Origin of the sequence: Streptomyces rapamycinicus NRRL 5491 (genome assembly GCF_024298965.1) — a bacterium.
Classification (GTDB): domain Bacteria; phylum Actinomycetota; class Actinomycetes; order Streptomycetales; family Streptomycetaceae; genus Streptomyces; species Streptomyces rapamycinicus.
Map to the genome: position 1 here is coordinate 57,672 of NZ_CP085193.1, position 229,672 is coordinate 287,343.

The following is a 229,672-nucleotide window of genomic DNA, read 5'->3' on the forward strand; positions in this document are numbered from 1 at the left end:
CCTGGTACCCGTGCTGGAGCGGATGGGATTCGCCACGGGCATTGATCTGTACGGTCTCCTGGACGCGGCGGACATCGCCGGACGCGAGCTGATGCCCGCCCCGCCGACCATCGACTCCGTCGGTGTCGTCAGTGGCCTGTCCGGAGTGTTCTCCGGCTTCAAGAACCGGGTCCTCGACATCTCCCGGCGCGAGGGGATCGACCCGCGCGACGTCTTCTTCGAGCTGGGCGAGCGCCAAGCGGTGGCCGGCCAGGAAGACCTCATCGTGGACGTTGCACTCGCCTTGCGGGAGGAGGCCCACAGCGGTCGGCCCGGGAATCGCGCCCTTCCGATCAGGTGTGACAGCGAAAGAGGAACAGCCATGTACGAGGTGCTCAAAGGCATCCTGGTGGACGACCTCCAGATGAGGGAGGAAGACGTCGTGCCGACGGCCGGCCGCGAGGAGGTGGGTCTCGACTCCCTCACGGCGGTGGAACTGGCGGCCCTGCTGCACAACCGGCTCGGCATCGAGATCCACGACTACGAGTTGATGGACGCCGCCACGGTCGCGGACGTCGCGCGTCTGGTGGAGGAGCGGTTGCCGCGCGCCGAAGTCGAGGCCGCCAAGGGGCACCCCTGAGTCTGTCCCGCTACTACCGGATCACCTGCCAGATCGCGACGCACTGGCCTTGCGTGCTTGGGAGCCCCTTTGTCCTTGCCTCGACTCCGCGCGGTCCTCGGCCGTCTCGCCGCGTACCAGCCGACCGAAGGCGTGCATGCGGCAGCGGCGCGCGCGCGGCCGCTGTCGGCGAACGAATCTCCCCACGGCCCGCTGCCAGGCCTCCTAGAGGCGATCGCGGGGGCGGCTTCGACAGTGAACCGCTACCCCGACCCGGGGTGCGGCGAGCTGACGCGTGCGATCGCGCGATCGCACGGGATCACGGAAGACAGGGTCGTGGTGGGCGCGGGGTCCATCGCACTCCTCCAGACCCTGCTGCAATCCGTCGGCGACCCCGGCTCCGAGGTCGTGTATGCCTGGCGGTCGTTCGAGCTCTACCCCATTCTCGCCGACCTCGCCGGCATGCGCTCCGTGCGGGTGCCCCTGGTCGAGGGCGCGCACGACCTCCCGGCAATGGCCGACCGGATCACCGACGCCACCAGGCTGGTCCTCATCTGCAATCCCAACAATCCGACGGGCACGGTGGCCGCCAGGGAGGAGCTGCGGAAGTTCCTGGCGCGCACCCCGCCGACCTGCCTGGTCGCCCTCGACGAGGCGTACTACGAGTACGCGCGCGAGCCGACCGCCTCAAGTGGCCTGGAACTCGGCGAGGCGCACCCGAATCTCGTGGTGCTGCGCACGTTCTCGAAGGCGTATGGACTCGCCGGCCTCCGGGTCGGCTACCTCGTGGGTGATCCCCGCGTGGTCGAGCAGCTGCGCAAAGCCTGCCTCGTCTATGCGGTGAGCGGGGTCGCGCAGCAAGCGGCCGTGGCGGCCCTCGGGCTCGAGGACCAGTTGCTGCACCGCGTCGACGTCACGGTCACCGAACGCCGCCGAGTCCGGGACGCCTTGGTGGCCCATGGCTGGGACGTTCCGGTCAGCCACGCCAACTTCCTCTGGCTCCGGCTGGGCGACGCCTCGGCCGAGTTCGGCAGATGGTGCACGGGCAAGGGCATCGCGGTGCGGACGTTTCCGGGCGAGGGCGTACGCGTGTCGATCGGTCGCGCCGAGGACAACGACGCCTTCCTCGCCGCATCGGCCGAATGGTGCCGCCGCGAGCAACGAGTGGCCTTGATCAACTCCGCCAAGAAGGTAGGGCCCTACGAATGGCTCGCTCAGCCCGATCAGACAGGTAGGGAAGATTGAATCAGAGCACTACGACGTGGCCCGTCCGGATGGTTGACGACAGTTCGCTGTCCCGCCACGTGGTCGTCGCCCCGGGCATGTGCAGTGGCGGATCACTCATCTTCGGTCAGATCGGGGACTGGACCTGGGAGTCGGTGGCGACCGCCTGCCACACCAATGTGCACGCGGCCCGCACTTCCGAGGGGCAGCCTGCGTACCTGTCCTTCTACTACTTCCATGTACGCGGCGGGCAAGTCGTCCATCCCCACGGCCTCACCTTCGGCGACGAGCTCCAGGTGACCTCCCGGGTATTCCAGTTCGGCGGCCAGTCGGTGATCACGCTCCACCGGCTCGCGCCGGCAGGGCTGGGCCTGGCCGACGCGCCGTTGGATCCCGCGGAGCTGTACGAGCGCCCCCACCCGGACTGTCTCTACGCCGAGAACTTCAACCGCTGGATCACTCGTAGCCGCCCGACCAGCAACCGGCAGTTGTCCCAGGTCGCGCCTCCGGACTTCTCCTACAGCGACCTCCCCCGGCTGCCCAACTCCTACTCGCCGCGCACCCTCGTCGGACGCGCCCGCGAGACGGGCAGCTTCTACTCGGCGGCGCCGCCCGGCCTCGTCGCGGCCGGACCGGCCCACACGTCCGAGTACGAGCTGGACGTCGCACGGGACCTCAACGGTGCCGGGCTCGTGTACTTCGCCTCATACTTCTCGATCTTCGACACGGCGCTGCTGCGTGTGTGGCGGTCGCTCGGCCGCGGCGACGAGCATTTCCTGCGGCGCAAGGTGGTCGACCAGAAGGTCGGGTACTTCGGCAACGCCGACCCGGGCGCGGTGTTCACCATCACGGTGCACAGGTGGCACAGCATGGCGCAGCCGCGGATCGAGATCGCCGACATGACCATGCGTGACTCCGGCACGGGTCGTCTGCTCGCCGTCGCCGGCATCGAGATCGACGGCGACGCGCCCTACGCGGACGCGTCGCCGTGACATCGGTCCCCTTGCCGCTCGTACTCGAATTCTCCGAGCTGTCGCGCGTTCCCACCGGCGCGCCGCTCCAGGAGGCGAAGCATCGGCCCGGTCACGGCGGTGGTCACCAGAGCCATGAGGATCATCAAGGAATAAAAAGGGGCGTCGATCACCCCCAGTTCGAGGCCCGCGGTCAACAGCACGATCTCGGTGAGACCACGGGTGTTCATCAACGCTGCCAGGGCCGTCGATTGCAGCCTGGGAATCCCGCTCAGCCGCGCACCTGCGAAGGCACCGAGGAATTTTCCAGCGAGTGCCACGAGCAGGATGAGGACCAGTTCACCGAGTCCGGCGAAACCGATCCCGGAGAGGTCCACCCGCATTCCCGACAGGACGAAGTACACGGGCAGTAGAAGAACACTGCTGAGCGACTCGATGTACCCGGTGAGCTCGGACTTGACATCCGTCCGCTGCGTGCGGGGTGTCACCGCACCGAACAGGAAAGCCCCGAAGATGAAGTGGATCCCCACCCACTCGGCGGCCCAGCAGGAGAGCATAAGCCCAGCCAATACGGCGACCAGCGGGCTGGTCGTGCCCCCGCTCCCCTCCGCCACGGTGAACGCCCGGCGCAACAAGGGGCGTACCAACGTCAGCATCGCGGTCAGTCCAAGGGGCACCAACAACAACCGCGCCTGACCGCTACCCCCGTTGACGGTCACGATGAGGCCGAGAAGCAGCCAGGCCAGAACGTCGCCGATCCCCGCGCCGGCCAGGGCGATGCCACCGAGACGGGTCCGGTCCAGTCCGCGGTCGGTCAAGATCCTCGCCAGCACCGGGAACGCCGTGACCGACATCGCCGCGCCCAGGAAGAGCACGAAACCGAGCTGGCTGTGGACGCGGTGATCGCGGACCAGGTACAGCGCGAGCAGCACACCGAGAACGAAGGGCACCGCCACGGACCAGAGCGAGATCCGAAGAGCGACCTGCGCCTTGCCACGCAATTCGTCAAATGGCAGCTCATAGCCGATGACGAACATGAACAGAGCCAGGCCGACGTTGGCAAACGCCGCCAACAGCGGGCGAGTGTCCGCGGGGGAACAGGAAATTCGCGAGAGCACCCCCGAACAGCGATGGCCCGATGAGGATCCCGGCCAGGATCTCTCCGACCACGGCAGGCTGTCGCAGGAGGCGAGCCGCGGCGCCGAAAAGCCTGCTGAGAACGAGGACGGCGACGAGGCCGAGGAACAACCACTGCACCTGGTCGGTAGTCAACACATGTGGTCCCTCAGGAAGCAGGCTGTTCGGGGCGAGCCCAGTGCATGCCATCGGGCGACTCGACCAGACCGCCCTCGTACAGGGGATCGTCCCCCACGCTCTCGCCGAAGTGCGCCTGGACCTGAACCCGGGATCCCTGCCAGTGGATCTTCCGCGACCGCTCCAGCAGATCCGCCCTGCGTTCCTGGCTGAAGGAGGGCGCGGTACCGATCAGTACCTCCTCTTCGGACGCGCCGCCGCCCACCAATTCCGCGAATGACTCCGCCGCCGAGGCGGAACTCCCGATGACGCTCTTCGCCTCATGGAAGTACGCGTGTTCATCTTTCTGTAGGTCGTAGAAAGCGACCAGGAAGTCGTGGAATACGTCATACTCCCTGCGGTAACGGGCTTCGTACTCGCGGAAGCAGTCCGCCTCGTCGATGGTGCCGCGCAGTGTGGTGTTGATCGATCGCGCCGCCAAAAGGGCACTGTACGTGGACAGATGAACGCCGGAGGAGAACAGCGGGTCGATGAAACAGGCGGCGTCGCCGACCAACACCATTCCGGGCCGCCAGAATTTCTCTTGAATGTAGGAGTAATCCTTGCGGACGCGGACTTGCCCGTACGGCCCCTCCGTGACGCGCTCTGCCTCCGACAGGTAGTCGGCAATGAGCGGGCACTCGTCGATCAGTCCCCCCAGTACCTTGTCCCGGGGTCCGTCCTGGAGTCGTTCCAGCGCCTCGCGCCTCAGCACCGCGCCGACGCTGGTGAGCTCATCAGAGAGGGGAATGTACCAGAACCAACCGAGATCGAATGACGCGCAGGTGATGTTGCCCGCCACGGGGGCAGGCATTCGCTTTCCCCCCGTGAAATAACCGAATAGGGCGATGTTCTGGAATACATCCGAGTACTTACGCGCACCGCCGATCCGCTTGTGTATGCGGCTCTTGTTTCCCGAGGCATCCGCCACGAAGCTGGCACGGACGTCTCGCCGGACGCCTTCGGCGTCATCGTACTGCACACCGCAGATCCGGCCCTCCTCCTCAAGAACGCCCACGACCTCGCTGCGTTCACGGACGTCCACACCCTTGCTGCGGGCGTTGTCGAGGAGAATTTTGTCGAACTTCATGCGCTCGACCTGGTAGGCGTAGGAGGTCGGGCCTGAGAACTTATCGGAAACGGAGAAATCAAAGGTCCAGGGTTCAGCGTTGAGCCCCCACCGGAAGGTACCGCCGCGTTTCTTGATGAAGCCAGAATTCGCCAGCTCATCCGTGACTCCGAGGAGGCGGCAGATCCCGTGCACAGTCGATGGGAGCAGTGACTCGCCGATCTGGTGCCGCGGGAACTCCTCCTTTTCCAGAAGCAACACCCGATAGCCCTGGAGTGCCACGAGCGTCGAAAGCGTGGATCCACCAGGACCACCCCCGACGACAACAACGTCATAATCTGACTGAAGAGCAGAATTCACGTCTTCCTCTGCCTCTCATATCATTCGCCGGTGGGTACGGGTGCTCGATATCTCCGCCATCATCACGCGCGGCAGCAGGCCCGGCATCAGCGAGAGCCACCGTTACACAACGTGTCTCAGCCCGCGTCGGTCGCGAGCGACGCCGTCATGCTCGGTCTCGTGGCCGTAGCCGGGGCCTCGGTCGCTTGGGGGGAGCCGCGTACGTGACGAGCAGGTAGTCCGCCAGAGCGGTCGGCGTGGCGCGGGCGAACACCGTCGCGGCGGTGAGCTGAATACCCGTGGCCGCGCTGAGCCGGTTCCGCAGGCGCATGGCGGTCAGGGAGTCGAATCCCACCTCCGTGAAACGGCGGTCAGGGGCAATCGCGTCTACGCCGGTGTGCCCCAGCACGACGGCGGCATGGGCGCGCACGAGTTCCAGCAGCTCCCGGCTCCGTTCGGCCTCGGGGAGGGCTCGGAGGCGGCTGGCGAGGGCCGCCGGATCCTCGGTCCGCGTCGCGTCGGTGTCGTCGGCCGCGTCAGTCATGAGCTGTCGCACTTCCGGGATGCCGCTGAGCAGCCTTTTCAAGGGACGGGCCTCGAACGCGACGATGAAGCGACGCCAGTCGGCGTCGACCACGACGGAGGTCGCACCCTCCGCCAGTGACCGCTCCATCGCCATGAGTGCCGACCGCGGATCCATCGGGGCCAGACCGCTGCGCCGGACGTTGCGGCTGACCTCGCCGCTGCTGACGGCCATGCCTTCGTCGGCCCATGGCCCCCACGCCACCGAGGTAGCCGTCAGCCCCTCAGCCCGCCGCTGCTCGGCCAGCGCGTCCACAAGCGCGTTCGCCACCGCATAGTTCGCCTGCCCGGCGGAACCCACGACGCCCGCGAACGAGGAGAACAGCACGAACGCCGACAGCCCCAAGTCCCGCGTGACCTCGTGCAGATTCCACGCCGCCTCGCTCTTCGACCGCAAGACCTCCTCGAACCGCTCCACGGTCAGCCCTTCCAGCACCCCATCGTCCAGGACCCCGGCCGTGTGAACGACTCCAGTCAACGGCGCCTGTGCTGTCACGCCCGTCACCAACTCGGCGACGGCCCTCCGGTCGCCCACGTCGCAGGCCACCACCTCCACCCGCGTACCCAGCCCCTCCAGTTCCTTGCGCAAGTCATCCGCCCCGTCTGCACCGGGACCACGGCGGGACACGAGAACCAAGCGATCAGCGCCGGCCCGGGCCAGCCACCGCGCCACATGCCTGCCCAACGCTCCCGTACCGCCGGTGACCAGCACGGTCCCCGAGGGCCGCCACCCCGCACCACGGCGTCCACCCGCGGCGGCCCGCACCACACGGCGGCAGAACACGCCCGCACCTCGGACCGCCACCTCGCTCTCGCCCGAGCCGCCGGCGAGCACCCACGCCAGACGGTCCGTGACCCACCCGTCCAGCACATCCGGCAGATCCACCACCCCGCCCCAACGCTCCGGAGCTTCGAGACCGACCACACGTCCCAAGCTCCACACCCCGGCCTGCTCCGTGCTCCGCACCCGTTCCGCACCGTTCACGGACATGGCTCCGCGGGTGACGCACCACACCGGAGCGCGCACCCCCACCTCACCCGCCGCTTGCACCGTGGCCAGCGTCAACGCCACCCCCAACGGCACCGACCCATGCACCGCGTGCCGTCCCTCCGTGAGCGCCAGCAACGACAGCACACCGACGATCCCCGCGTCACCGGCCCGTGCCAGCGCCCCGCGCAACGGTCCGGCCACCGCGTCGCCGTCCGTGGCCCTCGACGCCAGCTCCACGATCACGGGGGACGCCCCGCGCCCCTCCATCGACTTCACGACGTGCGACACCCACGCATCCCCGGTGTGCCCCTCGGGGACGACCACCAGCCACGCCCCCGTCAGCGTGCCCGTCCCACCGGCCACCGGCGACCACGCCACTCGATAGCGCCAGGCGTCCACCGATTCCAGCTCCAGCCGACGCCGCCGCCACGCCGACAGCGCCGGGAGCACCGCCGCCAGCGCCTCACCGGCGCCGTCTCCGTCCTCGGCCGACAGCGCGCTCGCGTCACCACGCTCCACCGCCTCCCAGAAACCGGCGTCCGCCAGGCCCCCGGGCGCCGCATCACCGGTAGTCGTCGCAGCGGTCTCGGGGGTCGAGCGCAGCCAGAAGTGCTCCCGCTGGAAGGCGTACGTGGGCAGGTCCACGCGCCGCGGCGACGAGCCGCCGGCAGCCATGACGGCTGCCCAGTCCACCGTCACGCCCCGCACATACGCCTGCGCGAGCCCGTCGACGACGGAGCTCGTCTCGTCCACGTCCCTCCGCAGGACCGGCGCGAACACCGCATCGGGCAGACACTCGTGTCCCATCCCGGAGAGCACACCGTCAGGACCGAGTTCGACGAACGTCGTCACTCCCTGCCCGGCCAGGGCCGCCACCCCATCGGCGAAGCGCACCGTCTCCCGCACATGCCGCACCCAGTAATCAGGCGCGCACAGCTCGTCGGCCGAGGCCACCGCGCCCGTCACATTCGACACCACCGGAATGCGCGGCGCGCGGAAGGAGAGCCCCTCCACCACCTCGCGGAACGGGGCGAGCATCGGCTCCGTCAACGGCGAGTGGAAGGCGTGCGACACCCTCAGCCGCTTCGCCTCCACGCCCCGTTCCGCCAACACCCCGACCACCTCGGCTACCGCTGCTTCCCTTCCCGAGAGCACGACGGACCCGGGGCTGTTGACCGCCGCGACGCTCACCTCGTCCGCATACCCCGTCAGCAACGGCAACACCTCCGCCTCCGCCTCCCGCACCGACACCATCACCCCACCCACGGGCAACTCCCCCATCAACCGACCCCGAGCCGCCACCAACGCACAGGCGTCCTCCAACGACAACACCCCCGCCACATGCGCCGCCACCACCTCCCCCAACGAATGACCACCCACGAAATCCGGCCGCACACCCCACGACTCCGCCAGCCGAAACAGAGCCACCTCGACCGCGAACAATCCACACTGCGTGAACTCCGTCCGAGCCAACGCGTCCACGTCCCCGAACACCACCTCCCGCAACGACCGGTCCAGCAGGGCGTCGAACCGCAGGCACGCCGCATCGAAAGCGTCCGCGAACACCGGGAAGCTCTCGTACAGCTCCCGCCCCATGCCGATGCGCTGGCTGCCCTGCCCCGAGAACAACACCGCCGACTTCCCGGGGAGAACGGCGCCGCGCACGACACCAGCCGCCGGCTTCCCCGACGACAAGGCCGCCAAGCCCGCCAACAGCCCATCACGCCCTGCGGCCAACACCACACCGCGGTGCTCGAACACCGACCGGGACGTCACGAGTGACGACGCCACCTCCACAGGCGACAGGCCGTCATCGGCCCGCACGAACTCCGCCAAACGCTCCGCCTGCGCACGCAACGCCACCTCCGACCGTCCGGAAACCACACACGCCACCACACCTGCGTCATCCGCTGACGCCTCCACACGCTCCTCCGGCGGAGCCTGTTCCACGATCACGTGCGCATTCGTCCCGCTGATCCCGAACGACGACACACCCGCACGCCTCGGCTCTCCCTCCTCAGGCCACTCCACCGCGTCCCGCAACAGTTCCACCCCACCGGCCGACCAATCCACGTGCGGCGTCGGCTCGTCGATGTGCAGCGAGGGCGGCAGCACACCGTGCCGCAGCGCAAGCACCACCTTCATCACGCCTGCCACACCAGCAGCCGCCTGGGTGTGCCCGATATTCGACTTCAACGACCCCAACCACAATGGCCGACTACCGCTTGCCCGTTCGCGCCCGTACGTCGCCAGCAACGCCTGCGCCTCGATCGGATCTCCCAGCCTCGTCCCCGTACCATGCGCCTCCACCGCGTCAACTTCCGCCGCTGACACCCCCGCATCCGCCAACGCCGCCCGGATCACCCGCTGCTGCGACGGACCGTTCGGCGCCGTCAACCCATTCGACGCACCATCCTGATTCACCGCGGAACCACGCACCACCGCCAACACCCGATGCCCCCGCCGCCGAGCATCGGACAACCGCTCCACCACCAATACCCCCACACCCTCGGCGAGCGACGTCCCGTCCGCGGCCGACGCGAACGCCCTGCACCGCCCGCCGGGGGCCAGACCGCGCTGCCTGCTGAAACCCATGAATGGGCCGGGATTCGGCATGACGGCGACACCGCCGGCCAGCGCCAGGTCGCACTCGCCCTGACGCAGCGACCGCACCGCCAGATGCAAGGCCACCAGCGACGACGAACATGCCGTGTCCACCGTCACCGCGGGGCCCTCGAAACCGAAGGCGTACGCCACACGCCCGGACAGGACGCTGGCCGCGGTCCCCGTCATCAGGTGGCCTTCGGAACCCTCCACCGCCTCGTGCAGCCGCGGGCCGTACTCCTGGTAGTGGGATCCGACAAAGACACCTGTCCTGCTGCCGCGCAGCGACGACGGAACCAGCCCGGCCCGTTCGAGCGCCTCCCACGAGGTCTCCAGCACCAGACGCTGCTGCGGGTCCATCGCCAACGCCTCACTCGGTGAGATCCCGAAGAACCCCGCGTCGAAAGCGCCCGCGTCGTAGAGGAACCCGCCCTCACGCGCATACGTCTTGCCGGGCGCGTCGGGGTCCGGGTCGTAGATGCCGTCGAGATCCCAACCACGGTCGGTGGGAAGTCCGCCGATAGCGTCCCCGCCGGAGACGACGAGGTGCCACAATTCCTCCGGGGACGTCACGCCGCCCGGGTAGCGACAGCTCATCCCGACGATCGCGATGAGGTCGTCGTGGGACAAGCCATCGCTTCCGCCGACCGGGGACGTCGCCGCCGCGCCGTCGGCCTGACCCACCAGTTCGGCCATGATGTATTCGCTCAGTGCCTCGCTGTTCGGGTAGTCGAAGGCCAACGTGGCGGGCAGACGCAACCCGGTCGTCGCACTCAGCAGATTACGCAGCTCGACCGCCGTCAGCGAGTCGAGACCGAGATCCTTGAACGCCCGGTCGGACTCGACCGCGTCGGGCGTGGCGTGCCCCAACACGGCCACCACCTGCGTGTGGATGAGCTCCAGCACGGTGTGGCCGCGGTCGGCGAGGCTCATGCCGAGCAACCGCTGCCGCGATTCGGTGGTCTTGTCGACCGGGCGGAGCGGTTCGGTGTGGCTGGGGGTGCGTCGTGCGGGGATCGGCCGTCGTATGAGCCCCCTGAGCATGGCGGGTGCCACTGTGCCGGAGGCGGCCGGGGCACCGGTGTCCAGCCGGGCAGGTACCACCAGGCTCTCCGCCAGAGCATGCGCCGCGTCGAAAAGCCGCAACCCCTCGTCGGACGAGAACGGCACCACACCGACCCGTGCCATCCGCTGCAAATCCGCCTCGCCAAGGTGCTCCGTCATACCGGAACGCTCGGCCCACATGCCCCATGCCAACGACACGCCGGCCAACCCCAGAGCACGACGATGTGCGGCAAGCCCGTCCAGAAACGTATTCGCCGCCGCGTAATTCGCCTGCCCCGCCGAGCCCAGTACACCTGCGGCCGACGAGAACAGCGCGAACAGCGCGACGTCATGGCGACGCGTCAACTCATGCAGATTCCACGCCCCCGCCACCTTCGCCCGCAACACCGCGTCAACCCGCTCCGGCGTCAGCGACGCCACGGTCCCGTCGTCCAACACCCCCGCGGCATGCACCACGCCCGTCACACCACGCCCGCCGGGCAACCGCGCCAGCACCTCCGCCAGGGCGTCGCGATCCGCCACATCGCACGCGGCGACGGTCACCGACGCACCCATGCCGGTCAGCTCCGTCTCAAGTTCCGGCATGCGCTCGCCCGCCGAGCCACGACGACTGACCAGCAGCAGGTGACGCACCCCACGCTCAGCTACCAGATGCCGAGCCACCAAACCACCCAACACGCCCCCCGCCCCCGTCACCAGCACAATCCCCTCGGGATCCAAGACGGCCGGAACGCTCAACACCAATTTCCCCACATGCCGCGCCTCACGCATGAACCGAAACGCCTCACTCGCCCGGCGCACATCCCACACCCGCGTCGGCAACCGCTTGAGCGCACCCTGCTCGAAAAGGCCGACGATCTCCGTGAGCATCTCCCCGATGCGCTCCGGCCCCGCCTCCACCAGGTCGAACGCCCGGTATGCCACACCGGGGTACGCCGCCGCGACCTCGTCGGCGGACCGCACATCCGTCTTCCCCATCTCAATGAAACGCCCGCCCTCGCCGAGCAGCCGCAGCGAGGCGTCGACGTACTCACCGGCGAGGGAGTCCAGCACGACATCAACACCACGCTCACCTGCTACCGAGCGGATCCGCTGCTCGAACTCCAGCGACCGCGACGACGCCAGATGCGCGTCGTCAACTCCCAGGCCACGCAACACGTCCCACTTACCAGGGCTGGCGCTGGCGAAGACTCGGAGGCCGAACACCCGCGCCAGCTGCACCGCAGCCATCCCCACCCCACCGGCCGCGGAGTGCACCAGCAGCGACTCACCGGGCCGCACGCCCGCCAGCTCGCGCAACGCGTACAACGCCGTCACGAACCCGACCGGAACAGACGCGGCTTCGGTGAACGACCAGCCGTCCGGGATCCGGGTCAGGGTGCGGTGGTCCGCCACCACCAGCGGCCCGAAACCGCCGGTCCACAGACCCATCACGCGATCACCGACGGCGTAGGACTCGACCCCCGGGCCGGTGGCCACCACCACGCCTGCTCCTTCACTTCCCATCAGCGCCTGGTGATCCGGATACATGCCCAGCGAGATGAGCACATCGCGGAAGTTCAGTCCCGCCGCGCGTACGGCGACGCGCACCTCGAACTCACCCAGTTCACCAGCCGCGTCCTCAGCCGTCGCCAGGGTCAACCCCTCCAGCGTCCGCTCCCTCGAAGGCTCCAGCCGCCATGGCTGCCCCTCGTCCACGGGCACCAATACTCCATGCGCTGGGCCTTGAGTCAGGCGTGGCACCAGTACCTGACCCCTGCGCACGGCTACCTGGGGTTCCCCGGTCAACACCGCCTCGTGCAGGACGTCCAGCGAAGCGCCGGCGTCGTCCACGTCCACAAGGACCAACCGCTCCGGATGCTCAGTCTGCGCCGAGCGCACCAGTCCCCATACCGGGGCCGCGGCCAGATCACACACATCCTCACCAGCCTCGACCGCCACCGCACCGCGCGTCACCACAACCAATCGCGATCCGGCGAACCGCTCCTCCGCCAACCACCCCTGTACCAGGCGCAGAACCCGGTCGACCGCCGCACTCACCTCCGAAACGACACCCCGATCACCAACAGAACCAATACACACCACCACACTCTCGGGCACACACTCACTCACCTCGTCGAAATCCGCAAACACCTCCGCCCCCAACACCTCAGCCACTCCGAAATCATCCCGGCCGACCACCGCACACCTCTGTGCCCCAACCTCCGACCCAGCAGCTGGCGACGCAGGCGACCACTCCACGCGATACAACGACTCCCCCACGCCGGCAGAGACGGCGAACTCCCCTTCCCTCATCGGACGCGTCGCCAAGGCATCCGCCGACGCCACCGACGCCCCCGCCGCGTCGGCCACCACGACCGACACCCCACCATCGCCGACCGGCGCCAGCCTCACCCGTACCACCGAAGCTCCGACCGCGTACAACGAGACACCACTCCACGCAAACGGCAACCGGACTCCCCCGGGTTCCACATCGGTGTCCGTAACGTGATGGACCGACCAAACGTGGAGCGCCGCATCCAGCAACGCGGGGTGCACCCCGAACCGGCTCGCCTCGGTTCGCACGTTCTCCGGCAGCGCCACTTCGGCGAAGAGCTCATCACCTCGGCGCCAGGCGGCCCGCAGTCCACGAAACGCCGGGCCGTACTCCAGCCCAGTGGCCGCCAGCCGCTCGTAGAGGCCTGTGGTCTCGACCGCCTGGGCGTCGGTCGGCGGCCAGGCGCTCAGATCCGCGGAGGTCGCTGTCGGGCTCACAGCGGTCAGCGTGCCTCTCGCGTAGCGCGTCCATGACTCGCTCGGCGCGTCGTCGCCGCGCGCGTATACGCTGAATTCGCGGTGCCCGGTCTCCCGCGGAGCGCTCACGACCAGTTGTACCTGGACCGCACCGTCTTCGGGCAGTACCAACGGCATCTCAAGCGTGAGCTCTTCCAGCCGATCACATCCGACGGCGTCTCCCGCTCGCAACGCCAATTCGACAAACGCCGTGCCGGGCAGGACGACACGGCCCAGCACCGCATGGTCGGCGAGCCAGGCATGGGTACGAAGCGACAGGCGGCCCGTCAACAGGAGACCATCGGAGTCGGGCAATGGAACAACGGCTCCCAGCAAGGGGTGCTCGGCCGAGGCCAGCCCTGCCGACGACACATCACCGGCCTCGGACTCCAGCCAGTAACGGCGGCGTTGGAAGGCGTACGTCGGCAGGTCCACGCGTCGCGCGCCGGTACCGGCGAACACCTGCCGCCAATCGACGTCGGCGCCACCCACGTACGCCTCGGCCACAGACGTCAAGAACCGCGCCGGCCCACCCTCGTCGCGACGCAGTGACCCGACCACCGTCGCCTGCGTTCCCTGGTCATCAGCTGTCTGCTCGATCCCCATGGTCAGTACCGGATGGGCGCTGGCCTCCACAAACACCTGGATACCCTCGCCCAGCACAACCCGTACCGTCTCATCGAAGCGGACCGTCTGCCGCAGATTGCGATACCAGTAAGCGGCATCCAACTCCACGGTATCCAGCACCCCGCCGGTCACCGTCGAATAGAACGGCACCGCCGACGACCGCGGAGTGATCCCCGCGAGATCACGGAGCAACTCGTCTTCGATCGCCTCCACATGTGCGGAGTGCGAGGCGTAATCCACCGGAACCCGGCGCGTCCGTACTCCTTCGCGTTCGCACCGCATCAGCAGTTCCTCAATCGCGTCGGTGTCGCCCGACACCACCACCGCCGAGGACCCGTTCACCGCCGCCACCGACAGCCGCTCGCCCCACACGGACAGCCGCTCCCGCACCTCGGCGACAGGAAGGCTGACGGACACCATGCCGCCTCGGCCCGACAGCGCCCGCAACGCCCGACTACGCAGTGCCACCACCCGTGCCGCGTCTGCCAATGACAACCCGCCCGCGACACACGCGGCTGCGATCTCCCCTTGGGAGTGACCGATCACCGCCGCCGGCACCGCGCCGTACGAACGCCACAGCTCGGCCAATGACACCATCACCGCCCACAACGCCGGCTGCACCACATCCACCCGGCCCAGCCATCCGTCCCCGTCGGTGCGCCGCAAGACGTCCAGCAGCGACCAGTCCACATACGGCGCCAACGCGAGGGCGCACTCGCCCATCCGCTCCGCGAACACCGGCGAGGAATCCAACAGCTCCGCCGCCATCCCGGCCCACTGCGATCCCTGCCCCGGAAAAACGAGCGCCACCGCGGTGCCATGTCGCGCCAGGCCCGCGACGAGCCCCGTAGTGTCATGGCCCGCGACGTACTTCTCCAGCTCGCGTACCGCGCCCGCGTGGTCCGGCGCGAGGACCACCGCGCGATGGTCGAAGACGGTTCGGGTGGTACCGAGGGCCAGGCCGGTGTGCGCCGCGGCAACCCCCGGATGCCTTCGCACGTGGTCCAGCAGCCGGGCGGCCTGGGCGCGCAGAGCCACCGCGGATCTGGCCGAGAACACCCACGGGACGAGCGGGAGCGATGCCGAAGCCACCGCGGACGGTACGGCGTCGTCATCCGACGCGCCGTCCGCTTCGCCCTCCGGCAGGTTGGGCGCCTGCTCGATGATGGCGTGCGCGTTGGTGCCACTGATGCCGAACGAGGAGACACCTGCCCGGCGTGGTTGCTCACCCTGCTGCCAGGGAGTGGCCTCGGTGATGAGCCGGACGGTGCCGGCCGACCAGTCGACGTGCGGCGACGGCTCGTTGAGGTGCAGGGTGGGCGGCAGCACGCCGTGCCGCATGGCCAGCACCATCTTGATCACACCGGCCACGCCCGCGGCGGCCTGGGTGTGCCCGATGTTGGACTTCACCGAACCCAGCCACAACGGCCGGTCTCCATCCCGGTCACGACCGTACGTGGCCAGCAGCGCCTGCGCCTCGATCGGGTCGCCCAATGTCGTGCCCGTACCGTGCGCCTCCACGACGTCTACCGCACCCGCGGTCAACCCCGCGTTCGCCAACGCCGCCCGGATCACCCGCTGCTGCGACGGGCCGTTCGGTGCGGACAGCGCGCTGCTGGCCCCATCCTGGTTGATCGCCGTGCCTCGGACGACGGCCAGCACCGGATGGCCGTTGCGGTGCGCGTCGGACAGCCGCTCCAGGAACAGCATGCCGGCGCCTTCGGCAGGCCCGAAGCCATCCGCGGCAGCCGAAAAGGGTTTGCACCGGCCGTCCGGGGCGAGCCCGCGCTGCCGGCTGAAGGCGATGAAGGTACCGGGCGTTGACATGACCGTGACACCGCCGACCAGCGCGCTGGAGCACTCGCCCTGGCGCAGGGACTGCACGGCCAGGTGCAGGGCCACCAGCGAGGACGAGCACGCCGTGTCCACGGTCACCGCGGGGCCCTCCACCCCGAGGGTGTAGGCGACGCGTCCGGACACGACGCTGAGGCCAGTGCCGGTCATCAGGTGGCCCTCGGCACCGCCGGTCGCCCTGTGCAGGTGTGGGCCGTAGTGCGGGGTGACGGTTCCGATGAAGACACCGGCCTGACTTCCCTTGAGCGACGCGGGGTCGATGCCCGACCGTTCGATGACTTCCCACGACGTTTCCAGCAGCAGCCGCTGCTGCGGGTCCATCGCCAGCGCCTCACGCGGCGAGATTCCGAAGAAGTCGGCGTCGAAGTCCGCCGCGTCGCTGAGGAAGCCGCCTTCGCAGGTGTAGGAGGTGCCCGGCCGGTCGGGATCCGGATCGTACACGGCGTCGACGTCCCAGCCACGGTCCTCGGGAAAGGACGCGATCGCGTCCTGTGCCCCGTCCAGCAGCTCCCAGAACTCCTCGGGAGTCCGCACACCCCCGGGGTAGCGGCAGCTCATCCCGACGATCGCGATCGGCTCACGCGCCGCCGCCTCCACTTCTTGGAGGCGCTGTCGGGTCTCATGCAGATCGGCTGTCACCCGTCGGAGGTAGCCGAGGAGCTTTTCTTGTTCCGACATCAATACCTCACGGGATTGAGCTTCGGGAGCTTGGGTGTACGGCGTTTGCGATGGGCGTACGGCGCGCGCGAGCGTGCGTTCAGGACGGTCCGAATTCCTGATCGATGAAGCTGAAGAGCTCGTCGGCCTCCGCGGACTCCAGATGACCGGCGATGGTGACCGGGGCCTTCTGCGCCGGGCCTTCCGGTGCCGGGCCGTCGGGAACGGGAACGTCCGTAACGGCGCCGTCCCGGTTGCCGCTCCACTGGGACAGGAGGCCCTTCAGACGGTTCGCGACCATGGCGCGCGTCGCGTCGTCCGGCTCAGCGCGCGTGCCGAGGAGCGTGGCCTCCAGCCTGTCGAGTTCGGCGGTCAGGAAAGGGCCCACGTCCCCCGCTGTCCCAGCGGTCGCCAGTTCCTTTTCGATGTGTTCGGCAAGCGCGGTCGGGCTCGGGTAGTCGAAGATCAGGGTCGTGGGCAGCCGCAACCCGGTGGCCGCGTTCAGCCGGTTGCGCAGTTCCACCGCGGTGAGCGAGACGAAGCCGAGGTCGAGGAAGCCTCGATCAGGTGCCACGGATGCCATTGCCTCGTGACCCAGGATGGCCGCGGCGTGTTCCTGGACCGACCGGAGCAGTACCCGCTGTCGCTCCCCGTGGCTGAGGCCCGACAAACGCTGTACCAGCGGTGCCCCTTCCGAACGGGAGGCTTCGGCGTGGGTGGGGGTGGGGGTGCGTCGTGCGGGGACCGGCCGACGGACGCGTTCCTTCATCTGGGCCAAGCGCGGCGTGAACATCTCGCCGCTGCGTACAGCCGCCTGGTCCTCTCCCGCCAGGACGGCCTGAGGCAGGACATCGAGCGACGCCGCCGAATCGTCCACGTCCATCAACACGAACCGGCCCGGATTCTCAGCCTGCGCGGAGCGCACCAACTCCCACACCGGGGCCGCTGCCAGATCGCGGACGTCCTTATCCGCCTCAACGGCCACCGCACCACGCGTCACCACCACCAACCGCGACTGAGCGAACCTCTCCTCCGCCAGCCACCCCTGCACCACACCCAAAATCCCGTCCGCGGCACCACTCACGGCCGGCACCACCCCCTCGCCGACAGCGGAACCAACGCACACCACCGCCACATCCGGCACCGCGTGCTCGCACAGCGCGGCGAGATCCTTGAAGAGCTCCGCCCCCAACGCCTCGGCCAACCCGAAGACGTCCTCCCCCACCACAGCACACCTTCGCATTCCGCCCCCCAACGCCACACGCGACGCGGTCGGCACCCACTCCACTCGGGACGAGCACTCCCCCGCCCCCGCCGCGGCCGCGAACTCCACCTCCCGCACCGGTCGTGTGATCAGAGCGTCCACCGACACCACCGGTATGCCCGCCGCATCGACCACTGCCACCGACAGCCCGCCATCACCATCCGGCGCCAGCCGCACCCGCACCACCGAAGGCGCAGCCGAAGCCGTATGCAGCGACACACCACTCCACACGAACGGCAACCGCACCCCGTCCCCAGCGCCGTCCACGCATGCCAACCACGCGTACAGCGCCGCGTCGAGCAACGCTGGATGCATCCCCAAGCGACCCGTGCTCGCCCTCTCCGGCAACTCCGCCTCGGCGAAGACTTCCTCTCCCCTGCGCCACACCGACCGCAGCACGCGAAACGCCGGCCCATACGCCAGCCCCACACCTGCCAACCGCTCATACGTACCGGCGAAATCCACCATCTCGGCCCCCGCCGGCGGCCATGCGCTCACATCCCTCGAACCGCCCGTATCGCCACCAACGCTCAACACACCCCGCGCATGGCACGTCCAGGCATCGCTGCCGCCGCCACGGGCGTACACGCTCAGCTCACGCCGGCCTTCCGCCAGCGGTCCGCCGACGACGAGCTGCACCTGGACCGCGTCCTCGTCAGACAGCACCAGCGGCACCTCCAGCGTCAGCTCCTCCAGCCGGCGACACCCCGCCTGCTCCCCCGCCCGCAAGGCCATCTCCACCAATGCCGACCCCGGCGCGACCACCCGCCCCAGCATCACGTGTTCGGCAAGCCATGGCTGGGCGCGCGGCGACAAACGCCCGGTCAGCAAGAACCCGTCCGACTCGGGCAGCGGCACCGCCGCTCCCAGCAACGGGTGCTCCGTCGGCTCCAACCCCACCGAGGCCGCATCGCCAGATACCGCAGTAACGCGCGAGTCGAGCCAGTACCGTCGATGCTGGAACGCGTACGTCGGCAAGTCCACGCGCCGCGCCCCCGATCCCGCGAACACCGCCGGCCAATCCACTCCAGCGCCACCCACAAACGCCTCAGCCACGGATACCAGCAACCGATCCGGACCGCCCTCGCCACGGCGCAACGACCCCACTGCCGCGACCCCGACTCCACAGTCGTCGGCCGTCTCCTCCACGCCCATCACCAACACCGGATGCCCACTGGATTCCACGAACACCCGGAAGCCCTCGGCCAGCAACACCCGCACCGTCTCGTCGAACCGCACCCTCCCACGCAGGTTCCGATACCAATACCGCGCGTTCAATTCCACCGTGTCCAACACACCGCCCGTCACCGTCGAATAGAACGGGACCGACGACGACCGCGGAGCGATCCCGGCAAGACTCCGCTCAAGCTCGGCCTCGATCGCCTCGACATGCGCACAGTGCGAGGCGTAGTCCACCGATACCCGACGCGCACGAACCCCCTCCGCCTCACACACGGCCAGCAACTCCTCGACCGCTTCCACATCACCCGACACCACCACCGCCGCCGGCGCGTTCACCGCCGCCACCGACAACCGCTCACCCCACACCGCCAACCGCTCCTCCACCGCTCCTACGGGCAGACTCACCGACGCCATCGCCCCACGGCCCGACAGCGCCCGCAACGCGCGACTGCGTACCGCCACCACCCGCGCACCGTCCTCCAACGACAAGCCACCCGCCACCACCGCAGCCGCGATCTCCCCCTGCGAATGCCCCACCACCGCCGACGGCACCACACCCAACGAACGCCACGTCCCCGCCAGCGAGACCATCACCGCCCACATCACCGGCTGCACCACGTCAACCCGGTCGTTCCACTCCGGCTCCTCGACGCCTCGCACCACATCCAGCAACGACCACTCAACCGACGGCGCCAGCGCCGCCGCGCATTTCCTCATCCACTCCGCGAACACCGGCGACGAATCCAGCAACTCGACCGCCATCCCCACCCACTGCCACCCCTGGCCGGGGAAGACGAACACCGCTCTGTCGTCGGAGCCGACAACGGCACCGTGCACCACACCCGGGGCTTCCCGTCCCTCCGCCAAAGCGGCCAGGCCGCGCGCCATGCCGGCGCGATCCGCGCCCAGGACCACCGCGCGGTGGTCGAACACCGCGCGGGTGGTAGCCAGCGAGAATCCGACATCGCACGTTGCCACCGCGTCCGGGCCGGCGCCTTCGTCGGCCATTGACAGCAAACGCGCGGCCTGGTCCCGGACCGCCACCTCGGACTTCGCCGACAGCGCCCAGGGGGGGATACCGCCGGCAGAAATCGCCAAGGGGTTCCGCACGGGCTCGTCGTCCGCCTCGGCCTCCGCAGCCGCCTTAGCCAGTGCCTGTTCTGGTGCCTGTTCCGCTGCCTGTTCCAGGATGACGTGGGCGTTCGTTCCGCTCACGCCGAAGGAGGACACACCCGCCCGACGCGGTCGGCCCGTCTCAGGCCACGCGACGGGGCCGGTCAGCAGCTTCACCGTGCCCGCGGACCAGTCCACATGCGGCGACGGCTCATCGACGTGCAAGGTCCGGGGCAACAGGCCGTGCCGCATGGCCAGCACCGCCTTGATGACACCGGCTACCCCGGCCGCCGCCTGGGTGTGGCCGATATTCGACTTGACCGAGCCGAACCACAACGGCCGGTCCTCGTCCCGGTCGCGCCCGTACGTGGCCAGCAGCGCCTGCGCCTCGATCGGGTCGCCCAACGTCGTGCCCGTACCGTGCGCCTCCACGACGTCGACCTCACCCGCGGTCAACCCCGCGTCCGCCAACGCCGCCCGGATCACCCGCTGCTGCGACGGACCGCTCGGCGCCGTCAGGCCGTTGGAGGCACCGTCCTGGTTCACAGCCGAACCCCGTACCACCGCCAGCACCTGGTGCCCCTGGCGTCGGGCCTCCGACAGCCGCTCCACCACCAGTACGCCCACGCCCTCGGAGAAGCCTGCACCGTTGGCCGTCGCCGCGAACGCCTTGCAGCGCCCGTCAGGAGCGAGCCCGCCCTGGCGGGTGAACTCGGTGAACAGGCCGGGCGTGGCCATGACGGTCACACCGCTGACGAGGGCGAGCGCGCACTCGCCGGTGCGCAGCGACTGTACGGCCAGGTGCAGGGCCACCAGCGAGGACGAACATGCCGTGTCCACCGTCACCGCGGGGCCCTCGAAGCCCAGCGTGTAGGACACCCGGCCGGAGAGCACACTGGCCGTGTTGCCGGTGATGGCGTAGCCCGTCACCTCCTCGGGCATGTCGGGGCTCATGGCGAGGTAGTCCTGGCCGTTCGTCCCGGCGAAGACGGCGGTGCCGCTGCCCCTGAGCGCCAAGGGGTCGATGCCCGCCCGCTCCAGCGCCTCCCAGGACGTCTCCAGCAGCAGTCGCTGCTGCGGGTCCATCGCCAGCGCCTCACGCGGCGAAATCCCGAAGAAGTCGGCGTCGAAGTCCCCCGCGTCGTGGAGGAAACCGCCCTCGCCGGCACAGGACGTCCCGGCGCGGTCGGAGCCGGAGTCCGGGTCGTACAGGGCCTCCAAGTCCCATCCACGGTCGTCGGGGAACGGGGTGATGCCCTCCCCACCCGTGTCGAGCATCCGCCACAGCTCCTCCGGGGACCGGACGTCACCGGGGAATCGGCAGCTCAGCCCGACGATGACCACGGGGTCCTGGTTGGTCGCCGGTTCGGCGGCCACGGGCGAGGCAGGCGCCGCCTCCGCTTCGGGCAGCAGTTCCGCGCACAGGTGGGCCGCGAGCGCGCGGGCGTTGGGGAAGTCGAAGGCCGAGGTGGGCGACAGGCGCAGGCCGGTCGCCGTGTTCAGGTGGTTGCACAGCTCGATGGCGGTCACCGAGTCGAGGCCGAGGTCTTTGAACGCGCGGAACGGATCCACGGCGTCGACTTCCACGTAGCCCAGTACCGACGCCACGTGTTCACGCACCACGGCGAGCATCGCCGTCTCCTGTTCGGCTCGGGTCGCCAGGCCGGCCAGCCTGCCGGCCAGGCCGTCGGGCGCGGCCTCCGCACGTGTGCCGGGACCGGCCGCGTGTGCGAGCCGGCGTACGTCGGGCAGGTCGGCCAGGAAAGGGCTGGGGCGCGTGGCGGTGTACGCCACATGGAACCTTTCCCATTCGACATCCGCGATCACGATGTCGGGCTCTCCGTCGGCCACCGCGCCCGCCAGTGCCGACACCGCCAGTTCGGGGGCCATCTCCGGCAGGCCGTGCCGCCGCGCCACCGCGCCGATCCCGCCCTCTGCCATGCCTTCTTCCGCCCAAGAGCTCCAGGCCACCGAGGACGCGGGAAGGCCGAGGCCGTGCCGGTGCTCGGCGAGTGCGTCGAGGTAGGCGTTGCCGGGCGCGTAGTTGCCCTGTCCGGAGGCGCCCAGGGTGCCCGCCACGGAGGAGAACAGCACGAACGCGTCCAGGTCCATACCGTGGGTCAGCTCGTGCAGGTACCAGGCACCGTCGGCCTTCACCCGCAGCACGCGGTCGATCTGCTCGGGGGTCAGCCGCTCCACGACGGCGTCGTCCAGGACCGCCGCGGTGTGGATCACCGCTGACAGCGGGCATTCGTCGGATACGTCGTCGAGGAGCCGGGCGAGCGCCGCGCGGTCGCTCACGTCGCAGGCGGTGATGGTCACCCGCGTGCCGGTGGCCTCCAGTTCCTCGCGCAACGCGGCTGCGCCGGGCGCGTCTGGTCCACGGCGGCCGGCCAGCACCACGTGCTCGGCGCCGGACCGGGCCAGCCAGCGGGCCACCTGCGCGCCCAGACCACCGGTACCACCCGTCACCAGCACGGTGCCGCGTGGGCGCCACTCCGCCCGGGGGCCGACACGCGTGGCGCGGGCGAGGCGGCGGGCGAACAGTCCGGTGGGACGGATCGCGACCTGGTCCTCGCCCTCGGCACCGGCCAGGACCGCCGCCAGCCGGCGGCCCGCGCGCGTGTCCCACCGCTCCGGCAGGTCCACCAAACCGCCGAACCGCTCCGGGTGTTCCAGGGCCACGATCCGGCCCAGGCCCCACACCATCCGCTGGGCGGGGACGTCGACCTGTTCCGTGTCCGCCATGGCCACCGCACCGCGGGTCAGGCACCACAGAGGTCCGTTCACCCCCGCGTCGCCCAGCGCCTGGAACAGGGCGAGTGTGCCCGTCAGGCCCGCCCGGGGGATCCCGGCCCCGGTGGGCGGCCCGTCAGCCAGGGACAGCAACGACAACACACCCCCGCACTCGCCGTCCTCCGTCTGAACACCTCGCAGCATGTCGGCGATCTGCTCGCGGACGGCCCCATCGGGCAACTCGACGGTGACCGCGTCGCCTCCGTGGTCCCGCACCGCGGCCGCGGTCGACTCCACGGCCTCCCCGGCGCAGCCCTCCGGAGCGACCAGCAGCCAGGTACCGGAGAGCGTCGGCTGAGGCGCCGTGCTCATCGGCACCCACTTGGTGCGGTAACGCCAGCCGTCCACCGTCGAGGTCATGAGCTGCCGCTGCCGCCAGGACCGCAACGCGGGCAGCACGTGGGCCAGCGACTCGTCGTCGACCTCCAGCGCGCCGGCCAGCTCCCGCACGTCGCCGCCCTCCACGGCCTGCCAGAACGCCTCGTCGGCCGCGCCGCCCTCAGGCACCGGCGCGGCGTCCGGCTCCCACCAGAACCTCTCGTGCTGGAACGCATACGTGGGCAGATCGACGCGCCGCGCCCGCGACCCGATGTACGCCTGCGTCCACTCCACCGGCACACCATGGACGAACGCCTGGCCCAGCGACGTGAGCATACGTCGCGCACCGCCGTCGTCCCGCCGCAGCGAACCGACCACCACGGCGTCGCTTCCCGCGGTCTCCAGCGTCTCCCGCACGCTCGCGGTCAGCACCGGGTGCGCACTGCACTCCACGAACGCGCCGAAGCCCTCATCGGCCAGTGCCCGGATCGCCTCCTCGAAACGCACCGTCTGCCGCAGGTTGCGCACCCAGTACTCGGCATCCGGGCCGCGGTCGGCACCCAGCCACTCCCCATTGACCGTGGAGAAGAAGGGCACCGCGAACGCCTGGGGTTCCACCGGCGCCAGATCGGTGAGGATCCGCTCGCGAACCTCATCGACCTGCGAGGAGTGCGAGGCGTAGCTCACCGCGACACGCCTCGCCCTTATTCCGTCGCGCTCACACCGCGCCAGCAGTACATCCAGCGCCTCCGGCGTACCCGACACCACCGTGGACGACGGCCCGTTGACCGCCGCCACCGCCACCGCCCCGCTCAACGCCTCGATGCGCCTGCGCACCTCGTCGACCGGTGACGCCACCGACACCATCCCGCCGCGCCCGGCCAGCACGGTACCGATCGCGCGGCTGCGCAACGCCGCCACCCGGGCACCGTCCCGCAGTGACAGGCCGCCGGCCACCACCGCGGCCGCGATCTCCCCCTGCGAGTGGCCCACCACGGCCGCCGGTTCGACACCGTACGAGCGCCACACCTCGGCCAGCGACACCATGACCGCCCACAGGGCCGGCTGGACCACGTCCACGCGCTCCAACGCATCGGCATCGTCGAGCACATCCAGCAGCGACCACTCCACGAACGGGGACAGCGCCACCGCGCACTCGCTCATCCGTGAGGCGAACGCCGTAGAGGACGACAGCAGCGCGCGAGCCATTCCCGCCCACTGCGTCCCCTGCCCCGGGAACACGAACACGGGGCGAGGCTCGATTCCGCCGTCTCGCGCGGTACCGCTCGTCGCGGTGTTCTCGGCCACGGCCCCTACCCCTGCGAGGAGTTCCTCCCGCGAGCCGCCCGTCACGACCACGCGCCGCTCGTGGAGCGACCGTGAAGTGACCAGTGACACTCCGACGTCAACGGGCGACACCTCGGGGCGCGCCTCCAGGAAGGACGCGAGCCGCCGTGCCTGCCCGCGCAGCGCCGCCTCGCTCTTCCCCGACAGGACCCAGGGCATGACAGCGGGGGCGTCACCTGGTTCTTCCGCCGGCGCTTCCGGCTCGTCCGGGGCCTCTTCGGCCTCTTCCAGGATGACGTGTGCGTTGGTGCCGCTGATCCCGAACGAGGACACACCCGCCCGCCGCGGACGACCACCCCCGGCCCACGCACGCGCTTCCGTCAGCAGTTCCACTCCCCCCACCGACCAATCCACTTGCGACGTCGGCTCCTCCACGTGCAACGTCCTCGGCAACACCCCGTGCCGCATCGCCAACACCATCTTGATCACACCGGCCACACCCGCGGCCGCCTGCGTATGGCCGATGTTCGACTTCAACGACCCCAGCCACAACGGCCGATCCCCGCCCCGGTCCCGCCCGTACGTGGCCAGCAACGCCTCCGCCTCGATCGGGTCCCCCAGCCTCGTCCCCGTGCCATGCGCCTCGACAGCGTCGACCTCATCCGCGCCAAGTCCCGCGCTCGCCAGCGCCGCCCGGATCACCCGCTGCTGCGACGGACCATTCGGCGCCGCCAACCCATTCGACGCACCGTCCTGATTCACCGCGGAACCACGCACCACGGCAAGGACCCGGTGCCCGTTCCGCCTGGCGTCGGACAACCGCTCCACCACCAGCACCCCCACGCCCTCGCCCCACCCCGTGCCATCCGCACCCGCCGAAAACGCCTTGCACCGACCATCCGCCGACAGCCCGCGCTGCCGACTGAATTCGATGAACATGTCCGGGGAGGCCATGACCGTGACCCCGCCGGCGAGAGCGAGGTCGCACTCACCCGAACGCAGCGCCTGACCAGCCAGATGCAGCGCCACCAGTGACGACGAACACGCCGTGTCCACCGTCACCGCCGGACCTTCCAGTCCGAGCGCGTAGGCGATGCGGCCGGACATCACGCTCGGCGTGTTTCCGGTCAGCAGGTAGCCGGCGAAGCCGTCAGCGGCCTGGTGAGCGCGTGGACCGTAGTAGTGGGTGGTGGCGCCTATGTAGGTGCCGGTCGCCGACTCGCGGCGCGATCGCGGATCGATTCCCGCTCGCTCCAGTGCCTCCCATGACGTCTCCAGCAGCAGCCGCTGCTGGGGGTCCATCGCCAGCGCCTCACGCGGCGAGATCCCGAAGAACTCGGCGTCGAAGTCACCGGCTCCGGTGAGAAAGCCGCCGTTTCGTGTGTAGCTGGTGCCCCAGTGCTCGGGGTCCGGGTCGTAGAGGCCGTCCAGGTCCCAGCCCCGGTCGGTGGGGAACCCGGAGATGACGTCCTCGCCGGTGACGACCAGCTGCCACAGTTGGTCGGGGGTGCTCACCCCGCCGGGGTAGCGGCACGCCATGCCCACGATGGCCAACGGCTCCGCCGTCGCCTTCGCGACGCGTGTGACGGCCGCCTGTCGCTTTCCGGTGATCTCTTCGTAGAGGTGGTGGGCGAGACCGCGCGGGGTCGGGTAGTCGAAGACGAGGCGGCCGGCGAGGGGCAGGCCGGTGCGTGAGGCGAGGCCGTCGGCCAGCTCCTGCGCCATCAGCGAGTCGAAGCCGAGGTCTTTGAAGGTCAGCGTGGCATCGACGCGGCCGGTGTACTCCATGACCGACGCCGCCTGGTCGCACACCGTGTCGAGGATGGCGTCACGTTGTTCGGGCTCGGACAGCCCGGCCAGAACAGCGGCGAGGCGTCCGTCGGCGCGCCCCGAGTCCAACGCCGTCACCTCCCCGGTCCCGTCGGTCTCGAGGACCTTCCGCGGGGGTTCGGCGACCGTCCGTTCCGGTGACGGCCGGCTCTCGATCCAGTACCGCTCGCGCTGGAACGCGTAGGTGGGCAGGTCGACTTGTCGCGCGCCCACGAAGAACGGTTCCCAGTCGACCTCCTCACCGCGCACCCACAGATGAGCCAACGCGGTGGTCGCGGTATGCCTCTCGTCCCGATCCCTGCGGCAGAACGGAACAGCGGCGACGTCGGGACGCGTCCGCTCGTCCTCCGGCCAGGCCCGGACCGATTCCTTGACCATGGGGGTGAGGACGGCGTCAGGGCCGATCTCCAGAAAGGTCGCCACCCCGTGCTCACGCATCGTGGTCACCACATCGGCGAACAACACCGTCCTACGCACCTGACGCACCCAGTACTCCGGGTCCTGCAACACCCCCGGAGCGGCCATGCGTCCCGTGACACTCGACACCACCGGCACAGACTGATCCCGGAACTCCACCGACCGCACTACCCGCCCGTACGCCTCGAACATCGGTTCCATCAAAGCCGAATGAGACGCAATCGACACCGCCAAACGCCGCGTCCTCACCCCCGCCCCCGCCAAGCGCCCCGCCTCGGCCAACACCGGCTCCACCCTCCCCGAGAGCACCACCGACTCAGGACCGTTCACCGCCGCGAGCTCCACACCGTCACCCAAACGCACCGCATCCACTCCAGCTCCCACCGCCACCATCACGCCCTCGCCGGTCGGCAACCCATGCATCAACCACCCCCGTGCCAACACCACCCGAGCCACATCTCGCAACGACCACACACCCGCCACATAAGCCGCCACCAACTCACCCAGCGAATGCCCCGCCACCACCGAAGGGCGCACATCCCACGCCGCCGACAAACGCCACAAAGCCACCTCGAACGCAAACAACGCCGGCTGCGCCCACCCCGTTCCGTCCAACCCGTCAATGCCTCCGGACATCACCTCCCGCAGTCGAGCCGAATAATCGCCCGCAACCCCAAAAAAATCCCGCAAATCGTCCGAGAGCTCTACGTCAGCGGCCACACCACTGGCGACCTCGTCATAGACGCCCAGTACCTCATCCAGCGCTTCAGCGAACGCGCCAAAACCCGACAGCCCCTCGCCCATACCCACTCGCTGCGCACCCTGCCCCGAGAACACCACCCCCACCGCACCGTCCACCGCCGAACCCGACACCACGCCCGGCCCACCGCCCCGTTCGACCAGCCCCGACAACCCCTCGGTCAGCTCACCCCGCCCCGTACCCACCACCGCCGCACGATGCCCGAAACGCGACCGCGACGACACCAGCGACCAACCGACATCCATCACGTCCACATCACCGGCGCCCTCGACAAAGCCGGCCAGACGGTGTGCCTGTCCGCGCAGCGCTTCCTCAGAGCGGCCGGAGACGATCCAGGGCACAACCGGCAGATCCGGCCCGGTACGCCCACCGGCGCGCCCGTCCGCCGGATCCGGCCGCCAGTCCGACAGCACGACGTGGCAGTTGCTACCGCCCATACCGAAGGAGCTCACTCCCGCGGCGAGTTGCTCGTCGGGCGCCGGGTCCCCGGGCCACGGACCGAGTTTCCGCTGCACCTGGAGGTTGAGTTCGTCCAGAGGAATCCGGGGGTTCGGCGTCTCGAAGTTCAAGCTGGCGGGCAGCAGTCGATGTTTGAGGGCCAGGACCGTCTTGATGAACCCGGCGATACCACCCGCGCCACTCAGGTGGCCGATGTTGGTTTTGATCGACCCGACCGCGAGAGGCCGGCCGACCGGACGCCGACGGCCGATGGCCTCCCCCAGTGCGGCAGCCTCGACCGGGTCGCCTACGGGGGTTCCGGGTCCGTGCAGCTCGACGTAGCGGACGGCGGCCGGGGACAGGCCGGCATGCTCGCAAGCCCGCGTGAGAACGTCGACCTGGGAGCCCACCGTCGGAGAGGTGAGCGTCTCCCCCCTGCCATCGTTGTTGGTCGCGCTGCCGCGCACCAGGCACAGGATGCGGTCTCCGTCGTCGAGCGCGGCGCTCAGAGGCTTGAGCACGACGGCGCCTCCGCCCTCGCCCACCACGTATCCGTTGGCCTTGGCGTCGAACGTGTAGCAGCGACCGTCCGGCGAGAGACCGCCCAAGCTCGCGGCGAGCAGCACACTTTCCGGCATCAGGTGCAGGTTGACGCCGCACACGATGGCCAGTTCCGACTCCCCGGACCGCAGGCTCTCGCAGGCCAGGTGCAGGGCCACCAAGGAGGAGGACTGTGCGGAGTCGACCGTGAGACTCGGGCCGCTGGCGCCGAGGAAAGCGGAGAGCCGGTTGGCGATGACGCCGCGCTGAATGCCCGGCATGGTGTGGTGGGAGCCGAGTGCTTCGGCATGACGAGTCAGCAGCTTCGCGTAGTCGTCCGCGTTCACGCCGACGAATGTGCCCAGTCGGCTGCCGCTGACCTTGCTGGGGACCACGCGGGCGTCCTCAAGGGCTTCCCAGCCCAATTCCAATACGAGTCGTTGCTGCGGGTCGACGAAAGGCGCCTCGCGGGGGGAGAGGCCGAAGAAGCCCGCGTCGAAGTCCGCCGGCCGGTCGAGAAAGGCGCCCCACCGAGGTGCCTCGTTGGAGGCCGGACCTGTCCAGCGGTCCGCAGGGACCTCCGTGACAGCGCTCTCGCCCGACGCCAACAGTTCCCACAGCTGCTGCGGGCTTTCCGCCCGCGGGAACCGGCAGGAGACGCCGATCACGGCTATCGCCGTGTCCGGGTCGACGGCGTCTCCGGCCAGAACTTCTCCGGGCAGGCCGACAGTGGTCATCGAGAGAAACCTCCAGCACCGCATGTACGGCCGAACGGAAACGAATTCAGAAGAAGCCCGGCGTGGAGTTCGCGCTCTTGATATACCCGGCGTCAACTGCCTTAACTGTCCGACGCCACACCCATCGGTGACATCGGCGATCACCGCCGTTACGGCGCCGCCCCACCGGTGTGCCGCAGCGGACGAAAGCAAGTTCCGGACCATCCCGAAACGCCGGTGACGTGGGCATCCGGACGGTCAAACACGCGGTTCACCGAGTGCCCTCGCGGATTGTCCGCCGCTGCGTCAGCTTGCCCAGCCCATTGCCCGACGGTCCGTCGGATGATAAACGTGACGTCAGCGCATGCCGAGTGTTTTGGCGCCGACTGGTCGATCCCGTCTTCCGGTGAACCGCATTCCGCCGAGCGGCTTTCCCAGACCTGGTACGTCACACAGACTTTGCGCATCACACCCGAGCCGCCGTAGGCCTCGGCCAATGAATCCGCTGTATCATCATGGAGGGCACAAAGGGTATGCCGAACTACCACGCCGTGGCTTCGGAGATTACAGAGATACGCTCGACCTATATCCGCGACCGTTTCGCTTTCGTCCCCGGCGCTCAGCTCACCAGGATCGTCAAGGGATTGGGCGCCACAGACGACGACCTCAAGAACCTCACCACCGTCAGCGACGGGCTGAAGAGCGACCCGACCCTCCCGTTCCGAAAGACCAGGACAGGTCGCTTCGGTTTCGACCCACGGTCCATGCGGGTGCGGCGGCTCGAATTCCAGCCGTTCATGCTGTCCATGGAGGACGACTTCGTACGGCACGACTCCGGCCAGGTGCGCATCTTCGACGAGATTCAGAACGACCTGCAGCTCAACACCGCCCTGCAGGCGCTTTTCGTCTTCAAGTTCATGGTCTTCGAAGGCGTGACGGTCACCCACCGGCCGAAACTGGACTACGACAGCGACCAGTGGATCTGCACGCTGCTCAACGTGAGGACCATCACCGACGGTGACCTGATCGGCGAGCCGGCGCTCGAGGGGGTGCACAGCGACGGCGTCGACCACACCATGACGACCTATCTGGGCAGCGAGAACATGACGGACGACAGCGCCATCACGTTCCTGCACGACATGCGCGAGGTGAACGGCACCCGATGGCACGACACGAACGCCGACCTGGTTCGCGCCAACGCGCAGCACCGTGACTTCCTCGACACGTGCCTGATCGTCGACCACGAGAGCAAGCACAGCGTTTCGACCTTGTACGCCGCCGACAAGTCGAAGTGCGCCACGCGAGACCTGCTGGCCTTCCTGACCCGCAAGCCGGTGGCCGAAGGGCACCACTCGCACTCCTTCGATTCGCTCAAGCCGCACCGGGAGCTTCCCATGACGGTCGACCTGCGCCTCCTCGACAGCACACCGTCCACGTAGCGGCCGCGCCGCGTCAGGCCGAAGAAGTCACGAAGCGGCCCACAAGTCGTGGAGGGATTGCTTCAGCGACACCCGCGGGGACCAGCCCAGCAGCCTGCGCGCGAGCCGGATGTCGGCCTGGGTCCACGCGCCGCCCTTCCTGTGTACCGGGGCCTGCCCCTTCCGCACCAGATGCGGGGGCACGCCCGACACGGAGACGAGAATCCCGGCGAGTTCCCGCATACTGGTGGCGGTCCCCGAACCGATATTGATCAGGCCTCCGGTCGCCCGTGCGCCCGCCGCCAGCACCACGGCCTCGGCGATGTCACGTACGTCGACGAAGTCACGCTGGTCGTCGACGACGGTCAGGTTGAGCGGCGCGTCCTCGCTGGTGGCGCGCAGTTGGGCGGCGAGTCGGCCGAGGAAACCGTGCAGCGGGGCACCAGGTCCGCAGCCATTGGTGAGGCGGAGCACGCAGCCGTCCACGCGCCCCGCCTCCGTGGCGTCCAGGACGATTCGACTGCCGGCCAGCTTGGTGCGCGCGTAGAGGCTGCCGGGGGCGGTCGGGTGGTCCTCCGCGATGGCCGTGCCCTCCGGGACGGGGCCGTACTCGTGCACGGTGCCGAGCTGAAGCAGCCTCGGCCGTCGTCGGAGCGTCGAGACGGCGCGCACCAACCGGTCGACGAGCAGGACGTGCTCGGCCGTCATCCGTTCCTCATCGTCCGCCCCGATGTCGCCCGCCGCGTTGACGACGAGATCGGCGGATCCCACGGCCTCGGCGATGTCCCCGACCGTCGCGGATGCCACGTCGAGCGGAAGGAAGCGGGCCCCGGGAATCGGCTCAACGGGTCTTCTCGCCACGGCCAGGACGTCATATCCCTGGGCGGCCAGCGCTGTGCCGATGTGCCGTCCCAGGAACCCGGTGCCGCCGATGACGACGGCGGAGCTCGCACGCGCATCGATCACATCGTTCATCGTGGCCTGTTACTCCCGGCCATGTGCGTGTCCGCGCGCAGCGCCCGGCACGCCTCGTACGACGGCAGCACGCCGGCGCGCTGGGCCTCGGCCAGCGTCGGCGCGTCCCGGTCGCGTGGGGAGACCAGGTAGTCCATGCCTCCGGGCCAGGGCAGCCCGAGTGCCGGGTCGAAGGCGTCGATCTCGTGCTCGGCGGCCGGGTCGTACTCCACCGACGTCACATAGGCGGCCACCGTGTTGTCCCGCAGGGCGATGAACGCGTGCCCGAGCCCCTCCTCCAGATATACCGCACGGCAGGAGTCGGGGTTCAGCCGGGTGCTGTCCCAGCGGCCGAACGTGGGGGAACCCACCCGCAGGTCGACCACCACGTCAAGCAGCTCCCCTGCGGGGCAGGTCACCACTTTGGCCTGGCCCGGGGGTACGTCCTCATAGTGCACGCCGCGGACGACCCCGCGCCGGGAGAAGCTGTGGTGGACCTGGCCCAGGCGCAGCGGATACCCCACGGCCTCCGAGAAGGCGGTTTCGGTGTAGTGGGCGACGAACGCACCGCGCTGGTCGCGGTGAACGTCGGGTACGAACTCGTAGGCGCCGGACACTGCCAGCTCTCGGACCTTCATCGGCGTCGCTCCGCGGTGAGGTTTTCCAGTACGGGAACCAGATCGTGTGGGGTGGGCGCGTTCAGGTTCTCCTGGCGCAGGCGCTCGGCTCCGCTCTGGAAGGAGGGATCCTTGACCAGCCGTTGCACGCTGTCGTGCAGGACGTCGGCCGTCAGTTCGGAGGCGTGAACGGCGAGTCCCGCACCGGCCTTCGACAGGCTTGTCGCTCTGTTCCACCAATCGGCGTAGCGGATGGTGGGGATGAACTGGGGCACGGCGTTGGCGAGTGCCGTGCCCCAGGAACCGAAGCCGCCGTAGTGGACGATGGCCGAGGCAGTGGGAAGCAGGGCGTGCATGGGGACGAAGTCGACGATACGGGTGTTGTTGGGGACCTTGACGAGCTTCTCGGCTTCATTGGGCGGCAGCGTGGCCACCACGTCAACGTCTATGTCGCCCAGTGTGTCGATCATGTCGGGGATCGGCAGGAGGGTGCCGCCGACCACGGCACGCGTGGAGATGCCGGGAGTCAGGACGACGCGCGGGCGTTCGGGTGGCTCGTGCAGCCAGTCCGGGATCTCGGAGGGTCCGTTGTAGGGGAGGTAGCGGACCGGTATCCGCTCCACCGTCAACGGAAATTGGAGGCTGGTGGGTACCTGGTCGATGGTCCACTGGCCGACCACGACCTCTTCGTCGAACGAGCTGCCGTAGCGGCTGAGGTGCTTGCCGAGCCAATGGGCCATGGGGTCTTCACGGCGCTCCCGCGGACGTTCCGCCTGGCGTTGGAGGAAGACATCGCGCATCGCGGAGTGGTTGTCGAAGCACCACAGCAGCCGGGCGTGGGCGGCGCCGACCACGCGCGCCGCCACCGGTCCTGCGTAGGTGAGCGGTTCCCAGATGACCAGGTCGGGTCGCCAGCGGCGGGCATAGGCAACCAGGTCCGGGATCATGGGGTCGTTGTAGACCTGGTGCGAGAACACGACACTGGCCTTGAGCTTCGCCAGCGCCTGCTCCCACGAGTGCGCTTCGAGGGTCGGATTGGACCAGTCGGACAGCGGGTTCTCCAGCGAGCCCCGGTTCCGCGCCAGCATCTCGTGGAAGTTGTGGTCCTCGCCGACCGGGACCGCGGTCAGGCCCATGCTCTTGATGGCGTCCACCAGCGCGGGGCTGCTGGCGACCTGGACGTCGTGGCCTGCGACGGCCAGGGACCAGGCGAGCGGCACCATGGACAGCAAATGCGATCTATCAGAGAGCGTCACGAAAAGTACACGCATCGTCGGGCCTCCCTCAGCTGATGGTTTCTCCGCCGCGGGTCCGCACCGCGCACAGGCTGTCCGTGATCGCCGCGGTCACCGCTGCCCCGTGGTCGGCGACATAGAAATGACCCCCGGGGAAGACCCGCAGGTCGAAGCCGCCCGTGGTGTGCTCCCGCCAGCTCGCCGCCTCCTCGACCGAGACATGGTCGTCGGCTTCTCCGGTGAGCGCGACGACGTCGCACCGCAGTGTCGCGCCGGGCTCTGCCGTGTAGGTCTCGGACGCTTTGTAGTCGCCGCGGATCGATGGCAGAGCCAATTGCAGCAGTTCGCGTTCGTCGAGGATCTGCGCCTCGGTACCGCTGAGCCGTCGCAGCTCGGCGACGAGCTCGGCGTCGTCGAGACGGTGGACGTCTCGGCCACGGTGGAGCGAAGGCGCTGACCTGGCGGAGGCGAAGAGTGCCAGGGGTGTGGTCCCCAGCTCTCGTTCGAGCAGCATGGCCAGTTCGAATCCGACGGCGGCGCCCATGCTGTGACCGAACAGCGCGACGGGGCGCTTCACGGCGAGCGGCTTCAGCACGTCGAAGACGGCTCGCGCCATCTCGGGGACACTCTCGATGCACGGCTCATGCAGCCGGTCCTGTCGCCCCGGGTACTGGACGACCAGGGCTTCCACGGTCGAAGGGAGGAGCTCGGAGAGCGGGAAATAGAAACTCGCGGTTCCCCCGGCGTGCGGCAGACACACCAGGCTGATCTCGGCCTCCGGCCTCGGACGGAACCTGCGGAACCACCGGCTCTCACCGGTAGCGGGCAACGCCATGGCTCTCGTTGTTCCTTTCTCTGGTGTTCCTTTCCTCTCGTGGACGAGAGGTTCCCTCAGCTTCGAGCCGTCTATTTCGCGGGCACCCACCCACTATCTGCTCACCTTCAGCGGCTCCCACCAATCGCGCCGCCCCGCATACCATTTCACGGTATCCACCAGGCCCTCCTCGAAGGACACGGCGGGCTGGTAGCCGAGTTCGCCGCAGATCTTGGTGATGTCCAGCGAATAGCGACGGTCGTGTCCCTTTCTGTCCGGCACCTTCCGCACCATCGACCAGTCGGCACCGAGCAATTCGAGCAGCTTTTCCGTGAGCTCTCGATTGGCCAATTCCGTGCCGCCGCCGATGTTGTACACCTCCCCCGCCAGACCCCTTTCCGCGACCAGGGCGACGCCCCGGCAGTGGTCGTCGACATGCAGCCAGTCGCGAACGTTCGCCCCGTCGCCGTACAGTGGCACCGGCTCGCCGTCCATGAGGTTGGTGATGAACCGCGGGATAGCTTTCTCTGGATGCTGGTAGGGGCCGTAATTGTTGGCGCACCGGGTCACGCACACGGGAAGCCCGTGGGTGCGGTGAAAGGCCCGTGCCAGTAGATCGGACGATGCCTTGGACGCGGAATAGGGGGAGTTGGGATCGAGTGGTTCGTTCTCGGTCCAGGAGCCCAGATCGATAGAGCCGTACACCTCGTCCGTGGAGACGTGGACGAATTTCGCCACCTCGGCTTCGGTAGCCGCCTCGAGGAGAGTGTGTGTGCCTAGCACATTGGTCCTGACGAACTCCTCGGCGCCGGCTATGGAACGGTCGACGTGCGATTCGGCGGCGAAGTGGATCACCTGGTCGGCCCCGCGCAACAGGCCGTTGATCAGTGCCGCGTCGCAGATGTCACCGCGTACGAAGCGCAGCCGGGGGCTGGCGGCGACTTCCGCCAGGTTGGCCTCGTTACCGGCGTAGGTGAGCTTGTCGACCACCACCACCTCCGCGTCCGCCAGGGCCTCGTACGCCCCTGTCAGTGCCTGGCGGACGAAGTGCGAGCCGATGAAGCCCGCGCCGCCAGTCACGACTATGCGCATGAGTGCTTCCCTTCAGCGGTAGTTGGCAGTGATGTCCATGAGATATTTTCCGTAGTCCGTGTGCCGCAGCTGCTCGCCGAGCTCGTAACAGGCCGCGGCATCGATGAACCCCATTCGGAAGGCGATCTCTTCGAGACAGGCAATCCGCACTCCCTGGCGCTGTTCGAGGAGCTGGACGTATTGTCCGGCCTGGAGCAGCGAATCGTGCGTTCCGGTGTCGAGCCAGGCGAACCCGCGACCCAGACTGATCAGCCTGGCTTTCCCGCGTTCCAGATAGACCCGGTTGACGTCGGTGATCTCCAATTCGCCGCGCTCGGACGGCCGGATATTCTTGGCGATGTCCACGACGTCGTTGTCATAGAGATAGAGTCCGGTGATCGCCAGGTTCGACGTGGGATCCGCCGGCTTCTCCTCCAAGTGAATCAGCTGGCCCCGCTCGTCCATGGTTCCCACGCCGTAGCGTTCCGGGTCCTTGACCGGGTAGCCGAAGAGCACGCAGCCATCGATGCTTCCTGCTTCCCGGTGCAGAATCCTCGAAAAACCGGGACCGTGGAAGATGTTGTCCCCGAGCACGAGCGCCACGGGCTCGTTCCCGATGAACTCCGCACCGATGACGAAGGCTTCGGCGATGCCGTTCGCCGCACGCTGCTCGGCGTACTCGATCGACATCCCCAGCCGGCTGCCGTCGCCCAGGAGCACACGGAACAAGTCCAGGTGGCACGGAGTCGATATAACGAGGATATCCCTGATGCCGCCGAGCATGAGCACCGACAGCGGGTAATAGACCATCGGCTTGTTGTAGACGGGCAGGATCTGCTTCGACACCGCATGCGTCAAAGGATGCAGCCGGGTACCGCTCCCACCCGCGAGGACTATCCCCTTCATACCGTAACGCGTGCCGAGGACGGCTCAGCCGCCCATCGCCTCGATCAGGCTCTTGGGCCGCATGTCCGTCCAATTCTCCTCGATGTAGGCCAGGCACGCTTCACGCGAGTCCTTGCTGTGGGCGACATGCCATCCGCCGGGCACGTCTGCGAAGGCGGGCCACAGCGAATGCTGTCCCTCGTCGTTGACCAGCACCAAGAACTCGGCGTCGGGATCGTCGAAAGGATTCACGCCAGTCTCTGCCTCTCATGCCGTCCTGCGGTGGATCGACCACCTGAACGCCGCCATCCTCACGTGTCCCGACAGCAGGGGCGTCCGCGAGAGCCACAGTTACAGATCCGATCACACCCTGGGCCAGTGCCAAGCAAACCTTCCTGTGGCACTCTTGCTGCGCAACAGCCGCCGCGAGATCCGCCCTTTGTACCCACACGCTGGGTGGCGGCGCAGTGCCGACCTCACGCACCACGCGGCCCGCGGATCGCCGCGCTCTTGGTGGCCGTGTTTCCCGGAACGAGCAAAGGCGGAGTCGATGACCGCGACAGGTCTGATGTTGCCGTCCCGCGCCGCGGAGCCCCGTAGCGTGTCGAGGCTTGCCGCTTCCGCTGCCGCGGTCGACGGCGGGGTGATGAGCAACCCGGAGGTACTGGCGTGGCTCGGCAGACGTCGTCGCGAGCACGCGCAGCGAGTGGAGCGGGTGCCGTTTGCCGCGTTGCGCGACTGGGGCTTCGACGAACAGACGGGCGATCTGCGGCACGCGAGCGGACGGTTCTTCTCGGTGCACGGGCTGCGGGTGCGGTCGGGCTTCGGTCCGGTGTCCGCATGGTCGCAGCCGATCATCCGACAGCCGGAGATCGGCCTTCTCGGCATCGCGCTGCGGGACTTCGGCGGCGTGCCGCATCTGCTGATGCAGGCGAAGCCCGAGCCAGGGAACGTCAACGGCGTGCAACTGTCGCCGACGGTGCAGGCGACCAAGAGCAACTACCTGCGGGTGCACGGTGGTTCTGCCGTCCCCTACATGAAGCTCTTCCGCCGCCCGGAACCCGGTTCCGTCGTCGCGGACGTCCTACAGTCAGAACAGGGCTCATGGTTCCTGCACAAGCGCAACCGCAACATGATCGTGGAGGTCGGCCCCGAGGCCGAGGCCGGTGAGGACTTCGTCTGGCTGACGCTGGGACAAGTCAATGCGCTACTGCGGCAGGACAACCTGGTCAACATGGACGCGCGGACGGTCCTGTCCTGCCTTCCGGACTGGCGGCAGGAGGACACGCGGCGGGCGCTCCACCCGGATCGGGAGATCCGTAGCTGGATCACCCGGCGGCGGGCCGAGCACGAGGTCGAGGTGGTACCGATCGGCCTCGCGGAGACCGTGGGCTGGCACCGTACCGCGGACGAGGTGGCCCATGAGCAGGCGCTGTACTTCAAGGTGGTGGCGGTCGATGTCTCCTCGCACCGGCGTGAGGTGCCGTCCTGGTCCCAGCCGCTGCTTGAACCGCACGGCACGGGCATCGTGGCCCTGTTCATCCGCCGTGTCGACGGTGTACCACACGCGCTGCTGCGGGCGCGGGCGGAGCCGGGCTTCCTCGACGTAGTCGAGCTCGGCCCCACGGTGCAGTGCGTGCCCGAGAACTACACTCATCTGCCCGCGGCCGACCAGCCACCCTATCTCACCGAGGCACTGGCCCGCGCCGACGACGCCCGCTACGACGTGGTCCTGTCGGAGGAAGGCGGCCGGTTCCGGAACGCCCAGAGCCGTTACCTGATCATCGAGGTGGAGAGCGACCTCCCCACCGTATCGGACGATTTCCGTTGGGTGACACCATGCCAGTTGGACGAACTGCTCCGCTACAGCCATCACGTGAACGTGCAGGCCAGGACCCTGGTGGCGGCACTGCGGGCGTTGTGAGCCCGGCCGGAGGAGTCCGGCCGTTGCGGCTGGGGGCGCTCGCCACGTCGTCGATCGCCCACAGGCGCGTGCTGCCCACCGCGGTGAGCATGCCGGAGGTCGATCTCATCGCGGTCGCCGGCAGGTCTGTGGAGAAGGCGGGCCGTTTCGCCGAGCAATTCGGTTGTGCAGCGGAGAGGGACTACGCGGCGCTGCTGAAGCGCCCGGACGTGGAGGCGGTGTACATCTCGACACCGACGGCGCTGCACCGCGCATGGGCGGACCGCGCGCTACGCGCCGGCAAGCACGTGCTGATCGAGAAGCCGATCGGGGTGAACGCCGACGAGGCACGCCAGTTGTGCTCCCTCGCGCGGGAGCGCGGTCTGGTGCTGCGGGAGAACTTCATGTTCCCGCACCATCCGCAACACGCGTTCGCCGCGGACCTGGTGCGGCGCGGACGGATCGGCACCCCGAGCACGTTCCAGGCGTCCTTCTGCATTCCGCCGCTACCCGCTGACGACATCCGGTACGCGCCCGGCCTCGGGGGCGGGGCACTGCTCGACGTGGGCGTATATCCGTTACGCGCCGCGGTACTGCTGCTGGGGCCTGGGCCGCGGGTGGCGGGGGCGACGCTGCGCACCCGTGCCTCGGACGGGCTCGACCTGTCGGGGCAGGCGTTGCTGATCTCGCCGTCCGGGATACTGGCCCAGGTGACGTTCGGATTCGAGCACGTGTACGCGTCGTCGTACACGCTGTGGGGGGACCGGGGTCGACTGTCGGTGACGCGCGCGTTCACTCCGCCCGCGGCTCACCAGCCCGTGCTGGTGCTGGAGGAACAGGACCACGAGGAGCGGTTCACACTGCTGGCGTCGGATCAACTGCGGCTCTGTCTAGAGGACTTCGCGGCCGCGGTACGCAAGAGCGAAGCGGGCGACGGGAGGGCGGAGGCCGACAAGCGGCGAGACGCGATCGCCCTGCTGGAGTGCGTGGATGAAGTGCGCAGACAAGCCGTGCGCGTCATGACCGATGACGGCCCACAAGGGAGCTGTCTACAGGTTCCCTCCTGAACGTCGGAGGAGAGCCAGAGTGAACCCGTCGATGCCACCGCTGATGACGGCCTCGCCTCCCACTCCCGGGGCTGGGAGGACTACCTCAACCCGGCCGACGAGCTGCCGGCCGGACCGCCCGCCAGGCCGCTAAAACTCGTCGGAGACAGCGGCGGTCGGCTCGTCAGCGGTATATGAGCCATTGCCCGCCGACGCACTTGCGGGACATGGGCCGGCGGGGTGGGCAGACCGCGACCGGCTACGTCAGTCCTCGTGGCGGGGGTCGCGATTGCCAGGCATAGATTCCGGGGCCTCGTGCACCGCGGATGCCAGGGTGGCATCAGGGCGGCTGGCGAGGAGGACGACATGGCCGTCCTCCTGACGCTGGTCGAAAACCCCCTTCCGCAGTGAGCACGCACCGAGCCGCCCCTACGCACGTGTCCTTTTCGACTGTGCCCCACATTGAGGTTTTCTCAGTGAGGTCTTTCCGCGTGACCGCTGATCGGGTGACGACGTTGGCGTCCGCGACGGACAAGTCCCGTGCCGTTGTGCGAGGTGTTCGACTTCTCAACTATCCGGCAAACAAGCCTTGTTACTTCCCCACCCTGCCGCACTCGACCTGCCACATACTGCGGTTGAATGGGGCACCATACTCATCGTCACCCGCGTGAGGGACTGCCGCTGCAAGCTCCCACCGCGCCAGCGTGCTCCGGTCGGTCCGGTGTACCGCGCCGGCACTGCGCGCACTGGGCGAAGCCGACCCCGACTACGTCCTGCTGGGTGGTGCCCTTGCCGAGTGCGACAGGGTTGGCGACAGCAGAGCCGACTACTCCCGCAAACACCGCCAGCACGGAGTCAATGTGCAGGTGGTGACCGACCCGGCCGGGCGGCTGACGCGGATCTCACCCGCGCTGGCCGACCGCACCCACGACCTGACCGCAGGCCCGCACCCACCGGAGCATCCGCGCGTTCTCGGCGGCACGAGCACCGGTCGAACACGATGTGGCGTGTCTGAAGTTCTGTCGCATCTTCCGCAGAGCCCGGTGCAGCCCGAATCGAATGTCGTCAATCGCCGCGGCCGTCCTCACTCTGGAGCGGCAATGCTGAAAGGGCTCAGTGAGTTCGGTTGTGTTCGAAGCGGGTGAGAACCAGGCAGGCACGGGTGATGTCGCCGATTCAGCCGGGGTCGAGGATGATGTGCTGGAGGGCCTTCCATCGGGTTTTGAGCATGGCCATGACGCGTTCCCGACGGCACACAGCCGGGTGTGCAGGCTGTTGCAGGGGCCTTCTCGGCGACGCGGTCGGTGGGGATCAAAGAGCCGTCGAGGAGGACGTGGGCAAGCCGGCACGCCGGGCACGGTCGAGGACCTCGTGCAGGCCGGGGCCTGGGCGCTGAGGACCGCGATGCCCTCACGGAGGTACTGGTGAGCGGTGGCGATCGAGATCCCGAAGTCACGCGCGAGCTGGCCGACGCGGGTGCCGTCACAGAACCAGCCCAGGACCATCGCCGCATGTCGGAAGCAGGTCAGCGCGCTGACACCCCTTGGAGTACCACGCCTGCGGCGCTCCGGCCGGAACAAATGGCCAAGGTGCCCACGGGGGCATGAGCCGGCGCCGAGAAGGAGCTGGTACACGATCGCCGAGCTGCGGGGCGAGGAGAGTCCGGATCCTGGTATGAACGCCTCATCCCCAGGCCGGCTCGGCCGTAACTGTGGTGATCGCGGATGTTTCTCCACCACAACAACGAAAGGTTGGGACCGTATCCGTTACTTCTGTATACATCCACGAGGGGTGCCGCCATGCATGTCCAGGGCGCTGTACCGATGAGGCATAATCCCGAACCGCTCCGGCAACCCGTTATTCGCACCATGCTCCGGTCAATCGCCGACCGTTTCGCAAAGCGGAATGTCGACCACGATCCGGCCCATCGCAATGAATCAGCGCTGAGTGACGTCCTCAGCATGACCAGGGGATGATGATGACAGAAGCACCGCGCCGATACCTGTCGCCAGAGCACAACAGCGTCCGCTGGGACGACTTTCCGTTGCGTGACGGTGATATCGTCGTCAGCACCCCGCCGAAGTCGGGTACGACGTGGGTACAGATGATGTGTGCTTTGCTCATCTTCCAAACGCCTGACCTCCCGCAGCCGCTGGAAGTCCTGTCACCATGGTTGGACCAACCACCGTGGTTGGACCAAATGCGCTCGCAAGAGGAGGTCTACGCGCGTCTCGCCGAGCAGAAGCACCGCCGCGTCATCAAGACGCACACCCCACTCGACGGCCTACCGCTCGACCCGCGCGTCAGCTATATCGTGGTCGCCAGGCATCCCCTCGACCGGGCGTTGTCTGTCTACCATCAAACCGCCAACATCGACCTCGAGCGAGTATACGCCGCCCAAGACGGCTCAGAGCCACAGTCTCGGCAGGCTCCCCCACCGCTCCCGTCGATGCGCGAGTGGCTGCAGCATTGGTGTCTGCCCCAGCCGACCGACGATCAGGGAACAGCGGTTCCCGAGAGCCTGCACCAGACGGTTCACCATCTCTATGACGCGTGGAACCGGCAGACACAGCCGAATGTGAGGCTCCTGCATTACGTCGACTTGTGCGCCGACCTCGCCGGCCAGATGGCAGCGTTGGCCGAATGGCTGGGCATTACGGTGAACGAGTCGGTCTGGCCCGATCTGGTGAAGGCCGCGACGTTCGACGAGATGAAGAGTCGCGCGGAGCGGCTGGCGCCTGACACCGAGATACTCAAGGATCCGGTGAAATTCTTCCGCAGCGGGCGATCGGGAGACAGTCGGGATTTTCTGACCGAGGACGATCTCGATGCATACCGGAAGCGGGTTGGCGACCTCGCTCCGAAGCCGTTCTTGGATTGGCTGCACCGCGACCCACCGTCATGAGTGATGGAGCCAATGCCGACGTGTGAAGGGCTTCTCACCGACAAGGACATGAGCCGTCCAGGCGGGCCAGGACAGCAGTGGTTCGAGCAGCCGCCCACTCCGCGTCCGTCATGTCCGAGGTGTGCAGATACGGACGCGCAAGATGGTCGACGTCGTGGTCGAATCGGCGGGCCACGCACGAGCAGCGAGTTTCCTCGACCGGGGTAACAGCGGCGGGTGCGGACGCGTAGAACGGCAGACAGAACCTCTTGGCGCGGCTGAGCGTTGACACCTCCGCTACTGTCAAGGGGTCCTGCTTGTGCGAGGCACTTCGCGAGTTCCGGCCCCTCCGCCCAAATGATCAGCTCGTGGAAAGGAACTGAGATGGGTGCGGTTCGTTTGGGGTGAGCGTGATCAAGCGGTCAGGTTGTATTTCTGCTGGTCGGGTGTCGGTAGAGGGGCCGGTGCTCGTGGGCGGCGTGGCAGTGCCGGTGGGCGTCGAGGTCGCCGTTGGCGGCCAGCAGAGTTGGCCGGTGAACGGAACGGCAACGGCCGGTGCCTGGTCGTCCGCAACGGCCACCACCAGCCACCACTGCTGCCCGGTCGGTCGAGGCGCGGGCCCCGCGCGTGAACGACACGCGCATCGACGAGACGACCGGAGAGCACAAGCGGTTCTCCTCAGTGCTCCTGCCCCACCCTGGGCCAGGAAGTCCTCGAAGCTCGCGGAAGTGCTGCCGCTGCATTACCTGCACGGCTTGCCTTCGGGCGACTTCGCGCCCGCGCTGGAGCAGTTCCTCGGTTCCTCGGCCGGCCTCTCGCCCGCGACGGTGACGCGACGGACCGCCCACTGGCAGGCCGACCACACGGCGTTCCAGGACGGGGCCTGTTCGCTACGGACTATGAGCTTGTCTCACGTGGTCAGTTTAGCGAGCTTCTTGTAGCAGGTCAGGGCTGCCGCGAGTCCGAGGAGGGCGGGGAAGTGGTTCCCCTTTCGCTCGTATCGGACGGTCAGGCGACGGAAGCCGAAGAGCCAGGAGATCGACCGCTCGATCTTCCAGCGGTGTCGGCCGAGGCGCTCGCTGGACTCAATGCCGGGTCGGGCGACGCGTGGGACGATGCCGCGGCCGCGCAGCCAGGAGAGTCGATCGGCGGATTGGTAGGCCTAATAGGCGCTGTGGGTTGGCCGTTGAGCCAGCGCTGGCAGGGGCCGGGTGAGACGTCTGGTCTGTAAGCAGCGCCGAGAGTGCTTCGACAAGAGGGACGCGAGTGCGGCCCCTGCCGTTTCGGACTCGGCCGCCGTACCGTGCCGTGGTTCGAGCCGTTCCCAGAGCCACCTCCTTGTCAGCCGGAGCTGTGAAGCTCTTCACGAGAGCGAGGACCCTGGGCATAGCTGGGGCCACGGACGGCTGATGGGGTGGTGCGCCCGCGAGCGCTGCTATTAGGTCGCCGGGTGGTCCTGCCGCGGCTCGACGCCGACGGACAACGAAGGCTCGAAAGGAGCGCGCGTTGCACGTGACCTGCGGAATCGACTGGGCTGAGGACCACCACGACGTGGCAGTGGTCGACTGCGACGCCCGGTTGCTCGGCAAACTCAGGATCAGTGACGACGCGGCGGGCTTCCAAGACCTGCTGCGGCTGCTGGCCGAGCACGGCGACAGCCCGGACGATCCGATCCCGGTTGCGATCGAAACGTCCCGCGGACTCCTGGTGGCCTGCCTACGGGCCTCGGGCCGCAAGGTCTACGCGATCAACCCGATGGCCGTCGCCCGCTACCGCGACCGGCACATCGTCTCCCGCAAGAAGTCCGACCATCAGGTCTCGGTCGTCCTGGCGAACATCCTGCGGACCGATGCCGAGGTCCACCGACCGATGCCGAGCGACTCCGACCTGGTCAGAGCGATCGCCGTGCTCGCGCGGGCCCAGCAGGACGCGGTCTGGGACCGCACCCGCGCCCACAACCGGCTCCGATCACACCTGCGCGAGTACTACCCCACGCTCCTCGAGGCGTTCGCCAGCAAACGCGAACGGCTCCTGTCCCGAGAGGCCCGCGCGATCCTGGCGATCGCCCCCACTCCGGCCGAGGCCGCCCGGCTGTCCCGCAGCCGCCTCAGGGCAGCCGTCATACGGGCCGGCCGTCAGCGCCGCGTCGAGGCCGAGACCGACAGGCTCCTTGAGGTGTTCCGCCGGACCTGGCTCCGCCAGCCGACCCTGGTTGAGAAGGCCATGGGACGGCAGACGCTCGCCCTCCTCGCCCAGCTCGACGCGGCCTGCCGGGCATGCGACGACCTCGCCCACGACACCGAGGACATGTTCCTGCAGCATCCCGACGCGGAGATCATCACGAGCTTCCCCGGCCTGGCCATACTCACCGGCGCCCGGATACTCGCCGAGATCGGCGACGACCGAAGCCGGTTCGGCCAGGCTCGGGACCTGAAGGACTACGCTGGAAGCGCCCCGGTCACTCGCGAATCCGGCAAGAGCCGCCGAGTCACTCACCGCCGGATCAAGAACAGTCGCCTGGCCGCGACCGGGCGACACTGGGCATTTGCCGCGCTGACCGCTTCACCCGGGGCCCATGCCCACTACAACCGCCGACGCAACAACGGGGACCGCTACCACGCGGCCCTCCGCCATCTGTTCAACCGCATGCGCGGACAGCTCCACCACTGCCTGACCAGCCACCAGAAGTTCGACGAAGCGATCGCCTTCAGCCGACCTGAGCCATCCTCGCTCGCAACAGCTGCTTGACCCCATAACCGCATGGGGTGTCTTGTCGGCGCGGAGCCTTCCCGGGCGGCGGAGTCGCGGTCCACGGCGGGAGCGGATGGCGGGTATGCCCGCGACCAGCGGAAGGAGTGCCTGGCTGTCGTGGACGTTGGCGCCAGAGACGCCGAGGGCGAGAGGTAAGCCTTGCCCGTCGGACAGGACGTGCGGTTTGCCGCCCTTCTTGCCCCGGTCGACCGGGTTGCGCCCGGTCAGCGATCCCCTTTTTTCGCACGAACCGAGGCCGCATCCACGATCGCCGAGGTCCAGTCCACCCCACCGCGAGCCCCGAGCTCGTCCAGGACTGCCTGGTGCAAGCGACACCACAGCCCAGCCTCGGTCCATACGGCGAACCGACGGTGTGCGGTCGCCGGCGAGACACCGAACGCATCCGGTAGATGCCGCCAGGAGCAGCCGCTGGTCAGCGCGTAACATGCCTCCCGACGAAGTACTGTCCCGCCTCGACGAGCAGGTCATCCGCCTCACCGAGGCGGAAGCCGACCCCCGGCACCCGGCCGCCACCACGATGGCCGCCACGTGCCTGTACGCGGTCTACGACCCGGTCACCCGTACCTGCACCATGGCACGGGCCGGCCACCCCCGCCCGCGATCATCGACCCGTACGGCCACGTCACCTTCCCCGACCTGCCCACCGGAGCACCGCTCGGCCTCGGACTGGTCCCCTTCCAGTCCGTGACTTTGGAACTCGCCGATGGGAGCGTGCTCGCCCTCTACACCGACGGTCTGATCGAGGCCCGCGACCAGGACATCAGCGCCGGCATGAACTGTTTGCGCACGGCCCTCGCACGGCCCGACCTCACACTGGACGAACCGTACTCGTCCACAGTGGACATACTGCGGGCCAAGCCGCCGAGCGACGATGTCACTCTGCTCCTCGCACGGACCCGCTCGCTGAGCGCAGACCAGGTTGCCTCTTGCCGGTTCCCCAGCGACCCCGCAGTCGTCAGCCGTGCCCGAACTCTCGCTGCCCGGCAGCTGGCCCAGTGGGGACTGGAAAACCTAGCCGAGTCCACAGAGCTGATTGTCAGCGAACTGTTCACCAACGCCATCATCCACGGCAACAGCGAAGGCAACAGCGACCGCACAATCGGCCTACGCCTCATCCGGCACGAGATGCTGACCTGCGAAGTCCCCGACGCCAGCCGCAGCCACCCGCTTGTGCGACACCCGCTCACCACCGACGGACACGACCGCGGCCTCTTCCTCGTCACTCAATTGTCCCGCCGATGGGGAACCCGCCACATCCCGGACGGCAAACTCATCTGGGCTGATCAGCAACTGCCGGCCAGTGCGTGAAACCACTTACCCGTCCGGCGCAAGCGCTTGGAGGCCGGTGTACCTGTGCCCCGAGAAGACCGACAACTCGTACGCACCATTTTTGTGGCTGGAGAGCGGACGTACGCTCCCACACCACACCACACCACACCACACCAGCGGCAGCCCGGTGTCAGGGGAAAGTCCCATCCGGTCTTCCCGCCTTGTCGCCAGACTCCAACGACTGCATCAGAGGTGTCGTGAAACTCGGACTTGGTCCGCCCCAGAGATTGGGAGTGCGCAGGCGATCCCGACTGTATGGACTCACCGCTCTGGTGGAGGAGGGAAGGCTGGAGGCCTCCGCGAAGGAGCACCTCGAAATCCTCGACGCGCTGCTGTCCCGCGACGAGGAAGCCGTCCGCGCCGCGATGACCCGCCATCTCGGCCACATCCGCAGTCTGTGGGCCCAATAGCGGCGGTTTCACCGCCGCGTCTCGTTGAGGTAGTCGCAGACGGCTTCCTCGTCAAGCTCTCGGACGACCGCGGCCCTGTGCTTCTTCTTCATCAGCCCGACCGAAATCGCGACGTTGCCGATGGCCCGGTCGACGAGGAGCCTCTGGGGAGTGGTAGACATACCGCCGGTGAACCGGCCCGGCGCCCGCAGCGTCGCGCAAGACGGGTGGAGCTCGGGGAGCCCGGCGTTGTTCGCGGCGGTCGATCCGCCCAGCAGGAGGAGGCAGCCCAGTAGCCGACAGTCCGGCAACGGACTGCCGCTACCCGACTACCTCGCCACCTGGCGTCGCGCAACGGCTGCCGGACCGATCCGATGCTGCGATGACACCACCATCACCAGATCATCTCGCCTACGGCTCATGGCCGGCAGTCACGGAGCAGTCCCTGCGAGCAGGGAACCGATCTGTGCGCGGGTCCCGGCACGGTGCTCGTCCATCAGCTTGGTCATCAGCTTGGTGTCGTGGCGCCGCAGCGCCTCGATCATGGCGTCGTGCTCGTGCACGATGCGCTGCCTGGCGGCATGGTCGTAGGCCAGGTATGCCGAGCGGTACACGTTGCTCAGGGTCCAGACGCGCTGCAGTTCGTCGACCACGAGGTCGAGTCCGGACGCTTGGAAGACCAGAAAGTGGAACTCCACGTTCAGCCGGTGGAGAGTGGGAAAGTCGGCACGCTCGCCAGCCTCCCGGATCTCCCGGTTCACCTCGCGCAATCGCTTGATCAGGTCCTCCGGGAACGGGGGCAGAGCTCGGATCACCTCGGTTTCCAAGGCCCGGCGCATGAGGTAGGTCTGCTCGAACTCCGCAGCGGTGAGCCGCTTCACGGAGTAGCCGACGTTGCGCACGTGCTCAAGGATGCCTTCACTCTCCAGGATGCGCAGCGCCTCGCGCACCGGCGCCCGGCTGACGCCCAGTCGGGCAGCGAGAGCCTCCTGACGGAGGGACTGCCCCGGCAGCAGTTCCATGGAAAACAGCATCTCGTGGAGCCGGTCGACGACTTCCGCGACGGCTCCAGCCCGGGTAGGGCGTAGTCGTCCTGCGGATTCCGCACCTGCCACCTGCTCGACCACCGAGACCTCCATCGCGTTGCGTGGCCTCCATTGTGCCCGGACCCGAGCCACCTTCCCGGGCCATTGACGGCCACAAGGATTGGCTCCAATATTGGAGCCAATCTTCGGAGAAACCGGTCGCCCGCTGACGGACAGCCGCGGTGTCGTTGTTTCCACGTCCGAGATGGAGGGTCACGGCCATGGGACTGCCACTGGAAGGCGTCCGCGTCATCGATGTGAGTTCGACGCTCATGGGGCCGTACAGCACGATGCTCCTCGCCCAGTGGGGGGCCGAGGTGGTCAAGGTGGAACCGCCCGGCGGTGACGTGGTCCGGAAGATCGGGGACGTACGCGGTACGTCCATGGGCCCGGCCTTCCTCAACGTCAACCGGGGCAAGCGCAGTGTGCTGCTCGACCTGAAGCAGGACCGCGGCCGTGACGTCCTGGACCGCCTGGTGGCCGGGACGGACATCGTGGTGCACAACCTCAGGCCGAGCGCGGCCGAGCGCCTGAATCTGTCGGCGGATGCCGTCCTCCGAACCAATCCCCGCGCCGTGTACTGCGCGTTCCGCGGCTTCGGAGCCGGCGGACCGTACGAGAACCGGCCCGCGTACGACGACGTCATCCAGGCCGCGAGCGGCATGGCTGCCGTGCAGGGGGGTGCCGACGGCGCCGCATACGTCCGTACCGCCGCGGCAGACAAGATCGTCGGGCTGATGGGTGCAGCGGCCGTCCTCGCGGCGCTCCGAGGACGCGATGCCACGGGCGAGGGCCAAGTGGTCGAGGTGCCCATGCTGGAGACCATGACCGGCTTCATGCTGCTGGAGCAGCAGGGCGGCTGGGTGTTCGACCCGCCTGCCGGACCTGGGGGGTACGCCCGCACGGCGTCACCGCACCGGCGGCCGTGCCGGACGAAGGACGGGTATCTGGCCGTGATGATCTACACGGATAACCAGTGGCGGGCGTTCTTCGAGTGCATCGGCCGACCGGAACTAGCCGAGGAACCCAAGTACCGTACGATCCGCGAGCGCACGGTGCACATCGACGAGTTGTACCAGCTGCTCAACGCGGAGATGACGACCAGGACGACCGCGGAGTGGCAGGCCGAGCTGGAGAGACGGGACATCCCCGCCGCCCGGGTCAACTCGGTCACCGACCTGTTCGCAGATCCGCATCTGCGGGCCACCGACTTCTTCGAGCATGTCGACCATCCCAGCGAGGGCCCGCTTCGGCTGCCGCGCCAGCCGGTGAACTTCGGCCCTGATCCCGTCCGGCGGACTGACGGCGCGAAACCGCTGCACGCACCCCGCCTTGGCGAACACAGCCTGGAAGTGGCGCGCGAGATCGGCCTGGGCGACGCCGAGATCGAACGCCTCGTCGCCTCGGGGACACTGGGCGTCCCTCGCGCGGGCGGCACGACGGCGAGGAGCGGATCGAGTACGCGGACGGCAGCGACCGCAGCGGAGCAGCACTGAGCTCCCCCGGGCGCGCGGCTCCCCCACGGCACCACCTACAGAACACCCGCAGCGGGAAAGGGATGGCGATGGCCGACCTCGAATACTCCGTACAGGAACACATCGCGACGATTCTGCTGAATCGTCCGCATCGCAAGAACGCGTTCACTCTCGACATGGTCGATGCCTGGGCGGATGCGCTACGCCGGGCAGAAGACGATCCTGCGGTGCGCGCGATCGTCGTCACGGGTACAGGAGGTGCCTTCTGCTCCGGGGTGGACCTCTCCGCCTTCAAGGGGGAACAGCGCGACCCGCTCGGCGAGAAGGAACTGCTGACCCGGCGGGTGCACCGCGTGGCACTCACATTGGAGGACGTCTCCAAGCCGGTGCTCGCCGCGGTCGACGGCCCGGCGGTCGGCGCCGGGATGGACATGGCGTTGCTGTGCGACATCCGGTTCGCGTCGCGCACCGCCCGGTTCAGCGAGGGTTACATCAAAGTCGGGCTCGTCCCGGGCGACGGCGGCTGCTGGCTACTCCCGCGCGCGGTCGGCACCTCGACGGCGCTCCGGCTGCTGTGGACCGGCGACTTCGTGGAAGCCGACGAAGCACGGAGGATCGGCCTCGTCGAGGAGGTGTACGAGGCAGATGACCTCCTCGACGCCGTGTACGCCTTCGCGACGCGACTCGCCGAACGGCCCCCGGCCGCCATCCAGACGATCAAGCGTGCGGTCCGGCAGGGTGCCGGGCACGACCTGCGCACCGCGCTCGACCTCATCTCCTCCCACCAGGCTGTGATCACGTCGACCCGGGATTCGGCCGAGGCCTACGCCGCCTTCCGGGAGAAGCGCCCGGGAGTCTTCACCGGCCGCTGACCGGAGCGTCCGTCCCGTTGCCCTGCGTCGGCCACCCGTACGCAGAGTCCCTGTACCCACGTATCCGTACGGCGAGCCCCGCCCCGCACGATCGCCTCGCACGCCGCCGTACGACCCGATGAAAGGCGACCATGAACCATCCCGCGCCCCCCGAAGGGTGCAGCGCGCTGCGCACCCAGGTCAGGGAACTCACCGCATCGTGGCGGTCCGCCGGCCGGTACGTCGCGCGCAGTGACTCCTGGCTGCGCTCGTTCGACCTGGAATTCAGCAGGGAACTCGCCGCGACCGGCCTGATAGCCATGACCTATCCGAAGGAGTTCGGCGGCGGCGAGCACAGCAACGTCGAGCGGCTGGCCGTCACCGAGGAGTTGCTGCGGGCAGGAGCGCCGGTCGCGGCCCACTGGATCGGCGACCGGCAGATCGGACCCGCGATCCTGCGGCATGGCGGCCGCGAACTGCAGGAGGAGATCCTGCCGAAGATCGCCTCCGCCGAGGCCGTGTTCTGCCTGGGAATGAGCGAGCCCGAGGCCGGCTCCGACCTCGCCGCCGTACGGACTTCCGCGACCCCGGTCCGGGGCGGCTGGCTGGTCTCCGGGCACAAGACCTGGACCAGCCACGCCCACCGGGCGACGCACGCCTATGTCCTGGCGCGCACCGCGCAGACAGAGCGGAAGCACGAGGGCCTGACCGAGTTCGTCCTCGACATGCACGCCGACGGCGTCTCGACGACGCCGATCCCGGACCTCGCCGGTGAGCATCACTTCAACGAGGTGCGTTTCGAGGAGGTCTTCGTTCCCGCGCACCGGGTGATCGGTGAGGTCGGCAACGGCTGGCGGCAGGTCGTCGAGCAACTGTCGTTCGAGCGCGGTGGTGCGGAACGTGTCCTCTCCAGCTATCCCGTTCTCACCGCACTGATCACCCGCACCGCCGAGGGGCACGACACCGAACTCCGCTCCCTTCTGGGCTCACTGGTCGCCCGGCTGGCGGTGCTGCGCCGCCTGTGCTGGGAGGTGGCCCGGTGCCTGGATTCCGGGAAGGCACCCGTACAGGAAGCGGCCGCGCTGAAGTACCTCGGGAACGCCTTCGAGCGCGATGTGATCGATGCGCTGCGCCGCACCGACCTGTGCCGGGATCCCTCCCCCGATGGGATCTACGGGCAAGCACTACTCGCATCCCCCGGCTTCGGTCTGCGCGGCGGTGCGGCCGAGGTCCTGCTGTCCCTCATCTCCCGGCAGGAGACACGGTCATGAGCGAGTACACCACGGAACTGCGTCAGCTGGTGGAGTCCGTCGTCCCGGAGTACGACAGCACGGCAACCCACGACCAGGCGCGGGAGGTGTGGGCCCAGCTGTGCGAACTGGGACTGCCGAGGATCGGCACGCCCGAGGCGCGCGGGGGTTCGGGCGGCACCCTGGACGACCTGCTGGTGGTCGTCGAGTCGCTGGCCGGCCGCGGCGCCGACGTGCCAGTCGTCGAATCCTCGGTGGCGGACTGGGTGATCAGCCACGCCCAGCAGCTGGACGGCTCCCCGGCCACTCTGGCCCTGCTCGACGGGCCAACGGGAGCGGTGAAAGCGGGGCCGCCGGGGGCGGTGGACGAAGACGCGGACAGCGAAACGCTCACGGCGGAACTGCCGGCCGTTCCCTGGGCCCGGGACGCGGCACTCCTCGTGGTCACCGGCCCAGGGAGGCAAGCGCTGATCGTGGACCTGCGGCACGAGTCGGTGGCGGTACGGCAGGGTGAGAACCTGGCCGGCGAGTCACGGGACACGGTGCTGCTGCACCGCACTCCGGCCACCCCCGTCGCCTCTGGCCCCGGACACGCGGCGATCCGGTCACGCCTGGCACTGCTGTGGTCGGCCGCCGTGGCGGGCGCCGCGCACGGGGCGTACCGGCTGACGAAGGCCTACGTCGCCGAGCGCCGACAGTTCGGCGCCCCCTTGCTGCGGATTCCGGCGGTCTCCTCGGGGCTGGCGCTGATGAGGGTTCAACTGCTACAGGCAGAGGCTGCGTTGGCAGTGGCCCGGGAAGCGGTGGCGACGGGTACGGACCACGCAGGGGCCCACGCGGAAACCGATGGCCACCCCGCCGGACGGGATGGGACGGCTGCGGCCGTGGCCATGGCCCGCATCACCACCGCCCAGGTGGCAACCGAGGTCGCACGCCTGGCACACCAGTTGCACGGTGCCATCGGCGTCACTCAGGAGTACGCGCTGCACCGCGTCACCCGGCGGCTGTGGGCGTGGCGCGACGCCGTGGCAAGCGAGCGCGACTGGGCCGCCGAACTCGGCAGGCGAGCGGCCGGCTCCGGCGAGACGGCCGTTTGGACACAACTGACCGCCACCGGCTCCTAGGACGGACCGTCACCCGGCAGCTTCCCCCGGCAGGTGCCCGTCCGGGCACCTGCCGGCCGGCCCCCATCCCGCACCTCCTTCCACGTCCTCACTGCTCAACACCGCCGCCCTCTTCACCACCGGCTTCTTCGCCCGGCCGTTGGGCGGCTGGATACCGGGCAGGCCGATGCCAGGCCGCTGAACCGGGCCTCGGGCGCGAAGGCCATCGCGAAGAACGCCGGAAAGGCGGCGAGGTTCGCGGTGTCACAGCGGAAGAGCGACACGAAGCCGAAGACCATCGCGCTTGCCCTGCCCTGCATTCTGTGCACCTCTCATCGCTCCCGCGGGGAAGCTGGTACACCATCCCTGCGAAAAATACGACGGTCTGGAGCACGTCCAGTACCGTGAGCGCATGATGGAATCAGTGGCCCGCCCCGGGGGCCAACCCTCACAGGAGGAGCCGGCGCGGTACCGCCGCCCCGAGAAGATCGCCGAGGCCGTGGCCAGGGACATCGTGCAGGACATCGTGAACCGGAATCTGGAACCCGGCGCCATGCTGCCATCAGAAGTCGAGATGGTGGAGCGCTACAGCGTGGGACGGGCGTCCGTCCGCGAGGCGCTGCGCATCCTCGAGGTCCAGGGCCTGGTTGTGATCCGGCCCGGCCGCGGCGGAGGACCGATGGTCGCAGCCACCGACGCCCGGGACTTCGCACGCACCGCATCGCTGCATTTCCAGGCAGCCCGGGCCACCTTCCGTGAACTCATCGAGGCCCGGCTGGTGCTCGAACCCATCATGGCCGGCCTGGCCGCCAAGCGCCGCGACCCGGCGACCGTCGAGGCCCTCAAGGCCGCGGTCGACCTGACCAGAGAGGCCATCGTCGGCTCGGAGAGCGACAGCTATATTCGCGGGGCCACTGCCTTTCACGACGTAGTGGCCGGCGTGTCCGGCAATCGAATCCTCGACCTCGTCGGAAAGTCCCTCAAGATCATCTATGCCGACCGCGTGGTGCGCTACGTCTACCCGCCCTCGCACCGCCACATGGTCGCCGACAGCCACGAGGAGATCGCCGAGGCCATCATCAAGGGGCGGGCGAAGATCGCCGAGGAGCTCATGCGCGAGCACATGATCGACTACACCGCTCAGCTGGAGCAGCGCTTCCCCGAGCTGTTCGGCGAGGTCGTCGCTTGGCGCTAACCGGCACGCACGCCGACCGTCTTCGCCAAAAGCCCGTCCAAGCATTGCCAGCCCAATCCATCCATATTAATGTTTCGCATGTTCACCTCGCAGCGAAGCAAAGGGAACGATGGGCAGGTTGACGGGAGGATCACGCGTTCATGGGCGCGCGGGGCCAAGGGCATCGATGCGGGCGGTCGGCCTCGCGTAGAACGGCGTGACGATCAGCGAGGTCAGCGGGGCTTTCGGGCTGGGCAGCACCACCTCGGTGCAGCCGGCGGCCAGCGCGGCGCCAAGCGCGCGGGCGAGGTCCGCGTAAGCGCGGCACCTCCATGGCGACGGCCTCGTCGGCGTGGTCCGCAGTGGTCGCGGCCGACGAGGTGAGGACCTCCTCCGTCACGGGGTGCGCTGCTCGAGGAATCCGCTCATCGCCGGTAGAAGGCCTTCCAGGTCCCGAGTTGCTCGGGAATGTCCGCCTCCACGGGCTCGACGCCGGGCCACCGGCGCCGTGGCTGCGCGTGGTCGAGGTCCAGCAGGTCCCGCAGCGGGGCGCCGTAGAGGAACTCACAGGCCCGCTCGGCGACCCGCCATCGGCCGTCCTCGCAGCGGTAGCGATCCCGATAGCGGTGCGCGGTGACGAACAGCCCACCTTCGAGCATCAGCTCGGAATGCGCGAGCACCACGCCGCGAGCGGTGTCCTCCGTCAGCTCATCGAGCACGACCCGGTGAGGGACGTGGTAGCTCGGTCCGTAGTGCTGGAAGCGCTCGGTGTAGTACTCGATGAGCGCCGGACGGCCCTCGATCCGCCCGCCCACGGAGACGAAGGCGCCGTCGGCGGTGAAGCACCCGGCGAGCGCATCGAGGTCACGGTCGTCACACGCCATGGCGTAGCGGGAGATCAGCTCCTCGATCTCGGTGCGGTCCTCGATCCGGCGCAGCCGCGCCAGGATCTCGCTCTCTTCGTTCATCCCAGCCTCCTCAAGTGCCGGACGTACGTCCGCCGTCGACCATGAAATCCGCCCCGTTGACGAAGGCCGCGTCCGAGGACAGCAGGAAACAACAGCAGCCCGCGATCTCCTCCGGCGAGCCCAGGCGAGCGAGATAGGTGCGGGCGATCTGGTCGGTGCGCGAAGCGCCGCCCGCGGCCTCGTGCTCACGCAGCATCGGGGTGTCGATCGAACCAGGCGAGACCGTGTTCGCCCGGATGCCCCTCGGTCCGAAGTCGACGGCGATGCTGCGGGTCAGCCCGAGCAGTCCGCTCTTCGAGGCCGTGTACGCGGCGGAGTCGGGGCGGGCCCGAGTCGCGGCCAGCGAGGCCACGTTGACGATCGCGCCGCCACCCTGCTCGAGCATGGCCGGGATGACCTCACGGGCCCAGATCCTCGGTGCTGTCAAGTTGACCCCCAGGACCTGGGCCCAGTCCTCGTCCGTCGCCTCGACGACATCGCCGCGCCGGTGGATCCCGGCGACGTGGATCAGGCCGGTGACGCCCCCGGCCGCCGCGACCGCACGGCGGGCGCAGTCCCGGTCGGTCACGGAGCCGACCACGGACTTCCCGCCGACCTCGGAGGCGACATCCGCGACCGATGGGTCGATGTCCACCAGGACCACCGATGCGCCCTCGGCGGCGGCCCGGCGGGCCGTCGCGATCCCCATGCCCCGGGCCGCGCCGGTGACGATCACCGACTGTCCTTCCAACAGAGCCATCCCATTCCCCTTCGAACGCGGCCGACGGCCCGGCACCGCCATGCGCCGAACCGACAGTGTGTCTCAGCGAGTGCGACGGTGGGTCACTGCTTGGCGGTCTCGCCGCCGTCGATCACATAGACGGCGCCGGAGACGAACTTCGCCTTCGTCGACGACAGGTAACAGACGAGCGGGCCGAACTCCTCCGGGTCGGCCATCCGGCGGGCGGGTATCTTGCGCACCCGCTTCGCCAGGATGTCCGGGTTCCCGGTGACGTAAGCCTGCGCCTCCGTGCTGAAGGCACCGGGCGCAATCGCGTTGATCTGGATGTCATGGCGTGCCCACTCGGCGGCCAGCGCCTTGGTCAGCTGGATCGCCGCGCCCTTCGACGCCGAGTAGGCGGCGAGTGCGGCCTTCCCGAGGATCCCCGAGGTGGAAACGATGTTGACGATCCGCCCACCGCTCCCCTGCTCCACGAACCGCCGACCGGCCGCCTGCGACAGCACCGCGATCGCCGCGACGTTGATCTCCATGACCTCGTCGAAGACGGCCATGTCCATTTCGAGGAAGTTCGCGGCGGGCGCGATACCGGCGTTGTTCACCACCACGTCGAGTCGGCCCAGCCTCTCCACCGCGACGTCGGCGAGCGCGGCCACCTGGGCCCGGTCACGCATGTCGCACACGTACGGGTGGATCTTGCCGAGGACCGGCTCCTCGGCAAGTTTCCGCAGACTCGCTTCGGTGCGGGCGACGGCGAGCACGTCGGCGCCCTCGCCGGCCAGCGCACGGGCCGCGGCCCGGCCGAGGCCCTTGCTGGCGCCGGTCACGAGTACACCGCGCCCCTTCAGGTCCAGGTCCATCCTTGGTCTCCTCAGGAATCGTGGCGCGGGAACCATGCCGGGTCACGGCCGTCGAGGAACGCCGCCGCGCCCTCCTTGATGTCCTCGCCCAGGTGAAACGGCATGACAAGGAACTGGGCGGCGTCGATGGCCTGGTCGGCCGGCATGTCCGCGAGCAGGTTGAACGCTCGGCGGCCGAGCTTGGCCGCGTAAGGGCTGACCCGCTCGAACTTCTCGGCGTATGCCTTCACGCCATCGGTCATGTCCTCCGGGGTGTCGTACAGCCGGTTGACGAAGCCGAGCGAGTGAGCCTCCTCAGCGCCCATGGGCTCACCGGTGAACATCATCTCCATCAGCCTTTTGCGAGGCAGGGCGCGGCACAGGTGAGCGACGATGATCATGGGGAAGATGCCGACCTTGATCTCCGGCATGGCGAACCGGGCGCCGCGGACCGACAGCAGGATGTCGCACATCCCGGCCAGGCCCATGCCGCCCGCGTAGGCGGGACCGTTCACAGCGGCGATGATCGGTTTGTCCGCACGCAGCATCAGCCGGTGCAGCTCCACGATCGGCTCTGGCCAGTCGAACGCGGCCGCGGTGCCCATGTCGGAGAAGTTCCCCATCTGCCTGAGGTCCCCGCCTGCGCAGAAGGCCTTGCCGGTGCCCGTCACCACGACCGATCGCACGTCCGGGTCTCCGAAGTGCGTGCGGAACGCCTCGGTGACACGCTCGGCCGTCTCCCGGTCAAGCGGGTTCCTGCGGTCCGGCTGGTTCAACGCGATCCAGCCGAGGCTGCCCTCACGCCGGAGCTCTACCTTATCCTCGCTCACGCCCGCTCCAATATCGTCGCGTTGGCCATGCCGCCGCCCTCGCACATCGTCTGCAGCCCGTAACGCGACCCGGTGCGGCGCAGGTGATGGACCAAGGTCGTCATCAGCCGGGCTCCGGTGCCGCCCAGCGGGTGACCGAGGGCGATCGCACCGCCGAGGACGTTCGTGCGGTCGGCACCCACGCCAATCTCCCGCTGCCAGGCGAGCACCACGGACGCGAACGCCTCGTTCACCTCGAACAGGTCCACGTCGGACGCGGCGAGACCCGCCTTGGCCAGCACCTTCTCGGTCGCGGGGATCGGGCCGGTCAGCATCCGGACCGGGTCGGACCCGACGACCCCCATCGCCCGGATGCTCGCGAGCGGGGCGAGCCCGTGCCGCTGAACAGCGTCCTCGGAGGCAAGCAGCAGGGCCGCCGCCCCATCCGAGATCTGGCTGGCGAGGGCCGCGGTGAGGCTCCCGCCCTCGGTCAGCGGCTTCAACTCCGCCATCTTCTCCAGCGTGGTGTCCGCCCGCGGTCCCTCGTCCCGGACCAGACCGTTGACCGCGACGATCTCGCTGTCGAAGAGGCCCTGCTCCTGGGCGGCGAGCGCGCAGGTGTGGCTCCGCAGCGCGAACTCCTCCATCTCAGCGCGGGAGATGCCCCAGTCGTCGGCGATCAGCTGTGCACCGCGGAACTGGGTGATCTCCTGATTGCCGTAGCGCTTGGCCCACAGCTCGCCCTCGCGTGGCAGCCCCATCCCGTGCTCGGCTCCGACGGTGGCCGACGACGCGATCGGGATCCGGGTCATCACCTCGACTCCACCGGCGACGACGAGGTCCGCCTCGCCCGAGGCGATGCCCTGCGCGGCGAAGTGCACGGCCTGCTGGGAGGACCCGCACTGCCGGTCGATCGTGGTGCCGGGGACCGACTCCGGCAGCCCGGCGGACAGCGCGACGATCCGGGCGATGTTGGTGGACTGCGCGCCGATCTGGCTCACGCAACCGAACATGACGTCGTCGACCGCCCTTCCAGCCTCGCCGGCCAGCCCGGCCCGGTCGAGCAGCTCGGCCACGACGTGTCCGCCGAGGTCCGCGGGATGCATCCTCGCGAGAGCACCCTTGCGCCGACCGACGGCCGAGCGCACGGCACCGACGACATACACGGGTCCAGCCAGCATGTGTCCTCCTATTTCCCGGTCCAGACCGGGTCGCGCTTCTCTGCGAACGCCCTTGCGCCCTCGACCGCGTCCGCCGACGACCGCACGGGCTCGGAGAGCTCCCGCTGCCGGTCGAAGGCCTCTTCGGCGGGCCAGCCGGGGGCGTTCTGGACGATCTTCTTGGTGGCGACGACGGCGAGCGGGCCGCAGGCCGCGACCTCGCCGGCCAGCTCGGTGGCCGCGGCAAGGGCTCCTCCGCTCGCGACGACCCGGTTGACCAGCCCGTGCCCGGCGGCCTCCTGGGCGGTGAGCCGCTTCCCAGTCAGCGCCATCTCCATCGCCAGGTGGTACGGCATCCGCGCGGGCAGGCGCAGCAGCCCGCCGCCGGCGGCGACCAGGCCACGCCTCACCTCGGGCAGTGCGAAGGACGCGTCCTCGGCGGCCACGATGAGGTCGCAGGCGAGCACAGTCTCGAACCCGCCCGCGACAGCGGCGCCCTCGACCGCCGCGATCAGCGGTTTGCCCGGTGGACGCTCGACCAGACCGGCGAACCCGCGCCCGGTGCTGGGCCGCTCGCCGCGCAGGAACGCTTTCAGATCCATGCCCGCACAGAAGGCCGGGCCATTCGCCGCGAGGACCGCGACCCGCAGGTCCGGCCGCGATTCGTACTCGGTGATCGCTTCGTCGATCGCCGCGGCGAGCGCGAAGTCTACGGCGTTGCGGGCCCGTGGGCGGTTCAGGGTCATCGTCCGGACGGAGCCCTCGTCCACCACGAGCAATGGCTGCTCGCTCACCGCGGGGGCATCCGGATCGCGCCGTCGAGTCGGATGGTCTCTCCGTTGAGCATGGAGTTCTCCACAATCTGCGCCGCGAGCGACCCGAACTCATCGGGGTTGCCAAGACGGCTCGGATGTGGAACGGCCTTGCCGAGGCTGTCCCGGACGTCGTCGGAAAGGCGGGCGAGCAGCGGGGTGTCGAACGTGCCGGGCGCGATCGTGCAGACCCGTATCAGCTTGCTCGCCAGGTCGCGCGCCGCGACCAGGGTCATCCCGACGATGCCGGCCTTGGACGAGGCGTAGGGGATCTGGCCGATCTGACCCTCGAACGCGGCTACCGACGCGGTGAGCACGCAGACGCCGCGTTCACCGTCGACCGGCTCGGTGGCGGCCATCGCGGCCGCGGCGAGCCGCAGCACGTTGAACGAGCCGATCAGGTTGAGCCGCACGATCGCCTCGTACACTTCGAGCGACCCGGGCTGCCCGTGCTTGTCGACCACTCGCACCGGACCGCCTCGGCCCGCGCAGTGCACGAGCACGCGCAACGGCCCCTCCTTGCCGGCCTCGGCGACCGCGGCCTGTGTCTGCTCGGGGTCGGTGACGTCGGCGGGGGCGAACCGGCCGCCGAGTTCCTCGGCGACGTCCGCGCCCGCGGAGGTCGGCAGGTCGAGCACGGTCACGTGGGCGCCGACCTTCACCAGCCGCCGGGCCGTGGCCAGCCCGAGCCCGGAAGCGCCACCCGTGACGAGGGCGGACGCACCTGAGATGTCCATGTCGGTCAGAGCCTTTCCATGACGGTCGCGTTGGCCATGCCGCCGGCCTCGCACATCGTCTGCAGGCCGTAGCGGCCGCCGGTGCGCTCGAGGTGGTTCAGCAGGGTTGCGAACAACCTGATACCGGAGGCGCCCAACGGGTGTCCGAGGGCGATCGCACCGCCCGCGGGGTTGAGGTGTTCCTCGTCGATGCCGAACTCCGCCTGCCATGCCAGCGGCACGGAGGCGAAGGCCTCGTTGACCTCGACGGCGTCCATCCGGTCGAGCCCGAGACCGGCCTTGGCGAGGACCTTCCTCGTCGCGGGGATCGGTGCGGTGAGCATGGCGATCGGGTCGTCGCCGACCACCGACATCGCCACGATCCGCGCCCGAGGGCGCAGGCCGAGGGCGTTCGCCCGCTTCTCGCTCATCACCAGTGCCGCGCTCGCGCCGTCGGTGATCTGCGAGGAGTTGCCGGCGGTCACCGACCAGGAGATCTCCGGGAAGCGCTCCTCCATGGCCTCGTCGGTGAAGGCGCGCTTCAGGCCGGCGAGCTTCTCCGGAGTGGTGCCGGCCCGGATGGTCTCGTCGGCCGTGACGAGCTCGTCACGGTCCGCGACCCGGATCGGCACGATCTCGCCTCCGAAACCTCCGGCCTCGGCGACCGCCGCCGCGCGAGCGTGCGACCGCGCCGAGTAAGCGTCCATCGCCTCGCGGTCGATCTTCCATCGCGCGGCAACCAGCTCGGCCGCGATGCCCTGGGACACCATCCCCGGCGCGTACCGGTCGGTGACCGAGGGGCCATACACGTCGGCACCCATTCGTGCGGAACCCATCGGGACCCGGCTCATCGACTCGACCCCACCGGCGAGGACCACGTCGTGGACACCCGCCAACACGGCCTGTGCGGCGAAGTGCAGTGCCTGCTGAGAGGAGCCGCAGCGCCTGTCGATCGTGGTCGCGGGGACGTGCTCGGGGTAGCCGGCGGCGAGCCAGGCCTGCCGCCCCGGCGTCGCGGCCTGCTCCCCTCCCTGGCTGACGCAGCCGATGATCACGTCTTCGACGGCGCCGGGGTCGATGCCGGTGCGCTCCACGATTCCGCGCAGCGTCTGCGCGAGCAGCTCGACGGCGTGCAGGCCGCTGAGCTGTCCGCCCGGCTTTCCTTTGCCCATCGGCGAGCGGACGGCGTCGACGATCACGGCGGTGTTCATGCGGGGTCCTCCCTGGTGCCGTCTCGGGTCACGACGAGCGCGTCGACCGCGACCACCCCGAGCCCGGCGGGCCGGACGAGCAGGGGGTTGAGGTCGAGCTCGGTGATGTGGTCCGTGTGGTCGGCTCCCAGCTCGGAGAGTGCCACGACGGCGTCGACGAGGGCGTCGACATCGGCGGGCGGAGCACCGCGGAAGCCCTCGAGCAAGACCTTTCCCCTGATCTCGCCGAGCATCTCCCGCACGTCGGCCGGAGTGACCGGCGCGGGCCGCAGCACGGCGTCGGCCAGCAGCTCGGTCAGCACGCCACCGGTGCCGAGCAATACGAACGGGCCGAACTGCGGATCCACCACCAGCCCCGCGATGATCTCGACGCCGTCCACGACCTGTCGCTGGACGAGCAGGCCGTCGGCCAGGTCATCCGGGCCACCGCCGAGGTGGCGGCGGGCGTTGGCGAGGACCGTCTCCCCTGCCCGCCGGACGGCGTCGGCGCCGACGAGCCCGAGCACCACCCCGCCGGCCTCGGTCTTGTGCGCGATCGTGTCGCTGACGACCTTGACCGCGACCGGGTAGCCTATCCGCTCCGCGGCCGCGACGGCGGACTCCACATCCGGGACGACCTCGGACGCGGGACTGTGCAGTCCATAGGCGGCCAGCAGGGCGCGCGCAGCGTCCTCGGCCAGCGGCCCGGCGCCGGCGGGGAACTCGCCGCGCGGGGCGGCGGTCCGCGGTGCACGCTCGGTGCGGGCAGCCACGGTCGCGGCATGCTGGACCAGCGCGCCATGCGCAGTGAGCAGCTCGGCCAGTGAGGTGAAGACCGGCACGCCCGCCTCGGCGTAAGTGGTGGTCTCGTCGGGGTTGAGCCGGCCGTCCATCGCGTAGATGGCCAGTGGCGTCGAGCCCTTGGACCGGGCGGCCACCAGATTCGCCGCCGCGGCCCTGCCGGCCTCGCCGGTGAGTTCCTTGCGCGCGTAGACGACCAGGTCGATGCCCGGATCGGTGTCATAGATCCGGTAGACCTCCGCCGCCAGGTCGTGCCGCTTCGCCACCTCGCCCGTGAGATCGCATGGGTTCAGCGGCGAGCCGAAGGGCAGCAGCTCCATGAGCCGGTCCTGCGCGCCGCGCGTCAGGGCGGGGACGGTGACGTGGAAGTCCGCGGCCCGGTCGGCGATGGCGCCGGCCTGCCCACCGGACACCGACATCACACCCATCCCCGTCGAACGCGGGGCGCCGACCCCGAGGTACAGCTTCACCACCGCGACGATTTCGGCGAGTTCGGCAACCCGGATGACACCGAGTGAGCGGAACAGCGCGTCGTAGATCCGGTCGGGGCCCGCGAGGGCGCCGGTGTGCGCCGCGGCACGGGCCGCTGCCTGTTCGGTGCGTCCGACCTTGATCAGCACGATGGGCTTGCCCAGCCGGGCCGCAAGCTCCGCGACGGCCACGAAATCATCGGGGCGGCGGATCGCCTCCACAAAGGACACCACGATCTCGACCTCGGGGTCCTGCAGAGCCACGGACAGGTAGTCGGCGAGGCCGAGGTCGATCTCGTTGCCCGCGCTCGCGTAGAGCCGGCAGCCGATCCCCTCGGCGTCGAACCGGACCAGCAGCGACGCCGCGGTGGCCCCGCTCTGAGTCACCACCGCTACTTTGCCGGGCCGCACGCCCTGCCCGAACAACGGCTGGATGGAGGCCAGCGCCCCCGCGGCCAGGTTCGCGACGCCGTCGGTGTTCGGCCCGACGACCCGCATTCCGGCCTCGCGGGCGGCGCCGAGCAACTCCCGTTCCTGAGCCCGACCCTCCTCGCCCAGCTCACCGAAGCCCTGCGACGGCAGCACCACGGCCCCGACTCCCGCGGCCGCGCACTCTTTCACCGCGACGACGGTGTCCGCCGCCGCGAGCGGGATGATGGCGAGGTCGACAGGCCCATCGACCTCGGAGATCGACGGCACGCACGGGAAGCCGTCGATATCCGGCCGACGAGGGTTGACAGCGTGGATCGCTCCGTCGAACCCGTACTGCCGCAGCAGGCGCAGCGGCCACCAGCTGAGCGTTCCCGGCCGGCTGCTGGCACCGATCACCGCGACGGAGCGCGGCGACCACACGCGCCGGACGTCCTCCTCGGCGCCGGTGACCGCGATCAGCTCGCTCATGCCCGCACCTCGGCCTCGGGACCGGAGGGGTACCGGGTGACGCCCGGGTCGTCGGGCAGTTCCATTCGCAGCAGCCAGGCGTACATGGTCTTGCCCAGGTGGTCCGACCGCAGGGACTGGGTGCCGCCACCATCGAGCGCGCCGGTGAGCACGAAGTTCAGCGAGATGATGCCCGGCAGCTCGTAACGGGTGACGGCGCCACGCACCAGGTCCCCGAAGTGCGCGGCGACCTTCTCCTCGGTCAGTTCCCTGCACAACAGCTCGTACCCGGCCCGGTCATAGGCGACGATCCCGACGTTGCAGATGTCGCCCTTGTCGCCGGACCGCCCGTGGGCGATGTCGGCGACACGAAGCGTGGCTCCCACCTCAGACCTCCACCATCTCGACGGACTGCACGACGTACTCGCGCGGAACCAGGCACGGCCAGATCGCGAAGAGCTCCTTCAAGGGCGGCCGCGTGCCGATGCCGCCGACGCCGGCCGGACCGTTGTTGTAGAGCGGCACGGACTCGGTGAAGACCTTGCGGGCCTCGGTCTCGTCGGGACACCGCGCCGCGTAGCGGACGACGGCCTCCGGCAGACCGGGGTCGTCCGGGACGGATATCCGGTCGTTCCACATGGAGTTCCGGCCGATGTACTCGACATGCGTGTCGGTGGCCGTGAACCCGGCCCTGGCCAGCCGCTTCTCCAGGAATTCGACGCCCCGCCGCGCCTTGGCCACCGCGTGCGGCCAGGTGTAGGTGAACTGGACCTCGCCGATGAACCCATTGCGATAGCCCATGTTGACCTTGAGCGTCTCCGGGGCCGGGCGTCCGGTGGCGCCGGTGATCCGGACCCGGTCCTCGCCCACCTGCTCCAGGCGGATGCCGCTGAAGTCCGCGGTGACGTCGGCGGTCAGATAGTTCGCGGGGTCGAGGATCTCGTAGACCATCTGCTCGCTGACCGACGCGATGTTCACGCGGCCACCGGAGCCCGGGGTCTTCGTGATCACCGCGGTGCCGTCCTCGGCGACCTCGGCGATCGGATAACCCAGATCCTCCAGGCCAGGGGTGTCCCACCAGCCGCCGGCGAGCAGGCCACCGGTGGCTTGTCCGCCGCACTCGATCGCGTGCGCGACGGCGGTGGCCATGCCGAGACGCTCCCAGTCGTCGGCCTTCCAGCCGAATTCGTACCGCAGCGGCCCGAGGTAGAGCGCGATGTCGGTGACCCGCCCGCACACCACGATGTCCGCACCGCCCTCCAGGGCCTCGACGATGCCTTCGCAGCCGGTATAGGCCGCCGCATGAGTGAGCCTGGGGCGGACGGTGGCGAGCTCCTCACCGGTGTCCAGGTTGGCGAAGGTGACCTCGCGTGCCATCAGGTCGTCGATCTGCGGGCGCAGGTCGTCACCTGTCACGACCGCGATCCTGATGCCGGAGACGCCGAGTTCGCCGGCGAGTTCCGCGATCTTGCCCGCCGCGGCCCTCGGGTTGGCGCCGCCGGAGTTCGTGATGACCTTGACGCCCTTCTCCACGCACATCGGGAGGGCGCCGCGGAGCAGGTCGAGGATGTCGCGGGTATAGCCGTACTCGGGGTTGCGGTCCATCTGCTTGGACAGGATGGACATGGTGAGCTCGGCGAGGTGGTCGCAGCACAGGTAGTCGATCTCACCGCGCTCGACCATCCTGATCGCGGGCTGCACACTGTCACCCCAGAAAGCCATCCCGGCCCCCAGCCGCACCGTCTTGCTCATGCCGTCACCGCTTCCGTGATCCCGAGCAGGCGCGCGAGGTTGTCCCCGAGCACACCGGCCTCCTCCTCCGCTGTCAGTCCCCAACTCCGGATCGCCGCGATCTCGGTCGCCGGATCCGTCATTGGCCAGTCCGACCCGTAGACGACGCGGTCGGCCCCGTGCCGGCGGATGATTCCCCTGATTCGATCCGCCGGCAGGTTCCCGACGCTCGGCGGCCACGAGGTCTCCAGGTGGACGCCCGCGCCGACCGACCACGCCTCCGCCGCGTCGAGATCGTGGTATCCGCCGAAGTGGGCGGCGATGAACCGCAGGCCGGGAATCCCCCGCACCAGCGACGGCAGGTGCCTGGACGCACCACGCTCGTTCTGGACGTGGTCGCCGCCGCAGCCGACGTGGGCGATCACTGGGATGTCGTTCTCCGCCAGCGCGACGAGCATGTCCCTGACCTTCGCGTCGGCGAAGGAGACATCTTGGAACAGCGGGTGCAGCTTCACACCCACCACGCCGTTGTCCTTCAGAGAAGCGATGTTCCGCTCGATCGTCAGGTCAGGGTGGACAGTCCCGAAAGGGACGAACCGGCTCCTGTCCACCGTGCCCACGAACTCGTTGGTCCGGTGCACGGTCCGGGCCATGTCGGCGACCGCGAGGGTCATCGCCATGTCGATCCCGGCCGCGTCCATCGTGCGGCGCAGGCCGTCGAGCGTGCCGTCGTGCACGGGGTCGAGACCTACAGGCCGGTTCGCCAGCACCTTGCGGGCGATGTCGTCCGGCCACACGTGACAGTGTGCGTCGATGATCACGAGGTGTGCCCCTTGATGAGCTGTTTGGACAAGGCATCGAGCAGGACCTCGGTGGCCCCCTCGTAGACCCGCATCGGCCGGGCGGCCCGGTAGAGGCGCTCGATCCGCGAACCGCGAACCAGCCCGAACCGGCCCATCACCTGTACCGAGCGGTCCACGACCCGGCCGGCGACCTCGGTCGCGCCGACCTTGGCCATCGAGGAGAAGTGCAGGTTGCCCGCGGCGTCCGCCGCCGCGGCTTGCGCGACCTGATAGGTGAACGCCCTGGCCATCTCGATCTCGGTCCACGACATCGCCAGCAGCTGCGGGACGGGGCCGAGACGGACCAGCGGGCCACCGAACTGTTCGCGGCTCGTGGTGTGGGCGAGAGCGTCGTCGAGCGCGGCCTGGGCCGTGCCGATCGCCGCGCCGGCGACCGAGACCCGGAATGTGGCCAGCGTGGCAAGTACCAGCGCGAACCCCTTGCCCGGCAGGCCGAGCCGGTTCCCGGCGGGCACCCGGGCGCCGTCGAAGGCGATGTCACCGAGGACGTGCGGCGCCATGATCTGGTGCGGCCGGTTCGTGCTCACGCCCGGGGTGCCGGCGGGTACCAGGACCAGCGAGTAGCCGGTCCTGCCGTCGACCTCCTCCTTGCCGAGCACGCAGTAGTAGCTCGCGTCGCCGCCGTTGGTGATGAAGCTCTTGCTGCCGGTGACCACCAGCTCGTCCCCGTCGGCGGTGATCGTCGTGGAGAGGGCCTTGAGATCCGAACCGACGTCCGGCTCGGTCAGCGCCAGCGCCGCGATCGCCTCCATCGTGGCGATCTTCGGCAGCCATTGCCGCCTGATCTCCTCGGAGCCGCCGACGGAGATCGCGTAGCTGCCGATGCCCTGCATGGCGAACAGCGAATCGAGGTGACCGGACTCCCCCGCCAAGTGCTCGCGGACAATCGTCACGGCCAGCGAGTCCGGTTGCTCGAAATGCCCGCCGTAGGCCCGCGGGACCTGGATCGCGGCCAGCCCGCTGCCACTGAGGAGGCCGCGCACCTCCTCGTCGACGGAGTCGCTCTCGTCGGCCCGCTGGGCCAGCGGGGCGCACTTGGCGGCCAGGGCACGAGCCCGATCGCGCAGTTCGAGGTACGGGGGAGCGAGGTCGTGGAAGGGGTTCATCAGGCCGTCGCCCCCGCCGGCCGCGGCACGAAGGAGGGCCGCCTGTGCCGGTCCATCGGCTTCCAGCCCAGCGCGTCGTCGGCGATCAGGACGGCCTGGATGTTCGCAGAACCCTCTCCGGTCTGCCACAGCTTGGCGTAGTTGAGATAGACGCTGATCGGGAGCTCGTCGCTGAAGGCGTATCCGCCGTGGATCTCGGCGCACGCCTGGGCGGCCCGGTTGCAGACCTCGGCCGCGAAATACTTGGCGAGCGACGACTCCCGGGTCGGGACGGTGCCCTCGTCGTACTTCACCGCGGCGTCCCAGACGAGCATGCGGGCCGCGGCGACCTCGCACGCCATGTCCGCGATCTGCTTCTTGATCATCTGGAAGTTGCCTATCTTCTGACCGAACGCCTCGCGCTCGTTCGCGTAGTCGACCGCGGTGTCCAGACAGGCTTGGGCAAGCCCGAGCGAGCGGGCCGCGACGGTCAGCCGACCGAAGTCCATCGCGCTCATGGCGACCTTGAAGCCCTCGCCCTCGGCGCCGAGCATCGCCGAGGCCGGCACCCTGGCATGGTCGAAGGTGATCATGTTGGTCGGCATGAGCTTTCCCAACACCCGGCAGGGCACGCGGTCGACGACGACGCCTGGCGTGTCCATCGGGAGCAGGAAGGCCGAGACGCCCTTGTGACCGGCGGCGGGGTCGGTCTTGGCGTAGACGACGGCGACATCGGCGACGTTCGCATTGGTGATCCACATTTTCGCGCCGGTGATCAGGTAGTCGTCCCCATCGCGCACGGCGCGGGTCCGCATCGCGCCCAGCAGGTCCGAGCCGCCGTCGGGTTCGGTCATGGCATTGCAGCCGAGGATCCTGCCTCCGATCAAGCCGTCGACGTAGGCGTCGATCTGTTCGGCGGCGCCCCAGTTGGCGATCGTCAGCGGGACGGTCGCGGCCTGCAGGTTCATCGGAGCGCTGATCGGCGGGTAGGTGTAGGCGAGCTGTTCCGCGACGACGGCGAGCGCACGATACCCGGCCTCCGGGTTCTCCTCGCTCGGGAAGCAGCAGGAGAACAGGCCGAGCTCACCCATGCGCAGGTAGAGCTCCCGGGGGAACTCGCCGGCGTCCTCCAGTTCACGGAAGCGCGGCCGGACCTCCTTGAGGCCGAAGTCGCGGACCATCTCGGCGAGCGCGTCGAGCGTCTCGTCACCGTAGCTCGGGACGGGTCGGGCCATCTCCGCTCCTCCACTTCGAGAAGACCCGGCACTCTCGGCGGGCCATAAACTATGCGTATGTTTCGCTTGTATTCCTACTCCGCGGATACTGAAGGTGTCAACACCCCAAATGACGAGGGCCTCTGGTCTCCGGCAGTCCCGGAACGCTCAGCGGGCCGCCTCGCTCGGTTCGGCGGATGACGTCGGGCCGGCCGGCTCCCCGACGCCCCGGCGGGCTCGCCGGTCCGGAACGTACTCGCGCAACAGCACACCGGAGATCGCGGCAAGGAACGCCGCACCGCTCATATACGAGGCCACCCCGACCCAGCTTCCCGTGGCGTCCTGCAGCGCCGTCGCGACCAGCGGCGCGATCGACGCCCCGATCACCGTGCCCAGAGTGAAGCCCATGGCCATGCCGCTGTACCGAACCTGCGCGGGGAAGGCCAGGGCGAAAAAGGTCGGCGTCACCGCGATGTTCGCGCAGTAGGCCACGAACAGGATGACGAAGCCGAGCAGCATCAGCCCGTACTGGCGCGTCTGGAGCAGCGCGAACCAAAGGAACGAGGTACCCATCAGTGCCACGGACGAGCCGATGAAGATGAGCCGCCGGGAGGCCATCCCCCACCGGTCCGACAGCCAGCCGATGAGCGGCACCAGAGTGATCATCAAGCCGGTCATCCAGAGGACCAGGGAGAGCATGGTGCCGTCGGCCTGACCGAGCGCCGTCACGCCATAGGACAGCGAGAACACGATCGCGATGTAGTAGCTGACACCCGAGGCCAGCAGACCGAAGGCCAGCAGGATCACCTGCTTCCAGTGGGCTTTGAAGACCTCGACGATGGGCAGCCTGCGGACCGCGCCCTCCTGTTTCACCTCCTTGTACTCCGGGCTCTCCTCCAATCGGAGCCGGATGAACAGGCCCACCACGACCAGCACGGCACTGAGCAGGAAGGGCACCCGCCAGCCCCAGCTGCGAAACGCGTCCCGCGGCAGCCGCGACATCGCGAGGTACACGAGGTTGGCCAGCAATAGTCCCCAACCGGCGCCGGAGTTCACGAAGGCGCCGAACATTCCGCGGCGCTTCTCCATAGCGCTCTCGACGCTCATCAGCATCGCCCCCGCCTGTTCGCCGCCGAGCGAGAAGCCCTGCGCGAGCCGCAGGACCACCAGCAGGACCGGTGCGAGGATCCCGACCTGGGAGTAGGTCGGCAGCAGGCCGATGCCGACGGTCGCGACGCCCATGGTCATCAACGTGATGAACAGCGTGCCTTTGCGCCCGACCCGGTCGCCGAAGTGCCCGAAGACCGCGGCACCGATCGGCCTCGCGATGAACGCGATCGCGAAGGTCGACAGCGACAGGAGCGTGCCGAGGAAGTCGCCGACGTCCGGAAAGAACAGGTGCGAGAAGACGAGTGATGCCGCGACTCCGTAGATCGAGAAGTCGTAGAACTCCACAGCCGTGCCGATCATGCTGGCGACGACCGTCCTGATTTCCTGCCTGTGAGAGCTCTTTGTAGCGGCAGCCGCGGTCACGCCATGCCCCCTGCCGTCCAAACGGGAATGGACCGGGGTATGCAGCCGAGACATGGCAGGCGCCGACCCATCCGCGATCGATTGAGCTTCATTGATCAACCGCCCCTCTGTTCCGTGAACCTTGGTCAGCTCCGGAGCAAGGGCACGACCTCGGAACCAAAGCGATCGAGCTGGCGCATCGCCTCGGCGTGCGGCAATCCCGGCCAGTGCGGCTTGTAGACGAAATGCGTCATGCCGATCTCGTCCCCCAGCTTGTGCAGCCCTGCCGCGCACTCCTCGGGAGAGCCCAGGATGAACCGCTGCTCGATGTCCTCGCGCAGTTCCTCACCCGATTTCTCCACCGGGGTGTTCTGCCCCTTCAGCCCCCACTTGCGGTAGGTCTCGTACCGAGCCCGGTAGCGCACCAGCGCCGCCTCCATCGCGTCCTCACGCGAGTCCGCGATCAGCAGCTCCCTGCGCACCGGGAACTCGGCTGCCGGCGCCACCCCTGCCGCCTCGCGGGTCTCGGTGAACAACCGGCTCATCTCGTACAGCTGGGCGTGTGTCGGGAACGGCGGGCTGTACCAGGCGTCCCCCCGCGTCGCCGCCCGCTTCACCGCACCCGCCGCCTGGCCACCTATCCACACCGGCGGCCCACCCACCTGCACCGGCTGCACCGCCGGCTGGGCCTCGTGCACGCTCACGAACCGGCCCTCGGAGGTGACCTTCTCGCCACTCCACAGCCTGCGGATCAGCGCCAGCGACTCCTCGAACCGCGCCACCCGCTCGCCCTTGCGGACTCCGAACGCGTCGAATTCGTGCGGGCTGTAGCCCAGACCCACGCCGAACCGCACCCGCCCGTCGGTCAGGACGTCCAGTGTGGACATCTGCTCGGCCATGTCGACCGGGTTCACCATCGACAGCAGCACGATCCCGGTCGCCACATCCATCGACGGTGCATGCTGCGACATGTAGGTCAGCCACGGCACCGGCTGGAAGTACCGTAGCTCCGCGCCCAGGAAGTGCTGTCCCGCCACCATCAGCGAGAACCCCGCCTGATCCGCGGTTCGCACCAGCTCCGCATGCTCGTCACGCTGGCGCGCCGCCGGCGTCGCACGGTCATAGACCGAGGTCAACAGGATCCCGAACTTCATGCCGCGGCCTCCGTGGGCTCGTCGAGCTCGCCGGCGGCGAGCGGATGATGCTGATGGGCACCGAAGTAGTCGGCGCAGAAAGGGTCGGAACTGGACGACCAACGGAGCACGGAGACCTTCCCGGCAAGGACGCGATCGTCCCAGTAGACCCCCTTTACCTTGTCCTCGGCGACGCCGTAGACCTCGGCGACGCCTGCCGGAGTGAGCAGTCGGCTGTTCCGGGCGCGCTCATAGTCCTCAGGGGTGTCGAAGAACAGGTCGATCGTGACGCAGAACGGGCCCGCGTTCTTGCTGCGGATCACCACGGCGACCTCAGCCAGACGCATCGGCGGTCTCCTTCTCATGAGTCGTCTCCGGAGCACGGCTGGGGAACCGTTCGATGACGAACGGGAAGGGCACGACCGGGTCTTCGAGCGGGAGGAGGTGGTAGATGCCGAACCTGAAGACGTCCGACACCGGAATGACGACCGGCATGAACGGCGCCGCCGCGTTGCCGGCCGTGGTCTTGCGGTTCGGGTAGGGACCGATGAACAGCCGGATGAAGGCGAAGTAGGCGGCCTGCTCGGCGAGCGCCCGGTCGTCGGCGACGACGTCGACGATCACCGCCGCCTCGTGGCCGGTCACCCGGTCGTTCGGCTCCAACCCGCCCAGCACACCATCGAGCCCGAAGATGCGGATGCCCAGCCGCATCCGGCCATGAGCGAAGTGCTCGGCGAACCGCGCCGCCCCACGGACCTGCGCCTCGGCCGAATCGGTCCAGCTGCGGATCTGGGCGAGCAGGGTCGGTTCACGGACACCCAGCATCGAGATCGCACGGAACCCGGTGCGCGTCGCGCCCTCGAGCAGCACCGTGTAGGGCTGGTCGATCCACTCCGCACCCTGACACCAGATGCCCTCGGCGGTGGTCTCGTAGGTGGCGTTACGCAGGTCGAGTACACCGCCAGGGTTCTCCTCGAGCGCGGGGTGCGAACGCTCGTAGAAGGTATGCGACACCAGCGAGCGCACGCTGATCCGGTGTTTGGGACTCGGCGAGCGCACCTCGAGGCCGTCGGGGCCGACGTTTGCCCACAGACACTGCCCGGAGTCACCCGGCTCGGCGGCGAGCCCGCCGCATTCCAGCAACTTGCCCGCGTGCGCCGCGACAGCCTTCGGCAGACCTCGCAGCATCGGCAGTGCCATGAACAGGCCGATGTCGAGTGCGCGACCGGTGATCACGCCGTCGACGCCGGAGCCGAGCGCGGCCATCACCGGTTCGGGGCCGATCAGTCCGACGATCCGCTCCGCGCCTCGGACATCCGCCGACGTGAGCTGAGCGGGCAGGTGCGCGTCCTCCCCCGCGGCGACGACGGGCGGGCCGTCCCGCACCGCGGCGAGCATGAACCGCTCGCCGAGTTGGGAGCGGATCACGCCGACCCGCAGGTCCCAGCCGCGGCGCTCGCAGAGCGCGTCGAACTGGGCGAGGTTCCGCTCGAGGTGCACGTTGGCGCCGGCGATGCCGAACGAGAACACAAAAGGCACACCGTGTTCGACCGCGGCCTCCACATACGGTTCGACGTTCGTGGCGACGTCAGCCGCCGGCATCTCACCCGAGCCCAGCCAGTACGGGCCCCAGTCGCTGCCGGTGCCCTGGGCGACGATCACGTCGACGCCCCACTCGAAGGCCCGCTCGATGGCCGTCCGGATCTCCGGACTCGGGGCGATGTGGTTGACGAAACCCAGGATCCTGACCGTTCCCGGTCCTTGCTCGGCACCGTTCATCGCGCCATTCCTTCCTGCCGCGCGGCGAGGTCGCGGCGCGGCGAGCGTTTGAGGACCTTGCCCGTGGCGTTGCGCGGCAGTTCCTCAGTAAGGACGACCGGACAGGGCGGGCCGACCGACAGGGCCTCCGGGGCGTCGACAGTGCCGGTGCCGAGTTGGGTGATGCCGCCCGTGGTCTCGGTGAGGCCATAGAGCTGGTGGAGATCGCAGCCGAGGCGCCGGGCGGCACGCCGCTGCTCGGCCGGGGCAATCGGGGCGGCGCCGTACGCGATGTGCCGCAGCGACGGCAGGGTGGTCGCGCCCGTGCGCAGGCCGACCAGAGCCCCGCTCAGCGCGCCGATACGGGACAGCGGAGCGGCGGGCAGGCTCACCGCGTCCCGCCCGAACTCCCAGGCCCGGCCGACAAGCTCCACTTCGGCCCCGATGTTCACGGCGGTGAGCTGCACGCCCTTCGGCACACCGCTGGCACCCGAGGTGTAGACCTGCGGCACGACGCCGTCGACCGCGCGTCTGTGGGCTCCAGGCGGTGCGTGGGCGGCGAGCCACTCGGCGTAGTCCGTGACGGGCCTCGACCCGGATCCGATGCGCAGCCGCAGGACGAGTTCGATCCGGTTGCGCGGCACGGCGGCCACCCGGTCACCGGGCACGACGCCGGCCGCGGCCAGACCCATCGAGATGGTCCGGACAGTTCGGTCCAGAGCACCGGCCGTGACCGTCGTCGGGCCGTGGCGTAGGACGGTCAGGGCGGCGGTCTCCGGTGTGAGCGCTGACAGCCGGAGACCAGTGGCGTCGGCCGTCAGCAGCCCAGGGTGCGGAGCCACCCCGACCGCCGCGACGGCGGGGACATCCTGGTCTCTCATCAATCCTCCGAGGCAGCCCCACGAGGGCCTAATTATTCGCATGTTTCGACTTATTTTGATGGATCCTTCACGGCATGACGTATCGCGGGTCATCGGCGCGTAGCGCCGTGACACGTTCCGGCAGCTCGATGGGCGGGGCGAGGCTCGGCAAGCTCGCCATCGTCCGTCATGTGGCCACTCCGTCCCCAGAGCACGCCGAGCGGTCAGACCCAAGGGTCGAGGATCGGCTTGATCTCGTCCATGTTCCGGAGACTCCGGAGCGAGTCGGTCGCGCCCGCCAGCCCGTGCACCCGGCCGGAGAACAACGCACCGAAGTCGATCTCGTCGGACGCCTGCTCGAGGAAGCGCAGGCCACGCTCGTAGGAACCGATGTCCGATCCCAGGCAGCCGATGATCCGCAGCCCATGCCCGACAATGCGCGGAACGAGCACCTCCTGCGTGCCCCCGCCCAGGGTGCCGACGACCGCGTAACGGGCGTTGCGGGCAGCCATCAGCACACCCTCGGCGAACGCGCCGGGCGCGCCCGACATCTCGAGGATCACGTCCGGTCCGCCGCCGGTGAGCTCTTCCACCGCGGCCACGCGCTCCGCCGGGTCGGGATGCCGCCCGACGGACACGACGTCGTGCGCGCCCCAGCGCCGCGCGACCTCCAGCCGGTCGTCCGGTGCTCCGACGACGACCAGCCTGCGCGGATGACGCCGGGCCGCCATCGCCGTGGCGAACAGGCCGAGCGGGCCACTGCCCTGCACCACGATCCGCGACATGTGGTCGATCGGACCGAGTCGTTCGAAGGCGTTCACCACGGTGCGCAGGGCGCAGCTGCCCGCGGCCGCGGCGTTGCTGGGCACCGAGTCGGGCACGCGCACCCGGCCGGATCGGGGCCACACATACGAGTACTGTGCGAATCCGCCCGCCGAGTAGGGAAATTCCTCGGCGGTACGGAACATGCCCACGCGCCGGTTCGGGCACAGCGTCGGCTGCCGCTCGACCGAGCACATCTCGCATGTGCCGCACGCCTCGTGTTCCCAGACCACGCGGTCGCCGAGCCGCAGCGGCGCTCCTACCGAATCCACATCGGCGCCGTCGCCGATCGCGGCGACGCGACCGACGATCTCGTGACCGAGCACCAGCGGCGGGGTGACCGGCAGATTACTGACCGATCCCTGCCACGTGTGCACGTCGCTTCCGCACACTGAGGAGACCTCGACCTCCACCACCAGCGCCCCCGGCTCAGGGCGGGGCACCCTCACCTCGGTGACTTCGAGCTCCGCACCGAACCCTGGCATCAGCGCCGCGAACGCGGTATCCGGCAGCGTCGGCGTCCGTAGCCCACCCATCAGAAGATCACTTCCCATCGCGAAGGGAGCGCGGCATCGCGCCCCCGGATCACTGTGCTTCGTTGAGCGCCGCGCGCTCAGAGCGCTTCGCTCCGCTGTCGAGAGGCGGTTTTCCGGGATACTCCGTGGTGCGCGGCATCAGCAGGACGACCAGGACGCCCAGAACCGTAGGAATCATCAGCGCGTAGAAGGTCCATTCCAAGGAAAGCCCGGAGCTGATGATCCAGCCTCCGGCCAGTGGGCCGAGAATCCCACCGAGCCGGCCGACCGTCATGTAGGCGCCCAATGCGGAGGCCCGCACGGCTGCGGGGAACCAGGTGGCGACGAAGCCGTTGAGGATCGCCGCCGTGCCGCTGCCACCGACGCCGGCGAGAGCCACCGCGAGGTAGAGGATCGGCAGCGGGGGGCCGACGCTGAGAACCACGAGGGCCACGAGGCCGATGACGAATCCGAGCAGTGCGATCGGGCGGGCATGCGCGCGATCCGCGGCCCAGGACATGACCAGGCCGCCCGCGATCGCGCCGATGGACATGGTGGCGAGGAAGCTCAGCGCCGACCCGAGCGGATAGCCCGCCATGCTCATCAGCTGCGGCAACCATGTGTTCAGCCCGTAGATGAAAAGCTGCACGACGAGATCGCCCAGACCGAAGATCACCAGCGGGACCAGCAGAGGCCTCCGGCCGAGGGCACGCAGCGACGAACGGCGGCCGGTGGAGGCGTCATCCGCCGCCCGCGCGAGCACGTCGAGTCCGTATCGCCGCGCGACCATCCGCGCTTCTTCCATGCGTCCCTTCGATACGAGGAACTCGATCGACTCCGGCAGGGTGAACCAGGCGACCGGCAGGATCAGCAGCGGGAGTGCGGCGGCGACATACATCGGACGGAATCCGAAAGTCTCGATCACGACGATGCCCAGCAGCGAGGCGACCAGCATGCCGATCATGAAACCGGAGGTGAGCACCATGTTGACGAGGTTGCGGCGGGTGCGCGGTGCGAACTCGATCGCCAGCGCGATGGCGGTCGGCATGACGCCGCCAAGGCCGACACCGGCCAAGAACCGGAAGAGCCCGAACATCTCACTGGTCGGCGCGAAGCCACAGACAACCATGCAAAGGGAGAACCAGCCGGAGCTGAGCATCAGCATGAGCTTGCGGCCGAGCAGGTCGGTGGCAAAGCCGCAGAGCAGCGAGCCGACCAGCATGCCGATCAGGGCCAGGCTGGCGATCACCCCGAGTTCGTCGGCGTTCAGGCCCCAAGGCTCGTAGTTCAGCAGCGCCGGGATCGTGGTGGCGAAGACCGAGACGTCGTACCCGTCGAAGACGAGGACCAGCGCGCACAGCGCGGCGATCATCGAGCCGCTCAGTCTTCCCTCCGACGGCGGTGTGAGTATTCCCATCGGGGCTCCTCGTCATTGAGGTGGAGCATCGGCTCCGGGATCAGTTGGGGTTCGGGCCCGACTGTCGCGCCGGACAGGGGTCGGGTCGTGTTCATCGGGCCAGATAACCGCCGTCGACCGGGTAGAAGGAGCCGGTGACGAACGAGGCCGCGTCGCTGCTGAGCCAGGCCACCAGTTCGGCGACCTCGGCCGGGTCACCCAGCCGGCCCAGCGGGATCTGGGCGGCTCGGGCCCGCTTGACCTCCTCCGGTACGAGCCGCTCGACGAGCGGGGTCAGCACGTGCCCGGGCCCGACGGCGTTGACGCGGACTCCCCGGTCCGCGTATTCGAGGGCGGCGTTGCGGGCCAGGCCGACGATCGCGTGTTTCGACGCGGTGTACGCGGCGCTGCCGGCCTCGGAACCCACGGCTCCCAGCACCGACGACATCAGCACGATCGTTCCCCTGCCCTGCTCCGCCATGATCGCGAGTTCGGCACGCAGACATCGGAATGCGCCGTCGAGGTTGATGTCCATCACCCGCCGCCACGAGGCATCGTCGAGGTCGGCCGTCGCGGCGGCCGCGACACCGATTCCCGCGTTGTTCACCGCGATCTCGAGTGGACCGAGCTCGGCTGCGACGGCGACCACGTCGGCGACGCAGGCCGCGTCGGTGACATCGAGCAGGTGCGCCGTCGCCGACCCGCCCGCTGACTTGATCTCCTCGGCGACCCGCTCGGCCGCACCGAGGTCCAGGTCGGTGACCACGGTCATCGCGCCCGAACGGGCGAGAGTCTTGGCGCAGGCCTCGCCGATCCCCGATCCCGCTCCGGTCACGAGCGCGACCCGGCCACCCAGCTCGTAGTCGATCATGACGGGGAACCGGCGGTCGAAGGCAGCGGGCGGGTCGCGGGGTCGGCCGGGACCTGGACCGCGGAGGTCGCGCAAGGCTGGTACGACCGGTTGACCCCACCGTGTGGCGTGCCGTTCTGGACGACGACGTCACCCTCGCGCGACTCGGTCTCGGTGCCCGCCATCGCCAGGGCGAACTCGCCTGACACGACGCGGGTGTGCTCCATGGTGTCGGTGGTGTGCGCGCCGGAAGTCTCGGCCGAGGCGCCCACGGCATCGCATTCGCTGGGCATGGGTCTCCTTCCTCGTGGCGCAGCGCCCGGTCAGCGCGGAGCCGTGGGCGAACGCGGGGGCTCGAAGGCGGCGAGCGCTCCTCCGTCGATCACGATGTCGGTCCCGTTCAGGTAGCTCGACGCATCGCTCAGCAGGAAGCGGCAGAGGTGGGCGATTTCCGTTCCGGTACCGACACGGCCGAGGTAATTCGTGTCGGCGAGCCGCTGAAGAGAGCCCGGGTTGCGCTGCTCGTAGGCCCTCAGCATCGGCGTGTCCACAGCACCGGGCGATACCGAATTGCATCGGACGCCGCAGCGCCCGAAATCGAGGGCGACGCTTCGGGTCAGGCCCAGCACGGCCGCCTTCGCCGTGATGTAGCCGATCCCGTCCTCGCGAGCCCGGACACCGACGACAGATCCGAGGTTGATGACCGAGCCACGGCCGCGGTCCAGCATCGGCGGCAGAACAGCGCGGACGAACCGCAGGGTGCCGGTGACGTTGACCGCCATGGCGCGTTCCCAGTCGTCGTCGGTCGTGGTCAGAGCGGTGCCGTTGACCACCGCGCCCGCTGAGTTGACCAGGCCGTCGATCCGGCCGCGCGTGGCGAGCACGTGCTCGACGACCGCACGCGCCGCGTCGCGTTCGACGATGTCGACCACGTGGGCGGACGCCTGGTCGCCGAGCTCGGCGGCCAGGCCGCGAAGCTTCGGGGCGATGTCGACGAGCGCCACGGCGGCACCGGCGGCCACCAGTTCGCGGGCGATAGCCTCGCCGATGCCGGTGGCGGCACCAGTGACGACGTACACACGGCCTCCGACGCGGAAGGGGTCAGTCATGGATGGGCTCCCGCCGCCGGTCCGCCACGGCGTCGCCCGGTTCGGCGGAGTCGGGGATCGGTCGTGCGGGACCGACTGACCGGCACATCAGACCGGGCCGGAGTGCCCGGGTGAGGAGCCAGTACAGCTTCTGGCTGTACGGCCACTGGGTCACGACCCGGCCGGACCCCGAGGTGTAGTAGTTGTTGCCGGTCCGCGACCAGACGAACGTGCCGTTGCGGCGCAGCAGGATCCGGTCCATGAGGGCCACCGGCGCGGACTTCGGTTCCCGCGCCACTCCGGCCCGGCGCGCGCCGACGATCGCGTCCGCGATCCACTCGGCCTGACGCTCGAGCATGAAGGTGACGACGCCGCCGTTGGTGTTGGGGCCGTAGGTCACGTAGAACTCCGGGAACCCGACGGCCATCATGCCGAGCATGCTCCGAGGCTCGTCACCCCAGACGTCGCGCAACCGGATCCCGCCACGTCCCAAGACTTCGAAGGTCGCCAGGAAACGGGACGGCTGGAAGCCGGTGGCCAGGATCAGGACGTCGACCTCGGTCGCAACGCCCGCGGAGTCAATCACGCTCCGCGAGGTCACTCGCTCGACCGAGCGGGGCACAAGCGTCACGTCCTCGCGCGCCAATGCCGGGTAGTAGTACTGCGTCAGGACCGGACGCTTGCCGTAGAACGGATAGTCCGGGGTGAGCATCGCGCGCAGCTCGGGGTCCGCGACGGCGGTCCGCAGGTATTCTTCGGCCTTCGCCTGCATCCGGCGGTTCGCCTTCGTGCCGACACGAGCAGCGCTGCGCATCTTCTCCAACTGTATGAACGCCGCGATCCGCCTGCGGCGCGCTTCCCAGCGGCTACCCGTAAGCCGAGCGACTTCCTCCGGCGGGTAATCGCGGTCGTCCTTGGGCAGGACCCAGCCGGGCTGACGCTGAAAGAGATACGTGTGGCCGGCGGCCTCCGCCAACGGCGGTAGCACCTGTGCGCTGGTCGAGCCAGTGCCGACCAACGCGACCCGCTTGCCCGTCAAGTCCACCGAGTGGTCCCAGCGGGAGGTGTGGAAGCACGGCCCGGTGAAGTCGGCCAGCCCCGGCCAGTCCGGGCGGCGGGGGTTGTTGAGCTGGCCGACGCAGGCGACGACGTGCCCCGCCCGCCATTGCCGGCCGTCCTCGGCGGTCACCAGATAGGTCCGGGTCGCATCCTCCCACCGCACGCTCGTCACCCGGGTCCCGAACCGGAGGTGGCCACGCAGGCCGTGGTCATCGACGGCCTTCTCGATGTAGGCCTGAATCTCGGCCTGCCTCGCATGCGTACGTCCGAACACGTGCGGCGCGAAGGACAGCGAATAGAGCTCGGAGGTGACGTCGACCTCGGCTCCCGGGTAGCGGTTGTCCCACCAGGTCCCGCCGGCCCCATGGCTCCGCTCGAGTACGACGAACCGGGTCACTCCCCGCCGCCTCAGGTTGTACGCCGTCGCCAGGCCACCGAACCCCGCACCGATGACGACTACGTCAGTGCCGGTCGGGGTGGTCCCGCCCTCGGCACGTGGCTGATCGAGCATTGCCTCGCCTCCTCGACATTGAGCGCGCGGCGAAACCATACGAATGTTTCGAGTGCTTGTCTAGGAAGAAGACAATCACCAGAGAACGAGGTGAGATGACCGCGGCGGTCCCGCAGACGCGGCAGGTCCATACCGGACCTAACCCCCCAGTTCCTCGCGGCGGCGCTCATCAAGCCCAGCGGAACACATAGAGGCAACCGCTCCGCACACCGAACCGATCGAGTGTCGATTCACCCTTGACTCTCAGATCTTTTATAAATATCACTATGTTTCGTGTGTTTTTCAAGGACGCCCACTCGACGACGAACGGGGGCATGGTGACCACAGGGGACCCCACGGTCTACCGGAACGGAACAGCGGCCGTGGAGGCAGCAAGCCTGCACCGGGCCGAACTCCTCATCGGATCGCAACTGACACCTGCCAGGTCCGACGAACGGATCGAGGTGATCTCCCCGTACTCCGAAGAGGTCATCGGCTCGATCCCACGGGTGACCCGGTCCGAGGCGGACCTCGCGCTGCGCGCTGCCCGTGCGGCCTTCGACGATGGCCCCTGGCCACGCATGGCCCCCGTCGAACGCGGCCGCGCTCTGATCCGGCTGGCCGACGCCCTGGCGGAGCGCAAGGACGAGTCGGCCCTGCTCTACACACTTGAGACCGGAGTGCCGATCAGCACCAGCCCGGCGCTCGGCTTCGTGACCGACACGATCCTGAGGGCGTACGCGGAGATGGCGACCGACGAGCACTTCACCGAGCAGCGGCGGTGGCTCGGCTCCGAAGTGACCGTCCGCCAGGAGCCCGTCGGAGTCGCCCTCGGGATCTCTCCTTGGAACGCGCCGGTGGCCGGGATCTCCTTCATGATCGCCCCCGCGCTCACGGCGGGTTGCCCGATCGTGCTCAAGCCCGCGTCGGAGGCACCCCTGTCCACGCAGGTCCTGGCCGAGGCCGTCGCCGCGGCCGACCTGCCACCTGGCGTGGTGAGTATCCTCCCCGGCGACGGAGACCTGGGCGCATACCTCGTAGAGCGGCCCGAGGTCGACAAGATCGCCTTCACGGGCAGCACGGCCGTCGGCACCTCGATCATGGCGTCAGCTGCGCAGCGGATGGTCCGGGTCACGCTCGAACTCGGCGGCAAGGGCCCCGCGATTGTCTGCGATGACGCAGACCTCGACGCCTTGGCCGGCACCCTGGTCAGGGCCGGCATGGGCAATTCCGGCCAGGTCTGCAGCGCGCAGACTCGTATCCTCGTGCCCCGCAGCCGACACGATGAGTTTCTCGACCGCATCGTCGCCGAGGCCGCCGCGCTCACGGTCGGCGACCCGATGGACCCTGCCACGGATCTCGGCCCTCTGACCATGAAACGCCAGCGCGACCGTATCGAAGACTACCTCCGGATCGGGCGCGAAGAGGGCGCACGGGTCGCGCTCGGCGGTAGTAGGCCCAAGGGGCTGGACCGAGGCTGGTTCATCGAGCCGACGATCTTCGACGGCGTCGAGCCCGGGATGCGCATAGCCCAGGAGGAGATCTTCGGCCCGGTACTTTGCGTGCTGTCCTACGAAGACGACGACGAGGCGGTGAAGATCGCCAACGACTCCACCTACGGCCTGGTCGGCTCGGTCTTCACCACCGACTCGGAGCGGGCTGAGCGGATCGCGAGTCAGATGCGGGTCGGCCAGGTGCACATCAACGGCTATGGCACCTGTCCAGGCCAGCCGTTCGGCGGGTTCAAACGTTCGGGGATCGGCCGCAAGGGCGGTCCCGAAGGCCTCGCCGCCTACCTCGAAACCAAGGTGGTGCAGCGGCACCGATGAGTACGACACCCCTGGCGGCCACGGTCGGCAACCATTTCCCGACGATGGACCGGGAACTCGTCACCGCCCTGTCCGCTCTCCCGGCCGTCGACTTCACCGATCTCGCCGGAGCACGTGCCGTACTCGGCGCCGCCGCCGACACCCAGCGCGCCGCGCTCGTGGAGTTGGAGCGCCGGTGGGAAGTCGCGATCGAAGAGCACGATTCGGGCGGCGAGGTCCCCTTCCTGAGGTTCCGGCCGAAGGCCGCGCGTGGACGGTCGCCGCTGATGCTGTGGCTGCACGGCGGCGGCTTCGCGGTCGGCTCCGCGATGCTCGAGGCTTCGTTCTGCGCCGAGCTCGCCGCCCATACCGGCGCCCTCGTGGTGTCACCCGAGTACCGACTTGCGCCAGAGCATCCGTTCCCTGCCGGACTCGAGGACTGCTACGCCCTCCTCCATCGAATCTGGGCCGACGCGGACGCATTCGAGGTCGACACATCACGTCTGGGTATCGGCGGGCAGAGCGCGGGGGGCGGGCTCGCCGTGGCAACGACGATGCTCGCCCGCGACCAGGGCGAAATCGGCGTCCGGTTTCTCGCCGTCGAGTCGCCGGAGCTCGACGACCGACTGACGACAGCCTCCATGCGCGCCTTCACCGCGACCCCGGTCTGGCGCCGTTCGTATGCCGAACTCTCCTGGCGGCACTATCTGGGAACAGCCTCAACCATCTCACCGTACGCCGCACCGACCAGGGCCGAGGACCTGTCCGGGTTCCCGCCCACGTATCTGACGGTGGCCGAGCTCGATCCGCTCAGGGACGAGGGCCTCGACTTCGCCGCCCGCTTGCTACGGGCGGGCGTCAGTGTCGAGCTGCACGCGTACCCCGGCACCTTCCACCGCTCGTCCACGCTGCTGTCGGCGGCGGTCTCCCGCCGCCACCGCGCCGAGTTCCTCGCCGCGGTGGCGCGCGGACTCGCTCAGCCGATCTGATCCGCTATCTGGAGGAAGACGATGCTCGCCTACCGTCTGTGCGGCCCCGGGGACACCCGTCTCGTCGAGGTCGCCGAACCAGAACCGGGTCCCACCGAGGCCCTGCTGAAGGTGCTGGCCGTCGGGGTCTGCCACTCAGACCTCAACGTACGGTCCGGGGTAGCCGGAACCACCTGGCGCATGCCTTACACCCTCGGCCACGAGGTGTGCGCCGAAGTCGTGCAACTCGGTTCCGGGGTGACAGGCCTCTCCCCCGGGCAGCAGGTCGTCGTGCACGGGCCACTCGGCTGCGGGGAGTGTCACACATGCACCGACGGCGACGAGAACCTCTGCCCGCGGAAGCCCGCCACGGCATCCGGCGTCGGGCTCGGGGTGGACGGCGGCATGGCCTCCCTGCTCGTGACCCAGGCACGCAGGCTCGTGCCCGCCGACGGCCTGGACCCGGTCAGTGCGGCGCCGCTGACCGATGCCGCGCTGACTTCCCTGCACGCCATCTCGATGTGCCGTTCGCTGGACGCGGACGGGGCACTGGCCGTCGTGGTGGGTGTAGGCGGGTTGGGGCATCTCGCAGTCCAGCTGCTGCGCGCACTGACGCCGGCGACGATCGTCGCCGTCGACATCCGGCCGGAGGCTCGCGATCTCGCGGTCCGCTGCGGCGCCCACCACGTCCTCGACGCGACCACCGAACTCGACAAAGTGGTGCGAAATCTTTCATCGAGGAACGGAGCGGACGCCGTGCTCGACTTCGTCGTGGCGCCGTCCCACGTCGAGACCTCGGCGCGCCTACTGTCCACCGCCGCGGACCTGGTGCTTGTCGGCGGTGGCGGAGGTGAACTCCGGGTGCGCAAGCCCGGCACGCTCCCGCCCGACACCCGTATCACCGTCCCGAGCTGGGGTACCCGCAACGAACTCGCGCAACTCGTCGGCCTGGCCCGGCAGGGCCGACTCGAGATCGACACAACGGTCTTCCCTCTCATCGAAGCCGACGAGGCATTCTCCCGGCTCGAGTCCGGCGGCATCCAGGGCCGTGCAGTCCTGGTGCCGTGACTCGGCGACGACCGCGCGCGTAACAGACGGAGTCCCGACGGGCGTTGGAGTGTTCATGTTGAAGAACTCCCGCCCCGCTGGGATGCCGCTCCCGTCATGGGATCTGTGACGGGTGGAGAGAGCGCCGTCCCTTGGGCAGGTGCGCCTTATGGCGCGGCGACATGAGCTCATGGACGCGCAGTGGTAGAAGATCGAGCCTTACTGCCCGCCAACGGGAAGCCAGGCGGGCAGTGGGCCGGATCACCGCAGAGTGATCGACGGGGTGCTGTTCCGGGCCCGTACCGGCGTGCCCTGGCCGGGCCTTCCTGAGCGGTACGGTCCCTGGCAGACCGTCTACGAGTGGCATCGCCGCTGGTCGGCCGAGGGCACTTGGTATCAGATCCTGGCGGAGTTGCAGATCGAGGCGGACGCGTCCAATCCCGACGGGGCGCTGGCCAGGGCAGTCGGAACGGAGACCGGGCAGCGCGGGCGGGAATGGGCGGTGAATATCGACTCCACCTCCTGTCGGGCGCATCAGCACGCGGCCGGGGCCCTCGGCCGGACTTTCCGCAAAGGGGGCGGTGTGCGTGTGGAGGCGGATGAGCGGGAGGCGCTGGGACCTCGCGAGGCGGACTGACCAGCAAATCCATGTGCTGGCCGATGACCGGGCTCGCCCGCTGACCTGGCAGTCCGCAATCTAGTCGGTCGCCAGGCATTTCGCTTCCTGTTCGGCGGCGTGCTTGTCGCTCGCCGCCCGGAGTGCGGCCGTCTGACCAGCGTGCAGGTCGTCGTGGTGGCCGCGGGTCCATCGCTCGCTCGCCCGCAGTCGGGTGTTCTGGTTCTGGAAAACGGGCATGACGTGTTCGGTGAAGAGTTCGCATGAGTGCTTCGTCGCATCGAACCGCGCCCATTCGTTGCCCATGATCAGGTACGTGCCGAAGCCCCCGCCGCTCACCTCCTGAAGCCGCCGGATCTGCTCGATCGCGTCGTCCGGCGTGCCGATCACACCGACTCCGCGAACGGCTGGTCCAGCACTCCGAGACACTGATCACCTGGGCGGCCATCACCCTGATGAGCAGGCGCCTGGCCCGGAAGGGCGCCACCCCGAGCTGGCCGAGGAAACCGGCGCCGACCGGTGCCCCACCACCCCCTTTACTCCTGCACTTTGCGCGGGCGTTGAGACGGAACCGCTCACCCCTCCTCTGGAGGCGCTGCAACAACTATGTGAGCCGCCGAAACGAATCAGGGTGGCGTCGTTCAGGCGGTGTATCCGGGTTGATGGGGCTTCAGGAGCTGGGGCAGGACTGCGGGGTGGTCGCCGGGGCTGATGTGGAGGCAGGCACGACTTCCGGTGATCATGAGGTGTCGAGTCCCTGATCACCACGACGGAAGACCGTGCCTGCCCGCTCATCCTTGCTCATCCCGGGCCCTCTGGGCCAACTCACCGACGCCGCACCGACCTCCCCCGATGATCTCCCCGGCCTGCTGACCTGCCTGGCTCAGGTGCCCGATCCCCGGCGGGGCCAGGGCCGACGCCACCCGCTGGTCTTCGTCCTGTCCCTGGCCGCGTGCGCGGTCCTGGCCGGAGCGAAGTCCCTGGCCGCGATCGCGGAGTGGGCCGCCGACGCCCCGCCGCACGTCCTGGCCAGGCTCGGTGGCCCGTGCCGGGAGCCGGACTGCGGCCCCGTCGCCCCGGCCGAGGCCACCGTGCGCCGGATCCTCCAGCACATCGACGGCGACGCGCTGGATACGGCCGTCGGAAGGTGGCTCGCCAGGCGCGAACGCGCCGCCGGCCAGGAGGAGAACGACAGCGACCGGCCCCTGCCCTCCCTCGCCGTGGACGGCAAGACCGTGCGCGGTGCCCGCCGCACCGACGGCACCCAGGTCCACCTGCTCGCCGCGATGACCGGGACCGGCCTGGTCACCGCCCAGCGCGAGGTGGACGGGAAAACCAACGAGATCACCGTCTTCCAGCCCCTGCTCGCCCCGCTCGACCTGCACGGCACGGTGGTCACCTTCGACGCCCTCCACTCGCAGACCGCCCACGCGCGCTTCCTCGTCGAGGACAAGCACGCCCACTACATCGCGCTGATCAAAGGCAACCAGCCCACCTTGCACCGGTGGCTGAAGGCCCTGCCATGGCGGGAAGTGCCACTCCTGGACAAGACGCGGGCCACCGCGCACGGCCGCGACGAGATCCGCCGGGTCAAGGCCGCCGACGTCACCGGGATCGCGTTCCCACACGCGGTGCAGGCCGTCCAGATCGTGCGCCGCCGACGGATCGTCACCAACGGCAAGGTCACCCTGAAACGCGTCTACGGGGTGACCGACCTGACCGCAAAACAGGCCGACGCAACCGAGATCGCCCGCCGCGTCCGCGACCACTGGGGCATCGAGAACAAGATCCACCACGTCAGGGACACCACGTACACCGAGGACGCCTCCCGCGTACGCACCGGCACCGCTCCGCGTGCCATGGCATCCCTGCGCAACCTGGCCATCGGCGCTCTCCGACTCGCCGAACAGACGAACATCGCCGCTGGACTCCGCCACCACACCCGCGACGCCAACCGTCCACTGATCACCCTCGGCATCACGTGATCAACCAGGACACGTCACCTGAACGACGCGACCCTGGGACCCGCCCCGTCTGGTAGTTCCGGAGCGTCCCGGCGTTGTCAGGACTGCTTTCCGCCCCTCCCGGCGACTCCCGGGTCAGGCTGTCCTCAGCTTCGTGGCCTTGCTGCGACAAGGTCACGGCGGCGGACTTTCACCGCCGCGCGGTCAAGTAGCGCCTCGTGGCGCACGAAGAGGTCGTCGAACCGGGCCGCGTAGTCCTCCAACGGCCCCGGCGCAGGCGGACACGGACGGCGAGCGGTCATCTTCAGCCCCCAGCAAGGCAGTTGACTCCTACCACCGGCCTACGACCAACCCGACCGGCCGTCAACCCACACCACCACCGGATTTAACGAACTACCGTTACTGACTTCGGCGTATTAGGGTCAGTTCGGTCTGTCGAGAGCGAGGCCCGTCCCGGCGAGGAATCCGCCGAGGACGCCGCGCCGGTACTGGAGCGCCTTGAGTCGCCTGCGGAGTAGTGTCTCCAGCTCGCTGAGGTTGCGCGCGGCGAGGTTGGCCAGGCTGCGTTTGATGTGCGCCCACAGACCCTCGACCGGGTTGAGTTCGGGCGCGTATCCGGGCAGCAGGAACACCGTCAGCCAGTCCCGCTCGGCCACGAGTGCCTTCATCGTCTTGGAGATGTGGGTGCTCAGCCGGTCCCACACCACGATCAGCGGGGCCTTGAGCAGTTGGTGGGCGCCGTCGAGCAGGTGGATGTAGTCGCTCTCGCCGAGCGAGCGGCGCTCGCCTTTGCGGCCGGTGTGCCGGCGCAGTCGGTAGCACAGGCGGGCGGGCAGGCCGGGCCGGTAGCACAGCAGCCCGGCCACCGAGAGCCGTCCCCGGCCGCGGCCGGACACCTTGACCCTGGGGGTGATGCCGCGCCGGCCCCAGGTGCGGCCCTTGGGCGGCCGGCCGGTCACGCCCGCTTCGTCCTCGAAGCAGATGAACGCGCCGGTCGCCGCCCTGGTGGTTTTACCTCCTGCCAGGTCACCTCCCGCCACGTGGTGATCGCGTCCTCGTCGCGCTCGGCGGCGGGCCGGGCGGGCATCTGCACGCTGTAGCCCATGCGGTGCAGCAGCCGGGTGACCCCGGAGACGCTGTAGGAGAGGTGGAGCTTCCGCCCGATCAGTGTGCGTACCCGGGCGGCGGTCCACACCTGGTCGTCCGCCCAGCCGTGTGCGGCCGGCCCCTCCTCGAGCCAGGTCGCGAGCCTGGCCCGCAGGTGGGGGCCGAGCCGGCAGTCGTAGCCGCAGGGGCCCTTGGAGCGCAGCGACTCGCGTCCGCCCGTCCTCCAGGCGCGGCGCCACTGGTAGACCGACTTCTCGCTCACCGGTAACTCCCGGGCGATGCACGGGACTTCCACGCCCTCCTCGAAGAGGTCAACGGCCCGCATCCGTACCTCTTCCCGGCGCCTGCGCTGCTCGGCGGTCAGCCCGCCTCCGTCCGGATACCGCATGCCTCCGGCGTACCAGCTCGCATGGACCGCGTCACCAGCCCCGACACAGATGACCCCGAGACGCCGAAGTCAGTAAGAGCGCGACCTGGGCCACGTGAAGAGCGTCTGCGGGGTCGGTCTTCCGGTCCCCGCCGGTGGCCAGGAGACGAGCCCTGGCCGACAAGGTGGAAGGCACGTCAACGACATCCTCGCCCGTGGCCGCCAGTTGCTGAGCAAGCGACCGGCCGAGACCGCTGGCGCCTTCGACCGCGAACCGGCGCTCCGGCCACTGCGCGCACCGGTGCAGAAGCCGCCCGAAGGTCCCGGAGTTGACGATGAACCGCCGCTGACCAACCTTGTGGCCTGCTGCATCGACAGCGACTGCGGTGTGCGAGGACTTGTGGGGATCGATCCCGATGATGATCATGGGCATCCTGACCTGGCGGCTGGCGGCTGGCGGCTGGCGGCTGACGGCTGACGGCTGACGGCTGACGGGCAGAAATGTGCGGTGGGCACTCTGACTTGAAGTAGCAGTCACACACATTCATGCCTCTGTCGAGCCACACCGCGCGGGTGCCGGACGGCGGCGGCACGCTGATCATGAGCCAGCCCGCAGGGCGGCAAGACACTACACGAGCCCGTGCCGACCGGCACCCTGGACGCTACGGCTGCAGACCGAGCGCCTGCGGTCGATTCAACAAGTCAGACACTCCCGCGCCGAGGTGCCGCGACGTCCGCCGCCCCCGAGCAGCCAACCTCACGGGAGTGCCCATGGCCGCGGCCATCGAGGACTACGCCCTGGTGGGCGACCTGCACACCGCCGCGCTGGTAGCCCGCGACGGCTCCATCGACTGGCTCTGCCTGCCCCGCTTCGACTCTCCCGCCTGCTTCGCCGCCTTGCTGCACAACCAAGAGGCCGGACGATGGCTGCTGGCTCCGGCGGCCGGCGGACCGGCCGCCCATCGCCACATCCACATCGACGTGAAGAAACTCGGCCGCATCCCCGATGGCGGCGCCCACAAAACCCTGGGCCGGGCGGCCGCAAGAACACGAGCGGGACCGGCTATGTCTTCCTCCACAGGGCCGGCCGCGATGCGGTCCCAGTCATCCTCGTACAGTGCCCGGACCGCAGGGCCGAGGAAGGCCGGAAAGCGGCGTTGTCGGCCACTCCGGGCGTCCCGGCGCGGTGCCCTGGTACGCCGATCAGGATGGCCAGGCCAGGCCGTCGTCGTAGATCAGGTCCAGCACACGCGTGGGCGGCAGACTCGCGTCGGCGGTCGGGTCGGCCCGGAAGCTCTCGACCGGTGCCGCCACCGGCGCGGGTCCTCCAGCTCAGTGACTCGGCGGCCGCTGTGGATCGGACGTAGCCGAAGGCGACGATGGCACCCGCGCGCGGCCAGGTCGCGGTGAGTTGTGCGGATGCTTCATCGGCCCCCGCAGGGTTACGGCTTCGCTCCGCTGCTTCTTGGGCTCTCGTCTCCTTGTGCGTGCTTCGGGCAGATCGGGTTGTGGCAGGTGCCCGGCTTCCATAGAGGAACGAAGATTCCCATGGTTTTGTAACGCGTGATCTTCTCGGTCACCGGGTGGTGGCAGGTAGGGCATATCCGTCCGGTCTCTGGTGCCGTCCCACGCTCGATGCTGTGCATATATGCAGAATAGATCATTTTGCCATGAAATGGAGGAGTTTTTACGAAGAGGGGGTGGTGCGGGCCTCGGGCCGGAACCGCGGCCGATCCGGTGACGATGATGGAGAAAGCCGGGTGAGACGGGTTCGGGATGCCGTATAGGAAGGTGCAGGCAGCTCAGCTGTCCTGCGGCGGATCGTCCGTCTTCCGTGTCTCCCGCGCAGTGGGCTTTTCACCCGTCGGGCCCGAGGCAACGTCGCTCTCCTCCCGTACGGCCGGAGCGGCCTCTTCCTGGGCGGTCGGGCGGGGGCGCCGAATGCTCAGTATGACGGACACTGCCAGGACCATGACGATGACCGCCAGGCTGACCGGTGACGGAATCTCCGGGATGTCGCGGCTGAACACCTTGTGGGACGCCTGAAGGATCAGCTTCACGCCGATGAAGGAGAGGATCAGCGCAAGGCCCTTGCTGAGGTAGTGGAACCGGTCCAGGAGTCCGGCGAGCAGGAAGTACAGGGCGCGCAGGCCGAGGATGGCGAAGGCGTTGCTGGTGTAGACGATGAAGGCGTCGTCGCTGACCGCGAGAACGGCGGGCACGCTGTCCACGGCGAAGATCAGGTCGGCTGCCTCGATCGCGGTGACGACCGCGAGCAGCGGGGTGGCGACGCGTTTGCCGGCCTCTGTGACGAAGAACTTCATCCCGGCGTACTCATCCCGAACAGGCATGACCTTGCGCAGCAGCCGCACGGCGATGCTCTTGCCCGGGTCGAAGCTGTCCTCTTCCTCCTTGAGGATCTTGTAGGTGCTGTAGAAGAGGACGGCTGCGAAGGCGAACAGCACCGCGGTGAACCGGCTGACCACGGCCACTCCGGCGGCCAGGAAGATGCCTCGGAACACCAGCGCGCCCGCAACGCCGAAGAACAGCACGCGGTGCTGGTAGGCGCGCGGCACCTTGAAGTAGGCGAAGATCAGCGCGAAGACGAACAGGTTGTCGACCGACAGGCTCTTCTCCAGCAGCCACGCGGTGGTGTACTCCACCCCCGGCGTCGTGCCCAGAACCAGGAAAATGACCACCCCGAAGATCAGGGCCAGACCGACCCACACCCCACTCCAGGTGGCGGCTTCCTTGAACCCGATGATGTGCGCCTCCCGGTGCGCCAGCAGGTCCACAGCCAACGAAACGATCACGGTGACGGCGAACGCCGCCCACAGCCACATCGGCACATCGAGCACGAAAGGCCCCTTACACGGGCGGGGAGGGCGAGATTCCGCCTCTTGTGAAAGTCTGCCCCAGCAGGTCCGGCTTGTCGCCCGCGCCCGTAGATGGTCACCCCCGACCGGGCCTGTCACGTACGGCGCAACTGAGGGTGATGCCGTCGGGCGTTCCGGGTGATCTTCGAGCGCATGGTCCAGCAGTGCCTGCCCCTTGCTGGTGGGGTCCAGGCCAGTGGGTCCTGTTGACATGACCGCGGCCCTGGAAGCCGCCTGGTATGCACTGGTGGATCAAGGCGCCATGCCTGGGCCTTTGGCATTCGCCATCGGTGGGCCGATCAACGGAAATAGGATTCGAGCGTGCCGCGACGCCGGACATCGAGCGTCGCGCAGTGGAATGAGCCGCCGAACGGCGCGTAGTGCAGCAGGTCGCACGGGATCGGCTCGAACCCCCATTTTTCGAGCGCGCGCAGCATATCGGTATGGTGTCGCTCCGCGATCACCCGTTTTTCGTCGATCATGAGAATATTCATGCTGAGCCACTTGCCGCACATCGAGGTGATCTTGAGCAAGCGCTCGTCGATCGGGTTGGGCTCGGGGGCGATCAGGATGTCCCACGAGCTCAGGACGTCGGGCAGTCGGTTGACGTCGATGTATTCAGGATTGACCAATACCTTGCCGGGCGAGAGCAAGAGCAACGTCGTGTCGATGTGCATGGGCATGCGGCAACGGCTCTCGATCTCGTGGATGCGATAGCCAGATCCGAGGTCAGGGTCGCGTCGTTCAGGTGACGTGTCCTGGTTGATCACGTGATGCCGAGGGTGATCAGTGGACGGTTGGCGTCGCGGGTGTGGTGGCGGAGTCCAGCGGCGATGTTCGTCTGTTCGGCGAGTCGGAGAGCGCCGATGGCCAGGTTGCGCAGGGATGCCATGGCACGCGGAGCGGTGCCGGTGCGTACGCGGGAGGCGTCCTCGGTGTACGTGGTGTCCCTGACGTGGTGGATCTTGTTCTCGATGCCCCAGTGGTCGCGGACGCGGCGGGCGATCTCGGTTGCGTCGGCCTGTTTTGCGGTCAGGTCGGTCACCCCGTAGACGCGTTTCAGGGTGACCTTGCCGTTGGTGACGATCCGTCGGCGGCGCACGATCTGGACGGCCTGCACCGCGTGTGGGAACGCGATCCCGGTGACGTCGGCGGCCTTGACCCGGCGGATCTCGTCGCGGCCGTGCGCGGTGGCCCGCGTCTTGTCCAGGAGTGGCACTTCCCGCCATGGCAGGGCCTTCAGCCACCGGTGCAAGGTGGGCTGGTTGCCTTTGATCAGCGCGATGTAGTGGGCGTGCTTGTCCTCGACGAGGAAGCGCGCGTGGGCGGTCTGCGAGTGGAGGGCGTCGAAGGTGACCACCGTGCCGTGCAGGTCGAGCGGGGCGAGCAGGGGCTGGAAGACGGTGATCTCGTTGGTTTTCCCGTCCACCTCGCGCTGGGCGGTGACCAGGCCGGTCCCGGTCATCGCGGCGAGCAGGTGGACCTGGGTGCCGTCGGTGCGGCGGGCACCGCGCACGGTCTTGCCGTCCACGGCGAGGGAGGGCAGGGGCCGGTCGCTGTCGTTCTCCTCCTGGCCGGCGGCGCGTTCGCGCCCGGCGAGCCACCTTCCGACGGCCGTATCCAGCGCGTCGCCGTCGATGTGCTGGAGGATACGGCGCACGGTGGCCTCGGCCGGGGCGACGGGGCCGCAGTCCGGCTCCCGGCACGGGCCACCGAGCCTGGCCAGGACGTGCGGCGGGGCGTCGGCGGCCCACTCCGCGATCGCGGCCAGGGACTTCGCTCCGGCCAGGACCGCGCACGCGGCCAGGGACAGGACGAAGACCAGCGGGTGGCGTCGGCCCTGGCCCCGCCGGGGATCGGGCACCTGAGCCAGGCAGGTCAGCAGGCCGGGGAGATCATCGGGGGAGGTCGGTGCGGCGTCGGTGAGTTGGCCCAGAGGGCCCGGGATGAGCAAGGATGAGCGGGCAGGCACGGTCTTCCGTCGTGGTGATCAGGGACTCGACACCTCATGATCACCGGAAGTCGTGCCTGCCTCCACATCAGCCCCGGCGACCACCCCGCAGTCCTGCCCCAGCTCCTGAAGCCCCATCAACCCGGATACACCGCCTGAACGACGCCACCCTGCGAAACGAATGCCTCCCGAGCCTCCCCTTGGGACTCAAGAAAGGCATCGAGGGACTCTGTTCTCCTCCCTCGCTGCTCTTCACTGTCGTCGTCAGGCACAAATATCAGAGGGTCCTCGGCTACATGATCTAAAAAACCAAGCATAGGAGCGCGCAAACCCTGAGCAGCCTCCGCAAGTTCCAGGGGGCCGAGAATGCAGACCCGAGATATCAGTGCTGCAACGGCAAGGCATCTCATACCCATCTCCTGAGACTTCTGCTCCGCCTCCTCCAACTCCCCCCGCACTATGTGGATCCGAAAGAGCATCTCTTCTCGTAACCACTCGTCAGACGCCGTGACCAGCGCTTCAGACACATCCAGGCGCAGTTGCCGCAGCCAGTGCTCGTGCTCTCTGCGAGCCTGGTCCCGGACCTGCTGGCGTGTGGCCTGAGCTGTCTTTTCTGCACCGATGCGTGCACCAATGATCGCAGCGACACCGCCAACGATTGCTCCCGCGAGACCTACTGCCCCGGTGATGATCGTTTCCCACCCTTGCCCCATACCGACACCCTGTCATGGCCACAGCCGATGACCGACCTGACACCGCATCAGCTCGCTTCCATCGGCTCCGGCGCACTCTGGCAGCGTCAGCAGCGGGATCAGAAACTTCCCAATGTCGTTGTCAAGTAGAAGCTATGACACGGTGTGATGGGAGGTAGCACGATCCGTCACGGATCATGGCCCAGGGGACGTTGGCTCGACGGCGGGCGAGGGAGAGGACGGCCTGCTTGTGGTTCTTGCCTTCGGCGCGCTTGCGGTCGTAGTAGGCGGCCAGTTCTTTGGAGGTCGCCGATCCTGAGGCGGACTCGCGACGGAGTCCTCGCAGTGGCTCCACGGCGTGAGAAGTTGATCTGGTCCCACTTGGGGTAATGCCGCGCGACCTCCAGCGGGAACTGACCTACGATGGGCTGCGGACCTCCGGCGGCCTCAGCAAGGGCGGCCGCCGCCCGGCGGTCGCGGCCGGAAAGACAGACGCCGTACGCACGGAGTACCTGGGCGGCTGGTCCGTCGCCGCGCTGGCCCGCGAACACGGGGTCAGCCGCGGTGCCATCCGTACGGCCGTCGCCGACCTCATGCCTGAGCACCCCGCTGCCAGCCACGAGGACACCCCAGCCCCGGAGCTGCCGGTCACCCTCGACATGCCGGGCAAGGTCGCCGACTTCCTCCGCGCCGCCAAGCGGGCCGCGCTCGACCACGGCGTCACCGTGCGGCGCGGCCAGGGCTACACCCTGCGCGTCAGCGCCGCCTCCGCCGTGCACCGCGGACTCCTCGCCCGCTACCGACTCCTCGACGGCGCCCAGGACCTCCCTGCCGTCCCGGCACAGCGCAAGGCCCGCCGCGAGTACGAGAACCGCATGAACGCCTTCGGCGGCGGCATCTGAAGGGCGGCAGGGAGTACCCGCAGGTCAGGGGTTGCTCCATTGTTTTTCGGCAAGTACTGCCGGGTCCCCTGATCCCGGCGGGTCCGCACGGTCGGGTGGGTGAGCGGGCACACACTGGAGGCAGCCGACATTGTTCCTGTCGCGAGAGGAGAGAGACATGTGCGGCATCATCCAGGCGACGGCCAAGAGATGGAGTTCGGCGCAGGTGATGTCATGGCGTGTCCGCCCGGTCACAAGGCCTGGGCCGTCGGGTACGGGCTGGGCATGGTCATCGACTGGCAGGGGTCGGCGAACCGCGCGAGACAGTGGCCGGCCACGGGGGCGCCGAGCATGATCGCCGTTGAGTACGTCGTCCTGTTCCTGCTTGTCGCGGTCAGCGGGTTTGGCCTGCCCGGTCCCGGGGACGCGATCATGATCGCCGCGGGGACGCTGGCCGGTGAGGGCCGGCTCAGCCTCTGGATCGTGCTCGGCACCACGATGGCGGCCTGGATGGGCGGATCGGTCGTGGGCTTCCGTGTGGGACAGCGCCGGGGGCGCTCACTGCTCGACCGCCCCGGCCGCTTCGAGCAGCGGCGCCGCCGCCTGCTGGTCAAGGGGGACGAAGCCTTCAGCCGCCGTACCTTCACGGCCTCCGTGGTGCTGCCGGCATTCGTCTCCGGCATCTTCCGGGTCCCCTTCCCGCTGTTCCTGTTCGGCGCGCTGGTCGCTGGCTCGGCGCTGATCGGCATGTACGTAGGCATCACGTACTTCCTCGGTCCCGAGGTCGCCGAGCGCATCGGTACCGCCGGGACGCGGGCGGTGCTGGACATCGCCGTGGTCGTCGCCGCGGGGCTGGGCATCAAGGTCGCCCTGACGAAATGGCGCGCGACCCGCCGGACGCCCCCGGCCTGACCCACGCCCGGCGCACACGCGGTGGCCGGCACGTCCCCGACCCGTTCCTGTGTCGCCCACCGCTTCGGACAGGAACGTCGTTTAGGCTCACTTCGACAGATATGACCCTTGATGGGCGGAGGGCAGGACGGCGGGAATCAACCGCGAGCGGCTCATCAGAACGCTGACATTCTGGCTGCGTCCCGCGTTCGTGCTGCGCGTCATCAACCGGTTCCAGAAGATCGCGGGCTTCGACCGCTCGATGGCTCTGGCCTCCGGTGCGCTGACCGCGCTGATCCCGCTCGCCGTGCTGAGCGGTGCCGTCTTCGGCACAGAGGCCGCAGATCGGATCATCAGCCGCTACGAGCTCGCCGGTGGAGGCGCCGAGGCCGTCCGGTCGGTGTTCTCCGCAGAGGCCACGCATGTCGGCGTCGGCGTCTTCGGGACGGTGTTCCTGGCGATCTCGGTGCTGAGCTTCTCCCGGACCATGCAGCGGCTGTTCGAGCAGACCTGGGAACAGAAGCCGCTCGGTGTACGCAACACACGCAACGGCCTGTGGTGGATCTGCACACTCAGCCTCTACACCGCAGTGATCGGGTGGCTCTACGTGACCCTGGGCGGCGGACGCCTCGGGCTGGCGGCTGCGTTGTGCGAAGTACCGGTCACCACGGCCTTCCTCACCTGGAGCGGCTGGATCCTCTCCGCGAAGCGGCTCGCCAGGGCGACCCTGCTCCCGTTCGCGGTCTGCGCGGCCGTCCTGACCGCGGCCTATTCGGTGATCGCGACCATCTACCTGCCGCGCCTGTTCAATACCTACGCCTCGCGCTACGGCGCGGCCGGCGCGGTCTTCGGGATGGCCTCGGCCCTCTTCGGCGCCATGCTGATCCTCGTCGTATCAGCGGCACTGGGGCGGGAAGTACGAGACGAACTCGTCCGGATCCGTCAGGGCCACCGCCCGTCCCAGGACGAAGTCCGCCGCCAGTGGGACAGCATCGTCGAACAAACGCGGTCACGATGGCGCACTATCCGCAAACAGCCCCCTCACCATCAGTCCGAGAATCCCCACTGACGCTGAGGTCGCTTTGCCGACCGTCCCAGCAGGCCCCACGATCGGGTACCCCACGTGCTTCGCGACCAAGATCAAGTGCTTGGCCCTCATGGCTGTACGGATGGTCCCGGGGCCGGATAGCGATTAGCGCGGTGGTGGGGCCAAATCCCCTTGCCGGGCCCAACCTCGACTCGAGGTTGGGCCCGCGATTACGAGTGCCGCTGGGTGATGGACCCCGATCAGAGGCCGCCTTGCGCATGGTCATGAGTCCGTGGGTCGCCTGGTGTTGAGCCGGCTGATCAGTTGGCGGTCAGCGGCTCGTGCGGCCTGCAGTTCCTGATCACGTTCTTCGAGTTGGCCGGTCAGGTCGACAACCCGTTGTTCCAGCGCGGTGATCCGGCTCTTGAGCTGTTCGACGTCGTCAGGGGAACCCAGGCCGGACTCGTGCCATGCCTGCTCGCCGAGCAGTTCGGAGAGCTTGGTCTCCAGGTGTCTCACGCGCGTGGCGAGGCGATTGCCGCGTTCCAGGGTGTTCGCCAGGTCTGTCTGAAGGGAGGCTCGGCTGACGGCCGAACCGGTGTCGTCGTGGGGCGGTTCGGCACTGGCGGCGTGGACCTGAGCGAGCAGGTCCTTGTGGCGGTAGAGGAAGGCGCGGTCCACTCCGGCCTGCCGTGCGATGCCTGAGACGCTGATGGCGGTGCCGCCTCGTCTGGCCGTGTTGATGGCCTTGATGACGCGCTGGCGGCGGGCTGAGTCGGCCTTGCGGCCTTCGATGAGGGGGTTGGTGTTCATGCGGTCCGGTTCGGTCGGATGTCGGGCAGGGGCTGGCGGACGCGGGGCAGGCCCAGGTGGACGACGCTGTTGCGGGCGCGCCGGACGAGGGCGGTGGCTTGGTCGATCTCTGCGCGTTCTTCGTCGGAGAGTTCGTCGATGGAGTCCTTGGCGCGTTGGATCAGGCGGCGGACGCGGCTGATCTCTTCGTCGGAAGGCAGGGCCTCTGTCCGGTACCGCAAGGTCCTCGACGACCGGGGACATGCCTACGAGCGCTGGGACAACGCCCGGCTCGCCGAGCACTACCCGCAGTGGCGCGTCGACGAACCAGCCGAGGTGACCTTCCAGCGCGACATGGGGCTGGTCGACATCGGCCGGGCCGGACAGACCCACCGTGCGCTCGCCTCGGCCCTCGGTGTGACATTCCGGCCCCGTACCCGGGCGATCCGCATCAAGAGCCTCCCGGACGGCGTGCGGGTGCACACCGACGGCGGCGGCTCCGTCACCGTACGTCATGTGGTGGTCGCCGCCGGCGCGTGGTCCGACACCATCCTGGCCGAGGTCGGCCAGACCTGGCGCACCACGATCAGCCAGGAGCAGGTCGCCTACTTCGTACCGAGGACACTGCGGGACTTCACTCCCGACGCGTTCCCGGTGTGGGGCTGGTACGGCCCGACGCTCTTCTACGGCTTCCCGATCTACGGCGAGGTGGCGGTCAAGATCGCCCGCGACATGTCCGGCCGGTTCGTCACCCACGAGACCCGCTCACTGGAACCGGTGGGCGAGGAGACCCAGCTGCTGGGAGCCTTCCTGCGGGAACGGCTGCCGGACGCGGCGGGCTTCGAGCTGTACAGCAAGACGTGCGTCTACGACATGCCGCCGGACCGCAACTTCGTCATCGACGCGATGCCCGGGAATCCCCGGGTCGTCGTCGGCGTCGGGGCCGGCCATGCGGCGAAGTTCGCCGGACTGTTCGGGGAGATCCTGTCCGAGTTGGTCGTCGAGGGAAGGTCCCGCTACCCGATCGAGCCGTTCACGGCCGACCGTCCGGCCCTGACCGACCCGTCCTACAAGCCGGTCTTCGCCCTGTGACGTCCGTGAGTCAGCGCGGCCCGTGGAGCACCGCCGCGGCGTGGGCCGCCGCGGGCGTGCTCAGCACGATGTTGAGCCGGTCGAACAGTTCGCCCGCGGCCACACCGTTCCACTCCGGCGGCAGCAGTTCCAGGGGCAGTCCCGGGTCGCGGTAGGGCATGCGCCGCCACTCGGTCAGCATCGGCAGGTAGATCCGGAACGCCTCCAGCGGCTGTGGCTCGCGCCGTGTCACCGCCTCCAGGACGGGGCGGTACCGGTCCAGGAAGTCCGCGTACATGGCGGTGAGTTCGTCCAGGTCCCACCACGACCGGACCTTCGCACCCAGATCCCGGGAGGCGAAGTGGTCACCGGTGAAGAGGTCTACATACCCGGACAAGCCCCGGCGCTCCAGGGTCCGCCGCGCCTCGTCCGCCAGGTGTCCGGGGGCCACCCAGACACCCGACGCGATGGTGCCGAAGCCGAGCCGGGTCAGGGCGGTCCGCAGGGCGTGCCGCTTCTCGCGCTCGGACTCGGGCACGGAGAACACCACGAGCACCCAGCCGTCCTCGCGGCACGCCCTGGCCCGGTGGAAGATGCGTACGTCCCCCTCGGCGAGCGTCTGAAGGGTCGAGTCGGCGAGCGAGTACCCGGCGACGCCCTCACGGCGCTCGCCGCGCAGCACCTCGCGGCGTTTCATCCGGGAGACCGAGGACCGCACGGCCCGGCTCTCCACACCGAGGTCCGCCATCAGGCCGATCAGCGAGGCGACCGCGAGCCAGTTGTGCTCGCCCCGGGCGTAGAGGCCGAAGAGCGTGAGGATGAGCGGGGCGTGGCGGGACTCCCGTTCGCCTGTCGCCGCGGTGGCCGATGTCGTCTGCGCCGTCATTTCCCGCCACCCTAACGCCTGGCGCCTCGTGGATGATCACCTGCTCCCGCCGAGGCTATGTGAGACGGGTCCGCCTCACCCTGTTGCGCAGTTCGCCGAGCCCGCCGACCCGGGTGACGACCAGGTCGCCGTCGCCCAGGAAGATCTGCGGCTCGCGGGCGTTGCCGATGCCGCTCGGGGTTCCGGTGAGGACCACGTCCCCTGCGCGCAGGGTCATGCCGCGGCTGAGCTCGGCGATGATCCGGGCGAAGGAGAAGGCCATCTGGGCGCTGGAGGCGTTCTGCAGCAGGCGGCCGTTGACCTCGCACCGCACCCGCAGACCCGTGAGGTCGTCGATCTCGTCCGCGGTGGTCAGCCAGGGACCCAGCGGCATCGTGGCGTCGATGCTCTTGCCCTTGAGCCACTGGCCGCCGTGTGCCCGTTGGAGGTCGCGCTGGGAGACATCGTTGGCCACGAGGTAGCCGAAGACATGGTCCAGCGCCTTCTCCTCGGGGATCGACCGTCCGTCGCGGCCGATGACGAGGGCGATCTCGGCCTCGTAGTCCCACTTCGCGGAGAGCCCGGGGTCGTGGGCGATGTCGTCGAAGGGGCCGATGACGGTGTTCGGTCCCTTGGTGAAGAACGTGGGGTGCTCGGGCCACGTGACGGGGTCCTGGCCCTCGCGCTTGCCCTGGGACTCCTCGAAGTGGTCCCGGTAGTTCCAGCCGGTGCACAGGATGTCGCGGTTGAAGCGGTGCAGCGGGGATTCCAGGCGGACCCCGGAGAGGGGGCGCACGTCGTCGGCCCCGGCTGCGGCCGCGCGCGCCACGGCGAGGGGCGCTTCGCCACCACGGACGATGTCGTCCACGGCACCGACTTCGGCCGGCAGCACCGCGACGGTCCGCTCGGCCTCGTCGACGGCGCCCGCCCGGCGCACGCCGCCCGCGGTGAAGGATGCGAGTTTCACGTTGGCGTCCTGTCTTTCCTACGGGCGCGGCGCCACGAGTCGTTCCCCGGGTATCACGGCCACACCGAGGATCTCGATCATGGCTTCGGGCTGCCACAGCGCCGTGCAGCCGATGCCCGCCATGGCCGGGTAGACGGGCCCGGCGAGCTCGCGCCAGACCTTGCCGATCTCCTTGCCGTGCGCCTGGTAGTCGGGGATGTCGGTGAGGTAGATGGTCACGCTCACCAGGTCCCCGGGCCGCCCGCCGGCCTCGCGCAGCGTGGTGAGCAGATTGCCGAACGCCTGCCGGAACTGCTCGACGATGCCCCCCGGAACGATCCTCATATCGGCGTCGAGGGCGGTCTGTCCTCCCAGGTGGAGGGTGTTCCCGGCGAGTGTTCCGTGCGAATAGCCGCTGGGCTTCGGCAGATCGGGCGGGTTCACGGGGACGGGGGTCATGGTGCCTCCGGCTCGGTTGCGTTCCGTCCTGCCGCAGGACCGGGCAGGTGTATTGACTTTAAATGACGACCGTGAAAAATACGAGACATCGATTCTGGTCCTGTCGGCGCCACGATGGCTCGCCGGCGGAAATTCCCCGTGGCGGGCCTCGCGATCAGCGGGCTTGCCAGGCGGCCCCTCTTCTCACCCGACTGAACGGAGCCCACCCGATGGAGCCCGATCTGAGCAAGTACCGCCTCGAGGGCGACAATTCGATGTACCGGCTGCCCAGCGGCATCGTCGCCCCCGTGGTGACGCGTGGCGGCCTGGAGAGCGCGAACACCGCCGACTCGGGCGGTGCCGTCCGTGTCTCGGGCGTGAGCGCCCAGCACACCCCCGCCACCCGTCTCTGGTTCGGCAAGGTCAGCAACGAACCCGGCTATCGCTCGGTGACCCATCACCACGGCGAGGCCGAGACCGGTGGCTACGTCCTGTCCGGCCGGGCCCGCATCTACTTCGGCGAGGAGCTCCGGGACTACACCGACATGGAGGAGGGCGACTGGGTCTTCGTACCGCCGTACATGCCGCACGTGGAGTGCAACCTCTCCCGCACCAAGCCGCTGACCTGGATGACCACCCGGACACCGGAGAACATCGTGGTCAACCTGCCCGATATCGCCGACACCGAACTGCGCGACTGGCTGGACCGCCGATGACCCCGACGCCCCCCACCTCCGCCGTCTTCACCGCCGCCGTCACCCTCAAGCCCGCCCAGCCCGAACACTTCGACCTCGCCTTCACCGCCACCACCCAGCCCTGCCCCTGGCCCAAGGCGTACGGCGGCGATCTGGTGGCCCAGGCCGCGGCGGCGGCCATGCGGTCGGTGACCGACGGCAAGTCGCCGCACTCGATGCACAGCTACTTCCTGCGCCCCGCCGACATCGGCGCCGAGGTGCGCTACGAGGTGGAGGTGGTGCGCGACGGCCGCGGCTACAGCACCCGGCAGGTGCGCGGCTACCAGAACGGCAAGCCGCTCTACGTCTGCCTGGCCGGATTCGCGGCGGGCGAGGCCGGTGCGGACTTCCACATCGACTTCGGCGAGGACGTGCCCGACCCGGAGGGCCTGCCGAGTTCGGCGGAGTACCTCGCCGAGCGCGGTGGCGGCTCCATGACCGAGGAGTCCAAGGCGTACTGGTCCGGCGGCCGCGGCTTCGACATGCGGCACGTCCCCGGACCGGTCTATCTCACCGTCGAGGGAGAGCGCCTGCCGCACCAGGCGGTCTGGCTGAAGCCCTTCGACCCGCTGCGCCCGGTCGACGGGCTGACCGACGCCCAGCGGGACCTGGCCGCCCTGGCGTATGTGTGCGACTACACGATCCTCGAACCCGTGCTGCGAGTGCTCGACCTGCCCTGGGCCAGACCCGGGCTGGTCACCGCGAGCCTCGACCACGCGATGTGGTTCCACCGCCCCGGGCCGGTGGACGGCTGGCTGCTCTACGTCCAGGAGGCCGTCGCCGCCGACGCGGGCCGGGGCCTGGGCACGGGGCGCTTCTTCACGCGCGATCACCGCCACCTGGCCACCGTGGTCCAGGAGGGCCTGATCCGCCCCACCTGACCCGCCGCTCTCCCCGGCGGGCTCCCGGAAGGACTCTTCCGTGACTCTTCCGCTCCCCCTCTCGCCCTCGGCGCACCTCGACACCTTCACCCGCGACCAGCTGCCCCCCGCACATCTGTGGCCCACCCTCGAATTCACCACCCCGGAGCTGCGCTACCCGGACCGGCTCAACGCGGCCACCGAGCTCATCGACACCCCCACCGCGCTGTTCGGCCCCGACCGCCCCGCCCTGCGCACCCCGTCCGGCGAGGAGTGGACCTATGGCGAACTCCGCACCCGCGCCAATCAGATCGCCCAGGTGCTCACCGAGGACCTGGGCCTGGTGCCGGGGCGGCGGGTCCTGCTGCGCTCGCCCAACAACCCCTGGACCGTGGCCTGTTGGCTGGGCGTCCTCAAGGCCGGGGGTGTCGTCGTCACCACCATGGCCGCCCTGCGCGCCCGCGAGCTCAGCCCGATCGCCGAGCGCACCCGGCCGTCGATCGCCCTCGTCGACCACCGGTTCACCGACGACGTGTACGCGCTGCGGGACTCCGTCCTGCCGTCACTGACCGTCGTGGAGTACGGCGGCACCGACGCCCGGGATCTCGAGACCCGGGTAGCCGCGAAATCGGGTGAGTTCACCACCGTCGAAACCGCCGCCGACGATGTGGCGCTGCTCGGCCCCACCTCCGGATCCACCGGCGCGCCCAAGGTCACCATGCATTTCCACCGGGACATCCTGTCCATCGACAACACCTTCGGCCGCCACACCCTGGGCCTGGCCCCGGACGACCTGGTGGCCTGCACCGCGCCCCTGGCCTTCACCTTCGGCCTCGGCATGCTGGTCGTCTTCCCGCTGCGGGCCGGCGCCTGCGCCCTGCTGACCGAGGCGGCCACCCCGCGCCAGCTCGCGGAGATCGTGCGGAGCCAGGGCGTCACCGTCCTGGCGACGGCACCCACGGCCTACCGGGCGATCCTGCGCGAGGGCGCCGAGCGGCGGCTGGCCGGGCTGCGGATCGGCGTGTCCGCGGGCGAGCACATACCCCGCGCCACCTGGGAGCAGTTGCACGAACGCCTCGGCCTCAGGATCATCGACGGCATCGGCGCCACCGAGCTGCTGCACATCTTCATCTCCGCCGCCGGAGACGACATCCGCCCCGGCTCCACCGGCCGTCCGGTCCCCGGCTACCGCGCCACCGTCCTGGGCGTCGATGGACAGGAGCTCGGCCCCGGGGAGCCCGGCAGACTCGGTGTCATCGGCCCGGTCGGCTGCCGCTACCTCGACGACAAGCGCCAGCGGGACTACGTCCTGGGCGGCTGGAACGTCACCGGTGACATCTTCCACCGGGACGAGGACGGCTACTTCCACTACCACGCCCGCAGCGACAGCATGATCGTCTCCTCCGGGTACAACATCGGCGGCCCCGAGGTGGAGGCCGCCATCGACACCCACCCGGACGTCGTGGAATCCGCCGTCGTGGCCCGCCCCGACCCCGAGCGCGGCTCGATCGTGTGCGCCTTCGTGGTACTGCGCGACGGCGTGCCCGGCGACGCGGCCAAGGCCAAGGAGATACAGGACCACGTCAAACAGGTCCTGGCACCCTACAAATACCCGCGCGAGGTCCGCTTCCACAGCGCCCTGCCGCGCAACACCAGCGGAAAACTCCAGCGCTTCGCGCTCCGCAGGATCATCGAAGACGAGCAGGCCTCCGCCGAGGCCGTCGCCGAGAGTTAAGAGGAACACCCTTGAAGATCGCCATTGTCGGCGGGGGTCCCGGCGGGCTGTACTTCGCGGCCCTGATGAAACAGCTCGGCCCCGCCCACGAGATCACCGTCTGGGAGCGCAACGCCCCCGACGACACCTTCGGCTTCGGCGTCGTCTTCTCCGACGAGACGCTCGGCGGCATCGAGAACGCCGACACCACCATCGCCCAGGACATGGCCCGGCGCTTCGCCCGCTGGACCGACATCGACATCCACTACCGGGGCGAGAGCCACACCGTCGGCGGCCAGGGCTTCGCCGCCATGAGCCGCAAGGAACTGCTCCACCTGCTCCAGGACCGCTGCCACGCCCTCGGCGTCACCCTGCGCTTCTCCACCCCCGCCCCGGACACCGATCGGCTGCGCGGGTCGTACGACCTCGTGGTGGGCGCCGACGGAGTCAACTCCCCCATACGGACGGCTCATTCGGCCGTCTTCCGCCCCTCCCTGGACCGTCGGCACAGCAAGTACATGTGGCTCGGCACCGACCGGGTCTTCGAGGCGTTCCAGTTCTTCGTCAAACAGACGGACTGGGGGGTCGTGCAGGTGCACGGCTACCCCTACTCCGCCACCGGCTCCACCTTCATCGTCGAGATGCACGAGGACGTCTGGCGGCGGGCCGGCTTCGACGCCACCGAGGGAACCGACTTCCCCCCGGGCGCCTCCGACGAGCACGCCGTCGCCCGCGTCCACGAGCTCTTCGCCGACGAACTCGACGGCCACCAGGTGTTCGCCAACAACTCCAAGTGGCTGAACTTCACGACCGTACGCAACGAGCGCTGGCACCACGGCAACCTCGTGCTCATCGGAGACGCCGCCCACACCGCCCACTTCTCCATCGGCTCGGGCACCAAGCTGGCCATGGAGGACGCGCTCGCCCTCGCCGCCTGTCTCCACGAACACCCCGACACCGAGGGGGCGTTGACCGCGTACGAGACCGAGCGGCGCCCGGTCGTGGAGTCCACCCAGCGGGCCGCGCAGGCCTCACTGGAGTGGTTCGAGAACATCGGCATGTACGTCGACCAGGAGCCGACCCAGTTCTGCTTCAACCTCCTCACCCGCTCCCGCCGCATCACCTACGACAACCTCCGCACCCGCGACCCGGAGTTCGCCGACCGCGTGGATGCCGCCTTCGCCACGGCACAAGGGCGGGGCAATACCGCACCGGCGATGTTCCAGCCGTACCGGCTGGGCGCGTTGGAGCTGAAGAACCGGGTGATCGTGTCCCCGATGGACATGTACTCCGCCGTCGACGGCGTGCCCGGCGACTTCCACCTCGTCCACCTCGGCTCCAAGGCCATGGGCGGCGCCGGACTGGTGATGACCGAGATGGTGTGCGTCTCGCCCGAGGGCCGCATCACCCCCGGCTGCACCGGCCTGTGGAACGGCGAGCAGGGCGATTCCTGGCGGCGGATCGTCTCCTTCGTCCATGAGCGGAGCACCGCCCGGATCGGCCTCCAGCTGGGCCACTCGGGCCGCAAGGGCTCGACCCGGCTGATGTGGGAGGGCATGGACGCCCCGCTGCCGCGGGACAACTGGGAGGTCGTCGGCCCGTCCCCGCTGCCGTACGGCCCCGGCTCGGCCGTGCCGCGCGAGCTCACCCGCGCCGATATGGACCGGATCGCCGCGGACTTCGTGGCCGCCGCCCGCCGGGGCGCCGAGGCCGGATTCGACCTGCTCGAACTGCACTGTGCGCACGGCTACTTGCTGTCCTCGTTCCTCTCCCCCGTCGCCAACCGCCGCACCGACGCGTACGGCGGCCCGCTGGAGAACCGGCTGCGCTTCCCGCTGGAGGTCTTCGACGCCGTACGGGAGGCATGGCCCGCGGAACGGCCGGTGATCGTGCGCATCTCCGCCACCGACTGGGTCCCGGACGGCAACACCGAGCATGACGCCGTGGAGATCGCCCGCGCGTTCATCGCCCACGGCGCGGACGCCATCGACGTCTCCTCCGGCCAGGTCACCAAGGACGAGCGCCCGGCCTTCGGCCGCTCCTACCAGACCCCGTTCGCCGACCGCATCCGCCACGAGGTGGCCGCCGCCACCGGCGCCGCGGTCATCGCGGTGGGCGCGATCGCCTCGTACGACGACGTCAACTCCCTCCTGCTGGCGGGGCGTGCCGATCTGTGCGCCGTGGGCCGCACCCATCTGTACGACCCGCACTGGACCCTGCACGCGGCGGCCGAGCAGGACTACCGGGGCCCGGGCGCCGCATGGCCGGCGCAGTTCGGCGCGGGCGCCCGCAAACCCCCGGCCGCGCGCACCGACGCCGTACGGCCCCGGCTGTCACTGCTCCGGCCCGACCCCGCCGACCAGGCCGTCCACCAGCGCTGGACACCGACCCGTGAGCCGGCCCATGCCTCCTGAGGAGGCCCGTACGGTCCACCGGTGCCGTGTGGAGTGGCCGGACACCGACGCCTCTGGCCACTACCACAACACTGCGGTGGTGCGGTTCGTTGAGGCGGCTGAGGCGGCGCTGATCCGCGGGGGTGGCCTCGTCGGCTACTTCGGCGCCGCTCCGCGGGTGCGCTACGAGGTCGACTTCGCGGCTCCGCTCTGGTTCGGGCAGGAGGTGACGACCAGCATCGCCGTGGAGAAGATCGGGACGTCCTCGATGACGTTCACGTTCGAGGTCTGGGGCGAGGCGACCGACAGCCATCCGCGCCAGCTCGCGGCGTCCGGCCGGTACACGGTGGTCCATGTGCCGCCTCGGGGTGAACGCGTCAGCGCTCCCTGGCCCGCGGAGTGGATCACCGCGCTGAAGGTGACTCCTGCGGCTACCCCGACTCCTACAGATGTAGAGACGGACACAGGCAGCTCCCGACAGCCGTAGCTGCTGCTCGGCCCGTAGCACTGAGCAGACTAGTCCTCGTCCCGGCCCCCATCCGAAAGGCACGCGATGTCCGATCAGAGCTTCGACGCGGTGGTGATCGGGGCAGGCATCATGGGCTGCTCCATCGCATACGCCCTGGCCGCGGGCGGGCGGCGCGCCTGCGTCGTGGAGCGGGGGCCCTCGGCCGGAAGCGGGTCCACCAGCGCATCCTCCGCCGTCATCCGTTTCAACTACTCCACCTGGACAGGGGTCGCCAGCGCCTGGGAGTCCAAGCACGCCTGGGAGGAGTGGGTCGATCACCTCGGCGGTGGCGACGAGGCGGGGCTGGCGCGGTTCATCAGGACCGGTGGTCTGCTCCTGGAATCCCCCGGCCAGGACCGCGCCACGGTGTACGAACTGTTCGACCGGGCGGGCGTGCCGTACGAGCTCTGGGACGCGGGAACGATGCGCGAGCGCCTGCCGCTGCTGGACACCGGCCGGTACCACCCGCCCAAGGCCATCACGGACGAGGCGTTCTTCGACGAGCCGACCGGTGAGCTGACCGGCTGCTGGACCCCCGACTGCGGATTCGTGGACGATCCACAGCTGGCGGCACACAACCTGATGACCGCCGCCGTACGCCACGGAGCCACCTTCCGGTTCCGCACCGGGGTGACGGGCATCGAGGCCCGGGGCCGGGTCACCGGCGTCGGCCTCGCCGACGGCACCCGGTTGTCGGCACCCGTCGTGATCAACGCGGCGGGACCCCATTCCGGAGCGGTCAACGCGCTCGCCGGAGTCGGCGACGACTTCGTGGTCTCCACCCGGCCGCTGCGCCAGGAGGTGCACGAGGTACGCGCGCCCGACGGCTACGGGCAGGACGGCAGGGGACTCCTGGTCGCCGATCCGGACCTCGGCACCTACTTCCGCACCACCCCGAGCGGCGGACTCATCGTCGGCGGCACCGAACCAGAGTGCGATCCGCTGCAGTGGCTCGACGACCCCGACGACTACCACCTGCATTCGACGAAGGCGGTCTACGACGCCCAGCTGTACCGGACCGCCCGCCGCGTCCCCAGCCTCACCGTGCCCCACACCCCCCGCGGGGTCGCAGGCGTGTACGACGTGTCCGACGACTGGATCCCGATCTACGACAAGACAGCGCTGCCGGGTTATTACGTCGCAATCGGCACGAGCGGGAACCAGTTCAAGAACGCTCCCGTGGCCGGACTGTTCCTGACAGCCATCATCGACGCCTGCGAGAACGGCCAGGACCACGACGCCGAATCCGTCCGGCTCACGCTTCCCCGTACCGGCCACGAGGTGGACCTCTCGCACTACAGCCGCCGTCGCCGGATCAACCGGGACAGCAGCTTCAGCGTCATGGGCTGACGTGTCGCAGTGGTGTCACCCCATCGCACAACGAAAGCGAACCCCATCCATGAGCCAGCGGACCGAGCCGACATCACGGAGCAACACCCGGGAGATCGAGCGGGGCATCCACACGGACCTGCGCAGGAAGCCCACCTACGGCGGCTACCTCCGACTCGACCGGCTGCTGTCCGCGCACCGATGGTACTCGCCAACGTGCTCGGCCCGGCTCTGCTGGCCAAGGCGGCCCTGCCCCACCTCGAGCAGTCCCGCGGCCGGCTGGTGCTCATCGGCAGCGTGGCCGGAATCAAGAACAGCCCGGGCAACCTCTACTCCGCCACGAAGTGGGCAGTGGTCGGCTTCGCCGAGAACCTCCGCCTGCACGCCACGACCCGCGGCATCGGAGTAACGGTCGTGAACCCAGGCATGATCGACACCGCGTTCTGGCACGGCCAGGCTCCCCCCATCGCGATGAGCCCGGATTCGGTGGCCGAGGCGATCGGCTTCGCGCTCGACCAGCCGGCAGGCGTCGACCTCAACACGGTGACGATCCGTCCGATCGGCCAGCCCGTCTGACTCCAGGCGGGCAGCGTGCTCACTGGTGCACCATCCTCGTGTCAGTGATCTTCGACGGATCGCTGATGCACCCGTGGTGCTGCCGGGTCATCGCCCTGCTCGCTTGACGCGTTGGACGTCCAGCATGAGTTCTGCGGTGCCCGGCAGCGGGGGGCGCGTCGGTGGCCGGGCAAAGGCCGAGGCCTCCCGATGATGAAGGTCCTACACGCCTCATCTGGAAGACCTCGACTTGTCTGACCCTACTTTCGCCCGCCCTGACCTGACCACGTTCTGCCGCCTGGGCGAACTCGGGCTGGTCGTGACCGGCCAGCGCCTTGACCCTGACCGTGCGGTACTGGCTTGCAAGGTCGTCGAGCCGGACGACTGGTGCCGCCGCTGCGGCTGCCAAGGCGCACCGCGCGACTCGGTGACCCGACGGCTTGCGCACGAGCCGTTCGGCTGGCGACCGACGACGCTGCTGCTCACGATCCGCCGCTACCGCTGCACCGGCTGCGGGCACGTGTGGCGGCAGGACACCAGTCGCGCGACCGAGCCGAGGGCGAAGCTGTCCCGTCGCGGGTTGCCGTGGGCACTGGAGGCGATCGTGGTGCAGCACCTGACCGTGGCCCGGCTCGCCGAGGCGCTGGCGATCGCGTGGAGCACCGCGAACGACGCCGTGTTGGCCGAGGGCAAGCGGGTGCTGATCAACGACCCGGCCCGGTTCGACGGCGTGAAACGGCCGGACATGGAAGAAGTGGGCCGCCGACGTGCTCGCCCACTTCGACCGACCCAGCACGTCCAACGGCCCGACGGAGGCGATCAACGGAAGGCTGGAATCGCGCTGGGCCGCGTGGAAGGCCCCGGAGCCTGCCGCGCGGCGCCTATACGTCCGGGTGCTCGGACTCGTCAGCTGCGCCGGGCAGTTGGGTCAGGTGCCGGTGCAGGACGGCCCGGATGGTGTCCGGACTCAGGCGGTCGGGGTGGAGCGTCGCACCAAGGGCGAGTCCGTCGAGTACCGCGGCGAGATGCTCCGCCGCCATCGGATCGTCCACGCCCAGACGGTGCAGCAGACGCCCGGCGAAGTCCCGCAGCCCGTCGTGGAGTTCGGCGGCGATCTCGCCCAGGGCGGGGTCGGTGCGGGCAGCCGCGAGGAAGTCCAGCCAGACCGCGGTCTCGTCGGCGCGCGCGGCGTCGAGCGGCAGGAACTGACCCGCCGCCTCCTCGGCCACCAGGTACGGGTCGTCCCCGGGGCGCCGCCGCTCCCGCTGGGCCGCCACTCGGACGTCCACGCGGCGCACCATCTCGCGGGCCGCGGCCATCAGGAGCTCGCGGTGGCTGGCGAAATAGTGCCGTACGGACCCGACGGCGAGGCCGGCCTCGGCGGCGACGTTCCGGAGAGTGGCCTGCTGGATGCCGCCGCGGGCCACGACGCGGAAGACGGCGTCCACGACGTCGCGGCGGCGCTGCTCGGGATCCACCATCTTTGGCACCCGGCTTTTATAGCACGACCGTGCTACGGTTTATTTAGCACAGAGATGCTAAAAAGATCGGGCTGACGCCGCGGCCCGCCGTCCCGGTGACCAGGATCAAGGAGAAGCCATGGACCCGTCGGAGCCGACCTCTTGGCCGTCAGTACCGCAGCCTGCCCCACCGCCGGCACCCGCGGGCCGGCCCGGCCTCGGCCGTCTGGCCCGCTTGGCCCTCGACCTGGGTGTCTCACCCCTTGCGTACTACGGCTGCCTCCTCGCGGGCCTGGCCACGCTCCCCGCGCTCCTGACCGCGACCGGAGTGGCGGCCCTCTGGCTCGCCGCCACCGTCCTGCACGACCGGCGGGCCGACGCCCTGGCCCTTGCCATGCTTCTCATGTACGGATTTTCGGCCGCCTTCGCCACCGTGACCTCCGAACCCCAGCCGCTGCTCCTGCGCGACCCACTGGTCAGCGCCCTCGCCGGATCGGTGTTCCTCACCAGCTGGCTCACCGCCACGCCCGCCACCGCCTATCTGGCCAGCAGGCTGCACGGTCAACCGTCGCACGACCCGATCCTGCTCCGCGCGCACCGCACCGAGACGCTGGTGTGCGGTGTGGGACTCATGGCAGAGGCCGTGGCGCGTGTGCTGCTCGTGCTGACCCTGCCGGTGTCCACGGCCGCCTCACTCACGCCACCACTGGAATTCGCCGTCCTCATCCCGCTCGTCGGGTGGATGATCCGCCACCGCCAGAAGGCGCGTGCCCGTATCGCCGCCCACGTGCCTTCGCGGACGCGGGACCCCGAGCCCGCGCCGCCGTCGGTCGCCTTCGTCCCCGAACGCCACCGAGGGGGTGCGCGATGAGGACCGTGGACAGCACGCCCGCCGCGGACGGCTTCCGCATGCCGGCGGAATGGGAGCCGCACGACGGATGCTTGATGGCGTGGCCGCAGAACGGTTACGTCTGGCGCGAAGGAGCCCGCCCCGCGCAGCGCGCCCTCGCCGCCCTCGCCAACGCCGTCGCGGACACCGGGGAGGCAGTCACCGTCACGGTCACCGGCGACCAGTACGCACACGCCCGCTCCCGCCTCGACTCCCGCGTCCGCGTGGTGGAGACGGCCAGTTGGCTGGGCTGGGCCCGGGACATCGCCCCCACCTTCGTGGTCGACGGCACCGGGCGGCGCCGCGGCGTGGACTTCGCCTTCAACGGCTACGGCTACCGCTACCCGTACTGGGCCACCGACGACCAGTACGCCCAAAGGGTGCTCGACCTCACCGCCACCGACCGCTACCGCGCCCCGCTCGTACTGGAAGGCGGCTCCTTCCACGTCGACGGGCAGGGAACCGCCCTCGTCACGGCCGAGACCCTGCTCGACCCCGCCCGCAACGACGCACCCTCACGCACCGCCATGCACCACCTCATGGCCGCCTACCTCGGAGTGACCCGCACCGTGTGGATCGAGTGGGGCCTCGCCCACGACGGCACGCGCGGCCACGTGGACAACATCGCGTGCTTCGTCGCCCCCGGGGTGGTCTGTCTGACCTGGACCGACGACACGAGCGACCCCCAGTACGAGCGCAGCGCACGCGCCCTGGAAGACCTGCGAAACGTCCAGGACGCCAGAGGCCGAACCCTCCGGGTGGAGAAACTGCCGCTGCCCGGCCCGCTGTACGCCACCGAGGCCGAGCTTCGAGGCGTCGACCATCACGGCGTCCCGACCACCGGCACCGTGCCACGCCCCCGGCTCGCCGCCTCCTACACCAACTTCTACACCACGCGAGACCATCTCTTCGTCCCCCTGCTCGACCCCGAACACGACGACGAAGCCCTCGCCCGCCTCGCCAGGATCCACCCGCACCACACGGTCGTCGGCCTCCCTACCCGCGAACTCCTCCTCGGCGGCGGCAACATCCACTGCGCCACCCAGCAGATACCGAGCAGCGGTGCGGTGGCGACGGGTCCTGGCAGCCGACGCCGTGCAGCGGCATCGCCGAGTGCCGCTTCCACCGGTACACCCACGAGGTGATCCTCACCCAGATCGTGCCGTTCTGACCGCTGCCCTTGGTGATGCCGAAATCCACGACCTGGCCGTGCCGCCGGGCGTGATCATGCGTCCACGGCTATGGGAAGTGCTGCCGCTGCTGCGGCCCGACAGGGGGGCCGACTGGGTACGGCGACCCCGCCTCGTATCAGGCGCAGCCGCCCTATCAGCCATATCCGAACGGGCCCGGGGCGCCGAGCGGATACCACCACCTCCAGCCGATGGCGATGCCGGGACAGGTACGGGCCTCACAGGTGCTGTTCTTCGTGATGGGCGGGTTCGGCCTGCTCGCCATGGTGCTCGCCATCGTGAGGGGCGGTGCGGAGGCGGCTGGCTCGATCTCCGTAACGTCCCTCCCGGCGTTCATCGGACTTGTGTGTGCTCTGCGCTTCCCCAAGAAGAGGCCCAACTCACGGGGTACGGCGATCTTCCTCGCTTCGCTGATGATCTTCATCGGGTTCGGCACCATGGGGCAGGGGCAACCTGTCGGACTGGTCCTGTGTGCGGTTGGTGTCACCATCGCGATCCTGCTGTCCCAGCGGCGGTCCGGTCACTGGTTCGGCCGCCCGGTCCGCCCCTGACCGGCAGGACGCGGCTCGATCGGCTGGCTACGTGCGTTCTCACGTGCCGGCCGGGACAGCAGGGTGTTGGCGTCAGCGGGCCGGTTGTAGGTGATCCGAGTCTCCTGCCCAGGCCCAGTCGGCAGCTACTCCACGAGTCCGAAGCCGTCCGGGAACGCTTCCAGGAATTCACGCCGCCCGGGATCGGGCTCGGCTACGGTCATTTCCTCCACCACCTGCTGGAGCTCTGCACGCTGCGAGTCCATGGATGATCTCCCCGAAGGTGACGGCTGCCGAACTCCCCGCGCACCCAAGCACATGCGGCCGACAACACTCAGGGGCACCGCGGCTTCGTCACCGGCCCGGCCCGGACAGCGGACTGGGCACCAGCGGCGAGGCCCTGCACGCATGGGCCTTCTCCGACGACCCCGACGAGCGCCGAGCGCGGCTGGGCCGCTCGCGCCCGGGCCTCCCCGGCCTGCGCGGCGATGTCCTGCTCCCGCTCCTCCAGCCGTGCCAGCACCGCGCCCAAGGTCAGCTCCCGCCGGTCATGCGCCACGCCAGGCGAGGGTGGAGGTGCCGGTCAGCATGCGCGACATCCGGTCGCTTATGGCCCAGTACACCCGCGACTCGGCCGAGGAGGGCCGATGCTCCTAGTCGCGCACCAGACTGTGGGGCGCGGGCCCGTCCTACTTCACCGCACACGTGGCCTCGGCGACCGGCGGCAGCGCCGGGGGCCGGAACCGCCAGAGGCGGTGCGGACCACAGGCGGGTCTGTCAGTCGAGTGGTCCGCCGGCGACGCAGAGGACCTGGCCGGAGACGAAGCCGGCCGCGTCAGCGGTGAAGAACGCGACGGCGTTGGCGATGTCGTCGGGGCTTCCCATGCGTTGTACAGGGATGTGACGTGCGGCCTCGGTCTGGTAGTCGCCAAAGGATTTGCCCAGGCGGCGGGCGACGGCGGCGGTCATGTCGGTGGCGACGAGTCCGGGAGCAACAGCGTTGGCCGTGACACCGAATTTTCCGAGTTCCTTGGCCAGGGTCTTGGTGAAACCCTGCAGGCCGGCTTTCGCGGTGGAGTAGTTGGCCTGGCCGCGGTGACCGAGTGCCGAGGAGGAGGACAGGTTGACGATGCGGCCGAAGCCGGCCCCGACCATGTGGCCCTGGGCAGCCCTGGCCATCAGGAACGCCCCCCGCAGATGGATGTTCATGACGGTGTCCCAATCGGTGGCGCTCATCTTGAACAGCAGGTTGTCGCGCAGCACACCCGCGTTGTTCACGAGGATCGTCGGTGCTCCGAGCTCTTCGGCGATGCGCGTGACCGCCGCCTCGACCTGCGCCTCGTCGGCGACGTCGCAGCCCACGGCGAGGGCCTTCCCGCCGACGGCGGTGATCTTCTCGACGGTGTCCTTGCAGGCCGCCGCGTCGAGGTCGACTGCGGCGACGGCCCGGCCCTCCTCGGCCAACCGGATGGCGGTGGCGGCACCGATGCCGCGAGCCGCTCCGGTGATGATCGCTACACGCTGTTCCGTTATGGACACGTTCCTTTGTCTCCTCACCGTGGCGGATTGTCGCGCTGCCCCGTTGCGGGGGGGGCGACGGACAGGATGCTCCGGTCGGGCTCGGAGCCCTGATCGACCGAACCCGGGAATCCGGCTGCCGACCGCAGCCGGATTCCCGGCGCGAGGCGTCGTGCGTGCGGGAGTGCGAACGGAGGTGAAGGGTCAGGCGCCCCTCTCATACACGGTGACCACTGCGGCACCGTTCAGGCCCAGGTTGTGCTGGAGGGCGACGTGTGCGCCGCCGACCTGGCGGGGACCGGCATCGCCGCGCAACTGCCAGGTCAGTTCGGCGCACTGGGCGAGACCGGTGGCTCCGAGGGGGTGTCCCTTGGCGATGAGGCCGCCGGACGGGTTGACCACGGGGCCGTCGCCGTGTTTGTGGTTCTTCCAGGCGATCCAGGCGAAGTGCTCCGGTCTGGAACCATAGCGTTCCATGTGCGCGCGTCCGGCGTTGCCGAACAGCTGCGGTGAAAACGGGCTGGGTTCCGGCGGATGGATCTCGCTCATACGATCGATGTGACGCTGGAGAGGGTTGGTGCGATCGGTGTACATCGGCTTGAGGGAGCCGCTCTGCATCCGTTCGAAGCCGACGGCGAGCGCGCAGTCGACGACGCCGTAGGCCACGGCCTGGCGGGCGAGGTAGAGCGCTGTCGAACCCGTCGCGCAGTTGTTGTTGACGTTGACGACGGGGATACCGGTCAGGCCGAGTTCGTACACGGCGCGCTGGCCAGCGGTGGAGTCGCCGTAGACGTAGCCGGCGTACGCCTGTCCGACCTGCTCGTAGGCCACGCCCGCGTCGCGCAACGCCGCGGTGCCGGCTTCGCGCACCCAGTCCGGGTAGTCCCCGGGTTTCTTTCCTGGCTTGTCGAAGGTGGTCAGGCCTACCCCGATCACGAAGGTGCGCGTCATCCGATCTCCTGCTGCTGAGGGTGCGGGGGTACGGGGGGCGTGGATGCGGGTGTGCTGTTGCTGTACCGGTCCCAGGCGTCCTTCGTGCCGTCCTGCCGGAGGACATACTTTTCGACACGCTGCGTGGCAGTCTTGGGCAGGTGCGCGACGCGGCGTATGTAGCGCGGCACCATGAACTCGGCCATCCGCTGCCTGCAGAACTCGATGAGCTTGTCGCAGTCGATGTCGCCGTCCTTGGCAACGACGATCAGCATGATGTCTTCTTCGCCGAGGTCCGAGGGCACGCCGATAACCGCGCTCTCGGTCACTTGCGGATGGGTGTTGACGATCCGTTCGACCTCATAGGACGAGATGTTCTCTCCGCGTCGCCGGATGGAGTCCTTCAGGCGGTCGAGGAAGACGAAGTACCCGTCCTTGTCGCGCCGGCCCCGGTCGCCGGAATGGAACCAGCCCGCACGCACGGCCTTACGGGTGGCTTCCTCGTTCTTGTAGTAGCCAAGGAACATGGTGTCCGGCTTCTTGCTGCGGATGGCGATCTCGCCGGCCTGCCCGTCGGGCAGCGTGTCGCCGTCAGGTCCGACGATCTTGACCTGCGACCAGCTGGTTTCCTTGCCGATCATGCCGGTCCTGATGTCCTCCGGAGGACTCGCCAGGCAGAACGTGGCGCTTTCGGTGAGGCCGTAGATTTCCAGGACGGTCAGGCCGAAGCGCTTCTCGAACGCTCGCCACAGGTCGGCCGGGGCTGCTCCGCCGATCGCGAGCCGCAGGGGGTTGTCTGCGTCGTCGGTCCGTTCGGGTTGTTTGGCAAGGATGGTGAGCATCGCGCCGATGTAGTTGAACACGGTTGCGCGGTGGGTGCGGATGTCGTCGAAGAACCGCGAGGCGGAAAAGCGCCGGGCCACCACCATGGGCCGGCCGGAAACCAGAGAGCCGACCGCGGTGAGGGACTGTGCGTTGGCGTGGAAGAGAGGAAGGCTTGTGTACAGGACGTCGTCCTGACGGATGCGCACGTAACGTCGTGTGTACTCGTGAGCTGCGACAGCGAACGAGTTGTGGCAGTTCATGACGCCTTTGGGCAGGCCGGTGGTCCCGGAGGTGTAGAGGATGGAGGCGAGGTCGCCGGGGCTGATCGCGCAGGGACGGGCAGGGCGATGGGCCCCGGCCAGCAGGGCGGCCAGGGACTCGTAGCCGGGCGGCGGGTCCGTCCGGCCGCGAATGTACCGGTGCTGCGGCCCGTGTCCGACGGGGACGGCGGCGGTGAGCGCGTCCACCAGGGAAGCGTCGAGAGCGATGAACTCCGCCTCACTGTGCTCGATGATGTAGCGCAGGCCCTCACCCTTGAGCCCGGTGTTGATCGGAACGAACACCGCGCCAAGCAGGGAGGCGCCGAACCAGATGTCGAGGAACTCGGTCGAGTTGGGCAACAGCGCGGCCACTTTGCTGCCCTGCCGGATGCCCAGCGCCGACAGTGCGGCCGCGGCCTGTTCGGCCGCGGCCAGCATGTCGGCGTAGGTCCGCACCGTGGCGTCGAGGGTCAGGCAGGTCGCCTCGGGGCTGAGGGTGGCGCGGGTACGCAGGATGTCGCCGAGCGTGGTGGCCTCGTCCGGGTCGCCGACGTAGGTGAGCGGCGACGGTGACGCAGCGGCCGCCGGTCGGACCGGCGGATTCATGACCGTGCCGTTTCGTTCAGGGCGGTCTGCAGGTGGGCCAGCAGAGCGTTGAGCCCTGACGGGTCGGTGGCGGTACCGAAGACGAAACGGTCGGGCCGGATGACGACGGCGGCCGCGTTCAGTGTCTTGAGCCAGCCCCGCGCGTCGTCGGAGTCGGCGACGACGACCTGGGCGCGCATCGCCTTGAGGGATGCGGTGGTCGCCGCGTCGATCCGCGCAGCGCACTCCGGTTCGGCCACGACCGCGAACCGGTAGCCGACCACGTCGTCGAGGCGCCGTCCGTCCTGCAGGACAGGCTGGGCGCTCAGGCGTCCGGCACTCTCGTCCTGGTGCGCCCATATGCCATCGCCCAGGCGCGGGCGCAGCGTCTCGCGCCGGGTGACGGGCACCTGAGCGGAGTCGTCAGTGCCGTGCGGGTACTCCATGGCCTCGACCTCGTTGGCCATCTGCGCGGCGAGCTTGACGAACTCGGTCATGTGCGGCTTGCGTTCGGACTCGTAGGTGTTCAGCAGCTCGCCCGGCGATTCACCACGCACGACACGGCCGAGCTTCCAGGCCAGATTGATGGCGTCGCGGATGCCGGAGGCCATGCCCTGGCCCAAGTGCGGGGGCATCTCGTGCGCCGCGTCCCCGGCAAGGAACAGCGGGCCGGACCGCCACTGCTCGGCGACGACGGCATCCCACTCGTACACGTCCGCTCGCAGAATGCGGTACTCGTCCGGGCTCAGCCAGGGCCGCAGCATCTCGTAGACGTGATCGAGGCTCTCGAAGGTACGGACGGAGTCGTCGGGGCGCAGCAGCTCCTCGAAGCGCACGATCGGCCCGGTCATCGGCACGAATGTCAAGGGGTTGCGGATACCCGCGTGGATGAAGGCGTCCCGCCCGGACAGTTCCTCCTTCTCCACGAAGGGCTGGATGTCGACGATCAGCGAGCGATGGGTGGCGTGGTAGTCGGTCTGGGCGCAGTCCATGGTCCGGCGCACGAAGGAGTTCGCACCGTCGCAGCCGATGACGAATGTCGCCGTCAGGTCTCGCTCGATGCCGGTGCCCTTCTCCCGAAGCCGAAGACGCGCCGTGTCCTGTTCCGTGCTCAGGTTGGTCGCGGTCCAGCCGAAGTAGTGCTCGGTGTGCGGATCCATGTGTATTCGACCGCGCAGCGCCGACTCGAAATCGGGCTGATAGAACATGTAGTCCGACTGCCACGCCTGTTCGGTGATCCCCTTGTTGAAGGGGAACTCCATCACCGGCCGCCGGCCGGCGTCATAGAAGCGGTAGACGCCGGCGAGCGCGAAGTCCTTCTCCATGTGCGCAAGCCCCATGGTCTGGAAAGTACGCATCGTCTCGTCGTCGAAGTGTGTTGCGCGCGGGAAGTGACGCGGAAGGCGCAGGGGGCTCGAGTACTTCCTGGCGGTCGCCGACGAGCTGCACTTCGGCCGGGCCGCCGTACGGCTCTCGATCGCCCAGCCGGCCCTGTCCAAGGCGATCCGGCGGATCGAGACCCGGCTCGGCGTCCAGCTGTTCGTCCGCTCCAGCCGACACGTCGAGCTCACCCCGGCCGGGGAGGCGTTGCAGGAACACGGACGGCATGCGCTCAACGCGGTCGGCGCCGCCATCCGGAACGCCCGGCGCGCCGGCCACGCCCAGGTCCACCTGCGGCTCGTGCTCAAGCCCGGCGGCGACGCCGGCCTGCTCTCCGGGATCCTGGCCGAGTACGCCCACCAGCCCGACGCCCGGCGGGTGGACATCCTGTTCAGCGGGCCCGCCGACCGCGCCGGCTTCCTGCGCGACGGCCGGGCCGACGTCGGCCTGCTCTACGCGCCGTTCGACCCTCTCGACGGCCTGGCCCACGAGACGCTGCTCACCGAGGACCGCGTGGTCATCGTCCCGTCCGGGCACCGGCTGGCCGGGCACGCCTCGGTGCGCATGTCCGATCTGGAGGGCGAGACGCTGCCGCGGTGGAAAGGGGTCCCCGGGGGTGACGGCACCGGCCCCGAGGTCGCGGACGTGGTCCAGATGCTCCACATGATCACGGTGAGCCGGATGATCGGGGTACTGCCCCGCTCGCTGGTCGAACCGCTCCCGGCCGGCCTGGTCTGCGTTCCGGTGACCGACCCACCGCCCAGCCGCCTGGTACTCGCCTGGAACGAGCAGGACCGCCGGCCGCTGGTCGCCTCGTTCGTGGCCGCCGCGCTCGGGACGCGCCGACACGGAACCCGATACCGGTGACCCACGGCGGCCGACGACGTACCGCTGCCGTCGCCACACGCCCAGCGGAACGGCGATGGGCTGCCGCAGAGCGCCTGACCTCCCCCGGCGTGCCGCATCGGCAACGCCACACCCGGAAGGCACGGTTGAGCTCGCGGCCGGTTCCCGACCTGCGCGTCGCCGGCCCGCGGCCGGTGCGACAGCGGGTCGGTGGCCGGGAGCGCGGAAGGCCGCTGACAGCCCGCGGACCGCGCAGGAGGACGCATGACCGCATGGCTCTCACCGGCAGACGTGAACATGGTCGCCGGATACCTCGACCTCGCCGGGGTGCCCATCTGCGGACTGCTCGGTGGCGCGGTCGCCCGTGCCGAGGGGCTCGACCTCTTCGGCTACCTGGTCGTCGGCACCGTCTCCGGCCTCGGCGGCGGAATCATCCGCGACACCTTGCTCCAGCGCGGCACTCCGGTGACGCTGACCGACGCCGCGTATCTGCCCATCGCTTCGCGGGCGCCTTCCTCGCCTTTCTCATCCCCATCGGAGAAGAACACTGGCATCGCCTGTTCACCGCACTGGACGCGGCCGTTCTGGGTTTCTGGGCCATCTCCGGGGCTCAGAAGACGCTGGCCGCCGGATTGGCCTGGCTGCCCGCCGTGCTCGTCGGCACCGTGACCGCTGTGGGCGGCGGAGCGGTCCGCGACTTGCGCTCACCCGGATTCCGGCTGTGCTGGGAGGCAACGGGCTCTACGCCACGGTCGCGGTGGTGGTGTCCGGGCTGTACATCGTGTGCGCCCACTTCAGGATTCCCACCCTCGGGATCGTCGGCGGCGCCCTTGGCGCGGTGCTGCTGCGCCTGGTGGCCAACCGCCGTGGCTGGTCCCTCCCGGGTGGCCTTCCGCTGGAGCCGTCCAGAGCGCTCGCCAGGATGCGCCGCCGGTCCAAGGGTGGGCGCCCCTCCGACCCGCCCGAGGAGTTCCCGCATGACCGTCGCGATTGACACCGTCCTGAGGGGCCTGGACGGGATCAGAACACAGGTCCAGGACCTGTACCGGGATCTGCACGCCCACCCCGAGCTCGGCCTGGCCGAGACCCGGACCTCCGCGCGGGTGGCCGAGCGCCTGCGCGCGAGGGCTACGAGGTCATCGACGGCATCGGCGGCACCGGTGTCATCGGCGTCCTGACCCGCGGCGACGGGCCCACCATGCTGCTGCGCGCCGACATGGACGCGCTGCCGGTGGCGGAAGCCACCGGGCTCCCCTGCGCCTCGACTATGCCGTGGCCTGTGGAGTCAGCGACTCGGGGTGGAACTGCTCGACGCGGTCGCGCTTGGTGTACATGTTCCAGTAGTGCTCTGCGAGGTCGTCCGGGTCGGCGACCGGGAAGTGCGGGCCGTCGGCCGACTCGAAGGCGGCCTGGGCCGCGGCGGACACCTCGCTGCGGGCGATCAGGGACGCGATGGTCAGGGCTCCGACGTAGATGCCCGTGTCAGCCAGCTCGGCGTTGAGGGAGTACAGGTAGTTGCGGGTGGCGGACATCACCGGGCCCAGGCCGCTGAGGTGGGGCATCGGCTGCGCCGCTGAGTAGCCCTGAGCGAGCAGGAAAGCACCCTCGCCGCGCTCGGTCCACTCCGGCAGCACTGCCCGGACCACCTCGACCGGGGTGAACAGCAGGAGCGGGGACAGGCCCTGCAACGTTGCCGCGTCCAGCTTGGCGGCCGGGGTGAAGCCCTGGTCGCCGCTGATCGGCCCGTACGCGACCACGTCGATCCGGGCGAAGCGGTCACGGATCGCTTCGATGAGAGCGGGCACCTCGGCGGGCTGGGAAAGATCGGCGGTGAACGCGACCGCCTCGATGCCTTCGCCGGCGAGCACCTGGAGGAGGGTGTCCAGCCGGTCCTTGCGGCGGGCCACCAGGGCGACCCGGAAACCTTCGCGCCCGAAGCGGCGGGCCACGGACACACCCAGGCCGGTACCGGCACCGAGGACGGCGATCACTTTGGACATGGGACTGCTCCTTGCCGCAACAGTTCTTGACCCTTGGGTCAACTTGCCTGCCCACGGTAACACTCAACATGACCCACGGGTCAAGTTAATCTGCTGGGGGGGGATGCGACCATGGAAGCCGCAATGTCACAGCCAGGAGGAACGACCGGATGCGGGCCGACGCGCAACGGAACACGGAGAAGCTGCGGGCAGCCGCCGCCGAGCTCTTCCAGGAACGCGGCCTGAAGGTGCCCCTGAAAGAAATCGCCCGCCGGGCCGGTGTCAGTCACGGCACGCTCTACAACCTCTTCGGCACCCGCGAGGCGCTCATTGACGAAGTGGTGACCGGACTGGCCGCCGACCGTCTCGACGAAGCCGCCGACCACGCCCTGTCCTTCGAAGACCCCCGGGAGGGGTTCGCGTACTACATCGAGAAGGTCTGTGAACTCCAGGCCACCGATCCCGCGGTCGCCGACGTCGTCAGCGGACGCTATCCGGCCGCCGAGTGCCTGATGGCCATCTGCGGCCGGGCGCAGGACGCCGCCACACGGATCATCGAACGAGCCCAGCTGGCCGGCGCCATCCGCCCAGACTTCACCAGCGAGGACCTCCTGCTCTTCTTCGGCACCAACGCCCTGCTCGCCCGCGCGGTCGCGGACACCGCCCCCGACGCCTGGCGCCGCCAAGTCGCCTTCCTGCTCGAGGGGCTGGACACGGAACCAGCTCAAGGAGCGCTTCCCGTAGCCCCGCTGACTCCGCAGCAGGTGTACGACGTGATGGGCAGACTCGCCGGCACGCCATAGCAGGTGCGGACGCTTCAGGGACGGGAGGCACGTCTCACCCCCATCTCATCAGGCTGCCTGCCCCTCGCCCCGCGAGCCGGTGCCCGACAGTCCGAGGCGTTGGCCCTGCCGAGGTGGGCGACCGCTGGTGCGGGCCCTGCTGGTGCTGGCGAAGCGGGAAGTCGCCCGCTGACGGATGACCTCGTCGGTGGACTACCGCCCCGGACCAGCCCGAACCTCCCGACGGCTGCACACACCAGACCATCTTCACGGTCATGGTCGGCCAGACCTCGCACATGTTCATCACCGGCCCCGACGTCATCAAGACCGTCACCGGCGAGGACGTCGGCTTCGAGAAGCTGGGCGGCGCCCGCACCCACAACTCCACCTCCGGCGTGGCGCACCACATGGCGGGAGACGAGAAGGACGCCATCGAGTACGTCAAGCAACTGCTATGGGCGTCCATGACCCCACCGAGCTGCGTCCGCACATGCTGCGGACGCGGGTTGACCCCCACACCGTCCGCTCCCACGCAGAACTCTACGAGTGGCTGGCTCCGGCGCAGCTGCTCACCGAGCCCCCGACGACGTGGGCCGAGGACTGGGCCGCCGCCAACCCCGGCCAGTTCACCGTCTGACCCGGCACGGCACAGGTCCCCACAACGCGGTGCTGCGTCGTCAGATGAACGGCAGGGTCCGGTATGAGCCCGTTGACCGGTTCTGGCTGGCTGCGTTGTCGGGCCTGATGTCCCGCTGCCGGTGACGAGCATCGATCCAGCCCCACGCCGCACCAGCCCCACCTGGCGCGAGTTCCTCACGAATCAGGCCAACGGCATCATCGCTGCAGACTTCTCCCATCTGGACACCGTGTTCGGACGCAGACTGTATGCCGGGCCGCTGGATCTACTCCATCTGGCGGAACCAGTGGCTGTTTGCCCTGGTCGGCGCCGCCCCTGACGCCATGATGGGCCGCTATGAGTACCGATATGTCTCGCACCGTAGTGCTGTTCCGCCATTCGAAGCCGACTCCTCGTTCGAGGGCGATGATCACCAGCGTCCGCTCGCCGAGCGCGGCCGTCGTTTTGCCGGTAACCCGGGGGACGGACAGGACCGTCCCCCGGGCGCGGGCTTCCCAGGGGGTGGCACGGACAGTCAGCGGAACAGGCGGAAAAACCCGCGCACCTGCTGGACCAGCGACTCCGGCTGCTCCAGCGCGGCGAAGTGGCCACCATGCGGCAGCTCCTCGAACCAGCGCAGGTCGGTGAACCGCAGCTCGGCCTCCCGCCTCGACGGGCGGGTTATGTCGCGCGGGTAGACCGACAGCCCGGATGGCGCGGTCACCTTGTCCCGGAAGTTGGCGAAGCTCTCCCAGTACAGGCGCGCCGACGACGTGGCCGACGCGGTGAACCAATAGACCGAGATCTCGTCGAGGATCGTCTGCCGCGACAACGGGTCCTCGGGATGGCCGTCGTTGTCCGTCCACGCCCAGAACTTCTCGGCGATCCAGGCGGCCTGCCCCGCCGGGGAGTCGGTGAGGCCGTAGCCGAGCGTCTGCGGCCGGGTCGCCTGGATCGCCGAGTACCCCCGGCCGGTGCGCCGCATCTCCTTCTCGGCCTCGAGATTCGCCAGCTCCGCGGGCGTCGGGTCGTCGAACGTGCCCGCCGCCACGGATCCCAGGTTCAGGTGCACGCCGGCGACCCGCTCGGGCGCCACCTCGCCCAGCGCGCCGGACACCGCCGAGCCCCAGTCACCGCCCTGCGCGCCGTACCGTTCGTAACCCAGCGAGACCATCAACGTGTCCCAGGCGCGCGCGGTGCGAGTGATGCCCCACCCGGTCGTCGACGGCTTGTCACTCCAGCCGTACCCGGGCAACGACGGCGCGACCACGTGGAACGCGTCCGCCGGGTCACCGCCGTGCGCGCGCGGGTCGGTGAGCGGGCCGAGGACCTCCAGGAACTCGAGCACCGAACCCGGCCACCCGTGCGTGAGCACGAGCGGGAACGCGTCCGGCTCCGGCGAGCGGACGTGCAGGAAGTGGATGCCCAGCCCGTCGATCGTGTCGCGGTACTGCGGGAACACGTTCAGCCGCTCGGCGAACCCGAAGTCGTAGTCCTCGGCCCAACTGCGGCAAAGCTCCTGCGCATACGCCAGCGGCAGACCTTGCGACCAGTCGTCCACCGGCTCGCGCTCGGGCCACCGTGTCCGTCGCAGTCGTTCACGCAGGTCCGCGATCTCGGCTTCGGTGATGCTGACCTCGAATGGCTCGGCGGACATGGCAAGGCTCCTTACTGGTCGAGGCCTTATCGGATCAGAGGCACGTGGACCGTCATGGCGGGCTCCCACGCGTGGCGCCGGGTTGGGGGCGGCGGTCGGCGGTAGGGCGCCGGGTCAGGCTGAGGACGAGTCCGGCCAGGGGAAGTGCCGCGAGCACGGCGAGGGCCACCGGCACCGGCACGATGCCGGACAGGCCCGCGACAGCGGCCGGACCGATCCCGCCACCCAGGGCGTTCATGAAGTTGAGCAGGCCCTGTGCGGTGTCGCGGTCGTCCGCGGCGACCAGGTCCGGCGCGAGGCTCACCAGTACGGCTTGGGCGCCGGCGAACCCGCACACGGTCAACGCCGTGCCGACGACAATCGGGATCGCCCCATCGAAGACAGCGACCACGAGCACGCCGACGACGGTGAGTGCCGCAAGCCCGGCCGACACCTGCCAGCCGGTGAACCGGTCGGTCAAGGTGCCGACCAGCCGCCCGGCCAGCACCGAGCAGGCGGCGGCCGGGACCAAGAGCACGCCGGCTTCCAGCGGGCCACCGCCCGTGGCCTGCTCGATCAGGGACGGGGCGCGGAACAGCACCCCGTAGTAGCCGGCGAAGACGGTCCCGCCGATGAGCCCGGCCGCCAGGAAGCCGCGGGATGCGATCACCCGCCGAGGCACGAACCCCTCGGGCGTGCTTCGCACCCGCCACCACAGTCCCACGGCGGCGAGCGTTCCGGCGGCAGCCACGACGAGCGTGACCGGAGCGGGCAGGCCGACCGAGTGTGCCTGCAGCAACGTGATCAAGGAGCCGGCGAGTACCGACAGCACGGCCGCGCCGACGATATCGGGTCGCCCGGTCGAGCCGTTTCGCTCGCCGCTACCGCTCCGCGTCAGCGCGCGCCTACTCGGCAATGCGGCCAGCAGGAGGGGCAGCGCGAGGACCGGGATCGCGAGCACGGCACGCCACCCGAGCCATGAGGTCACCGCCCCGCCCAACAGTGTCCCGCACCCCGACGCCGTCGCGCTGGCGGCAGCGATGATGCCCAGGGCGCGGATCCGTTGCCGCCCGGGAAGGGCGGTGGCCGCGGCAAAGACGGCGATCACGGTCGCGCCCGCCCCGGCACCGCCGATCAGTCGGCCGACGATCACGACGGACAGTGTCGGCCCGGCCCCGGCGAGCGCGGAGCCCGCGGCGAGCGCCACGACCCCGGCGACGAGGACCTGGAAGGGGCTCCAGCGGACCAGCAGCCGACCCGCGACCGGCATCGCGAGCGCGGAGGTCAGCGACCACGCGGCGAGAATCCATGCGGTGGCCCCGAACGGCACCGCGAGTGCGCGGCCGATGGCTGGCAGGGCCACCGACGGCGCTCCCAGTGCCACGTACATCGGCAGCACCAGCATCCCCAAAGTGAGCCCCAGCCGACGCCCGTCCGGGGCGTCGGTTCGCTCCGGTGCCGGGGCTCCTCCAGACGGGATCGTCTGCGGCGTCGTCCCCTGCCGGGTATGTTGTGACATGCTAAATCTCCTTTGCGTGTAACATTACGGAGCAGTGAGGAGACACGTCAAATGCAGAATGCGTATTACAGCCCATTGGTGGTCCAGACGGCCGTCGACCTGGCCAACACCTTGAGGCCGATCAAGGGAGAGGACGCGCTCGAGACCGTGGAGCAGCTCCAGGACTTCCTTGACGACCATCCCGCGGCTGAGCCTCCGAGTTCGGCCGCGAACCAAGGGACCGGTCCGCGGCATCTCACCCGCGCCGACCTGGCGGAAGTCCGCGCGTTGCGCGAGACGGTGCGTGAGGTGCTCGAACGGGCGAACGCGGACGCGGACGAAGCTGCGGCTCTGATCAACGACGGTCTGCGTCGCAGCCGCGCCACCCCGGTACTGCGCCACGAGGACGACCGCTGGTGGACCGAGGTGACCTCCGACACCGACCGCTGCTCGGCGCACCTCGCCGCGACTACGCTCAGCGCACTGGCCTCCGTGATCGCCACGCTCGGTCCCGCTCGTCTCGGCGTATGTGCCGGGCCGACCTGCCGGGCCACTTTCGTGGACCTCTCGCGCAACGGCTCGAAGCAGTACTGCACCCGAACCTGCTCACACCGGGCCAGCGTCGCGGCCTACCGGAGCCGGCGCAGCCCGCGTTGAGCCCCGGCACCTGACGCTGCCAGGCCGGCACCGGGGTTTCGTCCGAACCCGCCTTCGACGAACTCGTTCGGGCCTCCAGGGGCGTTCCTCGCGTCGCAACCTACATCGCCGCGAAAACCACAATGCAGGCCCGAGACCGCAAGATCTCCGTTCCGATCGTCCAGGACGCAGCGCGAGCCTGGTATCAGTCCGACAAGGCGCGTGCTCTCCGCGCGCATCCCGAGCCGGACCGACTCTCGACCTCGACGTCCAGGCAACGGCGGATCTCAAGCAAGGTTGAGCCGAGCCATGGGGGGCTGGTGCCGGAAGCAGGCCCTGGGCACCCATGCAACACAGCAGGACTTGACACGGAATCCGGGTGGCCCAAGCCTCGGGGCCGGGATGACGTGCACACCGTGGGCCGTGCGGGCAGCGGATGCCCGCACGGCCGCAGCCCCTACGCAACGGCATGGGAGCCTTGGGCCTAGGGGAGCTCAAGGCGGGCCTCGACCGGGATAGTGGTCGCTCGGGAAGCCGCCCTCCGGGCCCGGTACCGGTGGCCAACGGCGCCACGATGACCGTGGTCAAGGACGACGGCAAGGCTGGGCTCGATGTAGTTGGGCTTCCACATGAGCCCTGGGGCATCGGGCCGCTGGCCGCGTTCGGGCCGAGATGCGCGGATACTCCCGCGCATCTCGCACGAGCTTTGGCCGTCCGCGCGACGTGACACACTGGCGGTGCAGGCGGCGGTGAACGGGGGCGATCCGGTTGGGTCTGGAGATCGAGAGTCGGCCGTCGGAGTTGCCGTACATCGAGAGGGTATGGCGCAGCCGCAGCATCGAGGTTGGCCGGATGACGTCGATCGCGGCGTCGCATTGGGAGCTTGTCTTCTGGGAGCACGACGGCCAGGTGCAGGCGGCTGTGCTGGGCCCAGAGCCCAGGGCCTCTCTGGCTCCCGTTCCCAAGGACGCCACGTTCTTCGGGATCAGCTTCGCTCTCGGCACCTCGATGCCTCACGTGCCGATCAGCCGGCTTGTGGGTGACAGCGCGGAGATCCCCGACGTCACGCGGCGCTCCGTGTGGCTGAAGGGTTCCGCCTGGCACGTGCCCGATTACGACAATGCGGAGGCGTTCGTGCGGCGCATGGTGCGTGAGGGCATCGTGGACTGCGACCCGATCGTGCCCGCGGTGCTCGGCGGCGCGGCCCCCGATGTCTCCGAGCGGACCCTCCAGCGGCGTTTCGTCGCGGCGACGGGCCTCACCCGGGGTGCCATCCGGCAGATCCACCGTGCCCGCGAGGCGGCGGTTCTGATCCAGGAGGGGGTGCCGGCGCAGGATGTCGTGCACCAGCTGGGTTATTTCGACCAGCCGCACCTGGCGCGGTCCTTGACCCGGTTCATCGGCCGGGCCGCCACTCAGCTGAGTGCTCCAGACAGGGCGGAACCGCTGTCGCTTCTGTACAAGCCCTCCTCCCCTGTGCCCGCATAGTCTTCCTGACGTAGCCCACGGGGTTGGCCCGCCCCGGCCGGAGCGCTGTTCGGCCGGGACCGGGCAGACGACCCCGAACTCATCACGGAGGAATCATGCGCAAGGTCGTTTCGGGACTGTTCGTCTCGCTCGATGGTGTCGCCCAGTCGCCGAACGAGTGGCAGTTCGCTTTCGACGAGGAGATGGGCGCGGCGCTGGGAAAGACGCTGGAGACTGCCGACACGATTCTGCTGGGCCGGGCGACTTTCACCGAGTGGGCCGGGTACTGGCCGACGGTGACCGACGGCGAGGACGCCGGCTTCGCCAAGTGGATCAATGACTCGCCCAAGTACGTCGTCTCCTCCACGCTGGACAGCGTGGAGGACTGGGCGAACAGCACGCTCATCAACGGCGATCTGGCGGCCGCGATCGAGAAGCTCAAGGCGGGCGAGGGGAAGGACATCACCGTCGCGGGCAGCCCCACGCTGGTGCGTTCGCTTCTGGAGCAGGACCTGCTGGACGAACTGGTACTGCTGATCCACCCGGTGGTGGCCGGCGAGGGCCGCAAGAAGCTGTTCGCCGACGACGCCAGCCTGAAGAAGCTGGAGCTGGTCAGCGCTCAGCCGACCAGCAGCGGAGTGATCATCGCAACCTACCGTCCGACGCGCTGAGCACTGCTCGACGAGGCCTGGGTACAGGGACGGGCAGGAGATCGAGCCACATCTCCATTCTGGCGCGCTTCCGACTCCCACCACGACGGCACCGGCCTTGGCCTGCCCATCGTCCGCCATCTGGTCCACGCCTCCGGCGACCAGATCACCCTCAACGCCGCCACGCCGAGCGGCGGTCTGGACGCCCAGGTCCCGCTACACCCCGCCGAGCAGGAACGTCGCTCCGGAGGCGCGACCGGACGCGCCGCTCACCGCGTCGGACGCCGAACACCGACACCCAGAAACGGTCCCCGGACGCCGGTATGACCGCTGTTCCCCGCTACCAGCGGGCCGCTGGTCACGGCTGGCCGGGGCTCCTGGCGTGAGAACACCAAGATGCCCGCGAGGCTACTCTCCACACCCGATGCGGCGTCTGCGCGGAGTCAGAGGTGACGCTCCCAGGAGTCACCAGTCGGTGAGGTCGATCAAACGGGAACAGTGCGGGTCGTCGATGTCGCCCGGCACGGTCCGTTCCACCTCCACGATCAGGGAGGGAAGTGCTGCGAGCAGGGCTGTCAGGGCATTGGACGGTCGTACGTCGGCGGCGACCACATTGGTGTCTTCCTCGTGGTCGACATACAGGCGCATCCGGTCGGGGCTTGGAGCAGCAGGCGCACGATGTCCGCCTGCTGCTCCGCGATGTCGTCGTACGTGAGAGTCCATGGGCGGGTGTCGTGGACCGCACCAGGCCGAAGGCATCCGGGAGCGATGAACTTTGCCCGCGATCGCAGTCATACAGGTGACCGCGCTTGCCGCGCACTGCCCACCGATACTCAAGGACCCATCATGACCACTGCCACCACCCACACCGCTCCAGCGCCGGGGGTCTCCCGCCGGACCGATGTCGCGTTGTGGGCCACCCAGATCGCCCTCGCTCTCTTCTTCGCTGTCGCCAGCGGCTTCCCGAAGCTGGCCGGGATAGCGGCTGCCGCCGAGTCATTTGACCGGATCGGCTACGGCGACTGGTTCATGTACCTGGTCGGCGGTCTGGAAGTGGCAGGCGCCATCGGCCTGCTGGTCCCACGCCTGGCCGGCCTCGCCGCCCTGGCCCTGACCGGACTCATGGCAGGCGCCGAGATCTTCCTGTGGGCCTACCTGGACACCACCTTCTGGTACACCCCGCTCATCCTCGCCGCGATCCTCGGCTGGATCGCCTACGGCCGCCGCCAGGCGACAGCCGCACTCTTCCGACAGCTCCCGCACCGCGCCCGGTGAGCAGAGTTGCGGGCCGAGGGACATGAGGTCTGCGACGAGGACGTCGCCCGGCTCTCGCCCCTCAAGCACCGCAATCTGAACGTGCTCGGCCGCTACAGCTTCACCGCCAGCATCCCGGACGTTGGCGCCCTGCGTCCGCTGCGCGACCCGGACGTGCCGGAGCTGGACGAGGTCGAGACCGGCGTCGAGTGAGCCAGGCCGTCAGCCGCCTGCGTTGCCTCGTGCAGCAGGGCAAGTTGGTGCTCGACGGCCTCGGTGAGCCGCTTCTCGTCGTCGGCGGCGAGGAGGTCGAGTAGGGCGCCCAGCGGCGGCGGCCGAACGCCTGGAGGCATTCGTACCACGCGGGATGCGGCCCGCGCTTGCGGGCCCCTCGTATCTTCAACCGCTGGTCAGTGTCGACCAGGGCCTGGCGGGCGAGGTCGACGCCGCTCAGCTCGGTGGTCATGCGATCACCGCCCCGGCCGTGTCGCCATCGAGCGGCCGGGCGGCGAGCTCGCGCGGCCGGTCCCTCCACCGCACGGCCTCGGCCGTCCCGGTCTCGGCGTGGGCCGCGGTCTGCTCGTGCAGCTGCTCCAGCCGCGTTGCCAGGAGGTACTCGGCGGTGCGTTCCCGGGCGGTGTCGGCGGCCTTCGCCGCGGCGGCCACCGTGTCCGCGCCATTCGGGTGCGCGCGGAACCAGCGGCGGTTCTGCTCGGTCGCGTACGCCCGCCGTGCCTGGGCTTCGGCTTCCTCGGTCCGGCCCAGCATCGCCAGGGCGCACCGCCGGTACTCCGGTGCTGCCTGCTGCTTTGCCGGCGGGCTGACGCGCCTCGCGCCGCATCTGCTTGAATGCGGCCCAGCCTGCCGTCCGTCACCGGGAGACCCGTATGCGTCGAACGCTTGCTGTGAACGCTCTCGCCGTCGGACTGCTGCTCGCCGGGTGTTCCGAGGAGTCGGAGCCGATCAACGGAGAGTGGGTCGCGGACGGGCCACAACCACCGGGGTTCGCCGACTTCGCGGACCGGGCCATGATCCGCGTCGACAAGGACGGCGAGGCCACACTCGGAACCTCGCCGATGAGGCTGTGCGGGGACGCGAAGGCGACGGCCAAGGACGAGAGCGACGGTGCCGAGTACCGCATCGCGTTCAGCTCCACGTGCGTCACGGTCAACGTTCCGGTGAGCCTGGATGTCGTGGTCGACGGGGACACCTTGGAGGCCACTCCCACGGGCCTACAGGGCGGGAAGCCCTTCCGCTTCCGGCGTGCCGATCACTGATCTTTTCGGGTTGCCTTCGGGTGGTGACGTTGGGTGATCCCTGCGGTATGCCGGAGCTATGCGGTATGCGGATGGCGGAGGCCTGACGGCTGAGCGGCGGGCTGCGCGTGAAGGGATCCGTCTTGAGGCCGGGCATCGGTTCGCGCGAGGTGACAAAACGTCGGACATCGCCAAGGACCTGCGGGTGAGCGAGCGTTCGGTGGAGCAATGGCGCCGCAACTGGCGTGAGGGCGGCATGGAGGGTCTGAAGTCGAAGGGACCCGCGAAGCTGCCGAAGCTGTCGGATGAGCGGTTCGCTGTGCTGGAGGAGGAGCTGGCCAAAGGGCCGGCTGCGCATGGCTGGGAGGACCAGCGGTGGACGCTGGATCGCGTCCGGACGCTGATCGGCCGCCAGTTCCACGTCAGCTGCTCCATCGCGGGAGTGTGGAGGCTCCTGCACCGCCACGGCTGGTCCTGGCAGAGCCCGGCCCGTCGCGCGTTGGAACGCGACGGACACGCGGTCGAGTTGTGGAAGAAGGACGTGTGGCCGCAGGTGGAAGGACAGCGGCGGCGCTCGGGGCCCGGATCGTCTTCGAGGACGAAGCCGGGTTCGCGATGACGCCGCCACGAGCGCGCACCTGGGGCCGGCGCGGACACACCCCGGTGGTCCGGGTGCGGGTCGCGGCTCGTTCCCCGTGGCAGGGTGTCGGCCGTCCTGGACTAGGGCACACACCAGTTGCCGCCCGAGCACGAGCCGCCCGCAGGTGTCAGGTCACGCTCAGCTGGGCCGTGGGGGGCCGCGTGCTACACCGGGGCGACCGGGCGGGTGGTCACCAGGGCGAGCCACTGGCTGGGGAGGGCCTCCCGCTTGCTGAGGATGCCCGCGACGACGGGCCGGGCATCCGCGAGCGCCAGACTGCTGGTCTCGGCCCGGATCGCGTCCCATGCGGCCAGCAGCCGCTCCGCCACCTGCTGGAGTGGCTCGGGCGCCACCAGGAACAGCGGGCGACCCGTGGCGACCAGGGCAGCGTCCGAAGCCACCTCTGTCTGCGGGGTGACGAGCAGGGTCACCGACTTTTCCGGTATCTCGCGATGGATCGGATGCAGACATCGCTTTCGTCACTGCCGGAGGTGGCCAGGGTGCGGGAGTTCCAGCGGGGCGCGGTGCGGCTGCACATCCTGCATCACGCGGCCGAAGAGGAGATCCACGGTGCGTGGATGACCGAGGAGCTGGCCAGTCACGGTTACCAGATCAGTCCCGGCACGCTGTACCCGACGCTGCACCGTCTGGAGGCGGACGGGCTGCTGGTGTCGAGCAGCGGGTGGTCGACGGCCGTACTCGGCGGGTGTACAAGGCGACCGAGGCCGGGAAGCAGGCTCTGGCGGAGGACCGGCAGGCGCTGAAGGAACTGGCCCGCGAAGTCCTGGGCGACGAAGCCCCGTAGCGCCCTGGCCGGTCGACGGCGCGCGGGGGTTAGGAGGTGCGTGGGGCCACCAGGCCGGATTCGTAGGCGAGGACCACGAGTTGGGCGCGGTCGCGGGTCTGGAGCTTGGCCATGGCCCGGTTGATGTGGGTCTTGGCGGTCAACGGACTGATGACCAGGCGGTCGGCGATCTCGTCGTTGGACAGGCCCTGGGCGACCAGGGCGACCGCTTCGCGTTCGCGGCCGGTCAGCTCCGCCAGCCCGGTGCCGGCGCGGGTGAGGGGCGGCTGGGTGACGTACCGGTCGATGAGCTTGCGGGTGATCGCGGGCGCGAGCAGGGCGTCGCCGCGGGCGGCGACGCGTACGGCGTGCAGGAAGTCTTCCGGCACGATGTCCTTGACGAGGAAACCAGCGGCGCCGGCGCGCAGCGCGTCGAAGACGTACTCGTCCATGCCGTAGTTGGTCAGAATGACGACGTGTACACCGGCCAGGGCCGGGTCCGCGGCGATGCGCCGGGTCGCTTCAATGCCGTCCATGACGGGCATCTGGATGTCGATGAGAGCGACGTCGGGCAGCTGCTCCTTGACGAGCGCCAAGCCCTTTTTGCCATCGGCGGCCTCGGCCACCACCTCGATGTCGTCTTCGAGGTCGAGTAGCGCGCGGAAACCGCTGCGGATGAGCGGCTGGTCATCGACCAGCAGGACCCGGATCACGAGGCTCCGTTCGTGGGGAGTTCGGCCTGGACAGTGAAGCCACCTGCGCTGCGCGGCTCAGTGCGCAGTCGCCCGCCCAAGGCCGTAACGCGTTCGCGCATGCCGAGCAGCCCGAGACCGGGCGTCGGGGCGGGGTGCAAGATGGCCTTTCCGTTGTCGTCGATATGGATACCGAGGGCGTCCGGCCGGTAATCGATGAGCACTGAGGCAGTGGTTGCGGCGGCGTGCCGGGCGACGTTGGTGAGCGACTCCTGAACGATCCGGTAAGCGGTACGGCCCACCGCGGCCGGCACGGCGTGCGGGTTTCCCTCGATCGTCAGCGTCGTCTCCAGGCCGGTCGTTCGGAACCGTTTCACCAGGTTGGGGATGTGGTCGAGTCCGTGCGGCGGGGTGGTGTCGTCGTCACGCAGCGCCTCAAGGGTCGCGCGCAGCTCCCGGCTCGCCTCCCGGCCCGCTTCCTGGATCGCCAGCAGGGCCTCCGGCACCTGCTCGCCCCGCCGCCGGGCCACGTGGACCGCGACCTCGGACTGCACCCTGATAACCGAGATCTGATGGGTGAGCGAGTCGTGCAGCTCCCGCGCGATGCGCAGCCGCTCCTCATCCGCCCGGCGCCGGGCGGTCTCCTCGCGGGTGCGCTCGGCTTCGTCCGCCCGCCGTTCGGCCTGCCGCACTGCCTCCCCGGCGGCGAAGGCGGCGATCAGCCAGGCGATCTCAAGGGTGTTCCGGGCCTGCGCCACGACCTCGCGCGCGGGACCGTCATGGAAGACCAGGGCCGTGAGGTGGAGCACGGCCAGCAAGCCCATAGAGGCAGCCAGCGTGACGGCACGGTGCCCGGCGCGTACCGCGCCGTAGACCGCGACCAGGTACGCGACGGAGAGCACCTCAAACCCGGCCCCCAGGTAACCCACCGCACACAGCCCGGTGATCGTCAGGACCACGAGCGGCGCCCGGCGGTGCGCGGCCAGCGCCAACCCGCCAGCCGCCAGTAGCGCGCAGCCGAGCAGCTCGCGGCCCCCGGACGGGTGTGTCTGCGACAGCCCGGTGCCCAGCAGCAGCACCGCCACGCCCACCGCGATCGCCCAGTCGGTGACCCCGGCCGGGACAGCAAGCCGTCCTTTGCCCATGGGGGCAACCGTAGCCGGATGTGGTTGTGGGCGAGTCCGGCTCATGGACGAGCAGTCGGCTACCGCGTGCGCGGTACTACCGAGCCGTCCGCCGCATCCGCAGTATCCGCATCCCGCAGCGGCAGCAGCGGAAAGTGCCTGCACCTGCTGGATGACCGGTGGGGGTCCGGCTCGCATGCTCAAGGCACATCGAACCTCGCAATCAGCGACGGAGAAGGAGGAGAGCGGCATGAGTGCTTCAGCAGCGCTGATGGCGGCCGCCGAGGGTGGGATCATCGGCGACGGACGGACCGGGGCCAACCTGGCCCTCGGGGTGGGGCTGCTCGGCCTGGCCGTCGGCTGGCTGGCCTTGGCCCGAGCCGGCGGCCGGATCAGCACCGGCAACGCGCGCACCGGCGGGATGTCGGCCATCGCGGTGGGCATGGCCGGCACGGCCCTTGCGGTGTTGCACCTAGCCACCTCCAGTGGCGGTCCCGGCACCGGCAATGGACTCGTCGGCGCCATCGTGGCCATCCCACTGGGGCTGGGCGCCGTGCTCCTCGGCCGCCGGGCGCTGGCCCGATGCCACCGCGCCGACCGGCCCGCCGATCGGATGCCCGTCTGACGGGCACCGTCACGGCGTGCCTGCGGCCACTGCACGCCGGAACCCCGTAGGCGGCGGCGCCGAGGGCCAGGACCGCGGCGCCCCAGATCACCGAGGACGCCGGGAGAGCGAAAGCCAGGGCGAGGCAGCCGGCCAGCCCAACGGCCGGGATGACCCGCGCCGGGCGGCCGTCGTCCACGGTGAGGGTCCAGGCGGAGGCGTTGGCGACGGCGTAGTACGCGAGCACACCGAAGGAGGAGAACCCGATCGCCCCGCGCGCATCGGCCGTCGCTGCGACCACCGCCACCACGGCACCGACGACGAGCTCGGCTCGGTGCGGCACCTTGAACTTCGGGTGCACCGCGGCCAGGGCGTGCGGCAGGTGCCGGTCGCGAGCCATGGCCAGCGTGGTGCGGGAAACACCGAGGATGCGCCAGCAGCGAGCCGAGCGCCGCCACCGCCGCACCAACACGCACGACCGGTACGAGCCAGTCGGCTCCCGCCGCCCGGCCCGTGTCCGACAGCGGCGCGGCGGCATCCGCCGGCCCCTTCGGGCGAGAACCGTCAGGACGGCGACGGCGACGACGACGACGGCGTAGACGACCAGAGTGATGCCGAGTGCGATCGGGATGGCCCGGGGGATGGTGCGGGCGGGGTCGCGGACCTCCTCACCCAGGGTGGCGATGCGCGCGTACCCGGCGAACGCGAAGAAAAGCAGGCCCGCCGCCTGGAGCACCCCGCTGAAGGCCGCGTCGTCCCCGACATGTCGAGCCGGGCCGCGTCTCAGCGGGCGGGAGGCCGTCCTCGCCTACTCAGTCGTGAGGACGAGGACTTCGTCATCCGGACGGCCACCACTCGCCCCACCAGGCTCGGCCAACCCTTCACCCGCTGGTCGATCCGCAAACTCGCCGCCTGCCCTGATCGCGACGCGAACGCACGATGGCCTGGCTCGCGGGATGCCGTCGACTCCACCGCCGCTACGAACGCAAGGCCGAACACTTCCTCGCCTTCACCAGCATCGCCTGCACCCTCATCTGCTACCGCAGACTCGCCAAATGAGGTGGCCCTTAAGCTGGAACCCTCCGACGCGCAAGGCACGTCGCTGACGCGGGAGTACCGTGCGTGGAACTCCGGCTCTGGGAGCTCTGTCGTCCGCGGCCCGGTCTTGTGCTTGGCCAAGGGGTCATGCCTGCCCGAAAACTTTGCCAGGGTTGAGAATCCCGGCCGGGTCGAGAGCACGCTTCACCGCGCGATGCATCTCCAGGACGGCCGGGCCGAGTTCACGGGTGAGGCCGGGCCGCTTGAGCAGTCCCACACCGTGCTCACCAGTCACCGTCCCACCCAATTCGAGGGCGTCCGCGATGATGTCGTCGAACGCCGCGCGGGCCCGGACCTGAGCCGCTGCGTCACCGCGTTCCGTCACCAGAAGCGGATGCAAGTTGCCGTCGCCGACGTGCGCGATGTTAGCGATGGTGATCCGGTGCCTCTCCGCGGTCCGGTCGATGCGGGCCAGCATCTCCGCCACCGCCCCGATGGGCACACAGACGTCCTCCGTGAGTACCGGCCCCAGCCGCTCGAGCGCGGGGAAGGCCAGCCGGCGGGCCGCGAAGAGCATCTTGGCCTCTTCCTCTGTCTCCGACCGGTCCGCCCAAGTAGAGCCAGCCCCGCGGAAGCAGTCGACCATCCGGCGGGCGCCCTCCTCGGCGGCGCGGCCATCATCGTCGAAACGGGCCAGGAGGACCACGTCCGCCTCGGCGGAGAGCCCCATGTTCTTCCAGGCATCGACCGCGCGCAGACAGTGCCGGTCGACGAGTTCCAGCGCGGCCGGCCGCAGCCCGGCGGCAGCCGTCGCACGCACCGCGTCACCGGCCTGCCCGACGCTGTCGAAGTAGCCGACGGCGGTCACGCCGACCGGAGGCAGGCGTCGCAGCCGGACCGTGATCTCGGTGACGACACCAAGGGTGCCCTCGGCACCCACCATGAGGCCCACAAGGTCATAGCCGGCGACCCCCTTCGACGTACGGCGCCCGAGCCGGACCACCTCGCCCGTGCCGGTCACGACCTCCAAACCGAGGACATAGTCGCGAGTGACGCCGTACTTGACGCAGCACACTCCGCCAGCGTTCGTCGCGACATTTCCTCCCATGGTCGACCAGGGCGAACTGGCAGGGTCAGGCGGGTACCACAGGCCGAGCGCCGCTACATGGGCGCGCAGGTCGTCGTTGACCACACCGGGCTGTACGACGGCGAGGCGCTCCAGCTGGTCGACCTCCAGCACCCGGTCCATGCCGTCCAGCGCGAGGATCACGCCGCCTTCGACGGCATTGGCGCCCCCCGACAATCCAGTACCGGCGCCGCGTGCAACCAAGGGGACTCCTTGCTCCAGGCACGCACGAACCACGGTCCGGACCTCGTCGGTGCTCTTGGCGCGCACGACGGCCACCGCACGGCCAACAGGCGCCCACACCGCCTGGTCGTGGGAGAGACCGGCGACGATGTCCGGATCAGTCACCACCCGGCCAGTGGGCAGCCGTCGCCTGAGTACTTCGGCGATACCCACGGCAGGGGGCGTCGTGCTGACGAAGTTCCGCTCGGCCACCCGCACACCTCCAGAGAAGTTGACTCACATATGAATGCGCCATAGATGGCACCGCACCGCCGGGCAGCCGGTTCATGGACGATATGCACGAATGACCGATGGAAGTCTTGGGGCGCCTCTTGCTCCGTTCCGTTCCTCCCCCTGGTGGCGCGCTTCCCGGCGCGACCGGCTCGGGCTCGAAACGGGTGCCGGTCGGGTGCGGCGAGTGGTGCCAGGCACTGGGGGCGGCGGCACTGGCCAGGAGCGCCGCCGCCCAGCGCGACGGTCAGGCAGAGCCGCAGCGTCCAGGCTTACTGGGCACGGCAGGTCCTGAGGTAGCTGAGGAACGATGCCTGCAGCCCAGTCACGTGCGTTTCGTGCATGAGTGCGCTGGTGACGGATCCGCTGCGTGGGGTGAGGCGGTGAAGGAACGTGGCCGTGTTCTTCGTGAGATTCTGGTAGACCGCCAGGTCTCCGAGGATCTCTCGGTCGTTGAAGGTCACGTGAAGCTTGGTAGCAGGCAGGGTGTCACCCAATGCTTGAAGACGAGCGAAGACCTGACTGTCTGCATTGACAATGCCGGGGCTGCCCGCGCCGATGCTCTCGAAGAAGGTGCTATTGGTGAGCCAGGCGTAGAGGCTGAAGAGTCCGCCGTAGGAATAGCCGAAGAGGCCGTGACCGCTCGGGGCTGTGCCGTAGTCGCGTTCGATCCGCGGGTGCAGGTCGTCGGTAAGGAAGTTCAGGAACATATCCCCGCGGCTGTCGCTCAATTCAGCGAGGTAGGCGTCGGCTTGCTCGCGAGTCATCGTGCCCGCTTCGATCCCCATCTCCACCGCATCGATGTACTCCTGCGCGATGGGTTCGCCGGGGGGCACGAGGTCGCGGTTGCGCAACCGGTCCCAGTGCTCTGCTTCCTCGCCTGCGTAACCCACGCTGACTTGCACGTAGGGCTGAATCGACTGCATGGGGTCCAGTTGCGTGACGATGAGCGGGGCGGTCATGCCCACGGCCCAGTTGCCGTCGAGCACGTACACGACAGGCGCTTGCGCCGCGGCAGGGTCGTAGCGCGGTGGCGTGGTGACCCAGACGCCGTAGTCGTGCCCACCGCTGGAGCGCATCTCGAAGTAGTCGGTGTGGGCGAGGCAGCCCTGCCACATGGTGCTCATCTGAGGTCCTTCACGATCTGGCCGGCCTGGATTACGAGGACGGCGTTGGTGGGGTCGGAGAACAGCTCCGGGTCTTCGAGCGGGTTGCCGTTCCAAAGAACGAGGTCTGCCTGCGCGCCGGGAGTGATGACACCCACCTGGCCGGACAGGCCGAGGATCTCGGCGTTGGTCCGGGTCGCGGCCACGAGCGCTTCCATCGGCGTCTCGAGCGCTGCGCGCAGGCTGAGTTCTCTGCCGCGACGGTCCTGGGCCGGGCCGATGAGATCGGAACCCAGCCCGATCCGTACTCCCGCGTGCTTGGCGACAGCGAGCGCCTTCGTCATCCGCTCGCGTACGCCCTTGGCCCGGTCGCGGATCGACTCGGCGAGCCCGGCTCCGGCGGTGTCGTGCAGCACTTGCTCGACGACAGCGAACGTGGGCACGAGGGCAACCTCGCGAACGGCCATCAGGGTCGCTGTGGATTCGTCGAGGCTGGTGCCGTGCTCGACACAGCGCACTCCGGCCTCGACCGCATTTCGTATGCCCTCGTTGTTGTGGGCGTGGACTGTCACATAGGTGTTCCGTGCCGCAGCTTCTTGAACGGCGACAGCGATCTCTTCGACGGTGAACTGGGTGTCGGTCAGTCGATCATGTGCGCCCACCACTCCGCCGGTCACGCAGAGCTTCAGGAAGGAGGCTCCGCGACGGAAGGCTTCGCGGACGTTGTGTCGCAGCTCGTCCGCGTTGCCCGCCATCATGGAGAGGGCGCACAGGCCCGGGATGTGGTGGCTGCTCCACAGCTCGGTGGGTTCCCATTCGGCTCCGTAGTAGCCGTGGCCGCCGATCTGGCACTGAACAGGTCCGCACGACAGGACGCGCGGCCCTCTGACCTTGCCCTTCGCGATCGCGGTGACGACACCGCCGTCGATCCCGCCAGTGTCGCGAACGGTGGTGAAGCCGGCGTCGAGCGTCGCGCCGGCCGTGGCGAAGATGTCCGCCGCGATCTCGGCGGCGCTTATCTGAAACGAGAAGTGCGGCTGGATCGGGCTCGACACGCCCAGGTGGACGTGAGCGTCGATCAGGCCGGGCGTCATCGTCAATCCCTCGGCATCGAGACGCTCGCCGTGCGCGCTGGAGGCACCGAGTTGGGTGATGCGGCCGTTCTCGATAGTGATGTCGAGGTTGCCGGGATCGCGCCCCGACCCGTCGATGACCGTCGCGCCGACTACATGAGCAGGTCCCATAGTCGATCCTCCGTCGTTGCGAGCTGACTGCGACCATGTGTGAAGCAACACGGAACCGCCAAACTTTCTTTTCCAATGGATAAACTGTGGGAGTGATCCTGTCAACCTCGGAACGCAAGGGCAGCGCGCGCGAGCGACTCCTGGCACGGCTTCTCGACGCCTTCGGCGAGGCCCTTCCCCCGCCGGAGATGTCGCTCCGTGAGATCGCCGCCCGGATCGAGACCAGCCACGCCCTGTTGCGATACCACTTCGGGTCACTCTCGGGCGTCTTGGCCGCCATGCTCGAGGCGCAGCGATCCCGCGACAACGAGGCACTTTTGGAGGCCGCCCAGCAGAGCACCTTCGACGATTTCGTGGTGGCGATCTGGCGTGCGTACACCCGGCCGGAGCAGCTGTCGCGTATCCGCGGCTTCTTCTACGTCGTCGGACTGGCCGCGTACGGCCCCGAGGACTTCCGTGAGTTCGTGGAGTCGCTCGGTGACCTGACCGTGATGCTGTCCTCACTCGCGGAACGCGAAGGGCTCGACACGAAGGAAGCGCGGGATGTGGCCACCGTCACCGTTGCCGCGCTTCGCGGCCTCCTCTTGCAGGAAATCCTGACTCCCGGAACCCGCTCGGAGGACGCGGTCACCTTGATCCTGCGCATGCGAGAGGGCCGATCCGGTCCACGATCACGTCCGGAGCGTTAAGCAGGCCCTCGACCCTTGCCGCCGCCTCACCCGATCCCTCGGCCCCTGTCTGCGGACGCGCTGACAAGCAGCCTCGACCATTGGTTGCTTCACCTTTCCACGCGCTAACCGAATGTTCGGTTTGCGTGAAGGGAGGGCTGCTCGTCATAGCTGCAGGGGCAGTATGTGCGACGAGGACCGTGCTTCGCGACTGCCCGGAATTGACACGCTGGACGTGGGTAAGGCCAGCGCACAGCTGCACATGACCATGACGGCGAGCGTGATCAACAACCCTGGGATGGCACACGGTGGCTACATCTTCCTGCTGGCAGAGTCGGTCTTCGCTCACGCCTGCGACAGCCACGGCCCCGTAGCTGTCGCGTCCGCACCCGACCCCACCAGCCAGTCCTTTCCCGCCTCTGCCAGGCTCATGGTGGGTTCTGACAGCTGAGCATCGGCGCACACGCGCGCGACAACTGTTGGGTACGACGACAGAAAGTGGCGACAACAGTCGCCGGAACATGGCCTCTGACCTGCGTAATGTGCGGACAACGGGCGGAGCGGTGACCCTTCGCGCCGCCAGCGGAACCGTCTGGTCCGGCAACGAGAAGGTGGGTTGGAACATGGCTGAGAGCACAGACGCTGTCGTCGTCGGGGCCGGGGTAATCGGATCCTCTATCGCTCTCGAACTGGTGCGGAGCGGTCTGCGGGTCGTCGTGGTCGACAAGTTCGGCGGCGCAGGCAACGGCTCCACCAGCGCCTCGAGCGCCGTGGTCCGCTTCACCTATCCCACGATCGCGGGCGTCAATGCTGCTTGGGAGTCCCGTCACTGCTGGGGAGCATGGCGCGATCATCTCCAAGCACCCGCCAGTGAACCCCTCGCAGCGTTCAACCGCTGCGGCGTCACCATGCTGGACGTGGACTTCGCACCCTGCGGCATGTTCACGCGACACTTCGACAAGGTCGGTGTCCCGTACGAAAAATGGGGCGCACGAGAGCTGTCCAAGCGGTTGCCCGCTTTGGACACCGGCCGGTACTTCCCGCCCCGCCCCGTGGATGACGACGAGTTCTTCGCCGACGCGTCCGCTCGGCTCGGTGCTCTCCACACACCCGACGGGGGCTTTATCGACGACCCGCAACTCGCCGCGCACAACCTTGCTACGGCGGCCCAGCGGCACGGAGCCGCCTTCCGGTGGAAGACCCCCGTCACCGCGGTGATGCGGCGCGGGGGACGCGTGCGCGGGGTGCGCCTCAAGGATGGAACCGAACTGTCCGCCGGGGTGGTCGTCAACGCGGCCGGCCCATGGTCGGGACAACTGAACCGGCTCGCCGAAGTCGGCGGCGACTTCACCGTCGGTCTGCGGCCGCTGCGCCAGGAGGTCCACCACGTAGCGGCGCCCGCCAGCTACCACGACGCCGGCGGCGACGGGCACGCACCGGTGCTGGTCGATATGGACCTCGGCACGTATATACGGCCCGAGGGCAGGGAGTTTCTGCTCGTCGGCGGCACGGAACCCGAGTGCGACCCGCTGGAATGGCTCGACGATCCGGACGACGGGAGTCCCACTCCGACCGTGTCGCAGTTCAGGACGCAGGTGACGCGGGCGGCTCGCCGACTGCGCGGCCTGCGCGTTCCCAACAAGCCTCGTGGTGTGGCAGGCGTATACGACGTGACCGACGACTGGACCCCCGTATACGACCGAACCGAACTCGCCGGCTTCTACGTGGCCATAGGCACCAGCGGCAATCAGTTCAAGAACGCCCCTCTGGTAGGCCGCCTCATGACCACCCTGATCCACGGTGTCGAAGGCGGGCACGACCACGACCGGAGTGCGCTCACGTACACCTGCGAACACACCGGCCAAACCATCGACCTCGGTGCGTTCTCACGCCGACGTCGGCCGGCCCCGTCCACGGGCACAGTCCTCGGCTGACGCTGGCCGCTGAGCCGGGTTCCCCGTCGAAGAGGATGGCTCGTACCCGGCGGTCGACCACCTGTGCAAACCTGGCGAGCCGGAGCTGGGCAATCCCACGCACTGTGCGAAGCGCACATCAGCGTCACCAGCGACGTCTTCGACGAGCTAGCGGATCCTGCTCGCCGTTGCCGCCCCGAAAGCGTCAACAGCAGTTCCCTTCTCTGCTGAAGTCAACGACCGGTGTGGTGGGGGTGTCACCTGTCCCCGGTCGCGGTCCGAGCCGCCGGGGCCGGTCAAGCGCGCTCGCGGCCATCTTCAGCGCCGTAGTATGCACAGAGCCCGAACGCCCTGACCATCTCGTTGCGGCACTGAGCAGGCTCGTGCACGTCACGGGGGTGACGGCACGGCGAACGCCGCAGGTTCTGCGGCAACCGTAGCAACGTTGCCTAGCTGCCGCCCGTGCTCAGAACACCACGTCCGGTGCTTTCATCGATGTCGGCAAGTCGGGGGTGCAACTCTGCCATCTTCAGGCCGAGATGCGCGGCCAGTCGGTCATCGCCGATGTCCAGTTGCAGTCCAGTGAGCTGCTCAACGCGATGCAGCCGTTTGTAGAGTGTGGAGCGGTGGATATGTAGGGCGGTGGCGGCATGCTGGGCATCGCCGGCGTGATCGAGATACACCCGCAGGGTTTCAATCAGCTCACGGTGCACGGGGTTTGACAGCAGGGAGCGCAGCCCCGGGTGGATGCCCTCGGCGAGCTCGTCGGGGGTGAGCTTGCCCAATAGCGCGTACACGCCCAGCTGTGTATGAGCCACCACTTGCCCCAGGGTGCCCGTGGTGCGGGCGACCTCGGCAGCGCGGCGGGCTTCCTCGTAGGAAGAGTGGGCCTCCGTGAGGCGTGGGCGTGGCCCGCCTATGCCTATCCAGCACAGGGCGGCCCGTCCCAGGCCGAGTTCTGCGACCAGCTTTTCGCGCAGCACCTCGGCAAGCTCGGCGGCATTGCGCTCGATGACCTGGGAACGTGCCCCAGGCCAGATCGTCAGCAGAAGCGCGTGATCCGGACGCGTCAGGGCCAATCCGCGTGAGGGGGGAAGCCGTCGTCGACAGCGGTCGACGGCGAGCTCCAGGGCCAGACGGCGTTCTTCGGCCAGGGGCTCGCCCTCTTCGCGCGCCACCATGGCTACCAGGACGGTGACCGGCCCAGCCACGGCGTGTTGCTCCTCGACGAGCGCGGCACCCGCCTCCGTCCGGAGTGCCTGGTCCGGGGCGATCAGGTCACGGACTAGCTCCCTGGCGCGGCTGCGAGTCACTTCGACGCCAAGGTAGCCGCGGTGCAGGACCAGGGCGGCTTGCGCAGCCGCCTCGCGCAGCAACTCGACGGCCCGGTCGCCGATAGGGCCATCGGAGCTGATCAGCCATACGTAGCCGAGCAGGGCATCGTCGTAGCGGATCGGCATGCCGACCCGTTCTATCGTGATGCCGATCTGGGGGCACGGCGGAAGAGTGAAGACATCGGAAGCCTGGGCAGCGCCTTGCTCGCAGACGTGCGCGACCAGCGCGGTCGACACACCACGGTGCATGACCGATTCGATCCGGGCGTCGTCCACGTCGCCAGTGTGCGCGTTGTACGCGAGCAGCTTGAGTCGCGTGTCGTCGATGGCGATCGACCGACCAAGGCGGGCACCGAACGCGTCGACAAGTCGCTGCAGCTCCGAAACCATCTCGACACTGTATAGGGGGGCATGAACTTTCCACAGATCGACATACAGCGCCGGCCCCCGACCCGCAGTTGTCGTCCTCCTACCTGCTCAACCCACGCTCGGCCGTCGTACCGCTGACCGGCATGAGCGCCCAGCTCGATGCTCTCGAAGCCTGGTGCCACACGAGCAGACCCACAGACGTCACGGCCATCACCGGAACGGGCGGTATCGGCAAGACCCGCTTGGTGACCGAGCTGCTGCGCCGCCTCGCCCAGCCCAGCCCGGGCCAAGCCACGGCTCGGAGATGGACTGGCGGCTTCCTCGCAGAAACCCCTCTCCAGCAGCCGCCCCACTACGGCATGCTCGCCACCAGCAAGTACCCACTGCTACTCGCCATCGACTACGCGGAGACCCGCCGCAGCCAAGTCGATGAGATCCTTGACATCCAGGCTGCGCGCCGCGGTGGCTAAAGCGTAAGGATCCTGCTCCTGGCCCGCGGCCGAGACAACTGGTGGCCGTCCCTGCGCCGTCCCCGCCAAGGCACAGCCATGATGAGTACGGGAACCAGCGTCGACATCAGCCCAGCCGACGCTCTGGACGGCACCAGCACCGAGCGCGCTCTTGCGGGCGCCAAGCACGCTTTCACCGACCGCATCCACGAGCTGCGGCATGCCGGCCTGGGCGATGAATGGGCCACCTCCCCTCTTTCGCCCGATACCAGCACAGCGAGACCGCTCCCGCTTGATACCGAGCCGACGGACGATGCGATCATCTCCCTGCACATGGCCGCCCTCGCCCACGTCCTCGCCAGTTCAACGACGACTTCGCCCGCTACGACAACCCCGTGGATGTGCTACTCGCACACGAGATGAGCTACTGGCGCCGGATCGTCGAAGCCCGCGGCCAGTTCTTCGACGAACAACTGAGGGCGGGATCGGTGCCCGGGGACAGGTCGCCTTCGTCGACGGCTTGCTTGAACCGGTCGCGGAGGAGGGAGGTGTGCTCGTTGCGCCAGACGATGAGGTCGTCGCGGGCCCCTCTGTAGCCGAGGGCCTCGTGCAGCTTCTCGCCGTAGCCCGGAAGGGGGCTCCCCGGGGTTACCTGGCCGGGAGCCCCTGGAGAAAGGGACGGGGCAGCGGGTCAGGTCAGCTCATGCCCTGGAGGCGCCAGATCTGGTTCCTCTTGTTGTTCAGTGCGCTCGCCGGGTCGCAGGTCCACTGGCCGACCTGCGCGCCGGGTGCGGTGGAGACCTGGCTGACGTCGGCGCACTTGCCGCTGTGCGCGGCGACCAGCTGGTAGTCCTTGCTGTTGCCCAGCGCGGTCACGGGATTGAGGGTGAACATCTGGTTCGTGCCGCCGTTGCAGGTGTACTGCTGGACGGCTGCGCCATCGGCGGTGGAGGCGCCGGAGACTTCCAGGCACTTACCGCTGTGCTCGTTGACCACGGTGTAGGTGTTCGGGCGGCCGGCCACCGGCTTGAAGTCCAGCATCTGCTGGTAGCCGCCCTCGCAGGGGTACTGCTGGTACTGCGTGCTGTTGGTCATGCTGAGGTTGGTGTCATCCAGGCACTGGCCGCTGTGCTGTGCCACCGCCACCGTGGAAACGGTGGTGTCGGACGGCGGCAGCAGCGTGACGGTATAGCCGTCGGCAGCGTCCGTCCACGGCACGTGCACCGAGGCCGAGTTGCCGCTCACGGTCAGGGTCTGGTCGGAAACCGTCACCGGGCCGGTCACCGCACCGCCGCCGTTGTTCGGTATGCGCTGCACGACCGCGCGGACCCGGCTGTTCTCCACCACGGAGGTGGTGTCCAGACGGTCGAGGTTGACGGTGGCGTCGCCGGTGTCGCCGTTGCTGCCCAGCAGGATCTTCGCGTTGCGGGCGCCGTTGTCCTTGGCTGCCAGGCCGTCCGTGTTCGTACCGGGCGTGACCTTCACGATGTTGCCCGTCTGCGAGCCGTAGTAGCGGTACAGGAACCACTCCCCCAACGGCAGGTACCGGCCTCCGGTCTTCGTCAGCAGCTTCGCCTGGAAGTCGTGCAGGTTCGCGCCCCCGGCCCAGTTGGCACGAAGCCCGTCCGCCCCCGCGCGCTCCAGCCGTGAGACGTACCAGCCGCCACGGCCCGGGTTCTGCTCGTTGGTGCCCGCGTACTCGTTGACCTGGAAGGGACGGCTCGTCGTCATCGACCGCGCGGACAGCTTGGACCTCAAAGAGGCGCTGTCGGCGACCGGGTCACCGGGCAGGTCGTGCCAGCTGTAGACGTCCGGCTCGACGTTGTTCGCCTTCACGTAGTCCAGGTACGTGTTCCACCAGGTGTTGGAACTCGTGGGCCTGCCGCAGGTGCTCGCCCCCACGATGACCGCGCCGGGGACGGCGGTGCGAATCTTCTGGTAGGCGCGCTTCCACATCGCCAGGTACTGGGGCTGGCCGGAGCCCCAGAACATGGTGCAGTCGGGCTCGTTCCAGATGTCCCACAGGATGTCGGTCATCCCCGCGGCCCGGACGTCGGACAGCAGACGGTCGTAGAAGGCGTCGAAACGGGACCAGTCGCCGTTGTCACCCGGGAACGTGGGAGTGGTGGTGCCGTCGGCGCCCCACAGGTCGTGCGGCAGCATGACGAACTTTCCGCCCAGCGCCTCGGTACGCCTGTACTGGGCGAGGGTGGAATTCCACCGGCGGTCGTACTTGCCGGCGACCCATCCGCCCGGGCTGTCCAGCTGGGCGCCGCCGGCCCGCATGAACTTCCACTTGATGTCTTTGTAGAAGTGGTCCTGGGGCAGCGAGCCGTTCTCGGTCATCCCGTAGATGGTGCCCGAGGCCCGGTAGGTGGGCGCGCCACCGGCCGTGGCGAAGTCGACTGCCACGGTGGTGTCGGCGGCCTGGGCCGGCGTGCCGGGGAGTACGACGGCGGCCCAGACCGACGCCAACAGGGCGGCGAGAGCGGTGGTCCTGCGCGGGCGACGGCCTGCCGTGCGACCGGGCCGGCGGTTGCGTCCGGGTGGAGCCAGGCTGCGGGACATGCGCATGTGATCTCCCGAGAGGGTGAGTGGTGCCCGGGCCCCGGCGGGCCCGAGCGGCCTTCGGCAGCCGCCGTCCTGACGGTGCGGGTGCCGGTGCTGGTGGGGCACCGCCGAGGGAAGGAGAGCGTCCGGCGGCGGGGCCGGTGGGTGTTGCCGCCTGGCAAGAGCACACGGGTTGCGCTCACACGCCGGTGTGGGCGACGGATGTGGGCGCGGTCTGCCGGAGTTCGTGGGCTTCGGCCAAGAGGAGATAGCAGGCGGCCGTCCAGGTGTAGGCGCGGTCGCGCAGGCCCGTCCCGGTGAGGGCGTCGAAGTTCTCCGCGAAGCCGTGGGTTTCGCACAGGGCCCGGAATCGGGCGCTGATCTCGTCCGCGAGGCGGTCGTGGCCGCCGCGGCGCAGCCCGTCCTCGATGAGGACGGTGGCGGGCGCCCAGATCGGGCCGCGCCAGTAGCCGTCGGGGAGGTAGTGGGGCGAGTCGGGGAGTTCGGTGGCCAGTCCGTGCGGGGTCAGATGGGCTTCGATACGGGACGCCAGCACGGCGGAGACGTCTTCGGGCAGGTGCTCGCCCAGCACCATCGGCATGAGGTCCAGCAGGCTCGAGGTGCTCCAGGTCTTTGAGGTGTCGATGCCCCGGGCCACGAACCGCTCCCCCGTCCACAGCTCGTCGAACATCGCCACCTGGGTGGCCTCCGCGGTGCGGGTCCAGCGGCGGGCCTCGTGGAGAAGGCCCAGTTCGGTGGCCAGGACCGCGAGTTCGCGCAGCTGTAGGACGAGGAACGCCGCGAGGTCCGCGCTGACGATCACGCGCTCGGGGTCGAAGGTGGTGGCGTTGTCCCAGCCGCTGTCGTTGCCGTGCAGGTAGTGGGGCAGGGCGGCGCCGGGCGCGCGGCGCGAGGTGAGCCAGAACTCCGTCCAGCGCGCCAACCTGCCGTAGGTCTCGGTGAGTTCCATCCGGCCGAGGGGGTGAGGGAGTCTTCGGCGCAGGTGGCCCAGGGCCCAGCCGTGGATGGGCGGTTTGACGAAGTTGTAGAGGACCTCCGAGTGCGTCACCGAGTCGGGCAGGGCCCCGCTCTCGTCCTGGTGGTCGAACGGCAGCGAGAACTGGTCCCAGGCCAGCGCGGGCCCTCCGGGTCCCAGGGCGAGGGCGTTGAAGCAGTGGTCCCAGCTCCAGACCTTGTCCATCCAGTGCTTGGACATCAGTACCGCGGGCCTGGTGACCAAGGACGCCGGGCGGACCGTCGCCGACCACAGGACATACGCGGCGAGTTCGGCGGCCGGCGTGCCGGGCGAGCGCCAAGGGGCCACCGCTTCGGCGAAGGCGGCGAAGGCGCGCTCCGCGGCCCCCACGACCCCGTCGAACGTCTGCGACGGGGCATAGGGGCGTCGCGCGCTGTCCAGTTCCTCCGCCGCCGCTTCCCAGACCCCGTCGGCATCCGCGGTGATCGTGAGACCACGGTCGCCGCTGCCGAGGGCCTGACCGCCCGACACCTCGACGACGGAGCCCGACAGCAGGGTGACCCGGTAACGGCGCCCGGTCTCGTACGAGGTGAAGACGTACGCGCCGGCCACCGGGTCGTGGTGGAAGTAGGTGCCTGTGAAGGGGGTGAGGGCCTCTTCGGCCGCGGTGATGCGCAGGCCCAGCCCCTCGCCCCGGAGACGGACGGTGTCCGGTGACTCGTAGGCGCAGCCGATCCTCCCGCCCGGATGAGCCCATCTGAGCAGGCCCGGCGTCGTCTCGACGCGGGTCTCGGCCCGGTCACCCGTCGCCGGGTCGCGGGGCACAAGACGCAGAACGGCGTGCATGCCGTTCTGGTGGGAGACCAGGTGGAGGTCCTCGGCGTACGTCTTCTCCGCCACCACGGGCGAGAGAGCGAACCAGGAACCGTGTGTGCTGAACGGGATGTCGTGGACGGAGAAGGCCGGGCCGGATCGGGCGGCGGTCATGAGTCGTCACTCGTTTCTTCGACGGTGGGCGCGGCGGTGTGCCCGGAGGCGGAGCGGCGGGAGGAGATCAGTCCTTGACGGCTCCGGCCGTCACGCCGGCGGCGATGTAGCGCTGGGCGAGGACGAGGATCACCGTGGCGGGCAGCGAGGCCACGACGGCGGTCGCCATGATGGCGTTCCACTGCTGGTTGTTGTTGCCGATGTAGTGGTAGATGCCGAGCGTGATCGGCTCGTGGGCGCCGCCGTTCGCGAGGGTGCTGGCGAAGACGAAGTCGGACCAGGACCACAGGAACGCGAACAGCGACACCGTGACGAGAGCGTTGCGGCTCATGGGCAGCACGACGGACCGGAAGCTGCGCAGTGTCCCGGCTCCGTCCACCTGCGCTGCCTGGAGCAGTTCACCGGGGATGCCGGACATGAACGCGGTGAAGATCAGGACCGCGAACGGGACGGCCAGGGTGGAGTCCGCGACGATCAGGCCGGGCACGGACTGGAGCAGGCCGAGCTGGAGGTAGATGGCGTAGAAGCCCATCGCCATGATGATGCCGGGGATCATCTGGGCGACCAGGAGGAGGAAGCTGAGCAGGCCCCCGCCACGGGGACGGAGTTTCGCCAGCGCGTAGCCGGCGGGCGCGGCCAGCGCCACCGTGAGCACGACCGTGCCCAGGCCGATGACCAGGCTCGTGGCGAGGTAGGGCAGTTGCTGGTTGAGTACGGTGCGGTAGCCGTCCAGGGTGCCGTGGACGGGGAACCAGTCGGGCGGCGACTTGCGCATGTGCTGGTCGCGGGTGAAGGACACATTGAGCATCCAATAGACCGGGAACAGCATGATTGCGGTCAGCAGCAGACCGATGGCCGTCTTCCACCACGTGCGGCCCGTTCCTGGGTTCATGACAGTGCCTGCTTTCGCTGGACCCTCAAGTACACCAGTCCGAAGATCAGTGCCGCGACGACGAGCAGATTCCCGACAGCCGCACCGGGGCCGAAGGCGGGCAGCAGGTTGCCGAAGCCGAGCCGGTAGGACCAGGTGGCGAAGGTGGTGGACGAGTCGGCCGGGCCCCCCTTGGTCATGATCCAGATGATGTCGAAAACCTTGAGCGTGTAGACCAGGCCCAGCAGCAGCGTGATGGCGGACACCGGGCGCAGCAGCGGGAAAGTGATGCTCCAGAAGCGTCGCCAGGCGCTCGCGCCGTCGAGGGCGGCCGCCTCGTACAGGTTCGCGGGGATGGTCTGCAGACCGCTGTAGAGCACGACCAGGTTGAACGGCACGCCGATCCAGATGTTGGCGATGATGACGGAGGTCAGTGACCATGACGGTGAGGTCAGCCAGTTCACGGGGTCGGCGCCGACGGCGTGCAGGCCGGCGTTGATGACACCGGAGTCGCTGTTGAGCATCCACAACCAGGTGGAGGCCGACACGATCAATGGCAGCAGCCAAGGCACGAGGAACAGTGCCCGCAGGGTGGCCGACAGCCGGAAGTGCTGGTGGAAGAAGACCGCCATGGCCAGGCCGATGGCGTATTGGAAGACCAGGCACATGGCGGTGAACACGATGGTGTGCGTGAGAGCGGGCCCGAAGGTCGGGTCGTCGAAGACTTTGTGGTAGTTCTCCAGTCCGGTGAACGGCGCGTTGCCCTGGACGAAGGAGCGGACGGTGTAGTCGCGCAGGCTCAGGTCGACGTTGCGGTAGAGCGGATAGGCGTAGAAGAGGGCGAGGTAGAGGGTCACGGGGGCGAGGAAGGCCCAGGCGGCCCACTGCTGTGAGGTGGGACGCCGGCGACGCGGCGCGGTGCGCGTCGGGAGCGGAGGGACGGTGGCCGCCGCCCCGTTCCGGACAGGCGCCGGCCAGCGGTCCGGTGGGTGTGTCGTACGGTTCATCAACAAGCCCCAGGTCCGATTGGCTGACGGGTTACTTGACGGCGTCCTGCGCCGCGGTGAGCGCGTCCTTCGGCGAGTCCGCCCCGCTGAGGGCGGACTGGACCGCCTTCCACATCTGCTCCGAGATCTTCGGGTACTTGGTGCCGAGGTCGTCGCTGGTGCGTCCCTTGGCCGACTTGACCGCCTCGACCCAGGGCTTCAGCTTGGCATCGGACGCCACCTGCTTGTCCTGAACCGCACTGGTGGGCGCTACATAGGACAGAGTGGTGTCCGTGTCGTACAGGTTCTCGGTGCTGGTCAGGCAGGTCACCAGCTTCCGCGTGGTGGTGTACCGGCCGGTGTCGCCCTGGACCGGGACGGTGACGAACTCGCCGCCCGTCGGGGCGGGAGCGCTGCCTCCGTCGGCGCCCGGGATGGGCAGGACACCGTAGTCGAAGCCCGCCTTTTCAGCGCCCGCCAGCTGCCAGGTGCCGTTCTCGGCGAACGCGTAGTCCCCGCTCGCGAACTCCTGCCAGCTGGTGGTCTGGGTGTTGTTGATGACCGAGTTGGGCGCGTAACCCTTCTTCAGCCAGTCGCTCCACAGAGACAGCGCCGACGCGGCCCCGGAGGAGTCGAGGTCGGTCAGCTTCGCGCCCGAGCCCCAGAACCACGGCAGGAACTGGAAGCTGCCCTCCTCCGTGCCGATCGCGGAGAAGGTGATGCCCTTCTTGCCGGCCTTCTTCACCTTCTCCAGCGCCGCGGTCAGCGACTTCCAGTCCTTGACCGACGCGATGTCGACCCCGGCCGCCTTCAGAACGTCCTTGTTGTAGTACAGGGCGAGGGTGTTGGCACCGATGGGGGTGCCGTACGTCTTGCCACCCGGCTGACCGGCCGCGAGCAGGTTGCGGTCCACCTTCGAGGTGTCGACCTTGTTCTCGTCCGTCGTGGTGAGCGTGCCTGCCTCGGCGAGGGTCGAGACCACGGGGTTGTCGAGGACGAGGATGTCCGGGGAATTGTCCTGCTGGGCTGCCAGCAGCGCCTTGTTCGTCAGATCACTGGTGTCGAAGGCCGTCCGCTTGATCTTTACACCGGCCCTGCTGCCGCAGCCGTCCAGCAGCTTCGCCCAGGCCGAGTTCTTGGCGAACTGCGGGTACGGGTCCCAGAGGGTGTAAGTGCCGCTGTCCGCTGCCTTCGCCGACGTGGTGCCGTCGCCGGAGGAGCATGCGGCGGTACCGACGGTAAGTGCGACGACGGTCATGGCGGTGGCGGTGAGGCGGCGTCTGGTGGGTTTGTTCATTGGGCCTTCCTTCGTGGTTTCAGGCATGGCAAGTGCCGGAGGAGCAAAGGGGCAGGCCGCGGGCGCCGCGGAGTCCGGAACGGCCGGTCGGGCGGTCGGGCGGTCGGGCGGTGACGAGGGCAGGAGGTGGGGAAGGAGAGTGGGGTCCCCGGGATGGCGGGGATGCGGGAGGTTGCCTGGTCAGGCGTTCGAGTCGAAGCCCGGGGTTCTGTGCGGGTCCGTGGGCGAGCCGGTACCCACGGGTCCGGTGCTGGCGCGGAGCGAGATCGGCGGGGCGAGCAGATGGTGACGGGGCGGCGCGTCGTGGTGGTCGAGCCGCTCGACGAGCAGTTCCACGGCCAGTCGCCCCATCTGCGCCGCCGGCACGTCGGCCGCCGTTAGCTGCGGAGTCACCGTCTCGGCCCATCGGGAAGCCACGACGCCCGTGACGGAGAAGTCGCGCGGCACATGGAGGCCCGCATGGGCCAGGCCCCGGTAGAGCCCGCCCAGTGCAGCCTCATTCAATGTGACGAGGGCCGTGCTGGCGGGGACGTCGTGCAGGATCCGCTCCACACAGGCCTGCCCCGAGGGGGCATCGTCCTCGCAGGTGTACGCGCGGACGGTGAGTCCGCGCTCCGCGGCGGCCTTGGTGAAGCCGTCGAGCCCTCGGTGCGCGGACTCGTACCCGGCGCGCAGTAGCCGCTCGGGCCGGTTGACGAAGGCGATGGTGCGGTGGCCCAGGTCCGCGAGGTGGTGGACGCATGCCGCAGTCAGTGCGGTGTGGTCGAGGCCGACCCACCAGTCGCCATCCGGCCGCGCGGTGCGGCCAATGCAGACGTAGGGGAAGTTCTCCGCGAGGAGGTGCTCGACGCGGTCGTCCTGAAGCCTGATCTCCATGAGGATCGCGCCGTCGACGCGTCGCTCCCCCAGCAGTCGCTGGAACGAGCGGTCGCTGTCCACGCCGCTCGGTGAGAGCAGAACGTCGTAGTCGTAGGCGGCCGCGGCCTCCACCACGCTGCCGATGAAGTCGAGTTGCATCCCGGTGTAGTGGTTGCCGGCGGGTGGGAAGACCAGACCGATGGTGCTGGTCCGGCCGTTGGCCAGGGCGCGTGCGCTCGCGTTGGGCCGGTAGCCCAGGTCCTTGATGACCCGCTGGATCTTCTCGCGGGTCTCCTGCGACACCGGGCGCTTGCCGCTCAGCGCGTACGACACGGTGCTCCGCGAGACACCGGCCCGCTTGGCGATCTCACCGATGTTCACGGGACTCCTCCATCGACTGCATCGAACCGGTTCGCGTGATGGGAAAGTAGGAGCTGACCGCACGGGTGTCAATGCCTTGGGTGCACTTCTTGAAACACCTCGGAAACCGGTACGCGCGTACCACGACCATCGCGCACCCTCCGCATCCATCGCGTTCACCAGGTGGATCGGCCTTTTCTCCAACCGCCGGGCACCTAGGGTCAGTACGCGGCGGGAGAAACCCATCGCGTCGCGGCGATGACCGTGGCGGGAACGTCACCCTCATGCACGCCTGAGGCTGTACCGCCCGGGCGGGCTACCCGCCCCGCCCCTGGTGACGGCGGTATGCCAAGTGCCACGCGGACCAGGTAACCGTCATTCCGCGCGGGCATCCAGGCACTGACGATGGGGGTACTGACAGGACCCCCTACCAAGTGCGGGCGTGGCCTGCATCGTGGTGAGGTCGCCGGGCCGACCCGGCACCATACGGTCCCTGGACCAGGCTCATCCAGGGTGATGGATCGGCTTCTCCCCAGGGACAGGGCTGGCTGTCCAGCTGACGGCAGCCTCCGGGCCTCCGGCGTCGGGCGGATCGGCCCGACGCCGGGGTGGTTGCCTAGAACTGAGTGAAGGACTTCCAGACCTCTCCGGGAACCCAGGCCTTGGAGCCGCTGTCACCTCCGACCCCGTCCTGGGGAGCGGCGATGTGGCCTTCGTCGAACGCGGCCCACGCGACCGGATGCCCGGCCGAACACCCCGCGTAGGTGGTGACTGTGTGCGTTCGGCTGCCCTGCGCCGGCTCGGGCGGGTTCTGTCCGGCGCAGCCGTTGTTCCTGACGAACTTGTCCCGCATGGTCCGTCCGCCGGAGATTCCGAGCACTCCGTCCCTGATACCGTGCACCCCGAGGTAGGCGATGGGCTGGGTGCCACCGCCGCATCCGCTGAGCTGTCCGCCGGAGTGGACCGCGACCGCGCGGAAGACCGTCGTCCGGGCACACGCCAGCACGTAGGTCGTGGCGCCGCCGTAGCTGAATCCCACGGCGAAGCGCCGTGAGGTGTCGACGCAGAGCGCTCCCTCGATCTGGCTGATCATGTTGTCGACGAAAGTCACGTCTTCACCACCGGAATTGCCCCAGCCGTTGTTGAGACCCTGGAGCGCGACGAAGATGGTGCTGTTGTTCGCCAGCCGCTGGAGCCCGTAGTAGGCCCAGGTGCCGGTTTCCACCGTTCGCCCCGTTGCGACATCGGTGGCGGTGCCGCCGGTCCGAGCCGATGGCTTCGACGATCAGCTGGAGCTTCATCGCAAACTGGACGGCAGCGAGGCGGCCGGAGAGGTCGTACTCCTGGCGGCCGGTGTGCCGCCGAGGGCGGTCAGGGTGGCGTTGTACGCGGCCTTCTTGTTGCCGCTGCCGTCGAAGAGCAGTGGCTTGTCCCCAGCGCGCCAGGAATCGGTGTCGCGGATGCCCCATACGGTGATGCCGGTGCAGCGCGGGACGTTCATGCAGGCCTTGACCGTGTTGGCGTACGCGTTGGTGGGCGCCTGGGCGATGTCGAGCTCGGTGATCTGCACGTCCACGCCGAGTGCGGCGAAGCTCGACAGGGTGGTCTGGAACGAGGCCGGCGGGCCGCCGGTGCCGAAGTGGGCCTGGAAACCAACGCAGTCGATGGGGACACCCCGTGACTTGAAGTCACGGACCATGCGGTAGACGCCCTGGGTCTTGGCGTCGGTCCAGTTCTCGATGTTGTAGTCGTTGTAGCAGAGCTTGGCCGCGGGGTCGGCCGAGCGTGCGGTGCGGAAGGCCTGCTCGATGAAGCCGTCGCCCAGCAGGTTCTGGAAGACCGAGGGGCGGTGCTGGCCGCTGCCGCCGTCGGCGAACGCCTCGTTGACCACGTCCCAGGCGTAGACCTTGCCCTTGTAGTGGGCCATCTGGGTGGTGATGTGGTTGTTCATCACGCTGCGCAGGGTGTTCGCGTCGCCGATGGAGCTGACCCAGCCGGGCAGCTGGGAGTGCCAGACGAGGGTGTGGCCCCGTACGCGCTGCCCGCGCGAGAGGGCACGGTTGGCGATCTGGTCGGCGGGGCCGAAGTTGAACGATCCGCGGGACCGCTCGGTGGTGTCCCACTTCATCTCGTTCTCGGGTGTGACCATGTTGAACTCGCGGTCCAGGATGGTCGAGTACGTCGAGTCGCCGAGCCTGCCCGCGGCCACGGCGGCCCCGAAGTACCGCCCGGACTGGGCCGCCTGTGCGCCCAGGGTGGAAGCCTGAGCGGATGCGGACGCGGACGCGGCGGTGGGTGCCGCGGTGGCGGTCCCGGCCACCGCCATGATGCCTGCGGCTATGAGGCCTAACGCCGAAGCGCGGCGCCGGTCGTGTCGGTCGTGTCGGTCGCGATCGTTCATCTCTCTCCTCAGATGGGTGGGGGCACCTTGGGAGCGCTCCCAGAATCGGGCGTACGAGTGCGTTCGCGTTCGTGTGCGGACAGTGGCCGGAGCGGACCGGTCAGGGCGTGGTGAGTTCGAAGCGGGTGACGTTGACCGAGCCTCCGAGTGCCTGGGTGGCGTGGTTGAAGATGGCGTACCGGTAGCCCATGAAGAACCGCCAGTCGTTGCCCATGGTGAACGAGGGCCCGAGGCGGATGAAGTTGGTGCCGTCGGTGCTGTAGGAGAAGGTGCCCGGCCGTCCCGCGCCGGGGCGGATGTCGGCGGTGGCACGCAGCCATATGCGGCCGCCCTGGACAGCGGCGCTCGCGAGTTCCGTTCCGGTGCCGGTGGTGTTCCAGTTGCCGTCCATGGTCAGCCCGCTCACCATCGCCACCCGGGTCGCACCGCCGTCCCGTTTCACACCGATCCACGCGGACGAGTCGCGCAACAGCGCCAGTCCGGCCCGGTCGCCGTCCCGCATCGCGGAGTGGTCGAGCTGGATGGTGGCGGTCGAGGTGGGCCCCTGGATCCGGTGGGTGAGGGTGTTGCGGGCCCAGTACAGGTCGTTCGTTACCGTCGCGGTTCGCAAGGTCAGGCCGTTGTTCACCGACCACTTGGTGTTGTCCGGGTTGTGGTTCCACTCCCACGTCGGCTTCAGGAACGTACCGTCGAAGGTGTCGACGCCGGTCAGCGGGGCGGCCTGGTGGGGCGGGGCCGCGACGGCGGCCGGACTGGGATACGAGGCACCCCAGGCACCGTTGACCAGCTGCACCACGGGCCAGCCGTCGGAGGTCCAGTTGACCGGGGCCAGTACGGGGATCCGGCCGCCTGGGTAGGCGTCCACGAAGGCCATGTAGTACCAGGCGCCGTTCTGGGTCTGTACGAGCCCGCCCTGGTGTGGCACCCCGCCGCCGGAGACCGGCCCGCCCAGGTTGAGCAGGACCTGCCGCATGGTGTACGGACCGAAGGGGCCGCTGGTGGACTTCAGGATGTACTGGCCGTTGGCGGGGCGGGTGAGGAAGATGTAGTAGTTGCCGTTGATCTTGTAGAAACGGGAGCCCTCCAGGGTCCCCACGCTCGACGGCGTGGTGAACACCTGCTGTGCACGGACCTGGGTACGGCCGTCGGCGGAGAGCTGGGCCACGCTGATGGTGGTGTTCCCGTACGACACGTACATGGTGTCATCGCTGTCGATGAGCAGACCCGCGTCGTAATAAGCGTTGTTGATCGTGGTGAGCCTGGTCCAGGGCCCTTCGACGGACGGGGCGGTGTAGATGTACGAACGGGAGAATTCGATGCAGCCGAGCCAGTAGAACGTCCGGTTGCTCGGGCGGTAGGCCAGCGACGACGCCCAGACGCCCTTGACGTAGGCGCGGGAGCCGCTCAGGTCGTACTTGGGGCCGAAGTCCAGCACCGGTACCGAGTGACCGGCGAACTCCCAGTTCACCAGGTCGTACGAACGGAGGATGGGCGCCCCCGGCGAGTAGTGCATCGTGGAGGCCGAGTAGTAGTAGGCGTTACCGACGCGGATGATGTCGATGTCCGCGAAATCCTGCCAGATCACCGGATTCGTGAACTGGGCGGCAACGGCCGTGGACGTGACCGCGGCGGAGTCGCGCGGCAAGGCGGTGGCGCGGGCCGCGGCGGAGACGGGCAGGGCTCCTGCCGCCAGCCCCGTGGCCGTTGCCAGTGCCTTGCGGCGACTGTACTCGTGATGGAGCCAGGACATGGAGGGTCGCTCTCTCTCGTTGTGGTCGGGGCGGCGGGCCGCACATGGGCGCAGGCAGCCCTTCGGCGAGAAACAGAACACCTGGGGAGCGGTGGCCCACCGGATGCGGATGCATGAGGAAACTCCCTGAGTCGGCTGGGGCACAGCTACCGCGATGCCACCGGTGTCCCTTGGAGCGCGGCACGATGACGCATGAACACATCGCCGGGTACGGCTTTCAGCGGTGATCTGTGGGGCCGACACAGACCTGCCCGTCCGACGGATATTCGATATATCGAACGGTAATCGGATTCTCGGACAAGCATGGATGATAGACGGGCGACGAGAGGCGTCAACACCTCTGGCGCCGACGAGCCCCACGAATACCGGCCAAGACCGTACGAGGCGGGGAAGTCGGAGCGGCACGGGGCTCCCGGCGTGTGGACGGCGGCCGGTTCTTCGCCTGTCGTTCAGCCGCTGGTGCCGCGGTGCGGGCCGGTGCTTTCGCGGACGATGAGAGTGGGCTCGTCGCAAGGGTCGGGAGCGGGTGCCGCGAGATCGAGCAACCGGTGCAACAGCCCGAAGCAGGTGCGGCCGAGTCCCCCGAAGTCGAGGCGGACCATGGTCAGCGCGGGGGGCGAGGAAGGCCGCGACGGGTACGTCGTCGAAACCGGCCACGCTCAGGTCGCCTGGAATGCGCCGTGGAGCCATGCCCGTTGATCACACGGGAGACCATCTGGTACGAGACACCCGCTACCCGTGCGACGTCGCAGATGGTTACGGTGGGGGCGCCCGCGCTGTCAGGAGTGGTGAGCATCAGCCCGTGTGCCGACCCCGCGGAGCGCATGAGACCGGTCACTCACCTGTTCCTGGAAGCATGGTGGCGATCACCCCGCGTGAGCGCCGGGCCTCTGACCGGGCACGACCGGCCCGGAGAAATCGGCGCTGTGATGGCTCTTGACACTTCGGATTCCGTCGCCACAATCATGCGGTGGTGTGACCGTTCACACATGGGTCAGGCGGCGCAGAACACGAAGTCCTGAGGCGCCTGGGGGTCGCCGCACCCCGACGCCCGCTGTTGGACGGTTCCACGGTCGCCAGGGCCAGCGCCGTGAACGCCATCGTGATCAGCGGGTTCCAGGGCAGCGGCTGCTCAGCCCCGGAGCCGAGTGCCAGACCGCGTCGGAACGCACTGCCCTCCGGCGTCCTTGCGCCACGTCCGACTGACAGACGCGTGTTCTTCCTGGAGCAGGAGACTCCATGCCCACCACGCCTGCCACCGCGCGCTCGCGAACTCCCGTGTGGCTCGCGGTCGCTGTCGTAGCCTCTCCCGCCGCGGCGACCGGTCCGGCGGCGACGCCGGCTCCGGCCGCCACGAGCGGCGGCACCCTTGTCGTCGACGCGGATACCGTCGTGCGCCCGGTGACCCGGGTCGGGTCCGGAAGCCTCTACGGCCTCAAGGCCGCGGCCGACTCGTCGGCGTCCGTACTGACACCGCTGCGTCTCAACCAGCTCCGGCAACTCCCGCCCGGACCCGAGCACCGCCCGAACGGCTCACCCGCTGACTGTTCCCGCTTCTCTGCGTGGACCTGAGCGCCAAGAGCAGCCACGTGGAACCCGACGAGGTCACCGAGGCGTTCGTGCGCACCCTGCCGTACGACCTGCCGCGCGGTGACGGCGGCGAGGCCGCGACCGTACTGCGGTACGAGGTGAGCGATGTGGTGCCCCAGGTCGCCTGCCTGCCGACGGTCGGCAACGCCAAGGCCGTCTCGGAACATCGTGCCGTCGAGCCGCGAGGTGTTCGCGCAGACCGTGCGGGAGAGTCTGGTGCTCGGGCTGCACGAGGCCGACGCCACGTGGTTCCCGCCGAGCACCGTCTTCAACCGGGCCATCAACATGGGCGCGATGGCGGCGGGCGAGACCATGATCTCCATCCGCACCCGCAACTTGACCGGCCGCAACGGCAGCGCCCAGGCCGAGATGTGCCTGGCGTCCGCGCAGACCGTGGCGGCGTCGGCCGTGGCGGGCGAGATCGCCGGGAGGAATACCCGGTGAGGTTCGAGGGCAAGAGCTCGACGTTCGGGGACAACATCCCGACGGACCGGCTCGCCGCGGGCGATATCGTGGTGAGCGGACGGCACGTCGGCCAGTCGTCCGGCCGCGCCATCGCGACGAAGGCGTTCAAGAGCACCGGCATCGCCTGTGTGGTCGCCGAGTCCTTCGCCCGCACCTTCTACCGCAACTGCTTCGAGGTGGGACTGCCCGCCATCGAGGTGCCCGGCATCCAGGACCTGGTGAACCGGGGCGAGGTGCTCCCCGTCGACCTCGCGGCCGGCGAGTTGGTCACCACCACGACGGGCGCGCGGGCCACCGGCTCGCCCACGGACCCGTGTCTGATCGACATGCTGGAGACCGACGGCCTGATCGCAGCTCGCGGCGAAGCGCCCGGAGCTGTTCGGCACCGGGTGAGGACGCCGTCGGCCCGCCGTCGACCCGGCACCGCGGCGGCGGACCGAAGGCCGGCGGCCGCCGGGACGGCCCCGGCCGGCCGGACGGCCCGGAATGGAGGATGGAAAGAGCCCGCGTGCCTGCGGCAGAATCCCGAGCCCATGAGCCCACGGCAGTCCCGCCCCACACACCCCACGCACCCCACGCACCCCACGCACCTCGCGAACCTCGACCTCAACCTTCTGGTGACGCTCCGAGCGCTGCTGCGCGAGCGGAACGTCACCCGGGCCGCCCGGAACCTCGGCGTCACCCAGCCCGCCGTCAGCGCAGCACTGTCCCGGCTGCGCCGGCACTTCGGGGACGAGCTGCTCGCCCGGGCACACGGCGCCTACGTCCTGACGCCGCTCGCCGCGCAGCTGGCCGGGCAGGTCGAGACGGTGTGCGCGGCCACCGAAAGGCTCTTCGCCACCGGCAGGGCGTTCGACCCCGCGACCACCGAACGGGGGTTCACCCTGCTGATGGCCGACTACCCGGCGACGGTCCTGGGCCCCCCGCTGTCCCGGCTGTTCGACCACGAGGCGCCCCATGCGGCGCTCCACCTCCAGCTCATCAGGGAGACCCTGGGCAGTGGCGCGGGCGACGCGATCCGGCTCGTCGACGCCATGGTCTCCCCGCCGCTCGGCCACTTCCGCACCCCGGGGGTCGAGTCGGCTCCGCTCTTCCACGACCGGTGGGTCTGCGTCGCGTCCGCCGACAATCCGCTGTGCGAGGCCGAGTCGTTCGGCATCGCGGACCTGGCACGGCTGCCGTGGGTGGTGCCCTACCACCGGGACGAGGGCTACCCGTCGGCCGCTCCGGCGACCCGGCAGCTGACCGCCCTGGGCATCCGGCCACGCATCGCCGTACGCGTGGAGAGCTACCGGGCCGTACCCGACTTCATCACCGGAACGCGGCGGGTGGCGCTCGTTCCGGAGCGGCTCGCCGCACCCATCGCGTCCGCGCACGGGCTGCGCACGCTCACCTGCCCGGTACCGCTCGATCCGCTGGAAGAGCATCTCTGGTGGGACGCGAGCCACGACGAGGACCCGGCACACAGCTGGCTGCGCGACCTGATGGCCCGGGCCGCGGCCTGCCTCGGAGCATAAACACCGTTGATGCCGCCCAGTCGAACGCTCTATTGACCTGGCCATTCCCTCCGGTGAAGCGGGCTGCCTACGGTGCGGGACACGCGATGAGAGCCGCGTCGCGGCACAGCCCCCTCCCCCAGGAGCCCTCATGCCCCATGCCCTGACAGAGCTGCGGTCGTCACCGGCGTCCCCATCATGGCCGACTTCAACGGCGAGGAGACGGCCATGAGCGCCACCCGACCCGTCGTGGAAGTAGCCCCGATCGTCGAGCGCCAGCGTGCGAGCCGCCACTGGCTGCTGATGTACGCCGTCTGCTGTCTGATCACCTTTCTCGACGGCTTCGACTTCCAGATCCTGTCGTTCGCCGCCACCTACATCCGCAAGGACTTCGGGTTCACCGGGACCCAGCTCGGCACCCTGGCCACGGTCGGTCTCTTCGGCACCATGATCGGCGCGCTGATCATGGGTTATCTGGCGGACCGGATCGGACGCCGTCCCACCATCGTCGCGTCGGTCGCCGGTTTCGGCCTCTTCATGCTCGGTTTCGCCTATGCGGACACCTACGCCCACCTGTTTGCCCTGCGGTTCGTGTCCGGGCTCTTCCTCGGCGGGGTACTCCCACTGACCTGGGCCCTGGCGGCCGAGTACGCGCCGAAGCGGTTCCGGGTGACCGCCGTGTCCATCATCATGGTCGGCTACACGCTCGGCGGCGCCGCCGGTGGTCCCGTCTCCAACTGGCTGATCCCCGAGTACGGCTGGCGATCGGTGTTCGTCGTCGGCGGCGTCTGCTCCCTGCTCACCGTCCTCGCGGTGCTGCCGCTGGTGCCCGAGTCGGTGAAGTTCCTGGTGCTGAAGGCCCGCCCCGGCAGCGATGAGCGCGTTTCCCGCATCCTGCGCCGCCTCCAGCCGGGCCTGTCCATCGAGCCCGGGACCCGCTTCACCACCGAGGCCCAGGAGCAGGCGCACTCGGGGAAGCGGTTCACCCCCACCCAGCTCTTCCTTGGCCACCTCGCCGCCATCACACCCCTGCTGTGGCTGGTCTACCTCCTCTCCTCGGCGCTGATCTACTTCCTGGTTTTCTGGACACCGATGATCAACGAACAGATGGGGTTCAGCGTGAGCGCGGCCGCCACCATCGCCGCCCTGGCGAGCGTCGCGGGCGCCGTGGCGCAGCTGTTCATCAGCCGGTTCGTGGACCGCAAGGGGGCGGGCATCATCCTGTGGATGCCGCTCGCGGCCGTCGTCTGCATGCTGGCACTGGGCACGGGAGTTCTCGGCCCGGCCGTCTACGTCGCCTTCGTCATCGGCGCCAAGATGTTCGTCAACGGCGGTCATGGCGGTATCACCAGCATCGCCGGCACCTTCTATCCGACGGGCATCCGCGCCAACGGCGCCGCCTGGGCCTCCTCGGTCGCCAAGGTCGGCGCCATGGTCGGCCCCTGGCTCGGCGGCGTCATCCTAGACGCCGGTCTCGGGGCACACGGCGCGTTCACCGTGTTCGCGGCCTGCCCGGCCGTGATGGTGCTGGTGCTGTTCGTGCTCGGCCGGGTCCAGCGCCGGCTGCCGGCCGACGCGGAGGGAGCGCTGTCCGCGGCGGCAGCCCCCACGACCGGCGTGGCCCCGGTGAAGACGGCGGCCCCCTCCTGACCGGCGCCTCCGCCACAGAAGCGACCACGAAGAACGAGGAAGGAGCCAAGGGATGTCCACCGAGCCGCGCAGCAATCATCCGGTCGGGTCGTCTCGCTGGGCGACGACGCGTACGCAGTGGAAGGCGCTGGGCTACGACGACGAGGAGATCCGCCGGCCCAAGATCGCCATCGTCAACTCCTCTTCCGGGCTCGCGCCGTGCTTCGCCCATCTCGACGAGGTCGCGGAGGCCGTCCGCCGGTCGGTGTACGACGCCGGCGGGCTGGCCTTCGAGATCCGCACCGTCGCGCCGACCGACTTCATCATGGCCGCCGGCCGGGGTGGCGGCTATGTGCTCTCGGGCCGCGACCTGGTGTCCTACGACATCGAGGCGGTTGTCGAGGGCGCGCGGCTCGACGGGATGATCTGCCTCGCGTCGTGCGACAAGACGACGCCCGGCCAGCTGATGGCGGCCGCGCGGACCGACGTCCCCACCGTGATCGTCGCCTGCGGCTATCAGAGCTGCGGTGTCCTCGACAACGGCCGCCGCGTCGACATCGAGGAGGTCTTCGCCGATGCCGGCAAGCTCGCCGCGGGCGCCATCAGCTTCGACGACCTCTGCCGGATGTCCGACCGCGCCATCACCGGCCCCGGCGTCTGCCAGGGGATGGGCACCGCCAACACCATGCACATCGTCGCCGAGGCGCTCGGCATGGCGCTGCCCGGCTCGGCCCCCACCCAGGCCAACAGCGAGACGATGTGGGCGGCCGCGCGCGCCGCGGCCCCGGTCGTCATGGCGGCCGTCGAGGCAGACCGGCGCCCCAGCACGGTGATGACGCCCGCCGCGTTCCGCAACGCGGTGACGGCGGTCATCGCGGTCAGCGGCTCGATCAACGCGGTCAAGCATCTGGAGGCGATCGCCGCGGAGTCGCCGTACGACATCGACGTCCACCGGCTTTTCGAGGAGATCGGGCGGGAGGTCGGGCCGATAGCCGCGGTCCAGCCCAACGGGCCCACGACCATCGACGAGTTCGACGCCGCGGGCGGGGCCCGGGGCGTGCTCCGGCAACTCGGCGACAGGATCGACGGCTCGGCCACGACGGTCTCGGGCACATCGATGGCCGAGGTCGTCGCCGGCGCCCCCGTCGACGCGGAGGTGATCCGCGCCGAGCCGATGCGCCCCGAGTCCACCATCGCCGTGATGCGCGGCAATCTCTGCCCCGACACCGGAATCGTGAAGCTGTCGGTCACAGAGCACCGGGCCCGCGCCTTCCGCGGTACGGCGCGCGTCTTCGAGTCCGCGCCTAAGGCCACCGAGGCGATCGAGCGCGGCGAGGTGCTGCCGGGCGAGGTCCTTGTGCTGCGGGGTCTTGGCGTCACCGGCACCCCAGGGATGGGCATGGCCTCCAGCGTGGTCTTCGCGCTGGCCGGCGCCGGCCTGAGCGAGCAGGTGGCGTTCGTGACCGACGGACAGCTCTCTGGCCTTGTCAACAAGGGCATCGTCGTCGGCGAGATCTCCCCGGAGGGAGGCGTGCCGGGCCCGCTGGGGACCGTCCGCACCGGTGACGAGATCGCGATCGACGTCCCGAACCGGACCGTCGACCTCCTGGTCGACGACGAAGAGCTGAACCGCCGGATCGAGGCGTACGCCGAAACACGCGCGCCGCGGACCTGGCCGGCGCGGCCCGGCTCCTGGCTCGGTGTGTACGCCGGGGCCGTGGAGCCGCTCGACCGGGGCGCCACGCTGCGCCGGGCCGCCGCCAACTGACCAACCATCCTCTGGGAGAAGACCACACCATGCCCCACCCCCTGTCCGATCTCGTCGTCCACACGGTCACCAAGCCGGCCGACGCTCCAGCCGAACGGCTCGACGCCGACATCCTCGTCGTCGGCGCCGGCATCGCCGGGCTCTCGGCGGCCATCCAGGCGCGCCGTCTCGGCCGCGATGTCGTCCTTGTCGACGCGCTCCCGGTCCTCGGTGGCCAGTGCGTCAATTCGATGATCGGGCTCTTCTGCGGGATCTACGGCAACGCGCCCGACTACCGCCAGCTCACCCACGGGATCTTCGGCGAGCTCTTCGAGGCGCTGGAGAAGACCGACGACCTCCACTACAACCGCACCCACACCCAGACGGTGGCCTACGACGAGGTCGCCCTCGGCCGCTGGTTCGAGAACATCGTCGAGGAGCTCGGTATCCGGGTGGTCCTCGGCGCCTCCGTCAGCGGCGTCGGGGTCGAGGGCGGCGTCATCGAACGCGTCGACTTCGCCACTCGCTTCGGCCCGGTGAGCGTCACCGCCCGCGGTGTCGTCGACGCGACCGGCGACGCGGCCCTCGCCTGGGAGGCGGGGCTGCCCTGTCAGGTTCCCGACCGTACCGTCTGGGGCTCCCAGCAGATCCGGCTGGAGGGACTCGACGAGTCCGGCAAGCCGGAGCCCGCCGAGCTGGTGGCCCGGCTCGATGAAAAGGCCGCCGAGTACGGTCTGGTCCGCCGTGACGGGCTCGCGTTCTTCTTCCCGGGCCGCGACACGGCGGTGATGAACATGACCCACGTCGAGGCTCCCTTGGGCGCAGTTGATGCCGCCGACGCTCAGCTGCGGGCCGCGCGCAGGCGGACCGGGTCGTGGAGTTCCTCCGGCGGGAGTTCCCGGCGGCGTTCCGGAACGCCCGGGTCCGGGCCTTTGGATTCCCGGGGCGCCGACAGACCCGCTGGCTCGCCGCCGCCCACCAGCTGACCCTCGACGAGGTGCGGCAGGAGACGAAGTTCGAGGACGCCGTCGCCCGGACGGCCTGGCCGGTCGAGCTGCACGATCGGGTCGAGGGCTACGTATGGGAGACCTTCGGCCCTGACCACGTCCACTACGTCCCGCTGCGCAGCATGCTCTCGCCGCGGGCGCGCAACCTCGTGGCCGCGGGCCGCTGTGTCGACGGGGACGCCGCCGCGCTCTCCAGCGTCCGGGTGATGGGCCCGTGCTCGGCGATGGGCCTCGCCGCCGCGCACGCCCTCGATCTGACCCTGGGCGAGGACATCCACCAGGTCGATCTGACGGCGCTGCGCGACCGCGTCCGCGAGAACGTCGAGGGCTGAGGAGGAGTCGATGGTCGCTCTGACCGACGAAGAGAAGGCCATGCGCGACGGCCGGGACGGCGATGCCGTCGCGGCGGCGATGGATCTGCTCATCAGATATGCCGACGCACTCGGTGCCGCGCACCTGTGCGAGACCCGCAATGTGGCGGGGACCAACACCCAGCCCTCACCCGCCAAGACGAAGCTGTTCGAGGAGGGCGGTTGGTCGAAGGCGTTCGCGGTGATCAGCCTCGACTGCGACGACGACATCGAGGTGCCGCGGATGAAGGTGCCGACCTGCCAGCTCCAGCACGGCTTCGGCGACGACGCGCTGGGGATCATGCCGTACTCCGAGCGCAACATCGAGCTCCAGGCCGACGCCGAGTCGTTCTACAGCTCCAAGGGCGTCAACGTCCTGGCCACATGCACCCCGTACCAGGTGGGCAATCTGCCGACCTACGGCGAGCACATCGCCTGGATGGAGTCCTCGGCGGTGGTCTACGCCAACTCGGTCCTCGGCGCGCGCACCAACTGCGAAGGGGGCGCCTCGACCGGGTCGGCGAGCATCACGGGCCGGATCCCCTGCTGGGGCAACCACCTGGTGGAAAACCGCTACGGATCCCATCTGATCGAGTCCGGGCTGCGAATGACCGGCTTTCAGGACTGGGGCTTGTTCGGCTACTTCGTCGGCGACGCGGTTCAGGAAGCACGCCCGGTCATGGTCGGCGACCTCGGCCAGCCCGACCTGGCGGACCTGAAGCACTTCGGGGCGGCCGCCGCCTCCTCGGGCGGCGTCGAGATGTACCACATCCCGGGACGCACCCCCGATGCGCCGACGCTGGAGGCGGCCTTCGGCCGCGCCGCCCCGCCCGGGCCGCTGCACTACGGCGAGGCGGAGCGCCGCGCGATCTACGACTCGCTCAACTCGATCGGGAACAGCGAAGATGTCGACTTCGTGCTGATTGGCTGCCCGCACGCCTCGCTCGAGCAGATCGGCCGGGTCGCGCGGGCGCTCGAAGACCGCACGCTGTCGGCCGGGACCGAATTGTGGGTCATGACGCCGCGCGCGCTGCGTGCCGTCTCGGACCGCAACGGGTGGACGGCCACCATCGAGCGCGCCGGGGGCCGGGTCCTGACCGACTCCTGCCCGGCCATGTCGCGGGCCGCGCCCACGGGCACCAAGGTGTTCGCCACGGACTCGGCCAAGCAGGCGCACTACCTTCCGGCGATCCTCGGCATCGAAGCCTGGTTCGGCACCACCGAGGAGTGCGTCGATGCCGCCGTGACCGGTCGCTGGCGTGGCTCGCTGGCCCCCGCGGCGGTGGTCCGATGACCGGCGCCGCGGGGACCCGGCTCGTGCTCCGCGGCCGCGGCATCGTCCCGGGGCGCGTGGCGGGCCGGGCCCTGGTCTCCCACGAGACCATCTCCGGCTGGGGCGGGATCGAGCCGGCCAGCGGCACCATCATCGAGCGCAGACACGAGCTCTACGGTATCTGCTTCACCGGCAAGGTGCTGGTCTTCCCGGGGGCGAAGGGTTCCTCGGGCTGGTCCGGCTTCTTCCAGTCGACCCGCCTGATGGGCACCGCTCCGCTGGCGATGGTCTTCACCAACCTGACCACGAAGGCCGCCCTCGGCGCGATCGTGACCCGCGTCCCCACGGTGACCGAGTTCGAGGACGACCCGGTCGCCAAGATCGCGACCGGCGACCGGGTCGAGGTCGACGCCGACAACGGACTGGTGATCGTGTACGGACCGCGGCCAGGTCATCCGCGATGACGAGCCCGCGCTCCACGGCCGTCATCGAAGCGGCCCGCTCCCCGGCCCGTCCAACCACGGCACGTCCCAAGGTTTGCCGCCGCCGGGGTCCTCCAGGCCGACCGCACCCATCAGCCCGTCCGGGTGGAGAACCGGAGCACTCCGCGGGCGTGCCAGCAGGCGGAACGCCGCTTTGACCCCTCTGGGCCTGCCGCGACACCGCGGGGTCACGCACCCGACCAGCCAGCTTCCCGCTCCGCATCGCCGTCCCCGTCCTGGTTCTCGCCCACACGCTGTGACGGCGTGGTCCGGGATGCTTCCGCCAGCCAGTCTGCTCTGGATCGCTGTCCGTCCCGTTGGATGCGGAGCCTTCCACCTGTGACGGCGTGTTCTCGCTGACGAGCGGCTCCTGTCGGGTTCAAGTACTCCAGCCCGGTTTCGCGATCTTGTCGCGGTCCCGGCTGGGAACGGGCATGGCCACCGCGTGATCTATGTGGACTCCTGAAGTACCAGGCCCATACCACCACATTGCCTGGCCGCGCGATCCCGTGTGCGCAGCGCTGCCGCTGCCGCGACGTGCGCTGCGCACGCCCGGCTCATGGCCAGGCAACCGGCTCCTGCCCGAACGTGGCGTGCAAGCGCCGCGTGTGATCCACGTGGCGCTCGGCTCCGGTCAACGTGACCCTGGCCGTCAGGCGCGGATCCGCGCTGGAGGCGGCCAACCGCACCTCCAGCTCGCCCGGTTCGACGACGCGCCGACCGTCGCGTCCGGTGAAGGAAGCGAGGTCGGCCGGGACCGTGACACGGACGCGGCGGGCCTCGCCCGGCTTCAGTTCGACGCGGGTGTAGCCGACGAGGCGCTGCACCGGCTGGACGACGGAGGCGACCGGGTCATGCAGATAGAGCTGGACGACCTCGGTTCCGGATCGCCCGCCTGAGTTTCGGACGGTGAAGGTGAGGGTGAACTCGCCGTCCGTGGGGGCCTCCTGGGCGTCCAGGGTCAGGTCCGCCCAGTCGAACCGCGTATAGGACAGGCCGTGGCCGAAGGCGAACGCCGGGGTCGGGTCGATGTTGGACACCTCGCTGGCGTGCGCGAGCCGCGCCCCGAGGTACGTGGCCGGCTGGGAACCCGGACCGCGCGGCACGCTGACCGGGAGACGTCCGGAGGGATTGACGCGGCCGCTGAGCACCCCGGCGATCGCGTGCGTGCCCTCCTCCCCCGGGAAGAAGGACTGCACGATCGCAGCGGACTCCTCCACAGCGCGGCCGAGGGCGTACGGCCGTCCCGCGAGCAGCACGGTGACCACGGGTGTCTCCAGGTCGAGCAGGGTGTCGAGCAGGTGCTGCTGCGCACCGGGCAGCAGCAGCGCCTCGGCGTCGCATCCCTCACCGCTGGTGCCCCGCCCGAAGAGCCCGGCGCGGTCGCCGAGCACCACGAGGGCGATGTCGGCCTCGCGTGCCACCTGGGCGGCCTCGCGGATGCCGGAGGGATCTCCGTCGTCGATTCCGGTGCCGCGGGCGACCGTGATCTCGGCGTCGGGGAACTCGGCGGCGAGAGTGTCGCGCAGCGTGGGCAGTTCGATGCCGAGTGGGGTCCCGGGGTGGCGGACGCCGATGTGCTGAGGGAAGGAGTAGCAGCCCAGCACGGCGGTGGGCTCGTCGGCGTTGGGGCCGAGCAGGGCGATGCGGCGCGGCCTCGCGAGCGGCAGGGCGCCGTCATTGCTCAGCAGCACGACCGCTTCCTCGGCGACCATGCGGGCCAGCGCGCGGTTCTCCGGACCGTCCAAGTCGATCCGGCCGCGCAAGGCTGCCGGGTCGTCCAGGCCGGCCCCGTCGAGCGCGGCCGGTACGGGGTTCCAGTCCGGGTCGAGCAGGCCGAGCGTCGTCTTCTGCGTGAGTACCCGGCGCAGGGCGCGATCGACCAGCGCCTCCGGTATGCGGCCGTCGGCGACGGCCTCGGCCAGGGGTGCGCCGTACGTCTTGACGTTGGGCAGTTCGACGTCGATGCCCGCGTGCAGCGCCGTGCCGGCGGCGTCGGCCCAGTCGGCTGCGATGCCGTGCAGGGTCTTCAGGAAGGCGATGGCGAAGTAGTCGGCGACGACAGTACCGTCGAAGCCCCATGTGTCGCGCAGTAGCCCGGTGAGCAGATCCTCGTCGGCCGCGGAGGGCATGCCGTCGGTGTCGGTGTAGGCGTTCATCACCGACCGGGCGCCGCCTTCACGGATCGCCATCTCGAAGGGAGGCAGCAGAACGTCGGCGCGTTCACGCGGGCCCACGGAGGAGGGGGCGAGGTTGCGACCGGCGCGGGAGGCCGAGTAGCCGACGAAATGCTTGAGGGTGGCGACGATCCCGGCGGACTCAAGGCCCTGCACGTATGCCGTCCCGATGGTGCCGACGAGGTACGGGTCCTCGCCGATGGTCTCCTCGACCCGGCCCCAGCGGGCGTCGCGCACAACATCCAGGACAGGCGCGAGTCCCTGGTGGACGCCGACGGCACGCATGTCGTGGCCGATGGCGGCGCCCATGCGCCGCACCATGTCCGGGTCAAAGGTGGCGCCCCAGGACAGCGGAACGGGGTAGGCCGTCGCCCCCCAGGCGGCGAAGCCGGCCAGACACTCGTCATGCGCGAGAGCGGGGATGCCGAACCGGTTCGTGGCGGCGATACGGCTCTGGGTGCGGGCCAGGGAGAGCGCACCCAGGGCGGGGTCGACGGGGACCGTGCCGAAGGGCCGGGTCAGCTGGCCCAGTCCGGTGGGCAGGAGGGCGTCGAGATCGACGGCCTCCTCCATGGCGTGCTGATGGGGTGCCACTTCACCGCCCTGGTCGGAGGCGCCCACCCACACTCCGTACAGTTGGGCGGTCTTCTCCTGAAGGGTCATCGCGTCGATCAGGGCGTCGACTCTCGCGGTGACGGAAACGGTGGGGTCGTTCCAGAGGGAGATCTCGGGGGTGTTCTCGACGGCCACGTTGGCGTTCACTTTCCTCCCACGCCCATCAGACCCTTGACCAGGGCGCGACGGGCGAACAGGTAGACGAGCAGTACAGCCGGCCACCGGCCACAGCGCCGGCGCCGGCGTCGGCGCCGATCAACGGCTGAATCCGGCGGTCAGACCGCTCAGCAGCTGGCGGCGGCCGAACGCGTACAGGACCAGGACAGGCAGTGTGGTGAGGACGACGGCGGCGAGAACGGCAGGGACATTGACCCCGTACTGGCCCTGGAAGGTCCACAGTGCGAGCGGCAGGGTCCGGCGGTCAGGGCTCTGAGTGAGGACCAGCGGCAGCAGGAATCCGTTCCAGATGGTCAGTGCGTTGAAGATGGTCACGGTGAGGATGGCCGGTCGGGTGAGCGGTGCCGCCAGCCGCCACAGTGTCGTCCATTCGGTGGCGCCGTCGACCCGCATCGAGTCGAACAGTTCTTTGGGCACGTCGCGGATGAAGTTGGCGAGCACCAGCACCGAGAGCGGGATGGCGAAGGCGATCGACGGAAGGATCAGCGCCAGCAGACTGTCGTACAGACGCAGTTTGATGATGATCAGGTACACCGGGATCACCGTCGCCTGCAACGGGATGGCCAGACCCGTGAGGAACAATCCGTTCATCGCACGCAGGACCCGCATGCGCCAACCACGTACGATCGCGTAGGCGGCCATGAAGGAGAACACGACCGCCGGCACCACGGCGCCGGCGGTGACCACGACGCTGTTCACGAAGTAGCGAAGGAAGTCGGACTCGATGACCAGCCGGTAGTTGTCCAGTGTGGGGTCGCCCGAAGGCACCAGCGGGTTGCTCGCGTAGTAGCGGCTCTGGGCCTTGAGGCTGGTGATGAGGGTCCAGTACAGGGGTACGGCGACGACGACGAGCCAGAGCCACCCGGCCAGGCCGCCGGCCCAGTTGTGCCGGCGGGCCGCCTGACGGGAGTGGCGTTGCCGCTCACGGTGGGTGCCCTTCCGCGGTCGTCGCGGCTCGGTCAGCGTGGTGGACACGTCAGGCCCCCTCGAGTTGGCTCGCACCGGCGTCCCGGCCCCGAGCCGGCGCAGCAGCAGGGCGAGGGCCAGACCCACCAGGACCAGGATGACCGCGATGGCGCTGGCCGGTCCCATCAAGCTGGCCTGGAATCCCCGCTTGTACATGTCCAGTGCGAGGACCCGGGTGGCGTCTCCGGGGCCGCCCCCGGTCAGGACGAAGATGAGGTCGAAGAAGGTCAGCGACCCGACCACCATCAGCGTGGACGAGGTGATGATGGTGTATTTCAGCTGAGGCAGCGTGATGCTGAAGAACTGCCGGATGCGTCCGGCTCCGTCCAACTGCGCGGCCTCGTAAAGGGACTTCGGAATCTGCTGGACGCCACCCTGGTAGATCAGTGAGTGGAACGGGACGAACTGCCAGGAGACGACGAAGATGACGACCGCGAACGCGAGCCCGGGCCGCCCCAGCCAGTCCTGGCTGAGCACCTGGAGCTTCAGCCCGGCACCGAGCCCGAAGTTGGGGTCCAGCAGGGCCTTGTACGCGATCGCGATCGCCGCGGAGCTGAGCGTCAGCGGGATGAAGTACACCACGCCCAGCACCCCACGGTAGCGCTGGCGGCCGGCCAGGAACGTGCCGAGCAGAATACTCAGTGGAGTCTGAACGGCCCAGGACACGGCCATCACCAGGAACGTCACCCAGAGGGCGTGCGGCAGCCCGGGGTCGGTGAGCACCGCACGCCAGCTGGTCAGCCCCGACGGGTGGATGGCGCCGATCCCGTCCCACGTGGTGAAGCTCAGCGCGAAGACACCGACGAGCGGGATCACGGCGAAGCCGACGAAGACCACCAGCGCCGGCGCCGCCAGCCACGGCAGGATGCCGCGCGGTTCGCGACGCGGCGGATGGCCGGTGAGTGAGCTCATTTGCCGGTGACCTCGTTGAGGTTGCGGACGAACTGCTTTGGTGAGATGGACAGTTGGAACAACTTGACGATGTTGTCCAGCAGGGTCTCGGCGGCCGTCGGACTGAGCGCTTGGTCCCAGGACTGGCCGAACACCTTGGCCTTGCTGGCGATGTCGTAGGTAAACTGCAGGAAATCGGCGCTCTTGGAGGCGGCCAGCGCCTTCTCCGTGCCCAGCCGGATCGGAACCGACCCGTTGTCGATCCACTTCTTCACCTCGGTGTCCTGGAGGACGCCTGTGGCGAAGAAGTCCTTGGCGATCTTCTTCTGCTCGGCGCTGGCCTTCGCGGAGATGGACAGGTACTGAGCGGGGTTGCCGACGGTGTCGCTCGGATCGCCCTTGCCGCCCTCAACGGGCGGGAAGGTCATGTACCCCAGCGCGCCGCTGGAGACGAAGTCCCCACCATCGGCCTGTTGGATGCCGTACGACCAGGAGCCGTGCAGCATCATCGCGGCCTTGCCGGTGTACAGCAGCGCCTGGTCGGCGTTGGAGTCCGCGGTGATCGAGGAGAAGCCCTTGATGAACCCGTGGGCTTTGACCAGCTCCTGCACCTTGGTCAGCGCGGCGATGGCGTGCGGGTTGGACCAGGCGTTCTTCTCGCCCTCGATGACGGCCTGGAACACCTCCGGACCGCCGATGCGGTCGAACAGGAATTCCAGCCACATCATGTTCGTCCACCGGGACTGGCCACCGAGGGAGAACGGTGCTATGCCCTTGGCGTTGAACTTGGGCACCAGCGCCATGATGTCATCCCAGGACTTCGGTGGGTTCACGCCGACCTGGTCGAAGACCTTCCTGTTGTAGTAGAGGATGATCGGCTGCACGGTCTCGCACGGCATCGCGTAGATCTTGCCGTCGACGGTTGCCGCGGCGAACGAGGACGGGAACAGCCGCTTCTTGACCTCGGAGTGCTCGTCGAACCACGAGGTGAGGTCCTCAACCTGGCCGGCTTTCACATAGGTGCGCAGCGTCCCACCTCCCCAACCCCAGATGATGGTGGGCGCCTGGCCGGCACCGATGGCGGTCTTGATCTTCGTCTTGTACGCGTCGTTCTGGAAGGTGGTGTCTTTGATCTGCTGCTTGGGGTGGGCCTTGTTGAACGCGTCCACCGCGCCGGCTCTGACACCTTGCTGCGGCTGGCCGCTCAGGTACCAGTACGTGGCTCCACCGCTTTTGCTGGGACCGGACGAGCCGCAGGCCGCCAGCGCAGCGGAGACCGGCACGCCGGCGGCCAGGCCGAGGAGGGTACGTCGAGGGAGGGGATCGCCATGTCTTTATCTCCGCACTCGAGAGCCACCGGCTTCTCGCCAGTCATAGTGAAAACTTTTCGAAATAGCCTTCTTCGAGCTTCGTTCGTGCAAATTAAGTTTCGGACTGACGCCCTGTCAAGGCACGTGCAGACACGTTGTCGGGCAGCAGTCATCTGCGTGGTATCGGACGAGAATGACCCTCGAGAAACCTTGACAGGGACTGAAAGTCTTTCGAAAGAGGTCGCTTGAGGGTGGAGGGACGATGCGATGGCTACGGCTGACACACTGCCAGTGCAGGTCATGCCGCGCCGACAGGTCCCGGTGCCGCCTATGCCGGACCGGGCCGATGCCCTCCTGACTGAGGCGGGCCGGGCGCACGCGTACGGGTCGGCGTGCATGCCGATCGGACCGCGTTCGCCGGACGCGATCTCACGCAGATCGTCGGACGCGTCGAGGTCGAGGGGCTCGTCGGCACCTCCCCGGACGAGCCCGGTCCCGGGTTGCCGTACAGTTGACCGGTTCCACCCGCGTTGCCGACCCTACCGGCGGCTCACCTCACCGGTGGACGTATAGCTGGGAGGAACCGATGCGGCCGAACACCAGGCGCACCACTTTGGCGGACATCGCCCAAGCGGCTGGGGTCTCCGTCGCGACCGTGTCCAAAGTGGTCAACGGTCGCGGTGACGTGGCGCCGCAGACCCGCGCCCGGGTGCAGGAACTGCTGCATCAGCACCACTACCTCGCGCCCGTGTTCCGCCACACCGAGACCGTCCAAAGCCCGACCATCGAGGTGCAGTTCAAGGGCGGCCTCAAGTCGTACGTGGCCGAGACCCTGGAAGGCATCATCGACTCCGCCGCCGAACTGGGGGCCTCGGTGGTGATCAGTAAGGCGTCCCGCGCCCCACACTGGGCCCGGGACCTGGTCTCAGCCGGGCGCCGCGCCGTCATCGCGATCACCAGCGTGTACACCACAGCGCACCTGAACGAACTGGCCCGGGCCGGGCTGCCGCTGGTCGTGCTGGACCCACTGCACCTGCCGGACAGCCGGGTCAACAGCGTCGGGGCGACCAACTTCGCCGGCGGCCTGGCCGCCACCCAGCACCTGCTCTCCCTGGGCCACCGCCGAGTCGCCTATCTCGGCGGACCGACCATGGCCGTATGCAACCAGGCACGCATGCACGGCTACCGCGCCGCCATGGAGGCGGAGGGAGCGCAGGTGCCCGACGCCTATGTCCGGCCCGGAGAATTCACGTACGAAACCGGGTTGCTCGGCGCCACAACGCTACTGAGCCTGCAAGAGCCACCGACGGCGATCTTCGCAGGCAACGACGAGATCGCCCTCGGCGTCATCGAGACCACCCGCGCCCGAGGCCTGCGCATCCCCGAAGACCTGAGCGTGGTCGGCTTCGACGACACAAGCCTCGCCCAGATGGCCTCACCGCCACTGACCACCGTGCGCCAGCCACTACGGGAGATGGGCGGTGCCGCCCTGCGCACCGCCCTCCGACTGGCCAACGGCGAAAAGGTCGAGTCCCACCACATCGAACTCGCCACCGAACTCGTGCTGCGCGCCTCAACAGCGCCGCCCCGCGAAGAGACTTCGGCGCGTGGGTAATCGCCGTTCAAGGAGAATCAGGCGAAGCAGTACTCACTGTATCGATATATCCGTGCGAGCGGCATCACCTCGTCGTCTACCGATGAGCCGGTGGCGACCGTCGGCGCTGCACGGCTCCCTCCCAATGGTCGACCACTTCGAGGTAGCCGGTGAGCACCTTGGAGTGCGGGGCCCACCGATGGCACGTTGATGTGAACTGCAGCCCTTCGAAGGTGACGTAGGAGGAGCCCGCCACCTCCAGCTGCCCGTCGCCGATCACCGCCTTGCCGCGGTTCTCCGCGACGACGGTGATGGGCTCGGCGGCCGTTCCGTTCTTGCCGGTCATCTTGCCGATCGAGTACGTGCCGTCCGCGAGCACGATGCGGTCGCCGGCCTGCGCGTCCCCGAACGCGCTCTTCAACTGGTCCGAGTTCGCGACCCGGACGGTGCGGACGGGGTCCTGACCTCCGTCGTCGCTGCCGTCGGCTCCGTAGATGTCGGTCTCGGTGATGCTGGTCCAGTCGAGACCGTGTTGCCATGACCGACGATCCGCAGATAGCGGGCCGAGGCATCGGCGAAGTCGTACTTCTGCTGCTCACGTGTGCCGCCGCTGCTGGTCTTTCGTTCCAGGACGGTCTTCCACGACGATCCGTCGGCCGACAGCTGGACGTCGAAGGTGTTCTTTCTGCTGTCCCCCTGGTGCCAGGCGACCAACACCGACCCGACGGTCTGCGCCGAGCCCAAGTCGTAGCGGATCCACGCCCCGTCACCCTCCGACGACCAACGGGTGCTCAGATTGTTGTCCAGCGTGTTGGCGGGAACGTTGCCGTCATCGGCACTCGCCGTGACGCTCTTGACCTCCAGCGGAGAGGTGGCAGCGGCCGACGCGACCGTGTGGAACACACCCGAGACTCCGACGGCGACCGCACCCACTACCGGTGGTTCGTTAAATCCGGTGGTGGTGTGGGTTGACGGTAGGTCGGGTTGGTCGTAGGCCGGTGGTAGGAGTCAACTACTCTGCTGGGGGCTGAAGATGACTGCTCGCCGCCCGTGTCCGCCTGCGCCGGGGCCACTGGAGGAGTACGCGGCCCGGTTCGACGATCTCTTCTTCAGTCTGGCCCAGCGGCGGGGGTTTCGCGAGTACCTGACCGGTCTGCCGGCACCACGGGAGCGGAATAAGACGATCACCTGCCTGGCAGGGGCGGAGCCGGTGGCGGGTGCGGGGATGCCGGGGTGCAGCGGCTGCAGTTCTTCCTGTCCGAGTCGCCCTGGGAGGCCGAGCAGGTCAACGACCGGCGGCTTGAACTGCTGCGCGAGGAGCCGGCGACAGCTCCGCACGACGGCGGGGTCATCGTGATCGACGATTCCGGGGACCGCAAGGACGGCACGGCGACCGCGCACGTGGGCCGGCAGTGGCTGGGCCGGTTGGGAAAGACGGACAACGGCATCGTCACGGTGACCACGGTGTGGACCGACGGCCGCGTGTACTACCCGCTGCACGCCACTCCCTACACCCCCGCCCATCACTTCGCCCGCGGCCGGTCCGAGCCGGCCTTCCGCACGAAACCGCAGCTGGCCGCCCACCTCGCGGCCCGCGGGAAGGAGGCGGGCTTCGGCTGCCGCGCGGTGGTCGCCGACTGTGCCTATTCCGTCAGCGACGACTGGTACCTCGCGCTGCGCGAGGCCGGCCTGGCCTACGTGGTCGCGCTCAAGCCGCACCGTGGCACCTGGGCTCCGGTAGACCAGCCTCACACTCCCATCGAAGCGGCCCACGCCCTGGCCTGGTGCGATGCCAGGCGTCCCGGCGACTGGACACCCGTGGAGCGTCACTTCCGCGACGGGCACACCGAGACCTGGTGGGCCGCCGATGCCTACCTGGGCGGCTACGGACCCGACTCACCCTGCCGGCTGGTCGTGGCCACCACCGCCCCAGTCGGCCTGCCGGAGAAGGCCACCTGGTACCTGACCACCAACCTGCCCCACCCCGACGCACCCCACCACGCCGCCAGCCCGCACCCGCCGGCCGACCTCGCCGAGATCGTCCGCCTCCACGGACCGCGTCCGTAGATCGAGCAGAGCTACAAGCAGATCAAGGACGAACTCGGCTGGGCCGACTTCCAAGTCCGCTCCGACCGCGCTATCCGCCGCCACCAGATTCCGGTCAACTGTGCCTTCTCCTTCTGCTGGGACCAGTGGTTCGCCCCACCCAGGCCCCTGGATGCCACCGCGCCGGACCCGTGCCCCGACAAGAGGTCGGAGAGGGGGACCGGCCCCGTCCCACCAGCCCCAACAGCCTTGTTGGCCCAGGGCCTTACGAGCCATCCGTTCCTGGCTCACCCCCACCGTCATCCTCAACCGATGGTGGCGAGCCTGGACGGACAGGGACCCACCCTCCGAGCTTCAGGCCCTGATCGACGCGGTCACCACCGGACACGGCATTGACCTCTACCTCCGGATTTAACGAACCACCGCTAATCAGTGACCAACTCGTCGTCGATTTTCACGTACAGTGCGGTAATGAGGGTCTCGAGGTCAGTCTTCACACACCGATCATCGAGACCCTCGCCACGTCTATGACGTTTGCGAGCACTCCATGTCGCCGCTTTGCCGTCAGCGTCGCGCGGTGTGGCTCACTGCGCGACGTAACGCAGGGAAACGGCCTTTTAGGACGTGCCCTACCTCATGCGAGTGGCGTCGATTCCGCCGTCGATGTCGAAGGTTGCGCCGTGGACGAACGCCGCTTCGTCGCTGACCAGCCAGCGAACGGCGTAGGCGATGTCGATCGGGCGCACGGGCGCCCCGCGGGGGTGTCCTTCGTCATCGCTGCGAGAACATCGACGAAGGCTCCGTTGCCGGGCGTAGCCGTCGCTCCCGGCGCGACTGTGTTGACGTGCACGCCGCTCGGTCCGTACTCCGCTGCCCAGGCGCGCGTGAGCTGCTCGATTGCTGCCTTCGTGGCTGGATACAGCGCCATATACGGCACACCCACTCGTGCCATCCAGGAGCCGATGTTGACGATGGATCCGTGGCCGCGCTCGGCCATACGAGGAGCGAGGGTGGCGACGAGCACATGCGGTGCGCGGATGTTCGTCGCCCACAGGGCCTGCATCTCCTCGTCCGTGACGTCCGCCGTGCTGCCGCCGGGGTAGACGCCGGCGTTGTTCACGAGAATGTCGATGCTCCCCCCAAGGGCGGCCTCGGCTCGCGCGGCGAACTCGCGAATCTCCGAAGGCTCCGCGTCGAGAGTCGCGGTCACGACGTGCGCCGTACCGCCCTTCGCGCGAATCGCGTCCGCGACTGCTCCGGCGCGGTCGGAGTTCCGGCCGGACACGACGACCTCGGCGCCGGAAGCGGCGAGGACCTTCGCGATCGCCTCCCCGATGCCGCTGGACGATCCGGTGATCAGAGCCGTCCTCCCGCGCAGCCGCTCATCGGCGGGAAGGGCTTCAAGGAGCTCTTGGAGTGCCTGATTCTGTTGCATGCATTAATCCTGGGCGCTCGAGCCGACCACGGGCTTGCCGAAATCCACGGCATTATTGCCTGATCCCGTAAGGCTTGATCGCGTAACATGAGTTCGGTGGATGGGAGTGCGAGCACGGCGCCTGCAGTCACCGCGAGCCTTGGGCGTTCGGCCGGCATCGTCGCCCGGCATGCCGATGACAAGGCGCGCGCAGCGAGGCTCGGCCTGCGACTGTCACATGTTCGTGGCGCCACGCCCCTCTTCTTCCAACGCTATGTGCCCTCGCTTGCCGTGGTTCTCGCCGGAAGGAAACGCTCCATCATCGGCGCGGACGACGACGTCTGGGGCAGTGACCGCTTCCTGGTGACTCCCGTCGATCTTCCGGTCGTCGCGGGTGTGGTCGAGACCGACGCGGCCGGCAGTTTCCTGTCGGCGACCTGGGAGTTCGATCCTGTGCTCGTGCGGGAGGTCGCCGTTGCCCTTCCTCACCACTCCCACCCGTCCACCGGATCGCTGGAACGACTCGGCACGTGGACCCCAGGCCTCGCAGACGCGTTCGCCAGGCTCGTCGGGCTGCTCGATGAGCCCGAGACGATCCCGATTCTGGGTCCAGCCATCGCGCGTGAAGTCATTCTTCGACTCCTGCAGACGGAACAGGCGCCCCGCATTCTCGCCGCGACGAATGGGGAGGAGCGATCAGTGGTTGTCCAAGCAGTTGCGTACCTGACCGACAAGATGAGCGAACCATGGACGATGCCCATGCTCGCGGCAGCCCTCCACACCAGCGAATCGACGCTCTTCGGACGATTCAAGCAGGCAACCTCGATGACTCCGATGCAGTACCTCAAGCGGCTGCGGCTTGGCGAGGCCCGGCACCGCATGGTGATTCTCGGGGAGTCAGCAGCTCAGGCCGCCCGTACCGTCGGCTATCGCAGTGCGTCGCACTTCTCACGCGACTACCGCGCCGTGTACGGCGCGCCGCCCGCCACCGATGCCACCCGCTCTCGTACCCACCTCCGACAGATGGCCCCGGCGCTTACGGACAGCGACGGCGACCAGCCGACAAGTCCCTGACGCAGACGTCGTAGCCGTGGCCGGGGTTCCGCCGCACTACAGCCGCCACAACCCGACTGCCCCATCACCAGCCTCACTCACGAACGGATCAAACGCCGCCCCATCCTCGGAGGCCTCATCAACGAGTACGACAGAACAGCGTAAACGCGCAGGTCAAGACAGCAGCCTAGTTCTGGAACCCCACAGGGCTTCGGCTCAGCGGCGCGATACATACGGACCGCGCGGTCACGCAATTCCAGCGCATATTCCCTCGGAGCGCCACCCTCATCGACTGCGGCCCCCTCCCCGCCCGCCACGGCCAAACCCGCCCCTTCACCGACGTCATCACCGACATCGAAAACGCCCTCGACCTCCAGCAACACAAACCCGGCACCCTCCCCCGCCACGCCCCCTACCTCAACCAGGGCACCGCCGACCGCATCGGAAGCCTCACCAGACTCATCCGCCAAGCCGCTATCACCGCCATCTGCGACGGCACCGAACGCATCACCAAGCAATCACTCGACACCATCCGCCTCGACCACCTCGCCGAAACAACACAACCGCCCCGCACGACACAACCAAAGCTCACGCACACTGCCCTCCCCGCCCAAACCACTCCCCCGGCCTCTCAGCAAACCATCAACACACCAGACCAGCGGCCGCCCCAAACACCAACAAGCCCCCCTCCGAGCGTCACCAGACGCAGTGTGCGATGGCCTCCGTCGGAAACCGGTACCCCTTGCACGACGGCGACACGACGTCACCTCCGACGGCCAACAACCCGAGGATCATCCCAGCTGCTCAGCGTGTCACCCAAGTTGACAACGCCGCGGCACGACCGATCCTGGTGCCGCCGTCCGCTTCGGCTCGGCTGCTGCGGACGGCGGTTCGGCCAGCACCTCGGTCACCGTGACCCGGGCATCCATCACGCTGAAGCGCGCGTTCCGCCTCACCGGACGCAGCCTGCACCCGCTCGTCCCGTAACGGCGGGACGTCTTCCCGGGTCTTCTTCTCCCTGGGCCCCTGGCAGACCGGCGGCCAGGATGTCCACCAGCTCGACCCGCTGGCTTCGAGGTGCTCCAGCAGGCCGTGGGCGGCGCCAGCCCCGTCAATCCTGACCGGGATCTTCGCTTTCGCCGAGCCGGGGATCCACGCGAGCCCGTCGGTGGGCACGGGCACGTGGTCGGCCACCGTGTTCGCCCCGGCGGCCCGGCCGGCACGACGACCGGAAGATGGGCACCCGTAACCGCTACGCGTGGTGGTAAAGGCGTACGCGCATACGGCGAGAAGCCTGGTCCCGCGCAGTTGTACTCCAGGGCGAAGCGCACGGCCCGCCCGGAGGCGGGTGAGCCGTCGGTGCCGACCGCGATCGGTGCGGAGGGGGCGGTATTCGTCATGCAGTGCCTCCAAGCCGTGTGTGGTCCCTGCCTGGTCAGGCGGCTCTTCGCACCACGAGCGCGGTGATGTCGTCCCGCTGCTGACCCGCGCTGTGGCGGCTCAGGTCGCTGACCAGGTTGCTGGCGATGTCCCAGGGAGAGCCACCCCCCAGGCCCTCAGGCGCTCTTCGAGGGGATAGAAGACGCCGGTGATGCTGCGGGCCTCGGTGACGCCGTCGCTGCAGGCAAGGAGGGTGGCGCCAGCCGGGAAGGGGAACCACACAACGGTGCGGGGTTTTGGAGTGAGGTCGGCAAGGCCCAGTGGCACGCCCGGGTCGCCGAACAGCACGGGGGCGACCGGTCCCGCTTCCAGGAGGTAGGGCGGAGGGTGGCCGCAATTGACGGCCTGTGTATCAGTCGAGGCATCGACCCCCAGGATGAGGGCGGTGACGAACCGCTCAGGCTCGCCGGTCTGCTGGGCGAAGACGTTGTGCCGGACGACAGCGCTCTCCAGAGAGTCCACGAGCGCGGTGAGCGTCGGCTCGCGCTGGGCGGCCTCGCGAAACGCTCCGAGCATGGCAAAGGCCGCTCCGATCGCTGGCAGGCCTTTGCCTTGGACATCGCCGAAGAGCAGACGCGTACCGTATGGCGAGGCCACCACCTCGTAGATGTCTCCCCCACCAGCCTGTCCGCCTCCACCGGCAGGTAGATGCCATCGACGATCACCGGTCGGTGAGAATCGGCAGGGGGCGCAGCATCTGCCGCTGGAGAGCGACAGCTGTGGACCGGACCCGGCGCAGGTCCATCTCGCGCCGGATCCGCCTGCGACAGGTCAGAACGCACAACACGCCGAGCACTGCGGCCAGCAGCATGACGATCATGTAGTCGTACCATGAGGGAAGTGGCCGGTAGGTCAGTACTCCCGTGATGACGATCAACACCCAGCTGACTGCGCAGACAGTCTGGCGCACCGTGCCGCCGCCGGGAAAGCGGGCAGCAAAATCAGGAGAGGGTGAGCCGCACCGTCTGATCATCGATTGCCAGTTCCAGCAGCACAATCGGGACGGTCAATGCGACCACATAAGCCATCGGGGTCCTGACCGCGCTTTGGGGAAATGGCGCAGCCCCCTGCTCGGCGCGCGGCTCCAGTGGCGCGTCGGACGCACGGGACGACACACGCCGACGAAGCACAGGACCCAGGTTCCCTCAGCCCGCCTGTCCCCGCAAACTGCGGGCGGTGCCGCACCACGCTGCTGTGATCACTCACCTGCGTCCTCGGACCCTGGTGATCCTTCGCCTCACCGCGATCGGCCCACGCCTGTGATCAGCGGGGTCAGAGCGTCGCCGATGACGTCGCTGGAGACGATCGGCTCTTCGGACAGGCCGAGGACGCTGCGGTAGCGGTCGGTGACGGCCTCCTCACGGAAAATGCTGTTCACCTCCTCGGGGGATGTCGGACGTGTGGTGACAAGCACGATGTCGGCGATCGATCCGATCGGGATCGGGACCCTCAGTGCCACGCCGTCGAATCGGCCTGCCAGTGCCTTGGTCGTCGCGAGCGCGGCGCCGGTGGAGGCAGGAAGCATATTGGCGGCACCCGCCCGGCCACGCCGGAAGTCCTTGCAGGGCCCGTCGATGAGCTGATGGCTGGCGGTGTACGCGTGAACGGTGGTCATGATCGCCCGCTCCACACCGATCCGGCGGTCCATCACCGCCACCACCGGAGTGATGCAGTTCGTTGTGCGACTCGCGCAGGAGATCACCTGCTGCCCGCCGGGGGCAGGGTTCACCCCGTGTACCACGGTGGCCACCGTCTCGGTGCGGGCCGGGGCCGGAGAGGATCACGAACCGCGCCCCCGCGGTGAGGTGCCGGCTCAGCTCCTCCTCACTGCGGAAGACGCCCGTGCACTCCAGTACGAGGTCTACTCCAAGATCGCGCCAGGGCAGCTCCGCGGGGTCGCGACGGTTGTACAGCGGGACCGTGCGCCCGTCGACGACCAGTGCGTCCCCAGCGGCGGTGACGGTCTTCCCGTAGCGCCCGTAGACGGTGTCGTGAGCGAGGAGGTAGGCCAAATTCTCGGCGGGGACGAGGTCGTTCACCGCAGCGACCTCGACCTCGTCGATGCCACCGAGGATCTTGAAGGCGGCGCGTCCGATGCGTCCGAGCCCGTTAATGGCAATCTTCGCCATCAGGCATCTCCTTTGTTCCCTCTCGCGGACAACCGTAGAAGTCGCTCATCACCGCCTCCGGCTCGCCCTCGCGCTCCCACGGACGTACGCCCATGCGTGCACGATCAGGGTCGCGTGGACGTGCCCGGCAAGGTTGGGCTCGGGCACGTTGGCACGTGGGCAGCATCGACAGGCCGAGGAGGAACGAGCTGATCGTGGAGATGGTGTTCAGGGCGGTGAAACCGTCCGCCGCCAGGTAGTCCGCGCAGCGGCGCGGCATGCCCTCCGCACCCAGCCAGTGCTGGAGGAGGAAGGTACCGTGGAAACCGACGAACAGTGTCCAGAAGGTGATCTTGCCGAGCTGCTCGTCCAGCATCTTTCCCGTCATCTTGGGCCACCAGAAGTCGAAGCCGGCGAACATCGCGAAGACGACGGTGCCGAAGACCACGTAGTGGAAGTGGGCGACGACGAAGTAGGAGTCCGTGACATGGAAGTCCAGCGGTGGCGAGGCCAGCAGGACGCCGGTCAGGCCGCCGAAAAGAAAGGTGACCAGGAACCCATCGACCACAGCATCGGGTCTCGAAACTCGGCGAGCCCTTCCACATCGTGCCGATCCATGTGGTGCGCCCACACCGTGATCGACAGACCCGCGATGGCGATCGTGGCACCGACCAGGCCTGTGTAACCGAAGATCGGCTTGTGGCTGAAGACCGGGATGATCTCAGTGACGATACCGAAGAACGGCAGCGCGATAATGTACCCGGCTTTCAGCAAGCCCGGCCGGGGTGGCCGAGGAGATCGGCCAAGACGTTGACGTTCATCCCGGCCAGTACCCGGCCCGTGGTCAGGAGCAGTTTCGCGTAGTCCAATCGGCTGCCGCCGGCGAAGGTCACTTCGTGGGCGATCGGGTCCACGGCGGCGACCGTGGCGCCGAGGCGCAAGTCGATATCGTGCTCGGCGTACCACATGGATCTCTTGCCGCTCGCCTCTTGGCCAGCAGGTACCTCGACTCGCGGCTGCCCGCGTGCCGCATCGTCCTCCCGCTCCATGCCCCGCCAGGAGGCGCCAGGCACCCCACCAAGGGAAGGCATACCCTAGATAGTCGGGGTGTAAGGCAGTTGCCGGACGCAGCAGATTTTGCACCGCGGAGGGCACCATGAGCAAAGACGTCAGCTACCACCGGATCTATGACGAGGCATCCCCGAGGACGGAACTCGCGTACTGGTCGACCGGGTCTGGCCGCGTGGCATGCGCAAGGAGGACGCTCACCTCGACGAGTGGATGCGTGACATCGCCCCGTCCACCGAACTGCGTCACTGGTACGGCCACGTTCCTGAGCGCTACAAGGAATTCCGGCGCCGCTATCTTGCCGAATTGCGCGATGCCACACACCAGCAGGCGTTCAACCATCTCGACGAACTCGCCCGACAGGGCCCGATGACACTGCTCACCGCCACCCGAGATATCGAACACAGCCAGGCAGCGGTCCTCGCGGAACGCCTCTCCCGTGGTGGGCATGGGAAAGCCTGACCAGGCAGTGCGCGAACCGCGGCGGTCTGCCAGGAACTCGCCCACAGCATCTTTGCGGCACGCGGCATGCGGTGCAGACGGAATGGTGACAGCGCCCATCCGGCGGAGAGGGCGCAGGTCCTTACGGGCCCCTAGCCAGCCCGCGAAGGTGAAGGCGTAGTCTGCTCAGGCGCCGCTCGAACATCGAGGAGGCGTGCGTCTTGCTGCTGGTTTCTCTCGTACTCGTAAAGAGCCGCTGCGGTGGCGGGTCTCATAACGGCACACCGCTTCCAGGAGTCTGCGGCACGCAAGATCGCAGAGGCGTACCACGTCAGGGGCTTGGCCAGGCGTCGGTCCGTTGGAGAGCGGAGGACGGTCCAACACACAGGTCGACCAGCACGACCAGCAGGGTATGGGCCGCCGATCATGACACCTGGCTCGCACCCCGGCCGCCGAGCCAGGTGCAGGGCACCGCCATCGTCGGCGGGTGCGGCATCAGGGCCCTGTTCCTCCTCGTTCATGATCCAGGAGGGATCGACCGGATTCGCATGTGAGTGGGAGCGCGAATGGGCTGAGAAAGGCCCCGGCTGGAGTTGCGGCCGCAAATGAAGGACCAGCTCCCAACGCACGACGATGCAAGGCGCTATCAGTCGCTCAATTCGTCCCGGGCGTGCTATGCGGCGAAACCCCGCGGAGTATCTCGTACTGCGACTGCATACCGGTCGGCCGCCAAGAAGGGAAGACATAGCCATGTCAGTTACCGACCGTTACCTTCAGAACAACGAACGCTACGCCTCCCATTTCGCCGGGCCGCAGCAGATGGCACCCTCCGAGGGTGTCGCTGTTGTGGCCTGCATGGATGCGCGTATGAACGTTTATGGAATTCTCGGTCTGCAGGAGGGTGAGGCAAGTGTGATACGAAACGCCGGCGGCGTGGTTACCGATGACGTCATCCGCTCACTCGCTGTCAGTCAGCAACTGCTGGGAACCCGCGAGATCATCCTCATCCATCACACCGACTGTCGGATGCTGACCTTTCCGTCCTATTCACTCGACCCCCCGATCCGTGGTCAGGACGGCCTTAAGCCCCTATGGCCGGTGGAGTCCTTCCGCGACGTCGCCATCGATGTGCGCCGCTCGATCAGTCGTATCAAGTCGAGTAAGTACATCCCGCACAGTGATGCGGTGCGCGGGTTCATCTTCGATGTCAGCACCGGGCGGCTCGATGAGGTGAAATAGAGGCACCTGCCGTCCTGGCGCCCTGCTGCCAACTCACAGCGGCCTACCGTGCCGGCTGGGCCCTGCCGCTTACGGCGATCCTCAAGCCGACGGCGGTCCACCGAGGGCGTGCAGGGCGAGCGTGGCATGTGCGTAGGCTCCACCCGCACGCATTTCCGCGGCCACCCAGCCCCAGCCGGCCAGCGTGTCGAGCATGTCCAGGGCCAGCCGCCACTTCTCACGGTGCCCGGCCTCGGGCGGGATGCGGGTGAGGGTCCGCCGCCCACTCCTTGGGCAGGAACAGCCGCCACTGCAGTGGACAGGAGGCCGTGTCACTGGCGGCGTGGACGCTGACCGCGACCTGGCAGTTGGCGCGTTTGCCCAGGGCTCCGCAGTACTGCGGAGCCACGGCGACCGACATTCTTCCGTCCTTGGGCAGCGACACGTCGTCGATCACCCAGGCGGTCGGGTTGACCAGTGGCAGCATGCGTTCGCAGATCCGACGCCGCACCGGCGCCGGGTCCCAGGCGGCCTGGTTCACGAACTGCTGCAGGTTCTGTTCGTTGCCGTCCGGCAGCCGCGAGGCCATGGCCTGGATCGACTTGCGGCGGCCGTCCAACATCAGTCCCCGCAGGTAGCAGTCACCTTGGCGGATCTCCGTGTGGAGAGAATGCTCAGCCGTGAACGGTGTTGAGGACGGCGGCGAGCTTTCCCGGCGCGCTGATCATTGCCATGTGACCGGTGTCGAGGTCGATAACCTCCGCCCGGAGCAACGCGATGGATCGCTGCTGCAGTTCCTCGACGTAACACTGGTCCCGGGTGAGGTGGACGTACGTCCGTGGGATATCCCTCCGGTAGCCGCTCAGGTCCACGGCCTCGCTCAGCAGGGCGGCCGAATCGTCGGCCAGCCGGTCCAGAGCGGATGCGGCAGTCGCCTCGTCCATGTCGTTGCACAGCATCGTGGCAGCGCCCGCACGGGTCTGCTGGTAGACCCCGGCGGTGATGGACTGCTCGACCAGATCCCGCACGCCGGGATCAATCTGGTCGAGCACCCGGGTTCCGTCGGGAGGTACGACGGCCGACACGAGGACGACCTGACGGATCCGTTCGGGTATGAGGTCCAGGACGCGCGGCACCGTGACCCCGCGAAGGAGTGGCCGACCAGCACCACCTCCCGGAGGCCCCGCGCCTCGACGTCCTCTCGGACCGCATCGGCACAGTCCGAGAGCGTGACCGTACCCAGTGGGACCCCAGCCCTCGTCCCGCGGCCAGGGAGGTCGACTGCCAGCGCTTCCGCGCTCAGGTGAGGGATCAGCTCGTCCCAGCAGTCCGCGCCGAAGCCGGCGCCGTGAATGAGAACGAAAGACATACACGACCTCCTAAGCCACGGCAGGGAGCTTAACTGAATTCACCTCGGTATCCCAGAGCTCCCGATGGCCCCTGCTGTGGGAAGTGCGGCGCCGGCCCTTGGGGCGCCGCCGCACTGGTCCCTGAACGGCACAGCCGCGGGCTCACCCCGCCTCGATCGCCTCCATGAGGAGCGGGAACGCCTTGTCGAACTCGCGCGCCCAGTAGGGCCATGTGTGGGAGCCGCCATAGGTCTCGAAGGCCACGTCGAGTTCAAGGCTGGATGCCCGCTTCACGAACTCCCGGTTTTGCAGCAGCTGGGATGCCTCGAACCGGACGGAGACGTCAGAAGGATCGGTTCCAGGTGGATCCAACGGTCCGATCCGTCCGTTGCCGCAGGACACGAACAGCTTCGTGTCACGCAGGTTCTTGACGAGATCTGCCGGGTTGTGCGCCGCCCACACGGCGCGCTGAGCCGTTGGATCGCCGAAGAGGCCGAGCGGGTCATACCCGTTCGGCGCCATATGCGTCCGCAAAAGCCACGTAGCATACGGGTCGGGGGAGACCGGCTCGACGGTCGGGTGCAGCGTATCGAGCGTGCCACTGAAGGACGCCGCCGCCCGGAAGAGACCGGGATGGCGAGCGGCGTACGACATCGCGCCGAAGCCCCCCATCGACAGGCCGGCGATCGCGCGCCGGTCGGCGGCACGGAGCCCCCGCACGAGGATCTGCGAGAGCTCCACCAGGTGGAACGTCTCCCAGCCCGGCTTGTTTCCCACGCCACGGGCCCACCAGTCCGTGTAAAAACCGAGTTCTCCGCCGTCCGGCATGACGACCAGCACGTCGCGCTCACGGGAGAGGCGCGCGATGTCACTGTGCCGCGTCCAGTCCAGATAGTCGCCGTAACCGCCATGGAGAAGGTAGAGGACCGGCCATGAGGCACGGGGCCTCGACCCGAACCGATGCGGAAGGCTGATGCGCACCGACGCGGTGTGGCCGAGCGCGATCGAGTCGATCGTAATGTCCACCGTGCGCGGATCAAGATAGTTCTGCGCGATCACGCTCGCGCCATTTTCGGCCTGGACTCCGACCAGGTTCGGTCCTCGCGCATCGCGGCCGCTCGCCAGAGCGACACCCTGCGACGTCGCCGCAGCGACTCCAGCCGTCGAAGCGACCCCGAAGAAGCGCCTCCGATTGAATGTCGCCATCGCGCGGCCTCCCCATATACGAGCCGGATGGCCCCTGCTCGCGCATCCCGACGCCCATCGAGTGAAGTGACTTCGGTTCATAAAAGATACAAACGCCCGCTCATGCGCGTCAAGAGTCGATCCCGGTGCCGGAGCGGCGTCCACGTCGGCCACCCGTCCGTTCATCGTTGCGGTGCAAGCGTGGCCGGGTCGACGTCGGCCCAGCCAGGGTGAAGGCGACACGGCCGGCGGCTCGGCGCCGGCTCAGGCGCGCGACGCCGCAGGTAGTCATCGATGATCTCGCGCATCCGCTCGCCGCTGAACGGGCCAACGGTGACCCGGGTAGACGACCGCCACCGGCAATGCCCCAAGCCTGAGCATGCTCTGGACATATCGGAAGTGCCTTGCCGATCGTGCGTGCCGGAAGCCTGAAGAACTCCCATCACCGCAGGTCACAAGGCACTTCTTCGTTCTCCTCAGAGTTCTCCACAGACATCAGGTCGGTGGAATCAGGCTGAGCCCCGGGGGCGCGGTGGAGTCCCTGGTGACCAGGCGCGCGGGCAGCAGATGAGTGGCCGGTTCGCGGGCGGGGTCGGCGATGGCGGTCAGGAGGTCTTCGGCCGCGGTGACTCCGATCACCTCGGTGGGCTGGGCCACCACGGTCAGCCGGGGGCGGACCAGGGCGCCCAGTCGTGGTCGTCGAATCCGACCAGGGAGATGTCCCGCGGGCAGTGGCACCCGCTGTCCTGCAAGGCGGCGAAGGCGCCGACGGACAGCACATTGTCGGTGCAGTAGATCGCGGTGACCTGGGGTGTGACGTTCAGGAGCCTGGTGGTCGCGGCATAGGAGGCCGCGCTGGAGTAGGCGCTGTGCGCGATGTGTTCGGGGCGTACCTCGAGGCCCGCGTCGGTCATCGCCCGTACGTAGCCGGCCAGCCGCATCGTGCTGGGGCGATGGGCGGTGGGACTGGGTTCCGCGGCCCGCGTGACGGTGGCGTCGTACCGTGCCTCGCTGATGATCCCGATGTGGCGGTGGCCCAGCCCGATCAGGTGGTCCACCGCCAGCCGCGACGCCTCGACGTTGTCGACGGAGACGAAGCTCGTGCCGGAGACCTTCGGGGCCGGGCGGTCCAGCAGGACCAGCGCGGTGCCGCTGTCGGCCAGCCGCCGGAGGTGGTCGGTGTCCGCCCCGAGCACGGGTGCCACGATGAGGCCGTCCACGCGTTTGGTGGACAGCACCTCAACCGATCTGCGCTCCAGGGCCGGCTCACCCTCGGTGCTGCTGACGAGCAACTCATAGCCGTGCTGCCGGATCGTGCGGGCGATGCTCTGGAGCGCGGCGGAGAAGAACCGGTTGCTCATGTCCGGGATGACCACGCCGACGGTCTCGGTGTTCCCGGTGATCATGCTGCGCGCCACGCCGTTGGGCCGGTAGCCGAGCTCCGCTGCCACCCGAACCACCTTGTCCCGGGTCCGTGCGCTGACCTCATCGGATCCGGTGAGCGCGCGTCCGGCCGTGGACTTCGAGACCCCCGCGGCCTTCGCCACGTCGACGATGGTGACGGACTGGTGCGCGGTTCGCGTCACGACAGCACGTACCTCCTTCCGCGCCACATCACGCCGGTGGCATCGTCCTGTGGCCACATTCAATCACTGTCATCTCCGATGGATCTGTTCGATCAGCTCGATGACCCGCACCGCCTCCCGGGGATCGACCGGCAGCGGGCGGCCTGCGTTCAGGGCGTCGGCCAGCCGTGCGTAGAACTCCGCGTAACGGCCGGGAAGGGTCGGCACGGGGACGGCCGTACCGCCGGCACCGAGCCTTCCCCATGCCGGTTCGGGCTCACGGCCGAACGACGGGTCGGTGGGCGAGGCGCCGCCCTTCAGCGCCGGCTCCTGCGGGTCGAGCCCGTAGGTGGTGTACGCGCCGCGCGAGCCCAGGACGCGGAAACGGGGGCCGGTCTGTGCCGCCAGGCCGTTCATCCACAGATAAGAGTGGACTCCCGACGCGTGCCGCAGCACCACGAAGCTGTCCTCGTCGGCCGCCGCGCCGGGGCGGCGGGTGACGACCTCGCTGTACACCGGCACGGCGTCGCCGAACAGCAGCAGCGCCTGGTCGAGCAGGTGGGCGCCGAGGTCGTAGAGGATGCCGCCGCCTTCCGCGGTGGTGGCCGTCGTCTTCCACGAGGCGCCCGGGTCCGGCTTCCACCATTCGAACCGGGACTCGAAACGCCATACCTCGCCCAGCTCGCCGCGGTCGATCAGGTCCCGCAGCGTGCGGAAGTCGCCGTCCCAGCGGCGGTTGTGGAAGACCGTCAGCGGCAGCCCGAGCCGTTCGCTCTTCGCGACCAGTGCCCGCCCCTCGGCGGCGGTCACGCTGAACGGCTTGTCGACCACGACGCCGACGCCCGCGTCGAGCAGGGAGTCCGCCAGCTGGGCGTGGGTGCCGGAGGGCGAGGCGACGACCGCCAAGTCCAGTTCGGCCGCCTGACGCAGCAGGGCATCGACGTCCGGCAGCAGCCGCGCTCCGGGGTGCCCGGCCGCGGCCTCGGTCCGGCGGTCCTGATCCCGGGTGACGATCGCGCTGAGCGTGTAGTGCGGGTCGGCGGCGATGAAGGGGGCGTGGAAGATCCGGCCGGCGGTGCCGAAGCCAATGATCGCGGTGCGTATGGTCATGAGCCAAACCGTCCCGGGCGGAAAGCGGCGAGCAGGGGGTGCGGGCGGCCGGTCACGATCTCCTCGGCCAGCAGTTCACCGGCGATGAGTCCGAGGGTCGCACCGCTGTGGGTGAACGCGACATGGCAGCCGGCCACCTCGTCCAGTTCCCCGAGCACGGGTTCGCCGTCAGCGGGGATGGGTTTCGGGCCCGCGGCCCAGGACGCCGGCGGGAGTACGGGGGTGCCTGCCAGTACGGCGGACGCCTCGGCGAGCAGGCCGTCCACAGTGGACCGGCGGACCTCGAACGTGCCGTCCTCGTGCCGCACGATCTCCTCCTCCGCCCAGGCCGAGTCCAGCACCAGCGCGCCATCCGGGGTCGGCCGGATCGACACGCGCGGGGTGTTCAGCACGGCGCGCAGCGGGGTGCCGATCGGCTCCGTCCGCACGAGCAGCGAGATCGGGGTGCGGTCCGTGAGGGACACCCCGAGGCGGCTCAGCATGGCGGGTGTGTTCGCGCCGGTGGCCAGGACGACCGCGTCGGCGTCGAAGCTCAGCCCGGACCGGGTGTGCACACCGGTCACCCGGCCGTCCGCCGTCCGCACGACGGCCGGGCCGGTGTCGGTCGCCAGTTCACCGCCCAGCGCGGTGAACTCCTTGGCCAGCGTCTCGATCAGCGAGGGGAGGTCCACCCAGCCCTCGCCCGGATTGAAGATCGCTCCGTATTCGGGCACGGCGGCCGCGTTCACTCCGGGGTCACCGCCGCGATCTCCGACGGGCTCAGCCAGTCCGCCGCGTAACCGATGGCGCTCTGGTGGGAGAAGCGCTCCCGGAAACGCGCTTCGTCCTCCGGTGCCCCCCAGGCCAGCCCGCCGTCGAAGCGAAGCCATCCGAGGCCGGGCTCGCGGGCGGCCAGGGTGCGGTAGCGGTCGATGCCGAGCACCCGCAGCCGGTGGTAGTCGGGAGAGCGGACAGCGGCGGAGTTGAGCCAGGCGAGCGAGCGCCCGGACGCGCCACTCGCGAGAGCGGTGTCCGAGACGAGTGTGACCGCCACGCCGCGCCGGGCCAGCTGGTGTGCCGTGGAGACGCCCAGAATGCCGCTGCCGACGACGACGACGCGAATATCCTGCGCTGCTGAAGTCATGCCTCTTCCTTTTGTCCGGAACTGCGGGAGCCGCTCTCCGAATCCGTTACCGACTCCGGAACGTTCCGGAGCATCTCGCGGCGACCATAACGCCGCCATCGGGTCGGTCAACCGGTCGCGCCGCGACCGCCCACGTCACAGGCGTGTTTCGTGGCCGCGGGGCCCATCCGAACCTTGACCACACCTGATGGGCCTGCTTAGAGTGACGCCCACTTTCCGGGAACGTTCCCGGAATCGAAGGTCGGGCCACCAGCATCCCGGCGAGTCGAAACCCCCGCGAGGCAAGGCATTCATGAGCCTGAGAATCGGTGTGGACACCGGCGGCACCTTCACGGACGTGTGTGCGTACGACGAGGCGACCGGGCGGATCCACGTACGCAAGGTCTCCTCCACCCCCGACGACCCCGGCCGGGCCATCGTGCGCGGACTGGGCGAACTGCTCGACCAGATCGGCGGACGGGAGATGGCCGAGGTCGGCTATTTCGCACACGGCACCACGGTCGGCACCAACGCGCTGCTCACCGGGCGGGGCGTGCGCACCGGGCTGATCACCACCCGGGGATTCCGGGATCTGCTCGAACTCGGCCGCGGCCGCCGGCCGGACATGTACGACGCGCAGGTGGACAAGCCCGCCCCGTTCGTACCGCGCGATCTGCGCCTGGAGGTGACCGAGCGGGTCCGGCACGACGGCCGGGTGGAGATCCCGCTGGACCCGGACGAGGTGCGCGAGGCCGTGCGCACGCTGAAGGCCAGGCGTGGTGTCCGTCGCGGTCTGCCTGCTGTACGCGTACGTCCGCCCGGACCACGAGCGGCTGATCGGTGAGATCGTCCGCGCCGAGATGCCCGAAGCCCATGTCTCGCTGTCCAGCGAGGTGCTGCCGGAGTTCCGTGAGTTCGAGCGGCTGTCGACGGTGGTCACCAACGCCTACATCGGGCCCGTGGTCGCCGACTACCTGGCCCGGCTGCGCGGCACGCTGGCCGACTCCGGGCTCGGGTGCGAACCGCATGTCACCCAGTCCAACGGCGGCATCATCCCGTTCGTGACGGCCGAACGGCTGCCGGTGCGGCTGGTGCTGTCCGGACCCAGCACCGGGGTGGTGGGCGCCGCCGCCGTCTGCTCGGCGGCCGGATTCGGCGACATCATCACCTTCGACATGGGCGGCACCTCCTCGGATGTGTCCCTGGTGCAGAACGGCGAGCCCAAGGTCACCGCGAGCCTGGAGATCGACGGACGCCCGGTGCGCTCCCCCATGCTGGACATCCACACCGTGGGTGCGGGCGGCGGTTCCCTCGCGTGGACCGACAGCGGCGGGCACCTGAGGGTGGGTCCGGCGAGCGCGGGCGCGTTCCCGGGACCGGCATGCTACGGCCACGGCGACGAGGCCACCGTCACCGACGCCAATGTGGTCCTGCGGGTGCTCAACCCCGAATATCTCCTCAACGGTCAGCTCAAGATCGACCACGTCGCCTCGTACCGCGCGGTCCGGCGCCTGGCGGAGCGGCTCGGCCTGTCCGTGCCGGACACCGCGCAGGGCATCATCGACGTCGTCACCGCCAACATGGCGCGCGCCATCCGGGTCATCTCGGTGCACCGCGGCTACGACCCGCGTGACTACGCGCTGGTGCCGTTCGGCGGGGCCGGTCCGCTGCACGCGGCCCGGCTCGCCGCCGAACTGGGCTGCGCCACCGTCGTGGTCCCCGAGATCCCTGGCGCGCAGTCGGCGCTGGGGCTGCTGATGACCGATGTGCGCGGCGACTTCATGCGCACCCGGCGGGTGCCGGTGCACGAGGACACCGTGGACCTGCTGTCCGAGACGCTGGACGACCTGTCCGCGAGCGCGAGCGCGTGGTTCGACGGCGAGGGCATCGACCCGGCCCGCCGGAGCATCACCCGCGGTGTGGACATGCGCTACCGCGGCCAGAACTACGAACTGGGCGTGCCCGTGCCGGACGGCCCGGTCACGGCGGAGACTGTGCGCCGGTTGCTGACGGACTTCCAGGACGCGCACGAGCGAATGTACGGCTACCGGCTGGCGGAGGCGTCCATCGAGGCGGTGACCTTCCGGGCGCAGGCGGTGGGCGCGGTCTCCCGCGCCCAGATCGTACCGTCCGCCGCCCGGGGCGGCACCCCGCCGAGGCGGTCATGACCCGCCGCCAGGTGTATCTGAAGGAAGCCGGCGCACCAGTGGACTGCCCCGTGTACGACCGCGGCCGGCTCGAGGTGGGACACCGGATCACCGGGCCCGCGGTCATCGAGCAGATGGACAGCACCACTCTGCTGCTGCCCGGCGACACCTGCGAGGTGGACGGGTTGCGCAACCTGATCATTCAAACGCAAGGGAGCTGACCGTGGCGGCGCAGCGGGAACTCGACGGTGTCCTGGTCGAGGTGATCGGCTCGGCACTGGCGACCATCGTGGAGGAGATGAGCGGCACCCTGGTGCGGGCCGCGTTCTCCACCAACATCAAGGAACGCCGTGACTGCACGGCCGGGCTGTTCGACACGGCGGGCAACGGGATCGCCCAGGACGAGGGCGGCTCGCCGCTGCACCTCGGCTCGCTGATGGGGATCGTCGGTTCCATCCTGGAGCGGTTCCCGGTCGAGCGGATCGAGGACGGCGACGTCTTCATCGGCAACGACCCGTACAACGGCGGCGGCTCTCATCTGCCGGACATCGTGCTGGCCACTCCGGTCTTCGTGGACGGCGAGCTGACCGCGTGGGCGGCCACCCTGGCGCACCACGCCGACTTCGGCGACCGCGGACACGCCCATATCTTCCAAGAGGGCCTGCGCATCCCGCCGGTGCGACTGGCGCGGGCCGGGGTGCAGCAGGAGGAGTTGCTCTCGCTGATCCTGCTCAACTGCCAGGTGCCGGACGAGCGCCGGGCCGATCTGCGCGCCCAGGCGTCGGCGAACCGGCTCGCGGTGCTGCGCTACCGCGAGCTGTGCGAGCGCTACGGCCGGGACGTCGTGGTGCGGGCCGGGGACGAACTGCTCGACTACACCGAGCGGCGCACGCGCGCCGCGATCACCGCGATCCCCGACGGTTTCTACGAGTTCACCGACCTCTTCGACTGCCCCGAGCTGGACGAGGAGCGGGAACTGAGGGTGGCCGTGCGCGTCGACGGGGACCGGATGTTCTTCGACTTCGCCGGCAATCCGCCGCAAGTGCGGGCCAGCGTCAATGTGGTGTGGACCGCGCTGCACGCCACCGTCTACTACTCGGTCAAGAGCCTGATCGACGCCGACATCGTGCCCAACGCCGGGATGTACCGCGCCATCCGCATCGAGGCACCCGAGGGCTCGCTCGTCAACTGCAGTTATCCGGCGGCGGTCAACGGGCGCAGCGAGACCTGTCAGCGCATCGTCGACCTGATCCACGGCGCACTGGCCACCGCGGTGCCGGACCGGGTCACCGCGGCGAGCAACGGCGCCAACACCGGTGTGCACTTCTCGGGGCGTAACCCGCTCACCGGCAAGGAGTTCGTCTATCTGGAGACCATCGGCGGCGGGTCCGGCGCCCGCGCCGCCAAGGATGGGCTGGACGGTGTGCAGGTGCACATGACGAACACCTCCAATCTGCCGGTGGAGAGCCTGGAGACGGAGTACCCGCTGGTGATCGAGGCGTATGAGCTGATCGACGACTCCGGTGGCGCCGGGGAGTTCCGCGGCGGCCTCGGGATCCGGCGGCGGGTGCGGGTGGAGAGTGACGATGTGCACTTCTGGGTGGACACCAGCCGCCAGAAGTCCCACCCCTGGGGGTTGTGCGGCGGTACGGAGGGAGCCACCGCGAAGGTCGTCCTCAGCGAGGGCGCCCGGCCCGTCGACCACGGTTACACCGTGCTGCGGCCGGGCGAGACCGTGACCATCGAGACAGCGGGGGCGGGCGGCTACGGGCCGCCGGAGGACCGTACTCCCGAGGCCGTCGACCGGGACCTCGTCCAAGGCAAGATCACCCGTTCCACCGCGGAACGCCACCATCCCGGCCACTTCATCTCCCCGAAGGAGCTCTGATGGACACCCCCGCCCACGCCGCCGCCGAAACCGCCGCCCTCGCGAGAGCCACCCGCCGCCGGGTGTACGCGTCCACGATGATCGGCAACGTCGTCGAGTACTACGACTTCACGCTGTACGGAACGCTGGCGGCGGTACTGGCCAAGCTGTTCTTCCCGTCCGCCGACCCGATGGTGGCGCTGTTCTCCACCTATGCCGGGTGTCGCTCTCCTACTTCATCCGTCCGCTGGGCGCGCTGCTCTTCGGGCCGCTCGCGGACCGCAGGGGCCGCCGGGGCGTGCTGATCCTCACGCTCTCCCTGATGAGCGTCGGCACCGCCGGGATCGGACTGCTGCCCACCTACGCGGCGATCGGGCGGCCGCCCCGGTCCTGCTGCTGTTCTCCCGGGTGCTACAGGGGCTGGGCGCCAGCGTGGAATACACCACGGCGTCCCAGTTCATGCTCGAACACGAACCCGGCAGCCGTCGCCGCAACTATCTGGCCGGGCTCATGAACGCCACCTGTTCGGTCGGCTCGCTGCTCGGCTCCGCCGTCGCCTTCACACTCACGGTCACGATGCCTGCGTCGGCGTTCGAGAGCTGGGCTGGCGCATCCCTTTCCTGCTCGCCATCCCCATGGCGTTCATCGGCTTCTACATCCGCAACCGGCTGGACGAGACGCCCGAGTTCGAGGAGATGAAGCGGCAGATCGACGCCGCCGAGGCGAAGCAGACGCCCCTGCGGGACGCGGTGCGCCTGTACTGGCGCGACATGCTCAAGGCCATCGGGCTGGGTGCCGGTCAGCGCATCGGCTCGTACACCATCCAGGCGTACTTCGTGACGGCCCTGATCACCGCCGGATTCCCCACCTCGCTGTCGCTGCTGGCCTCCATGCTCACCTATGTCGTGGGGCCGCTGCCCAGCATCTGGGGCGGGGTGCTCGCGGACCGGTACGGCGCCCGGCTGCCGCTACTGGTCGGCTACGGCCTGTTCGTGGTGCTGACGGTGCCGACCTTCATGGCCATCGGCAGCAAGTCCATCGTCCTGGCCACCGCCGCCGTCGTGGCGTTCACCGTGATCAACAACCTGGTCGCCGCCCCGCTGAACATCGCCTATGTGCTCAGCTTCCCGCCGGAGGTCCGGTCCAGCGCCGCCGCGCTCAACTTCAACATCGGCACCTCGCTGATCGGCTCGACGGCCGGCCTGGTCGCCGTCTGGCTGCACGATCTGACGGGCAGCGACGTGAGCTTCGGCTGGTACATGACGGCCGCGTGCGCCGTGTCCGCCCTGGTCGCCATCTTCGCCCTGCCCGCCTCCGTCGACTACCGCGAGCCCGACTGGGCCACGGTCCCCGACCGGGCCGAAGGCCCGCAGCCGCGCCCCACTCGTAGCGCCCGCTACCGGCCGACACGCGCCACGGATTCGAGGAGTGCTCTCCCAGCGCGCCGGTGTCGCGGCCGAAGGGCCGCGGCGCCGGTCACGGCCGTTCGACATCCATGTGCTCGACAGCCCGGCCGCCGTCCGAATGGTCGGGCTCAAGGTCCCCAAGGCGCGGCGCCGCCGGCTCCGGGTGATCCGCATCGGTCGCGAGGCGTTACGCGTCCTGCACAGAGGCGCCGACATCCGCCGCTGGGCGAAGAGGAACAAGGTCCAGTTGTGCTTCACCCCGGCCTACGCCTCCTGTGCGAACCCGATCGAGGCGCACTTCGGACCGCTGAGGCGGTTCACCATCGCCAACTCCCACCACCCCAACCATCCCGTGCAGAGCCGGGCCCCGCAGGCCTGCCTGTGCCGGCGCAACGCCAACGCCCGCCACCGCGGCGGCGTGAACAAACCGGCGAACGAATGCAATCAGAGCCCTAGGCCGCCGCGGCCGCCGCCCCGGAGGATCGTGCCGAGATCACCCCGCTGAGCAGGACGGTACGTCGGCGGGTGGTGAAACGGGGCAGCCTCACCAGGAGCGCGTTCCGGCGGCCCGACTGCACGCTCGGCCGTCGGCCGCGGTCGAGAGCGCGCATCGCGGTCGTGACCACCTGTTCGGGGGTCTGGTAGGTGCCCTGGTGGGCCCCGCTGCCGAGGCCGTCGAAGAACTCGGTGCGGGTGAGGCCCGGGGCGAGCGACAGCACCCGCAGGCCGGTGCCGCGCGACTCGTACCACAGTGCCTCGGTGAAGCTGAGGACAAATGCCTTGCAGGCGGCGTAGACCGCCATCGCAGGGATGGGCGTGTAGGCCGCCATGCTCGCGACGTTCACGAGAACGCCCCGGCCGGAGTCGCGGAGCGGTTCGATGAACGCGCGGGTGAGGTCGACGAGGTTGGCGACATCGACGTTGATCTCGTCGGTGAGGCGGTCCGGGTCCTCCTCGTGGAAGGCGCCGTCGGTGCCGAAACCGGCGTTGTTCACCAGGCCGTCGACCGTGATGTCCCGCCGGGCCAGATCGGCGGCCAGCCGCCGGCCCGCGCCCGGCTCGCTCAGGTCGAGGGGGATCGCGGTGGCGCGCACGCCGTGCCGCGTCCGCAGCTCGGAGGCGAGTGCCTCCAGGCGGTCGTGCCGCCGTGCGACAAGGACGACGTCGGAGCCGCGGCGGGCGAGTTCGCGGGCGAAGGCGGCACCGATGCCGGAGCTGGCGCCGGTGACGATCGTGGTCTGGCCGGAGAAGCTGATCGGGTCATATATGCACCGTACGCAATCTCTTGCACTCAGTGCAAGTAAGTGCATTTGATGCAGGGATTTAGACTGAGTGCATGGCCGACACCCCCACTCTCCGCGAACGCGCGCGCCGCGCGGCTCGCGCGGAAATCACCGCCACCGCCGTACGGCTCTTTGCGGAGAACGGCTTCGAGGCGACGACGATCGACCAGATCACCGCCGCGGTCGGCATCTCACGCCGTTCGTTCTTCCACTACTTCGGCAGCAAGGAGGACGTCGTCCTGGGCGACACCGACGCGCTGGGTGAGTCGGTGCGAGCGGCGCTGGAAGCCCGTCCGGGCGACGAGTCGGCATGGACGGCCATCAGAGAAGCCTTCCTGGTACTCCAGCGGTCGGCGGGCAGCCCGGAGGAGCAGCTGACCCTCGCCCGCATCCACCACGAGGCGCCCTCCCTGCGCGCCCGGCACCTGGAGAAGCACCTGCGCTGGCAGGAGCTGCTCGCCCCCGAGGTGCAGCGCCGCCTCGGCCTGCCCGCCTCCCCGGCCCCCGACCCCCGGGCCCTGGCGTTCGTCGCCGCCGCGCTGGCCTGCCTCGACGCCGCCGTCGACGCGTGGTATCGCTCCGGCGGGGCCGACGACCCCGAACGCCTCTTCGACGAGGCGGTCGCCACCCTCCGCGGCTAGAGCAAGGAACGCGCCCGCATACGCGGCGAGAGAGGGATCCGCTGGGGCGGGCGCTCCCTCGCCACCGCGGCGGCATGAACAACCCGGCGAACCTATGCGGTCAGATGAACCTCGACCGGTTCGACCTCGTCTGGTCCTGTCCGGTCGCGACGGCTCGCAGGTGGCGATGGCTGTCGCTGCCGATGTGGATCCAGGCCCAGCCGTGGTGGCGCGGGCCTTCGCACCCCTTCCGGCGCTGTGCCGTTGCCATGCTTCGACCGGCCGTCGGGGAGCTAGCGGTGCGACCGCCTCACTGCCAGAAGCACTCTTCGATCACGAGCTGAGGATCGGTGGTTCTCCTGGTGAATTGGTACCGCAGCCAGCCACGTCCGTGGTCGAAGTAGAGGACGTGCTGACCGCCGGGGCGGGTGGACTGGGCAGGTTCCACACTCATCCCGGCTGGAAGGTCCCGGTCGGTGTCGATGCCCCGAAAGTAGGGGTCGGCGGCGGTGACGAGTTCGGCGCGGGCGGCGCTTACCAGGGTGCGGGCCGCTTCTGGGAGGGCGTCGCGGTCTTCCTCGGCCTTCTTGGTCCAGTCCGCTTGCCAGGGCGGCCCCATGAAACCGCCGGTCACTGGCCGGGTTCCGCCTTCGCCGCCTGACGGCGAAGGTTCCCGGCTTCCTCAATGAGGGCTTTGGCGCGGCTGTAGTCGGGCTCCCGGTCGGCCTCGTCCTCCAGGGCGTGCACTTTCGCCTCCAGGCGCGGATCGCGGGAGACGGCGTATTCGCTCCACCAGCGCGCCATGAAGGCGGGGACCGGCGCGAGATCGTAGGCATCGGCGATGTCGCGACGCCAATGCCGGTCGAAGTCGACAAGGAGTTGCGGCGCGTGCTGGGCGATGGCGGCGCGGAGCGCTTTTGGCGTCCTGTCCGGCATGGGGGGAACGGCCCCTGAGCCGAGCGGCGGGGCGGTCATGAGTGGCAATCCTTTGGTGGTGGCGGTCAGGCTGCGGACAGTGTGACGCGTGTAGCGCCCGTGGGACCGTCGGGGGTGCCGGCGGAGACGAGGGCATCGCGCTGGCCGCTGGTGACCATATGGGCGTGGGTGTGGACCTCGCCTCGGGCGTAGGCGTCCAGCAGGATCTCGACGAGGGCGGACATGGACCGGACCGCGTCCTTGGTGCGGCGCTCGTTGGCTGCGTGCCATACGGCATCAGTGGTGAAGATGGTGCGGCCTCGCCGGTCGCGCGCCTCAGGGTTCGGAGAAGTGCGCGGCAGCGCGAGAGTCCCGGCCGCGTAGTCGGTGAGGGCTCGGGAGGCTACCCAGATGAGGGGTAGGCCTTCGTCCTTGGCACGGCGGCCTGCGGCGTGCCATACGTTCTTGGCGATGTTCGGGGCGCGCTCCGTCTCACCTGCTGCCGGCATGCGACGGCCCTTCTGTCGTGACACCCTTGAGTCTACCTATCGGAATGGTACTACGGATCGAACCGGTAAATCAGCGGTGCGCCGGTCAGGTCGACGAGGTCGAACGATCAGGGTCACCATCCATGGTGGACTGCGGCGATCCAGGTCGGCGGGCGAGCTCACCGACTGCTTCGGATCTCGACCCAGGATCCCCGGTGCGCGTCCCGTTCAGGCGCCGCACCAGCAGTTCCACGACCGCCTCCCCCATGCGCGGCATCGGCGGATCCACGGTGGTCCACGCCGCTGGTTGATGACGGGGCACTTTGTACGGCCGGGTACGGGACACCCTGGCCGGAGCGTTGCGGCAGGCAGGACGCCTCGTAGCGCCGGTGACTGCGGCGGGTCCGGCCTGTGTGCGTCGGCGGGTGGGACCGGATCCTTTGCGGGAGCTGTTCGAGACTGTGGCAGGTCCGCGGGGGCGCCCATGCACGAGGAGCGTGTCCTGGCGGGGTCTGCGCAGGTCGCGTTCGACGGCTTCCGGTCCACCCGCGTCCCCGAGACCGGCGACAACGTGGTCTGGCCGGGCGGACACCGCAGCGGAAAGAGCGAGGCCAACGACTCGCGCGATCGAGTCGACGGTGTCGACTACAACCAGGTCACCACCGAGCGACCGGAGCCGCCGCAGACTCCTGACCTGCCATGGTCAGGCCCGTGGTCGGTCCAGCCGGCGCCGTGGTCGGGCTCACGGCCGGCCCGACGGGGTTCATGGTCAGGGGGCTCTCGCTGGTCCCCACTGCTCCCGTGCGGGAGCGAGAGCGGTGCGACACCCGGAGGGCGCGAGACCCGGGGCGATCAGTAGAAGTGGCGGACGAAGACGTCCGATTTGCCGTTGGTGTCGCCGGGCACGATGTCGTCGGCTGCGGACTGGAAGACCACGTCGCGCCCACCGGCGCCGACCGCGTCGGTCCCGGCCGAGGCGAGCTGGTTGGAGACTATCTCGTCGGTGCCCGTCTCCAGGTCGCGCAGCGTGAGCGACGGTCCGTTCGTGTCGTGTGGGGCGTACAGCAGATAGCGGCCGGTGGGGTCGATGGCCACGCCCCGCACGTTCGGCACCAGTTGGTCGGCGCCCGAGCTCTCGTCGTGGACGTAGGTGTCGGGGCCCGAGAGGTAGACGACCTTGCTGCCGTCCTTGCTGAGCTGGACGAGCGTCGCCGCCTTGGACGGGCCCTCGATCGGACCGGAGGAGGTGTCATCGGTCCGGTCCCACACGAAGACGTCCTCCGCCCGGCCGTCCTGGTAGGCGACGAAGCGGCCGTCGCCGCTGATGGACGGCCGGGCCGAGACGGTGTGGTCGAACTCGGCGACCGTCTGCGTGGTGTCGGCGCGCCAGTCCCGTACCTCGATGCGCTGCCGGGACGGCGGTCGATTGAAGGTGGCGACCTGGGCGATGTAGCGGCCGTCCCCGCTCAGCGACGGCTGGCTGCAGCTGAGGCCCGGGCAGTTCATGCCGATCGTGCTTCCCGAGCTCACCTGGGACAGGAAGGACTTCGTGTCTCTTTGCAACAGCCCCCAAAAAGCAACGTATTGTCCGTCACCGCTGATCACCGGGCCCTGATTCGTTGGGGTGATGCTGCTCATCAGCGTGGTCTGGCTCGTCCGCTGGTCGCGGACGAACACCCGCTCCCAAGTCACCGGGTTGGCGGGTGTGAGGTTCTTCGCCAACGACGAGAAGGCGATACGCCGGCCGTCGGTCGTGATCGTGGCGCCGGCGGAGTCGCCGTCACCCTGGGTACCGTCGGTCGCGACACTGATCCGCTCGACCCCGGCTCCGCTCTCGCCCGCGACGCCCGGCACGGTCATGGGCTCGGCCCAGGCGGCTCCGGGCAGCACCGCTGTGACCGCGCAGACCACGACCGCCACGCTCAGGGCGGCCCGCACACGTCTGGTGGCACTCCGATCCGTATTTGTATTTCCCCTCATTTTCCCCCCAGTCAGGACACGGTCTGTCCTCCAGCTCCCCACTGGAGGCCCGCAAGCATGGAACCGCGATGGCGCTGTGGGGACAATGCGTCACATGACGTATTGAGAGGCGCGGTTTCGGTCGCATGAGGCCCCCTCGGCGCGGCACCGGGTACCCGAGCGCCAGAACGTGGGCTCGGTGCGCTTCACGCCGTCCAAACCCCCGCCGGTCAGCATCCGGCCGATGCCGAACATGAGATATCCGGCCGACTCCTCCACCTGCTTGCCGAACGTCGTCTGTGCCATCAGCCGCGCCCTTTCCGGTGTGCCTCCAGGCACCTCACCCCCGGAAGCGGACACCGACGGTAGAAACGCTGGCCTGTGGACAGAGGGTGCGGGACGACCAGACCACTGCTCGCAGCACGCAGGTGAGTTTCGGCAGTACTCCGTGATCGGTCGGCGGAGGGATGTCGGTCAGTTTCGCTAGCACCAAGGCTCCGCCCGGTCCGCTCGCTCGATGCGATGATCACCCTCGTGTCTTTGCTGCGCGCCGCAGGGTGGAGGGATGAGAAGACGTGGATGTGTATGAAGCCGTGGACAGTCGCCGGGCCGTGCGAGCCTTCAGCGACGAGCCGGTATCCAAAGAGGTACTCGAACGGGTGCTGGCCGCAGCGACGCGGGCTCCGTCCAGCGGGAACCTCCAGCCGTGGCATCTGTATGTCGTGACCGGCGAGCCCCTGGCCGAACTGAAGAGACGCGCGACGGCCAGGGCACTGGCGGGAGACCCGGGTGATGAGCGGGAATACCCGATGTACCCGGCCGGACTGGCGTCACCGTATCGGGACCGTTTCTCCGCCGCGGCCGCCCAGCGGTACGAAGCACTGGGCATCGAGCGCGACGACCCCGACCGGCCCGTGAAGATCGCCGCCTTGAACACTGAGGCGTTCGGGGCACCGGTCGTACTGTTCTGCTACCTCGACCGGACGATGGGGCCTGGGCAGTGGGGGGACGCCGGGATGTACTTGCAGACGGTCATGCTGCTGCTGAGGGCGGAAGGGTTGCACAGCTGCCCCCAGGTGATGTGGACGATGTATCGCAAGACCGTCAGCCAGATAGCCGGAGCCGATGACAGGCTCGTGCTGTTCTGCGGTGTCGCGGTGGGGTCCGAGAAGGAAGGCGTACCGCGGCTGCGTACCGGGCGGGCGGACATGACAGAAACAGTGCGCTTCATCGGAGCATGACCCACTGACCAGTAATCCTGACTGCAGACGGATCGTCAGTCCGTGTCACTCCGCTCATCGCGGGCCCGGGGTGGGGCGAGGCGGAAGGAGCCGGTGCCGGTCCCGATGATGTTCCCGCCGGAGGTGGGACGGTCGACGATGGCCGCACGGCGCCGGGAATCGGTAAAGCATTCTGGTCCAGCCCCCAAACTTTCGACATCCGGCGGATCTTCCACATCGAGAGCCTGCGGTCGCTGGGTCTGTCACTGCGTGAGATCGGGCGCGCGCTCGACGACCCCGGTTTCACGCCCTCGGCGCTCGTCGGTGACCTCATCCGTCAGACACGCGACCGCATCGCGGCCGAGACCGAACTGCTCACGCGGCTGCGCCGGATCGACGCCACGGACCCCACCGACTGGGAGGACGTCCTCCAGATCGTCGCGCTCCTCCAGGCACTGGGGTCTCAGAGCGCCGACGCCCGCCAGCGCGCGGCCCTCTCCCCGGCCGACGGGGTTCCGGTGCCGGTGGAGGCCCTGGTCGAGGCGGCACTGAGCGAGACGGAGCCGAACGTCGCCGACGCCCTTCGATGGGCGCTGGCGCAATCGGGCGACCGCGGCCCGGCACTGCTGGCGAAGGGCCTCGGCTCACCGGTGGCCGCGGTGCGCAAACGTGCCGTCCAGTCCCTCGCCGAGATGCCCGGCGGTAAGGCAACCGAGCACCTGCGGGACGCTCTCACGGACCCCGACGCCGGGGTCCGCGGGTACGCGGCTCTGGCGCTCGGGACACATGGAGTGGCCGAAGCGGTCCCAACCCTCATAGACATGATCGTGACGGGAAGGAACGACACCGACGCGGCCGACGCACGTTACTGACCTTTCCGTCGGGTCGTCGAGGGTGGCATCCCTTGATCCCCTGCGGCAGTCCGTGGCCATGACGAGCGCGGAGCGTCGAACAGTGGTGGGCGCGTGCGGGCCGGGCGGTTCGCTCAGGTGAGGAGTTTCGCGAGCTGAGCCATCTCGGCGGGCGGGTCGACCACCGGCTGGATGAGGAGTTCGTCGACGCCCGCCTGTTCCAGGGCGGTGATGCGGGTGAGGAGGTCGTCGCGGGTGCCGACGAGGGCCAGGGCGTTCATCAGCGGGGGCAGGACCAGGTCCCGGTCCTGCGGCGCGATGCGTCCGAGGTAGCCGGGGTAGATCTTGGTGTACCGGTCCGGCGCGGTGGCGGTGGTGCCGCGCCGGTCGAGGAGTCGTCGCACCGCCTCACGTTCATCGGGGCCGAGCTGCTCGGCGAAGGCAGGTGTGTCGGCGGCGTAGTCCAACAGCGACAGGACCAGGTGACCGGTCGCGTCCCGGGCCGCGTCGCTGTCGGGGTCCTCGTTCTGGTGAAGCATGTGGAGCGAGGTGACCAGGTACGAGTCCGCTCGGGAGACCGTGTGGGAATCAGGGTCGCGGGGCGCGCTGTGGGCGGCCTGGCGGCGGGCGTCGTGCAGTGCATGCCAGGCGGTGGGGTCGAGCAGGCCGACGGAGATGAGCCCTGCGCCGTGGCGGCCCGCGACGGCGGCGGCTTTGGGTCCGTGCAGCGCCGCGACGACGAACTCGATCGGATCAGTGGTGTTCACATGCGCCCCGGCGTGCAGGAAACGGATGTCGCGGACCCGGTCGCCTTCGCGGTATTCGGTCGAGCGCCCGGCGCACAGATCCTGCAGTGCCGCGATGAAGTCCTCCAGCGCGGCCACCTTGGTCGGCGGCATGCCCAGAGTGCGCCGGGCGGTGTTTCCGGTGCCGACCCCGCAGATGATCCGGCCCGGCGCCAAAGCATTGAGGCTGGCGAACCCGCTCGCCGCGGCCGGGGCCGAGCGCAGCCCCGCTGAGGTCACGCCGATACCGAGCCTGATGCGGCGGGTGGCCTTCGCACACAGGCTCAAGGCGACGAAGGGGTCACCGTGGACCATCGGGGTGTCGTAGACCCAGAAGCTGTGCAAGCCCAACTCCTCGGCCCGCACGGCGAGATCCTCCACACCGGGCTGCGCGGCGACGACGACGCCTGCACGCATCCAGACCTCCAAGGTATGACGATCGAATCGAGCTTGCTCAGCACGACAGATCTCCCCGGCCGTCGAAGCGGAGCCCAGCCAGACCGCGTTGACGACCTTCCGCACCGTCCGCCATGTCAAACAACACTCGCGCTCCAACGCCCGGGTCACACGCCATCCCGATGGTCACGCCGGATCGCAGCCTACAGCTCGGCCCCCGACATCCGCCGTATCACCAGCACCCACACACCTAGCCAGGCGTCGAGGGGCTGCGTACGGATGCTGGCGACCTCGCGGAGATCATCATCGGGTCCCCACCTCCTCTCGTCGAGGAAGAACGGAGAAAGACGACCAACCGGATCACGATCTCCCCGTTCGGAGAACTGAAGCTCTGCGCCCAGTCATCCAGCGCGGTGGTCAACGTCCGGGCCGAGCCTGCCGAGTTCGGCGCCTTCCTGGACGCCCTGCCCCGGAACGGCTACGACGACTACCTCGCCCGCGCGGCACCGTCTCTCAGTGGCCGTAGGGCGGCTCGAAACAGCCGGTCTCCATGAATGGCCCGTTGGTCTTGACCTCGTAGTTGGTCTTCTGCACGAACGCGGTGACGCAGGCGTCGTCATGCACCCGAAGGCCGATCCGGGCGCCTTCGGGCGTGACGTTGTGGTCGACCTCGTAGCGCGGATCCATCGCCCGCACGGTGAGCGTCCCACCGCGGCGCTCTCCCTTCGGCCCGGTCCGCTCCTCTTCGTACCCCAGCTCGAGTAGCGCCGCGCGCACGCTCTTGGGGTCCCACTTCTTCTGCCCCCACAGTCGCTTGAGCACGGGCTCGATGCGGTCGGCCTCCCTCTGCGCGTCCTTGGCACTGGCGGGGGACATCTCGCCGGAGCGGCGGTAGGCGTTGTTGTCGCCGTGGTGCGGGGCACCGTCGGCGATCCCGGGCTCCGCATAAGGCGGGGCGCCGGGGAACTGGGGCTGGAACTCGGAGGTGTCGTCGAGGCGCCGGCTGCCACGTCCGTGCCGTGCTGCTCACCGCAGGCAGTCAGGGATACGGCAGCGAGCAGGAAGAGAGCGGTCGCAGCGAAGCGTCTGCGCGCTCCCGGCATCAAGGTCTGCATGCGCATGACTCTGCCATGGCGCGGACGGGTGCGAGTGCTGTAGGGCGGAGTGACCGAGGCGGTGCGGAGGAGGGCTCGGCCTCGCGGAACTGTGGTGGGGGCGAGCAGCCGCCGCGAGTCGGAGAGCCGTCGGCCGCTCCACTCACGTGGTGAGGGAGCGGCCCGATGCGGCCGATGCGTGCGAGGCCCCTGCTGGGGGGCTCGTCCGTCCAGGCGGGCCACCCCGAACCGGTCTCCGTCAGCGCCGCAGTCCCTCGGTCAGCAGGCGGAACTGTGCTCTGTCACCGGGGTTGAGCAGGATGTCGACGCCGGGGGGCGCGATCTCCGGCAGAGTCCTCCCCAGTACGCGCTCCCAGCGAGCGGGTGGCAGGCGCCGTGTGTGGAGGGCCGCGGTGACGACCGGCAGACACGGCGTCCCGTCCTGGGCGGATGCCAGGAGCGGTTCGCCTTGTTCGTCGCAGGCGACCTCGAGGACGGTGTGGCGCAGCAGCGCGAGGAACCGATCGACGGAGTCCTGGCCCTTGCCCTTGGCGAAGTGCCTCGGCGGGGTGCGGGTAGGAGCCGGAGCGCCACAGCTGGTAGAAGCGGTCGATCAGCAGGCTGCTGCTCTCGTCAGGCGCCCGCCACATGCTGCTCACGAGGCCGCCCACGCCCGTGCGCAGCAGGGCCTGCACCAGCGAGCCCGTCGGGCGGGGCCCCAGGAAGAAGATCCCTCCCTGGCCGAGGGAGCACGCGAAGAGCACCAGCAGGCGGGTGCCCGAGAGAGGTTGCTCCAGCAGCTCGGCCATGCTGAGGGTCTCGTCGTGGGCCAGGACCAGCCCGCCGACGAGTGGGCGGAGCGGGTCGGTGCGGCCGTGGGTGGCCAGATGGACGACGTCGGCTCCCGGGAGGGCGGCGAGAACCGCGTTGCGGCGCGCGTCGGTGCCCGTCAGCAGCGTGGAGCGGGCGAAGTGGAGTACCGCTCCTTCGGTCTCGCGGCGGGCCCCGGGAAGTGGCTGTTCACGCACGGGCTCAGGATCGGCGACCGCGAGGATGCTGCCCGGTTCGTCGGGGTGCGGTTCGCCCGCCCTCGGCCGCCTGGCGCCACTCGCGACGGTGACCAGTGCCGCGTCCAGCACATGGCGCCGTCCCTCCGGCAGCGTGGGGTCCGGCCACCACGCGGCATGCAGGGGGAGCGCTCCGAGACGCGTGCCGTGCGGAATCACACAGAGCCAGGGGGTGGGCCACTTCTCCAGCACGGGTTTCACCAGATGCTCGCCCGCCCAGCCTGCGAGTGCGTCCACGGTCTGCCGATACCAGGCGGGGTCCGGGGTGTTGCCCTGGGCAAGTCCCGAGAGGCCCGCCTGGCCGGTCACGTCCTCGGCGGAGACGGGGAGCCACAGTGCCCCGGTCCGGCCTGATGCGCCCATGCCCAGAGCGAGTACGTTCTCCCCACCCGAGGCACACAGGTGGACGACGACGCATCCCTCGGGAGGCGGCCGCAGATCCGGGCCTTCCTCCGGCTCCGGGGCACGTGCGGAACCGACTGTCTCCAGACTGCGCAGCGCCGTTCCCAGGTCGCCGGCGTGGACCGCGCTGAGGGCCGCCTGGACCGCGATGACCTCGGCGTCATGGATCCGCGCGAGACGATCCTCCAGACTGCCGCCGGTGTCCTCCAGACCGGTCAGGGCCCGCCGAAGAGCGATCTGCGCCGCCGTCGACGCCTCCTCCCACGCGCCCATGCCGGCCGCGCCGCGGGACCAGTCGGCGGCGGCCTCCGCGGACCCCTCGGGGTCGTCCGGAGCGGCCCATTCGCGGATCAGCCGCAGCCCTTCCGCCGAGCGCCTGTCCCGGATGAGGAGCAGAGAGCCCAGCTGCCGGGTGCTGTCCCGTCGGTGACGTCCCCCTGGTGACAGCAGGTCACGCGCGCCGCGGGCCAGTTCGATCGCCTCCTCCAGATCGAGCGGGCTGCCGCTGCTGTCGTACCGCGCGTGCCAGCAGCGGGCGAGCTGCGCCAGCAGCACCGCACGCCGAGTGCCGCCCTCCGGCTGTGCCGCGGCCGCCCGCTCGACGATGTCCATCGCACGCCCGAGCGCCAGCGACTGGGGCCGGTGCCGCACCTGCCTCAGCAGCGCGGACGCCAGGACCAGCGCGTGGTCCGCGGCCATGACGGGATCCAGGCCGTCCCCGGTCCCCAGCCGGTCCAGCAGGGTGAGCGCACGCGCGACCAGTTCCTTCTCGAAGATGCCCCGGGCGCTGTCCAGCAGGCCCTGGGCGGCGGCCATCACCTCCGTCGGGCCGGCCTGGGGATCCGGCTCGTCGAAGTCGTCGGGATGGACCAGGTCCAGGACGGGGCCGTCGCCCGGGGACGCGAGGCGGCATGCCATCAGGTGTGCCGCGGCGTCGCGGTGGTCGGGCGAGTCCGGTGCGGAAAGCTCGGTGATACGCCGGAAGCAGACGGCGGCCTGCCGCAGATCGGCCGAGGAACCGGTCTCCTCGGCATACCGATGCTGCAGCAGGATCCCGATCGTATGGAGGGCGGGCACCAGACGAGGGCTGTCCTCGGTGAGCGTCGCGTGCTCCGCCTCGGCGTGCGCGAGAGCCGCCCGTGCCGCGCGCCGGTCCGTTCTGCCGCTGCCCTCCCACCACCGCACCAGCAGCGACGTCACAAGTGCCGGGAGACGGGGACCGGCGTCGGAGGCGACCTTGTGGCGGACGCTCTCGTGCAGGAGCGGCAGCATGCGCTCGACCTGCGCATCGGGGAGGTTCTCGTTCTTGCTCAGGCACATCAGCGCGGTCAGCGCCCAGTCGAAGGAGTACAGGTGATGATCGTCCGATCCCGGCTCGCAGCGGGCAAGGGCGTCCGCCGCCAGATCCAGAGCCTTCCGGGCGTATCCCCGCCGGGGTGATCGGCCAGGTCCAAGAAGCGCGCGGCGGCGGTCTTCAGGAAAACCGCGGCGTCCTCCCGGTCCCGCTCCACCGCGATCCGCGCCGTCTCCTCGGCGGTCTCCGCCAGGGCAAGGCGGTCCCCCTCGTCCTCGCGTCTGCGCAGTCGCTCCTCGTACGTGAAGAGGAGAGCGACCGTGGCGTCGAAGTCCAGGGCGCCAGTTCGGGTGGCACCGCGTTCCTTCAATTCCCGCAGCAGGTTGAGGGCTTCGGTCAGTTCACCGAGATCGTGCTTGGGCAGCAGGCGTTGCCAGAGAGATAAGACAGACGCCAGACGGCATCGGCGCCGATGCCGCCGGTCAACTCCTTGATCCGGGCCGCACCCCGCTGACCGCGCTCGGCGACGATGTCGGTGGCGCCGAACTCGCGGGCCAGCTTCTGCCGGGGCTCGTGGCGGGACATGGCGATGATCCGCTCAGCCCCGAGTTCCCTGGCCGCGATGACCGCGCACAGGCCGACCGCGCCGTCCCCGACGACGGCGACGGTGTCGCCGGGCTTCACCTCGGCGGCCCGGGCCGCGTACCAGCCGGTGCCCATCACATCCGAGCAGGCCAGCAGGCTGGGGATGTACTCCTCCGCGGCATCGCCTGGCACGTGCACGAGGGTGCCGTCGGCGAGGGGCACGCGGACGTACTCGGCCTGGGCGCCGCCGACGAACTCGCGGTGCAGACAGGACGTCTGGTAGCCGTTCTCGCAGTTGGGGCAGGTGTTGTCGGAGGCGAAGAAGGAGCCGACCACCAGCTGGCCGGGCTTGATGCCGGTCACATCGCCGCCGACCTCTTCGACGACGCCGATGTACTCGTGGCCGCCCGGGGTGGGCCCGGCGACGTCGTTGACACCGCGGTAGTCCCACAGGTCCGAGCCGCACACGCAGGTGGCGACGGTACGGATCACCGCGTCCGTCGACTGCTGGACGACGGGCACGGGCCGGTTTTCGACCCGGATGTCACGGGGAGCGTGAAGCACGGTTGCGCGCATGGTTCTTTCCGTATCTCGCGAAACAAGCAGGGGGTGCCGGATGCCTTCCGGCGCCGGGGAGGGTTCAGGAGCTGCGGGGGCCCGCGTACTCGGCGTCGCTGACGTGCTCCAGCCAGTCGACTTCGTCGCCTTCCCACAGGGCGATGTGCGCCATGAACCGGTCCGGCGCCGCACCGTGCCAGTGCTCCTCACCCGGCGGGGTCCAGATCACGTCACCGGGGCGGGCTTCGAGGACGTCGCCGCCGCGGGACTGGATCAGGGCGATGCCCTCGACGATGTAGAGGGTCTGGCCCAGACCGTGGGAGTGCCAGGCGGTGCGGGCACCGGGGGCGAAGCGGACCATGTTCGCCCGCGCGCGGGAGAGGTCCTCGCCGCGGTAGATCACATCCGCCCAGGCGTCCCCGGTGAACATCTGGGCCGACAGCTTCATGGTCGCCGGGGGTTGCACAATTTCCATGATCAATAATCCTTCGGGTACATGCTGTAGGGGATGGTGCGCCGTGGGGACAGGGAAGGGAGGGGGATCAGGAGCCGGTGAGGACGGTCCTGGCGACGGTGAGCGCCGACATGGCCTTGGGCCATCCGGCGTAGAAGGCCAGGTGGGTGATCGTCTCGATCAGCTCCTTGTCGCTGACCCCGTTCTCCCGCGCCCTGCCCAGGTGGAAGGCGAGCTGCTCGGTGCTGCCGCCGGTGATCAGGCTGGCCACGGTGACCAGGCTGCGCTCGCGCGGGGACAGGTCCGGGTTCTCCCACACCTGTCCGAACAGCACGTCCTCGCTGTACCCGGCCAGCGCCGGGGCGAGGTCCCGAACTGCTGACGCGGCCCATCGTTCTGCTTGTCCTGCGCCATCAACAGCTCCTCTCCGTGGGATGCCCGCAGCAACACAAAGCGGGCATCGGATTCCGTTCGGCCCCGCGGCTCCGGTGTGCGCCACCGGAGCGGGAGGGCGGCCATCTGCTGGCCTGGTCTCGATGAAACGGCAGGTCACGGGTGTGCGGAAGGACCCATTGATACGTGTACTGGCAGGGCACCTCTCGCGTTCGGGGATCGTCGTAGCCTCGACACATGGACAACCGAAGCGAGGTCCGCGAGTTCCTCACCAGCCGCCGCGCCAAGATCACCCCGCAGCAGGCGGGCCTGCCCGCCCACGGCCACCGCCGGGTCAAGGGGCTGCGCCGCGAGGAGGTGGCGATGCTCGCCGGCGTGAGCGCCGAGTACTACGCCCGCATGGAGCGCGGCAGCCTCTCGGGCACCTCCGAGGCCGTCCTGGACTCCCTCGCCCGCGCCCTCCAGCTCGACGACTCCGAGCGCGCCCACCTGATGGACCTGGCCCGCACCGCCGGCTCCCCCCGGCGCCCCGCCCGCCGCCGCGCCACATCGCCCATCCGGCCCGCTCTGCAGCAGCTGCTCGACGCGATGACCGACGCACCCGCCTTCATCCGCAACGGCCGCCTCGACATCCTCGCCACCAACTCCTTGGGCAAGGCGCTCTACTGGCCCGTGTTCCAGGACCCCGCCCGTCCGGTCAACCTCGCACGCTTCCAGTTCCTCAACCCCGGCGCCGCCGACTACATGCCCGAGGTGCAGACCCAGCGCGCCACGGCCGCGGCCCTCCTGCGCACAGAAGCAGGCCGCGACCCCTACAACCGTGAACTGAGCGACCTGATCGGCGAGCTGTCCACCCGGAGCGAAGACTTCCGCACCCTGTGGGCAGCACACAACGTGCGCCTGCACCACGCCGGTCTCAAGCGCTTCCACCACCCTGCCGTCGGCGACCTCACCCTCACCTTCGAAGCCCTGCCCATTCCCAGCGACCCCGGCCTGACCCTCACCGCCCTGAGCGCTGAACCCGGCACCCCCGCCCAAGACGCCGTCAGCCTCCTCGCCACCTGGTACGCCACCCTCGACCGCGGCCAACTCGATACCCCCGCACCCCGCGGTACCGAGCAGCACTCCTAGCGACGACCGGGCAGAGGCAGTGCGCTCCACCGGGCGGGCGGCCGCCACGGCCTGTCGGCCTGGTGTGGAGAAAACAGCAGTTCACAGGCGCACGCAAGGCCCCACGTATGGGTGTACTGACAGTGCCCCCTCCCCCGCACGGAACGCCGTAGCCTCGAAAACATGGACAACCGAAGCGAGGTCCGCGAGTTCCTCACCAGCCGCCGCGCCAAGATCACCCCACAGCAGGCCGGTCTGCCCGTATACGGCAACCGCCGGGTCGCTGGGCTGCGCCGGAGCGAGGTCGCGATGCTCGCCGGAGTGAGCGTCGTGCGGGCTGGGGTGGGGCGGATGCTCGAGGCGATGCCGACGCTGCCGGCGTTCGTGACGAACCACCGGTTCGACATCCTGCTGGCGAACCCGCTCGGGCGGGCTCTGTACGCACCGGTGTACGAGGACGCGGCCTGGGGAAGCAACACGGCCCGGTTCTGCTTCCTCAGTCCCGCGGCCCGGCAGTTCTACGTCGACTGGGAGCAGATCGCCCAGACCGCCGTCGGCGCGCTGAGGGTCGCGGCGGCCAAGGACCCGTACGACCGTGAACTGTCGAACCTGATCGGTGAGTTGTCGACGCGCAGTGACGCCTTCCGGGTGCTGTGGGGCGCCCACGACGTGCGCGTCTTCCGGGACGGCACGAAACGCTTCCGCCATCCGACCGTGGGCCGGCTCGAACTCGACCACGAGACCATGTTCCTGGCCGCCGACGAGCGGATTGGCGTGGCCGTCTACAGCGCGGTGCCCGGCAGTACGGCCGAGGACGGTCTGAAGCTGCTGGCCTCCTGGGCCGCCACCGCAGAGGAACCGGCGTCCGCCGACACCGACGGCTGACCCGACACGGTGGGGGTCCCTGCCATTACCCCCAAGGACGCGGACTCCCACGTCGTCGTGCAACGGGCTTGCATGGTGAATGCCGCATTTCCGCGGCCGTCCCCGATGCAAGGTTGTTTCTCCCGCATGTCTCCTTCGAAAGACAAGTCCGGCGGCGCGCTGCCGTTCGTCGTCCATCTCCTGGGTATCGGTGCGTTCCTGATGGGCACCACCGAGTTCATCATCGCCGGTGTCCTGCCCGAGCTGGCCGCCGACCTGGGGGTCGGCGTCGCCCAGGCCGGACTGCTGATCACCGCGTTCGCCATCGGCATGATCGTCGGCGCGCCGGTCATGGGGCTGGCCACGCTGCGCCTGCCCCGCCGCTCCACCCTGGTGCTGGCCCTGGCCGTGTTCGCGGCCGGTCACGTGATCGCCGCACTCAGCTCCTCGTTCACCGTAGTGTTCGCGGCCCGCGTGCTCAGCGCGCTGGCGACCGGCACGTTCTGGGCCGTCGCCTCGATCATGGCCACCGCCGCCGCCGGCCCCGCCACGAGCTCCCGCGCCCTGGGCGTCATGATCAGCGGTTCCGCCCTGGCCACCGTCATCGCCCTGCTGATCAGCCGGTTCGTGCCCGCCGAGGAGGAGCGTGCCACGGCATCGGTCCGCTCGGAGTTCACCGCGCTGCGCCAGGGCAGGCTCTGGCTGTCGATGAGCGCCACCGCACTGATCACCGGCGGAGCCATGGCCGCCTTCAGCTACATCACCCCGCTGCTCACCGAGCGGACCGGCATTTCCGCCGGCTCGGTACCGCTGGTACTGATCGGCTACGGCCTCGGTGCCCTGGCCGGGACAAACCTCGGCGGGCGCCTGGGTGACCGCAAGCCGCTGGCCACCGTCACGGCAGCCGCGATCGGTGCCGGGCTGATCCTCCTGCTGCTGATCCCGCTGTCCGGCAGCGCCGTGCCGACCATCATTCTGGTGGTGCTCTGGGCATGACCGGCATGGCCGTACCCCCGGTGGTCACCTCCCTGACCGTGCGCTTCGCGGGCAACGCCCCGACCCTCGCCGCCGGACTGGCCGTCTCCTCCTTCAACGCCGGCATCGCCGTCGGCTCCTGGATCGCCGGCCGTGCCCTGGACTCCTCCCTGGGCCTGACCGGACCGGCCCTCGTCGGCACCGTGATGGCCGCCCTCGCCCTCGTTCCCCTGGCCGCCCTCGGCGCGATCCGCGCCACCCACACGACGGCTCCCTCCATGCCCGCGCGCACCGCGGTCTCCGCAACTGAGCCCGAGGCGGACACCGCACGCGAGACCGAAACCCGGCACGCGGCTCACTGAGCCACCCCAGCGGACGTCATCCAGGCGTCGGTGCCGTCCCGCGTCGGTTCGAGGAGCGAGCCGTCCTCGGCGCGGGGGTTCGGCTCGGCCCACTCGGCCCACTCGACCCAGCGGGCGGAGCACCTATCGCACGGCCCTCTCCCCATGGCTGCCGCAGACGAACCAGACCCTGTCTTTGAAACCGTCAGTAAGAGACCGCGTGCGGGCTGCGCCGATTGATTGTGACCAGTAGGCGTTTCCCGGCCCTTGACCAGGCGTAAGACGCTCAGCCGGTGATGATCTGGGCTAGAGCCGCGTGGTTGTGGTAGTCGCGGGACTCGACGATCTGGCCGTCGCGAACACGCATCACGATCACGTTGGCCGTGGTGAATTGCTCGTCGGTGCCGGGCACGCGCGTCTCGTAGTCCCATTCGGCCACGATGACCTCCGGGTCGGCCGTCTCGTGGATGACCACGTTATTCGCGGTCATGTCGAACCAATCCCGCAGCTCGTCCAGAAGCCGCCGCAGGCCCTCCCGACCGCGGGTCACGGTCGGCCCCGGCACCGCGAACGGGTGCTCCAACACGATGTCCGGCGCGTAGAGCTGCCAGAGATTGTCGAAGTCGCGGTTGACCATGCCGGTCAGCAGCTTCTCGAACACCGCGCGCGGGCTGTCACTCAACGGTCCTACCCCTTGGAAAGTAATCGGAGCACTCCTCCGATTACATATACGGAGCGATGTTCCGATTGTCAATGAGGGCGTTGCGGGCGGACTCACCGCGGAAGAAGCGCCGCAAGCCCCGGCGCCAGTCGCCGCTGAGCGCTGAGCGCTGACCGCTGACCGCTGACCGCTGACCGCGCCGGAATGCTGCGCTGCGGGATCAGATGGGAAGGGTCGTTCCAGCCTCGACCTGTTGCCCCAACGCGGACCTGGCGTCGCGGAACAGGGTCCGCCCGTAGTCACGGTACGGAGGCGACTCCGCGTATCGGAAATGATCACGCACCGCGACCCGCGCGGCCTCGGGGTCCCCGGACTCCAACGCCTCGACGATCGCGTCATGCGAGCCGATGCCCCACTGTTCTCCGCTCTGGGGGTCCGGCGGGATGGAGCTGACGATGATCAGCTCCTGGAGCGGTTCGATCAGCAGTTCCAGTGCGGGCAGTCGAAGCACCCTGATGATCGACAGGTGGAGTTGGAGGTGCTCCTGATGCGCCGTCGGCCAGTCCTCGGCACGGACAGCGTCCTCGAACCGCCGCAAGTGCCCGCGCATCGGCCGCAATGCTCCGGGATCGCGTACTCGCGCGGCCTCGGCCGCGAGCGTCGACTCCAGCGTGACCCGGGCGGCCAGAACCTCACCGATGGTGATCTCTGATCGTTGCATCCGCAAGGTAAGGGCGGTGGAAAGGATGTCGTCCCGCGGCACCGCGACGAAGATGCCGTGCCCCTGCCGCACCTCGACAAGCCCCATGGAGGACAGCGTGCGCAGGGCGTCGCGCACGACGCTCCGAGACACCCCGAGCGATTCCGCGAGCGCTTCGGCGGTGGGCAAGCGACTGCCCGGCGCGTACTCCTCGTGCACGATCGCCTGCCGCAGTTGTGCCACGACCTGGTCGCTGAGCCTACCCAACTTGTTCTCCTCGATGGCCTCGCAGGACGGCCCCTGCCTGAGCGCAGAACGCCACGCGCCGCCGCGTCAAGCGCCGCCTGAGTGATCGTACCGGCAGGGTCTTGCCGGGGGCATGCATCATACGTATCATCCTCAGCCATCATAAGTATGATCCTTCCTGGCTCCGGAGCGGGGCGGCTCCGCTCGTCAGACGAACGACACAGGAGTGAGCAGATGAGAGGTCTGCAAGGACTCGCCGCGACCGCTGTCGCGACGGCGATGCTGGGGCTGAGCGCCTGCGGCAACAGCACCAGCGAGGAGCCCAAGGATGCTGGACTGCCCTCCACACCGCTCAAGGTGAAGAGTGCGGTCGACTCGGGGCTGCGGGCGAAGTTTCCCGAGGGCATCCGTACGAGCGGCGTGCTGCGCGCCGCGGCCGACCCCAACTATGCGCCGAGCGCCTTCAAGAACTCCTCAGGAAAGATCATCGGGGTCGGCGCCGACTTCGCCGCGGCCATCACGGCCAAGACAGGCCTGCGTTTCAGGTGGGTCGAGATGCCCTTCGACGGCATGCTCGCCGGTCTCAAGGCCCACCGCTTCGACACCAGCTGGTCCGCGTGGACCGTCACCCCCGAGCGTACGCAGGTGCTGAACCTGGTCACGTACCTCAACGGGGGCACATCCGCGATGGTCAAGGCCGGGAACCCGAAGGACATCAAGAAAGCGCTCGATCTGTGCGGGCGCACGGTCGCCGCGCAGACCGGCACGGCTCAGGCGCAGGGCAACATGGACACGCTCAAGCAGCGGTGCGAGGAGGCGGGCCGGCCAGCGGTCAAGCCGATGGTCGTGCCGCAGCAGACCAACGTCAACCAGGCAGTGGGCACCGGGCGCGCGGACGCGATGCTCGCGGACAACACGGCGGTCGCTTACCAGGCGAAACTCCAGCCCGACGTGTTCCAGTCCGTGGACACCATCTTGATCAGCCCGCAGCCGGCCGGAGTCGCGGTGTCCAAGGACGACCCGCGGCTCGCCGCCGCACTCGCGGCGACCTACAACGCCCTGATCGCCGACGGAACCTACGCAAAGATCCTCAAGCGCTGGGACATCACGAACGCGGCGGTCAAGAAGTCCCGAGTCAACGCGGCGACCTCATGAGCGGGTTCGCGCATTCGCCAGGGGCGCGGCAGCGCCACGAACAAGGTCGACGAACGTCGGCGCGGAGGCCCGTATGAGTACCGACACCCGTTTCGACCACGACCGGGTCGAGTTGGCGGACCTCGTGGCCGTCGCCGATCACGAGCCGGTCCGGCGGCGCCCTGTCGGGCAGGCCGTCAGCGGCGGCGTGATCCTGGTGCTGGCGGCGTTCGTCGTCGCCATCCTGGTCACCAACGACAGATTCGACTGGCCGACGGTGGGCCGCTACCTGTTCGATTCCGGCGTCTTCGAGGGCATCGCCGTGACGCTGGAGCTGACGCTCTGCGCGATGCTCGTCGGCATCGGGTGCGGTGTCGTCCTCGCCGTTCTGCGGCAGTCGGCGAATCCGATCCCCCGGTTCGCCGCCGCGCTGTACATCTGGTTCTTCCGCGGGACACCGGTCCTGGTCCAGGTGCTGTTCTGGGGGTTCGCGGCATCGCTCTTCCCCAGGGTCGGTCTCGGCATCCCGGGTGGGGGTTCCTCGTGAGCTGGGACACCAACACGGTGATCCCGATCTTCGCGGCCGCGGTGCTCGGACTCGGGCTCAACGAGGCCGCGTATGTCGCGGAGATCGTCCGGGGCGGACTGCTCAGCGTGCCGGCCGGGCAGTCGGAGGCGGCGGACGCGCTCGGCCTGGGCCGGCTCGCGACGCTGCGGTTCGTCATCCTGCCGCAGGCGATGCGGGCGATCATCCCGCCGATCGGGAACCAGTTCATCTCGATGCTCAAGATGACGTCGGTCGTGCTGGTCATCGGCGTGGGCGACCTGCTCGAATCGGTCACCCAGATCTACTCGCGCAACTACCGTCAGATCCCCCTGCTGATCGTCGCAAGCATCTGGTACTTGGTCATGACCACGCTGCTCACCTTGGTACAGGCCCGACTGGAGAAGCGGTTCGGGCGGAGCCTCAGCCGAGTAGGAGGCGCTCGATGAGCGGCGCCGCTACCGGGCCGGTCATCCAGGCCCAGGACGTGCACAAGAGCTTCGGCTCGCTCGAAGTGCTCAAGGGAATCGACCTGACCGTGGACCGCGGAGAGGTGGTGTGCCTGCTGGGCGCATCGGGCTCGGGCAAGTCCACCTTTCTGCGCTGCGTCAACCATCTCGAGACCGTCGACCGCGGGTTCATCCTCGTCGATGGCCAGCTGATCGGCTCGGATCTCGTCCAAGGACGCCTGCAACAGGCGCGTCCACCGGTCGTCGCGGAGCGCAAGTCCCGCATCGGGATGGTGTTCCAGCAGTTCAACCTGTTCGGGCACATGACGGTATTGGAGAACGTGATCCTGGCACCGATGCGGGTGAAGAAGGAGAGCCGTGCCGTTGCCGTCGAACGCGGTGTCCGGCTGCTGGAACGGGTCGGGCTCGGCGCGAAAAGGGACTCGTATCCGAGCCATCTCTCCGGCGGGCAGCAGCAGCGCGTGGCCATCGCGCGGGCTCTGGCGATGGAGCCGACGCTCATGCTCTTCGACGAACCCACGTCGGCGCTCGATCCCGAACTCGTCGGCGAGGTCCTCGACGTGATGCGGGACCTCGCCGCCTCCGGGATGACGATGGTGGTGGTGACGCACGAAATGGGGTTCGCCCGTCACGTCGCGAGCACCGCGGTCTTCCTGAGTGAGGGCCGCATCATCGAGCAGGGGCCACCGGAAAAGGTCATCGGCGCACCCACCCACGAACGCACCCGTTCCTTTCTGGGGAAGGTGCTGTGATGGCGTCTGAAGCGCCGGCCCGCCAGGTCACCGGCCGCATCGAGTCGCTCACCCGCGAACTGACAACGCTGAGCCGCGAAATCCACGGGCTGGCCGAGCTCGGGTTCACCGAGCACCGATCCGTCGGAGCCATCGCCGATCTGGTCAGGGCGCACGGGATCGAGCCGCGGGTCGGCGGCTACGGCATGGAGACCTCGCTCGAGGCCAGTGCGGGGATCCTGGGGGTCCGCGGATCGCGATTCTCGCCGAGTACGACGCGCTGCCCGGCGTCGGGCACGGCTGCGGGCACAACGTCATCGGCGCGGCGGCGACCGGTGCGTTCCTCGGACTGCTCGATGTGGTCGCCGGAACGGGCGGGGCGGTCGTTCTGCTCGGCACACCGGCCGAGGAGAACGGTTCCGGCAAGGAGATTCTGGCGCGCGCCGGCGCGTTCGCGGGGATCGACGCCGCGATCATGCTCCATCCGGCCACTCACGACAGCGCCAACTTCGCCGCTCTCGGGTTGCGTTCGGTCGAGGCGGCCTACCACGGGGTCCCGGCCCACGCCTCGCATCAGCCCGAGGCCGGCCGTAACGCCCTCGACGCTGTCGTCGCCGCGTATCAGGGGATCGCCGCTCTGCGTCAGCACATGCCGCGGGCCGACCGAGTCCATGGAGTCATCACCGACGGTGGCCAGGTTGCGAATGTGGTACCCGCTCTGGCTTCGCTGAGGCTTCTGATCCGGTCCCCCGAAGTGGGGTCGCTGCTTGCCCTGAGCGAGCGGGTGCAGCGCGTTCTCGAAGGCGCCGCCATGATCACCGAGACAAGGCTTGACGCGGTCTGGGACCGGATCCAACCATGCCTGCCGGTCCGGAACAATGACGTACTCACAGGTCGCTTCAGCGCGCACATGACCGGCCGTGGGCGGACCTTCGGTACGGACCGCGGCGCGGCTCGGGGGTCGACCGACATGGGCAACATCAGTCTGCGCATCCCGTCGATCCATCCCACCGTGGCCATCGCGCCGCCGGAGATCGCCCTCCACACCGCCGCCTTCGCCGAGTACGCCGGCTCGGAACCGGGCGACCGGGCCGTGGTCGACGGGGCGATCGCCCTGGCCCTGACCGCGCTCGACTTCCTCACCGATGCCGAGCTTCGGGAACGCAGCCGTGCCGAGTTCGAGGCGGCCGGCGGGGTTGTGGACGTACCGGCTCTGCTCACACCCCCGGCGGACGGCCGGAGAGATCGGAAGGGTAGTGAATGAACCACGACGACCGCGGTCTCGCGACCAGGTTGGTGCATGGCCGCGGACCGAACCCGCTGGGAGCGGTCGCTACCCCGGTATTCGACACCGCGTCGTTCGCCATGGCGGACATGGCCGCGCACCGGCGCACCGTCGAGGCTCCCTCGGTACACGACTACTACTCCCGGGTCCACAACCCGACCGTCGCAGCGCTCGAGTCGACACTGGCGTCGATCGAGTCGGCACCGCGCGCGCTGGCCTTCACTTCGGGGATGGCGGCGATCACGACGGCCATGCTCGCCCTGGGCCGCCGTGGGGGCCACTTCATCGCGTCCGACCAGTTGTTCGTCAACAGCAGGGAATGGCTGGCACACGACCTTCCGGACTTCGGATGTGAGGTGACGTTCGTCGACCTGACGAACCTGAAGGCGCTGGACGCCGCGTTCCGCCCCGCCACCCGCGCGGTGTTCTTCGAGGAGTTCACCAATCCGCTGCTCGATGTGCTCGACATCGAGGCGATCGTCGCGATCGCGCATGATCACGACGCACTCGCGGTGGTGGACAACACCTTCGCCACCCCCGTGCTGTTCCGGCCGCTGGAGCTCGGCGCCGACATTGTGATCCACAGCGCGACGAAGTACCTGGCCGGGCACGGCCGGGTACTGGCCGGTGCGCTGGCCGGCAGCGGGCCGGTCATGGACTCGATAGCCCTGCTGCGGCGGCGGCTTGGGACGATCATAACCCCGCACAACGCGGCCGCCGTCATCGAGGGGTTGAGCACGCTCGAACTGCGAGTCGACCGGGCCAGTGCGACCGCGCTGCGACTGGCCGAACTCGCCGATGCCCATGGGGCGACCAGCACGGTCAACTATCCGGGGCTGCCGGGCGCCCCGGGACACGAACTCGCGTACCGGCTGACGGGAGGGCACCGCTTCGGTGGGATGCTCTCGTTCACGCTGCGCAGGCCCGCCCGCAAGGCCGTGGTCTACGACGCCTTCACGCAGTTCGTGCGGGCCACCAGCCTCGGTGACGTGGTGAGCCTGGTGGATTCGGTGGAGGATCCCGATGTGCTGCGCCTGTCCGTCGGTGTCGAGAGTCCCGACGACCTGCTCACCGACCTGGAGAAGGCGCTCAACGCGGCCTTATGAGAAGGGCGGTGTCAAGCCGGGCAACGTGCCCGGCCTCCGCCCTCCGGGTGGTCGCGGCTCCGGAGCTGCCAGGGGGCGTTGTACAGATCAGCGCCTCCGCCGCGATCGCCTCCAGCGCGGCAGCGACCGCGGCGCGGGCCACCCCCTGCCCGCGGTGCCGGGAGGCGGTGAAGACGCAGCCGATCCGGGGGCGGCACGGCGGGGACGTCCACTCACGCGGTGTCCTCGGTCAGCCGGGGCCAGGCGGCCTCGCGCAGCAGGCGCAGGCCGTTGAGGCCGACGATGACCGTGGAGCCCTCATGTCCGGCGACGCCCAGGGGCAGAGGGAGGGTGCCGATCAGGTCCCAGGCCACCAGGACGGTGATGAACGCCCCGGCGATGGCCAGGTTCTGGACGACCAGGCGGCGCGCGGTGCGTGAGAGCCGCACGACGGACGGGACAGTGGCGAGTTCGTCTCGGACCACGACAGCGTCGGCGGTCTCCAGAGCAAGGTCGGAGCCGGCCTTGCCCATGGCGATCCCCACGTGTGCGGCGGCTATCGCAGGCGCGTCGTTGACGCCGTCGCCGACGACCAGCGCCCGTCGCCCCTGGGTCTCCCACTCCTTGACGGCGGCCAGCTTGTCCTGGGGCAGCAGCCCGGCGCGGATCTCAGTGATGCCGACCTCGGCGGCCAGACGCCGGGCCGCACGCTCGTTGTCGCCGGTCAGCAGCACCGGGGCGCGGCCGGTCAACCGGGTGAGGGCAGCGACCGTGGCCGCCGCGTCCGGCCGCAGCCGGTCGGCGATGCCCAGCACCCCTACCGGCGTGCCGTCGCGGAATACGGCGACCGCGGTGCGCCCGGCCTCCTCCAGGCGGGCCACGACCTTCCGAGGTGGCTCGTGGGCGGCGCCGTTCAGCAGGCGGGCGGGCGAGCCGACCGTGACGGTGTGTCCGTCGACCTCGGCGGTGACGCCCTGCCCGGGGCTGGAGGTGAAGTCGTCCGCATCGGCCAGGGGCAGGCCGCGTTCGCCGGCGGCGGTGACCACGGCGCGGGCGAGCGGGTGCTCACTCGGGTGCTCGGTGGAAGCAGCCAGCCGCAGAAGGGCGCTCTCGTCCACGTCGCTGCCGGGAAGCGGGCACAGGTCGGTGACGTAGGGGGTGCCTTCGGTGAGGGTGCCGGTCTTGTCCAGGGCGACGATGTCGATCTGCCCGAGGCGCTCCATGATGACGGAGGACTTGGCGAGCACCCCGCGGCGGCCGGCGTTGGCGATGGCGGACAGCAGCGGCGGCATGGTGGAGAGCACCACCGCGCACGGCGAGGCCACGATCATGAACGTCATCGCCCGCAGCAGCGCGGAGGAGAGCGTGTCGCCGAAGGCGAAGGGGACGGCGAAGACGGCGAGGGTGGCGATGACCATGCCGATCGAGTAGCGCTGCTCGATCTTCTCGATGAGCAGCTGGGTGGGAGCCTTGGTCGCAGAGGCTTCCTCAACCATCTTCACGATCCGGGCGATCACCGAATCCGACGGGTCCCGCTCGACCCGTACGCGCAGCGCGCCGGTGCCGTTGACGGTGCCGGCGAACACCTCGTCCCCCGCCTGCTTGGCCACGGGCAGGGGCTCGCCGGTGATGGTGGCCTGGTCGACGTCGCTCGTCCCGTCGAGGACCTGGCCGTCGGCGCAGATGCGCTCCCCGGGCCGGATCAGGATGGTGTCCCCGACCGCGAGGTGCTTGGTGGCGACGTTCTCCTCGGTGCCATCCGGCAGGAGGCGGGTGGCGGTGGTGGGGCGACGTCGAGCAGGCCGCGCACGGAGTCGGTGGTGCGGGCGGTGGCGACGGCTTCCAGGGCACCGGAGGTGGCGAAGATGACGATCAGCAGCGCCCCGTCGAGGAGCTGCCCGATCGCGGCGGCTCCGAGGGCGGCGGCGACCATCAGCAGGTCAACGTCCAGCGTCTTGTCCTTCAGCGCCTTCAGGCCCTCCCAGCCCGGCTCCCAGCCACCGGTCAGGTAGGTCGCGGCGAACAGCGTCCCCACAGCCACGCCGGACCGTCCAGCAGGTAGACGGGCAGAGCGAGCAGGAACAGCACCAGGGCCGCGAGCGCCCACTGTGCCTCCGGCAGCGCAAGGACACGCGTGCGACGCCGGGGCGGGGTCGCACGGGGGCGCCGACGGGCGGCGCGGACCGCTGTTCCAAGACAGCAGACATGACAAAGCAACCCTTCTCGGGCGGGTGAGGGCAACACCTCCACCATACAGGAATATATGAACAGGTCTTCAAGTGTCATCAGTATGATGGGGCATGGGTCACGGACGCGTCACCACCAGCAGCGCCAACAGCGGCGCCAGCAGCGGCGCCACCACCCGCGAACGCCTCGACGCGGTCGGTACCGCCGACGTCGCCGCCACCCTCCAGGCCCTGACCACCCCCTCCCGGCTGTATATCCTGGCCCGGCTCCAGGAGGGGCCCTGCTCGGTCGGCGATCTCGCCGAGGCCGTGGGCATGGAAACCTCCGCCTGCTCACACCAGCTGCGGCTGCTGCGCAATCTCGGACTGGTCACCGGCGAACGACAGGGCCGCTCGATCGTCTACTCCCTCTACGACAACCACGTCGCGGAACTCCTCGACCAAGCCCTCTACCACGTCGAACACCTGCGCCTGGGCGTTCCGGACCTTCCGGCGGAACGGCCCGAGCCGATCTCTGCGGACTGAGCAGCGACCGGGGTTCATCGCGTGTCCAGGCCAACCGGCAGACCCGCCAGCCAGGTTGGCGGTCCACTTCATCGCCGCGGCCCTGTGTAGCCTGCTGACGAGCGGGGCATCTCGGATCGCCTTGAGCCGGATCAGGCGGCGATCGAGTACCGGCGCCCAGCCGCGTTCACCGATTAGCGGCCAGCACCGCCGCGAGGCCCTCTTGCAGATCTTTGACGAAATACTCGGGAACCTCCAGCGCCGGGAAATGTCCTCCGCTTTCGGGCAACCTCCATCGGACGATCTGCCGGTACCGCTCTTGCGCCCAGGGGCGCGGACACTTCTCGACGTCGCGGGGATACATACTGATTGCCGACGGGACATCCACCCGAAGTTCGGGGTCGAGCGAGTTGTGGCTTTCGTAGTAAATGCGGGCCGACGATGCTCCGGTCCGCGTCAGCCAATACAGGGTGACGTCGTCAAGAATTCTGTCTCTGGAAATCGTCTCGAACGGGCTGTCTTCGGTGTCCGACCACTCGGCGAACTTGTCGAGGATCCAGGCGAGAAGCCCGACCGGTGAGTCGACGAGCGAGTAGCCGATGGTCTGCGGCCGGGTCGCCTGCTGCTTCGCGTACGCCGCGCGGTGGCGCCAGAAATCGCGGGTTTCCTCGGCCCATTCGCGCTCGACCGCCGTCAGCCCGTCCGTTGTCAGCCCGGGCGGTCCCTCCGCGAACGTTGTGTGGATGCCGAGAACGTGCGCCGGGAACCTGCCGCCGAGAACCGTGGTGATATTGCCTCCCCAGTCGCCGCCGTGGGCCACGAACTTGCCGTAGCCGAGCCTTCCCATCAGTTCCACCCATGCGGCCGCGATCTTTTCGGTTCCCCACCCGGTGGTGGCCGGCTTGTCGCTGTAGCCAAAGCCTGGCAGCGACGGGACCACGACGTGGAACGCCGGTGCGTCTGCGTCTTTCGGATCTGCCAGCTCGTCGACTACATCGATGAACCGAGCAATGCTGTCCGGCCAGCCGTGCGTCAAGATCAGAGGAGTGGCATCCGCGCGCGCGGATCGGCGGTGCAGGAAGTGGATTCCCAGATCATCAATGGTCGTGCGGAACTGGCCGACACGGTTGAGGCGCTCTTCGAACGACCGCCAGTCGTACCCGGTGCGCCAGTAGTTCACGACATCGACGAGGTCGGCGAGCGGAACGCCCTGTTCCCATCGGCGAGGGTCGGGCGCGGCGCGATAGACCGTCTCAGCCTCCGGAAGTCGCGCCGCGGCCAGTCGCGCGCGCAGATCGTCGAGGTCAGCGTCAGTCGCGTGGGCTTCAAATGCTTGCACGTCACTGGTTGGACGGGGCATGAGACCTCCTGGCCATCGTGGAACCGGCTACGGTCCATCGCGAACCGGCTAAGGCGGTTCTAGCAGCCTTCCGAGCCACGCCGCAACCCGCTAAGGTGGTTCCATGCGCGCTGGGTTCCCTGACTTCCGCCTCGGTAATGTGCTGGCGACCAGCTTCACGGGGACGCTGTCGGAGCGGCACGGCAACGCCGTGGAGCGCATTCCCGCGCCGCACCGACTCATCGACTGGCTGGCAGTGAACGGCCTCGCCGTGGACTCCTGCACCACTGCCCAGCTCGACCTCGCTCGGGAACTGAGGGAGTCGATTCACGCCGCCGCGACAGCGGCCGCGCTCCAGGTCGCCCTCCCCGCATCTGCTGTCCAAGTCATCAATGACCGCAGCGCTCAGGGCCGGGCCTCGTCGATCCTGACGCCCGAGGGTAAGCGGCGATGGCGGCTCAGCTCGGCTTCCAGCGTGGAAGATGCCCTCGGCGTGATAGCCGCCGACGCGATTAGCATCATCGCAGGCGAACGAGACGGAAAATTGGCCTTGTGCGCATCACCAACCTGCCAAGCCGCCTTCTTCGACACCAGCCAAAGTCGCACTCGCAAATGGTGTGACATGAACACGTGTGGGAATCGTCAGAAGAAAGCGCGCTTCAATGCCAATCAGCGCAAAAGCTCCAGATCAGCGGAGTGATCGTTACCTCGGTACAGCCAGGTGGGCCCCCTCGGGGTCAGGCGGCCTCTGCCGCTGGTCCGGGACCGGTCCCGGACCAGCGGCGATATCGTCCGCGGAATGACTTCCGATGCAAGGCGTAGACCCCCCAAGCCGGTCGCCGCGGCAATCGTCTTTTACGCACTGTTTGCTGCCGCCATTTTGATCTTGGCTATAGGTATCGCGATCGCGGGCGGCGGCTGGCTGGCACTGCTTGGCCTCGTCGCGCTCCTGCCGGGCTCGGTGGCTCTCGGGCTACGGCAAGGCAACCGCGGCGCCCGGGTTATAGCGATCACGTTCGGTTTCCCGTCCATTGTGATCTCGATCGTGATGATCCTTCTCCTTGCGGTGCCGGAGTCGTCCCGGGCTTGGTTCACCCCCGACGAGGAGGATGAGCAATTCGTCGATGAGGACGGCGACGAGAGGGATGAAGAGAGGATGGTTGGCCGAGGATGAAGCCGTAATTGCTTTAGATGTCTGTTTGCGATCCCGGTGCTGATCACAGATGCACAAGCGTGTGGGAGGGGACGAAGAACGTGGGCCGATGCCAATGTGTGAAGGCGGGGATCTCGCTCCTTGGCGGTGCCGCGCGGGCCGGGTGCAGAGTGCTTCTCTCGTGTATCACTGTCGCCGCGCTGGTTGCCGTCTTGGGCTGCGAGAAATCAGGCGATGGAAAGGCGGATTCCGCTCCATCTGCCCCTCCGTCGACGCAGCTCGAAACGCCGGAACCGACTACGTCGTCGAGTTCGGAGGCCTCCGGCACCACGAGCGACACGGACGAGGAACGGTGGTGCTACGACGGCGTACCGTACAACCCGAAGAGTCCGCCATACTCCGGCAAGGGCCCGCACTCGGCAACCGTCGCCCGGGTCGTCTCCCATGACCCACGCGTGCAGACCCTGGCCCCACCCGCGCCCAACCTGCCGTCGGGTGGGAACCTCATGTGAACGGTGACAGCTTCGGCAAAGTCGATCGCTCGCGAGTGCAACTTGTCATCTGTATGTTCATGCCGACTGCGAAGGCAGGTGAAGCCGGGATGAACGCTGTTCCCGTCGGAGAGTGTGAACTCACGGACAGTTCAGACGTCCCCGTAACGCTTGAGGTTGTCCCGGCGTCCTACGATTTCGTGGTGTACGAGGCCAGGACCGGGAAAAAGGTCGATGAGTTCAGCCTCGACGGGGCAGCCTCCGCTGAAGCCTCGTGTCCCGGCGTCACATTCAGTGACGGAATCAGCCCGATCGGCCAGGCCGTGAAGGACGATGCTTTGGCTGCTCGTGTGCGATCGCTTGTCGAGGACACGGTCTGACGAAGGCGTGTCCTCGTACCACGGGCGCTCACACCCGGAGAACACAACGGCCCTTGCCTCGCTCCCGGCCGTCGTCACTACGATCACTGGTCGTGCGTGGTTGACCGGAACCGCGCAGTTCTTCCTCGATCCGGAGGATCCGTTCCCGGAGGGCTGCTACCTGTGATCCCTGTTCTGGAAGGCGCCCCGCCCATGGCGGCCGCCATCGATGTCCTGCGCAAGAGCCTGCTCGACGGGCTGGACCCGGAGGCGGGGCCGCCCCGCTCCGTCGTCCCGGTGCCACACGGCCAGCTCCTGCTCATGCCCGCGCACTGGGGGAGCTACGCCGGGGTGAAAATGGTGACCGCGGCACCGGGCAACGCGGCCCGTGGCCTCCCCCGCGTTCAGGGCAACTACCTGCTCCTGGACGGCGAGAGCCTCACACCGCTGGCCCTGCTGGACGGGATCGCCCTCACCTCCGTACGCACCGCCGCCGTGTCGGCGGTGGCCGCCGACGCGCTGGCCGGGCCGGATGCGAGCCGACTCGTCCTGTTCGGAACAGGACCGCAGGCCCGGTCCCATCTGGAGGCCCTCAGCTGCATCCGACCGATCCAGGACGTCGTGGTCATCGGCCGGAACGCCGACCGTGCCCGCGCTTTCGCGGCCGAGGTCGGGGCGCGGACCGGCACCGTGGACGACATCGCGCACGCCGATATCGTCGCGTGCTGCACGACGGCACGCACCCCGTTGTTCGACGGCGCCCTGCTGCCGACATCGGCGACCATCGTCGCCGTCGGCTCGCACGAGCCCGACGCCCGGGAGGTCGACGAAACCGCGGTAGCCCGCTCCACAGTGATCGTCGAAGCGGTCTCGGCCGCGCTGCGCGAAGCCGGCGACGTGATCCAGGCGGTCCAGGCCGGCGCCATCGACCCCGGCGAGCTGGTGGGCCTGGCCGATGTCGTGTCGGGCGGGCACGAGATCCCCCCGGACCGACCGCGCTTCTTCAAGAGCGTAGGCATGGCCTGGGAAGACCTGGTACTCGCCGCGGCCCACTTCGAGGCAGCCAGGACATGAACTGGCCCTCCTGGCCGGGCATGCAAGGGAGCGGGAAGGAAATGCTCTGTCGAACTCAGCTTTATTGCCGCAGAGCAACAACCGGTGTGGTCCGTGGCGAGACCGCTTGAACCGCACGCGGTGTGAGGATGCATCGTGGCTCCATGACCACTTCTGCAACCTGGAAAGTAGGCCGACTCGCGGAGGCCAGCGGACTGACCGTGCGCACGCTGCACCGCTGGGACACCATCCGCCTGCTCAGCCCCTCACAGCGCACCACAGGAGGGCACAGGGAATACACCGAGGAAGACCTCGTCCGTCTCTATCAGGTGCTGGCGCTGCGGAGTCTGGGCCTGGCCCTGGACACCATCGCCGTCTGTCTCGATGCCGGCGTCGACCCGACGCGGCTGGTCCGGGACCACTTGGCGGGGGTGGAGGCGTCCATCACCGCGCTCGGTGTCCTGCGGGAGCGGCTCGTACGGCTCGGCGAGGAGCTGTCGGCCGACCACCGGGCCCCGGCGGCCACGGCCCTGCTCGACGCGCTGCGGGCGATCGGCGGCACCGGCCCGGAGGGCGAGAACACGCTGGGCCGCCACCTGGATGCCGATCAGGTCGAACTTCTGCGCATTCGCGCGGCCGCCCTGGGACCCGCGATGCATTACCTGCTCGAAGTCGGGTGGCCCGAGTTGTACCGCAGGGCCGAACGGCTTCGAGCGGCTGGAACTCCTGCCACCGATCAGAAGGTCCGTCGCCTGGTGGCCCGCATGGATGAGCTGAGCGTGTTGTTCACCGGCGGTGATGCCGGTATCTCCGCTGGTGTGAGGGGTGCCTGGCATGACGATCCAGCCGCCGTGTCGGGAAACCCCGGCGCTCCGGCCGACGACTGGCGCGACCTGGCCGAGTACCTGGACCGCGCTCGCCACAGCCCCGCCTGAGTGGAGCTCGGCCCGGACTGGCCCACATGATCCACGAGATCGCGCGTTCGACCACGCACTGGTCGGACAGCCCAGAGGGACGCTGCCGCCCTGTTGGCACTCGTTGGTTGAATTCCCCACCCCTGCTCTGTTCCCAAGTCTGCTCATCCGGGACGTTTTCTCCGCCCGTGCAGCGGTCCGTACGGCCTCGATGGCGCGGGAGCGCGGGGCCGCGCCTACGGCAGCGGGGTTTGCATATGTCGTAGCGGCATGTGGTCCAGTAGACGGCGAGTACGACATTGAGAGGTTCCCTCGCATGCCCCTTCCTGCGATTCCCCGCCGGGTCAAGATCGGCGATGCCGCCGCGTTCGCCGGGACCACACCCCGCGCCATCCGCCACTACCACGC

Annotated in this window: 187 protein-coding genes and 39 pseudogenes (2 of these 226 only partly in view); 107 read left to right on the top strand and 119 right to left on the bottom strand. The window is 69.1% G+C overall.

From position 1 onward, the window contains the following. The 4 genes and pseudogenes from dmpG to LIV37_RS00150 all read left to right on the top strand — a co-directional run. A pseudogene (gene dmpG / locus LIV37_RS00135) lies at positions 1 to 289 on the top strand (4-hydroxy-2-oxovalerate aldolase) (its annotated part extends 731 nt beyond the left edge of the window); the annotation flags it as partial. A gap of 72 nt (positions 290 to 361) precedes the next feature. Then, entirely contained in the window at positions 362 to 619 is a 258-nt protein-coding gene (locus LIV37_RS00140; RefSeq protein ID WP_274596700.1) for an acyl carrier protein, read from the top strand. Between the two features lie 75 nt (positions 620 to 694). Continuing rightward, positions 695 to 1,843: a histidinol-phosphate transaminase gene (locus tag LIV37_RS00145; protein ID WP_309471123.1), complete on the top strand. Its 1,149-nt coding sequence runs from the start codon at positions 695 to 697 to the stop codon at positions 1,841 to 1,843. A 29-nt stretch (positions 1,844 to 1,872) separates the two neighbouring features. Beyond that, entirely contained in the window at positions 1,873 to 2,814 is a 942-nt protein-coding gene (locus LIV37_RS00150) for an LnmK family bifunctional acyltransferase/decarboxylase (protein WP_020865103.1), read from the top strand. On the opposite strand, the gene LIV37_RS00155 is transcribed toward LIV37_RS00150, so the two are convergent. From LIV37_RS00155 to LIV37_RS00170, 4 genes and pseudogenes are all read right to left on the bottom strand, one after another. Further along, complete coding sequence (locus LIV37_RS00155) at positions 2,793 to 3,866, bottom strand: cation:proton antiporter (RefSeq protein WP_020865104.1); 1,074 nt, start codon at positions 3,864 to 3,866, stop codon at positions 2,793 to 2,795. The two genes, LIV37_RS00150 and LIV37_RS00155, sit on opposite strands and share 22 nt — an antisense overlap. A gap of 212 nt (positions 3,867 to 4,078) precedes the next feature. Further along, positions 4,079 to 5,515, bottom strand: coding sequence for a tryptophan 7-halogenase (locus LIV37_RS00160; RefSeq protein WP_167525905.1), 1,437 nt, complete (start codon positions 5,513 to 5,515; stop codon positions 4,079 to 4,081). Positions 5,516 to 5,660: 145 nt separating this feature from the next. Next, a complete protein-coding gene (locus tag LIV37_RS00165; RefSeq protein ID WP_373920581.1) occupies positions 5,661 to 16,670 on the bottom strand; it encodes a type I polyketide synthase in 11,010 nt (3,669 codons plus the stop codon). A gap of 408 nt (positions 16,671 to 17,078) precedes the next feature. Beyond that, positions 17,079 to 29,328: pseudogene (locus tag LIV37_RS00170) on the bottom strand (type I polyketide synthase); the annotation flags it as partial. 623 nt (positions 29,329 to 29,951) lie between these two features. Between LIV37_RS00170 and LIV37_RS00175 the strand changes: the two are divergent. Further along, positions 29,952 to 30,746 carry a 2OG-Fe dioxygenase family protein gene (locus LIV37_RS00175; RefSeq protein ID WP_243146438.1) on the top strand — a complete coding sequence of 265 codons (795 nt, stop codon included), beginning with the start codon at positions 29,952 to 29,954 and terminating at the stop codon, positions 30,744 to 30,746. Positions 30,747 to 30,773: 27 nt separating this feature from the next. Here the strand turns inward: LIV37_RS00175 and LIV37_RS00180 are convergent, their stop codons facing one another. The 7 genes from LIV37_RS00180 to LIV37_RS00210 all read right to left on the bottom strand — a co-directional run bounded on the left by LIV37_RS00180 (position 30,774) and on the right by LIV37_RS00210 (position 36,553). Then, positions 30,774 to 31,700 carry an NAD-dependent epimerase/dehydratase family protein gene (locus tag LIV37_RS00180; RefSeq protein ID WP_020865109.1) on the bottom strand — a complete coding sequence of 309 codons (927 nt, stop codon included), beginning with the start codon at positions 31,698 to 31,700 and terminating at the stop codon, positions 30,774 to 30,776. After that, positions 31,697 to 32,317, bottom strand: coding sequence for a dTDP-4-dehydrorhamnose 3,5-epimerase family protein (locus LIV37_RS00185; protein WP_020865110.1), 621 nt, complete (start codon positions 32,315 to 32,317; stop codon positions 31,697 to 31,699). The genes LIV37_RS00180 and LIV37_RS00185 overlap by 4 nt, the downstream gene beginning before the upstream one ends. After that, positions 32,314 to 33,567 (bottom strand): activator-dependent family glycosyltransferase, encoded by a 1,254-nt coding sequence (locus LIV37_RS00190; protein ID WP_121826001.1) that lies wholly within the window; start codon positions 33,565 to 33,567, stop codon positions 32,314 to 32,316. The genes LIV37_RS00185 and LIV37_RS00190 overlap by 4 nt, the downstream gene beginning before the upstream one ends. 13 nt (positions 33,568 to 33,580) lie before the next feature. Beyond that, positions 33,581 to 34,366 carry a thioesterase II family protein gene (locus LIV37_RS00195; RefSeq protein ID WP_020865112.1) on the bottom strand — a complete coding sequence of 262 codons (786 nt, stop codon included), beginning with the start codon at positions 34,364 to 34,366 and terminating at the stop codon, positions 33,581 to 33,583. A 93-nt stretch (positions 34,367 to 34,459) separates the two neighbouring features. Continuing rightward, positions 34,460 to 35,437, bottom strand: coding sequence for a dTDP-glucose 4,6-dehydratase (gene rfbB, locus LIV37_RS00200; RefSeq protein WP_020865113.1), 978 nt, complete (start codon positions 35,435 to 35,437; stop codon positions 34,460 to 34,462). A 12-nt stretch (positions 35,438 to 35,449) separates the two neighbouring features. Continuing rightward, a complete protein-coding gene (rfbA, locus tag LIV37_RS00205; protein ID WP_121826000.1) occupies positions 35,450 to 36,322 on the bottom strand; it encodes a glucose-1-phosphate thymidylyltransferase RfbA in 873 nt (290 codons plus the stop codon). Between the two features lie 24 nt (positions 36,323 to 36,346). Continuing rightward, on the bottom strand, positions 36,347 to 36,553 hold the full coding sequence (locus LIV37_RS00210) for an MbtH family protein (protein WP_020865115.1): 207 nt from the start codon (positions 36,551 to 36,553) through the stop codon (positions 36,347 to 36,349). 298 nt (positions 36,554 to 36,851) lie between these two features. Between LIV37_RS00210 and LIV37_RS00215 the strand changes: the two genes are divergently transcribed. The 5 genes and pseudogenes from LIV37_RS00215 to LIV37_RS00235 all read left to right on the top strand — a co-directional run. Next, positions 36,852 to 38,225 (top strand): NDP-hexose 2,3-dehydratase family protein, encoded by a 1,374-nt coding sequence (locus LIV37_RS00215; protein WP_121825999.1) that lies wholly within the window; start codon positions 36,852 to 36,854, stop codon positions 38,223 to 38,225. 23 nt (positions 38,226 to 38,248) lie between these two features. Further along, positions 38,249 to 39,271 (top strand): Gfo/Idh/MocA family protein, encoded by a 1,023-nt coding sequence (locus LIV37_RS00220; RefSeq protein ID WP_020865117.1) that lies wholly within the window; start codon positions 38,249 to 38,251, stop codon positions 39,269 to 39,271. A gap of 568 nt (positions 39,272 to 39,839) precedes the next feature. Continuing rightward, positions 39,840 to 40,357: pseudogene (locus tag LIV37_RS00225) on the top strand (transposase family protein). A gap of 865 nt (positions 40,358 to 41,222) precedes the next feature. Then, positions 41,223 to 42,155: a sulfotransferase domain-containing protein gene (locus LIV37_RS00230; protein ID WP_020865119.1), complete on the top strand. Its 933-nt coding sequence runs from the start codon at positions 41,223 to 41,225 to the stop codon at positions 42,153 to 42,155. 508 nt (positions 42,156 to 42,663) lie between these two features. Then, positions 42,664 to 43,018: pseudogene (locus LIV37_RS00235) on the top strand (IS256 family transposase); the annotation flags it as partial. 26 nt (positions 43,019 to 43,044) lie between these two features. On the opposite strand, the pseudogene LIV37_RS00240 reads toward LIV37_RS00235, so the two are convergent. Then, positions 43,045 to 43,263 (bottom strand): annotated as a pseudogene (locus LIV37_RS00240) (transposase); the annotation flags it as partial. Positions 43,264 to 43,640: 377 nt separating this feature from the next. Here LIV37_RS00240 and LIV37_RS00245 point away from each other — a divergent pair. Continuing rightward, positions 43,641 to 44,882 (top strand): IS110 family RNA-guided transposase, encoded by a 1,242-nt coding sequence (locus tag LIV37_RS00245; RefSeq protein ID WP_121825997.1) that lies wholly within the window; start codon positions 43,641 to 43,643, stop codon positions 44,880 to 44,882. Positions 44,883 to 44,903: 21 nt separating this feature from the next. Here LIV37_RS00245 and LIV37_RS00250 read toward each other — a convergent pair. Next, positions 44,904 to 45,364 (bottom strand): annotated as a pseudogene (locus tag LIV37_RS00250) (transposase); the annotation flags it as partial. Between LIV37_RS00250 and LIV37_RS00255 the strand changes: the two are divergent. The 3 genes and pseudogenes from LIV37_RS00255 to LIV37_RS00265 all read left to right on the top strand — a co-directional run. Next, positions 45,331 to 45,743 (top strand): annotated as a pseudogene (locus tag LIV37_RS00255) (PP2C family protein-serine/threonine phosphatase); the annotation flags it as partial. The pseudogenes LIV37_RS00250 and LIV37_RS00255 overlap by 34 nt on opposite strands. Continuing rightward, the gene (locus tag LIV37_RS00260) at positions 45,744 to 46,214 is read left to right on the top strand and encodes an ATP-binding protein (RefSeq protein ID WP_251983357.1); all 471 of its coding nucleotides are present in this window, start codon (positions 45,744 to 45,746) and stop codon (positions 46,212 to 46,214) included. A 254-nt stretch (positions 46,215 to 46,468) separates the two neighbouring features. After that, positions 46,469 to 46,645 (top strand): annotated as a pseudogene (locus tag LIV37_RS00265) (FCD domain-containing protein); the annotation flags it as partial. An 8-nt stretch (positions 46,646 to 46,653) separates the two neighbouring features. Here the strand turns inward: LIV37_RS00265 and LIV37_RS00270 are convergent. Both LIV37_RS00270 and LIV37_RS00275 read right to left on the bottom strand, forming a co-directional pair. Next, the gene (locus LIV37_RS00270) at positions 46,654 to 46,806 is read right to left on the bottom strand and encodes a helix-turn-helix domain-containing protein (protein WP_158634961.1); all 153 of its coding nucleotides are present in this window, start codon (positions 46,804 to 46,806) and stop codon (positions 46,654 to 46,656) included. 249 nt (positions 46,807 to 47,055) lie between these two features. Further along, entirely contained in the window at positions 47,056 to 47,751 is a 696-nt protein-coding gene (locus tag LIV37_RS00275) for a GntR family transcriptional regulator (protein ID WP_243146436.1), read from the bottom strand. A 179-nt stretch (positions 47,752 to 47,930) separates the two neighbouring features. Here LIV37_RS00275 and LIV37_RS00280 point away from each other — a divergent pair, with 179 nt between their 5' ends. The 4 genes from LIV37_RS00280 (at position 47,931) to LIV37_RS00295 (ending at position 52,409) form a co-directional block, all read left to right on the top strand. Further along, positions 47,931 to 49,205, top strand: coding sequence for a CaiB/BaiF CoA transferase family protein (locus LIV37_RS00280; protein ID WP_121825995.1), 1,275 nt, complete (start codon positions 47,931 to 47,933; stop codon positions 49,203 to 49,205). Between the two features lie 62 nt (positions 49,206 to 49,267). After that, a complete protein-coding gene (locus tag LIV37_RS00285) occupies positions 49,268 to 50,056 on the top strand; it encodes an enoyl-CoA hydratase/isomerase family protein (protein ID WP_020865127.1) in 789 nt (262 codons plus the stop codon). A 131-nt stretch (positions 50,057 to 50,187) separates the two neighbouring features. Then, positions 50,188 to 51,306 (top strand): acyl-CoA dehydrogenase family protein, encoded by a 1,119-nt coding sequence (locus LIV37_RS00290; RefSeq protein ID WP_020865128.1) that lies wholly within the window; start codon positions 50,188 to 50,190, stop codon positions 51,304 to 51,306. After that, positions 51,303 to 52,409 carry an acyl-CoA dehydrogenase family protein gene (locus LIV37_RS00295; protein WP_020865129.1) on the top strand — a complete coding sequence of 369 codons (1,107 nt, stop codon included), beginning with the start codon at positions 51,303 to 51,305 and terminating at the stop codon, positions 52,407 to 52,409. The genes LIV37_RS00290 and LIV37_RS00295 overlap by 4 nt, the downstream gene beginning before the upstream one ends. A 113-nt stretch (positions 52,410 to 52,522) precedes the next feature. On the opposite strand, the gene LIV37_RS00300 is transcribed toward LIV37_RS00295, so the two are convergent. Continuing rightward, the gene (locus tag LIV37_RS00300; protein WP_020865130.1) at positions 52,523 to 52,708 is read right to left on the bottom strand and encodes a hypothetical protein; all 186 of its coding nucleotides are present in this window, start codon (positions 52,706 to 52,708) and stop codon (positions 52,523 to 52,525) included. A gap of 104 nt (positions 52,709 to 52,812) precedes the next feature. Here LIV37_RS00300 and LIV37_RS00305 point away from each other — a divergent pair, with 104 nt between their 5' ends. Next, on the top strand, positions 52,813 to 53,583 hold the full coding sequence (locus LIV37_RS00305; RefSeq protein WP_254807063.1) for a FadR/GntR family transcriptional regulator: 771 nt from the start codon (positions 52,813 to 52,815) through the stop codon (positions 53,581 to 53,583). 404 nt (positions 53,584 to 53,987) lie between these two features. On the opposite strand, the gene LIV37_RS00310 is transcribed toward LIV37_RS00305, so the two are convergent. The 25 genes from LIV37_RS00310 to LIV37_RS00430 form a co-directional block, all read right to left on the bottom strand. Next, complete coding sequence (locus LIV37_RS00310) at positions 53,988 to 54,530, bottom strand: nuclear transport factor 2 family protein (protein ID WP_020865132.1); 543 nt, start codon at positions 54,528 to 54,530, stop codon at positions 53,988 to 53,990. A gap of 10 nt (positions 54,531 to 54,540) precedes the next feature. Continuing rightward, entirely contained in the window at positions 54,541 to 55,269 is a 729-nt protein-coding gene (locus LIV37_RS00315; RefSeq protein ID WP_158634960.1) for an SDR family NAD(P)-dependent oxidoreductase, read from the bottom strand. An 83-nt stretch (positions 55,270 to 55,352) separates the two neighbouring features. Beyond that, positions 55,353 to 56,108, bottom strand: coding sequence for an SDR family NAD(P)-dependent oxidoreductase (locus tag LIV37_RS00320; protein WP_020865134.1), 756 nt, complete (start codon positions 56,106 to 56,108; stop codon positions 55,353 to 55,355). Between the two features lie 11 nt (positions 56,109 to 56,119). After that, entirely contained in the window at positions 56,120 to 56,917 is a 798-nt protein-coding gene (locus tag LIV37_RS00325) for an enoyl-CoA hydratase/isomerase family protein (RefSeq protein ID WP_020865135.1), read from the bottom strand. Continuing rightward, positions 56,914 to 58,077 (bottom strand): acetyl-CoA C-acyltransferase, encoded by a 1,164-nt coding sequence (locus LIV37_RS00330; protein ID WP_020865136.1) that lies wholly within the window; start codon positions 58,075 to 58,077, stop codon positions 56,914 to 56,916. The genes LIV37_RS00325 and LIV37_RS00330 overlap by 4 nt, the downstream gene beginning before the upstream one ends. 8 nt (positions 58,078 to 58,085) lie before the next feature. After that, entirely contained in the window at positions 58,086 to 58,850 is a 765-nt protein-coding gene (locus tag LIV37_RS00335) for a crotonase/enoyl-CoA hydratase family protein (protein ID WP_202979668.1), read from the bottom strand. Continuing rightward, positions 58,847 to 59,605 carry an SDR family NAD(P)-dependent oxidoreductase gene (locus tag LIV37_RS00340; RefSeq protein ID WP_020865138.1) on the bottom strand — a complete coding sequence of 253 codons (759 nt, stop codon included), beginning with the start codon at positions 59,603 to 59,605 and terminating at the stop codon, positions 58,847 to 58,849. The genes LIV37_RS00335 and LIV37_RS00340 overlap by 4 nt, the downstream gene beginning before the upstream one ends. Positions 59,606 to 59,610: 5 nt before the next feature. Further along, on the bottom strand, positions 59,611 to 60,795 hold the full coding sequence (locus tag LIV37_RS00345; RefSeq protein WP_020865139.1) for a thiolase family protein: 1,185 nt from the start codon (positions 60,793 to 60,795) through the stop codon (positions 59,611 to 59,613). Next, on the bottom strand, positions 60,792 to 62,945 hold the full coding sequence (locus tag LIV37_RS00350; protein ID WP_020865140.1) for an acetate--CoA ligase family protein: 2,154 nt from the start codon (positions 62,943 to 62,945) through the stop codon (positions 60,792 to 60,794). The genes LIV37_RS00345 and LIV37_RS00350 overlap by 4 nt, the downstream gene beginning before the upstream one ends. Then, positions 62,942 to 63,310: an AtuA-related protein gene (locus tag LIV37_RS00355; protein ID WP_020865141.1), complete on the bottom strand. Its 369-nt coding sequence runs from the start codon at positions 63,308 to 63,310 to the stop codon at positions 62,942 to 62,944. Before LIV37_RS00355 ends, LIV37_RS00350 begins: the two co-directional genes overlap by 4 nt. Position 63,311: 1 nt before the next feature. Beyond that, entirely contained in the window at positions 63,312 to 64,676 is a 1,365-nt protein-coding gene (locus LIV37_RS00360; protein ID WP_020865142.1) for an acyclic terpene utilization AtuA family protein, read from the bottom strand. After that, a complete protein-coding gene (locus LIV37_RS00365; RefSeq protein ID WP_020865143.1) occupies positions 64,673 to 65,476 on the bottom strand; it encodes an amidohydrolase family protein in 804 nt (267 codons plus the stop codon). The genes LIV37_RS00360 and LIV37_RS00365 overlap by 4 nt, the downstream gene beginning before the upstream one ends. Beyond that, positions 65,473 to 66,624 (bottom strand): acyl-CoA dehydrogenase family protein, encoded by a 1,152-nt coding sequence (locus LIV37_RS00370; RefSeq protein WP_020865144.1) that lies wholly within the window; start codon positions 66,622 to 66,624, stop codon positions 65,473 to 65,475. The genes LIV37_RS00365 and LIV37_RS00370 overlap by 4 nt, the downstream gene beginning before the upstream one ends. Then, positions 66,624 to 67,838, bottom strand: a complete 1,215-nt coding sequence (locus LIV37_RS00375) for an acyl-CoA dehydrogenase family protein (RefSeq protein WP_020865145.1) — start codon at positions 67,836 to 67,838, stop codon at positions 66,624 to 66,626. The genes LIV37_RS00370 and LIV37_RS00375 overlap by 1 nt, the downstream gene beginning before the upstream one ends. A gap of 147 nt (positions 67,839 to 67,985) precedes the next feature. Beyond that, complete coding sequence (locus LIV37_RS00380; RefSeq protein ID WP_158634959.1) at positions 67,986 to 69,350, bottom strand: MFS transporter; 1,365 nt, start codon at positions 69,348 to 69,350, stop codon at positions 67,986 to 67,988. Positions 69,351 to 69,475: 125 nt separating this feature from the next. Beyond that, complete coding sequence (locus LIV37_RS00385) at positions 69,476 to 70,483, bottom strand: LLM class flavin-dependent oxidoreductase (protein WP_020865147.1); 1,008 nt, start codon at positions 70,481 to 70,483, stop codon at positions 69,476 to 69,478. Next, entirely contained in the window at positions 70,480 to 70,809 is a 330-nt protein-coding gene (locus tag LIV37_RS00390) for a DUF4387 family protein (protein WP_020865148.1), read from the bottom strand. The genes LIV37_RS00385 and LIV37_RS00390 overlap by 4 nt, the downstream gene beginning before the upstream one ends. Then, positions 70,796 to 72,241, bottom strand: a complete 1,446-nt coding sequence (locus LIV37_RS00395) for an acyclic terpene utilization AtuA family protein (RefSeq protein ID WP_020865149.1) — start codon at positions 72,239 to 72,241, stop codon at positions 70,796 to 70,798. The genes LIV37_RS00390 and LIV37_RS00395 overlap by 14 nt, the downstream gene beginning before the upstream one ends. Further along, a complete protein-coding gene (locus LIV37_RS00400) occupies positions 72,238 to 73,101 on the bottom strand; it encodes an AMP-binding protein (protein WP_020865150.1) in 864 nt (287 codons plus the stop codon). Before LIV37_RS00400 ends, LIV37_RS00395 begins: the two co-directional genes overlap by 4 nt. A 203-nt stretch (positions 73,102 to 73,304) precedes the next feature. Then, positions 73,305 to 74,438 (bottom strand): zinc-binding dehydrogenase, encoded by a 1,134-nt coding sequence (locus LIV37_RS00405; RefSeq protein WP_020865151.1) that lies wholly within the window; start codon positions 74,436 to 74,438, stop codon positions 73,305 to 73,307. A gap of 49 nt (positions 74,439 to 74,487) precedes the next feature. Continuing rightward, a complete protein-coding gene (locus tag LIV37_RS00410; RefSeq protein ID WP_020865152.1) occupies positions 74,488 to 75,789 on the bottom strand; it encodes an MFS transporter in 1,302 nt (433 codons plus the stop codon). Positions 75,790 to 75,925: 136 nt separating this feature from the next. After that, positions 75,926 to 76,684: an SDR family NAD(P)-dependent oxidoreductase gene (locus tag LIV37_RS00415; protein ID WP_020865153.1), complete on the bottom strand. Its 759-nt coding sequence runs from the start codon at positions 76,682 to 76,684 to the stop codon at positions 75,926 to 75,928. Then, on the bottom strand, positions 76,681 to 76,956 hold the full coding sequence (locus LIV37_RS00420; protein ID WP_020865154.1) for a cupin domain-containing protein: 276 nt from the start codon (positions 76,954 to 76,956) through the stop codon (positions 76,681 to 76,683). Before LIV37_RS00420 ends, LIV37_RS00415 begins: the two co-directional genes overlap by 4 nt. A gap of 30 nt (positions 76,957 to 76,986) precedes the next feature. Further along, entirely contained in the window at positions 76,987 to 77,772 is a 786-nt protein-coding gene (locus tag LIV37_RS00425; protein WP_020865155.1) for an SDR family NAD(P)-dependent oxidoreductase, read from the bottom strand. Then, positions 77,765 to 79,321: a flavin-containing monooxygenase gene (locus LIV37_RS00430; protein ID WP_020865156.1), complete on the bottom strand. Its 1,557-nt coding sequence runs from the start codon at positions 79,319 to 79,321 to the stop codon at positions 77,765 to 77,767. Before LIV37_RS00430 ends, LIV37_RS00425 begins: the two co-directional genes overlap by 8 nt. 236 nt (positions 79,322 to 79,557) lie before the next feature. Here LIV37_RS00430 and LIV37_RS00435 point away from each other — a divergent pair, with 236 nt between their 5' ends. The 4 genes from LIV37_RS00435 to LIV37_RS00450 all read left to right on the top strand — a co-directional run bounded on the left by LIV37_RS00435 (position 79,558) and on the right by LIV37_RS00450 (position 83,760). Further along, positions 79,558 to 81,129 (top strand): aldehyde dehydrogenase, encoded by a 1,572-nt coding sequence (locus tag LIV37_RS00435; RefSeq protein ID WP_243146435.1) that lies wholly within the window; start codon positions 79,558 to 79,560, stop codon positions 81,127 to 81,129. Further along, positions 81,126 to 82,097: an alpha/beta hydrolase gene (locus LIV37_RS00440; protein WP_020865158.1), complete on the top strand. Its 972-nt coding sequence runs from the start codon at positions 81,126 to 81,128 to the stop codon at positions 82,095 to 82,097. Before LIV37_RS00435 ends, LIV37_RS00440 begins: the two co-directional genes overlap by 4 nt. Before the next feature lie 21 nt (positions 82,098 to 82,118). Then, positions 82,119 to 83,144 carry an alcohol dehydrogenase catalytic domain-containing protein gene (locus tag LIV37_RS00445; RefSeq protein ID WP_020865159.1) on the top strand — a complete coding sequence of 342 codons (1,026 nt, stop codon included), beginning with the start codon at positions 82,119 to 82,121 and terminating at the stop codon, positions 83,142 to 83,144. Positions 83,145 to 83,334: 190 nt separating this feature from the next. Then, positions 83,335 to 83,760, top strand: coding sequence for a transposase (locus LIV37_RS00450; protein WP_420834382.1), 426 nt, complete (start codon positions 83,335 to 83,337; stop codon positions 83,758 to 83,760). Positions 83,761 to 83,820: 60 nt separating this feature from the next. Here the strand turns inward: LIV37_RS00450 and LIV37_RS00455 are convergent, their stop codons facing one another. Then, positions 83,821 to 84,129: a hypothetical protein gene (locus tag LIV37_RS00455; protein WP_121825985.1), complete on the bottom strand. Its 309-nt coding sequence runs from the start codon at positions 84,127 to 84,129 to the stop codon at positions 83,821 to 83,823. Positions 84,130 to 84,518: 389 nt separating this feature from the next. On the opposite strand from LIV37_RS00455, the gene LIV37_RS00465 reads away from it, so the two are divergent. Next, on the top strand, positions 84,519 to 85,724 hold the full coding sequence (locus LIV37_RS00465) for an ISAs1 family transposase (protein ID WP_121825984.1): 1,206 nt from the start codon (positions 84,519 to 84,521) through the stop codon (positions 85,722 to 85,724). A 401-nt stretch (positions 85,725 to 86,125) separates the two neighbouring features. On the opposite strand, the gene LIV37_RS52380 is transcribed toward LIV37_RS00465, so the two are convergent. Continuing rightward, positions 86,126 to 87,198 (bottom strand): IS630 family transposase gene (locus tag LIV37_RS52380; protein ID WP_420834366.1). Its coding sequence is split into 2 segments (ribosomal slippage): positions 86,126 to 86,712 and positions 86,712 to 87,198, totalling 1,074 coding nucleotides; the frame shifts between segments, so codons are not numbered across the junction. Between the two features lie 31 nt (positions 87,199 to 87,229). Then, the gene (locus LIV37_RS00480) at positions 87,230 to 87,604 is read right to left on the bottom strand and encodes an IS110 family transposase (RefSeq protein ID WP_020865164.1); all 375 of its coding nucleotides are present in this window, start codon (positions 87,602 to 87,604) and stop codon (positions 87,230 to 87,232) included. A 344-nt stretch (positions 87,605 to 87,948) separates the two neighbouring features. Here LIV37_RS00480 and LIV37_RS53025 point away from each other — a divergent pair. Both LIV37_RS53025 and LIV37_RS00490 read left to right on the top strand, forming a co-directional pair. After that, a pseudogene (locus LIV37_RS53025) lies at positions 87,949 to 88,068 on the top strand (trehalase-like domain-containing protein); the annotation flags it as partial. A 78-nt stretch (positions 88,069 to 88,146) separates the two neighbouring features. Next, positions 88,147 to 88,271, top strand: a pseudogene (locus tag LIV37_RS00490) (IS481 family transposase); the annotation flags it as partial. A gap of 708 nt (positions 88,272 to 88,979) precedes the next feature. Here the strand turns inward: LIV37_RS00490 and LIV37_RS00500 are convergent. The 3 genes and pseudogenes from LIV37_RS00500 to LIV37_RS00510 form a co-directional block, all read right to left on the bottom strand. Continuing rightward, complete coding sequence (locus LIV37_RS00500; protein WP_020865166.1) at positions 88,980 to 90,035, bottom strand: TerC family protein; 1,056 nt, start codon at positions 90,033 to 90,035, stop codon at positions 88,980 to 88,982. Positions 90,036 to 90,352: 317 nt separating this feature from the next. Continuing rightward, positions 90,353 to 90,781, bottom strand: a pseudogene (locus tag LIV37_RS00505) (amidinotransferase); the annotation flags it as partial. Between the two features lie 38 nt (positions 90,782 to 90,819). Further along, complete coding sequence (locus LIV37_RS00510; protein ID WP_121825982.1) at positions 90,820 to 92,025, bottom strand: ISAs1 family transposase; 1,206 nt, start codon at positions 92,023 to 92,025, stop codon at positions 90,820 to 90,822. A 518-nt stretch (positions 92,026 to 92,543) separates the two neighbouring features. Between LIV37_RS00510 and LIV37_RS00515 the strand changes: the two genes are divergently transcribed. Next, a complete protein-coding gene (locus tag LIV37_RS00515; protein WP_148717891.1) occupies positions 92,544 to 92,846 on the top strand; it encodes a hypothetical protein in 303 nt (100 codons plus the stop codon). Here LIV37_RS00515 and LIV37_RS00520 read toward each other — a convergent pair. After that, a pseudogene (locus LIV37_RS00520) lies at positions 92,839 to 92,985 on the bottom strand (IS110 family transposase); the annotation flags it as partial. The gene LIV37_RS00515 and the pseudogene LIV37_RS00520 sit on opposite strands and share 8 nt — an antisense overlap. A 100-nt stretch (positions 92,986 to 93,085) precedes the next feature. Between LIV37_RS00520 and LIV37_RS00525 the strand changes: the two are divergent. The 3 genes from LIV37_RS00525 to LIV37_RS00535 all read left to right on the top strand — a co-directional run bounded on the left by LIV37_RS00525 (position 93,086) and on the right by LIV37_RS00535 (position 95,537). Next, the gene (locus tag LIV37_RS00525; protein ID WP_254807064.1) at positions 93,086 to 93,598 is read left to right on the top strand and encodes a helix-turn-helix domain-containing protein; all 513 of its coding nucleotides are present in this window, start codon (positions 93,086 to 93,088) and stop codon (positions 93,596 to 93,598) included. 159 nt (positions 93,599 to 93,757) lie between these two features. Then, positions 93,758 to 94,489, top strand: a complete 732-nt coding sequence (locus LIV37_RS00530; protein ID WP_020865169.1) for a hypothetical protein — start codon at positions 93,758 to 93,760, stop codon at positions 94,487 to 94,489. A 190-nt stretch (positions 94,490 to 94,679) separates the two neighbouring features. Further along, positions 94,680 to 95,537, top strand: coding sequence for a hypothetical protein (locus tag LIV37_RS00535; protein WP_020865170.1), 858 nt, complete (start codon positions 94,680 to 94,682; stop codon positions 95,535 to 95,537). 240 nt (positions 95,538 to 95,777) lie between these two features. On the opposite strand, the gene LIV37_RS00540 is transcribed toward LIV37_RS00535, so the two are convergent. Next, the gene (locus LIV37_RS00540; protein WP_020865171.1) at positions 95,778 to 96,308 is read right to left on the bottom strand and encodes a DUF6262 family protein; all 531 of its coding nucleotides are present in this window, start codon (positions 96,306 to 96,308) and stop codon (positions 95,778 to 95,780) included. Between the two features lie 138 nt (positions 96,309 to 96,446). On the opposite strand from LIV37_RS00540, the gene LIV37_RS00545 reads away from it, so the two are divergent. Then, positions 96,447 to 97,379, top strand: a complete 933-nt coding sequence (locus LIV37_RS00545) for an FAD-dependent oxidoreductase (RefSeq protein ID WP_158634958.1) — start codon at positions 96,447 to 96,449, stop codon at positions 97,377 to 97,379. 10 nt (positions 97,380 to 97,389) lie between these two features. Here the strand turns inward: LIV37_RS00545 and LIV37_RS00550 are convergent, their stop codons facing one another. Genes LIV37_RS00550 through LIV37_RS00560 form a run of 3 tightly spaced genes read right to left on the bottom strand, consistent with a single transcriptional unit; the run spans position 97,390 to position 99,628 of the window. Further along, positions 97,390 to 98,244 (bottom strand): PaaX family transcriptional regulator, encoded by an 855-nt coding sequence (locus LIV37_RS00550; RefSeq protein WP_020865174.1) that lies wholly within the window; start codon positions 98,242 to 98,244, stop codon positions 97,390 to 97,392. A 55-nt stretch (positions 98,245 to 98,299) separates the two neighbouring features. Further along, positions 98,300 to 99,190, bottom strand: coding sequence for a fumarylacetoacetate hydrolase family protein (locus LIV37_RS00555; RefSeq protein ID WP_020865175.1), 891 nt, complete (start codon positions 99,188 to 99,190; stop codon positions 98,300 to 98,302). 18 nt (positions 99,191 to 99,208) lie between these two features. Continuing rightward, entirely contained in the window at positions 99,209 to 99,628 is a 420-nt protein-coding gene (locus tag LIV37_RS00560) for a RidA family protein (protein ID WP_020865176.1), read from the bottom strand. Between the two features lie 209 nt (positions 99,629 to 99,837). Here LIV37_RS00560 and LIV37_RS00565 point away from each other — a divergent pair, with 209 nt between their 5' ends. The 8 genes and pseudogenes from LIV37_RS00565 to LIV37_RS00600 form a co-directional block, all read left to right on the top strand. Beyond that, positions 99,838 to 100,323, top strand: a complete 486-nt coding sequence (locus LIV37_RS00565) for a cupin domain-containing protein (RefSeq protein WP_020865177.1) — start codon at positions 99,838 to 99,840, stop codon at positions 100,321 to 100,323. Continuing rightward, on the top strand, positions 100,320 to 101,222 hold the full coding sequence (locus LIV37_RS00570; RefSeq protein WP_020865178.1) for an acyl-CoA thioesterase: 903 nt from the start codon (positions 100,320 to 100,322) through the stop codon (positions 101,220 to 101,222). Before LIV37_RS00565 ends, LIV37_RS00570 begins: the two co-directional genes overlap by 4 nt. Before the next feature lie 40 nt (positions 101,223 to 101,262). After that, complete coding sequence (locus LIV37_RS00575; RefSeq protein ID WP_020865179.1) at positions 101,263 to 102,936, top strand: AMP-binding protein; 1,674 nt, start codon at positions 101,263 to 101,265, stop codon at positions 102,934 to 102,936. A gap of 11 nt (positions 102,937 to 102,947) precedes the next feature. Further along, a complete protein-coding gene (locus tag LIV37_RS00580; protein WP_121825979.1) occupies positions 102,948 to 105,329 on the top strand; it encodes a bifunctional salicylyl-CoA 5-hydroxylase/oxidoreductase in 2,382 nt (793 codons plus the stop codon). Next, positions 105,319 to 105,795 carry an acyl-CoA thioesterase gene (locus LIV37_RS00585; RefSeq protein ID WP_121826311.1) on the top strand — a complete coding sequence of 159 codons (477 nt, stop codon included), beginning with the start codon at positions 105,319 to 105,321 and terminating at the stop codon, positions 105,793 to 105,795. Before LIV37_RS00580 ends, LIV37_RS00585 begins: the two co-directional genes overlap by 11 nt. 66 nt (positions 105,796 to 105,861) lie before the next feature. Further along, positions 105,862 to 107,166: an NAD(P)/FAD-dependent oxidoreductase gene (locus LIV37_RS00590; protein ID WP_020865182.1), complete on the top strand. Its 1,305-nt coding sequence runs from the start codon at positions 105,862 to 105,864 to the stop codon at positions 107,164 to 107,166. Positions 107,167 to 107,346: 180 nt separating this feature from the next. Then, positions 107,347 to 107,721 (top strand): SDR family oxidoreductase, encoded by a 375-nt coding sequence (locus LIV37_RS00595; RefSeq protein WP_020865183.1) that lies wholly within the window; start codon positions 107,347 to 107,349, stop codon positions 107,719 to 107,721. 229 nt (positions 107,722 to 107,950) lie between these two features. Next, positions 107,951 to 108,440, top strand: a pseudogene (locus tag LIV37_RS00600) (ISL3 family transposase); the annotation flags it as partial. 141 nt (positions 108,441 to 108,581) lie between these two features. On the opposite strand, the gene LIV37_RS00605 reads toward LIV37_RS00600, so the two are convergent. Beyond that, positions 108,582 to 109,181, bottom strand: a complete 600-nt coding sequence (locus tag LIV37_RS00605) for a TetR/AcrR family transcriptional regulator (RefSeq protein ID WP_020865185.1) — start codon at positions 109,179 to 109,181, stop codon at positions 108,582 to 108,584. 118 nt (positions 109,182 to 109,299) lie between these two features. Here LIV37_RS00605 and LIV37_RS00610 point away from each other — a divergent pair, with 118 nt between their 5' ends. The 3 genes from LIV37_RS00610 (at position 109,300) to LIV37_RS00620 (ending at position 111,790) form a co-directional block, all read left to right on the top strand. Then, positions 109,300 to 110,031 carry a VC0807 family protein gene (locus LIV37_RS00610; protein WP_020865186.1) on the top strand — a complete coding sequence of 244 codons (732 nt, stop codon included), beginning with the start codon at positions 109,300 to 109,302 and terminating at the stop codon, positions 110,029 to 110,031. Continuing rightward, positions 110,028 to 111,194 carry an agmatine deiminase gene (gene aguA / locus LIV37_RS00615; RefSeq protein WP_020865187.1) on the top strand — a complete coding sequence of 389 codons (1,167 nt, stop codon included), beginning with the start codon at positions 110,028 to 110,030 and terminating at the stop codon, positions 111,192 to 111,194. Before LIV37_RS00610 ends, aguA begins: the two co-directional genes overlap by 4 nt. A 236-nt stretch (positions 111,195 to 111,430) precedes the next feature. Continuing rightward, the gene (locus tag LIV37_RS00620; protein ID WP_020865188.1) at positions 111,431 to 111,790 is read left to right on the top strand and encodes a hypothetical protein; all 360 of its coding nucleotides are present in this window, start codon (positions 111,431 to 111,433) and stop codon (positions 111,788 to 111,790) included. A 313-nt stretch (positions 111,791 to 112,103) separates the two neighbouring features. Here the strand turns inward: LIV37_RS00620 and LIV37_RS52385 are convergent, their stop codons facing one another. From LIV37_RS52385 to LIV37_RS00645, 5 genes are all read right to left on the bottom strand, one after another. Beyond that, positions 112,104 to 112,328: a hypothetical protein gene (locus LIV37_RS52385; protein WP_020865190.1), complete on the bottom strand. Its 225-nt coding sequence runs from the start codon at positions 112,326 to 112,328 to the stop codon at positions 112,104 to 112,106. A gap of 218 nt (positions 112,329 to 112,546) precedes the next feature. Then, positions 112,547 to 113,308, bottom strand: a complete 762-nt coding sequence (gene fabG / locus LIV37_RS00630) for a 3-oxoacyl-ACP reductase FabG (protein ID WP_020865191.1) — start codon at positions 113,306 to 113,308, stop codon at positions 112,547 to 112,549. Positions 113,309 to 113,491: 183 nt separating this feature from the next. Continuing rightward, positions 113,492 to 114,238, bottom strand: coding sequence for a thiolase C-terminal domain-containing protein (locus tag LIV37_RS00635; protein WP_020865192.1), 747 nt, complete (start codon positions 114,236 to 114,238; stop codon positions 113,492 to 113,494). Further along, complete coding sequence (locus LIV37_RS00640) at positions 114,235 to 115,908, bottom strand: AMP-binding protein (RefSeq protein ID WP_020865193.1); 1,674 nt, start codon at positions 115,906 to 115,908, stop codon at positions 114,235 to 114,237. Before LIV37_RS00640 ends, LIV37_RS00635 begins: the two co-directional genes overlap by 4 nt. Beyond that, positions 115,905 to 117,386, bottom strand: coding sequence for a bifunctional 3-(3-hydroxy-phenyl)propionate/3-hydroxycinnamic acid hydroxylase (locus LIV37_RS00645; RefSeq protein WP_121825977.1), 1,482 nt, complete (start codon positions 117,384 to 117,386; stop codon positions 115,905 to 115,907). The genes LIV37_RS00640 and LIV37_RS00645 overlap by 4 nt, the downstream gene beginning before the upstream one ends. On the opposite strand from LIV37_RS00645, the pseudogene LIV37_RS00650 reads away from it, so the two are divergent. From LIV37_RS00650 to LIV37_RS00665, 4 genes and pseudogenes are all read left to right on the top strand, one after another. Further along, positions 117,295 to 118,134, top strand: a pseudogene (locus LIV37_RS00650) (LysR family transcriptional regulator); the annotation flags it as partial. The gene LIV37_RS00645 and the pseudogene LIV37_RS00650 overlap by 92 nt on opposite strands. Before the next feature lie 276 nt (positions 118,135 to 118,410). After that, a pseudogene (locus LIV37_RS00655) lies at positions 118,411 to 118,554 on the top strand (TRIC cation channel family protein); the annotation flags it as partial. A gap of 280 nt (positions 118,555 to 118,834) precedes the next feature. Then, the gene (locus LIV37_RS00660) at positions 118,835 to 119,107 is read left to right on the top strand and encodes a hypothetical protein (protein WP_243146433.1); all 273 of its coding nucleotides are present in this window, start codon (positions 118,835 to 118,837) and stop codon (positions 119,105 to 119,107) included. Then, positions 119,091 to 119,380, top strand: a pseudogene (locus tag LIV37_RS00665) (amidohydrolase); the annotation flags it as partial. The gene LIV37_RS00660 and the pseudogene LIV37_RS00665, both read left to right, overlap by 17 nt. Here the strand turns inward: LIV37_RS00665 and LIV37_RS00670 are convergent. Continuing rightward, positions 119,379 to 120,113: an SDR family NAD(P)-dependent oxidoreductase gene (locus tag LIV37_RS00670; protein ID WP_020865196.1), complete on the bottom strand. Its 735-nt coding sequence runs from the start codon at positions 120,111 to 120,113 to the stop codon at positions 119,379 to 119,381. The pseudogene LIV37_RS00665 and the gene LIV37_RS00670 overlap by 2 nt on opposite strands. Before the next feature lie 149 nt (positions 120,114 to 120,262). On the opposite strand from LIV37_RS00670, the gene LIV37_RS00675 reads away from it, so the two are divergent. The 3 genes and pseudogenes from LIV37_RS00675 to LIV37_RS00685 all read left to right on the top strand — a co-directional run. Further along, positions 120,263 to 120,895: a TetR/AcrR family transcriptional regulator gene (locus tag LIV37_RS00675; RefSeq protein WP_020865197.1), complete on the top strand. Its 633-nt coding sequence runs from the start codon at positions 120,263 to 120,265 to the stop codon at positions 120,893 to 120,895. Positions 120,896 to 121,134: 239 nt separating this feature from the next. Further along, positions 121,135 to 121,329 (top strand): annotated as a pseudogene (locus tag LIV37_RS00680) (carboxyl transferase domain-containing protein); the annotation flags it as partial. Next, a pseudogene (locus LIV37_RS00685) lies at positions 121,326 to 121,511 on the top strand (FMN-binding glutamate synthase family protein); the annotation flags it as partial. The pseudogenes LIV37_RS00680 and LIV37_RS00685, both read left to right, overlap by 4 nt. 514 nt (positions 121,512 to 122,025) lie before the next feature. Here LIV37_RS00685 and LIV37_RS00690 read toward each other — a convergent pair. Both LIV37_RS00690 and LIV37_RS00695 read right to left on the bottom strand, forming a co-directional pair. Then, entirely contained in the window at positions 122,026 to 123,147 is a 1,122-nt protein-coding gene (locus LIV37_RS00690; protein WP_020865199.1) for an epoxide hydrolase family protein, read from the bottom strand. A gap of 52 nt (positions 123,148 to 123,199) precedes the next feature. Next, positions 123,200 to 124,645 (bottom strand): MFS transporter, encoded by a 1,446-nt coding sequence (locus LIV37_RS00695; RefSeq protein WP_121825974.1) that lies wholly within the window; start codon positions 124,643 to 124,645, stop codon positions 123,200 to 123,202. 51 nt (positions 124,646 to 124,696) lie between these two features. On the opposite strand from LIV37_RS00695, the gene LIV37_RS00700 reads away from it, so the two are divergent. The 3 genes from LIV37_RS00700 (at position 124,697) to LIV37_RS00710 (ending at position 127,398) form a co-directional block, all read left to right on the top strand. Continuing rightward, positions 124,697 to 125,281, top strand: coding sequence for a CGNR zinc finger domain-containing protein (locus tag LIV37_RS00700; RefSeq protein WP_121825973.1), 585 nt, complete (start codon positions 124,697 to 124,699; stop codon positions 125,279 to 125,281). Between the two features lie 747 nt (positions 125,282 to 126,028). Continuing rightward, positions 126,029 to 126,748, top strand: a complete 720-nt coding sequence (locus tag LIV37_RS00705; RefSeq protein WP_020865202.1) for a helix-turn-helix domain-containing protein — start codon at positions 126,029 to 126,031, stop codon at positions 126,746 to 126,748. Positions 126,749 to 126,843: 95 nt separating this feature from the next. Then, a complete protein-coding gene (locus LIV37_RS00710; RefSeq protein ID WP_020865203.1) occupies positions 126,844 to 127,398 on the top strand; it encodes a dihydrofolate reductase family protein in 555 nt (184 codons plus the stop codon). A gap of 444 nt (positions 127,399 to 127,842) precedes the next feature. Here the strand turns inward: LIV37_RS00710 and LIV37_RS00715 are convergent, their stop codons facing one another. Beyond that, positions 127,843 to 128,025, bottom strand: a complete 183-nt coding sequence (locus LIV37_RS00715) for a hypothetical protein (protein WP_020865204.1) — start codon at positions 128,023 to 128,025, stop codon at positions 127,843 to 127,845. Positions 128,026 to 128,223: 198 nt separating this feature from the next. Here LIV37_RS00715 and LIV37_RS00720 point away from each other — a divergent pair, with 198 nt between their 5' ends. Both LIV37_RS00720 and LIV37_RS00725 read left to right on the top strand, forming a co-directional pair. Next, complete coding sequence (locus tag LIV37_RS00720) at positions 128,224 to 128,652, top strand: DoxX family protein (protein ID WP_020865205.1); 429 nt, start codon at positions 128,224 to 128,226, stop codon at positions 128,650 to 128,652. Beyond that, positions 128,653 to 128,844 (top strand): annotated as a pseudogene (locus tag LIV37_RS00725) (hypothetical protein); the annotation flags it as partial. Positions 128,845 to 129,093: 249 nt separating this feature from the next. On the opposite strand, the gene LIV37_RS00730 reads toward LIV37_RS00725, so the two are convergent. Continuing rightward, positions 129,094 to 129,399, bottom strand: a complete 306-nt coding sequence (locus tag LIV37_RS00730) for a hypothetical protein (protein ID WP_020865208.1) — start codon at positions 129,397 to 129,399, stop codon at positions 129,094 to 129,096. 119 nt (positions 129,400 to 129,518) lie between these two features. On the opposite strand from LIV37_RS00730, the gene LIV37_RS00735 reads away from it, so the two are divergent. Both LIV37_RS00735 and LIV37_RS00740 read left to right on the top strand, forming a co-directional pair. Next, positions 129,519 to 129,908 (top strand): hypothetical protein, encoded by a 390-nt coding sequence (locus tag LIV37_RS00735; protein ID WP_121825972.1) that lies wholly within the window; start codon positions 129,519 to 129,521, stop codon positions 129,906 to 129,908. Positions 129,909 to 129,966: 58 nt separating this feature from the next. After that, positions 129,967 to 130,577, top strand: a pseudogene (locus LIV37_RS00740) (IS630 family transposase); the annotation flags it as partial. A gap of 114 nt (positions 130,578 to 130,691) precedes the next feature. Here LIV37_RS00740 and LIV37_RS00745 read toward each other — a convergent pair. After that, complete coding sequence (locus tag LIV37_RS00745) at positions 130,692 to 130,958, bottom strand: hypothetical protein (protein WP_020865211.1); 267 nt, start codon at positions 130,956 to 130,958, stop codon at positions 130,692 to 130,694. Between the two features lie 30 nt (positions 130,959 to 130,988). Here LIV37_RS00745 and LIV37_RS00750 point away from each other — a divergent pair, with 30 nt between their 5' ends. Continuing rightward, entirely contained in the window at positions 130,989 to 131,291 is a 303-nt protein-coding gene (locus LIV37_RS00750; protein WP_243146491.1) for a PadR family transcriptional regulator, read from the top strand. A gap of 70 nt (positions 131,292 to 131,361) precedes the next feature. On the opposite strand, the gene LIV37_RS00755 is transcribed toward LIV37_RS00750, so the two are convergent. Continuing rightward, on the bottom strand, positions 131,362 to 132,024 hold the full coding sequence (locus LIV37_RS00755; protein ID WP_020865212.1) for a response regulator: 663 nt from the start codon (positions 132,022 to 132,024) through the stop codon (positions 131,362 to 131,364). Next, entirely contained in the window at positions 132,021 to 133,148 is a 1,128-nt protein-coding gene (locus LIV37_RS00760) for a sensor histidine kinase (protein WP_020865213.1), read from the bottom strand. Before LIV37_RS00760 ends, LIV37_RS00755 begins: the two co-directional genes overlap by 4 nt. A gap of 229 nt (positions 133,149 to 133,377) precedes the next feature. Between LIV37_RS00760 and LIV37_RS00765 the strand changes: the two genes are divergently transcribed. Next, a complete protein-coding gene (locus LIV37_RS00765; protein ID WP_121825970.1) occupies positions 133,378 to 133,752 on the top strand; it encodes a DUF6223 family protein in 375 nt (124 codons plus the stop codon). A 16-nt stretch (positions 133,753 to 133,768) separates the two neighbouring features. Here the strand turns inward: LIV37_RS00765 and LIV37_RS00770 are convergent. Beyond that, a pseudogene (locus LIV37_RS00770) lies at positions 133,769 to 134,494 on the bottom strand (APC family permease); the annotation flags it as partial. A 27-nt stretch (positions 134,495 to 134,521) separates the two neighbouring features. Here LIV37_RS00770 and LIV37_RS00775 point away from each other — a divergent pair. Together LIV37_RS00775 and LIV37_RS00780 are read left to right on the top strand one after the other, a co-directional pair. Continuing rightward, a pseudogene (locus LIV37_RS00775) lies at positions 134,522 to 134,641 on the top strand (IS630 family transposase); the annotation flags it as partial. A gap of 20 nt (positions 134,642 to 134,661) precedes the next feature. Further along, a pseudogene (locus LIV37_RS00780) lies at positions 134,662 to 134,790 on the top strand (IS5/IS1182 family transposase); the annotation flags it as partial. A gap of 124 nt (positions 134,791 to 134,914) precedes the next feature. On the opposite strand, the gene LIV37_RS00785 reads toward LIV37_RS00780, so the two are convergent. The 3 genes from LIV37_RS00785 to LIV37_RS00795 all read right to left on the bottom strand — a co-directional run bounded on the left by LIV37_RS00785 (position 134,915) and on the right by LIV37_RS00795 (position 138,698). Further along, a complete protein-coding gene (locus tag LIV37_RS00785; protein ID WP_121826310.1) occupies positions 134,915 to 136,285 on the bottom strand; it encodes an FAD-binding oxidoreductase in 1,371 nt (456 codons plus the stop codon). 335 nt (positions 136,286 to 136,620) lie between these two features. Beyond that, complete coding sequence (locus LIV37_RS00790; protein WP_020865217.1) at positions 136,621 to 137,475, bottom strand: alpha/beta hydrolase; 855 nt, start codon at positions 137,473 to 137,475, stop codon at positions 136,621 to 136,623. Continuing rightward, positions 137,472 to 138,698, bottom strand: a complete 1,227-nt coding sequence (locus LIV37_RS00795) for a metal-dependent hydrolase family protein (protein WP_020865218.1) — start codon at positions 138,696 to 138,698, stop codon at positions 137,472 to 137,474. The genes LIV37_RS00790 and LIV37_RS00795 overlap by 4 nt, the downstream gene beginning before the upstream one ends. Before the next feature lie 86 nt (positions 138,699 to 138,784). Between LIV37_RS00795 and LIV37_RS00800 the strand changes: the two genes are divergently transcribed. From LIV37_RS00800 to LIV37_RS00810, 3 genes are all read left to right on the top strand, one after another. Further along, positions 138,785 to 139,387 carry a TetR/AcrR family transcriptional regulator gene (locus LIV37_RS00800; protein WP_202979667.1) on the top strand — a complete coding sequence of 201 codons (603 nt, stop codon included), beginning with the start codon at positions 138,785 to 138,787 and terminating at the stop codon, positions 139,385 to 139,387. A 163-nt stretch (positions 139,388 to 139,550) separates the two neighbouring features. Then, positions 139,551 to 139,817, top strand: coding sequence for a hotdog family protein (locus LIV37_RS00805; protein WP_020865220.1), 267 nt, complete (start codon positions 139,551 to 139,553; stop codon positions 139,815 to 139,817). Positions 139,818 to 139,989: 172 nt separating this feature from the next. Further along, positions 139,990 to 141,300, top strand: a complete 1,311-nt coding sequence (locus LIV37_RS00810) for an NAD(P)/FAD-dependent oxidoreductase (protein ID WP_121826309.1) — start codon at positions 139,990 to 139,992, stop codon at positions 141,298 to 141,300. Between the two features lie 428 nt (positions 141,301 to 141,728). Here the strand turns inward: LIV37_RS00810 and LIV37_RS00815 are convergent, their stop codons facing one another. Beyond that, positions 141,729 to 143,003, bottom strand: a complete 1,275-nt coding sequence (locus LIV37_RS00815; RefSeq protein WP_020865222.1) for a PucR family transcriptional regulator — start codon at positions 143,001 to 143,003, stop codon at positions 141,729 to 141,731. A 68-nt stretch (positions 143,004 to 143,071) separates the two neighbouring features. Between LIV37_RS00815 and LIV37_RS00820 the strand changes: the two genes are divergently transcribed. Together LIV37_RS00820 and LIV37_RS00825 are read left to right on the top strand one after the other, a co-directional pair. After that, positions 143,072 to 143,452, top strand: a complete 381-nt coding sequence (locus LIV37_RS00820) for a hypothetical protein (RefSeq protein ID WP_148717889.1) — start codon at positions 143,072 to 143,074, stop codon at positions 143,450 to 143,452. A gap of 78 nt (positions 143,453 to 143,530) precedes the next feature. Further along, on the top strand, positions 143,531 to 143,854 hold the full coding sequence (locus LIV37_RS00825) for a hypothetical protein (RefSeq protein ID WP_020865224.1): 324 nt from the start codon (positions 143,531 to 143,533) through the stop codon (positions 143,852 to 143,854). A gap of 273 nt (positions 143,855 to 144,127) precedes the next feature. Here the strand turns inward: LIV37_RS00825 and LIV37_RS00835 are convergent, their stop codons facing one another. The 11 genes and pseudogenes from LIV37_RS00835 to LIV37_RS52395 all read right to left on the bottom strand — a co-directional run bounded on the left by LIV37_RS00835 (position 144,128) and on the right by LIV37_RS52395 (position 157,293). Next, on the bottom strand, positions 144,128 to 145,999 hold the full coding sequence (locus LIV37_RS00835) for an RICIN domain-containing protein (protein ID WP_121826308.1): 1,872 nt from the start codon (positions 145,997 to 145,999) through the stop codon (positions 144,128 to 144,130). A 181-nt stretch (positions 146,000 to 146,180) separates the two neighbouring features. After that, on the bottom strand, positions 146,181 to 147,944 hold the full coding sequence (locus LIV37_RS00840; RefSeq protein WP_020865226.1) for an amylo-alpha-1,6-glucosidase: 1,764 nt from the start codon (positions 147,942 to 147,944) through the stop codon (positions 146,181 to 146,183). 67 nt (positions 147,945 to 148,011) lie between these two features. Beyond that, positions 148,012 to 148,836, bottom strand: coding sequence for a carbohydrate ABC transporter permease (locus LIV37_RS00845; RefSeq protein WP_020865227.1), 825 nt, complete (start codon positions 148,834 to 148,836; stop codon positions 148,012 to 148,014). Continuing rightward, positions 148,833 to 149,822, bottom strand: coding sequence for a carbohydrate ABC transporter permease (locus LIV37_RS00850; protein ID WP_020865228.1), 990 nt, complete (start codon positions 149,820 to 149,822; stop codon positions 148,833 to 148,835). The genes LIV37_RS00845 and LIV37_RS00850 overlap by 4 nt, the downstream gene beginning before the upstream one ends. Positions 149,823 to 149,853: 31 nt before the next feature. After that, entirely contained in the window at positions 149,854 to 151,098 is a 1,245-nt protein-coding gene (locus LIV37_RS00855) for a sugar ABC transporter substrate-binding protein (protein WP_020865229.1), read from the bottom strand. A 180-nt stretch (positions 151,099 to 151,278) separates the two neighbouring features. Further along, a complete protein-coding gene (locus LIV37_RS00860; protein WP_020865230.1) occupies positions 151,279 to 152,337 on the bottom strand; it encodes a LacI family DNA-binding transcriptional regulator in 1,059 nt (352 codons plus the stop codon). Between the two features lie 595 nt (positions 152,338 to 152,932). Then, on the bottom strand, positions 152,933 to 153,541 hold the full coding sequence (locus tag LIV37_RS00865) for a CE1 family esterase (protein ID WP_020865231.1): 609 nt from the start codon (positions 153,539 to 153,541) through the stop codon (positions 152,933 to 152,935). Positions 153,542 to 153,616: 75 nt separating this feature from the next. Next, positions 153,617 to 154,717, bottom strand: a pseudogene (locus LIV37_RS00870) (glycoside hydrolase family 10 protein); the annotation flags it as partial. Positions 154,718 to 154,817: 100 nt separating this feature from the next. Then, positions 154,818 to 156,467: a glycoside hydrolase family 43 protein gene (locus LIV37_RS00875; protein ID WP_020865233.1), complete on the bottom strand. Its 1,650-nt coding sequence runs from the start codon at positions 156,465 to 156,467 to the stop codon at positions 154,818 to 154,820. A gap of 449 nt (positions 156,468 to 156,916) precedes the next feature. Continuing rightward, positions 156,917 to 157,069 carry a hypothetical protein gene (locus tag LIV37_RS52390; protein ID WP_020865234.1) on the bottom strand — a complete coding sequence of 51 codons (153 nt, stop codon included), beginning with the start codon at positions 157,067 to 157,069 and terminating at the stop codon, positions 156,917 to 156,919. Positions 157,070 to 157,071: 2 nt separating this feature from the next. Beyond that, positions 157,072 to 157,293, bottom strand: coding sequence for a LacI family DNA-binding transcriptional regulator (locus LIV37_RS52395; protein WP_373920764.1), 222 nt, complete (start codon positions 157,291 to 157,293; stop codon positions 157,072 to 157,074). A 413-nt stretch (positions 157,294 to 157,706) separates the two neighbouring features. Between LIV37_RS52395 and LIV37_RS00885 the strand changes: the two genes are divergently transcribed. The 9 genes from LIV37_RS00885 (at position 157,707) to LIV37_RS00925 (ending at position 166,488) form a co-directional block, all read left to right on the top strand. Continuing rightward, on the top strand, positions 157,707 to 158,039 hold the full coding sequence (locus LIV37_RS00885) for a hypothetical protein (RefSeq protein ID WP_121825967.1): 333 nt from the start codon (positions 157,707 to 157,709) through the stop codon (positions 158,037 to 158,039). Positions 158,040 to 158,225: 186 nt separating this feature from the next. Further along, positions 158,226 to 158,501 (top strand): aconitase family protein, encoded by a 276-nt coding sequence (locus LIV37_RS00890; RefSeq protein WP_158634957.1) that lies wholly within the window; start codon positions 158,226 to 158,228, stop codon positions 158,499 to 158,501. Then, on the top strand, positions 158,498 to 160,039 hold the full coding sequence (locus tag LIV37_RS00895; RefSeq protein WP_020865237.1) for a LysR substrate-binding domain-containing protein: 1,542 nt from the start codon (positions 158,498 to 158,500) through the stop codon (positions 160,037 to 160,039). The genes LIV37_RS00890 and LIV37_RS00895 overlap by 4 nt, the downstream gene beginning before the upstream one ends. 207 nt (positions 160,040 to 160,246) lie before the next feature. Beyond that, positions 160,247 to 161,668, top strand: a complete 1,422-nt coding sequence (locus LIV37_RS00900) for an MFS transporter (RefSeq protein WP_158634956.1) — start codon at positions 160,247 to 160,249, stop codon at positions 161,666 to 161,668. A 52-nt stretch (positions 161,669 to 161,720) separates the two neighbouring features. Then, positions 161,721 to 163,415, top strand: a complete 1,695-nt coding sequence (locus tag LIV37_RS00905) for a dihydroxy-acid dehydratase domain-containing protein (protein WP_020865239.1) — start codon at positions 161,721 to 161,723, stop codon at positions 163,413 to 163,415. 29 nt (positions 163,416 to 163,444) lie between these two features. After that, the gene (locus LIV37_RS00910; protein ID WP_254807065.1) at positions 163,445 to 164,380 is read left to right on the top strand and encodes an FAD-dependent oxidoreductase; all 936 of its coding nucleotides are present in this window, start codon (positions 163,445 to 163,447) and stop codon (positions 164,378 to 164,380) included. Beyond that, a complete protein-coding gene (locus LIV37_RS00915) occupies positions 164,269 to 164,733 on the top strand; it encodes an FAD-dependent oxidoreductase (RefSeq protein ID WP_254807066.1) in 465 nt (154 codons plus the stop codon). The genes LIV37_RS00910 and LIV37_RS00915 overlap by 112 nt, the downstream gene beginning before the upstream one ends. Positions 164,734 to 164,743: 10 nt before the next feature. Further along, complete coding sequence (locus LIV37_RS00920; protein WP_020865241.1) at positions 164,744 to 166,045, top strand: aconitase X; 1,302 nt, start codon at positions 164,744 to 164,746, stop codon at positions 166,043 to 166,045. Next, the gene (locus LIV37_RS00925) at positions 166,042 to 166,488 is read left to right on the top strand and encodes an aconitase X swivel domain-containing protein (protein ID WP_020865242.1); all 447 of its coding nucleotides are present in this window, start codon (positions 166,042 to 166,044) and stop codon (positions 166,486 to 166,488) included. Before LIV37_RS00920 ends, LIV37_RS00925 begins: the two co-directional genes overlap by 4 nt. Positions 166,489 to 167,063: 575 nt before the next feature. On the opposite strand, the gene LIV37_RS00930 is transcribed toward LIV37_RS00925, so the two are convergent. The 4 genes and pseudogenes from LIV37_RS00930 to LIV37_RS00945 all read right to left on the bottom strand — a co-directional run bounded on the left by LIV37_RS00930 (position 167,064) and on the right by LIV37_RS00945 (position 172,627). Further along, positions 167,064 to 169,445, bottom strand: coding sequence for a beta-xylosidase/alpha-l-arabinosidase (locus tag LIV37_RS00930; protein WP_020865243.1), 2,382 nt, complete (start codon positions 169,443 to 169,445; stop codon positions 167,064 to 167,066). A 108-nt stretch (positions 169,446 to 169,553) separates the two neighbouring features. Next, complete coding sequence (locus tag LIV37_RS00935) at positions 169,554 to 170,450, bottom strand: carbohydrate ABC transporter permease (protein WP_020865244.1); 897 nt, start codon at positions 170,448 to 170,450, stop codon at positions 169,554 to 169,556. Between the two features lies 1 nt (position 170,451). Further along, positions 170,452 to 171,353, bottom strand: a pseudogene (locus LIV37_RS00940) (carbohydrate ABC transporter permease). Further along, positions 171,350 to 172,627, bottom strand: coding sequence for an extracellular solute-binding protein (locus LIV37_RS00945; protein ID WP_254807212.1), 1,278 nt, complete (start codon positions 172,625 to 172,627; stop codon positions 171,350 to 171,352). Before LIV37_RS00945 ends, LIV37_RS00940 begins: the two are co-directional and overlap by 4 nt. Before the next feature lie 601 nt (positions 172,628 to 173,228). Between LIV37_RS00945 and LIV37_RS00950 the strand changes: the two genes are divergently transcribed. Then, the gene (locus LIV37_RS00950; protein WP_020865248.1) at positions 173,229 to 174,257 is read left to right on the top strand and encodes a LacI family DNA-binding transcriptional regulator; all 1,029 of its coding nucleotides are present in this window, start codon (positions 173,229 to 173,231) and stop codon (positions 174,255 to 174,257) included. 76 nt (positions 174,258 to 174,333) lie between these two features. Here LIV37_RS00950 and LIV37_RS00955 read toward each other — a convergent pair whose 3' ends face one another. Next, entirely contained in the window at positions 174,334 to 174,657 is a 324-nt protein-coding gene (locus LIV37_RS00955; RefSeq protein ID WP_020865249.1) for a chondroitinase-B domain-containing protein, read from the bottom strand. Beyond that, positions 174,654 to 175,139: a discoidin domain-containing protein gene (locus tag LIV37_RS00960; protein WP_243146432.1), complete on the bottom strand. Its 486-nt coding sequence runs from the start codon at positions 175,137 to 175,139 to the stop codon at positions 174,654 to 174,656. Before LIV37_RS00960 ends, LIV37_RS00955 begins: the two co-directional genes overlap by 4 nt. Positions 175,140 to 175,269: 130 nt before the next feature. Here LIV37_RS00960 and LIV37_RS52400 point away from each other — a divergent pair. Continuing rightward, positions 175,270 to 176,678 (top strand): annotated as a pseudogene (locus LIV37_RS52400) (IS701 family transposase). Positions 176,679 to 176,911: 233 nt separating this feature from the next. Here the strand turns inward: LIV37_RS52400 and LIV37_RS00970 are convergent. Then, positions 176,912 to 177,717, bottom strand: a pseudogene (locus tag LIV37_RS00970) (SDR family NAD(P)-dependent oxidoreductase). Positions 177,718 to 177,804: 87 nt separating this feature from the next. Here LIV37_RS00970 and LIV37_RS00975 point away from each other — a divergent pair. Further along, positions 177,805 to 178,770 carry an AraC family transcriptional regulator gene (locus tag LIV37_RS00975; protein WP_121825964.1) on the top strand — a complete coding sequence of 322 codons (966 nt, stop codon included), beginning with the start codon at positions 177,805 to 177,807 and terminating at the stop codon, positions 178,768 to 178,770. Positions 178,771 to 180,249: 1,479 nt separating this feature from the next. Here LIV37_RS00975 and LIV37_RS00985 read toward each other — a convergent pair. The 6 genes and pseudogenes from LIV37_RS00985 to LIV37_RS01005 all read right to left on the bottom strand — a co-directional run bounded on the left by LIV37_RS00985 (position 180,250) and on the right by LIV37_RS01005 (position 183,346). Then, the gene (locus LIV37_RS00985; protein ID WP_254807067.1) at positions 180,250 to 180,789 is read right to left on the bottom strand and encodes a PP2C family protein-serine/threonine phosphatase; all 540 of its coding nucleotides are present in this window, start codon (positions 180,787 to 180,789) and stop codon (positions 180,250 to 180,252) included. Between the two features lie 61 nt (positions 180,790 to 180,850). Then, entirely contained in the window at positions 180,851 to 181,069 is a 219-nt protein-coding gene (locus tag LIV37_RS00990) for a hypothetical protein (RefSeq protein ID WP_254807068.1), read from the bottom strand. Between the two features lie 357 nt (positions 181,070 to 181,426). After that, positions 181,427 to 181,918 carry a hypothetical protein gene (locus tag LIV37_RS00995; RefSeq protein ID WP_202979666.1) on the bottom strand — a complete coding sequence of 164 codons (492 nt, stop codon included), beginning with the start codon at positions 181,916 to 181,918 and terminating at the stop codon, positions 181,427 to 181,429. Positions 181,919 to 182,075: 157 nt separating this feature from the next. Continuing rightward, positions 182,076 to 182,318 (bottom strand): annotated as a pseudogene (locus LIV37_RS52405) (glyceraldehyde 3-phosphate dehydrogenase NAD-binding domain-containing protein); the annotation flags it as partial. Between the two features lie 157 nt (positions 182,319 to 182,475). Next, positions 182,476 to 183,056 (bottom strand): annotated as a pseudogene (locus LIV37_RS01000) (cbb3-type cytochrome c oxidase subunit I); the annotation flags it as partial. A gap of 8 nt (positions 183,057 to 183,064) precedes the next feature. Continuing rightward, positions 183,065 to 183,346 (bottom strand): hypothetical protein, encoded by a 282-nt coding sequence (locus LIV37_RS01005; RefSeq protein ID WP_243146431.1) that lies wholly within the window; start codon positions 183,344 to 183,346, stop codon positions 183,065 to 183,067. A 107-nt stretch (positions 183,347 to 183,453) separates the two neighbouring features. Between LIV37_RS01005 and LIV37_RS01010 the strand changes: the two are divergent. Together LIV37_RS01010 and LIV37_RS01015 are read left to right on the top strand one after the other, a co-directional pair. Next, positions 183,454 to 183,827: pseudogene (locus LIV37_RS01010) on the top strand (DUF488 domain-containing protein). Between the two features lie 729 nt (positions 183,828 to 184,556). Further along, complete coding sequence (locus tag LIV37_RS01015) at positions 184,557 to 185,045, top strand: beta-class carbonic anhydrase (protein WP_020865260.1); 489 nt, start codon at positions 184,557 to 184,559, stop codon at positions 185,043 to 185,045. A 132-nt stretch (positions 185,046 to 185,177) separates the two neighbouring features. Here LIV37_RS01015 and LIV37_RS01020 read toward each other — a convergent pair. The 7 genes and pseudogenes from LIV37_RS01020 to LIV37_RS52420 all read right to left on the bottom strand — a co-directional run. Continuing rightward, positions 185,178 to 185,673: pseudogene (locus LIV37_RS01020) on the bottom strand (IS701 family transposase); the annotation flags it as partial. A gap of 25 nt (positions 185,674 to 185,698) precedes the next feature. Next, entirely contained in the window at positions 185,699 to 185,896 is a 198-nt protein-coding gene (locus tag LIV37_RS52410) for a hypothetical protein (protein WP_420834367.1), read from the bottom strand. A gap of 8 nt (positions 185,897 to 185,904) precedes the next feature. After that, on the bottom strand, positions 185,905 to 186,393 hold the full coding sequence (locus LIV37_RS52415) for an alpha/beta fold hydrolase (protein ID WP_420834368.1): 489 nt from the start codon (positions 186,391 to 186,393) through the stop codon (positions 185,905 to 185,907). A gap of 142 nt (positions 186,394 to 186,535) precedes the next feature. After that, complete coding sequence (locus LIV37_RS01030; RefSeq protein WP_121825963.1) at positions 186,536 to 187,579, bottom strand: alpha/beta hydrolase; 1,044 nt, start codon at positions 187,577 to 187,579, stop codon at positions 186,536 to 186,538. Positions 187,580 to 188,053: 474 nt separating this feature from the next. Next, a pseudogene (locus LIV37_RS01040) lies at positions 188,054 to 189,201 on the bottom strand (LacI family DNA-binding transcriptional regulator). A 12-nt stretch (positions 189,202 to 189,213) separates the two neighbouring features. Next, positions 189,214 to 190,233 carry a Gfo/Idh/MocA family protein gene (locus tag LIV37_RS01045; protein WP_020865264.1) on the bottom strand — a complete coding sequence of 340 codons (1,020 nt, stop codon included), beginning with the start codon at positions 190,231 to 190,233 and terminating at the stop codon, positions 189,214 to 189,216. Then, a pseudogene (locus LIV37_RS52420) lies at positions 190,230 to 191,455 on the bottom strand (NAD(P)/FAD-dependent oxidoreductase). The gene LIV37_RS01045 and the pseudogene LIV37_RS52420 overlap by 4 nt, the downstream one beginning before the upstream one ends. Positions 191,456 to 191,648: 193 nt before the next feature. Between LIV37_RS52420 and LIV37_RS01060 the strand changes: the two are divergent. The 7 genes and pseudogenes from LIV37_RS01060 to LIV37_RS01090 form a co-directional block, all read left to right on the top strand. Then, positions 191,649 to 192,179: a hydantoinase/oxoprolinase N-terminal domain-containing protein gene (locus LIV37_RS01060; RefSeq protein WP_254807074.1), complete on the top strand. Its 531-nt coding sequence runs from the start codon at positions 191,649 to 191,651 to the stop codon at positions 192,177 to 192,179. Next, positions 192,115 to 193,503 carry a hydantoinase/oxoprolinase family protein gene (locus LIV37_RS01065; RefSeq protein ID WP_254807075.1) on the top strand — a complete coding sequence of 463 codons (1,389 nt, stop codon included), beginning with the start codon at positions 192,115 to 192,117 and terminating at the stop codon, positions 193,501 to 193,503. Before LIV37_RS01060 ends, LIV37_RS01065 begins: the two co-directional genes overlap by 65 nt. After that, positions 193,500 to 193,703 carry a hypothetical protein gene (locus LIV37_RS01070; RefSeq protein WP_254807076.1) on the top strand — a complete coding sequence of 68 codons (204 nt, stop codon included), beginning with the start codon at positions 193,500 to 193,502 and terminating at the stop codon, positions 193,701 to 193,703. Before LIV37_RS01065 ends, LIV37_RS01070 begins: the two co-directional genes overlap by 4 nt. 2 nt (positions 193,704 to 193,705) lie before the next feature. Further along, complete coding sequence (locus LIV37_RS01075) at positions 193,706 to 195,370, top strand: hydantoinase B/oxoprolinase family protein (RefSeq protein ID WP_020865267.1); 1,665 nt, start codon at positions 193,706 to 193,708, stop codon at positions 195,368 to 195,370. Next, a complete protein-coding gene (locus tag LIV37_RS01080; RefSeq protein ID WP_254807077.1) occupies positions 195,370 to 195,654 on the top strand; it encodes a hypothetical protein in 285 nt (94 codons plus the stop codon). Before LIV37_RS01075 ends, LIV37_RS01080 begins: the two co-directional genes overlap by 1 nt. A gap of 306 nt (positions 195,655 to 195,960) precedes the next feature. Beyond that, a pseudogene (locus LIV37_RS01085) lies at positions 195,961 to 196,653 on the top strand (MFS transporter); the annotation flags it as partial. 301 nt (positions 196,654 to 196,954) lie between these two features. Continuing rightward, a pseudogene (locus LIV37_RS01090) lies at positions 196,955 to 197,167 on the top strand (IS630 family transposase); the annotation flags it as partial. A gap of 40 nt (positions 197,168 to 197,207) precedes the next feature. Here the strand turns inward: LIV37_RS01090 and LIV37_RS01095 are convergent. Beyond that, positions 197,208 to 198,065, bottom strand: a complete 858-nt coding sequence (locus LIV37_RS01095) for an SDR family NAD(P)-dependent oxidoreductase (protein ID WP_254807078.1) — start codon at positions 198,063 to 198,065, stop codon at positions 197,208 to 197,210. Positions 198,066 to 198,091: 26 nt separating this feature from the next. Between LIV37_RS01095 and LIV37_RS01100 the strand changes: the two genes are divergently transcribed. Next, on the top strand, positions 198,092 to 198,679 hold the full coding sequence (locus LIV37_RS01100) for a TetR/AcrR family transcriptional regulator (protein WP_020865270.1): 588 nt from the start codon (positions 198,092 to 198,094) through the stop codon (positions 198,677 to 198,679). A gap of 289 nt (positions 198,680 to 198,968) precedes the next feature. On the opposite strand, the gene LIV37_RS01105 is transcribed toward LIV37_RS01100, so the two are convergent. The 5 genes from LIV37_RS01105 to LIV37_RS01125 form a co-directional block, all read right to left on the bottom strand. Continuing rightward, positions 198,969 to 199,292, bottom strand: a complete 324-nt coding sequence (locus tag LIV37_RS01105; RefSeq protein ID WP_020865271.1) for a hypothetical protein — start codon at positions 199,290 to 199,292, stop codon at positions 198,969 to 198,971. Beyond that, positions 199,289 to 199,633 (bottom strand): DUF6247 family protein, encoded by a 345-nt coding sequence (locus tag LIV37_RS01110; protein WP_020865272.1) that lies wholly within the window; start codon positions 199,631 to 199,633, stop codon positions 199,289 to 199,291. Before LIV37_RS01110 ends, LIV37_RS01105 begins: the two co-directional genes overlap by 4 nt. A 26-nt stretch (positions 199,634 to 199,659) precedes the next feature. Beyond that, complete coding sequence (locus LIV37_RS01115; protein WP_020865273.1) at positions 199,660 to 200,082, bottom strand: hypothetical protein; 423 nt, start codon at positions 200,080 to 200,082, stop codon at positions 199,660 to 199,662. A gap of 831 nt (positions 200,083 to 200,913) precedes the next feature. Further along, the gene (locus tag LIV37_RS01120; RefSeq protein ID WP_020865274.1) at positions 200,914 to 201,999 is read right to left on the bottom strand and encodes a TolB-like translocation protein; all 1,086 of its coding nucleotides are present in this window, start codon (positions 201,997 to 201,999) and stop codon (positions 200,914 to 200,916) included. 132 nt (positions 202,000 to 202,131) lie between these two features. After that, positions 202,132 to 202,326, bottom strand: coding sequence for a hypothetical protein (locus LIV37_RS01125; RefSeq protein WP_020865275.1), 195 nt, complete (start codon positions 202,324 to 202,326; stop codon positions 202,132 to 202,134). 269 nt (positions 202,327 to 202,595) lie between these two features. Between LIV37_RS01125 and LIV37_RS01130 the strand changes: the two genes are divergently transcribed. Continuing rightward, positions 202,596 to 203,261, top strand: a complete 666-nt coding sequence (locus LIV37_RS01130; RefSeq protein ID WP_020865276.1) for a nitroreductase — start codon at positions 202,596 to 202,598, stop codon at positions 203,259 to 203,261. Positions 203,262 to 203,419: 158 nt separating this feature from the next. Then, a pseudogene (locus tag LIV37_RS01135) lies at positions 203,420 to 204,103 on the top strand (HEAT repeat domain-containing protein); the annotation flags it as partial. 122 nt (positions 204,104 to 204,225) lie between these two features. Here the strand turns inward: LIV37_RS01135 and LIV37_RS01140 are convergent. The 7 genes and pseudogenes from LIV37_RS01140 to LIV37_RS51990 all read right to left on the bottom strand — a co-directional run bounded on the left by LIV37_RS01140 (position 204,226) and on the right by LIV37_RS51990 (position 211,279). Next, entirely contained in the window at positions 204,226 to 205,293 is a 1,068-nt protein-coding gene (locus LIV37_RS01140) for an LLM class flavin-dependent oxidoreductase (RefSeq protein ID WP_020865278.1), read from the bottom strand. Positions 205,294 to 205,785: 492 nt separating this feature from the next. Then, complete coding sequence (locus tag LIV37_RS01145) at positions 205,786 to 206,148, bottom strand: hypothetical protein (RefSeq protein ID WP_254807079.1); 363 nt, start codon at positions 206,146 to 206,148, stop codon at positions 205,786 to 205,788. Between the two features lie 520 nt (positions 206,149 to 206,668). Continuing rightward, the gene (locus tag LIV37_RS01150; protein ID WP_254807080.1) at positions 206,669 to 209,155 is read right to left on the bottom strand and encodes a CHAT domain-containing protein; all 2,487 of its coding nucleotides are present in this window, start codon (positions 209,153 to 209,155) and stop codon (positions 206,669 to 206,671) included. Positions 209,156 to 209,163: 8 nt separating this feature from the next. After that, the gene (locus LIV37_RS01155; protein WP_254807081.1) at positions 209,164 to 209,499 is read right to left on the bottom strand and encodes a hypothetical protein; all 336 of its coding nucleotides are present in this window, start codon (positions 209,497 to 209,499) and stop codon (positions 209,164 to 209,166) included. Positions 209,500 to 209,585: 86 nt separating this feature from the next. Next, positions 209,586 to 210,290, bottom strand: a pseudogene (locus LIV37_RS01160) (alcohol dehydrogenase catalytic domain-containing protein); the annotation flags it as partial. Positions 210,291 to 210,354: 64 nt separating this feature from the next. Beyond that, positions 210,355 to 210,747, bottom strand: a complete 393-nt coding sequence (locus LIV37_RS01165; RefSeq protein ID WP_121825961.1) for a (R)-mandelonitrile lyase — start codon at positions 210,745 to 210,747, stop codon at positions 210,355 to 210,357. A 67-nt stretch (positions 210,748 to 210,814) separates the two neighbouring features. Further along, positions 210,815 to 211,279, bottom strand: a complete 465-nt coding sequence (locus tag LIV37_RS51990; protein ID WP_338119167.1) for a carboxymuconolactone decarboxylase family protein — start codon at positions 211,277 to 211,279, stop codon at positions 210,815 to 210,817. A gap of 77 nt (positions 211,280 to 211,356) precedes the next feature. On the opposite strand from LIV37_RS51990, the gene LIV37_RS01175 reads away from it, so the two are divergent. The 4 genes from LIV37_RS01175 (at position 211,357) to LIV37_RS51645 (ending at position 214,430) form a co-directional block, all read left to right on the top strand. Then, positions 211,357 to 212,250, top strand: a complete 894-nt coding sequence (locus tag LIV37_RS01175) for a helix-turn-helix transcriptional regulator (RefSeq protein WP_020865284.1) — start codon at positions 211,357 to 211,359, stop codon at positions 212,248 to 212,250. A gap of 162 nt (positions 212,251 to 212,412) precedes the next feature. Beyond that, positions 212,413 to 213,114 (top strand): MmyB family transcriptional regulator, encoded by a 702-nt coding sequence (locus tag LIV37_RS01180; protein ID WP_020865285.1) that lies wholly within the window; start codon positions 212,413 to 212,415, stop codon positions 213,112 to 213,114. A gap of 126 nt (positions 213,115 to 213,240) precedes the next feature. Beyond that, positions 213,241 to 214,089, top strand: a complete 849-nt coding sequence (locus tag LIV37_RS01185; RefSeq protein ID WP_243146430.1) for an MFS transporter — start codon at positions 213,241 to 213,243, stop codon at positions 214,087 to 214,089. Next, positions 214,086 to 214,430, top strand: a complete 345-nt coding sequence (locus LIV37_RS51645) for a hypothetical protein (protein ID WP_274596694.1) — start codon at positions 214,086 to 214,088, stop codon at positions 214,428 to 214,430. The genes LIV37_RS01185 and LIV37_RS51645 overlap by 4 nt, the downstream gene beginning before the upstream one ends. A gap of 265 nt (positions 214,431 to 214,695) precedes the next feature. Here the strand turns inward: LIV37_RS51645 and LIV37_RS01195 are convergent, their stop codons facing one another. Beyond that, entirely contained in the window at positions 214,696 to 215,091 is a 396-nt protein-coding gene (locus tag LIV37_RS01195) for a nuclear transport factor 2 family protein (RefSeq protein ID WP_020865286.1), read from the bottom strand. 199 nt (positions 215,092 to 215,290) lie between these two features. Beyond that, positions 215,291 to 216,037, bottom strand: a complete 747-nt coding sequence (locus LIV37_RS01200; RefSeq protein ID WP_121825959.1) for a FadR/GntR family transcriptional regulator — start codon at positions 216,035 to 216,037, stop codon at positions 215,291 to 215,293. Between the two features lie 213 nt (positions 216,038 to 216,250). On the opposite strand from LIV37_RS01200, the gene LIV37_RS01205 reads away from it, so the two are divergent. The 6 genes from LIV37_RS01205 (at position 216,251) to LIV37_RS01230 (ending at position 221,286) form a co-directional block, all read left to right on the top strand. After that, the gene (locus tag LIV37_RS01205; protein ID WP_020865289.1) at positions 216,251 to 217,171 is read left to right on the top strand and encodes an ABC transporter substrate-binding protein; all 921 of its coding nucleotides are present in this window, start codon (positions 216,251 to 216,253) and stop codon (positions 217,169 to 217,171) included. Positions 217,172 to 217,244: 73 nt separating this feature from the next. Beyond that, a complete protein-coding gene (locus tag LIV37_RS01210; protein WP_254807082.1) occupies positions 217,245 to 217,697 on the top strand; it encodes an ABC transporter permease subunit in 453 nt (150 codons plus the stop codon). Beyond that, positions 217,694 to 218,143, top strand: a complete 450-nt coding sequence (locus LIV37_RS01215) for an amino acid ABC transporter permease (RefSeq protein WP_254807083.1) — start codon at positions 217,694 to 217,696, stop codon at positions 218,141 to 218,143. Before LIV37_RS01210 ends, LIV37_RS01215 begins: the two co-directional genes overlap by 4 nt. Then, the gene (locus LIV37_RS01220; protein ID WP_020865291.1) at positions 218,140 to 218,916 is read left to right on the top strand and encodes an amino acid ABC transporter ATP-binding protein; all 777 of its coding nucleotides are present in this window, start codon (positions 218,140 to 218,142) and stop codon (positions 218,914 to 218,916) included. The genes LIV37_RS01215 and LIV37_RS01220 overlap by 4 nt, the downstream gene beginning before the upstream one ends. A 118-nt stretch (positions 218,917 to 219,034) precedes the next feature. Continuing rightward, positions 219,035 to 220,159 carry an amidohydrolase gene (locus tag LIV37_RS01225; protein WP_276064848.1) on the top strand — a complete coding sequence of 375 codons (1,125 nt, stop codon included), beginning with the start codon at positions 219,035 to 219,037 and terminating at the stop codon, positions 220,157 to 220,159. After that, the gene (locus tag LIV37_RS01230) at positions 220,156 to 221,286 is read left to right on the top strand and encodes a trans-sulfuration enzyme family protein (protein WP_020865293.1); all 1,131 of its coding nucleotides are present in this window, start codon (positions 220,156 to 220,158) and stop codon (positions 221,284 to 221,286) included. Before LIV37_RS01225 ends, LIV37_RS01230 begins: the two co-directional genes overlap by 4 nt. Positions 221,287 to 221,498: 212 nt before the next feature. Here LIV37_RS01230 and LIV37_RS01235 read toward each other — a convergent pair. Next, positions 221,499 to 223,472: pseudogene (locus LIV37_RS01235) on the bottom strand (heavy metal translocating P-type ATPase). A gap of 93 nt (positions 223,473 to 223,565) precedes the next feature. Between LIV37_RS01235 and LIV37_RS01240 the strand changes: the two are divergent. After that, complete coding sequence (locus LIV37_RS01240; RefSeq protein ID WP_020865295.1) at positions 223,566 to 223,976, top strand: ArsR/SmtB family transcription factor; 411 nt, start codon at positions 223,566 to 223,568, stop codon at positions 223,974 to 223,976. Positions 223,977 to 224,142: 166 nt separating this feature from the next. Here LIV37_RS01240 and LIV37_RS01245 read toward each other — a convergent pair whose 3' ends face one another. Further along, positions 224,143 to 225,315, bottom strand: a complete 1,173-nt coding sequence (locus LIV37_RS01245) for an epoxide hydrolase family protein (protein ID WP_121825956.1) — start codon at positions 225,313 to 225,315, stop codon at positions 224,143 to 224,145. Between the two features lie 103 nt (positions 225,316 to 225,418). Between LIV37_RS01245 and LIV37_RS01250 the strand changes: the two genes are divergently transcribed. From LIV37_RS01250 to LIV37_RS01280, 7 genes and pseudogenes are all read left to right on the top strand, one after another. Then, on the top strand, positions 225,419 to 225,994 hold the full coding sequence (locus LIV37_RS01250; RefSeq protein WP_121825955.1) for a CGNR zinc finger domain-containing protein: 576 nt from the start codon (positions 225,419 to 225,421) through the stop codon (positions 225,992 to 225,994). Between the two features lie 99 nt (positions 225,995 to 226,093). Further along, complete coding sequence (locus tag LIV37_RS01255; RefSeq protein ID WP_148717888.1) at positions 226,094 to 226,468, top strand: hypothetical protein; 375 nt, start codon at positions 226,094 to 226,096, stop codon at positions 226,466 to 226,468. 487 nt (positions 226,469 to 226,955) lie between these two features. Next, entirely contained in the window at positions 226,956 to 227,318 is a 363-nt protein-coding gene (locus LIV37_RS01260) for a hypothetical protein (protein WP_208928417.1), read from the top strand. A gap of 46 nt (positions 227,319 to 227,364) precedes the next feature. Beyond that, positions 227,365 to 227,484 (top strand): annotated as a pseudogene (locus tag LIV37_RS52425) (proline racemase family protein); the annotation flags it as partial. Positions 227,485 to 227,510: 26 nt separating this feature from the next. Continuing rightward, positions 227,511 to 228,371, top strand: coding sequence for an ornithine cyclodeaminase family protein (locus LIV37_RS01270; protein ID WP_020865300.1), 861 nt, complete (start codon positions 227,511 to 227,513; stop codon positions 228,369 to 228,371). A 143-nt stretch (positions 228,372 to 228,514) separates the two neighbouring features. Beyond that, positions 228,515 to 229,285, top strand: coding sequence for a MerR family transcriptional regulator (locus tag LIV37_RS01275; RefSeq protein WP_243146429.1), 771 nt, complete (start codon positions 228,515 to 228,517; stop codon positions 229,283 to 229,285). 295 nt (positions 229,286 to 229,580) lie between these two features. Further along, positions 229,581 to 229,672: the 5' end (the start) of a MerR family transcriptional regulator gene (locus LIV37_RS01280; RefSeq protein ID WP_020865302.1), read on the top strand. The gene runs 766 nt beyond the window's last position; the window shows 92 of its 858 coding nt (coding positions 1-92); its start codon is at positions 229,581 to 229,583; the stop codon falls past the right edge of the window.

What these genes read in the sequence shown, in the direction of transcription:
- LIV37_RS01250 (WP_121825955.1), top strand. Translation starts at nt 225,419, where the DNA reads ATGCGCGCTGGGTTCCCTGACTTCCGCCTCGGTAATGTGCTGGCGACC.
- LIV37_RS01270 (WP_020865300.1), top strand. Translation starts at nt 227,511, where the DNA reads ATGGCGGCCGCCATCGATGTCCTGCGCAAGAGCCTGCTCGACGGGCTG.
- LIV37_RS01045 (WP_020865264.1), bottom strand. Translation starts at nt 190,233, where the DNA reads ATGACCATACGCACCGCGATCATTGGCTTCGGCACCGCCGGCCGGATC.
- LIV37_RS00850 (WP_020865228.1), bottom strand. Translation starts at nt 149,822, where the DNA reads ATGAACCGTACGACACACCCACCGGACCGCTGGCCGGCGCCTGTCCGG.
- LIV37_RS00925 (WP_020865242.1), top strand. Translation starts at nt 166,042, where the DNA reads ATGACCGGCGCCGCGGGGACCCGGCTCGTGCTCCGCGGCCGCGGCATC.
- LIV37_RS00360 (WP_020865142.1), bottom strand. Translation starts at nt 64,676, where the DNA reads ATGAGCAAGACGGTGCGGCTGGGGGCCGGGATGGCTTTCTGGGGTGAC.
- LIV37_RS00595 (WP_020865183.1), top strand. Translation starts at nt 107,347, where the DNA reads ATGGTACTCGCCAACGTGCTCGGCCCGGCTCTGCTGGCCAAGGCGGCC.
- LIV37_RS01095 (WP_254807078.1), bottom strand. Translation starts at nt 198,065, where the DNA reads ATGCACTTACTTGCACTGAGTGCAAGAGATTGCGTACGGTGCATATAT.
- LIV37_RS00525 (WP_254807064.1), top strand. Translation starts at nt 93,086, where the DNA reads ATGCCGCGCGACCTCCAGCGGGAACTGACCTACGATGGGCTGCGGACC.
- LIV37_RS00815 (WP_020865222.1), bottom strand. Translation starts at nt 143,003, where the DNA reads ATGGTTTCGGAGCTGCAGCGACTTGTCGACGCGTTCGGTGCCCGCCTT.
- LIV37_RS00700 (WP_121825973.1), top strand. Translation starts at nt 124,697, where the DNA reads ATGCAGAATGCGTATTACAGCCCATTGGTGGTCCAGACGGCCGTCGAC.
- LIV37_RS00370 (WP_020865144.1), bottom strand. Translation starts at nt 66,624, where the DNA reads ATGAACCCCTTCCACGACCTCGCTCCCCCGTACCTCGAACTGCGCGAT.
- LIV37_RS00905 (WP_020865239.1), top strand. Translation starts at nt 161,721, where the DNA reads ATGTCCACCGAGCCGCGCAGCAATCATCCGGTCGGGTCGTCTCGCTGG.
- LIV37_RS00230 (WP_020865119.1), top strand. Translation starts at nt 41,223, where the DNA reads ATGATGATGACAGAAGCACCGCGCCGATACCTGTCGCCAGAGCACAAC.
- LIV37_RS00640 (WP_020865193.1), bottom strand. Translation starts at nt 115,908, where the DNA reads ATGAATCCGCCGGTCCGACCGGCGGCCGCTGCGTCACCGTCGCCGCTC.
- LIV37_RS00150 (WP_020865103.1), top strand. Translation starts at nt 1,873, where the DNA reads ATGGTTGACGACAGTTCGCTGTCCCGCCACGTGGTCGTCGCCCCGGGC.
- LIV37_RS52395 (WP_373920764.1), bottom strand. Translation starts at nt 157,293, where the DNA reads ATGCGCTCCGCGGGGTCGGCACACGGGCTGATGCTCACCACTCCTGAC.
- rfbB (WP_020865113.1), bottom strand. Translation starts at nt 35,437, where the DNA reads ATGCGCATAGTCGTGACTGGCGGCGCGGGCTTCATCGGCTCGCACTTC.
- LIV37_RS00420 (WP_020865154.1), bottom strand. Translation starts at nt 76,956, where the DNA reads ATGCCCAGCGAATGCGATGCCGTGGGCGCCTCGGCCGAGACTTCCGGC.
- LIV37_RS00550 (WP_020865174.1), bottom strand. Translation starts at nt 98,244, where the DNA reads ATGACGGCGCAGACGACATCGGCCACCGCGGCGACAGGCGAACGGGAG.
- LIV37_RS00565 (WP_020865177.1), top strand. Translation starts at nt 99,838, where the DNA reads ATGGAGCCCGATCTGAGCAAGTACCGCCTCGAGGGCGACAATTCGATG.
- LIV37_RS00875 (WP_020865233.1), bottom strand. Translation starts at nt 156,467, where the DNA reads ATGTCCTGGCTCCATCACGAGTACAGTCGCCGCAAGGCACTGGCAACG.
- LIV37_RS01125 (WP_020865275.1), bottom strand. Translation starts at nt 202,326, where the DNA reads ATGGCACAGACGACGTTCGGCAAGCAGGTGGAGGAGTCGGCCGGATAT.
- LIV37_RS01245 (WP_121825956.1), bottom strand. Translation starts at nt 225,315, where the DNA reads ATGCCCCGTCCAACCAGTGACGTGCAAGCATTTGAAGCCCACGCGACT.
- LIV37_RS00620 (WP_020865188.1), top strand. Translation starts at nt 111,431, where the DNA reads ATGGCGATGCCGGGACAGGTACGGGCCTCACAGGTGCTGTTCTTCGTG.
- LIV37_RS00400 (WP_020865150.1), bottom strand. Translation starts at nt 73,101, where the DNA reads ATGAGAGACCAGGATGTCCCCGCCGTCGCGGCGGTCGGGGTGGCTCCG.
- LIV37_RS00760 (WP_020865213.1), bottom strand. Translation starts at nt 133,148, where the DNA reads ATGGGCAAAGGACGGCTTGCTGTCCCGGCCGGGGTCACCGACTGGGCG.
- LIV37_RS01005 (WP_243146431.1), bottom strand. Translation starts at nt 183,346, where the DNA reads ATGGAGCGGGAGGACGATGCGGCACGCGGGCAGCCGCGAGTCGAGGTA.
- LIV37_RS00180 (WP_020865109.1), bottom strand. Translation starts at nt 31,700, where the DNA reads ATGAACGATGTGATCGATGCGCGTGCGAGCTCCGCCGTCGTCATCGGC.
- LIV37_RS00545 (WP_158634958.1), top strand. Translation starts at nt 96,447, where the DNA reads ATGGAGTCCTTGGCGCGTTGGATCAGGCGGCGGACGCGGCTGATCTCT.
- LIV37_RS00810 (WP_121826309.1), top strand. Translation starts at nt 139,990, where the DNA reads ATGGCTGAGAGCACAGACGCTGTCGTCGTCGGGGCCGGGGTAATCGGA.
- LIV37_RS01115 (WP_020865273.1), bottom strand. Translation starts at nt 200,082, where the DNA reads ATGCCGGCAGCAGGTGAGACGGAGCGCGCCCCGAACATCGCCAAGAAC.
- LIV37_RS01205 (WP_020865289.1), top strand. Translation starts at nt 216,251, where the DNA reads ATGAGAGGTCTGCAAGGACTCGCCGCGACCGCTGTCGCGACGGCGATG.
- LIV37_RS01145 (WP_254807079.1), bottom strand. Translation starts at nt 206,148, where the DNA reads ATGTCCCCCGCCAGTGCCAAGGACGCGCAGAGGGAGGCCGACCGCATC.
- LIV37_RS00750 (WP_243146491.1), top strand. Translation starts at nt 130,989, where the DNA reads ATGCAGACATCGCTTTCGTCACTGCCGGAGGTGGCCAGGGTGCGGGAG.
- LIV37_RS00635 (WP_020865192.1), bottom strand. Translation starts at nt 114,238, where the DNA reads ATGACGCGCACCTTCGTGATCGGGGTAGGCCTGACCACCTTCGACAAG.
- LIV37_RS01185 (WP_243146430.1), top strand. Translation starts at nt 213,241, where the DNA reads ATGTCTCCTTCGAAAGACAAGTCCGGCGGCGCGCTGCCGTTCGTCGTC.
- LIV37_RS00285 (WP_020865127.1), top strand. Translation starts at nt 49,268, where the DNA reads ATGGCGATGGCCGACCTCGAATACTCCGTACAGGAACACATCGCGACG.
- LIV37_RS00720 (WP_020865205.1), top strand. Translation starts at nt 128,224, where the DNA reads ATGACCACTGCCACCACCCACACCGCTCCAGCGCCGGGGGTCTCCCGC.
- LIV37_RS00350 (WP_020865140.1), bottom strand. Translation starts at nt 62,945, where the DNA reads ATGAGCGAGCTGATCGCGGTCACCGGCGCCGAGGAGGACGTCCGGCGC.
- LIV37_RS00320 (WP_020865134.1), bottom strand. Translation starts at nt 56,108, where the DNA reads ATGGACCTGGACCTGAAGGGGCGCGGTGTACTCGTGACCGGCGCCAGC.
- LIV37_RS00310 (WP_020865132.1), bottom strand. Translation starts at nt 54,530, where the DNA reads ATGAACGAAGAGAGCGAGATCCTGGCGCGGCTGCGCCGGATCGAGGAC.
- LIV37_RS00715 (WP_020865204.1), bottom strand. Translation starts at nt 128,025, where the DNA reads ATGCGCCTGTATGTCGACCACGAGGAAGACACCAATGTGGTCGCCGCC.
- LIV37_RS01210 (WP_254807082.1), top strand. Translation starts at nt 217,245, where the DNA reads ATGAGTACCGACACCCGTTTCGACCACGACCGGGTCGAGTTGGCGGAC.
- LIV37_RS00825 (WP_020865224.1), top strand. Translation starts at nt 143,531, where the DNA reads ATGATGAGTACGGGAACCAGCGTCGACATCAGCCCAGCCGACGCTCTG.
- LIV37_RS00670 (WP_020865196.1), bottom strand. Translation starts at nt 120,113, where the DNA reads ATGTCCAAAGTGATCGCCGTCCTCGGTGCCGGTACCGGCCTGGGTGTG.
- aguA (WP_020865187.1), top strand. Translation starts at nt 110,028, where the DNA reads ATGAGGACCGTGGACAGCACGCCCGCCGCGGACGGCTTCCGCATGCCG.
- LIV37_RS00690 (WP_020865199.1), bottom strand. Translation starts at nt 123,147, where the DNA reads ATGTCCGCCGAGCCATTCGAGGTCAGCATCACCGAAGCCGAGATCGCG.
- LIV37_RS01080 (WP_254807077.1), top strand. Translation starts at nt 195,370, where the DNA reads ATGGACACCCCCGCCCACGCCGCCGCCGAAACCGCCGCCCTCGCGAGA.
- LIV37_RS00790 (WP_020865217.1), bottom strand. Translation starts at nt 137,475, where the DNA reads ATGAGCACCATGTGGCAGGGCTGCCTCGCCCACACCGACTACTTCGAG.
- LIV37_RS01150 (WP_254807080.1), bottom strand. Translation starts at nt 209,155, where the DNA reads ATGTGCCTGAGCAAGAACGAGAACCTCCCCGATGCGCAGGTCGAGCGC.
- LIV37_RS01110 (WP_020865272.1), bottom strand. Translation starts at nt 199,633, where the DNA reads ATGACCGCCCCGCCGCTCGGCTCAGGGGCCGTTCCCCCCATGCCGGAC.
- LIV37_RS00885 (WP_121825967.1), top strand. Translation starts at nt 157,707, where the DNA reads ATGCCCACCACGCCTGCCACCGCGCGCTCGCGAACTCCCGTGTGGCTC.
- LIV37_RS00300 (WP_020865130.1), bottom strand. Translation starts at nt 52,708, where the DNA reads ATGCAGGGCAGGGCAAGCGCGATGGTCTTCGGCTTCGTGTCGCTCTTC.
- LIV37_RS00315 (WP_158634960.1), bottom strand. Translation starts at nt 55,269, where the DNA reads ATGGCTCTGTTGGAAGGACAGTCGGTGATCGTCACCGGCGCGGCCCGG.
- LIV37_RS00710 (WP_020865203.1), top strand. Translation starts at nt 126,844, where the DNA reads ATGCGCAAGGTCGTTTCGGGACTGTTCGTCTCGCTCGATGGTGTCGCC.
- LIV37_RS01175 (WP_020865284.1), top strand. Translation starts at nt 211,357, where the DNA reads ATGGACAACCGAAGCGAGGTCCGCGAGTTCCTCACCAGCCGCCGCGCC.
- rfbA (WP_121826000.1), bottom strand. Translation starts at nt 36,322, where the DNA reads ATGAAGGGGATAGTCCTCGCGGGTGGGAGCGGTACCCGGCTGCATCCT.
- LIV37_RS00390 (WP_020865148.1), bottom strand. Translation starts at nt 70,809, where the DNA reads ATGCGTCTGGCTGAGGTCGCCGTGGTGATCCGCAGCAAGAACGCGGGC.
- LIV37_RS00215 (WP_121825999.1), top strand. Translation starts at nt 36,852, where the DNA reads ATGACCGCGACAGGTCTGATGTTGCCGTCCCGCGCCGCGGAGCCCCGT.
- LIV37_RS00675 (WP_020865197.1), top strand. Translation starts at nt 120,263, where the DNA reads ATGCGGGCCGACGCGCAACGGAACACGGAGAAGCTGCGGGCAGCCGCC.
- LIV37_RS00385 (WP_020865147.1), bottom strand. Translation starts at nt 70,483, where the DNA reads ATGAAGTTCGGGATCCTGTTGACCTCGGTCTATGACCGTGCGACGCCG.
- LIV37_RS00950 (WP_020865248.1), top strand. Translation starts at nt 173,229, where the DNA reads ATGCGGCCGAACACCAGGCGCACCACTTTGGCGGACATCGCCCAAGCG.
- LIV37_RS00190 (WP_121826001.1), bottom strand. Translation starts at nt 33,567, where the DNA reads ATGCGTGTACTTTTCGTGACGCTCTCTGATAGATCGCATTTGCTGTCC.
- LIV37_RS00185 (WP_020865110.1), bottom strand. Translation starts at nt 32,317, where the DNA reads ATGAAGGTCCGAGAGCTGGCAGTGTCCGGCGCCTACGAGTTCGTACCC.
- LIV37_RS00735 (WP_121825972.1), top strand. Translation starts at nt 129,519, where the DNA reads ATGCGTCGAACGCTTGCTGTGAACGCTCTCGCCGTCGGACTGCTGCTC.
- LIV37_RS00425 (WP_020865155.1), bottom strand. Translation starts at nt 77,772, where the DNA reads ATGACTGACCCCTTCCGCGTCGGAGGCCGTGTGTACGTCGTCACTGGT.
- LIV37_RS01230 (WP_020865293.1), top strand. Translation starts at nt 220,156, where the DNA reads ATGAACCACGACGACCGCGGTCTCGCGACCAGGTTGGTGCATGGCCGC.
- LIV37_RS00330 (WP_020865136.1), bottom strand. Translation starts at nt 58,077, where the DNA reads ATGCTGGCTGGACCCGTGTATGTCGTCGGTGCCGTGCGCTCGGCCGTC.
- LIV37_RS01030 (WP_121825963.1), bottom strand. Translation starts at nt 187,579, where the DNA reads ATGGCGACATTCAATCGGAGGCGCTTCTTCGGGGTCGCTTCGACGGCT.
- LIV37_RS00345 (WP_020865139.1), bottom strand. Translation starts at nt 60,795, where the DNA reads ATGAACACCGCCGTGATCGTCGACGCCGTCCGCTCGCCGATGGGCAAA.
- LIV37_RS00730 (WP_020865208.1), bottom strand. Translation starts at nt 129,399, where the DNA reads ATGCTGGGCCGGACCGAGGAAGCCGAAGCCCAGGCACGGCGGGCGTAC.
- LIV37_RS00290 (WP_020865128.1), top strand. Translation starts at nt 50,188, where the DNA reads ATGAACCATCCCGCGCCCCCCGAAGGGTGCAGCGCGCTGCGCACCCAG.
- LIV37_RS00590 (WP_020865182.1), top strand. Translation starts at nt 105,862, where the DNA reads ATGTCCGATCAGAGCTTCGACGCGGTGGTGATCGGGGCAGGCATCATG.
- LIV37_RS00835 (WP_121826308.1), bottom strand. Translation starts at nt 145,999, where the DNA reads ATGTCCCGCAGCCTGGCTCCACCCGGACGCAACCGCCGGCCCGGTCGC.
- LIV37_RS00795 (WP_020865218.1), bottom strand. Translation starts at nt 138,698, where the DNA reads ATGGGACCTGCTCATGTAGTCGGCGCGACGGTCATCGACGGGTCGGGG.
- LIV37_RS00195 (WP_020865112.1), bottom strand. Translation starts at nt 34,366, where the DNA reads ATGGCGTTGCCCGCTACCGGTGAGAGCCGGTGGTTCCGCAGGTTCCGT.
- LIV37_RS01070 (WP_254807076.1), top strand. Translation starts at nt 193,500, where the DNA reads ATGACCCGCCGCCAGGTGTATCTGAAGGAAGCCGGCGCACCAGTGGAC.
- LIV37_RS00910 (WP_254807065.1), top strand. Translation starts at nt 163,445, where the DNA reads ATGCCCCACCCCCTGTCCGATCTCGTCGTCCACACGGTCACCAAGCCG.
- LIV37_RS00920 (WP_020865241.1), top strand. Translation starts at nt 164,744, where the DNA reads ATGGTCGCTCTGACCGACGAAGAGAAGGCCATGCGCGACGGCCGGGAC.
- LIV37_RS00605 (WP_020865185.1), bottom strand. Translation starts at nt 109,181, where the DNA reads ATGGTGGATCCCGAGCAGCGCCGCCGCGACGTCGTGGACGCCGTCTTC.
- LIV37_RS00480 (WP_020865164.1), bottom strand. Translation starts at nt 87,604, where the DNA reads ATGATCATCATCGGGATCGATCCCCACAAGTCCTCGCACACCGCAGTC.
- LIV37_RS00415 (WP_020865153.1), bottom strand. Translation starts at nt 76,684, where the DNA reads ATGATCGACTACGAGCTGGGTGGCCGGGTCGCGCTCGTGACCGGAGCG.
- LIV37_RS01255 (WP_148717888.1), top strand. Translation starts at nt 226,094, where the DNA reads ATGACTTCCGATGCAAGGCGTAGACCCCCCAAGCCGGTCGCCGCGGCA.
- LIV37_RS00805 (WP_020865220.1), top strand. Translation starts at nt 139,551, where the DNA reads ATGTGCGACGAGGACCGTGCTTCGCGACTGCCCGGAATTGACACGCTG.
- LIV37_RS51645 (WP_274596694.1), top strand. Translation starts at nt 214,086, where the DNA reads ATGACCGGCATGGCCGTACCCCCGGTGGTCACCTCCCTGACCGTGCGC.
- LIV37_RS01100 (WP_020865270.1), top strand. Translation starts at nt 198,092, where the DNA reads ATGGCCGACACCCCCACTCTCCGCGAACGCGCGCGCCGCGCGGCTCGC.
- LIV37_RS01220 (WP_020865291.1), top strand. Translation starts at nt 218,140, where the DNA reads ATGAGCGGCGCCGCTACCGGGCCGGTCATCCAGGCCCAGGACGTGCAC.
- LIV37_RS00430 (WP_020865156.1), bottom strand. Translation starts at nt 79,321, where the DNA reads ATGCTCGATCAGCCACGTGCCGAGGGCGGGACCACCCCGACCGGCACT.
- LIV37_RS00585 (WP_121826311.1), top strand. Translation starts at nt 105,319, where the DNA reads ATGCCTCCTGAGGAGGCCCGTACGGTCCACCGGTGCCGTGTGGAGTGG.
- LIV37_RS00280 (WP_121825995.1), top strand. Translation starts at nt 47,931, where the DNA reads ATGGGACTGCCACTGGAAGGCGTCCGCGTCATCGATGTGAGTTCGACG.
- LIV37_RS00440 (WP_020865158.1), top strand. Translation starts at nt 81,126, where the DNA reads ATGAGTACGACACCCCTGGCGGCCACGGTCGGCAACCATTTCCCGACG.
- LIV37_RS00570 (WP_020865178.1), top strand. Translation starts at nt 100,320, where the DNA reads ATGACCCCGACGCCCCCCACCTCCGCCGTCTTCACCGCCGCCGTCACC.
- LIV37_RS00340 (WP_020865138.1), bottom strand. Translation starts at nt 59,605, where the DNA reads ATGGACATCTCAGGTGCGTCCGCCCTCGTCACGGGTGGCGCTTCCGGG.
- LIV37_RS00765 (WP_121825970.1), top strand. Translation starts at nt 133,378, where the DNA reads ATGAGTGCTTCAGCAGCGCTGATGGCGGCCGCCGAGGGTGGGATCATC.
- LIV37_RS00855 (WP_020865229.1), bottom strand. Translation starts at nt 151,098, where the DNA reads ATGAACAAACCCACCAGACGCCGCCTCACCGCCACCGCCATGACCGTC.
- LIV37_RS00395 (WP_020865149.1), bottom strand. Translation starts at nt 72,241, where the DNA reads ATGAACGGTGCCGAGCAAGGACCGGGAACGGTCAGGATCCTGGGTTTC.
- LIV37_RS00975 (WP_121825964.1), top strand. Translation starts at nt 177,805, where the DNA reads ATGAGTTCGGTGGATGGGAGTGCGAGCACGGCGCCTGCAGTCACCGCG.
- LIV37_RS00375 (WP_020865145.1), bottom strand. Translation starts at nt 67,838, where the DNA reads ATGGCCCGACCCGTCCCGAGCTACGGTGACGAGACGCTCGACGCGCTC.
- LIV37_RS00410 (WP_020865152.1), bottom strand. Translation starts at nt 75,789, where the DNA reads ATGATCGCCGCGCTGTGCGCGCTGGTCCTCGTCTTCGACGGGTACGAC.
- LIV37_RS00445 (WP_020865159.1), top strand. Translation starts at nt 82,119, where the DNA reads ATGCTCGCCTACCGTCTGTGCGGCCCCGGGGACACCCGTCTCGTCGAG.
- LIV37_RS00560 (WP_020865176.1), bottom strand. Translation starts at nt 99,628, where the DNA reads ATGACCCCCGTCCCCGTGAACCCGCCCGATCTGCCGAAGCCCAGCGGC.
- LIV37_RS00540 (WP_020865171.1), bottom strand. Translation starts at nt 96,308, where the DNA reads ATGAACACCAACCCCCTCATCGAAGGCCGCAAGGCCGACTCAGCCCGC.
- LIV37_RS52390 (WP_020865234.1), bottom strand. Translation starts at nt 157,069, where the DNA reads ATGGTCCGCCTCGACTTCGGGGGACTCGGCCGCACCTGCTTCGGGCTG.
- LIV37_RS00295 (WP_020865129.1), top strand. Translation starts at nt 51,303, where the DNA reads ATGAGCGAGTACACCACGGAACTGCGTCAGCTGGTGGAGTCCGTCGTC.
- LIV37_RS01240 (WP_020865295.1), top strand. Translation starts at nt 223,566, where the DNA reads ATGGGTCACGGACGCGTCACCACCAGCAGCGCCAACAGCGGCGCCAGC.
- LIV37_RS01165 (WP_121825961.1), bottom strand. Translation starts at nt 210,747, where the DNA reads ATGGAAATTGTGCAACCCCCGGCGACCATGAAGCTGTCGGCCCAGATG.
- LIV37_RS00140 (WP_274596700.1), top strand. Translation starts at nt 362, where the DNA reads ATGTACGAGGTGCTCAAAGGCATCCTGGTGGACGACCTCCAGATGAGG.
- LIV37_RS01275 (WP_243146429.1), top strand. Translation starts at nt 228,515, where the DNA reads ATGACCACTTCTGCAACCTGGAAAGTAGGCCGACTCGCGGAGGCCAGC.
- LIV37_RS00270 (WP_158634961.1), bottom strand. Translation starts at nt 46,806, where the DNA reads ATGTCTACCACTCCCCAGAGGCTCCTCGTCGACCGGGCCATCGGCAAC.
- LIV37_RS00840 (WP_020865226.1), bottom strand. Translation starts at nt 147,944, where the DNA reads ATGACCGCCGCCCGATCCGGCCCGGCCTTCTCCGTCCACGACATCCCG.
- LIV37_RS00695 (WP_121825974.1), bottom strand. Translation starts at nt 124,645, where the DNA reads ATGTCACAACATACCCGGCAGGGGACGACGCCGCAGACGATCCCGTCT.
- LIV37_RS01015 (WP_020865260.1), top strand. Translation starts at nt 184,557, where the DNA reads ATGTCAGTTACCGACCGTTACCTTCAGAACAACGAACGCTACGCCTCC.
- LIV37_RS01140 (WP_020865278.1), bottom strand. Translation starts at nt 205,293, where the DNA reads ATGCGTGCAGGCGTCGTCGTCGCCGCGCAGCCCGGTGTGGAGGATCTC.
- LIV37_RS01180 (WP_020865285.1), top strand. Translation starts at nt 212,413, where the DNA reads ATGGACAACCGAAGCGAGGTCCGCGAGTTCCTCACCAGCCGCCGCGCC.
- LIV37_RS00845 (WP_020865227.1), bottom strand. Translation starts at nt 148,836, where the DNA reads ATGAACCCAGGAACGGGCCGCACGTGGTGGAAGACGGCCATCGGTCTG.
- LIV37_RS01060 (WP_254807074.1), top strand. Translation starts at nt 191,649, where the DNA reads ATGAGCCTGAGAATCGGTGTGGACACCGGCGGCACCTTCACGGACGTG.
- LIV37_RS00610 (WP_020865186.1), top strand. Translation starts at nt 109,300, where the DNA reads ATGGACCCGTCGGAGCCGACCTCTTGGCCGTCAGTACCGCAGCCTGCC.
- LIV37_RS00405 (WP_020865151.1), bottom strand. Translation starts at nt 74,438, where the DNA reads ATGGGTGGGCTACGGACGCCGACGCTGCCGGATACCGCGTTCGCGGCG.
- LIV37_RS52415 (WP_420834368.1), bottom strand. Translation starts at nt 186,393, where the DNA reads ATGTCTTTCGTTCTCATTCACGGCGCCGGCTTCGGCGCGGACTGCTGG.
- LIV37_RS00900 (WP_158634956.1), top strand. Translation starts at nt 160,247, where the DNA reads ATGAGCGCCACCCGACCCGTCGTGGAAGTAGCCCCGATCGTCGAGCGC.